The sequence below is a fragment of the Corynebacterium sp. MSK012 genome (assembly GCF_030232435.1).
In the GTDB taxonomy this organism is placed as follows: Bacteria; Actinomycetota; Actinomycetes; order Mycobacteriales; family Mycobacteriaceae; genus Corynebacterium; species Corynebacterium jeikeium_D.
The window spans coordinates 1-230,686 of the sequence record NZ_JASPJU010000001.1 but is presented as its reverse complement, the minus strand read 5'-3'; the positions used below and the strand labels follow the sequence as shown (position 1 = coordinate 230,686).

Here is a 230,686-nt window from a genome sequence, read left to right as displayed (position 1 = left end):
TCGTCGTAACGCACGCCAACGCACCGCGCAGTGGCGGGCAAATTACCTCGCCCATCTGCGGCGAAAATGGACACAGTCCGTGGAGATGACGGTGCGCGAAGCCCTTGGTGCGCGGGGTCCGGGATGGCGGATAGAGCAGCTGGCGGAGTACACCGGAACGCCTGCACGATAGCTGTGACAGCGAAGAGAAATAGGGGGATATCACGATGGATGAGTTTTCATTACTGCAGTACTTTTCCGACCAACCCGCGTCCGAGGGCGGGGTGGAGGTGCGTTCGCCCGCTACGCCGTGTGGTTTGGAGGCGGCGACGCCGATTGATGGGCAGTCTGCGGACGTTGGTGGCGCCGGGTTGGTCGTGGAGGTCGATGGGCAGCTCTACGACCTCGGCGACGACGAGGGGTCAATTACGCTTGCCGACGACTCCGGGTTGTCGATCTATTCGGATTTAGACGGTGACGGCACGGTGGATCACGTTACGACGGTCCGTTTTGACGGCACTTGGGAGTCTTGGAGCAGCGATGATGTGAGGGCTGCTGACGCGATAGGCGGAGCGGCAGCGGAAACGGTATCAGCAGCGGGGAAGTGGGATGCGTACTCATGGGAGCAGTCTGCGCGGGGCAGCTGGGGCTAATGACTTTGGAACCGCTGCGCGCGGGGGTACCCGTGTCTCGGTTGCTTACAAATGGGGGTAACTGCAGCCAAAGGGTTAATGGTTGTAATTTTATGTGGTGAGGCTGGCCTTATTCGCTGGTTATAGCCATAAATGAACAGGTCGCAAGAATGGGGCGAGGAAAATTATTTGTTGTAAAGCCGTGATGTAACGGCTTGCAAATGAGGGAACGAGCCGATTGTCGATGTGGGGCCCGGCAACTTTCGGTATCCCCCGGTAGCCTTAAATTAAGACGCGAATCAATGAGTCAGGAGAACTGATGTCCGCACCTTCTATTCCTGGTCTCGAGGGCCAGGCCCCGACCGAGAACGCCGAACTGCTGCGCTGGATTGCTGAGGTCGTAGAACTGACCCAGCCAGACAAGGTTGTCTTTGCTGATGGCTCGGAAGAAGAGTGGAACCGCCTTACCCAGGACCTGGTTGATAAGGGAACTCTTATCAAGCTGAATGAGGAAAAGCGCCCGAACTCTTTCCTTGCCCGCTCTAACCCGAAGGACGTTGCTCGTGTGGAGTCCCGCACGTTCATCGCTTCTGAAAAGGAAGAGGACGCTGGCCCGACCAACAACTGGGCGGATCCGGTCGAGCTGAAGAAGGAAATGACCGAGCACTACCGCGGTTCCATGAAGGGTCGCACCATGTTCGTCGTTCCGTTCTGCATGGGTCCGATTACCGACCCGGAGCCGAAGCTGGGTGTTCAGCTGACCGACTCGGAGTACGTGGTTCTCTCCATGCGAATCATGACCCGCATGGGTCAGGATTCCCTGGACAAGATTGGTCCGGACGGAGACTTCGTCCACGCTCTGCACTCCGTTGGCGCTCCGCTGGAGGAGGGCCAGGAGGACGTTGCATGGCCGTGCAACGATGAGAAGTACATCACCCAGTTCCCGGAGACCAAGGAGATTTGGTCCTACGGTTCCGGCTACGGCGGAAACGCCATCCTGGCCAAGAAGTGCTACGCACTGCGTATCGCTTCGGTCATGGCTAAGGAAGAGGGCTGGATGGCCGAGCACATGCTCATCCTGAAGCTCACCAACCCAGAGGGCAAGGCCTACCACATCGCCGCTGCATTCCCGTCTGCATGTGGTAAGACCAACCTGGCTATGCTGACTCCGACCATCGAGGGCTGGAAGGCCGAGGTCGTCGGTGACGACATCGCATGGCTGAAGTTCGGTGAGGACGGCCGCCTGTACGCTGTCAACCCGGAGAACGGCTTCTTCGGTGTTGCACCGGGTACCAACTACTCCTCCAACCCGAACGCCATGAAGACCATGGAGGCCGGTAACACCCTGTTCACCAACGTCGCACTGACCGACGATGGCGACGTCTGGTGGGAAGGCATGGAAGGCAAGCCGGAGCACCTCATTGACTGGAAGGGCAATGACTGGACTCCGGATTCCGACGAGCTGTCCTCGCACCCGAACTCCCGTTACTGCACCCCGATTTCGCAGTGCCCGGTCGCTGCACCGGAGTATGACGACCCGCAGGGGGTCCCGATTGACGCCATCCTGTTCGGTGGCCGTCGCCCGGACACTGTGCCGCTGGTGACCCAGGCTCTGTCCTGGAACCACGCAACCTTCATCGGTGCAACCCTGGCTTCCGGTCAGACCGCTGCTTCCGCTGAGGCTAAGGTTGGCTCCCTGCGTCACGACCCGATGGCAATGCTGCCGTTCATTGGCTACAACGTCGGTGACTACCTGCAGCACTGGATTGACATGGGTGTCAAGGGCGGCGACAAGATGCCAGAGGTCTTCCTGGTCAACTGGTTCCGCCGCGGCGAAGACGGTCGCTTCCTGTGGCCGGGCTTCGGCGACAACTCCCGTGTTCTCAAGTGGATCATCGACCGCATTGAGGGCCGTGTTGGCGCCAAGGAGACCGTTGTTGGTCACACCGCTAAGGCAGAGGACCTGGACCTGACTGGCCTGGACATCGACTTCGCCGATGTCAAGGAAGCCCTGAAGGCACCGGCTGCTAAGTGGCAGGGTGACCTCCCGGACAACGAGGAGTGGCTGAAGTTCCTCGGCGACCGCGTTCCGCAGGAGGTCTGGGACGAGTTCGAGGCTCTGAAGGCTCGTATCGAGAAGAGTCTGCAGGACTAAGATCTTGCTAGCTAGCCTTGCTAAAAGCTAGAACCTAGAACCACCCCCTTGTTGCCCGAAGTGGCTGGCAAGGGGGTGGTTTGTGCAGTACAACGATGAAGGATGACACGCAATGCAACTAACGCTTTTCTCTGATTTGAGCCTGCGTGTCATCACTTTGATGGCGATGGGGGAGCTGGGGCGCAAATACACCGCTGCCGAGGTAGCGGAGTCTCTCAATGCGTCTCGCGCGCATGTTTCCAAGGTTGTCTCGCGGCTTGTGGAGCTCGGCTTCTTGGAAGCGGTCAAGGGGCGCAATGGTGGCATCTATCTGCGAGATTCGGCTACGGAAAAATCCGTCGGCAAGCTGCTGCGCACTCTGGAAAACAACGAGGTCGTCGATTGTGTCGGCACTGACTGTCCATTGCTGCCGACGTGCCTGTTGCGTGGCAAGTTAGCGGCTGCACAGGAGGCGTTCTTCGCGGCACTCGATCCGGTGTTGATTGCTGATCTCATTCCCGCCAAGTCGGTTGATGGTGCGGATGGTGATACTTCCGAGGGAGGTAGCTTGTCTGAGGGGTCGAGGCTCAATATTCGTCCGGTTTAGGTGGTTTAGGCGTAGAACTGAAGGCCTAATCTCGATTTGAAAAGAGCTGAGAGTGGTGCTGTCGAAGCTTGTCTGTCAAGACTTTTGGCGGCGCCGTTTCTGCAGCTAAAAGCGGTTGATTCGCAACTGCAAAGACTAGTTTTGGCGCCAACAAACAATATTGCGCAAACAAAATGCGCAATATGGTGATAGTGTGAAGTCATGCCAAACCTGAATGTCAACAAGAACGGCCTGACTCCAGAGCAGGCCGAAGTCGTCACCCAAACCCTGCCCGTCGTCGGTGCCAACATCGAGAAAATCACGCCGAACTTCTACAACCGGATGTTCGCTGCTCACCCCGAACTCATTGCCGATACCTTCAACCGCGGCAACCAGAAGCAGGGGGCTCAGCAGAAGGCGCTGGCGGCATCCGTCGCTACCTTCGCAGCTACGCTGGTCGACCCAGACGCTCCTGCCCCGGAAGAACTGCTTTCCCGCATCGGCCACAAGCACATTTCCGTTGGCATCAAGCCGGAGCAGTACCCAATCGTGCACAAGCACCTCTTCGATGCCATCGAGGAAATCCTCACCCCAGAGGTCTTTCAGGGGGCTGTCCGCGACGCATGGGATGCCGTCTACCTGGAGATGCAGCGTGTTCTCATCGACTTCGAGAAGGGGCTCTATGACGACCTCGGCGTCGAAGCAGGTGATGTTTTCCGCGCCGCTCACGTCGTCTCTCGTGAAGAGCGCGGTGATGATGTCGCAGTATTCTCCGTCAAGCTTGACGACGAAACCCCCGTTTCCTACCTCCCGGGACAGTACATTTCCGTGCGTCAGACCATGCCGGACGGCGCCGGCCAGCTACGTCAATACTCTCTGGTCGGCGGCAAGGAAGGTGTTCTGACCTTCGCGGTTCGTCGTGTCGATGCCTCTGAGGACCTGCCGGCTGGCGAAGTTTCCACACAGCTGTGGGAAAAGGTGCAGCCGGGCGATGCCATCGAGATCTCTCTGCCGGCAGGTGACCTGGTGTTGGACACCAAATCAAACGACCCGGTGGTGCTTATTTCCGCAGGTATTGGTGCCACTCCCATGATCGGCATGTTGGATGCCCTGGTGGCTGGCGACTCTAAGCGAGATGTTGTCGTCCTCCACGCGGACCGTGCAGAAACCGCAGATGCCCTGCGCGCAGAGCGTGACAATGCTGTCGCCGCTCTGACCAATGCTCGCCAGCAGGTGTGGTACGAGCCGGATTTGATGAATCTGGCGGATGCGGAGCTGCCGGAGGGCGCTCAGTTCTACCTCTGTGGTGGCAACGGCTTCCTGCAGGCCATTCGCCAGCAGCTCGCCGATCGCGGTGTTGCTCGCGATAACGTTCACTTCGAGCTGTTCAGCCCGAACGATTGGCTGCTAGACGCTTAACGCCACAACCGCGCCGTCGCCATAAAAGTCGTCGTCACAAATAAAGCCAAATGACCAGCCGCGATATATGTCCGGGGCTGGTCATTTTGCAGTTTGTAGCATCGGCGGCTTCGTATTACTCGGCCAAGCCGGAAAGCTCCGCAACAACATCCGCCGCATATTGATTCGTGCACTGCGCAAACGCAATACCTGCCCACAAATTGAGATACTCGGGATCGACGGCCTTATTCGCCGCGCCGCGAAGCGGTGTGGTCAAGTAGTGCAGTTGCGGGTAAAGCTCCGGCGCGACCCTAGAAAACTCCCGGGTAAACGTGTTCTCGATGGCACGCGCTGGCTTGCCGGAAAAAGCATGAGTCAAAACGGTGTCACGCCCCACCAAATCACGCAGTGCCCGTCGGTGCGTCTCCTTCGTACCCGCCTCCGCGGTGGTGAGGAACCGTGTGCCAGCTTGCACAGCCACCGCGCCGGCTTCCACAAGCTTGACGACGTCCTCTCGGTTACCCACCCCACCAGCGGCGATGATGGGAACATTGGTAACTGCACATGCTTCGGTGACTGCTTGGGCGAGCTCTTCCACAGAGGCCCCAATGCTGTCGGACGAATCCTTCCCCTTCACAAATGCGCGGTGCCCACCCGCAGCTAGTCCCTGCAGGACAATGCGATCAGCGCCAGCCTTCGCCGCCGCCTGTACACCCTCAATTGAGGTCGCATTCAAAATCACTTTGCGGCCTGATTCCTTTACCCGAGCAATGACCTCGTTATCTGGGTAGCCAAAGGTAAAGGAGACGAACTTCAGGGCATCGGGATTGGGCAGAAAGTCATCAGCGAGAATTGCCTCGACTTTCGCCGAGAAGTAGTCATCTGACCAGGTCGGAGTGTCAGGCAAGTCGATGTCGAAGTGGGCAGCGGCCGGCGCCAGACGATTACGAAAAGCGGTCCACTGAGCAAGTTCCTCCTCTGAGGTTCCGATACCGGCGTCAGCAGTGTTGGGGCAGAAGAGGTTGATGCCGAAACCTTTGCCGTCGTCAAGCAGTGCGCACGTCTTCCGTGCTTGTTCAGTGAGCTTTTCGACAGTGAGATATCCGGCGGCAAGGGTGCCAACCCCGCCAGCATTGGAAACGGCAGCGACGAGTTCGGGCGTGGATGGGCCACCGGCCATCGGCGCCAAAATGATTGATGAGCGTCGGAGGTTTTCGAGTGTCTGCGAGGTTGTACTGCTCATAGGGGCGAGAGTAACACTAAGGCCGGATTCCCCCGCGTGGGAGAACCCGGCCAATGCCGACGAACGACGTTGCGCAATAGACGCCGCGCTACCGCCTCAAGAACTCAAGAACTACTTGGTGCTCTCCGGCGGATCCAGCGGCATACCCTGGCCAGCGCGGTAGAACGGAATGTCCTGCGGTGCCAGCGGGGTCTTGCCGGCGATGAGGTCAGCGGCCTTTTCGGCAATCATCATAGTCGGTGCGTAGATATTGCCGTTGGTGATGCCCGGCATGACCGAAGCGTCAACCACGTAGAGGCCCTCGGTGCCGTGGACCTGCATGGTCTCCGGATCGACCACGGCCATCTCGTCGGAGGCCGGGCCCATCTTGCAGGTGCAGGATGGGTGCAGTGCGGTCTCGGCATCCTTGCGGACCCACTCGAGGATTTCCTCGTCGGTCTGCACATCTGCACCCGGGGAAATCTCGCCGTCGGTGTACTCCTTCATTGCCGGAGTGTCCAGCAGCTTACGGGAGACCTTCACAGCCTCGACCCATTCACGGCGGTCCTGATCAGTGGACAGGTAGTTGAACAGGATCGACGGCTTGACCTTGATGTCCGAGGAGGTGATGTGGACATGGCCACGGGCATCCGAGTACATCGGACCAACGTGGAACTGGAAACCGTGCGGGCTATCGATCTTCGTGCCGTCGTAACGCATGGCCAGCGGCAGGAAGTGGAACATCAGGTTCGGGTAGGGCTCGTTGTCGTTGGAGCGCGCGAAACCGCCACCCTCGAAGTGCGACGTTGCCACCGGGCCCTTGTGGGTGAGCATCCACCACAGACCGATGAACGGCCAACGCCACTTCTCCAGGTACGGCTGTGAAGACACCGGCTGGGTGGCGTTGTACTGAATGTAGACCTCCAGGTGGTCCTGCAGGTTTTCGCCGACACCAGGCAGGTGCTTGACGACGTTCACTCCGGCGGCATTCAGAATCTTCTCATCGCCAACGCCGGAGACCTCGAGCAGCTGCGGAGAGTTGAAAGCGCCACCGCAGAGGATGACCTTGTCTGCTCGCACCTGGTGTGTACGACCCTTCCAGGTGTACTCGATGCCGACGGCCTTGGTTCCCTCGAAGAGGATGCGGGTGGCTTCTGCGCGGGTGCGAAGCTCCAGGTTTGGACGCTGCAGGGCTGGGTGCAGGTATGCGCGGGCAGCGGAGAGGCGACGGCCCTTGTCGATGTTCGCGTCGAAGGGACCGAAGCCCTCCTGGCGGTAGCCGTTGACGTCCGGCGTGTAGTTGTAGCCGGCCTGCTGAACAGACCTGAAGAAGGCCTTGAACAGCGGAGAATCGGCCGGACCGCGCTTCATGCGCAGCGGCCCGTCGTGGCCACGGCGCGGGTCGTCCTTGTCGGAGCCGAGCGCATTTTCCATGCGCTTGAAGTAAGGCAGAACGTGGTTCCAGCCCCAGTTCTCCAGCCCCTTGGTGTCGCCCCACTTGTCGTAGTCCATGGGGTTACCGCGCTGGTAGATCTGGCCGTTGATGGAGGAGGAACCGCCGACGACCTTGCCGCGGGCGTGGTAGATACGGCGACCGTTCATCTCCGGTTCCGGCTCGGATTCGTACTTCCAGTCGTAGTACTTGTTACCGATTGGGAAGGAGAACGCCGAAGGCATGTGAATGTAGAGGTCCCAGAGGGAGTCCATGCGGCCGGCCTCGAGTACGAGCACCTGCTGAGTGTGGTCTGCGGACAGCCGGTTAGCCAGCACAGAGCCGGCAGAGCCCGCGCCAACGATGACGACGTCGCGGTGTTCGACTGTGGTGTTGCCATTCTTTTTACCGAAGTTGAAGACAGCCGGGAAAGCTCCCATGTTCTGGTGTACCTCCGTAGGTTGTTTGCCGATGTATATCGGACTGGTTTTCAAGGACTGCGATAAGCCCCGATAAGCCCCAAGTAATATTTAAAGGCAGGCCCTATATATTGATATTGGAATAAGTGGCCGGAGGCGTATCTCAAATCCCCTTCACCTATATAGAATGCCACACAATTGGTATTCAATTCCAGTTGGAATGATTTTAAACGCCTTGAAAACTGGATAAATATGCAGGTGAAGATGTTGATGTTGGGGTGGAGAATTCTTCTGAATCGATTCTTAAACTTGAGGGATTATTCAAACTAGGTATGCTGGGTTAGTTCCCGAATCTGAAGGATTTTCCTATGTCTGATACTCCGCCAACTGAGAAGGTAACGGAGGAAAAATCTGGATCGTCGCAAGGAATGCAGCGATCGCAGTCGGCCCCTCCACAACAAGCGCAAGCGAGTGTGACCTCCGAGCCTGAGGTCAACTGGCCTGTATTTATTATTTCAGGTGTTGGCATTCTTGCCATTGCCCTGTGGGCTATTTTTGCCCCGGACAATGCAGCGGACACCCTAGCTGGCATTGTCGCCTGGGTATCGAAGAACTTCGGCTGGTTCTATATTGTGACCGCGACGGTGGCAGTGCTCTTCATGCTCTACGTCGCTATCTCGCGAACGGGACAGATTAAGCTCGGCCCCGATCACGCCAAGCCTCAGTTTGGTCTGTTCTCCTGGGCCTCTATGCTCTTTGCGGCGGGTATCGGCATTGACCTGCTCTTCTTCTCGGTAGCGGAGCCGGTGGCACAGTTTTATGGCCCGCCGACCGGAGACGCGGAGACCATCGAAGCTGCACGTCAGGCAGTGGTGTTCACGCTCTTCCACTATGGCGTGACCGGTTGGGCACTCTACGCCCTGATGGGTATGGCATTCGGCTACTTCGCGTATCGCCTGAACATGCCGCTGACCATTCGTTCGGCGCTCTATCCGATTATCGGCAAGCGCATCCACGGCCCCGCTGGTGAAGCGGTCGAAATCGCGGCGATGCTGGGTACCGTTTTCGGTGTCGCAACCTCGCTGGGTATCGGCGTCGTCCAGCTGAATTACGGCCTGCGTGTGCTGTTCGGGGTGGATGAGAGTACGTCCTGGCAGATCGCTCTAATCGTCGTGGCCGTATCGGTGGCTATCGCCTCCGCAGTTTCCGGTGTCGACAAGGGAATTCGTCGTCTCTCGGAGCTCAACGTTGGCCTGGCCATCTGCTTGATGCTCTACATCCTGGTTACCGGCCGCACCGCGTTCCTGTTTGACGCACTGGTGATGAACGTCGGTGAGTACGTCTCGAAGTTCCCGTCCATGACTATGGATACCTACGCGTTCTCCGGAGCGCAGGAATGGTTGAACTCCTGGACCCTGTTCTTCTGGGCTTGGTGGGTGGCCTGGGCACCGTTCGTCGGTTTGTTCCTGGCTCGCATTTCCCGTGGCCGTAGTCTGCGTCAGTTTGTCGTCGGCACGCTGACCATTCCATTCCTCTTCGTTCTGATGTGGGTATCGGTGTTCGGTAACTCGGCTCTGGACCTGGTTATCGGTGGCGATTCGGAGTTTGGGCAGACTGCATTGGATTACCCGGAGCGCGCCTTCTACCTTCTGCTAGAGCAGTACCCGGCACCGATGTTGGTGGCGGCAGTCGCCTCCCTAATCGGTCTGCTGCTCTACATCACCTCGGCTGACTCGGCAGCACTGGTGATGAGTAACTTCACTTCGAAGATCACCGACACGCAGCAGGACGGTAAGAAGTGGACCCGTATTTTCTGGGCTGTCGTGGTCGGTGTGCTGACCATCGCGATGCTCTACGTCGGCGGTATTCCGACACTGCAGTCCGCGACGATTGTGATGGGCCTGCCGTTCGCCTTTGTCATCTATCTGGTGATGTATGGCCTGTTTAAGTCGCTGCGACTGGAGCTGTTGCAACAGGATTCGACACGTCGGGCCCTCCATGGTGCGATGTCGGGCCGCGCCGTAGATGGCGAACAGGGCGACTGGCGTAAGCGACTTGCCCGCTCCATGTCCTTCCCGGGCAAGAAGCCAGTCATGCGCTACCTCGACCGAGTGGTACAGCCCGCGCTTGAACAGGTGGCAGAAGCTATCAGGGACCGTGGCGGCGAAGTGACGCTGCACCGTGAACCAGCAGAAGAAGTTGGCATCGACCAGATTGACCTGCAGGTCGGTTTCGGCGAGGAGATGAGCTTCCGCTACCAGGTCTATCCGGTTGAACACTTGACGCCGTCTTTCGCTGGCCTGGTACACCTGGACAGTGATGCTGATATTTACTACTACCGCCTCGAGGTCTTCACGCTTACCGGCTCGCTCGGCTACGACGTCTATGGCTACACCCAAGAGCAGCTGATTTCCGACGTCCTCGACCTCTACGAACGGCACTTGGAGTTCCTGCATATGCAGTCTGATCTCCCGGGCACCTCAGATTTGTCCGATAATGCCGAACCTGTCCGCGAATGGTCTGATGACTATGCCAAGGAGGATTCCTAAATGACCTTTAAGCCTTCCACTACTGATAAGGCTCTCGCACCCGAGACCGCCAAATCTCACGAAGGGGCCGCCACGCTGTTTATCAACGGCACCTGGTCCGCTGCAGCCGCTGGCAACACTCGCACCATCGAGTGCCCGGCCGACGGCTCTTTCATCGCCGAGGTCGCGGAAGCAGACGCCACCGACACCGAGCGCGCCATCGCCGCCGCCGACGCTGCTTTCCGACGTACCGGAGAAGGTTCCTGGGCATCCTGGAGCACAGCTGAGCGCAGCAAGTTGGTACTCGATATCGGTGCTGCCATCAGGCAGCGCAAGGACGAATTTGCCTGGGCAGAGGCTATGGATACCGGTAAGCGCCTGCCAGAGGCGGCAGCCGATATGGATGACATCATCGCCTGCTTTGAGTACTTCGGGAAGCTTGCAGGCAATGATGCCGGTCGTCTCGTGGATGCGGATGACCCGTCCGTCGTCGCGCGTCTTGTGCGTGAGCCCGTCGGTGTCTGTGGTCTGATTACGCCGTGGAACTACCCACTGCTGCAGACGGCCTGGAAGGTCGCACCGGCGCTGGCCACGGGCAATACCTTTGTGCTCAAGCCGGCGGAGCTGACTCCGCACACAGCAATTCTGCTCATGCATGTCATCGATGATCTGGGTGTTCCGGCAGGCGTTGCCAACCTCATTACCGGAGCCGGTGCCGAAGCGGGCGCACCGCTGTCCTCGCATCCGAAGGTGGACATGGTCTCCTTCACTGGCGGTCTTGTCACTGGCAAGATTATTGCTGGTGAAGCGGCTAAGTCTGTGAAGAAGGTCGCGCTTGAGCTCGGCGGCAAGAACCCGAACATTATCTTCGCCGACGCCGATTACGAAGCCGCTTTGGACAATGCCCTCAATGCTGCCTTCCTGCACTCCGGTCAGGTGTGCTCGGCGGGCGCTCGCTTGATTGTGGAGGAGTCCATCGCCGAGAAGTTTGTCGACGATCTGGTCGAGCGCGCCGGACACATCCAGCTCGGCGGTCCGCTCGACGAGAAGGCCGAGACCGGTGCGCTGATTTCGAAGCAGCACTTGGATAAGGTCGCGGCATACGTCGATCGGGCTCGTGAGCAGGGCGCTCGTGTGCGCGTAGGCGGTGAGATCGCCACGGGCACCACCGCCGATGGTTCCGCCTCGCTTGCCGACGGCTACTTCTACCTCCCAACCGTGATTGACCAGGTCACCCGCGATATGGACTGCGTTCACGACGAGGCCTTTGGCCCGGTAGTGACGGTGGAGACCTTCACCACGGTTGACGAGGCCATCGAGATCGGCAACGACACCGAATACGGCCTGGCCGGTGCGGTGTGGTCATCCAACCGCGAGGTGTCTGAGCGTGTTTCCCGCGAGCTGCGTCACGGTACCGTTTGGATCAACGACTTTGGGCCCTACCTGCCACAGGCCGAGTGGGGTGGCTTTGGTCAGTCCGGTATTGGTCGTGAGCTGGGCCCGACCGGCCTGGAGGAGTACACCGAAGCCAAGCTGGTCTACGAGAACACAGCACCGGCTGTTACCGGTTGGTTCGAGGATCGTCGTTAAATAACTCGGAACAAGCCCGAGTAAAAATACGGGAAAACGACCCATCGGCCGTTATACTCACCGATTGAAAAAAATCGACTCTGCGCACAACTGCGATAAAGGTTTGCAGTTGTGCGCATTTTGTTCTCTAAAGGACATCTGCCGTGAACGCTACTACTCGCTCCGACAATGCCAGTTCTAGTACCGCCAGTGGGCCAGATACTGCCTGCGCCGATACTGCCAGCACCGCCGCGACCTTCACCCGCTTCACCCGGCGCCAGCATGTCATCGCCTGGGCTGTGCATGCCTTCACGCTGACCGGTTTGGTGTGGGCAACGCTGGCTGCGGTCGCACTGCTGGAGGGCCGCCCACATTGGATGTGGTTTTGGTTGGGAATTGCCCTCGTCGTCGATGGTGTCGACGGCAATATGGCGCGTAAGCATCACATCAAGGAAGTCGTCCCGTGGTTTAACGGCGCAGTGGTGGACAACATCGTCGACTATCTCACCTGGACCGCCATACCCGCGGCTTTCATGGTTATGTATCTGCCGCTGGGGCCACGGCCGTTGGCGATTGCCCTGATTATTTTGGTCCTGGTGTCGTCGATGTTCTGCTATGCCAACGAAGCCGCCAAGTCCGGCGACTACTACTTCGTTGGTTTCCCCGCCGCGTGGAATATCGTGGCGGTCTTGCTGTGGGTATGGAACGCGCCCATGGCGGTGTGTATCTCTGCCATTTTTATCTTCAGCGCAATGACGTTGGTGCCGCTGCACTACACGCATCCATTCCGCGTGGAACGCGGCCGGATTGCCAACATTGCCGCAACGTTCATCTGGATTGTCTCGACCGGCATGCTTATCGCAAGTGAGACGATGGCAGCGTCGTTAAGCAAGACGTCTATCCACGGGCTTGTGGCTGTCAACGTTGCCGCCGGTGCCTGGCTGATTATTGGCGGCGTGCGGCGCTCGCTTAGCGGTCGCTAGCGGCAGTTGGTGGGTGGTTGGCGCAGGATTGCGGAGATGGCGCGGTCGCGCAGCCAGCGGACGTATTCGACGGCGCAGGCTGCGACAATTAACGCGATGACAAAGATGGTGACCCACATCGGATAATCGCGCCCATTGGCCCAGAAGTAGACGTAAGGCGAGACGAAAGTCACTAGGGTGATCAGGAGCCCCAGCATTCTTCGGCCGAATGAGCGGCCGGTGATCATCTCGACAATTCCCCAGGTGTAGGGGATAGCGGTAATGATGTCGATGCTCCACAGCACCCAGACATTGCCGTGGAATCCGGGGACGAAAACCACAGGTAGCGCGCGGAGCGAAGAGTAGACCATCACCACCAGGTAGGCCAACACTTTCGGGTTGTAGAGCAGGCGCCACACGGGGTTGCGCTCGATGAGTTTGGTCCCGACTTTGCGTAGTGCATGCAGATCCTTTTGCTGCATGACCAGCGTATTTGTTCCCTCCAGCAGGTAAGCGAGCAGTTTTTGCTGCTCGAGACTGCCGTGTGCCCAGGCCTGCACCAGCTCGCTTGGCGAGATAGCGATGGGCACCAGTGGTTCTCCGCGCTGTTTCAGCGCAGTGGGAAGCTCGAGGGTACTGCCATCGAGCTTATCGACGGCCAGTTCCGGGCCCACCACATGAACGATGTCGCCGCCGAGGATGTTTTGTACCTTCTTCACATCACTTTCGGGCAGCGAGCTGAACCAGAGTAGCTGCCGGGAGGAAATCGCCATTCGCAAGGCGGTGCCCAGAGCTTCTGCCGCGTCATCGATGGCGTAAAAGTCCTGCGTGTTGGTGTGGGCGAGTGAACGCAAGCTGTCGATTGTCACGACATTTTTGGCATTGAGCTCGTTGAGGCGGGCCACGCCGGAAATATCGATGACCGCCTGAGGGTCAAGGGCGAAAGCATGGGTAAAAGGAAGGTCGAGTATCGAGCGCATCGCAAGGAGCCGCTGGTGTCGCTGGTGTCCAACCAGGGCTGAATTCTGTGCGCTCATAGTGTTTTAGCTTGCCACAACTTGCGCTTCTCACCAGCAACTATACGGTTCGGTCTGTCTATTGGCAGGTGTTCTACCCTGTGAAAACTTCATTAAGTTGGACTTTTTTCGCTGTGTAGAGTAGCTTCTAATCCACTAATAGACAGGTCTGTTCATTATGGCTTTGATGGCGGACTGGCTCATAAATTTAGGAGAAACACTCTCATGCTCATTTCAGGACTAGCGCTGGGTGCCGTGCTCGGCTTTGTTATGCAGCGAGGACGCTTCTGCGTCACCGGCTTCTTGCGCGACATCTTCACTCAGCGCAGCTGGCGCGGCTTTGTCGCCCTGCTGATTGTTATTTCCGTCCACGCCATCGGCCTGGCCGCACTGACCAGCGCCGGCGTGATTACTCCCGAATACAACGAGCTGGCACCGCTGGCCGTTATTGTCGGTGGCGTTATCTTCGGACTGGGTATCGTCCTGGCCGGTGGCTGCGCCTCGGGTACCTGGTACCGCTCCGGTGAGGGCCTGATCGGCTCCTGGATCGCACTGGTCTTTTACGCCCTATCCGCTGCTGCCATGAAGACTGGCTTCCTCAACGGCCTGCAGGATTCCCTGAAGGACCGCACCGTCGGCCTGACCAGCATCCACGCCTCTCTGGGCATTAGCATCTGGCCACTGGTCATCGCGCTGAGCGCCGTCACGGCATACTTCGCTGTCCGCTTCCTGCGCGAAGAATTCTCCGGCCCGCGCCCGGCCACTCTGGCGCCGCGCAAGACCGGCCTGGCACACATCCTGGCCGAAAAGCCCTGGCATGTTTACGCCACCGCTGTTGCCGTTGGTGTGCTCGGCGTTATCGCATGGCCGCTGTCCGCTGCCACCGGCCGCAACGACGGCCTCGGCATCACGACTCCGTCCTCCAACCTTGCCAACTACGTTGTCACTGGTGACACTGAGCGTTTCGACTGGGGCGTCCTCCTCGTCCTCGGCATCCTCGTTGGCTCCTTCATCGCGGCTAAGGCCTCCGGTGAATTCCGCCTCCGCGTCCCGGACGCAACCCAGGGCGCACGCTCGGTCGTCGGCGGCATCTGCATGGGCGTCGGCGCTGCGTGGGCCGGCGGCTGCACCGTCGGTAACGGCATGGTCCAGACCTCGCTGTTCAGCTACCAGGGTTGGCTCGCACTGGCGTCCATCGCCGCAGGTGTCGCTATCGCCGCAAAGCTCTGGCTGAAGCCGTCCGCACCTTCGCTTAACGACGTCCCGAGCACCCCTTCCACCACCAACGACACAGCGGTATCGGCAACTGCTCCGGTCACTTCGACTGCTACTTCGCCTGTGTCCCTGCCGGGTAGCGAAGGTGCCGGTGCCGCTGGCACCGAGGCCTCCCCGCTGGCGGGTGCCTTTACTGTCGCGCCGGTAGCGTTGCTCGACCGGAGCGTCGTCAAGCAGGAAGACGGCAAGCTCACGCCACTGGGCGATGGGCGTTACGAGCTCGACACCGTCGGCGCGGTGTGCCCATTCCCGCTGATCGAGGCCAAGGACGCGATCAACAAGATTGAGGTCGGCGAGGAGCTGGTGATCCCATTCGACTGCACCCAGGCCACGGATGCGATTCCGCGCTGGGCTGCGAAGGATGGCCACGAGGTCACCAACTTTGAGCAGACCGGTGAAGCTGGCTGGACGATTTCCGTCCGCCGCGGGAAGTAAGGCATGGTGACGGCGGGGGAGCGTTGTTAGGGTGAGGGCATAGATTGATTGACATCAACAACAAAGGAGCTCAACCATGGCAAAGAATATTCGACCACTAGATGCTCTCGTAGCCGCGGGTGCCGCCAGCGTCCTTGTGCTGGCCGGTTGCTCCTCCGATGATTCGGCTAGTACTGAGGCAAGCAGCACTGTTAGCGAAACCAGCTCTTCCGTGTCGGCCACCAGCTCTGAGGGGCATGACGACATGGATGATATGGACGATGCCGATGAGCATGGCGGTCATGGTGACCAGGGTGATGACGCGATGGCCGGCCATGACCATCCGGCCGATGGTGGTCCGGCTCCAGAGGGAATGATTGCGGCGGACAACGCGAAGTTCCCGGTCAGCAGTGAAGTGCAGGTTCTCGCCGATCACATGCCGGGCATGAAGGGTGCAGAAGGCAAGGTTGTTGGTGTTTTCACCACCACAACCTACTCCGTTTCCTACACCCCGACCGATGGCAGTGAGCCGGTGAAGGACCACCGCTGGGTCGTTCATGAGGAGCTGGAGAACCCAGGCGAAGCACCGCTTGCCGACGGCTCCGAGATCACCATCAACGCCGAGCATATGGCGGGCATGAAGGGGGCCAAGGGCACTGTTGACTACTCCACCCAGGAGCCGGTGTACATGGTCGATATTGACGATGATGGCATGACCATGAAGAACCACAAGTGGGTTACTGAAAGCGAGCTTGCTCCGGAGGACTAGCAGGCTGTCTGGACGGTCTTTCCGGATAGCTTTCTCTCTTCTCTCGCTCAATCCGCTCCGACTCAAAATCGCCCAGCCACTTCACGACACCTATGTCACCTCATGCCGCCTCCACAGCTGGTACGAGGTGACGCCTGTGTCGTGAAGTGGCCCAGAAGGGGGGCGGAGCGAAGTGCCCTGGGGAAACAGGCCACCGCCCAGCTACAGATCCAAATCCAACGACGCACCAGGGATGGCGTCCAGCAGCCGCTGGGTGTATTCCTTCTCCGGGTGATCGAAGAGATCGTCGGTCGGACGGTGTTCAACCATCTTGCCGTGCTCCATCACGATGACCTCATCAGCCACCTGCCGCACCACAGCGAGGTCGTGCGTAATAAACAGGTAGGCCAAATCCATCTCTTCCTGCAGCTCGGCGAGTAGTTCGAGCACCTGAGCCTGCACCACCACGTCGAGTGCTGACACCGCCTCGTCACAGACCACAACCTCAGGGTTCAGGGCCAGTGCACGCGCAATCGCCACACGCTGACGCTGACCACCCGACAGCTCACCGGGGAAGCGGCGCCCCATTTCCGCGGGAAGAGCGACGCGGTCGAGAAGCTCGAATACGCGCTGCTCACGCTCCTTCTTGGTGCCAATCTTGTGAATCCGCAGCGGCTCCTCGATGGAGGAATGCACCGTGCGCATCGGGTCCAGCGTCGCATACGGGTTCTGGAAAATCGGCTGAATGCGACGCCGCAGCTCCAGCTCCTCTTTACGATTCCGGCCCTGGACGCGTTTGCCGTCGAAAAGCACTTCGCCTTCGGTCGGATCGAGCAGCCCCAGCGCCATGTTGGCGACAGTGGACTTGCCCGAACCGGATTCGCCCACGATTCCGATGGTGCGACCGCGACGCAGCGTAAAGCTGATGTCATCGACGGCGCGGAAGGAATCCTTGCGCCACGGACGGTCGCCGCGGATGGCGAAGTCGCGCACCAAGTTCTTCGCGACCAGAATCTCCTTCTGGTCCGCATCCGATGTCGTCGGCGCCGCCACCACGCGATCACCGCGCCGGGCAGCCAGCGATGGAGCCGCCGCGATTAGCTGCTTGGTGTATGGATGCTGCGGGCGGGTGAGAACTTGCAGGGCAGGGCCGGTCTCCACGACACGTCCTGCTTGCATAACGACGAGTCGGTCAGCGCGCTCGGCAGCCAAACCGAGGTCATGGGTAATAAGCACCACGGACGTGCCGAGTTCGCTAGTGAGCTTGTCGAGGTGGTCGAGGATCTTCTTCGCCACGGTCACGTCGAGAGCGGAAGTGGGCTCATCGGCAATCAGCAGCTTTGGGTGCGCGGCCAAGCCCATCGCGATAAGCGCGCGCTGGCGCATACCACCGGAGAACTCGTGCGGGTACTGGTCGATACGCTTTTTAGCGTTCGGCAGGCCAGCCTGTTCCAGCAGCTCAATCGCCTTTTTGTGGGCCTCGGAGCCAGTGGCGATGTTGTTGGCGCGCAGCGCCTCCTTAATCTGGGAACCGACGGTCCACACTGGATTGAGATTGGTCATCGGATCCTGGGGGACCAGGCCGATGCCGTTGCCGCGGATGCTAACAAACTCGCGGTCGGTCAGGTGTGTGATGTCACGGCCATCGAAGGTGATGGTGCCACCGGTGACTTCACCATCACCGGGCAGCAGCCCCAGCGCGGCGTGGACAGTGGTGGACTTACCCGAGCCGGACTCGCCGACAATGGCGACCGTCTCACCGGGGAAAACCTCAAGGTCGACGTCATGCACGACATCGGTCAACGATTTACTGCGGCGGCCGGACGCTGTGGTCGTCGGAAAGCCAATGCAGACATCCTTCAAGGTGAGAATGGGCGCTGCGGAAGTATTGGTGTCGGTGCTCATCGACGACGCTCCTTCGGGTCGAGAGAATCCTTCAAAGCGTCACCCATGAGGATGAAGCCGAGAACGGTAATCGCCAGGGCGAGTGCTGGCCAGAACAGGTTGGACGGGGCCTGGCGGAGCACCTGCTGTGCGACAGAGATGTCGTTGCCCCAGGAAACGGTGGTCGTCGGCAGGCCAATGCCCAGGTAGGACAGCGTGGCCTCGGCGACGATGTAAATACCCAGCGAGGTCGTGGCCATGACGATGACAGGGGCGAGGCAGTTCGGCAGCACATGGCGGAAGAGAATGCCAGTGCTGGACAGACCGAGCGCCTTGGAGGCGGTGACGTATTCCTCGTTCTTCACCGAGATCACCGAGGAACGCACCACGCGCGCCATCTGCGGCCAGCCGAAAGCAGCGAGCACGAAGACCACGGACCAGATGGTGCGTTCGGTAAACAGCTGCATCAGCACGATGCCGGCGAGAATCAGGGGGATGGCAAAGAACATGTCCGTGATGCGGGAGAGCACCGCGTCGACCCAACCGCCGAGATAGCCAGCGATGGCACCGAGGATGATGCCCACCACGGTCACGGCCAGGGTGACGCCGATGCCGACGATGACCGAGGCGCGGGCACCGTAGATGACACGGGCGTAGACGTCGTAGCCCTGCTGAGTGAAGCCCATCGGGTGGCCGTCGCGGGCCGGGGCCAGCGAGTCACGCAGGTTTGCCGCCGTCGGATCCACAGAGGTGAACAGTGACGGGAACGCGGCCACTGCGATGGAGAGCAAAATAATGAATGCGGAAACCCAGAACAGTGGGCGGTAACGCAGGTTCTGCCAGGCCGAACCCCAGAGCCCCAGTGGTGGGGTATCCGGCAACTGCTTGTGGTCGGGGTTCGTCGCCTGTGCGGCGGGGGCCTGCGCGGTGTTGGCCTGCGCGGTGCCGGTATGCACGGCGTTGGCCTGCTTTTCTGGCTGAGTCGAATCTAACTGCGTCGAATCTGGCTTAGGCATAACGAATCCTCGGATCCAGGACTGCGTAGAGCAAGTCGATGAGCAAGTTGGCGAACATGTAAATAACCACCAGGATGGTCACGATGCTGACCACGGTGGGAGCTTCACCAATCTGGACGGCGTGGAAGATCAGGCCACCGATACCTGGCACGTTGAAGATGCCCTCGGTGACAATTGCGCCGCCCATCAGAGCCGCGAGATCAGCGCCGATGAAGGTCACAACGGGAATTAGCGAGTTGCGCAAGATGTGGCGACGGGTGACTTCAGAGGTTGGCAAGCCCTTGGCGCGGGCAGTGCGTACGAAGTCAGCATGGCGTGCCGACGAGACCTCGGAGCGCGTCAGTCGCAGAACATAAGCAACCGAGACGAGACCCAGCACGAATGCCGGAAGTAGTAGGGAGGTAAAGGAGGCATCGCTACCAACGGTGGGGGAGACGATCTCCCAGCGCACACCGAAGAGGTAGCGGGCCACGAAGCCGAGCACGAAGGTCGGAGTTGCGATAACCAGCAGGGACATCACCAGAACGGTGGAGTCGAAGAAGCCGCCCTTGCGCATACCGGCAATAACGCCGAGGCCAATACCGAAAATGGCCTCAATGGCAACGGCCATCAGCGCCAGGCGAATCGTAATAGGGAAAGCCAGCGCGATTTCCTCGCCGACCGAGCGGCCGGAGAAGGTCTCGCCCATATCCAGGGTGAACAGGCCCTTGAGGTACTCCCAGTACTGGACGAGGAAAGGCTCATCCAGGTGGTAGTGGGCGCGTAGCGCTGCAACCTGCTCCGGTGGCAGCTGCTTATCGCCAGCCAGTGCGGCAATGGGGTCGCCTGGCATGGCGAAGACCATTGCATAAATCAGCAGTGTGGCACCGAAGAATACCGGCACCATCTGCAGGAGTCTCTTTCCGATATACCAACCCATGGTGCTAGTCCTTCTCAATCATTGGGTAGTCCAAGATGCCGTCCCACATCACTACGGCATTGCGCAGCTTCGGGTTCCACGCCACCGAAGCATTGGGGTACCACAGCGGAATCGCTGGCAGGTCCTCCATCAGCACAGACTGAGCCTTGACATAAATCGGCTTGGCATCTTCTGCGCTCTTTGCCGAGGCAGCCTCCTGAATCAGCTTGTCGAACTCCGGATTGGAGTAGTGGTAGTCATTCGAGGAGCCACCAGTGACGAACTGCGGAAGCATGTAGTTGGCCACAGATGGGTAGTCAGCTGCCCAACCAGTGCGGTAGCCGCTGGTGATGGTCTCGTTGGAGATTTCATCGCGCAGCTGCTTGAACGTCGGGTAGGCCTTGCCGTGGGAATCGATGCCGAGGGTCTCGCCAATCATGTTGGTCACCGCTTCGACCCACTGCTGGTGTCCGCCGTCGGCGTTGTAGGCAATGTCGAACGAGCCGGTAAACGGCGCAATTTTGTTGGCTTCGGCCCACAGTTGACGGGCCTTCTTCGGGTTGTATTCCAGGACCTCTTGGCCAGGTACGTTCGGATCAAGGTCGCCGAGCGTCAACGAGCTGAACTCGCGCGCCGGGGTGCGGGTGTCGAAGAAAATCTTCTCAGTGATTAGTTTCCGGTCAATCGCCATAGAAATCGCTTGACGACGAAGCTTGCCCTCTTCACCCGAAAAACCTGGCAGATTTCGCGGAATTGCGAAGTACTGCGAAGACGAGGTCGGGACATTTGCGCTGGAGTCGGGGAAGTCGGTTTGGAAGCTGGCGAGAGCCGTTGGTGGAATTGTGCGTGGCAGCGTGTCCAGGCGGCCGGCCTGGAGGTCTGCATATGCGGTGTCCACGTCCGAGTAGAAGCGGTATACCAGGCCGTTGTTACGGGCCTTGTGCTCACCGGCGAAGTCATCATTGCGAACCACAGTTAGCTGGTTGTTGTGCAGCCAAGCGCGGCCTTCGGCCATCTTGTACGGTCCATTGCCGATTGGGTGTTCACCGAAAGCCTTCTTGTCTTCGAACGCGGCCTTCGGCAGCGGCATAAACGCGACATAGCCGAGGCTGAGCGGGAAGGAAGAATCTGGGTTGGTCAGATCCACGGTGAACCTCAGGTCATCGACCTTTTTCAGGCCGGAGAGTGTTTTCTCCGTGGCCTTTTCTCCCGAAACAGCATCAAAACCCTGCACGTTGGCGAAGAAGGACTGCTGCTTCTGCAGGTTCGGGCCGTAGGCAGCGTAATTCCAGGCATCGATGTAGCTCTGCGCGGTGACTGGTTCGCCGTTGTGGAAGGTCCAGCCCGGTTTTAGCGTGATGTCGAAATGGGTCGAGTCCTCGTTGGGCTTAATTTCTGCCGCATGGTCCAGGATCATCGAGCCGTCGGTGTCGTAGCGCACCAGACCTGAGTAGAGCATGCGGAGGATATCGCCACCACCGGTTTCATTGGTGTCAGTGGTGTACAGCGGCGACTGTGGTTCGGAGTTCTGGACCACAATGAACCCCGCGCCGACCTGTTGCTGGTCAGTGCTGCAGGCAGCGAGCGCGCTTCCTGGCAAGGCGATTACCAGCAAAGCCGCCAGGATCTGGCGGACATGCAGCGTGAACTTTCCTTTTCCGCTGAGCGTTGTTGCGTGCAGTTTTGTGGCACGGGACTTCTCTCGCTGTCGGAGCTTCCGCCGGAGTTTCTGCCGGGTGTGGAAGGGGCCGGAGGCAACGGGTCTATGCATCGCGAGCCTTTCTAGATTCTGCCAGATAGGCGATATGAATTTGGTGATCGGCTCACTCCAAATGACTTAGATACCCACCTCCCACCTGCATAGGCAATGGTGGTGGTGACAACTTGGGTGTGGTGGGCTCTAAGGTTTGGATACGACCGTTCAATACAGTCTCTAACCATACAAGTCCAAAAAACATATGAGTATTAATCAGGCGAACCATCCCTTATTTGACGGTGTCTTTTACCCTCGATTGGGGAGTTAATCCTGTGCAGTGGTGCAACGTTGTAACATCCTGGCACCCCCGCAGGGGTTGGGGCTGCTGAATTTCTGGCTGTCCCACCGCCGGGCTCCTGTCCGGCCCCATCCGCGACTTCACGACACAGGTGTCACCTCGTGCCACCTCCACAGCTGGCACGAGGTGACACCTGTGTCGTGAAGTGGGCTTTGGAAGAGGAAGTGGACTTTGGAGGAGGCGGAGAGGCAGCGCATTAAGTCCCACAGTACGAGTGGAAAGCACCCAACTCCCGCGGTGCCGGCTCCGTGAACCCCGCAGGGACGTCTTGCGACTCAAAGGGGTTGGTTACCGCCTCCAGCAGGTGCCGGTAGTCGGTCAGATCCCCCGCCCCTGCCGCCGCTAACGCTTCCGTGACCAGGTAGTTTCGCGGAATATACAGCGGATTCGTTTCCTCCATAAGTGCCAGGGCCGTCGTCTGGTCGATTCCCAGCTCCTCCCGCGTCCGCTGCCACAACTGCCTCCACTCAGTCGCGGCAGCGGGGAACGCAGGATCATCAGACAGTCTGGTCAGCGCGGTCAGCGCAGTGAAATCCTGCCCATCATCGCTGGCAAGAACCTCAATCAGCGCCCGATGAGCATTCGTGTGGTCGAGCCCAAACTTCGCCAGCAACGCCTGCCACTGCTGTACCAAGGGGGTGGCCAGCGGGTCGTCGTAAAGCGAGGGGAGAATCCCCAACTTGGGCAGCCACCTGCGGCTGAGCGCATCGGTGAACTCGTCGGCGAATTCTCCCAGGATGTCGCGGGCGCGTGTGAGGGCATCCTCCGGGGTGCCTGCGAAATGCGGTAGCAAAGTCTCCGCGAGCTTCGACATGTTCCACCCCGCGATTGTTGGCTGCGCGCCGAACGCGTATCGACCGCCGCGATCAATGCTGCTAAACACCGCCCGCGGATCGTGCGCATCCAGAAACGCACACGGCCCAAAGTCGATGGTCTCGCCCGCGATGCTGGCATTGTCGGTGTTCATCACGCCGTGGACAAATCCACAGGCCAGCCACGCCGCAACGAGATTAGCTTGCCGCTTGACGACGTCCCGGAGAACCGACTCCGCCGAACCCTCGTAGCCATGCCGCTGCGCGGCGAACTCGATGAGCCGATCCATGATTCCGGTGTCCGTTCCGGAGCGAGCGACCAGCTCGAACGTGCCAACTCGCAGGTGGCTGGATGCTACGCGCACGACGATGCCACCCGGTTGAAGTTCGGTGGTGGGGTCGGTGTTGTCGAATGGGGTTTGCGAGCCGCGGTAAATCTCTTCGCCGGTTTTGATGACCGCCAGCGCGCGGGTGGTGGGGATGCCGAGCGCATACATGGCTTCGCTGATGAGGTACTCCCGCAGCGCGGAGGTCAGCGTGGCTTTGCCGTCACCGCCACGGGAAAAGGGCGTGGGGCCGGTGCCTTTCGCCTGAATCTCGTAGGACTGGGTGTTGTCGCTGTGGGTTGTCTCTTTGGGGCAGTCGGGCTGGTTAGGCGGACAGTGCAGCCCAGTCAGCCCCGGTTCAGCCTCAACTGTGGCAAGCAAGAGCGCGCGACCATCACCGAGTAGGCCTGCGAAGTTGCCGAACTGGTGGCCGGCATAGGCCGTGGCCATCGGGGTTGTGTATGCGCCGAGTGGGGTATCGGTTTCCTGGCCGACTCCGTGATCGGCGCCGCGGCCAGTGAGGAACTTCAGGCCAGCGTCTGACCGGAGCCACTGTGGGGAGAGACCGAGTTGGGTCGCGAGCTCGTCGTTAAGCATGACCAGCTGCGGTGATGGGGCGGCGAATCCCTCCTGGGAGATAGCGAGTTCAGGCAGTGCGGTGGGAAGATCAGCGACATTTCGAGCCATGTGCGCAGTTTAACGGGTAGGCCGAATTGGGGTTGGCGCGCTGGTGCGTTCAGCGGTGCTACGCGCGTAGAGGTGATCTCGAAGGCGAAAAACCCCGGTTACTGGAACAATTCCAGCAACCGGGGTGCGCTCGGGGTAGCCCTACTTCTTCAGGGATTCCGGAGCGTTGAAGCGCTCGCCGTGCTTATCGGCCAGCTCTTCGGCGCGCTCGACGAAGCCTGCGACACCGCGGCGCTCTGGGTGAGCTGCAGCCGGGTCGACGACAGTGGCGCCGTCGTAGTTCTTGATGAACTGGCGAGTACCACCGGTCCAGGCCGGGTAGCCGATACCGAAGATGGAGCCGATGTTGCCGTCGGCGTCGTGAAGCAGAACGCCCTCGTCGACGCACTTCTGAGTCTCGATGGCCTCGATGAAGAGCATGCGGTCGACCAGCTCCTGCAGGTCGGTGTCTTCCGGAGCGATCGGGGTGATGTTCAGCTCCTCGCGCAGCTCGTTGAACAGGCCCGGCCAGAGACCGGAGCGCTTGCCGTCGACGTACTCGTAGAAGCCCTTGCCCTCGAGCTTGCCCGGGCGTTCGAACTTGTGCAGCATGGCCTCGACCAGAGCCGGCACGCCGCCCTCGTCCAGGGACTGACCTGCAGCCTCGGCGGCAGCGCGGGTCTCGCCAGCGATCTTCTCCATGAGCTTGAGATTCAGCTCGTCGGCAAGCTGGAGCTGCGGTGCCGGGTAACCAGCCTGGCGGCCAGCGGCCTCGATGATGGCCGGGTCATAGCCCTCGGCAACCATGCGCAGAGCCTCGTTGATGACGGTGCCGATGACGCGGGAGGTGTAGAAACCGCGGGAGTCGGTAACGACAATCGGAATCTTGCGAATTGCAACAGCGAAGTCCAGCGAAGCGGCGAGGATTGCCGGGTCGGTGTTGTCGCCGGAGATGATCTCAATCAGCTGCATCTTGTCCACCGGGGAGAAGAAGTGCAGACCGATGAAGTCCTTCTCACGCTTGACGTGGGAAGCCAGCTCGGTGATTGGCAGGGTGGAGGTGTTGGAGCCCAGGATGCAGGTCTCCGGAACCGCGGCCTCGATTTCGGCGTGAACCTTGTGCTTGAGGTCGGTGTTCTCGAAGACGGCCTCGATGACCAGATCGACGTCGGACAGGTCGTCGTAGGACTCGGTCGGCTTGATGCGGTTCAGCAGTGCTGCGGACTTCTCCTCAGTGGTGCGACCGCGCTTGAGAGCCTTCGCCTCCAGCCCCTCGGAGTAGGCCTTGCCGCGCTCGGCGTTCTCCAGGGAAATGTCCTTCAGGACAACTTCCATGCCAGCCTTTGCACACACGTATGCAATACCTGCGCCCATCATGCCGGCACCAACGACGGCAACCTTCTTGAACTCGCGCTTCGGGTACGGGGTGCCGTCAGCCTGCAGCGGACGGGAGCCGCCGCCCTGAGCGTGATTGAGGTCGAAGAAGAACGCCTGCATCATGTTCTTCGACTGAGTGCCGGTGACCAGCTCGGTGAAGTAGCGGGACTCGACACGCAGTGCGGTGTCGATGTCGACCTGAGAGCCCTCGATGGCAGCCTGCATCGCAAGGCGCGGAGCCTTCATCGGGGAGCCCTTGAGCTGCTTGGTCAGGTTTGCCGGGAAGGACGGCAGGTTCATTGCGAACTTAGGAGTCTTCGGGTCACCGCCTGGGATCTTGAAGCCCTTCTCATCCCACGGCTGTGCGGCCTTGGCGTCTTCGCTGGTCAGCCATGCGCGGGCGGTGTCGATGAGCTGCTCCGGAGCAACAACCTCGTCAACGAGGCCAGCTGCGAGGGCCTTGCCCGGGTTCATCTGAGCGCCGGTCAGAATGACCTTCATCAGCGCGTCCTGAATGCCCAGCATGCGCACGACGCGGGAAACGCCGCCGCCACCCGGCAGCAGGCCGAGGGTGACCTCTGGCAGGCCAATCTTGGAACCGCGGACATCGGCAGCAACGCGGTGGTTAGCAGCCAGCGCGACCTCGAGGCCGCCGCCCAGTGCTGCGCCATTGATGGCAGCAACAATCGGCACCGGGAGCTTCTCCAGGCGACGCAGGGAGGCCTTCATGTCCTCGACCATGCCGAACATGTCAGCTGCATCGTCTTCAGTGGCCTTGGACATCTGCTTGATGTCGCCGCCTGCGAAGAAGGTCTTCTTCGCAGAGGTGATGATGATGCCCTTGATGGAGGTCTCAGAGCCGTCGCCAATTTCGTTTTCCAGGCGCTCCACGGTGGCGCAGATGTCGTCCTGGAAGGTCTTGTTCATGGTGTTGACCGGCGCATTCGGGTCATCCATGGTGAGGGTGACGATTCCGGCGTCGTCCTGATCCCACCGGAACATGTTATCTGTGCTCATAAATCAGTCAGTCCTTTGTGGTTATCGCGGTGTGACCGCGGTAATTGTCGCTGTGAGTTTCGTTCCGGTTTGCTTTAGACGCGCTCGATGATGGTTGCAACACCCATGCCGCCAGCCACGCAGAGCGAGATGAGGGCGTAACGGCCACCGGTGCGGTGCAGCTCGTCGATTGCGGCGCCGGTGATCATGGCACCGGTTGCACCCAGCGGGTGACCCATGGCCATTGCGCCACCGTTGATGTTGAGCTTGTCGTAGTCGATGCCCAGGTTCTGCTGAGCATGCTTGACGACGGCGGCAAACGCCTCGTTGATTTCCCACACGTCGATATCGTCGACCGTCAGGTTGGCCTTGGCCAGAGCCTCGCGAACAGCCGGCTCGATACCGGTGAGCATGATGGTCGGCTCGACACCATTAACGGCGGTGGCGACAACGCGTGCGCGTGGCGTCAGACCCATGTCTGCGCCGGCCTTCTCAGAACCAACCAGAGTCAGTGCAGCGCCGTCGACGATGCCGGAGGAGTTACCTGCGTGGTGGACATGGTTGATGCGCTCAAGCTGCGGGTACTTCTTCAGTGCAACTGCGTCGAAGCCACCCTGCTCGCCCATCATGGTGAAGGCTGCGCGCAGGCCGGCCAGGGACTCTGCGGAGACACCTTCGCGGATGGTCTCATCGCGGTCGAGGATGGTCAGGCCGTTAGCGTCCTTGACTGGGACGACGGAGCGGTCGAAGCGGCCCTCAGACCAAGCCTTTGCGGCACGGGCGTGGGAGAGTGCTGCCATTTCGTCGAGGGACTCGCGGTCAAAGCCGTCGAGCGATGCAATCAGGTCAGCGGAGATACCCTGCGGGACGAAGTCAGTTGCGAACGAGACCTGTGCATCCATTGCCATTGCGCCACCGTCGGACATCATTGGCACGCGGGACATGGACTCCACGCCACCGGCGAGAACGAGCTCGTCCATGCCGGAGCGGACCTTCTGAGCAGCCAAGTTGATGGCGGAGAGGCCGGAAGCGCAGAAGCGGTTGATCTGGACACCGCCGGTGCGGTACGGCAGGCCTGCGGTGAGTGCTGCGGTGCGGGCAATGTCCGCACCCTGGTCGCCGACCGGGCTGACGCAGCCAACGATGAGGTCGCTGATGCGTTCTTCATCCAGCTCCGGGAAGCGGTTGCGAATTTCGTCGATGAGGCCGACGAGAAGTGATACCGGGCGTACCTCGTGGAGGGAGCCGTCCTTCTTGCCCTTGCCGCGCGGGGTGCGAATTGCCTCGTAGATGAAGGCTTCGCCGCCCGGCTGAATGGTGGCGGAAGTCATGTGTTTTTACCTCACAGATTCGTCGTAAAGTGTCGTGCGTCACTCTATAACGAATGGCGGATTGCCGGGGGTGATTTGAGGGGTGCTGGGGAGAAAGTTGACTCGCCGTAGTCTCTCACCTGGGGGTATGGGAGAAACCGGGGGTAATTACATAAGTAGTTTTAAACACAGCTTCGCGGAAGCGAGGCGGTAACGGTCTGCCATGTGAAGGCCCAATCGTTACGCCCGCCCGCAACCATCAAGCCGCCTCTCCATCATCCTCCGCGAACCCCAAGTTCCGATAGCGCTCGACAAAGGCCTGAATGCGCTGAAGCACCCGCGTCTTGACCTTTTCACGCTCATTACCTGGAGTAAACCGCGACATTGGCGGAAGAACTCGAACAATTCCGGTGCCAAGCGTGCTGACAATGCCGGTGGTCAGCGCCTCTTCAATGAAAGATTGCGCAGTGGGCATCCGCAGCTTTTCTTCAGCGATGATCGCATTGAGTTCTTCCGTGCGTTTGGTCCTGATGAATTCTTCCCACTGCTCATCAACGGGCTGGGTCAGGCTCACGGTGTTGACGAACTCTTCAATCAGGTCGCGCTTGTTCCGCAGCGATGGGCTGGAGTTTGCAGCACGAGAAATCTGGGCACGAATTTCTTCTCTCTCGTTACTGCCGTGGGTTTCGCGGTATTGCTCGACGAGCATGAGAATGTAGTCGACATTGATCTCTACCTGCTTAATCAGCTCCATCTCGAAGACCACATCTTCGTTGATGGACTCCCGTTCCCCGTCGCTTTCAGTACGGAATTCCGCGAACAGGTCGAGGTAGATACTGCGGTAGTCCTGCTCCTGGCGAGGCGTCAACAGCGCGTCATCAGCGAATTGGTCGAAGGAAGTCAGGATGTTTTGGACACACAGTATCGCTCCGAAAAGCTTGATGAACTCCTTTTTCGCCTTCTCGCCAACAATTGCCTTATCCAGCGGGTATTCCTGGAGCAGCTGATTCACCAGCTCGGCGTATTCGGCAAAGTACTCAGCGTAGGGCTTGAGCAGCACTACGCTTTGCGCATCGGTGTCGCCGAAGAGCCGCAGCGCCTCATTTGTGGCATCTTCGAGGTCTCGGAAGCAGACAATGTTGCCGTACGTCTTGACTGAGTTGAGGATTCGGTTGGTACGCGAGAATGCCTGAATCAATCCGTGGTACTTCAGGTTCTTGTCCACGAACAGGGTGTTCAAGGTGGTGGCATCGAATCCGGTGAGGAACATGTTGACCACGATGGTCATATCGACTTCCCTGTTTTTCATTCGCAGGGAGAGGTCTTTGTAGTAGTTCTGGAATTTCTCGGCAGTGGTGTCGTAGTTGGTCTTGAAATACCCGTTGTAGTCGGCAATCGCCGCTTCCAGGTAATCGCGCGCAACCTTGGGTAGCTGCTCGGGCTCCATGTCTTCTTCAAGGAGCAAGCCTGTCTCGTCGGCCACGGCAGTAGCTGCCGCAGCGTTTTTCTTTTCGCTTGACGACGGAATCGTCGGTGACTCATCCTTTTCGGCCTCATTTGGCGCGAATGAGTAAATCATGGCGATCTTCAGCCGCTCTGCTTCCGGCAGTGACGCTTGCGCTTCTTTGAAGAGGTTGTAATAGGTGTAGGCAGCCTCAACAGAAGCGGTGGCGAAGATAGCATTGAAGCCACGAACTCGTTGATTTTTCTTTATTTCCTTAATGCGACCGCGGTGTCGGGCCTTTGCTGAGGCGGATACGTTCTCGACAACGCGGTGTTGGTAGAAGGTTTCCCGCTTCGTTTTCTGCGCGAAGTGTTCGAGCGTGTAGTCGACGACGTTTTTTAGGCGTGGCTCGGCCAGGAGTGCGCCTTCAGTATCGATGCCTGTGACTTCCTTGTCCTTAACGTTTCCAACCGAGATGGTGTTGACGTAGTCGATCCGGAAGGGCAGGACATTTTTATCGGTGATGGCGTCAACGATGGTGTAGGCGTGGAGTCGTTTGCCGAAAGCCTGCTCGGTGGTTTTGAGGTTGGCCTTGGTGCCGCTGGTGGAGTTGTCAGCGAAGATGGGTGTCCCGGTGAATCCGAAGAGGTTGTACTTCTTGAATGCCTTAGTAATGGCAGTGTGCATGTCGCCAAATTGGGAGCGGTGGCATTCGTCGAAGATGATGACCACGTGCTTGCCGTAGACATCGTGGTGTTTGTTGCCTGCGATGAAGTTCGACAGCTTCTGAATTGTGGTGATGATGATGGCCGCATCGTCGTCTTCCAGCTGCTTCTTCAGCACGGCGGTCGAGGTGTTGGAGTTGGCAGCACCCTTTTGGAAGCGGTCGTACTCACGCATGGTTTGGTAGTCGAGGTCCTTGCGGTCGACGACAAAGAGGACCTTATCTACATGCGAGAGTTTGCTAGCCAGCTGTGCTGCCTTGAATGAGGTGAGGGTTTTCCCCGAACCGGTCGTGTGCCAGATGTAGCCGCCGGCCTCCGTCGTGCCAAGGCGTTCACGATAGTTATTGGAAATCTCAATTCGTTGCAGAATTTTCTCAGCAGCGACGATTTGGTATGGGCGCATCACCAGTAGTTCTTCCGCAGCGGTGAAGACGCAGTACTTGGTCAGAATATTGAGAAGCGAGTGCTTGGACAGGAATGTCTTAGTGAAGCCAACAAGATCCCGGATGGGTTGGTTGTTTGCGTCAGCCCACCACGATGTGAATTCAAAGCTCTTAGCACCGCGCGCCGCGCGGCCTTTTCCTCCCGTTTCCTTGATGTGCAGTTCACGGGTGGTGTTGGAGTAGTACTTGGTCAGCGTGCCGTTACTGATGACAAACAGCTGCACATAATCGAACAAACCGTCGCCAGACCAGAAAGAGTCGCGCTGGTAGCGCCTGATCTGGTTAAAGGCTTCACGCAGCTCTACGCCACGGCGCTTGAGTTCGATATGCACCATGGGAAGGCCATTGACCAGGATGGTGACGTCGTAACGATTGGAGTGTTTCGCACCACCTTCGTCCTTTTCCACCTCGTACTGGTTAATGACCTGCAGCCGGTTGTTATGGACATTTGCTTTATCCAGCAGTCGGATGTTTTTGCTCGTGCCGTCGTCACGCGTAAGAACCTGAATGTGGTCTTCGTGGATACGACGGGTCTTTTCCTTGATTCCGTCGTTGGCGCTGGTGATGCAGGTGCGATAGAACCGTTCCCATTCCGCGTCGCTGAAGGTGACGTGGTTGAGGGTTTCTAGTTGGCGGCGAAGGTTGGCAACGAGATCTGCTTCGCTGTGGATAGGCAGGTAGTCGTAGGCCTGCGACTGGAGGATGTCGATGAGTTCTTGCTCCAGTTGCGCCTCAGTTTGGTAGTCCTCTGAGGTGCGCTCCTCGGCCTGGTACTCCGCGACGACGGTGCTCTGCTCACCGACAGCGATCGGGTCGTACTTGGTTACTCGTCGCTTGCCGACGCCGTCCTGGTTCATGCTGCCAGCACCTTTTCCATAGTGTTAATTTGAAGCGTTACTTTTATGAGTCTCTATCTTAGAGAGTCCGGGGTAGCACGGGGTCGTGCAGCTAATCCACCAAGGTTCCCACAAAAACCACAACCGCTGTTAGAATAAGGGGGCTCTAATCTAACAATCCCCAGGTGGTGGTTCGCTGTGGCTCCGACTTTGCCGGGAATGGAAGTTCGCCGGGAGCAGCTGATAGCTCAAGTTGACGCTATTTTGGAGTCGGCAATCGACGATTGTGTGCGTAAAACCAAAGAGACCCAGTCGATTGATTTCAAAGAGGAAGCTGGCCGACGTAGAGGTTCCCAGATTGAACCTGGTAAGTCGGAGAATTCGACAGCTGCCGACAAACTTGCCGACGAAGTGGCCTGCATGGCCAATACTCCTGGTGGCGGTGCCTTGATTGTTGGAATCGAGGATAAAACAGGGCGGATTATCGGTACCGAACTGGACATAGATTGGTTGCGGCAGGCTATCTATAGCCGGATTGATATTGCGCCTGATGTTGTCGAAAAGCGTGTGCAGGGCCAGCGAGTGCTTGTCATTTATGTTGCGGCAGCCTCTGAACCCGTTGAAGATACTGGGAACAGGCTGCGTTGGCGTGTTGGTGATTCGTGCAAGCCGGTGGACCGGTCGGAATGGTGGGAGTATCGGCGTGCGCAGGACGGCTTTGATTCAATGGCGCAGGTTAGTGCCGCAACACTTTCCGATGTCCGTCCCGGTGCCCTGGCGTTGGCCAGGAAATGGGACCCAGTGTTTGCCGAGCTTACCGACCAAGAAGTGCTGCACGGCATTGGTGCTCTTGATGCCAATGGATTCCTATCAATGGCAGGAAAGCAGCTATTTACTTCGGCAGGGCGTACGGTTATTGAGCTCAGCATTTTTGATGTTCACGGTGGTCAGGTGCTTAACAGAGTGGTGCCGGAACCTGAGAAGTCGTGTCTTGAGCAGCTTGCGTACATAGAGCAGGCTCTGAATGTGGTGAATAAAAACAACACTGTGGTGGAGGGGTTCGTACATAAGCCAGTGCCAGAGATTCCACGCGGTGCAGTGCGTGAGGCGATGCTAAATGCCATGATTCACCGCGATTGGAATCGAAGCGAAGCCATTGATGTGCGATGGATTGAGCTCGACAGCACCTTGATTGTGCGAAGCCCCGGTGGTTTTCCAGGAGCAATCACCGAAAACAATGTGTTAAGTAACCGTTCTGCTCGTTACCCCGCTCTGGCTGATGTGTATCGCGCAATTGGGCTCGTAGACAAGCAGGGTGTTGGGGTGGATCGCATGTACCAATCGATGATTGCCCTGGGGCATCGGCCGCCCACCATTGAAGAAGTAGCGGGCCCGTTTGTGGAAACGACTTTGGTGGGTGGCAGTCCCGTGCTGCCCGTTCTTGAGCTGATGTCAAGGATAATCCCGCAAGCACGGCAGGAAGATTACCGCATTGCAATCGTGTTGTATCTACTTTTTCAGCGCCCATTTGTCACGGTTGCGGAAGTAGCGCGTGGGCTGCAAGCCGGGCCTGAATCGGCTCACAATGCCCTGGATGCAGCCCGACAAACGACGGTACTGGGTGAACCGCTGATTGTCCCCCATGCTGGAGTGTGGGTGCTTTGCGAAACATGCCGAGCAATCTTGCGCAAAGCTGAACCGACGCCATTCTTGCCTGCGCGGTACCTCACCACCGATCAGGATGAACTCCAGAAAGCAGCGATGTTGTGGCTGTGTGAGGTTGGGGATATCGCTACAAGTGACCTCATGGTTCTGTCTGGAAGCTCCCGCGGCACAGTGAAGGCCTGTATCGACGTCATGGTAGAAGCCGGCATTGTCACTGCCATTGGCAACGGCCGATCGCGCAGGTATCGGCTCACTAATCCGTCAAGGTCCCTGTAGAAACCGAAATCATTGTCAGATTAGACACTGCCTAATCTGACAATCCGGAGGTGGGCGATGAATGCGGAAGTATCGCTGACCTGATGGAGCGAGGGAAGTCCGGCGTCCCGCTGGGACTCGCCGACGTCTCCCCGGTTTATGCCGAAAGCTCCTTAAACGTGAGTAGTTGATCCCGGTAGTACTCGTACTGCTGCCGGCGAGCTTCAATCTCGGCAGGCAGACCGGAAGTGAGGTCGTTCACGAGTGCATCAAACTTGTCGAGAATATTTACGATGCGCTGCTGTTCTTCGAGGGGAGGGATGGGGATTGGGAAGTTCTTAATCTTTCTCGCGTTGAGATTATTTTGAGAACCTTCACCTAGGTTTTTCAAAATAAAGTATTGTTTAGCAATCCAGTGATAGACGTATCGATAGTGTGCGATATTACTATCCACAGTTATGTTGCAGCATGCTTGATTGGTGGTCAGTGGAATCTTGTTAACTGCGACTTTCGCTGCTGTAGCACCGTACATCGCCACAATTACGGAGTTTTCTGGGACCCATTTCGCAGAAGATGAATTGAGGCCTGCCTCAGTAATTGATACTGAGGTTTTATAGACGTCCCTGTAGTCGATGTCTTGGGTACGTAACCACGGGATTGAGCCGTTGTAAAACTCTTTTGTCCCGGACCGAGGTGTACCACCAGAGGAAACACGTTGGGCTACTTCGTTCAAGGTCACCCACCGGACTCTCTCGCTCTCGGTAAATGTCAGCAGTTGGTCACGATAAAATTCATACTGCTTTTTCCTAGCTTCCAGCTCCGCTTCCAGCTCCGCTTCCAGCTCCGCTTCCAGCTTTTCAAATAGCTCAAGGGTCTCGGAGATTTCCTCCTGTATATGGATTGGAAGAATTGGGAAAAGCGTCTTCGCGACATTTTTGGTTGAAATAGAGGAAATCTTCGATGATGAAATCTTATTGCGGATCTGATCTTTGAATGCTCGGCTATTGAAGTAGTAGGCAGCAAATTTGGGATCGAATTTTCCTGATATCACGTAGCATGCATCATGAATGACTATTGGTTCGTTGCCGAGCCACGCTACAGATTTTCCAATATCTTCGATTGTTTCACCCGCTGTCGCCATTACGACATCATTGGGCTGTGCGAATCTCAATGATTTTGCGCGTACTTTAGATAAGTAGGAGATAGATTCAGTCGCGGAAGTTCCATATTTCGTATAGATTTCTCCATAGTGCATGCAGGGTACTCCGCTTTCCTGCATATCTGCTTTGACAAAGCGCTTTCCGCGGTAAATTTGAGTCACCTCGCCCAGCGGTTTGTACTCCACACCATTCGGGCAGAGTTCCTCGATGAGTTTTTCAATCTGGTTCACTTCTGCTCCTTCGGTGGTTGCTGGATCTGCTTCTGAACTGCAGTGATTTCCTTGAGATAGTCCCGTTCCACACCACTCGGTTGGGTATCAATCACTGATTTGTACTTCTCGTATTCCGCATGGGCCTTCTGTATCGCTTGGCGGTGGGAAACCGTTCCTGCTCCCTCCAAGGACTTGCCACCCATGGCCGCAATCATTGTGGTGAGGTGATCCATCCAGTCCGCCATATACGTCGGCTGGTGCATCTGGGCACGGAACTCTGCCGCATCGAAGTAGGCAGAAACTAAGGTATTTAGGCGTTTTAGCTCGTCCTCGGCAAGGTAATTCTTGGCGATCTCCACCTCGGCCTTGGTGATGCGCTCGCCCTTCCAATTCGTCAACCCCATGTTTGGCTTTGTGGCATTCGAACGCTCGTAAACCACCTCGGCTGCCGTGTGGCCGTGAGCACCAAAATGAAGTTTATTCTGGACCGTCGCAAAGAACTGCTTACTCACAGCGGCCCGCGGATCGTAATCCACGCTGGTGGCGTACAAATCTAGAATCTGGCGATGAATGACCTTCTCACTAGAGCGAATATCGCGGATGCGCTCCAGCAATTCACGCCAGTATGTTCCGCCACCGACCTCTTTCAGGCGCTCATCGTCCATGGCGAAGCCCTTAATCAGGTATTCGCGCAAAACGCCTAGTGCCCACTGTCGGAACTGAGTACCCCGCAAGGACCTCACTCGGTAACCTACGGAGATAATCACGTCGAGGTTGTAGTGTTCCCGTTCGCGCGAAACTTCCCTTGAGCCTTCGAGTTGAACTGTTCGGAATTTCCGAACAGTTGCCTCTGACCTGGGAAGCTCGCCTTCCGCAAACACATTCCTAATATGTTCGGAGACGTTCGCCTTCGACGACTGAAACAGCTCCACCATCTGGGCCTGAGTGAGCCAGACGGTTTCGTCGACAAGCCGTACCTCAATGCGAGTAGCACCGTCGTCCGTGCGGAACATCACCAGCTCGCCCGCGAACGCCATGCTCATGTCGCCGTTCGTGTCAGACATCGGTGCGGGTTCCCTCAAGATCTGCCACAATTTCATCGATTGCCTCGCGCAGCTGGCGCTGGCGCTCCACGATGCCAACGATCTGCTTATTCAGCTCCACGATGTCAATGACCTCGCGGGTGTCTTCGGGTTCGACGTAGGAGGAAACTGCGATGTTGTAGTCGTTATCCGCAATCTCCTCAGCGGGCACCAGCTTGGTGAAATACTCCACATCCTCTCGGGCAGTGAAGGCATCCAGAATCTTCTTCTGGTTCTTGTCATTCAGTCGGTTCTTGTTGCCACTGCGCTCGAACTCTGCGGAGGCGTCAATGAAGAGAACCGAATTGTCCTTCTTCGACTTCTTCAACACGATGATGCAGGTCGCGATGGTGGTGCCGAAGAAAAGATCCGGCGGCAGCTGAATAACCGTATCGACATAGTTGTTATCCACCAGGTACTTGCGAATCTTCTTCTCCGCGCCGCCGCGGTAAAGCACACCGGGGAACTCAACAATTGCGGCTGTGCCATTCGTCGCAAGCCACGAGAGAATATGCATCGTGAAAGCCAAGTCAGCCTTTGACTTCGGCGCAAGGACGCCTGCCGGTGCGTAGCGCGGATCGTTAATCAGCAGAGGATTGTTATCGCCCTCCCACTTGATGGAGTAGGGCGGGTTGGACACGATTGCCTCAAACGGCTGGTTATCCCAGTGCGCAGGTTCAGTGAGTGTATTGCCCAGCGCAATGTCGAAATTGTCGAAGTTCACATCGTGCAAAAACATGTTGATGCGCGCAAGGTTATACGTGGTCAGGTTGATTTCCTGGCCGTAGTAGCCCTCGCGGACGCCGCCTTCGCCAAGCACTTTCTTGAACTTCAACAGCAGCGAACCGGAGCCAACAGCCGGGTCGTACACCCTGTTCACGCTATCCTTGCCCACCACAGTGATCCGGGTCAGCAGCTCAGAGACCTCCTGCGGCGTGTAGTACTCGCCACCGGACTTGCCTGCCTGAGAGGCATACATGCCCATCAAGTACTCGTAGGCATCGCCGAATAGGTCGATGGAGTTGTCATCGGCTTTAACGGTGAGAGGCATATTGCCGATATGCCTCATCAGCTCGTAAATCTTGTTATTGCGTTCGATGACCGAGTTGCCAAGCTTGTTGCTGTCCAGGTTGATGTCGTCGAAAAGCCCTTGAAGATCGCTTTCGCTAGCGGTGCCTTTTGCAGATGCTTCGATATTTTTGAATATCTGCTGCAGTCGCTCATTGAGGTTCTCGCGGTAATGTTCGTCAGCCGCCTGCTTGCAGACATTCGTAAACAACTCAGAGGGCAAAATGAAGTAGCCCTTTTCCTCGACGATACTGGTGCGTCCCCACTCAGCATCCTTGTCAGAAAGGGAAGCGTAATCCGCGTCCTCATTTCCGGCGTCACGTTCGCCGTCATCGATGTACTCGGAGAGCTTCTCCGAGATAAAGCGGTAGAACATCATGCCGAGCACATAAGACTTAAAATCCCAACCATCCACGCTGCCACGCAAGTCGTTGGCGATGTTCCAAATAGTCCTGTGCAGCTGTGCCCGGTCTGCGTCACTCATAGTGAAAATCCCCGCTCAATCAGTAAAAATGCTTGAGCTCCCAGTCTAGTGGCAGACGATACGAAGTCAGGGTAGCACGCTCCGAGAGAAACTGACCCCCTACCGCTTCCGCAGCACCAGCACCAGGTTCGACACCGCGAACTCGCGCAGCCCCGGTACGTGCACCATCCACCAGGCCCACCACGGGTGGTAACGCGGAAACGCGGCTAGCAGTTCACAGTCGCCAGCCTCCGCCGCAGCGCGCGCCCACTTCAACCCTTCACCGCAACCGACCTTGAACAGGGACTCGCCAAAGTAGTTCTTCGGTCGCTTGCCGTGCTTCTTCTCATACATGCGCCGCGCGCGGTCGCCGCCCAGGTAATGTGTCATCCCCATCTCGTGACCACCGAATGGGCCGTACCAAATGGTGTAGGAGTAGACGACCAGCCCGCCCGGCTTGGTCACACGCAGCATTTCCTCGCCCATCGTCCATGGCTCGGGCACATGCTCGGCAACGTTCGATGAGTATGTCAGGTCAAAAGCATCATCGCGAAACGGCAGTTCCAGCCCCGATCCGCGTACCGACGACTCCAGCTTGATACCCGCCGCCGCCATCTCGCCCACATCTGGTTCACAGGTGTAATATTCCACGCCACGCTGGGCAAATGCTCGGCCAAAGTACCCGGGTCCGCCGCCGACATCAAGGATGCGCTTGCCACGCAGTGCGGTATTCGTCGTAACGCTTGACGACGTGCCCCCTGCGCCCGGCGACTCCGCCGTACCAGCGGTGCCCCTCGCATCCACCGCGCCCACTGAACCATCCGCGCCAGCCGCGATGCCTTCTAGGAGGCCGATGGTGTCTTCGGCAAGGTGCCCGTAGAAGATATCGGGATCGGTTTGCTCGTATTTGAAGTCGTTGAGCAGCCCAAATGAGCGCGACAGCGTAGCAAAGCTGCGCAGCTCTTTCAGAGCGGGCGGGACGATAAAAGCGGGAAAGCGAAAGCTGGTCACGTCAAACAATCTAATGGACTGGTTGGGTTTGGGAGTATGGATTTGAGCTAAAGCGGCAACGAAAGCCGCGCCGAGCGTTAGGCTCATATTGTTATGAAAATCTTACTGTTGTGTTGGCGCGACACTGGTCACCCCGAAGGTGGAGGTAGTGAGCGCTATTTGGAGCGCGTCGCAGGTTACCTTGCCGACCAAGGTCACACCGTGGTGTTCCGCACGGCCAGTTACCCAGACGCACCAGCCCTTTCGCGTCGTGATGGCGTGACGTTCTCCCGCGCTGGTGGAAACTTCTCCGTCTATGTGCGCTCCTGGACCGCGATGCTGGGTGCGCGATTTGGCGTGGGCCCAATTGCCAAGGTGCTCGGCGGCAAGCCGGATGTCGTGGTCGACACCCAAAACGGTGTCCCCTTTTTCGCGCGGATTTTCTCCGGCGCACCGACGGTGCTGCTAACACATCACTGCCACCGCGAACAGTGGCCAGTGGCAGGGCCGATTATTAGCAAGCTTGGGTGGTTCATCGAGTCGCGTCTGTCGCCGATGATTCACCGCCGCTGCCGCTACATCACAGTTTCCGAGCCAAGTGCCGCTGAACTGGTAGAACTTGGAGTGTCGCCGGGGCGCATCGCGGTAATCCGCAATGGTGTGGACCCGATTCCGGAGGAGTTGCAGTCGACCGAAATCATGGCGGACCTATCCGAGTGCGACGGTCCAGCACCGCATTTGGTGACGCTGTCGCGATTGGTTCCGCATAAGCAGATTGAGCACGCCATCGATGTGCTTGCAGATCTTGTACAAGATCGTCCAGGTGCGATTCTCGATGTTATTGGCTCGGGGTGGTGGCACGACAACCTCGTGGAATATGCCCGTGACAAGGGCGTTTCGGACCACGTCGTCTTCCACGGGCAGGTCACCGAGGCGGACAAACACCGCATCCTCTCCAAGGCGTGTCTGCACCTGATGCCTTCTCGCAAGGAGGGTTGGGGGCTCGCCGTCATCGAATCAGCGCAGCACGGCGTGCCGACGGTCGGTTATCGCTCCTCGGCGGGCTTGCGCGATTCGGTCAACGACGGCGAAACTGGCCTGCTGGCCAGCGATGAAGCTGACCTGATTGCCAAGACACGACAGATTCTCGATAACGGCGAACTGCATCGCGCAATGTCCAAGGCCTGCGTCGCCCGTGCCGCGGAATTTGGCTGGGACAAGACCGGTGAGGCAGTTCTGAATGTCTTGGAAAACCCAACACTGGATAAGTTGCTACCTGCGGCGGGGCAGTAGCGCTTCCATTACTCCAGTCAGTAGCCCCGCCAGCAGCCCAGCGAGTAGGCAAAGAGTCCAGATTCCAAAGGCTGTCCACGCAGCTGCATAGGCCCCCTGGCTTGGTTGTGTGGCCGGCTCGATAACGCCGGGGACATGGTATAGCTGCAGGTCAGGTGTTTCATAGACGGGGTCTAACGCTGCCACAATGTCAGCGGAGTCGCCGAAGTTGCCGGGCGAATTCTCCACTAGGACCCAGCCAACGCCTTGGTCTCGAAGACTCTGGAGCGCAGACTCAAGCTCCTCGTGTCTCTTCGCACCACCGAGCAGCGTGCGCTCAACGGTTGTGGCTCCCTCGCCAGACACCGACTGCCCAGAGACAATCAGTTCGCCAGAGCTCACCACCGGAGCGGGCAAAATCTTCGTAGCCGGGTCGAGGACAGGACGCCCATTAATAATGCGGTAAGAACCGGCAGGTAGAACCGCAACGCGATCGTCGTCAAGCGCGACCACACCGGAAACCGCCGACCAGCCTTCCCATGACGGAATGGGGCGGAGTGGAGCGACATCGGCGGGCAGCGTGGGGACAGCGGCGATGATGATGAGCGCGCTGACGCCAGTAGCCAACCACTGGCCGATGTTGGCGGTGGTCCCGCGAGCGCGGCGTGCCAGGTATTCCGCACCGCTTGCGGCGAGGATGACATAGGCGGGGACGGCGAGCGCGATCCACTTTTGCGTATCACGAAGCAGGCCCGCGCCCGGGATGTGCTCCAGCGCCCAACCCATCATCAAAATGCCCGGCGTTGTTGCGGCGAGAGCGACGAGCATGATGGCCGTGGCGCCAGTGATAATCAGCCCCCGCCAGCGCTCTTGCGAATGCCAGGCACGACGGAATCCCAGGCCCATAAGCACCAGGAGTGCCAGCACCATAATCGCCGAAAAACCAACCTCGCGCGTCAGTGGCACAGCCTGCTTATTCCAGATGCCACCCAATCCCAACAGGCTGCCGAGCGTGCCGACGTGTGCCTCTGCTCTGGCCGCAAATGCGGCAGCGCCAGCCGCATCGGAGGACCCAGCTGCACTCGGGTTCAGCAAAGATGCCACTAGCCACGGTGAACTGACCGCTACTGTTGTGGCCACAATCCAAGCGCGGTCGCGGTTATTGCGAGCGGTAACAATGCCGGTGATACCAGCCAAAAGGGCACCGGTCGGCGTGAGACCCGCAGCGGCAATTGCGCTGGTGCGCCACAAGGCACTACCCATCTGCGTTGCCAGAACAACTGCCGGAAGCAGCAATACGGCGATGACCAGTGACCACTGTCCCTGGAGCAAACGCTCGACCACAAACGGGTTCCAGAGCAGCATCGTCGGTGCAATCAGCTGGCTGGCCAAGCTCGGAGTCATGGGTACAAGGCCCGCACCGGATGCGCTACTGGTGCCCGAGCCGTGGCGAGTGAACCTGCGGGCGAGCTCAGCAGCTGCAAGACCACCAATCAAACAGGCGCCCACCATGCCGAAGCGCACCCAATGGCTGGCATCCACAAAGTAGCCCAGTGCCCACAGTGCGGTGTCCTGCGGAACAGCTCGTGCCGCAGCGGGGCCGAGTCCCAGGGCCGCGTCGGTAAGCGGTGGGTGATTGGGGATGACCATGTCGCGCAGCAGAAACATCGGTGCCCCAAAGCGACCATCGGCCGGGGCCTTGTGGGGCACAAAGAGCGGCCAGCACACGGCAGCGGTCAGCAGGAGAATCCACGACAACACAAAAACCCAGGCGACTCGCTCCGAATGAGAGCGAGCCGACTGGGTCAGAGTAGTGCGGAAACGTTGTGTCACGTGCCCTATATTAAATTATTTTTCGCTTTCCTCAGTGAAACTTAGGGTAAGCGAGAGCCTGTGGCACCGTAGTTTGGCGTCTTAGGCGGACTTGCTGCGAACACGGAAGCCAATCACGATGAGAACCAGGCCGAGGATACCGAGGATCCACGGTGCGACAGTGCCGCCGATAGTCAGCGACTTACGTGCTTCCTTAGCGCGGTCCATCTGGCGGCCCTTGGAGCCTTCGTCCCACTGAGCGGTGTACTTCATCGCGGTACGGTTCTGCTCCTTGGCTTCCTTTTCACGGCCAGCCTTGGAAGCAATTTCTTCAGCTTCCTTGTCGTCCTTGGCGTAGAACATGAACATCTCTTCAGTACCGTTGACGATCACGCCAGAAGTCGGCTCGACGCGGACAGTACGGACGTTGGTGTAGTAACGATCCAGCTCGACGTCGTCGTCACCCTCCAGGCCCCACTTGTGAGCCGGGAAGCTCAGGCGCATGGAAGCCAGCGAGGACTTGTCAGCCTCGGTGAGCTTGCGGCCGTCGCGAGTGAAGTGCTCGGTCAGGGACTCGTAGAGGTTCTGCGGCGGAATGGTCATGGAGTACTTGTAGACCTTGACGCCATCCTGAGTTTCCTCACCGACAAAGTCAATCTCGAAGTTACGCATCGCCTGGACGTCGTAGTACGGGTAGGACTTCTTCTCAGCACCAAACGGGAACTGGTACTGGATGCCCGGACGGGTGAACGTCGGCGGCTTGGTGTCCGAACCACCCTGCGGTGCGTTAATAGCAACGCTGGAGATCGGGTCATCTACCGGGTACGCAGTGCTGCGGTCAACAGTGATGCGGTCGAGGGTCGCATTGATGAGGTTCTTCGGCTCTTCGCGGTCATCGCGCAGCAGAGTGGTACCGACCTGGAGAGTTGCAATCTTGTCGTCAGCCGGCTCCTCAATCTCAACGTGGCGCTTCGACTGCATCGGAGTCTTGTCGTTGATGAAGCAGTGGACCGGGAGATCGCGCTTCTCTTCGTCCGTCTCTGCCTTGCAGCGCGGGTCATTCTTGCGGTTTGGCGTTGGCTCATTCTTGCCCAGCTGGCTGGAGTCCAACAGAGTGCCGTCGCGCACCTCCGTGATGGTATCGCTCACAGTGTCAAGTGGGATGACCCGGAGGCGAGGCACCAGGAAGGTTGGCAGAAGGACGGCAATGACAATCAATGCAGCACCGATAATAATCAGTGCATGTCCGAGAGTTCTCTTCATCAGCGGATAGTCCTTTAACTGTACGTAACTTTCTGCTGCAAAACCTAGCAGGAAGTTAGGAGTTATGTGGTGTGTTTTTTAAAAATAACTTGTCGGGAAAACAAAAGAGTTTTGGAAAAACCGGCCTGAACAGGACTTATTTCATAATAAAATACAAGTGATTTTACTCATTCCGGTATCCGTGTAAGAAAGTACTATGACGTCCAAGGCATATGCGGCAGCGCCAAACGCTGGGCAAGACACAGTGTCGAGCTCTGTGCCGAACTCTACGCCGAACACTGTATCCAGCTCGGGATCCAGCACTGCATCGAGCTCTGCCACCACATTCCGCCCAGGCTTCCTGCCTTCGCTGGAGGGCCTGCGAGCTGTGGCTTCGATGGGCATCATCGGCACGCACGTCGCATTCCAGACCGGGCATGATGTGGGAGCCCTGTGGGAGCGCATCCTCGGCCGCTTCGACTTCTTCGTGGCCGTTTTCTTCGTGCTGTCCGGATTCCTGTTGTGGCGTTCTCACCGCTCGGGTTACGGCGGAATTCCCCGTCGTAAAGCATTGTCCGATGCCGACGGCGGACGGAAGAAGAGCTGGGCGAAGTACTACAAGAAGCGCGTCGCGCGCATTATGCCCGCGTACTGGGTGCTAGTGCTTATTGTGCTCATCGCACTGCCGGTGGGGCGCGGCGCGGATCTCAAGATTTGGCTAACAAATCTGACGCTGACACAGGTGTATTTCTCCGGCTCGCTGCACGGTGGGTTGACGCACCTGTGGTCGTTGTCGGTGGAGGTCGCGTTCTACATCTCGCTGCCGCTGTTTGCCATTGGGCTTAGCCGGTTGGACCCGCATCGCCAGCAGGGGCGCCGCATAGTGGCAATTTCCCTGCTTGCGATCTTGAGCTTCGGCTGGCCCTACCTGCCACTGCCGTACCCAGAAGGCGTTAACCCGCATATTCAGCCGATTGCCTACTTTTCCTGGTTCGCAGCTGGCATGATTCTCGCCGAGCTGGAATCGCTCCAGGGCGTCGATACCGATGCCGCCCGCGCGAAGGTGGAGACCATGCAGCGCTGGGCACGCCGCCGTTCGCTGTGGCTGGCGATCGCCGTTGGTGCGCTGGTTCTGGCTTCCTACCTGGGTCCCGAAGGGCTAGTCGAGCTCACCAACTGGGAATTCACCCGCCGCCTGCTGTGCGGTCTGGTCTTCGGTGCCGCCATCATCGGCCCCTGGACGATAGCGCCGGAGTCTCGCTTCCTTGAACACCCCATCATGCAGGCGCTAGGGCGCTGGTCGTACGGTATCTTCCTCTGGCACGTGGCGATGCTCTCCATTGCATTCCCGCTGCTTGGCGTGAAGCTGTTCACCGGACATCTGCTCAGTGTCACCATTGTCACGGTCGCACTGTCGATTCCGGTGGCCGCCGCCTCCTACGCGCTCGTCGAGGAACCTGCCCGCCGCTTCTTCGCACGCGTCTGGGTCAACCGCTAACGGCTTTTAATCAGCGGTGTTGTCGGTGTCGTCATCAGCACCGCCACCGGAAAGCATCGAGCAGCACGCCACGATCGTCAGCGCCGCCGTCAGCAGTAACTGAAGCGGCCAGCCGGCACCGGCGTAGTCATCCTTTGGCCATGGGTTCGCCGCCAGCACCAAGCCCGCAATCGACATCATCGCAGCAAGCGCCACAATTAGTGCATTTCGCACGTTCAGCCATGGTTTGACGACGTCCCCACGCTTCCGTGCCCAGAAAACCGCACCAAGGGTAGCGGCAACCACCACGAGGGCAACGACCACGCCAGGCCAGCTGGATACCAGGGTCACTGTCGCGGCAGCCGCAATGCCAATAGCCGCCCGCGGCAAGTCATTGCCCAGCGAAGATGCGGGAATCGGGGTGGTGAGAGCGAATCGTCGCCAAGCGAAAGCCAGCCCCACAGCGACCAGTGCGTACACAGCTGCGAGTGCGCCGCCTGCGAGGATTCCAGTACGCCAGGTCTGCTGCGGTGGATAGGTCAGCTCGACTGCACCACCAATTCCAGCCGGAATCGTCCAACCCTGCTGCCAACCAGAGACCGTTACCGGCTTCATGGGGGCACCTCCGACACGAAGCTCGTGGCCAGCATTGACAGAGATTGGCAACCACACGATGCGATCGTGGTCGGCAGCGTCAATAGGATTGTTCAGGTCGATTGGCGTGGCTTTCTGCTGCTCAGCTGACGGTGCGAAGTAGTCAGTCGAGGTGAGCGATACCCAATCGGACTTGGCATCGATGCGCCATGGCCCCGGCGAGAGCTCAATCTCTTCACCACAGGTCAGCCCGCGGTGATCAGAACCGTCACCGCGCTGGAGGCTGGCCCACGGGTCTCCGATGCTGCTGCGGCAGGTATCAGCATCGACCTTCACCTTTACCGGCTTCGGAACGGTGAACAGGCGCACCAGCGTGCCCTCGTGAATCTCCTGGCCAAAGACCCAACGCTGAGCCAGCGACGAGGAATTCGGTACCACCGGGACACGAACCGGCGTGAGGTCCTCCGCTATATCCTCGGCGGAAAGTTCCGCTTCTTCATCGGAATCGGGGTTGCTGGATTCGAATGCGTCGAAGCCAGTGTCCCGCTTTGGAATCACCAGTCCTAGCTCGGAGATAGCAAACCCCACAGGAGCAATCTTTGCTGTGATGAGCACAGATGTGGTCTTGCCGCCGGGCAGCGGAATGCGGGTCGTCTCACCCGGGACCAACTGTACAGAGCTGGAGGCTGTATCCGTCTGGATGCGCAGTTGCACTGGAACGCGAGCACCGGTCAGGCTGAGCACTGCGTTATCGGTCGGTTCCTTCCAGGAAAGCTTGACCCACTCAGCCTGGCTCTTGCCCGCCAAGGGTTCCCACCAGGTGGAAGTGTCGCCGTCGAGCATTGCGTTGACGGAGTGGTCGGCGGATGCACCACCGACGTTGTATGGCTCCGAGGCCGACGACGAAACCTCAATTGTGGCCCGGCCCGTTGCCGTCTGCGTCAGCGGAAGCCCAGCGACGGGGTAGTCCGGAACGAGGTTGCGGACATATGAATCCTCGTCTTCGGCCAGGATTGCCGACTCCGCGCCAACGACTTCACCGTAGTTACGGCCGCGGCGTGCAGGAGTGTCGGTGACCGTTCCGGCATCCTTGCCAGACAGAATGCGCACTGGGGCATCGGAATCGACCTCATCAAGCCGCGGGAGCACCTCGGGACCACCGGCGACCAGCGGCACCTGCGCGGTGTCCACCAAGCGCGGTGACAGAGCGTGATTGCGCAGTTCCTTCGGTCCTGCACCCCAGATCTGGATAGCAGTATGGCCGTCCTCGTCCGCAAACTCTGCCACCTTTTCCATGGTCGGGGAGTCCTGCAGCGTGGAGGTAATGGCGCGCAGTGAATCGCCTCTTGATGCCACTCGCAGGTCGTGGCGGACCAGTACATAGCCGATGCCATTGTTGCGCAGTGTGGCGTCCAGCGCCGGTACTTCACGCCCACGAGTCAGCGAATTGCGCAGACCATCGAGGCCGCGAATCGCCTCTGGAGGCGCCAATGGCACGGTATCGCGGACGGCCCAGGGGACGTCGGCAAGCGGCTGGAGTGGTTCGTCACGAGTATTGCCCCACGTCTGATCGGCAAACGGTGATGACGGTACGACCAGCGTGCGGGTGTCCTCGCCCTGCTTGTTCAGCCAATCGGCGGCCTCGTGCCAGTAGCCCGGAACCTCGGAAAAACCTCCTGCCGGAGCTAAGCGAGCACTCCACGCAGGTGCGGTGGCGCTAGCGAGAACCACCAGAACCAGCATCGATGCGATAGCGCGCGGGTGCTTCTCCGGGTGCAGCCACTGCTGCCAGCCGGTGGTCGCTTGAGCTACGGCTGGAACCTTGGCATCGGTGTTTTCGGCGTCAGCATCAGCACTCGCCTTCTCCGCACGGTCAATCGCAGGTTCCCGCCACGGCCATGGCAGCTGCGCTGTCGCATGAGCGAAACCGATAACGAGCGGCAGGCGCACAATAGTGTCGAATTTGTGCAGGTTGCGTACCGCTGCGAGCGTGGAATCGAGCATCTCTCGAGCCGATTCCCACACCAGTCCGAATGGCTCCGTCCAGGCCGCCATGATGACAAGCCCGATGAGCATCATCAGCAGCCACATCCGGCGCAGCGGCAGTGAACGCATGACCAGGCCAAGCAGTCCGATTGCTGCGACAGCCATCGTGGCGTAGATCAGAATTGGCTCCGCGACCAGCGCATTTCCGCCCACGCGCTCAAAAGAGACAAACGGCGTCCACGAGGTAGCGCCGCGCAGCGTCTCGCCGAGGCTCAGCCAGCGAGTGGTCACACCGGAGGACTCAATGTAGTCCGTAAACGGTGGTGAGTACTTGCCCAGCAGTAGCAGCGGCACGATCCACCACATGCTGACCGCCGCGCACGCAGCCAGCCAACCGCCGAGCATCGCCCATGCGCGCCCACGGCGGGGTCCCGTAAAAGCGAAGAAGAGCAGCATCAGTCCGGCAGGGATGCAGGCCGCAGCCGTACTGACGGCGTTGACTGCGCCAGTGCACAGTACAGCTAGACCGGAAAGCAACACAGCGCGGGTGGTCGCACGCCAGGGCAGCTCTTCGCGCCGGACGGCAACCCGCAGTAATGGAAGGAGGATCCATGGCGCTAGCGCCACAGGCCAGGTCTCGGACGAAATCGCGCCCAACGTCGTAATTACGCGCGGCGACAATGCGTACAACAATGCCGCCAGCACGCGCGAGGTATGCGTGCCGACGCCGATAGCTTCGGCCACACGATATGCGCCGGTAAAAGCTAAGCAGAGAGTGAGACTCCACCACAGCGCCTGGATAATCCAACTGGGCGCTAATACGTCGGGCAGCAAACTGAACAGGGCGAAGAATGCGCCCTGCGGAAAGAGGTAACCATAGGCCTGGTTCTGGAGCTGTCCCAGCGGCATGGTGTCTGACCACATGTTAAGCGATGCGGACAAAAACCCGATGGGGTTTTCCGTCAGGTCGTGCTTGGTGTCAGCGACAGTTTTGCCGGGGGACTGAATGAATGCCAGCAGGCACAGCAAAGCCCACCAGGGTACAAGCACGCGCTTACGCGCTCGAACAAAGGTGGGCATAGCTTTAAAGGAGGGCTAGCGTTAAAGGGTTAACGCTGACCGTATTCGACACCGCCAAGCAGAGCGTCATCGGTGGAAACAGCCTGTGCTTCCGGAATTCGGTCTTCGGTCAGAGCCTGGCCGATGCCGAAAATTGCGGCACCACCGAGAAGGGCACCAATAAGCGCCGAGGCCAGGGCGGGGCCAACGCTACGACGCTGCTCGGAATCAGTTTCGTATGCCATGTTGAGGACTCCTCGTGTGCATTAAGTCAATACTGTTTATAAAACTACACTCTGTGACTTCTGTAAACCAGTGGAACAGCTGGGAATCTTTCCCTGCCTTGAATTTTGAGTGGCTTCAGTGGTCATTGAGTTTTCTTAGTTGAGAGGTTATACCATTTTCTATCAGCTAAGTAAGTTTTTGAAAATTTTCTAGAAATTTATTCCTTTTCCCCTGGAACTACGAGGACTGGGCGACCAGCATTCTTGAGCAATGCGTCGGAGGTGGAGGCAGTAAATAGTCCGCGCAGACCAGTGACGCCACGAGTACCGGAGATAATCACACCCGCATTGAGGTCGTGAGCTGCGTCGACGATAGCCGACCAGATAGTAGTTTCGGTCTCTACCAGGTATGGCTCCGCGACGAAGCCGGCCTCAGCGGCAATTTGCACGCCCTCACGGCAAATGCGTACAGCCTCGTCGTGAGCCGGATCGCCGTCTTCAGTAGTGGCATCCCAATCAGGTTGCATCATGCCTGAGGCGCCAGCGGTACGAGCTGCAGCGCGCTGCAGGGGCTCCCAAGCAGTCAGAATGTAGGCAGTTTTGACGCGCAGCAACTTTCCGGCGTAGGCCAGTGCCCGCTTGGCTTCGTCGGAGCCGTCGTAGGCAATGAGCATGGAATCAGAAATCGGTTCAACCATTTTCAGTTCGATCCTTACGTCAGAGATAGCTGGAAGACTGTCAATAGATACAGAAAAAGAGATGTCGCTGTAGTCCAGGATAGGGCAACAGCGACATCGAGTACGTCAATTTTTCAGGCTACTCCCGGCCATTGGTGGCAGAAGCACTGAACTAGCCGAACAGGCGTCCGAGGAAACCGCGGTTTGCACCAGCCGCCTTAATTTCTTCATCGGTGTGCTTTCCGCCGCACCACTGATCTGCCGGAACAGTTGCCTTTACCTGGTCGATGTGCTGCCCGCAGCCAGCCCAGGTCGTCTTGTGGCAAACATTGCATTCAACGGGTCGACACATACTTCATCAATCTCCTTGAGGGGCGGCCAACCTGCCTGCTGGCCAGGGGTAGGGGCGTGAGGGCAATGCCGTTTCACTACCTAAAATTATCCCCTATTCAAGTGGAAACGATAAATCGACCGGGGGAGTCGTAGCCGGCTAGAGAGGCATTAACAGGAAGCGGTAACGTCCACTGTTATGGCAATAGAAGAAAAACCGGGGCAACCACAACCAAAAGCTACTGGTACCTCGAAGAATGCCATTACACTCGGCGTTCCCATCCTCGTCATAGCAGTAATCGTTGCGGCGCTGAACTTGCGCCCGAGTATCGCGTCGATCGGCCCGGTGCTCGATCAGCTCCTTTCCACCCTCGGTGCATCCTCCGCCTTTGGTGGTCTGATTACGGCCATTCCGGGGCTCGCGTTTTTCGCGATTGGGTTGTCTGCGGTGTCCGTCGGCAAGCGCATGGGGCTAAGCGGCGCGCTCACACTGTCAGCGGCGTTGCTATTCGTCGGCCTTGCGGTGCGACCGTGGGTGAGCAGTATCTGGCTATTCCTACTGTTCACTGCGCTGTCAGTTGCTGGTATTGCGCTGGGAAATGTGCTGCTACCTGCGTGGATTAAGGTGCACGGCGGCCGTCATACGGTCGTGCTGATGATGCTGTATTCCAGCATGCTCGCCCTCGGTGGCGGCCTGGGGCCGGCGACGGCGTTTTTGATTAGCGATTCACCCGAAGCGTCCGCAGGCAGTATCGACATGTGGCGCTGGGCGATTGCCGCATGGGCGATTACCGCCCTGGTGCAGCTCGTCGTGTGGGTGCCGCTGCGTGCGCGCATCGGATTCGATTACCCGAAGGCGCCGGTCAGCACCTCGGCAAGCACGCCAATCTGGAAGTCGCCGACAGCCATTGCGCTGGCGGTTTTCTTCGGCGTGCAGTCGATGAACGCCTACGTGCTCATGGGGTGGATGCCGAAAATGCTTATCGACGCTGGCATCAGCGTCAGCGTAGCCACCGCAGCATCCATGCTCGTCCAGGGGCTGGGCATCATTGGTGGTCTGCTGATGCCGCCGCTGATTGCACGGCTTCGTACCATGTCCTACGTCGCCTTTGGTCTCGGCTGCCTTTTCTTCCTCGGCTATGTGTTGATGATTCTGATTGACCAGCGGGGAGCAGCAGCAACTGGGGCGGGATACGCAATCGGTGCTGCGTTCCTGCTGGGAGTCGGTGGTTTTTGTTTTCCCATGGCCATCGCGCTGATTCCAGCTCGCACTCGAAGCCATGAGCTGACCGCGCGGTTGTCCGGCTTCGTGCAGCCAATCGGCTACATTTTCTCCGCAGTCGGGCCATTCCTGGTGGGCGTGGCCGCCGGAACCGCGGAAACATGGACCCCCATTCTGATTGTGCTGCTTGGCACCACCGTCGTGCTTGCAGTGCTTGGACTGATTATCGGTCGGCCAACGTTCATCGATGACGAATTGGCCGACCGTGGTATCGGAGAAAAGAAGTCGGGGCGCATTCAGCTCGACTGAATATAGGGGAGTTAGCTCCACTGTTTTTAGGCGCGAGCCAATTTAGCTTTGAAACTATGACAAAGAAAAAGAATTTAATCGCGCTGGCCTGGAGTTTTATCCTCGGCCTGCTGTTCATTCCGGGATTGATCGTCTCCGTCGTTCTTCTGCCGTGGATTCCGCTCACCAGCCGCGGTGCCGACTGGCTTTCCCGCTGGGCAGCATCGTGGTCGGGCACCCCAATCCCCAAGCGCGTGACCAATCGCTGGTTCGACATCCGCAACTTCGTCAACCTGCTCGTCCAGTTGGTCATTGGGTTCGTCACCTTCACAGCCTGGGTCGGCGGTGGTTTTACTGTCGGAGTGCTCTTCGCTGCACCTTTCCTGGTTGACGAACTGGAGTTTTTCAGCTGGACTCTGACGGATCCCGCGCAGAAGATCACTGTTGGCTGGGTTTTCGCAATCCTCTTTTTGGTGCTGACCATTGCCATCAACCTCGGTGCCGGCTTACTGTCCATCTGGCTCTCCCACGCCATCCTCGCACCCTCCAGTGAGGAAGTCACTCAGTCTCGTGATGTGCTCATTGACTCCTTCTCCGGTGAGCGCCGCCGCATCGAACGCGAGCTTCACGACGGCCCTCAGCAACACCTGACCGCCTTGAAACTCAACATTGCCGCTGCTCGCATGGGTAAGACTGAAGAAGAGGTAGCCGAGGCGCTCACCGCCGCCGATAACAATGCAACGCAGGCGCTTGCACAGCTGCGCTCCGTGGTGCTTGGCATTGCCCCGCCGGTACTGTTTGAAAATGGACTGGTCGCTGCCGTGAGGGAGCTGGCAGCGCACTCTGGCATGGAGGTTTCTGTCCGTGAGGACGGTGTCTCAGACTTCGGTCCGCTCGATGAGACCACAGCGTTGCTCGCGTACCACTGTGTAGCGGAAGGACTGACCAATGCCACTAAACATGGCCATGCCCATCGGGCTGACATCACTCTCGCGGTTCAGACTCCGAAGAAGGCGCTCGTGTCGCATCTCGGTACGCTTATGGTCACTGTGCGCGACGATGGCGTAGGGCTCGAAGAACCAACGAGTGCGGGCGCTGTAGACGTCGTAAAGCATGGTCGGGGCACCGGCATTGCGGGCCTGCGCGAACGGGCGGCAGCGCTTGGCGGAACCGTGTCGCTCGCCAACGCCGACGGCGGTGCTGAATTGCGGTTGGAACTGCCCGTTCGTCAAGGAAGGACACGATGAAAGTACTGCTGGCCGAGGATTCCGTGCTCCTGCGCGAGGGGCTGACCGGCCTGCTGCGGGCGTTGGGGCACGAGGTCGTCGCCGTCGGCGATGCAGATCAGCTGCTCGCCGCTGCTGAAGGGCAGGTGTTCGATGTCATCGTTACTGACGTTCGGATGCCGCCGAGCATGCGTGACGACGGCCTGGTCGCGGTATCCACATTGCGTCAGAGCAACCCCAACCAGCCAGTTGTCGTGCTCAGCCAATACGTGGCGGCCAGTTACCTGGATCGCCTGCTGCAGCATGGTGGCTTTGGGTACTTGCTGAAAGAACGTGTCTCGGATGTCGAGCACTTTGTCTCAGCACTGGAAGAGGTACGAAGTGGCGGTACCGTGGTTGATCCTGAAGTGGTCGCGACGCTGCTTACTGCAAAGCAGTACGGTATCGCCACGCTGACTCCGCGTGAGCGCGAAGTGCTCAATCTGATGGCGCAGGGGCTCAGTAATAAGGAAATAGAAAAACGCCTGGTACTAACCGCAGGCGCTGTGAGTAAACATGTGGCAAATGTGTTCTTGAAGCTGGGTTTCCAACCGGAAGATACAAACCGTCGTGTCAAAGCCGTGTTGCGGTGGCTGAGGTACACCGCGCCGTCGCCATCCTCGTAAACCGCGACCACGTAAAAGCCCCACGCCAACTCCTCCGAAACGGGAGTCGGCGTGGGGATTATGGGTAATTGGTGCTACTCGGATATAAGAAAGGCGAGGGTGGAAGCCTCGTCATCGACGAGACGCAGGCTCCGACCGTGCGGTTGATCTACCAGCTGTTCCTTGATGGGATAGCGATCAGTGAGATTAAAACCGAGCTCGCTGCCCGCAAGATTCTCACCCCGCGCGGGAAAGAAGTGTGGTCAACCTCGACAGTGTGCTCCATCCTGTCCAACGAAAAATACAAGGACGACGCCCTGCTGCAAAAGACGTTCACCACCGATTTCCTTACTAAGAAGATGAAGGTCAACGAAGGCGAAGTACCCCAATACTATGTATCAGGTAATCATGAGCCGATTACCGAACCGCGTATCTGGGATCAGATGCAATACGAACTCGCCACCAGGCATGGCAACATATAGTCAGCGAAAGTCGGGTTGTTCTCCACCCGGCTGGAATGTGCTCGGTGTGGGGCGTGGTATGGGCGTAAAACGTGGGCGTCGAACACGAAATGCAAAGACGCAGTTTGGCAATGCAACCATAAATACACAGACGAACATCCCTGCAGCAGCGCGACGGTGAAAGACGAGCAGATCGAAGCGCTGATTGCGGAAAACCAGCGGTGTGCGCTCGACCAGGACGCCTGCCAATCCGCGTACGCCGAACTCGATACTACCTACCGTAAGACGCTCGCACGTAGAACAAGCCTGGAAAAAGATATCGCAGCGAACACCGCCAAGCACGCCGCCATCACCACAACCCTGAATGATCTGACAGGGGAACCTGTGAGCGAGTTTCACCCCGCACAATGGACCGCACTTATCGACCACGCCATTGTCACCGAGGACGCGATCCGGTTCGTGTTCCGCACCGGTGAACAGGTGAGGATTGCCCTGAAAGGGTGATGTTCGTATCAGTTGACGTGCACAGTAGACACACCTCCCAGAAATATAGTAAGGTTAGGCATGCCTAAGAAGGATGGTGCTTACGTGAACGAAAGTGCAACGGATCAGGTTGTTGAAGGCGAGTATGGGTCGGCGAAGGAAAAATCAGTCGCTGGCCAGAACGCGATCCGTCAGCTATCGCAGCCGGTGAAAGGCAAACTGTTTATCGCGCAGGCCTTAACGTTCGCCTCTGGGGTGTTGGCTATCGCACCCTATGTGGCTTTGGTGGAGCTGGGAGCTGCGCTGATGCAAGACCGGGTGGACCCGGCGCGGGTGAACTGGATCGTGATGCTCCTTGTTTCTGCTTACATGGCGCGGTTGACTTTGTATTTTGTTGCGTTGGGCGTGACGCATTTTATTGACCTGTCGTTGCGTAATCAGATGCGTCGGCAAATTGCCGCCCGAATGTCGACTGCTCCGCTGTCGTGGTTTACCCGCGAGGGCGAAGGGAAGATCCGCAAGACCATTCAGGATGATACGGCCACGGTGCACACAGTGATCGCACACGGGCCGATCGAGAAACTGAACGCAATCGTCTCCCCGCTCGCCTTGTTGGCCTATGCGTTCGTGGTGGATTGGCGGCTCGCTCTGCTGTCGATTGCAACGATTCCGGTTTATGTGGGCATGTATGGCATGTCGATGCGAGGGATGAATGAGAAGACCGCGGAAATGGACACCAAGCTCGCTCAGGTTTCGGCAACGATGGCCGAGTTCGTTGCCGGTATCTCAGTGGTGAAAGCGTTCGGCAAGGTCGGCCAAGCACATAAAGCCTATTTAGATGCAGCTAACGAGTTTTCTAAGTTCTACCGGGCGTGGTGTATGCCGCTGGTGTCGATGTCGGTCGCCTCATTTTCGTGGGTGTCGATCCCGGTGCTGTTGATCGTGAACCTTGGCGGTGGCGCGTTGATGATGAACGCCGGTTGGGTGAGCATCTACGAGGTGATAACGACGACGTTGATCGCCTTGGTGCTGCCGGGAGCGTTGATGGCAGTCGCAACCATCGCCTGGTCTTATCAGCTCGCAGGTTCAGCGGCAGTACGGCTGGTGAATGTCATGGAGCTACCGGCGTTGAGTCAGCCCGATGCGCCACAGACACCACACGGTCATGATATCGAGATTCGGGGTGTGTCGTATGCCTATGACGACACCCAGGCATTAGACGAGGTGAGCCTGAGCATTCCGGCAGGCACGGTGACCGCGCTGGTTGGCCCGTCGGGTGCGGGGAAGTCGACGTTGGCGAGTTTAATTGCCCGCTTCGATGACCCGGACGCTGGCACGATCACCATCGGCGGGGTTGATCTAAAGAGCATTTCCCAGGATGTGTTGTATTCGACGGTCGCATTCGTCCTGCAAGATGCACAGCTTATTCGCGACACCATCCACAACAACATTGCCCTGGGCGCGCGAGACGCAACCTTGGAGCAGGTGCGGCAGGCAGCGAGAGCAGCGCAGATCGACGAGTTCATCATGAGCCTGCCCGATGGTTACGACACTGTGTTGGGGGAGGACACCCACGTTTCGGGCGGGCAGGCAGCCCGTATCGCGATCGCCCGGGCGCTCATGGTTGATGCCCCAGTGTTGGTGCTGGACGAGGCGACGGCGATGGCGGACCCGGAATCGGAATCGAAAATCCAACAAGCTCTCTCGACTCTTGCCAAAGGCAGAACCGTGATTGTGATCGCCCACCGACTGGCCTCGATCAGAGGGGCAGACCAAATTGTCGTCATGGAACGCGGGGGCATTGCTGTGGTCGGTAAACACGACGAGCTGTTGGGTAATGCGCACTATCAGGCACTTCTTGCCCAAGGTGCATGCGAGGAGATGAAACGATGAATCAACTATTGCTGCCACGCTTTAAGCGTTTGATGGAACCCACCTCGTGGCGAGACCTCTCGGTCGGTCAAGCGTGGGGTGCGGTCTCAGGACTGTGTCACGGCTTTGCCCTGCTCGCGCTACTCCCTGCAGCAAGCGCCTTGGCGACCGGAATGCCGGTGTGGGGGCTGTCGTTTTGGGGCTGGCTCATCGCCTTGGCGGTGTTCGCGGTGCTGGGCGTGGGCACGGAGTTTTATGGCATGCGCACCGGCTATATCGGCGCGCTTGGATTCATTCACGACGTCCACCAGGCAGTAGGTAACAAAGTAGCCCGCCTACCACTGGGAGTGTTCGATTCGGGTAGCTCTGGCCGACTGTCGCGCATGGTCACCAAGGAAATGATGGACTTGGGCGAGTCGGCGGCACATTTCATTTTCTCCCTCGTCCAAAAACTCTCAGCCGTGCTCGTAGTCACTGTGGGAACCTGGTTCTGGGATTGGCGGCTGGGACTGACCTTGACGATCGCGTTCCCGATCATGCTTGCCTTCCTCCATATCTCCCGTGTGCTTCTCGATAAGGGCAAGAAGGTTTCCGAACCAGCCGAGTCAGAGTTGGCGGCTCGCATGGTCGAATTCGCCACCTGCCAAGGTGCATTGCGTTCCTGTCACGTCGCCGACGACTACCCGGCCCTTGATCAGGCTTTCGACCAGGCTGACCGCAAGGGCCGCAAAGCATTGTGGTTCGAAACACTAGCGAACCTGATTAATGGGATGTTCGTCCAAGCGCTCATTGTGGTGATGATCTGGCTCACCGCCCAACTCACCCTCGGCGGGCAGATGAATGCGCTGAACGCCTTGGTGACAATCGGCATGTGCCTGCGGTTCACCACCATGCTCCAAGACATTGGCGGAAATATATCTGGGCTGGAAGAACGCCGCCAGCAGATGAACCACGTCGACAAGGTCATGGACGCTCCCGAACTGTCCGAACCTGTCACCTCCACACCGGTGAGCGCTCCTGGTGATGTTCGCTTCGATGATGTGACCTTCGGCTACGATCCGGACACCCCGGTTCTCCGTGATTTTTCCTTCCATGTCCCGCAAGGCGGCATGTGTGCCCTGGTTGGTCCATCTGGGTGCGGGAAGACGACGATCGCCCGGTTGGTTGCACGTTTCTGGGATGTGCAGTCCGGCAGCGTGCGCGTTGGCGGGGTTGATGTGCGTGAGCAGACCACCGAAGATTTGATGCGCCAGATATCCCTGGTCTTCCAAGACGTCTACTTATTCAATGACACGCTTGAGGCCAACATTCGCCTTGGCAACCCAGAAGCTACCGATGAAGAAATCAGGTGGGCCGCTGACCTGTCGGGCGTGACGGAAATCGTCAACCGCCTCCCAGATGGCTGGAATTCATTGGCGGGCGCTGGCGGGCGTGCACTGTCAGGTGGGGAACGCCAACGAGTGTCCATCGCTCGCGCCTTGGTGAAGAAGGCCCCGATCGTGCTGTTCGATGAGGCCACCAGCGCATTGGACGCGGAAAATGAAGCCAACATTGTTGCGGCGATGAACGAGCTACGCAAGCACTCCACGCTGATCGTGATCGCCCACAAACTGGAAACCATTCGCCAAGCTGACCAAATTATTGTGCTCTCCCACGGTGGGCGTATCGCCCAGCGCGGGCCTCACGACGAGCTGGTCAACCAGCCGGGTCAATACCGCGATTTCTGGCAAGAGCGCATCAACGCAGGCGGATGGCAACTCGTCTAAACACAGCGCATATCAGCACATAAAAGGAAAAACTATGTCCACACGCACATCCTCGCGCCTCAACACGCGCGACTTCATCAACATCGGCGTCTTCACTGCCTTGATGTTCGTCATCGTGTTTGCATTCGGAATGCTCGGGTTCATCCCCGTCGCCATGTATGCCGGCTTCTTGCTTTCTATCCTCGTTAACGGCATCGTCTTTGCGCTGTTCACAGCACGCACTCCGAAGATGGGGGCATTGACCATCATGCTGATCCTCATCGAAATCCTCTTCTTCGTGACCGGCCACTGGGTGGGCGGCATCGCGATCGCCGCTGTATTCGGCCTGCTCGCCGACCTAGTCATCACCAAGGGGCCGAAGAGCGTGAAGGTTCGCGTTCCGCTGGCATACGCACTGTTTATTCTGCCGATCTACGTGTCACCGTGGATGCCGCTATTTATGAACCAAGAGGCATATATGTCGCAGATCGCCGAACAAATGGGCGCCGAGTATGCCGCGAAGATGGCCCAGGTTGTCACTATCCCGATTCTGTTGGGCTTCTTCGTCGTGATGCTCATCGTTGGCTGGCTTGCTGGTCTGTTGGGAACCAGGGTCGCGCGCAAACACTTTGAACGGGCCGGTCTTGTCTAAACTTCCCGACCCGCGCACGATTATCGTAGCGCTCGTCATCGTCTCCACCACGATCTACAGTTCCTACTCGCCGTGGTTCGTGTGTGCTCTGGGCGGATTCGCTGCCGTGATGCTGGCGAGCGCCTCGATCAACCCCAACACGCTCGTGCGCCCGAGCTGGGTGGCCGTCTACCTGGCCACGTTTGCGGTCCTCGGTGGGCTCGTTTATGTGATACCCCTGGTCTGGAAATCAACAGCCAGCGCATTCCTCGTGCTGTTTCTGCAGTGGATGTGGCGATTCAGCGTCAGCGCAGGCATGGGCGCATACGCGATCGGTGTAATCCGACCTGCCACCTTGCAAAAAGCACTAGCCAGCTCACGAATCCCGACTTGTTTGACGATCCCTATCTCAGTCGCGTTACGGGTGCTGCCCGTGATCGGCCACGAGGTTAAAGCGATCTCAGATGCGATGAAGCTTCGCGGGATGTCCGCGCTTTCCCTGCGCGCGGCCCAGTACTTCACGATCCCGCTGCTATCGACCGTGGTGCGAAGCGGGGACGAACTGGCATCTGCTGCCCTTGTACGCGGACTGGGCGGAACCGCAAAGCCTACCTCAGTCACGGTCGTGAAATTCCGGGTGGTCGACGCGGTCATTCTGCTCATCGTTATCGGCTTCGCGATATGGAGAATCACCCTATGACAACAGCCCAAGCCACCGGCGTCACCTTCACCTATCGGGGAGCAGACCACCCCTCAATCACAGACGCAACCATCACCATCACACCTGGAACCGTCACCTTGCTGTGCGGCGCGTCTGGGTCAGGGAAAACTACCGCGCTACGGCTGTTTAACGGGCTGATCCCGCACTTCCACGACGGCGACCTTACCGGAAGCGTCACAGTCGACGACATTGACGTGGCACGAGTAGATCTATCAGAGCTTGCCCACCACTGTTCGACAGTGTTTCAAAACCCGCGCACCCAGTTCTACACCACTCACGTGCGCCAAGAACTCGCCTTCGGCCCAGAAAATCTCGGCCGCGACCCGCAGGAGATTAGTGCCCGCATTGACGAGGTTGCCGCCGAGTTAGGTATCGCCGACCAGTTGGAATCCCGCGTCACACAACTGTCGGGTGGGCAGATGCAACGCGTGGCCTGCGCCGTCGCCATGTGCAACAACACGTCGCTGATCGTCTTTGACGAGCCGACCGCGAACTTGTCCGCTGACGTTATCGACCAACTCGCCACGCTCATCGCCCGGCTCAAAAAAGACGGGCACACCATCATCATCGCTGAACACCGGCTGAGTTTCCTCGCCGGGATTGTCGACCGCGTCTACTGCTTCGACAAAGGCAATATCGCCCTCACCGCAACCGGCGAAGAGTTCTACGCTACCTCGGATGAGGAGCGCAAACAGCTTGGACTGCGATCCCTTGTGCCCGTGCCCATGCCGCAGCTACCGCAACCGGCAGGAGATGGGCTCACGATCGACAACCTCACCTTCGCCTACCGCCACGGAAACACAGTCCTCAACATCGACCATGTGCTCTTCCCGGAAGGGAAAATCACTGCACTGTTGGGCCCGTGCGGGTCGGGCAAATCAACACTGGCACGGATCGTCTGCGGACTTGAAAAGGCCAAGCATACATCCATCACACTCAATGGACAGAAATTCACCAGCCGTGACTCCTACCTTGTGATGCAAGACCCTACCCGACAGTTGTTCTCGGACACAGTCATTGACGAAGTCACGCTCGGCACGACCAAAGCCGAAAAGCAACGCATCGATGCCCACGCGATCCTTGAAGAACTCGACCTTGCCGACCACGAGGCTGATCATCCCCAAGCACTCTCTGGCGGGCAACGCCAACGCCTGGTTATTGCTACAGCGCTTGCTGCGAACAAGAAAGTTTACATCTTCGACGAGCCCACGTCCGGTGTTGGCTACAAGCACCTTGTCGCGATTTCCCGGGTAATGCGTAAACTCGCTGACACTGGTGCCGTCGTCATTGTCATCACCCACGACGCTGAACTCGTTACCGAGGTCGCCGACCATAGCGTCCGCCTCGACCAAATCAACGCCTGCTAACGCAAACGCCTACTTATCATTTTCGACGTCATAGTGGAGCCGATGACGGGAATCGAACCCGCGCCGCCTGCTTGGGAAGCAGGAGTTCTACCATTGAACTACATCGGCACACAGTAGGCGGAATGATTAAAAGCACGCCACGAGATTGGCACAGTAGATGTGACATGCAGGCAATCAGTCGCCCTCTGTAACTTCAATGTAGCACTCTCGATTCGCGTCGAAAAAATTGGTTGGCAGCCGTTCCACTGAATTTAGTGGGGTTTATCCTGCAACCGACACACGCTGTGCATTACAGAGCGGTTAAGCTGGTCTATGTGTTGCTCTCAGATCGTGATATTCGTGCCGCTATCGATGCCGAAGGCTCCGACCATCTCGGCATTGATCCTTTCGACCCGAAGATGATTCAGCCTTCGTCTATCGACGTGCGCCTGGATAAGTTCTTCCGAGTCTTCAACAACTCCCAATACACGCACATCGATCCGAAGCTGCCACAGGAAGAGCTGACATCCCCACACGAGGTTCCCGAAGGGCAGCCCTTCATTCTTCACCCGGGCGAGTTCGTCCTGGCATCGACCTTGGAGTACTTCACCATTCCGCCGAATTTGGCAGGCCGTCTGGAGGGTAAGTCCTCGCTGGGGCGTCTGGGCTTGGCAACGCACTCGACAGCCGGCTTTATTGACCCAGGATTTTCTGGCCACATCACGCTGGAGCTGTCCAACGTCGCAAACTTGCCCATTGCACTGTGGCCGAACATGAAGGTCGGCCAGCTGGCGTTGTTCAAGATGTCCTCGCCGGCGGAGGTGCCTTACGGTTCCGGCAAGCTCGGTTCGAAGTACCAGGGGCAGCGCGGTCCGACGCCGTCGCGTGCGTACCTCAACTTCCGTGATGAGGAATAAGACTTCGGGACCTCGGGACATAAATGAATTGCGAATAGCCCCGAGTGAATTCTCGGTGAAGAAACGGAAACAATTGTTCGATAAAGAGTTTTCGCAGGTGGAAAGCCTAAAGATGAGCCTTTAGTTCACACCATTTAAGGGTTAAATCGGCTTGAAGGCCTTTTATCTTTCGATAAATAATAGCCCTCATGCGTATTACGGTTATTGGTACGGGTTACCTTGGTGCCACTCACGCCGCAGCAATGGCGGAGTTGGGGCACGAGGTTCTCGGCGTAGATGTTGATCCCGCCAAGATTGAGGCATTGTCCGCAGGTCAAGTTCCTTTCTTCGAGCCTGGTTTGCCCGAACTGCTGAAGAAGCACGTTGAGTCGGGGCGTCTACGTTTCACCACTGACTACGACGAGGCCGTTGAATTCGCGAACGTCCACTTTGTAGGCGTGGGAACTCCGCAGATTAAGGGCTCTTACGCTGCTGACGTTCGCTATGTGGACGCCGCTGTAACCGAATTGGCTAAGCGCGTCGTCGGCAAGCACTTGGTGTTTGGTAAGTCCACCGTGCCCGTCGGTACCGCGCCGCGCCTGCAGGAACTGGCTGCGGAGATAATCAGCGAGCGCGCCGCATCTGGTGATGAGCAGTTGAAGAACACCAGCCTCGAGATCGCCTGGAACCCGGAGTTCCTGCGTGAGGGCTTCGCGGTAAAGGACACCCTGGAGCCGGACCGTGTGGTACTGGGTGTGCAGAAGCCGGGCATGATCCTCAATGGTGCAGGTCAGGAAGTTGAATCCATCGGAGAGGACGGCCTGCGCGAGTGCTTCGGCCCCATCATCGAGCGCGAGACACCGTTCATCGTCGCGGACACGGCCACCGCAGAGCTGGTGAAGGTGTCGGCGAACGCATTCCTCGCCACCAAGATTTCCTTCATCAACGCGGTCTCCGAAATCTGTGAGGTCACAGGTGCGGATATCACTACGCTTGCCGACGCCATCGGTATGGACGCCCGAATTGGCCGGCGCTTCCTCAATGCGGGACTGGGCTTCGGTGGTGGTTGCCTGCCGAAGGATATCCGCGCATTCATGGCCCGCGCCGGTGAGCTGGGCGTTGACCAGGCGTTGACCTTCCTGCGCGAGGTCGATGCAATTAACATGCGTCGCCGTGAAAAGACCGTTGACCTGGTGCGTGGCAGCTTCGGCGGCTCGCTGCTCGGTCACACTGTGACTGTGTTGGGTGCGGCCTTTAAGCCAAACTCCGACGATGTGCGTGACTCTCCGGCGCTGTCGATTGCCGGTTCGCTGTCTCTGGCGGGCGCTTCGGTGAGTGTTTATGACCCGCAGGCCATGGAGAATGCCAAGAAGAATTTCCCAACCTTGGAGTACGCGCCGAGCATCGAAGCGGCCCTGGAAGGCTCGGAGATGGTCGTCGTCGCCACCGAGTGGCAGCAGTTCCGCGAGATCGACCCGGTAGCTGCGAAGAAGCTGGTCAAGCGCGCAGCGGTTCTCGATGGCCGCAACTGCCTGCCAGCCGACAAGTGGCGTGCCGCAGGCTGGGATGTCACCTGCCTCGGTCGCGGCTAAATGCTTGCCTCTCTTGAGCGCTTCGGGAACTTCATGCCCTCCGGCGCCACGGTATAGGCGGCGATGAGGGTGGTAATCGGCACCGCGAGTACCAAGGCCACCGCACCGATGATGGAACGCAGCAGCTCAGTGGCCACCACGTCGGAGGTCAACGACTGCATTAGCGGCCGGTCGGAGACGCTTAACAAAATCGACAGCGGCAGTGCGGTGCCGAGGTACGCCAGTACCAGCGTGTAGACCATCGACGCGATGTGGTCGCGGCCGACGCGCATTGCCGAGCGGAAGACCTCCATAGGCCGCGACCGCGGAGCTGCTTCGTAGAGCTCCTGGACGGTCGAGGCCTGGGCGATGGTGACGTCGTTAAGCACACCCAACGCGCCAATGATGAAGCCCGCCAGAAGCAAGCCCGTGACGGAGACGTCAGGCAGGTAGAGCTGAATGAGCAGGTTGTCCTCATTGCCGAGACCACGCAGCTGCGACGTCGAGATCGCGAGGTTGGCCAAGCCCGCCGCCAGCACCATCGTGGTGAGCGTCCCCGCCAGCGCGGAAGCTGACTTCCAATTGATGCCATGCACGAGGAAGAGCACCGGGAAGAGAATCGCCGCGCCCGTCGTGATAGCCAAGGCCACCGGGTCGCCGCCGCGTAGCAATGCCGGAACGAGGAATCCCATCACTGCGGCCAGTGTGATGCCGAGACCGAGGAGGCTCAAGACACCGCGGGTCATGCCGACTAGGACGATGAGCAGCACCGCCGCGCCGAGCCACAACCAGATCGTCGTGGTGCGGTCCATGTCTAGGAAAGTGTAAGTGTTGCCGATGTCAGCGGTGTCGGCAACCTGATGAGGTGCGAGGTCGACGATGTTGGTGTCGGCAACGGGAGCAGCAGGGGCAGCGGGGGTGTCTGCACCGGGCTCAGGCGCTGGTTCCTGCTCGGGTGCTGGAGCCGGTGGTGCTTCGGGAGCATGTTCCGGAGCCGGTGCGGGAGTCTCTGGGGCTGGTGCAGGCGCATCCTCTGCGCCCTCAGGGGCAGGCGCGGGAACAATGCCGGGAGGTGGCGCCATCAACCCAGGATCCGGCACAACACCATTGTCAAAAGCTCCGGTACCAGCCGCGTTCGGACGGTGAATTGCCAGGACGACCTTGTCGCCCTCCTTCAGCTCAATCTCGCCGGGCAAGCCGGATGCCTCCAGCAGCGTCTTCTTGCCCTCGTCCGGGCCCGAGGTCAGTTCAATGACCGAGAGCTGGCACTTCGGCGCAGCTGAGTCGTTGAGGGAAGCCGTCAGCCCTGGTCGCGGCTGGTCGTCGAAGACACGACCGTTGTCAGGCGAATTGCACGCACCGACGCTGTGCTTTACGACGGATCCTTTGACCGTCTCTGCAGCTGACGTCTGTGACTGTAGGAATCCCGGCCCCGGACTCGGAGCCTCGCCCGATGGCCAGAGCCCAATCACTGCGAGGAAAGTCGCAATGCCAGCAACTGTAAGAACTGTGGCCAGCAAGCGACGTGCTCTTGTGGGGTTGTGTCGTGGTTTCGTCAGTTTTGATTCGGCTTGTGCAGGTGCGGTTTGCGGTGCCGGTGCTGGTTTTGAATGTGCGGCAGGTTCCGCATGTCGTGCTGGGGCAGCCGAGGTTTCAGAGTTGGGTTGATTCGCGGCATTGACAGCCCGGAACCGGCCGGTAGGGGAGCCGCTGTTCGAGTTCTTCAGTACGTCGAGATGCGCACCTATGTCGGAACCCGCCGAAACGCGAAAAGGTTGCTGGTTACCAGAGTTCATTGAATCTTTTGAATGCCTGCCCACTCTTAATAACCTAATCGCTGTGCCAGCACCGGAAGGCGTACCGCCATTCCGGCGCGCCGAGCCGGGGCTATCAGCGCTATGGCCCACCTATCGATGCAATACTCACTCATCGATGCGCTCCAGTGTGGCCATAAGTGAATAGCGCATCGATATGTGAGAAGGGCAGAACCAGCAGCGTGCGCAACCTTAAGTCCTGCTACTGCTTGTAGCTGGCCAGGAAGTTACCCAGGCGCTCGATGGCTTCCTTCAGGTCGCGTGCCCAGGGCAGCGTAACAATGCGGAAGTGATCCGGGGTCGGGTAGTTGAAGCCAGAGCCGCCGACCATCAGAATCTTCTCTTCACGCAGGATGTCGAGCATCAGCTTTTCGTCGTCGTGGATTTCGTAGACGTTTGGATCCAGCTTCGGGAATGCGTACATCGCGCCCATCGGCTTCACGCAGCTCACACCCGGAATTGAGGTCAGCCCCTCGTAGGCGACATTGCGCTGCTCCAGTAGGCGACCGCCCGGCAGGACGAGGTCGTTGATGGACTGGTAGCCGCCAAGCGCGACCTGAATGCCGTGCTGAGCAGGAACATTCGGGCACAGACGAGTACTGGCCAGCAGGTTGATGCCCTCGATGAAACCCTCTGCGTGGCGCTTCGGGCCAGTCAGCACCATCCAGCCCGCGCGGTAACCGGCCACGCGGTAGGTCTTGGACAGACCGTTGAAGGTGATGCAGAGCAGATCCGGAGCCAGCGAAGCAGTGGAAATATGCTGTGCATCATCGTAGAGGATACGGTCGTAGATTTCGTCGGAAAGCAGCAGCAACGAGTGCTCGCGAGCGATTTCGACGATGGCCTCGAGTGTCTGACGCGAGTAGACGGCGCCAGTCGGGTTATTTGGGTTGATGATGACAATCGCCTTCGTGCGATCGGTCACCTTCGAACGAATGTCTTCGACGTCCGGCGCCCAGTTATTCTCCTCATCGCACGTGTAGTGGACGGCCTTGCCGCCGGCGAGGGTGGTGGCCGCAGTCCACAACGGGTAATCCGGAGCGGGAATGAGGACTTCGTCACCTTCGTTGAGCAGCGCCTGCGTAGTGATGGAAATCAGCTCGGAGACGCCGTTGCCCAGCCAGACGTCGTCGACGTCGAAACGTGGGAACTCAGGATCCATTTCATAGCGCGTGACGACGGCACGGCGTGCGGAGTAAATGCCCTTGGACTCGGAGTAGCCCTGTGCATGAGGAAGGGCGCGGACCATGTCCTGCACGATGGTGTCGGGTGCATCAAAACCGAACTTTGCCGGGTTTCCGGTGTTGAGCATCATAATGCGGTGGCCGTCGGCCTCCATCTGCTCTGCGAGAGTAGTCACCGGACCGCGGATGTCGTAGAGGACATTCTGCAGCTTGGAGGATTGGTCCAGTGTCTTCAGCGGAGTGCGGCGAGGCGCCCTGATGTTTCCACGACGGGCGGCAACGCGGGCGGCACGGGACTGCTCGGCCTGAGCGGCCTGCGCAGCCTGTGCGTCCTGTGTTGGCTCGTTGGTGGTTTCGGTGCCCTGGGAAGTATCTTTACTGGAACTCACCTGTCTAAGCATGCCACCTTTTTGCGCTCACACCATGCTTTTTCTTTCATTGGGGGCAGATTAACTGCCCATTTAGTGCGAAAAAGCGCCCTGCATGTCCATGCAAGGCGCTTAGTATCAGGTTTTCTTAACCGTTAGCTGCGCTAGTTACTGCTTAACTGCGGAGCCGTCGATCTGCAGGGAAATCTCATTGCCAAGGAGCAGGCCGCCAGTCTTAATAGGAGCGTTGTAGTCGATACCGAAATCGGTGCGGTCAATCTTGGTAGCTGCCTCGAAACCAACGCGAGTCTGACCCCATGGGTCTTCAGCGGAGCCGAAAATGTCGACATCCAGGGTGACCGGCTTGGTAATGCCGTTAATGGTCAGGTCGCCGGTAACGGTGGCCTTTTCTTCGCTCTGGAGCTCGATAGCGGTGGAGGCAAACTCGAAGGTCGGGTTTTCGTCGGTGCCGAAGAAGTCCTTCGAGCGTAGGTGGTTGTCGCGCTCTTCATTGTTGGTGTTGATGGAGTCTGCCTGAATGGTTGCCTTGGCCGTGGAATTCTCCGGCTTGTCGGCATCAAAATTAATAACGGACTCAAACTCAGTGAACTGACCGTGGACCTTAGTAATCATTGCGTGGCGAACGGTAAATCCAACAGTGGAGTGCTGTGCATCAAGAACGTAGTTACCAGACTGAAGAGTCATAGCGAATCTCCTAAAAGTTAAAAGTATCTCGAATGTTTCGAAGTATTTTTGTCCGCCGGAACCAACTTCCGGTGGTGACGTGTCAACTATAAGCCCGAGGGAGATGACGTGTCAACAAAAAGGTCTTAACATGGAGCCATGCAATTCGGAATTTTTACAATTGGCGACGTCACAAAAGACCCCACGACCGGACAAATCCCTACTGAACATGAGCGAATTAAGGCAACTGTCGCACTAGCGAAGAAGGCCGAAGAGGTTGGCCTCGATGTCTTTGCGACCGGCCAGCACCACAATCCACCGTTTGTGGCGCCGGCGAACCCGCCGATTCTGTTAGCGAACCTTGCAGCACAGACCGAAAATCTGATTCTGTCGACCTCGACAACGCTGATTACCACCACCGACCCCGTGCGCATCGCCGAGGATTACGCCTACCTCCAGCACCTTTCCGAAGGACGCATGGATCTTATGATGGGCCGTGGCAACACTGGGCCGGTTTATCCGTGGTTTGGCAAGGATATCCGTAAAGGGATTCCGCTGGCTATTGAGAATTACCACCTGCTGCGCACCCTCTGGCGTGAAGAGAATGTGGATTGGCAAGGTCAATTCCGCACTCCGCTGCAGTCCTTTACGTCCACCCCGCGTCCGCTCGACGGTGTAGCGCCTTTCGTGTGGCACGGCTCCATTCGGTCCACCGAGATTGCCGAGCAGGCCGCCTTCTATGGTGACGGCTTCTTCCACAATCACATTTTCTGGAATATCGAGCACACCACAGCCATGGTCAATCTCTACCGCCAGCGCTTTGAGCACTACGGCCACGGCGCTGCTGACCAGGCGATCGTCGGGCTTGGCGGGCAGGTCTTCGCCGCTGAGACGGAGAAGAAGGCCAAGGAAGTTTTCCGCCCGTACTTCGACAATGCGCCGGTCTATGGACATGGGCCATCATTGGAAGAATTCGAGCACATTACACCGCTGACCGTCGGCACGCCTGAGCAAATCATCGAACGTTACCTGGGCTATGCAGATGCCGTTGGTGACTACCAGCGCCAGCTATTCCTCATCGATCACGCCGGCCTGCCGCTGGAGATGGCGTTGGAGCAGGTTGAAATCCTGGGAACCGAAATCGTTCCGGTCTTGCGTGAAGAGTTCGAGCGCCGCCGTCCGGCGCACGTGCCTTCCGACCCGCCGACGCATGCCTCGCTGGCTGCCGAGGGTGCAGATTCCCCGCACCTTCTCGTCCGCCCGGCTGAAAGGAATCAGCGGTGAAAAACCTCGTCGTTGTAAGTGCCGGCGTTTCTGCCCCATCAACCACGCGCATTCTCGCTGATCGCATCGCGGAAGCCGTCGACGTGCAGGTTTCCAAGCGTGGCGAAGGTCTCGAAATCGAGTACGTTGAGCTGCGCGAACTCGCTGTCAGCCTTGGCGCTGGGATGTCCACAGGGCTTTACGACGAAAAATTGCGCACTGCCCTCGATACTGTCAGCGGTGCTGATGGATTGATTGCCGCGACTCCAGTGTTCGCAGCGTCCTACTCGGGACTGTTCAAGATGTTCTTCGATGCCCTGGATAAGGATGCGTTGACCTCCATGCCGGTCATCATTGCTGCGACTGCTGGCACGGCGCGTCATTCTTTGGTGCTGGAGTATGCGATGCGTCCGCTGTTTAGCTACTTTCGTGCGACCGTTATGCCGACTGCTGTATTTGCAGCGACCGAGGACTTTGGCGCTGGCGATGGTGCCGGCGATGGCACCGGCGGAGTATCCGGCGCGGAGATGAGTAATCGCGTCGTGCGTGCAGCTCGTGAGCTTGCCGAGTACCTTGTCGGTGTTCGCTCGGCCGTAGTCGGTTTTGGTCCAGATTTTGGGAACGAAGCTGAAGAAAAGGGTGCAGCACATTCAGCAGACGGGGCCAGCGAGGGCAATCAAGGTGTTGGTGCGCCGAACCATCGACGCAGTACGAACACGCAGGTGGATGCTAACGTCACGGATTTTGCCACACTGCTAGAGGGGCTCGACGGCACCTCGAAGTAGCCGCGCTCTCACGTGAAGGGGAGGGCAGGGGGAGAGGCCGGCGCTCTATTAGCGGCACCACGGAAGGTTGTAGTAGTCGCAAGAGAAGGTATCGGAAAGAGCGTATTCCTTGACCTGTAGGTCGTCGCTGCCGGTTGTAGCTGTCGGTGCTGCGGCAGCGGCCGGGGTGCCGGTCAGCGCGCCTAGGGAAAGTGCTGCGGATGCAATGGTGGTAGCAAGAACAGAAGAGCGTCGAAACATTAGGTAGTACTCCGAAAGATATCTGCCTCGGCAAAGTGTCAGGGCTTTGTGGACTGCCGGACTTCGCCAGTGATTAATAAAGAAATCATAACTATTTAATCAAGAGTGTGAAGCGTGAAGGTCCCTTCGCTTGCCCGCGACTGGGGGTGGCCACTCGGCTACTCTCTGGTGTCTTTATGTAGGTAGGGTAGTGGCCGAAATGTTGATTGCCCAATACCAAGTGGCTGACAGAGAAATTTTTGAATTGGTTCAAAAGGCGTAGTTCTAATGCGATTAAATTAATCGCTGAAATCTTATTGTGGTGCTCATAATCACTGGTCACACGCTGTTATATATCGTATTTTCGCAAGGTAGAAATCGGTGGGATTCCATTTTTACTATGTGGATAATCGCTGTGGCCGTCGTAAAGCGAGTCGAAAATTTTCCATTACAAAATGCTGAATTTCGACTTACCTTAGCAGGTGTTAGTTCAAGTATTTCCTTACGAGTTGCTCGACACACCCTGAAAGGATTTCGCCGTGAAGAAGACCCTGCTCTCCGGCTCCATTGCAGCCCTGGTTACCATGTCCTCGCTGGCTGTCGCCCCGATGGCCGAAGCTGCCCCAGCCCCCACCCCGGGCACCGTCGGTGGCACCTGCTCCGTTGAAGGCCAGTCTGGTCAGTCGCTGAAGATTACTGGTTCCAAGTTCGAGGTCGAAGGTACCGCGACTGTCGCTAACTACGGCGACACCGACCTGCCGCTGACCCAGACCCTCAAGGAAGGCAAGACCAAGTCCTGGAACGTCGGCGGTTCGGTCGACTTCGACCTGCTCAAGCTCTTCCACGTCACGTTCAGCGCCGGCTATCAGTCCACTCAGACCTGGGAAGTTGGCCAGACCCTCGGCCCGTACCCGGTCAAGCCTGGCTACACCGGTGTGCTGGAGTATGGCTTCCTGAACCAGTCCTTCGAGGGCACCCACCTGACCTGTAAGGGTGGCAAGTGGATCGACGCAGGTCGCCCGTACTGGGGCACCATCCCGAAGGAGCGTCACATCCGCGTCTCCATGCGTGCCAATGAGGCTGACCGCTCCGTGGACGGGGCTGCTCCGCAGGTCAAGGAGTACGCCGTCTAAGACGGGCCGAGTCCCTAAGACCTCGAAGCAGAAAGAAGTTTCTCCATGTTGAGCCTGAAAAAGAAGGCCCTGGCCTGCGCGGTGATGGGTGCAAGTCTTCTTGCGCCAGGCATCGTTGGACAGGTCGCGGCGACCCCGCTGACCCAGACCCCTGACCAGGATGAGCACCACACCGGTTTCATCAACACCGATAAGTGTGACCCGGTCAACGATGCCAAGCGTCACCCTTGGGAGCAGTGGATTACCGACGAATGGGACCGCTACAACGGCACTAACTCATTCACCAACCGCACCGACCGTCCGATCCAGTACACCCTCGAGGTGACTGAGGGAGTCAACGAGTCCGTGAAGGCAATGAGCTCCGGAAATATGTGGGACGTGTTCCTCCACGGGGTGAAGAACAAGTACGGCATCGTCGAGGTCAGTCAGTGGTCTGTTGGCGACAAGCTGGGCCCGGTGACCGTCAACCCCGGTGAGACCGTTCGCGCAGATTACGGCGTGCATATGAAGTCCTTCATCGGCCGCGTCCGCACCTGCGATCAGAAGACCGGCCTGTGGCGCGGCGAGCCCTACTTCGGTGAGTACAACGGCAAGGGTCCGTCGACTCGCTTCGTGGTCTGGCACAAGACCACCAAGGAGGGCGAGCACCGTCAGCAGTGGGCGCCTGTCAGCGGTAACTCAGGTGACGGCGGCCCGGCATCCGCCACGATCAACGACTAGGAGCAGTTATGAAAAAGAGTGTTGTCGCCATGTGCTTGACGACGGTCTTTGCGCTCGGACTTGGCGCTCCGACAGCAGTGGCCGCCCCGAATCCAGGAGCTGGCGAGCCGTTTGCTCCGGAGGAGTGGGTGCCTGTGCCCAAGCCAGCGGCAGTTGACCGCGGTCCGGCGCCGGGAACCACTTGTGAAGCGCCGGGTTCGGTGGCCGAGTTCGTGGAAATCACCGGCTCACGCTACGACGTTGAGGGCGTTGTTTCTACGAAAAATGACATCGGCGATGAGCCGATTCCGCTGACTCAGACCATCAAGGAGTCTAAGACCAAGAAGTGGTGGACCAACATCTCCGTCAGTGTGAAGGTCAGCAAGGAGCTTAACCGCAAATACTCCTGGGAATACTCCCGAGAGATGGTTTGGAGCCTCGGGCAGAAGATCGGACCATACGAAGTACGCAAGGGTGAAACTGGTCGTCTGAGCTGGGGATTCCTGGTTGACGAGTTCGCCGGACAGACAGTCCGCTGCAACGCCAACTCGAAGACGTGGCAGCCCACTGGTCGCAGCTACTTCGGCGTGGCTCCCCGTGAGCGACATGTCGAGGTGACCATTCAGTAGTTACACAGTTCTCTCTCCACACACAGCACGGGTGAAAGGGGCCTATTCACGAAAGTGAATAGGCCCCTTTTTGCTACCCGCTGTTTTGCTACCCGCTGTTTTGCTACCCGCTGTTTTGCTACTGCGCGGCGGCGGATGCCGGCGGCTGGAAGCCTGCGTCTATTGCTTTCAGGGCCAAGTCCAGCCGCGAGGTAGCCCCAAACTTATTGAACATGCTGGAGAGATGCTTCTTGATGGTGCCCGGCGACTTGCCCAGTTCCTTGGCGATGTCGTGGTTCGACTTTCCGCGACAGATCAGGCCGAGAACCTCTCTTTCGGCGTGAGTGATCTTGTACGAGGAGATATTGCGGGACGGCAGGGTTTTAATCAGTCGAGTCGCAGAAATTGGCGAGATGACGGTACCGCCCTGGAAGACATCTTCGACGGTGCCGATGACTGACTCCGGGCGGGCGGTCTTGAGGATGTAGCCATTTCCGCCGAGGCTCAAGATTTTCAGCATTGTTTCATCGGTATCAAATGAGGTGATAGCGATGAATTTTGGCGGATTCTCCACCTTCTTAATGCGCTCAAGCAGCTCAACGCCGTCCATGTTGGGCATATGAATATCGGTCAAAACTACGTCAATGCCACCGCGGGCAATGATGTTGAGGGCCTCGTGTCCATCGCAGGCTTCATCGACCACGGTAATGTGCGGTGCCTTCTTGAAGTAGGTTCGCAGCGTCGAGAGTACGAGTGGGTCGTCATCGACAATGAGAACCTTAATGTCAGACATCCGCGAACCTTTCAGTGATTTCATAAAAACCGAACAATATCTGTCTTCGTGCGATAGTACTACGCTAACCAGGACTTTTCGAGAGTCATATTCGCCACAATGAGCTACAGTATCAATCCTACGCTAGCGTAACCTACTGGTTGGTAAGTGGCATGTGGAGTTTGGTATTCCACACATTTCCTTCTCGTTCTGTCGTGATTGAACCGTCCCACGGCCGCACTCGATGATGCAGTGAGGAAAGCCCCAAGCCACTCGAGAGCATCGCCCGTGGTAGAAAATGCGGTAGCGCTTTAGATATCTGATTGCTGATGTCGAGCGTGAAGCCATCCTCCACATTGCCCAGCGCCAGAATGTGTACGTTCGTTTGTGGTTCGCCGTACTTTTGAATGTTTGTGCAGAACTCTGAAAGCGCCGGTGAGATAACTTCTGAAATCTGCGCCAACGAGGGTTCGGTTTCAATCCTCGTGGCCAGCGAAACGTTAAACCCAGCCTCCTGCAGTTCATCCTTGGCCTGTTGGAGCACCCTGTTCATGCTGGGAACTCGCTCATCCTGGCCGATCGCAGATGTCAAAGAACTCTCTTCGTCGGCGGACTTTAACAGTGAAAGCAGCTGACGCAGCTGCAGTAGCCCTTCACGGGAGGTCGCTGCAATGTCCTCCAGGGATTCTTCAAGTTTTTCATCTGTTCCTTCCCGCTCGATGGCGAGCGCCTGCGCGAGCATGGTTACGCGAGTAAAAGACTTGGCGGTGGAGTCGTGCAGTACGGTCGCCAACTCGAGGCGTTGCTCTTCCAGAGCGCGGTTAGATTCAATCCTTGCCTGCTGGCGTTGCTCTTTGTAGCGACTGCGCATCATGCCGATGGCGTAGGCAATTACAAAAAGCAGCGTTGTTACGAAGGTCGCGACATGATCGCGTGCGAAAGTATTTGTGTTTACGTCGTAATTTGAAATCACCAACAGCAGTAGCACAGTAATTTTCGCCGGCGTCTTGTTGTTGTTAGCACGCAATACTTCCACGATGAGAAGCGCACAGAAAATCTGCATTGGCGCTTGCTCCGTAGGAAGGAAAGCCAGTGCCAAGAAATTCGCTGGGACGACCACCATGGCAAAGAGAGGCAAATACGTCGCTACTGCAACGAGAATGACCTGCAGGCCGCCGATAATGGACGACAACAATAGGTCAGAGTTGCTCTCGCGGAAAACCAGTGCATCGAGCGCGGTGAGGACCAGCGCAATGACCATCTCCAATGACCCCGGAGTCCTCAGAAAGTCTCTTATCTGTGACAGCGATTTTTTAATCACGACGCCAAGACCCCTTTCCACACCACAACGCGGTCACCTCTGTCGAGAATCAGTAACCAATATATTGTCAGCACGATTGAGAGTGCCATTTGCATGATTAATGCCGCGGCGCAGGGGTCGTCGTAAAGCACAAAAAATCCGCCCGAAGAGAATAATCTCTCGGGCGGATCCTTGCTTACTTAGCGAGTGTTACTTACGTCGCGCCGATCCTGGCAGCGGAACTCCGTGCTGGTTGCGCGGAAGGTTCTTTGCGCTTGCCGACGGTGCCTGCGTCTCCTCGGTAGGAGCATCAGCAGCCTGCTCGGTGGAGGTGGCTTCTTCCGTCGCCTGCTCTTCGGTAACCTTTGGCTGTTCCGGAGCCTGCTCCGCCTCTGGCTGGGCAGATGCTTCCTGAGCCTCGGTTTCCTTGACTGCCGGGGCAGGGGCGCTAGCGACTGGCTTGGCCTTGCGTGCGCCACCCGGAATCGGAGCACCCTTACGTGCGCCACCCGGAACCGGAGCACCGGATGCGGTCTTCGGCTGCTCAGCTGCTGGCTGCTTGGACTCGGTGGCCGCTACCTCGGCAGCGGTGTCCTCGGCAGGAGTAGCTTCCTCGGCCTTCGGCTTGGCGGCTGGAGCTGCCTTCTTAGCGCCACCTGGGACAGGGGCGCCCTTGCGTGCGCCACCCGGAATCGGTGCGCCCTTGGTTGCCTTCGGAGCCTCAGCCGGAGCTTCGGTTTCTGCAGCTGCTGGCTCTGCCTGCGCGGCCGGCTTAGCGGCCTTGGCGCCGCCCGGAACTGGAGCGCCCTTCTTAGCGCCACCTGGAACCGGTGCGCCGGCCTTTGCTCCGCCTGGCTTCGGAGCGCCGCCCGGAGCTGGAGCACCCTTCTTGGCACCGCCTGGGGTCGGGGCGCCGCCCTTTGCACCACCTGGAACCGGGGCGCCGGCCTTGGCGCCGCCTGGCTTCGGAGCGCCACCCGGAGCAGGAGCACCCTTCTTGGCGCCACCCGGAGTTGGTGCGCCGGCCTTGGCACCGCCTGGCTTTGGAGCACCGCCTGGAGCTGGAGCGCCCTTCTTGGCACCACCTGGGGTCGGTGCGCCGCCCTTGGCGCCACCCGGCTTCGGAGCACCACCCGGCTTCGGAGCACCACCCGGAGTCGGAGCGCCACCCTTGGCAGCAGCGCCTGCAGCAGCACCAGCAGCTGCGGCACCAGCGCCGGCAGCGGATGCCTTCTCTGCCTTCTTCTTCTCGGCAGCCTCAGCCTTCTTGCGCTTAGCTTCCTCTTCCTCGAGGCGCTGACGCTCTTCCTCTTCAGCCTTCTTTGGATCGACCCAGCCACGCTCCGGCTGCTCAATCCACTCCGGTTCGCGTGCCTGCGGCAGCTCGCCGTCGACCTTCACGGAGTCGCGGAGCATCTGGGCGATGTCCAGGACCTCCGGCTTCTTCTCGTCGTCCTCGATGACGTTGTTGACGCCATCGTTCATCATCGTCTTACAGAACGGGCAGCCGATGGCAATTGCCTCAGCGCCGGTTCCGACAGCCTCTTCGGTGCGGTTTACGTTGATGCGCTGACCGATGGTCTCTTCCATCCACATGCGAGCGCCACCAGCACCACAGCAGAAGCCGGTGTTCTTATTACGCGGCATTTCGACGAGGTTGGCGCCGGACGCGCCAATCAGTTCACGCGGAGCCTCGAATACCTTGTTGTGGCGGCCCAGGAAGCATGGGTCGTGGTAGGTGACCTGGCGGCCCTGACCCGAAGCAACCGGCTGCAGGCGGTTAGCACGAACCAGCTTGTTCAGCAGCTGGGTGTGGTGGACAACTTCGTACTGTCCGCCCAGCTCCGGGTACTCGTTCTTGAAGGTGTTGAAGCAGTGCGCACAGGTGACGACAATCTTGCGCTGCTTCGGCGGCACACCGTCGAAGACCTCGTCGAGCTGCTCGATGTTCTGCTCAGCCAACATCTGGAAGAGGAACTCGTTACCAGCACGGCGAGCGGAGTCACCAGTACAACCCTCAGCCTGGGAGAGCACAGCGTACTTCACACCGGCGGTGTAAAGCATCTCTGCAACAGCCTTGGTGGTCTTCTTCGCATTGTCGTCGTAGGCACCGGCACAACCGACCCAGAACAGGTACTCGGTGTCGTCGAAGCTCTCGACATCCTCGCCCCAAATCGGGACAACGACGCCTTCCTTGCGGACCTCATTGATCCAGTCGGCGCGAGTGGAAGCGTTCTGGCCCCACGGGTTGCCCTTGGTTTCAAGGTTCTTGAACAGGCCAGCCAATTCGGTCGGGAAGTCCGACTCGACCAGAACCTGGTAACGACGCATATCGACGATGTGGTCGATGTGCTCAATGTCAACCGGACACTGCTCGACACAGGCGCCACAGTTGGTGCAGGACCACAGGACGTCCTGGTCGATGATGCCCTCGTCGCCGTCGCCAACCAGCGGCTTGGTCAGGAGTGCTGCGCCAGCACCTTCGCCCTCGCGAGCGGTTTCGATGGTCTCGCCAGCCAACAGGTACGGGGCAGAAGCGTAAGCGTGGTCACGCAGCTGGTTAACCAGCAGCTTCGGGGACAGCGGCTTGGAAGTGTTCCATGCCGGGCACTGCTCCTGGCAGCGACCACACTCGGTGCAGGAGGTGAAGTCCAGCAGAGCCTTCCAGGAGTGGTCGGTGACTACGCCGGTGCCCATGGAGTCAACCTCCGGGTCAGCCTCTTCCAGGTTCAGGATTTCGCCGTTAGAGGTCATCGGCTTAGCCCCAGCGAGGGCGTTGTAGCCGTCAGCGTTGCGCTTGAGCAGGATGTTGGCGAACGCCAGGAAGCGGTGCCATGCGACACCCCAAGTTAGGTTGCGGCCAACAACGAAGAGCCAGACCATACCGGACAGCAGCTTAATCAGCGCGAAGATGGACACCATGACTTCGGAGGCCGGCAGAATCTGTGCGATACCACCGGTGACGAAGTTCGCCCAGGTCCAGACCTCGGCGCCAGTGTGACCGTGGTCGCCGTAGGTAGCCAGCTTGGCAGCCTTGACGAACATCATGCCCAGGCCCTCGATGAGGACGACGGCCTCAACGAAGTAGGCAGCCTTGGCGTTGGATCCGTAGAAGCGGCTCAGACGCTCCTTGCCCAGGTTGGTCTGGCGGACGAGAATCAGTGCCAGGATGCCCAGGGTGGTGCCCAGGCCGAGCAGTTCGTCGATGAAGTGCCAGGCGGTCAGATTCCTGAGGATTGGCCAACCACCGGCTGGCCAGAAGGTCTGAATGTACGCCTCGAACCACACTAGGGAACCGAGGAGGAAGCCCACCATGACGAACCAGTGAGCCACAGCAACGCCGGGCTTCTTGGCCATCTTGGTGTGACCGACGATCTCTCGGATCATGGTCCAAATACGGGTTCCCCATTCACCGGTGTGACCGTACGTCTTTTGGCCCACCATGATGGTCTTCACCATATGGGTGAATCCCTTAATAAAGATGAACCAGCAGGGCAGGGACAACAGGACGCCAATAACGCCGACTGCGACGGTGAATCCGGTAGATTCCGGAATCGCCGTGTCAGCCGTCGCCGCGGCGAGGTTGAGCACGCTCATAATGCTCCTTCTAGGCTGGCTCAGCCAGGGTGATGGCTGAGTGAAAATAGTTCTCTTGTGAGTTCTATCACGAGCCGCGGACGCGTACATAACTAACGCCGTAATTAGTGCTGAAATCATGGCTATGTGGTGTAACCTGCGCATTTTCGGCGATTTTCGCAACGAATGGGTTTCTTAATTCCGCCCGCTGATCATGCTCTAAATATATTCCATTAGAAAAATAAGGGTGTACAGGGTGGCGTGCGTCACTTTATGCTGACTTTTGCGCTCCACAGTTTTACAAACGAAACGAAATACGCTAATGCAAACTGTTTTCAAAAAGTGTGGGGTTGTACGTCAGTTGTTTTCCGACTAATCAAGGAGTTGATTGATCATGACCTCCGTGCAGTCAGACCGTGTCCGTTCCGGGCAATCCTCCCAGTTCACCGCCGCAGTTGTTGATGAATTTGGGCCAAACCTCAATGTTCGCGATGTCGATCTGCCAAAGCCGGGGCCGAATCAGGCGCTCGTGAAGTTGATTGCCTCCGGCGTCTGTCACACTGACTTGCATGCGACAGAGGGGGACTGGCCGGTCAAGCCGGAGCCGCCTTTCATTCCGGGGCATGAGGGAATCGGCGAGGTGGTCGAGCTTGGCCCTGGAAAGCATTCGGTCAGCGTGGGTGACATTGTCGGCAATGCATGGCTGTGGTCCGCGTGTGGTGACTGTGAGTACTGCCGGACCGGCCGCGAGACTCAGTGCAACGACGCCGAGTATGGCGGCTATACCCAGGACGGTTCCTTTGGCGAGTACATGCTGGTCGACACGCGGTATGCTGCTCGCATACCGGAGGGCGTGGACTACCTGGAGGCCGCGCCGATTCTCTGCGCCGGCGTGACTGTATATAAGGGCCTCAAGGTTTCCGAGACGAAGCCGGGGCAGTTTATGGTGGTTTCTGGCGTCGGTGGATTGGGGCATTTGGCGGTCCAATACGCCAAGGCGATGGGTATGCGCGTAATTGCCGTGGATATCGCGGAAGACAAACTCGACCACGCAAAGGAGTGGGGTGCCGAGTTCGTTGTGAACGCTAAGGATGAGGATCCGGTCCAGGCGGTTCAGGCCTATACCGATGGTGGGGCTCACGGCATTCTGGTCACTGCTGTCCATAGGGGTGCGTTCGGCCAGGCGCTTGGCATGGCGCGCCGCGATGGAACCATTGTTTTCAATGGCCTTCCGCCGGGGGAGTTCCCAGCGAGCGTGTTCGACATTGTCTTCCGCAATCTCACTATTCGTGGTTCGCTCGTCGGCACGCGTCAGGATATGGCCGAGGCTCTCGACTTCTACGCCCGCGGGCTGGTCAAGCCGACAGTTAAGGAGTGCTCGCTGCACGAAATTAACGATGTCTTCGAGCTGATGCGGCAGGGCAAGATTGATGGTCGCATGGCCATTCGCTACTAGTCCTAGGCTCTAGTCGGCGCCTCTATTTCTCGACCGCCCGTCTCATCTGGTCCGCAGATAGCCATACTCCGAAAAGGTCGCCGTCGGGTCTGAATCGCTTGCCGACGCTCACGTCAACGGGCACCGGTTCAAATCCGAAGGCTTCGACTGTTGCTCGTGCGGCCTCGAGGGCCGCAGGGTCTGTCGACATGACTGCAATCGCTCGGCGCGGTGCGCCCTCGGCGATCTCTTCCGGGGTTCGGTAATCGCTAATCAGTTCCTCGTAAGAGACGTGGTTTAGTGTCTTGGCGATGTGGGCCCCTGGGAATCGCTTGGCGAGGTCCGCCGTTGTTACGGACTCTGGGGAGTCGGTTCCGGTGGCCTCCCAGGGGGTGGTGGCGCTCTTGGCCCCGGGGTGGCCTCGCCTGCCCCCCCAGAAACATTTTTGCCAGCTTTTTGTAGGAAGTAGCGCCGAATTCGCGGTTACTTCCTACAAAAAGCTGGCAAAAAGTACTTGGGTCGCGCCGCCGCGCCTCGCACCCAACGCCGCCGCGCGCTCTTACGAGTTGGTGAAGTTTGCCTCGCGCTTTTCAGTGAAAGCGGCCATGCCTTCCTTCTGGTCATTGGAGGAGAACAGGGAGTGGAAGGTGCGACGCTCAAAGAGCAGTCCCTGCGACAGCGTCATTTCGTAGGCCTGGTTGATCTGTTCCTTAATCTGGGTAGTGGCAACCAGCGACTTCGACGCAATGGTGTCGGCGACCTTCAGGGCCTCGTCGAGAAGCGCTTCCGGCTCGACGACGCGGGCGACCAGACCCGCGCATTCAGCTTCTTCGGCGCCCATCATGCGGCCGGTGAGGCACATCTCCATTGCCTTAGCCTTGCCGATTGCGCGGGTGAGACGCTGCGAGCCGCCCATGCCCGGAGAGATGCCGAGGTTAACCTCAGGCTGACCGAACTTGGCCTTAGCGCCAGCGATGATGAAGTCCGCCATCATAGCGACCTCGCAGCCACCGCCCAGGGCGTAGCCGTTGACGGCGGCGATAACTGGAGTTCGGACGGAAGTCAGAACATCCCAACGTGCGAACCAGTCAGAGACATACATCTCGGTGCCGGACTTGTCCGCCATCTCCTTAATGTCCGCACCTGCGGCAAACGCCTTCTCGGAGCCGGTGATGATAATCGCGCCGATTCCCGAGTCGTTGTCGAAAGCGGTGGCTGCTGCGCCGATCTCTTCCATGGTCTTGTGGTTCAGGGCGTTCAGTGCCTTCGGGCGGTTCAGGGTGATAATGCCGACGCGACCTCGGGTTTCGGTAAGGATGTTTTCGTAGGTGGTCATTAGATACTCCTTTGGGATGGCTTGAGTTTGGTGAAAGTTGTGTATGTAGCCCGCAATTCCAAAATCTGAAGAACGTGGCTGCGGCTTGAAAAGTCTTTCCTGTATGCGAGGGTACCTGCGGTAGCGGGTGTCGTCAGGCTGTTTGAGCTGATAGGTGCAGGGTGGGGCGAGTTGGTGTCTTTTAGTGCTCGATGTGCCGGTGGCCATATTGGCTAACTAGACAGCTTTGTCTATATACTTCGCTTTATGTCGAACAAGAACACCGCAAACACGCACGAACTATGGGACATTGCTCGCAAGCTTCGGGAAAACCACACCTATGTTGACTTGACTCACGCGTTTCACGCCGGTCAGCCGAAATTCCCTGCGCTTCCCGACGAACAGCGAACACGGCTTTTCACCGTTGCTGAGCATGGATTTGAAATCGACCAGTATCAGTTTGTTGGCCAGTGGGGTACGCATGTGGATCCGCCTGTGCATTTCGTCCAAGAGACGAGAACTCTTGACAATATTGGCGTCGAGCAGATGATCCTGCCTTTGGTCGTCCTAGATTTCACTGCTGAAGTCGCTCGGGATAATGATTTCTCCCCTTCGATTGCTGATGTCGAGGCGTGGGAGGAACGCAATGGTTTGATTCCGGGCGGTGCATTTGTCGCATTTCGCAGTGACTGGTCAAAGCGGTGGCCTGACGCTGAGGCAATGGCCAATGCGGATGAAGAGGGCGTGACTCACTACCCAGGATGGAACGTTGAGGTTGTCGAATGGTTGATAGACAACCGTGGCGTTGTGGCGATTGGGCACGAGACCACTGATACGGACCCCGGCATCGTGGCTCATGGTGGCAGCTTGCCGACGGAACTCTATCTATTAGGGCGTGACCGATGGCAGATTGAACTTCTGGCTGGGCTCGACCAGGTGCCGGAAACGGGGGCTCTCGTGGTTGCCTCCTGGCCGAAGCCAAAGGATGGGACGGGGTTCCCAGCTCGAGTTTTTGCTGTTTTGCCAGTGTAATCCTCCCACTGCCTTCGAACGGTTTTCGAATACGCCATAAAGCTTCGCCTAACTCAATCCGAGCCTAGATGCGTGATTCAGCCGTCATTGTTTGAGAGCTTTGCATTGTCCGTTCACTGCGTCGACCGAAACGACGAGCCGACAGCACGGATTATCCTCCGGCGTGCATTGTCAAGATCGGCCGGCTCTATGTGCTCGCATGGGGTGAGCTCTGTGAAGGCATGGGCGGCAGTGCCGCGGTGAAGGCGGATTCCCGAGTGGCAATCCGCCTGTGGTCTTAACCTCGCTTACGCAGTGAAACTACCAATGCGGCAATACCGGTCAGCGCGCCCACGAGGCCGAGCCCCAGGCCCCAGCCGCCAAGCGTGCTGCTCGAATCCTCGCTGGTAGCAGCTGCGGAATGCTCCACGTCGTCTGAGCGGCTATCGCCGTGGTTTGTCTCGCTGGTGCCATGGTTGTGGCTGTGGTCGTGACCGTGGCTATGTTCATTGTCTTCCGACTTCTCAATCAGCTCCACAGTTGGAACCGGGTAGTCACTATCGTGGTCCTTTTCAGCCCAGTTCATCGAACCCTTTTCACAGGTTTGCAGCGTCGGCACCTCAACTGTCGACGGCTTTGCGTCATCAGCCACCTTCACGCTGAGCGTCAGAGAATCCTTCAGGTCCGACGGCAGTGGAGTCTTTGCGGTGTAGATGACCTTCTGCACCTTTTCATTCTTGCCAGAGCCGGTCGACTCCTTGGTGACATCCCAGTTCGCGTTCACGTTCGGCGTAACCTTTTCGAACTCCTCCGGGATGGTGAACTCGACCTTCGTCGTCGGCGAACCGTCGCAGCCATGGCCGACCCCGAAAGCCAGATCCGCGTAGCCGCCAATCGGGGCAGACGACGGGGTTGCATGCACATGTGCGGATGCAATGGCAGGGAAGGCGAGGGTTAGTGCGGCGCTTGCCGACGCTACTGCGAGCCCACGGAAAAAGGGGAAATGGTGTCGCTGTGCATTCTGAGGCACGAAAAACTCCTAAATAAGTGGGATGAATTCTTGGCTCAATCGCCCCGTAAATGGGGAGAATTTAGACATGTATTAGTGGAGCCGCCAGAGCTGATTCGGTGTCAGGCCATGGGGTAACAAGGGCATGGCCTGTTGATGAGCCGGTGGCTGCAAAACACGTCAGGGGATTAGTCGGTTCGCTGTGCAGGAAAGTTCCCAGGGCTAGTGCTAGGAAATTCTTTGTCCCCCCTGGAGTCCAGAGGCAGGATTCTGTATAGAAAATTGCGCTGTCGGCTACCGTGAGTGGCTTTAGAGCATAGTCTTGTAAAAATCTTTTATCGCGGTGACCTGCGGTGATGACGGTTTTTTTAGAAAAGTTGAGTCGGGTTGGAATAACTTTGTCCCATAGTCCGTTGCATAGCATGACAAACATTGAGTCGGACACACTCAAGTTTGCTTGACAGATTTTCTACGGCAATGCAGACTTGAGCGCGTAAGACTTAAGGGCAATTCTTTTACTCTTCTAGAAAGGTGTTCATCATGGGACGCGCTGTTGGTATTGACTTGGGTACGACGAACTCCTGTGTCTCCGTCCTCGAGGGCGGCGAGGCTCAGGTGATTGCGAACGCTGAGGGTTCGCGCACCACTCCGTCGGTGGTTGCATTTGCAAAGAATGGTGAGGTCCTGGTTGGCCAGTCCGCTAAGAACCAGGCTGTCACTAACGTTGATCGCACTATTCGTTCGGTCAAGCGCCACATGGGTACTGACTGGAGCATCGAGATTGATGACAAGAAGTACACTCCGCAGGAGATTTCCGCTCGTACGCTGATGAAGCTGAAGCGCGACGCTGAGTCTTACCTGGGTGACGACGTCACTGATGCGGTTATTACCGTTCCGGCTTACTTCAACGACGCTGAGCGTCAGGCAACCAAGGAAGCGGGTCAGATTGCTGGCCTGAACGTCCTGCGCATTGTCAATGAGCCGACTGCTGCTGCACTTGCTTACGGTCTGGAGAAGTCCGACAAGGAGCAGACCATTCTGGTCTTCGACCTCGGTGGCGGTACCTTCGACGTCTCCCTGCTGGAGATCGGCGACGGTGTTGTTGAGGTTCGCGCAACTGCTGGTGACAACAAGCTCGGTGGCGATGACTGGGATCAGCGCATCGTTGACTGGTTGGTTGAGAAGTTCCAGTCCAGCAACGGCATTGACCTGACCAAGGACAAGATGGCTCTGCAGCGTCTGCGTGAGGCTGCTGAGAAGGCCAAGATTGAGCTGTCCTCCTCGCAGCAGGCATCTATCAACCTGCCGTACATCACCGTTGATGCTGACAAGAACCCGCTGTTCCTGGACGAGACCCTGTCCCGTACTGAGTTCCAGCGCATCACCTCTGATTTGCTTGACCGCACTCGTAAGCCGTTCCAGCAGGTCATTGCTGACGCTGATGTTTCGGTTTCCGACATTGACCACGTCGTGCTGGTCGGTGGTTCCACCCGTATGCCGGCAGTCTCCGAGCTGGTCAAGGAACTGACCGGTGGTCGTGAGCCGAACAAGGGCGTTAACCCGGACGAGGTTGTCGCAGTTGGTGCTGCTCTGCAGGCCGGCGTTCTGCGCGGTGAGGTCAAGGACGTGCTGCTGCTCGACGTCACCCCGCTGTCGCTGGGTATTGAGACCAAGGGCGGTGTCATGACCAAGCTGATCGAGCGCAACACCACTATCCCGACCAAGCGTTCGGAGACCTTCACCACCGCTGAAGATAACCAGCCGAGCGTTCAGATTCAGGTCTTCCAGGGCGAGCGTGAGATGGCTGCAGCTAACAAGCTGCTGGGCTCTTTCGAGCTGGGCGGTATCGCTCCGGCACCGCGTGGTGTTCCTCAGATTGAGGTCACCTTCGACATCGACGCCAACGGCATTGTCCACGTCACCGCTAAGGACAAGGGCACTGGTAAGGAAAACACGATCACCATCCAGGACGGCTCCGGCCTCTCCAAGGAGGAGATCGACCAGATGATCAAGGACGCTGAGAAGCACGCTGACGAGGACAAGAAGCGCCGCGAGGAGCAGGAAGTCCGCAACTCGGCTGAGTCCATGGCTTACCAGACCCGCAAGTTCGCATCGGAGAACGAGGACAAGGTTTCCCAGGACATCCGCGACCGCGTTGAAGAGGCCGCCAAGGAAGTCGACGAGGCTCTGAAGGGCTCCGACATCGAGGCCATCAAGTCCGCCGTCGAGAAGCTGTCCACCGAGAGCCAGGAGATGGGTAAGGCTATCTACGAGGCTCAGGCAGCTGAGGGTGCAACCGCAGCCGAGGGTGCTGAGGCCGCTGACGCTGACGACAACGTCGTTGACGCTGAGGTCGTCGACGAGGACGAGAAGGACAAGTAAGAATGACTGACCAGGATCAGGGAAACCAGCCCACCCCGGAGGAGCCGGCCAACCTGGCCGATCAGGTCAATGAGGTCTTCGAGCAGGCCAAGCTTGACGACGACGTGGAGCCGGCGACCGAAGGTGCCGCCGGCGACACCGCCGCGGAGGAAGCTGCAGACCCAGTTGCAGCCATCCAGCGTGAGTTGGATGAGCGCACGGAGGACCTGCAGCGCCTGTCGGCGGAGTTCGCAAACTACCGTCGTCGAGTTGACCGAGACCGTGAAGCCGAGCGCGTACAGGCGAAGGCAAAGCTGGCTGGAGAACTGCTGGTTTTGGCTGATGACCTCGACCGGGCTGAAGAGCACGGCGACTTGGCAGACGGCACCCCGCTGAAGGCTTTCGCGGATAAATTCCGTGGCGTGCTGACCGCACAGGGTGTTGAGGAATTTGGTGCCGCAGGAGAGGAGTTCAACCCGGACATCCACGAGGCTGTCCAGGATCTCTCTGAAGGGGATGACAAGGTTCTAGCCAATGTGCTGCGCAAGGGCTACCGAATTAATGACCGTGTCATTCGTACGGCGATGGTAATCATCGGCGATCCGCAGTAGCGGAGACACAAGTGACGCAGATTTCTTTGAATTAGTTTTTCTGAAAGGAGGAGATGCACCATGACTCAACGGGAATGGGCAGATAAGGACTATTACGCTGACTTGGGCGTCTCTAAGTCTGCGTCACTCGACGAGATTAAAAAGGCCTACCGCAAGTTAGCCCGGGAGAACCACCCGGATAAGAACCCGGGTAACAAGGCCGCTGAAGATAAGTTCAAGCGAATCTCCGAGGCATACTCGGTGGTCGGTGACGAGGACAAGCGCCGCGAATACGATGAGCTGCGTGCAGCTCTCGCAGGTGGTTTCCGATTCCCCGGTGCCGCAGGTGCCGGCGGAGCCGGTGCTGCCGGTGCACGTGGATTCGACTTCGACGTGTCGGATCTCTTCGGCGGAGGTGCCGGATTCGGTGGCAATGCTGGTGGTGCAGGTGGCCTAGGTGATTTCCTGGGCGGCTTCGTAAACCGCAATGGTGGCGCTGGTGCTGCCGGGCGGCAGAAGGCCCGCCGTGGTGCGGATGTGGAGACAGAGATTACGCTCGATTTCCGCGAGGCCGCCCAAGGTGTCACCATCCCGCTGCAGCTCACCAACCCGTCGCCATGCACGAACTGCAATGGTTCGGGTGCAGCGCCGGGAACCTCACCGGTGACGTGTACCACCTGTCATGGTTCGGGATATGTCAAGGAGCAAAAGGGGGCCTTCGGCTTCTCCAGTCCGTGTGTGGACTGTGGTGGTCAGGGCACTCGCATCGAGAACCCCTGCTCGCAGTGTAACGGCACCGGTGTGACCACCCGCCGTCGTACCATCACCGTTCGCGTCCCCGCAGGTGTGGTGGACGGCCAGAAGGTCCGTCTTGCTGGCCAAGGTGAAGCGGGACTGCGGGGACGTCCGGCCGGTGACCTCTTTGTCACCGTTCATGTTCGCCCGGATGAAGTCTTCACCCGCAGCGGCAACGACCTTGAGGTCACGGTGCCCGTGAGCTTCGGCGAGCTCGCGCTCGGCGGCACTATTACTGTGCCGACGTTGGGTGACAAGATTCGCGTGCGTGTCCCGGCTGGCACAGCCGATGGCCGAACACTGCGTGTGCGCGGTCGAGGAATCCCGAAGCGCAATGGCACTCCGGGTGACCTGTTGGTAACCGTGCGTGTGAAGGTGCCGACCAATTTGGACGACAATGCCACTTCGGCATTGCGTTCCTACGTCGAAGCGGAACGTGCCAGTGGGTTCAATCCTCGTGAGGGTTGGGCAGGTGCGAAATAATGTCCGACAACACTGAGGTCTATGTCATATCCGTAGCCGCGAATCTCGCGGGCATGCATGCGCAGACGCTGCGTAATTATGACCGACTCGGGTTGGTAACTCCGCAGCGAACCTCCGGCGGAGGTCGGCGCTACACCAAACGCGATGTGGCGCTGCTGCGTGAGATTCAGCGTCTGAGTCAGGAAGACGGCGTCAACCTGGCCGGTATTAAGGCCATCATCGACCTGACTGAGCGGGTGGATTCGCTTGAGCAGGAAAATGCAGAACTGCGAGAGCAGCTCTATCAAGCAAAGGCACAGGCTCGTCGTTCGCGAGGCGAACTGGTTCACGTCCCACGCTCTACGGCAGTGGTGATGTGGGAGCCGCGCACACGACGCCGGCACAAAGACAACCGCGGTGGGGAAAGGTAATCCCACACGGCTGAGTGAACGGACTAACCAGCGTCGCCTGGTTAGTCCGTTTTCTTTTGGCTTGTTAATTTGGGCCGTGGATTCGCAACCGCCGATCTGAGACGCCGGTCAGCTGTCAGTTAGCCACCGGTTGGTCTCGCGGGTGAAAACTTCGTCGTCAAAGTAGTGTTCGATGTGCGGGTTGCCCTGAACGTGCCGATACTTTTGAGGAATATCCTGCACGGGAGTGACCATGAAATCGGTCAAATCTCGCATGGACAGGCCATGCTCACTCAGGTTGAGTGTGTACGCGCCGAAATCCTTATCCGCTGGGTTTTTCCCATGAATCCCCAGTTCGGCAGGAATACGAATGGGGTCCATCGGGGACGTCGCCACTGCCACACGGTGGCTATTCTCATTTTCGGGTCGGACTGTGCCGTCCGGCTTGAGTAGTTTCATGTCGTTTGCGCGCTCCAGTCCGGGGCCAACGCCTGGCGGAGCTATGAGCAGCACCCTATCCGCGTAGAGGCCACTACCAAGGGAAGCCTGCGAGACCACCGTCGCCCCATAGCTATAGCCGGCGACAACGTGCCGCTGAGTAGAAGACGTGCCGTGGCTAGTAAGGCCACCGGCGATCGCAGTGTCACCACTATCGACGCCACCGGAACGCTCAATCAAACCAGCTTGCAAGTGCTGCAGGCGCTCAGCGGCAAAATTGTGATACTCGGTGCGTATGGCCTCACGGAGGTCGGGCGGCGCGTCATAGGAAAACAACACCACCGCCACATCCTCCGGATCTTCACCGGCGGCGTGGAAGGTCGCGGCTACGCGCTCGAACTGCCTGCTAGCGTCCTCCGCGCTAGAGCTGGTGCCGGGGACGAGAGTAATCACAGTCGATGCTCGCTCAACGTCACCGAACGCAATCGCAGAATGTCCAGGCGAGGACTCCAATAGTTGTCCAGGAGGCAGCCCCAAAGCCCGGGCGCGAGCGGACATGGCAGCGTCTATCTCCGATAGCGGTCTACTCGAATACGCCCCAGTCAATCCGCTCCCAACTTCCAAGTCCCAACCACCGTCAAGCCCTCTGTCAGCAGGGTTGCCAGTACCACTGCCAGCCTGTGATGGCTGCAATCTACCCGAGCCGCTAACTTCGCTTGCCACCAGTGGTGAAAGAGCTGAGATTGCGCCCGCCGCCTTCTCATCGAGTCGGTTGAGTTCAGCCAAAGCCGACTGAATCCGAAGCTGCGAGGTTGCACGCCATTCGGCCATGGTGAAAGGCCCGGAAGGAATTTTGGGATGAACGAGGCTGCGCGCAATCGCAGACAGCATGCCCTCCGGCGGAGTCACCGCACCAGAAACCAGGTTCACCTGAAACCCCAGGTTGGTTGCCTGGTTTACCGCGGCGGTAAGTTCGCGGATGACGTCGTTAAGCATGGCGGCGGTGTCGCTGCAGCAGGCGGCGAGACGTTCGAGCGCGACGCTGCTCCGGCGCAGACGCGTGGAGCTGTGAGTGACAGAAACCTCGGCGGCGCTGCGATTGTCGCCGGCGAAGTCATCCTCTGAAAGCGCGTTGAGTGCGGCCTGGGAACTGTCGGCGGAATCGGTGAGGGCGCGCGCCCCGGAACGCAGTGCCCGGGCAAGCGTCTCCAGCGAATCCACACGCCACAGCAGCGCTTCGCCTACCGTGACCATGACAGCTTTTCCAAGGCGGCGGACTGGTCATGCTCGTGCGCGAGAGCGCTGACAGCGAGGGCATCGGCAGCCTGCGCAATAACGTCGATGTTTGTGCACGCAGCAAGCAATGATTCCGACCACTTCCCACAAGTAGTGGAGGCAGCGGGGACGATCCGTGAGCCGGGCAGGGCAGAGGTGAGCTCGGCGCTTCCCGGGGCAGCTGCGACGATGGTGGAAAGACCATCAATACGAGTGGAAATCTGCTGGTAGGAACGGCTTAAGGCGGATAGTTGAGCTGGATTGACTGTGATGTGTTCGGCCATGTTTTTGATTCTGCTGGGTGGCGAAAGGCAGCGGAAGAGCATCTTCAGCGAACTGTGGATAACTCTGAGCGATAGCAACGCACGGCGACGTCCTGTGGATAACTTCAGGACAGTCAATCCGGGGTAGTCGGTAGCATTTAGGCATGCGTATTGCACTGGCTCAGTTAGAATTGTCAGCATCGGTTGAAGAAAATCTAGACGCAGTGAAGGAGACCATCGCGCGGGCGGTACAGGAAAATGCCGATTTGGTAGTCTTCCCCGAGGCCACGATGAAGGCGTTCAATTCCGGTCGTCTTGACGTGGTGGCGGAGTCCAGCAGCGATAAGTTTGTAGCAGAGGTCTCGCAGGCCGCTCACGATGCCGGAATCAGCGTGGTAGTCGGCATGTTCCGCCCGGCAGATGAAGTGGAGCGCGACGGTAAGACGATGCACCGCGTCTTCAATTCGCTGCTCCTGGCTTGGCGTGATGAGGACGGCCCCGGTGTCGAGTTCTACGACAAGCTCCACCTCTTCGACGCTTTCGGGTTTCGCGAATCCGATACCGTCGCGCCGGGCAACGCGCACGTGGTGTGTGATGTCCCGCTTGCCGACGGATCGTCGGTCGCCCTCGGCCTTGCGACATGCTTTGACATCAGGTTTCCGGAGCAATTCATTCAACTGGCCATCCTGGGCGCGGAGGTCATCGCGCTGCCTGCATCGTGGAATGATGGTCCGGGCAAGGTGACGCAGTGGCAGACTCTGGTCTCGGCACGTGCCTTGGACAGCACTTGCGTGATCGCGGCCGTTGATGCGGCGCGGCCTGGTGGGGCTAAGGCCGCGGGTAAGGATGAGGGGCCTACCGGTGCGGGGCACTCCATGCTGGTCAATGCGGACGGCGGGGTTATTGCATCGGCGGGCTACGGTCCGCAGCTACTCGTGGCTGATGCGGATGTGGCGGAGGTGGAGCGGATTCGCCGCTCGATTCCGGTGCTGGAGATTCGCGATCAGGGCTAGCTGGGAAGCAATGAAGAGGGCCGAGCCGAGCTGAAAGCAGGAGTGGGGGAGCGAAGACAGCGGGTATTTAGCCGACAGTTCTACCGATTCGGGCGAAGTCCTTTATATTTCTTATCATGCTGCTCCACATCCTCTGGGTCATTGGAATTACGGCCGAAGGCGTCACCGGCGCACTAGCGGCCGGTCGAATGCGCATGGATCTCTTTGGGGTTTCAACAATTGCGTGCATGACTGCCATCGGCGGTGGCACCCTGCGAGATGTCATTCTCGGCCACTATCCGTTGGTGTGGGTTGCAAGCCCACAATATTTGCTGGTTATCGTCGGTGCCGCACTGATCACGGTGCTGTTGGCCGACTTCCTGATGAAGCACTTCCGAGTCGTGTTCTTGGTCGCTGACGCGATCGGTTTGTCGGCGTTTTCCATCATCGGTGCCCGCGTGGCCATGGAGATGGGGCACGGTGTCATCATCGCTATTGTCGGCGCCGTTCTTACCGGTGCGTTTGGAGGTGTGCTCCGCGACCTGATGTGTGACCGCGTCCCACTGGTGTTCCAAAAGGAGCTCTATGCCTCCATCGCAGTCGTCGCGGCGACGCTTTACTACGTGCTCGACATGGTTGGCCTGCACGAGAGCATCAACATTATCTGCGCTGTACTGTCGGCGCTGTTCATTCGACTAGCGGCGCTGTGGCGTGGCTGGTCGCTGCCGGTATTTGACTACCAGGGGCGCGATTAAAAAAAACTCCCGCACCAAGAAAACCTGGTGCGGGAGTTTTTAGTTGCGCTAGCGGCTACCTAGAGGCGCCCACAAGCGCAGATGCACAGCGAAGCGCAAATGCACAGCGGACGATTAGGAAATCGAAGCCTCGTAGATGCCCTTGACGGACTCAGCCATGGTTGCGTTGAAGTCTTCGTCGGACTGCTGAGCAGACAGGCCCTCAGACAGTGCACGGGAGAAGGAAGCAATCATGCCGTGGTTGCGGGACAGGCGCTCGTTGGCGTCCTCGCGCTCGTAGCCACCGGACAGGGCAACGACGCGCATGACCTTCGGGTGCTCAATCAGTGGCTTGTACAGGTCATCCTTGGTGGGGATGGAAACCTTGATCATGACCTTCTGGTCATCAGCCAGGTCATCCAGGCCGGCGAGCAGCTCGCGCAGGACAATGTCCTCAGCCTCTGCCTTGTCAGCAGCGTTGATGTCGACCTCCGGCTCCAGAATCGGAACCAGACCGTGGGACAGAACCTGCTTGCCGAACTCGAACTGCTGAGCAATGTTGGCCTTGATGCCCTCTTCGTTTGCCTCAGCAATGAAGGAACGCATCTTGGTGCCGAAGATGCCCTTAGCGACACCGCGCTCCAGCAGCTCATCCAGACCCGGGCACGGCTTCATAAGCTGAACGCCGTTCTCCTTGTCGGCGAGACCCTTGTCAGTCTTCAGGAACGGGACAATGCCCTTCTTTTCCCACAGGTACTGAGCGGTCGGGATTCCCTCAATGTCGCGATCCATGGTCTGCTCGAAGAGAATCGCGCCAATAATCTGCTCAGAGTTGAAGGACGGGGAAGTGATGATGCGGGTACGCATCTCGTGAACCAGGTCGAACATTTCATCTTCGTTCGAGTACTGATCCTCGTTGATGCCGTACAGGCGCAGAGCCTTCGGGGTGGATCCACCGGACTGGTCGAGAGCGGCGATGAAGCCCTTGCCCTCAGTCATCTGACGTGCCTGCTCGATGTTCATTCGAGTCCTTTCGTGAGAATGAAGGAATGTCATCTACCAGGGTAACCAAAACAGTATGAGTGCGCTGCCCGCCCATCACTCACATGGGGGAAGTCGAAGCAGGCGGGAGTGCGCTGGTGAGGGCGTCGGACGGTGTATTGGAGTGCGTCCGCGCGTGGTTTCTGGAGCTCTCCAATGTTTTCTAGTGCTTTCCGGTGCGCTACTGCGCTTAACGACGCTGCCGAGCGCAATCCTTTTCGCTGTGGATGTGGCGTGAATCACAGTATGAAATTGTAAAATTTGAAGTTGAGTGGAACAGACTCAAGGCTAAATACGTTATGGGTAGTGAATGACAAAGTTGAGTCAAAGGGGCGCAAGTTATGAGTTTTACACCAACAACTAAGACTGGAGAAGTTCTCCAGGAAGCTATGAAGGCCGCGACCAGTGCGGGTAACCCGGATATTCGGCCTGGGCACATTCTGGTAGCGCTGCTGGAGCAAAAGGAGGGTATTGCGGCTCCGCTGCTTGAGGCAGCGGGTGTTAATCCTTCCGGGGTTTTGACCCGCGCTAAGGAGCTGGTCGCGGGGTACCCGTCGGCAAGCGGGGCGAATATGGCGAACCCGCAGTTTAATAGGGATGCCGTTAATGCACTGAACGCTGCCGAGGAGCTGGCGGGCGAGCTTGGAGACGAGTATGTCTCCACGGAAATTCTGCTTATCGGTGTAGCAACTGGCCAGTCGGAGGCGGCAACTGTGCTGCAGTCGGCGGGCGCTACTGCCGAGGCATTAAAGGGCGCGCTGACTAGCGTGCGTGGATCGAGGAAGGTTACAACGGAAAATCCAGAAGAGCAGTACCAGGCTCTGGAAAAGTATGCGACGGACTTAACCGCGCGGGCACGTGAGGGCAAGATTGACCCAGTTATTGGCCGCGATGCGGAGATTCGTCGCGTGGTTCAGGTCCTAAGTCGTCGCACCAAGAACAACCCTGTGCTCATTGGTGAGCCGGGCGTTGGTAAGACGGCCATTGTAGAAGGGCTCGCACGCCGCATTGTTGCAGGTGACGTGCCGGAATCCCTGAAGGGCAAGACGCTGATGAGCCTGGATCTAGGTTCCATGGTCGCCGGTGCGAAGTACCGCGGTGAGTTCGAGGAGCGCCTGAAGGCGGTTCTGGACGAGATTAAGGAATCCGACGGTCAGATTATTACCTTCATTGACGAGATTCACACCATCGTTGGCGCTGGTGCCACAGGTGATGGCTCGATGGATGCGGGCAATATGATTAAGCCGATGCTGGCTCGTGGTGAGTTGCGCCTGGTCGGTGCGACGACTCTGGATGAGTACCGCAAGTACATCGAGAAGGATGCTGCGCTGGAGCGTCGTTTCCAGCAGGTCTTTGTCGGTGAGCCGAGCGTTGAGGACGCCATTGGCATTCTGCGTGGCCTGAAGGAACGCTACGAGGTCCACCACGGTGTTCGTATCCAGGACTCCGCGCTAGTCGCGGCAGCAACGCTGTCGGATCGCTACATCACATCCCGCTTCCTGCCGGATAAGGCTATCGACCTGGTGGATGAGGCCGCATCGCGTTTGCGTATGGAGATTGACTCCTCGCCGGAGGAAATCGACTCCGCGGAACGTATTGTGCGCCGCCTCGAAATCGAGGAAATGGCCCTGGAGAAGGAAACTGACATCGCGTCGAAGGAGCGTCTGGACAAGCTCCGTGAGGAACTTGCAGATGAGCGTGAGAAGCTCAACGCTCTGAAGACTCGCTGGCAGAACGAGAAGTCCTCGATTGATGATGTTCGCTCCGTTCGCGAAGAGCTCGATGCCCTGCGCACTGAGTCCGAAAAGGCTGAGCGCGAAGGTGACTACGGGCGCGTCGCAGAGCTGCGTTACGGGCGCATTCCTGAGTTGGAGAAGAAGCTGGAGACCGCCGAGGAATCGGTCGCTGACGCAGAGGAAAACTCCATGCTCAAGGAGGAGGTCACGCCTCAGGAAGTCGCTGAGGTTGTCTCCGCCTGGACGGGTATCCCGGCTGGCAAGATGATGCAGGGCGAAACCGAGAAGCTACTGGAAATGGAGCGCAACCTCGGCCGTCGCGTCGTTGGTCAGAATGCCGCTGTGGAGGCTGTCTCCGATGCTGTCCGCCGTTCGCGTGCGGGTGTTGCCGATCCGAACCGTCCGACTGGTTCCTTCCTGTTCCTCGGTCCAACTGGCGTTGGTAAGACGGAGCTGGCCAAGGCGCTGGCGGAGTTCCTCTTCGACGATGAGCGTGCGATGGTTCGCATCGATATGTCCGAGTACGGCGAGAAGCACTCTGTCGCTCGTCTGATTGGTGCCCCTCCCGGATACGTCGGCTACGACGCTGGCGGTCAGCTCACCGAGGCTGTTCGTCGCCGTCCGTACACCGTCGTGCTTTTCGACGAGGTTGAGAAGGCTCACCCGGACGTGTTCGATGTGCTCCTGCAGGTGCTCGATGAGGGGCGCCTGACTGATGGTCAGGGTCGAACCGTGGACTTCCGAAACACGATTCTGATTCTCACCTCCAACCTCGGTGCTGGTGGTACGCATGAACAGATCATGGATGCGGTCAAGATGGCCTTCAAGCCGGAGTTCATCAACCGTCTCGACGATGTAGTGATCTTCGATCCGCTGACCTCCGAGCAGCTGCGCGGCATTGTGGACATTCAGGTTCGCAACCTGGCGGAGCGTCTGGCTGCACGTCGTCTGGTGCTGGATGTCTCCGATGGGGCACTGGATTGGCTGTCGGAGCGCGGCTACGACCCGGCCTATGGTGCCCGTCCGCTGCGTCGCCTGGTGCAGAAGGCAATCGGCGATGAGCTGGCACGTCGACTGCTCGCGGGCGATGTTCGCGATGGTGACCGAGTAGAGGTTACGGTTGCTGACGATGGGGAGTCGCTGAAGGTTGTCGGCTATGGCGAGGACGGCGTAGCCCGGGTCTAGGGCGCCCAATCCTCAGGGCGATACCTGTTCAGCAGGCTGTCCGTTTGTTGGGGCGGTTTGGGAGATTTTTCTCCTGAACTGCCCCTTTTTTTGTGCTTTTGTTGTCCGGGCTTATGTCCCTTGCGGCCGATCGCGTGGGCTTGTTGCATTCCGGTCAGTCTGGAGTGCGCCGGTATAGTGCGCAAATATGACTAACTTTCAGTGGCGACCAGCGACAGACTCCGACCTCCCCTTCATTGCCTGGATGGACGAACTAACGGAAACGTTCGGAGATGAAAGTCAGCCACTGCCGGAAGATTATGTAGTCACGAGGCGTCAATACGTCGACCAGTGGGACGCGAGTCAGGGCGGGGTTATCCTTTTCGCCACTTCGCTTGACGACGCTGACCTCGAGTCGCTCAGTAGCGACATGACCCGCACTGATCCATTTGAACCGAGGGTTTCTCGCGAGGCTACTTACAGTGCGGCCGCCATTAAGGCGGAATGGTTGGAGCGCGGGGATTCGTCGTCAAGTGAAGAGCACGAGAGCTACGAAGTGCCGGTGGGGGCGGCCTGGCTGCGTACGTTTACGCAGGACGGACCGGGGTACGGTTTCGTGGAAAATGGGATTCCTGAGGTAGCGATTGCGCTGCGTCCAGGTGTTGTTGGGCGCAGGCTGTCGCAGCCGATGATTGCGGGGCTCCTTGAGTATGCGCGTGAGCTGGGGTACCCGGGGGTTAGTCTGGCTGTCCATGATGCCAATCCGCGGGCGGCGAAAGCTTATGTGAAGGCGGGGTTTGAGCTAGTGGGACGCTCGAGCTTCCCGGACCATGACGTGATGGTGGTGCGGTTTTAGGCTTTCGGCGTGCAGTTTTTTTTGGGGGGGGGCTGCGCGGGTTGGTCGGGTGTTCAGGGCGGATGGTGGGGTATTCGAGCTCTGGAAGCACGGCAGTATTTCGGAAAAAAGTTCGAAAAAGTTGACTGAGGGGGTTGTGGGGCGTCGAATGGGTGTGCGATAATGTGGGGGAGGGAAATTAGTTAGTCCATTTGGGGATTCGGATTGCTAGCGTTTTAAAAGGGGGTGGGAGAAATGTCTACACCATCGGCGCCAAACGGCAGTGGACCGCTTTCGACATCTCAGGTTTTAGATGTGGTTGCGCAGTTTGAAGCTCTGTCGACAGTCATCGTGGAGAACTTCGAAGTACTTTCGCCGGATCATGCGCACGATGCATATAAGTCGATTGAGAAAGCGCGAAAACGACTCGCAGTAATTGATGCGACTTATGTGGAGACTATGAAGGGGCGGATGCCCAGCGCGGAGCATCGAAAGATTGCGTGGCTAGCGCAGGAGATGCGAATCTCGCGAGTAGAAGCGAGGCAGCGTATCAATGTCGTCGGGCGCCTGAGTAGGAATGTTGATCCGTTTGCTCCGGCGAATGAGGATGTGCGAATGCCGAACCTTCGTCAGAAAGTTGAGGAAGGTGTTGTCGGTGCGGATGCTGTTTCGAAGATTGACAAAGCCGTTCGTGAGCTGCCGGCAACGGAGCATGCACAGCTGTCTAGGCTGCTGGACAAGCACATTGCAGATTTAGTGGACAAGATCCGTGTTGATGATCTCAATAAATTGCCGAACCGCCTGCGGGCGATGTTGGGGGTTGATGACCCGTATACGGATGAGGACCGCGCTCGGAAACGAAGCCTAAAAATCGGTGCTCAGGGGCCGGACGGCATGAGCCGGTTGAGCGGTGTGGTTACGCCTTCGTTTGCAGCGGTGCTCAAAAGGCTGCAGGCGGATCATGCGCGCCCTGGCGGGTTACTCGAAGAAGGTGCCGATGACCAGCGGAATCCGGAGCAGCGTTTTCATGATGCCGTGGAAGCGGCGGTGAATGGGGGCTTTCAGCCAGGCGGTGACCTTCAGCCGGCGCGGGGGACGACATCGGTGGTCACCGTCGCGCATATCGCAGATGTGGCAGCGCTAGCTGGAGTCTCCTTGCCTGATGGGAAAGATTTTGTACTTCCTGGATCGGGCAAAGCGGTCTCTGATGCGGGAGTGCGATTTTCCATTAGTCAGGCCGTGCAACAGATGGTTGATAGAAATTCGTTCCTCCAAGTCTTGGGGAATGAGGGGCAGACCTTGTACTTTGGTCGGTCCCGCAGGCTGGGGACTTTGCCACAGTATCTGGCCCTTCTTGGAGAGGAAGGAGGTTCCTCCGCGCCGGGCATGGGCACTCCGGGAGCTATGTGTGATGTTCACCATGTGCAGTCGTGGTCTTCCGGTGGTGGCACTGATCTGGATAATCTCACGTTGGTTGATCCGGGTACGCATCGAAAGATCGATGATGCTCGATGTGATGAAAATGCTTGGTGGACGCTTCGGCCGGATGAGGTGCCGGGGATTCTAGGAACTGACGAAGGGGACGGGGTTAGTGGGGAGTGCGAGCCGGTCTCTACTGATCGTGTGGTCTGGGTGGCCCCGAAAGGCAAGGAAGGAAACCGAAAAGCGGAATCCAATGAGGACCCCGATACGTTCGATAGCCCGGGGCGCTGGTTGCGTCGTAAAGCGCGAGAGACACGGGCGGGGGACACAGCGGATGGCAATGGTGAGACGGGACAGGATCCCGGTGGGTAGTCGGGTAGGGAGCGGGGTCCTGGCTTAGAGGCTGATCTTCCGTTTCGTAGTCAGCTTTGCGTTAATGAAGCGGTTGAGGAAAGGGGCACCGACGCTGGCGGCATAGTGCAGCAATTTTGTCGGCAGGCTGACAGGGAAGTCAGCCTTAGTAATCGTGTCCTGTTTCTGGTCGATGCAGTCGACGATTGCGTTGGCGACATCAGCTGGTGTGATGCGAATACCCATGCGCTTGGTGCCGTCAGTGCTGACATTTTCGAGCAGAGACGTCAACAACTCCGACGGTTTAGCCGCGGGAAAGCAGTTTTTCTGCGGTGGCACGGCCGATTCCATGGCCTGCGTTTGAGATGAAAACGGCCAGGTGGGCAGCATCTTCAGACATCTTCCCGAGCTCCTAGTTTTAATAACGTACATATCGCGCTACCAAGTCAATCGATTTAGAATCCGGGATTATGACAACATCCATCTCGGTACAAGAGCTTCGTGACAAGATTGCCGGCGGCGGTCGCATCGTCGTCGTTGACGCACGCTGGTCGCGCGCTAAAAAACCATATGACTCCTACGCTACGGCTCACATCCCTCTGGCCGTGTTTTGTGATCCCGAGTTGGATCTAGCGGGTGTTCCCAGCCGAGAAGCTGGTCGCAACCCGCTGCCGGATATCGAGCGTGTGCGCGATGCCGTCCGTCGTTGGGGAGTCCGCTCGGAGCATCTGGTGATCGTCTACGACGCGGGCGATGGGCTGTTCGCGTCACGTGCTTGGTGGATTCTGCGCTGGGCGGGTCTGGAGAATGTGCGTGTCCTCACCGGCGGGTTAGCTGCTTGGGAAGCAGATGGAAACGAGACTGCCTTCGGTCCCGGCAATCTGCCGCAGCCTGGAACGATTGCGGTGAGCGAGGGCAATATGCCTGTTGCCAGCCTCGACGACGTACGCACCTGGTCTGAACGTGGAATTTTGGTGGATGCGCGTGAGTCCAGCCGCTTTGAAGGCCGCAGTGAGCGCGTCGATCTGCAGGCAGGTCACATCCCGGGTGCCGTGAACCTGGCGGCTCGCAGTCTGCAAAATGCCGACGGTTCCTTCCTGCCTGTTGAGAAGCTCCGTGAGCGCTTTGCCTCCGTCGGTATCGAAGCCGGTCGTAACGTAGCGGTCTACTCCGGTTCCGGTCTTCATTCCTCACTGTTCATTCAGGCCATGGAAGAAGCGGGCATTACTGACGCCTCGCTGTATGTCGGAGGCTGGTCCCAGTGGGCTGGCAATCCGAGCCTGCCTATCGTCCGTTTCTAAGCGGCGCCGGACTCGCATGTGTCCCGGGGCAGGGCGACCGCCCCCAGGGAACCCCTGATGTGTCGTCCATGTGGATATTTCCCCTCGCCCTTACGGTTCTAGAGAGTCCTGTACGCTCTCGCCTCGGGCATTGGCATTGCGCCAGACGGGGGACGGCATATTGTCGCTGACCAAATAGAACGGCTTCTGGCTTAAGCTAGGAGATTAATGATTCCCCTAGTATTCACCCTCGCAGCGATCCTCATCATCGCCGCAGTCGCGCTGTTCGTTGTCGACCGCCGCCGTCGCAGCACAAGTGAGACTGCTGTGGCGTCTCCTTCGTCGCCATCGCTTTACGACGAGCCTTCGGACTCCACCGGCGAAGTAACCGGTGTGGCGGCAGAAGATGTTGTGCCCGAACTGCCGGATTCTTCAGAGCAAGGAAGCTCCGAGACAGCTTCTGTGGTGAGACCGAATATCGCAGCTGATGCTGACTCTCACTCTGAGGTTGCCGCTGAGACTGATGGTGCCGCTGAAGTTGACCCTGAAACTGAGTTTTCGACGATAGAACTGGGTACTTCAGCTGGGCAAATGATGCCGGCGGAGCCTGAATCTGTCGCGGGAATCGAACCGGCGGCCCCTGCTGAAATGTCCGAAGCAACAGAAAACACGGGAGCTTCCGAAACATCGGGACCAGCAGCTGACCTGAATGCGGGAACGGACGGGACTCTCCGAAGTAACGCGGAGTCTGGCGCGGAGTTTGGCACAGGGGCTGGCGCGGAGCCAGCCGAGTCAGTGACTGCTGAAGATACCGATACCGCGGATGAGCCCGAGACAGGTTTAGTGGGCGACACCAGTGCCACAGAGGCCAACAGCACCACCGCTGCTGACGCTCGCACTGGAACTGTTGACGGTACAGAATTCCAGGCTGCGTCGGTCGAAAATACCGAGACCGGCGAAGTGCCGCAATCATCCGATTTTGCGGCGCACACCCAGGCCACCCAGGCCACCCCGCACACTGAGCCCACCCAGCCCGCGCAACCGCAGCGCGCCCAGCAGAAGTCAGTGGCTCCTGTCCGTCGACGTATCAGTGGTCGCCGGGTGCGTCACTTGCGGAAGGCCTGGGCGCAGGAACGTAATTCTGTCTACAACCGTGTGGACCATGAGCTGCCGTCGTACTGGCAGCGCACGCCGGACGGCGATGCCAAGGCCGTGGTCTCCGGTTTCGCCTTTGGCCGGGAAATGCACCTCGCCGATGTCGGTGGCATCACCACCATCGCTATCCGCCGCTCTGTATCCAGCGATGAGGTTTTCGAGCTGCGCCGCAGCGGCGGCACGACGCTGCCTCACGTAGCCACCGAAGCCGGCCTGGTAGTCGCAGCTACCGACCCAGAGCTCATTCATCGCATCTTCGACGACCGTGCAACCCGCATGCTTGCCGACGTGCACCCGGCCATTACCCGCATGTGGTCCGAAAACTCCTGGTCCTTGGCTCAGTTGATTGATAATTCAGTGCCAGAGGACTGGGACGGTGCACTGGCATCGCTGTCGGACTTCTCCGACATTGCGCGCAGGTTGCCACCGGCGGAAGGTGAAACCGTCGCTCCGGACGCTAATCAGTGGGATCCCACTCGTTTGCAGCTCACCGAGCAGTCCGTTGACTCTGGTTCCTTGATCTCGGATGGAACCGGGCGTGGGCACTTGCACGCGGTACCAGACCAGCGTCGCAACGGTTCTGCTAACCATGAATCGCAGAATCACAGCTCACAGAACGGGCATGCCCAGAGTCACAGCGCGCAGAATAGCAAGGGCGAAGAGCCGCTGGACGTTGAGGAAATTGTTTACGCAGATTCTCCTTCGTCCTCGTCCGCTGCCACCGTGGATGCAACCACGGATGATTCGCAGTGGTCGTCGCAAAGCAATGCACAACCCACGGTGGTGCAGGCGATTGACGGCTCGTCGTGGCGCCCTACGCGGGATATACCGCTTGATCCGACGGCGCTGCCTTCGCGGTCAACGGCACGAAAGATGGGTGCAAATGTTGGTGAGTCGGAGGACATTGGGGATTCTGGCCAGCAGATTCCTGCGCTTGGCGAGGATCCCGAACATAGCCGGATGCGCTCGAGTCGGGGACGTGTAGTGCGATCAAATGTGAAGCCCGCCAGTATTTTTACCGACGCCGCCCCAGACCTCGACAGCAGCGACGACCCCACCGAATCTGTATCCGAGGACAAAGGCGCAACCCCTGATTCCGCGGACGAGTAGAACCAGACATATCCTTGAGCACACAGTCGTTTATTTAGGAGACAACCTCAGATGAGCACCCACACGAGCAATGTCAATCAGGAGAAGCTGCAGCGTTTGGCCGAGCTGGTCAAGGAGCTGGCGGTTGTCCATGGCAAGGTCACGCTGTCGTCTGGACGTGAGGCTGACTACTACGTTGACCTGCGCCGCGCCACCCTACATCATGAGGCCTCGCGCCTGATTGGTTCCCTGCTACGAGAGCTCACTTCCGACTGGGACTACGCGCACGTCGGTGGTCTGACGCTTGGCGCGGACCCGGTGGCCACCTCTGTCATGCACGCCGAAGGACGTCCGATTGATGCCTTCGTAGTACGCAAGGAAGCCAAGAAGCACGGCATGCAGCGCCGCATTGAAGGGCCGGACATTGTGGGCAAGAAGGTCCTGGTTGTTGAGGACACCACCACGACGGGCAACTCACCGCTGACCGCCGTAGCTGCCCTACGCGAGGCCGGTGCCGAGGTTGTCGGTGTAGCCACTGTGGTTGACCGCGCGACGGGCGCCGACGAGGTCATCAAGGGTGAAGGCCTGGAGTACCGTTACCTGCTCGGTTTGGATGACTTGGGCCTGGCCTAAGAATCTGAGCGCTAGAGCTTTTACCGAGCCTCACTCAACTCACTGAGCCTCGCCGAGCCTCACCCAGCTCACCCGCCCCAACGCAGTCCCACGAAAGAGGAACATCCCCATGACTACCAAGCGTGCAGGACTCTTGTCCAAGCTCACTACGACCAAACTTCCCGGCACCAAGGAAACCGTCGCTGACATGTTTGTGCGTCGCACGGGCGAGGGCCTCGGCGCACTCGTCGGTATCGCCAGCGCGAGCTCCGACACCCGCCGTGCCCCGGAACGCGCCGGCTACATTGCCGCCAGTGCGGTCAACGTTGTCTCCAGCGCCTTCGGCTGGGAGACTCCACGTCGAGTTTCCAAGACTGTCCTCATGCCACTGTTGGCGGCCAATGTTTGGCGCCGTCGCCACGAGACGTCTCGCTTTACGACGACCACCCTGCTCATCGGCCTCGCCGGCGGTTGGTTGGGCGACTTGATTCTCATGCCGAACAAGCCGAACCTGAACCGCGGTTCTGTGCCGTTCGCAGTTAACCAGGTTGCCTACCACGTGCTGCTGTGGCGTGCCGGAGCTCGCATTAGCGCGCTGCGTGCTGCCATTCGCTTCCCACTGTGGGCTGGTTCGGTACCGCTGGTCGGTGCTGTAAAGCCAGAGGCGCTGCCCGCTGCAGTTGGCTACGGTCCGCTGCTGGCCGTGACTTCTGCACTGGCCGATGACCCGGTACTGCTGGAGGGGGCCGGTGCTGTCGGAACTGATGAGCAGACCGGCCTGCCGATTGCCGATGCCACCTACGGCCTAGGTCACGGTGGCAACCTGTTCCTTATCTCCGACACGCTACTGATGGCTCGAAAGATGTTTGCGGAGGAGGGCGTCGTCGGCAAGCTTCTGAATGCTGCAGTGATGGACACCTACACCGTGGCGCAGTTGTTCCTGGTCGAGGGGCTGTTGGCTCTTGATCGCGCCTGAGCCCGGGAAGGGGCCGACGGAGTGGTTTGAGGCTCGTGTCGGGGTGGGGCCGTGGGAGCAGGAGCACCCGAACGAACCTCGGCGGACCGGCCCAGAATACGATGAGCAGCTTTTGGATGAGGGCGACCGACGCAACGTCGTCGATGCTTACCGCTACTGGACGATGGAGGCTATCGTCGCGGAGCTGGATAAGCGTCGTCATCCGTTGCACATCGCCATCGAGAATTTTGAGAATGACTCCAACATCGGCACCGTGGTACGCACCGCAAATGCCTTCCTGGTAGAGGCCGTGCACATCGTGGGGCGCAAGCGTTGGAATCGTCGCGGCGCAATGGTGACTGACCGCTACCAGCACTTGCTGCACCACGAGACGGTGTCGGAGGTCATTAGCTGGGCGCGCGAGCATGACCTGGCTGTGGTGGCCGTGGACAACGTGCCGGGCTCCGTACCCATCGAAACCGTTGAGTTGCCCGAGCGTTGTCTTTTGCTCTTCGGCCAGGAGGGGCCGGGAGTGACTGAAGAAGCACAGCAGGCGGCGGACCTGACGGTGTCGATTGCCCAATTTGGATCGACGCGTTCGATAAATGCGGGGGTAGCGGCGGGTATTGCCATGCACTCTTGGATTCGTACTCATGCAGACATCACCGCGGCCTGGTAATTGTCTGCTTAGGTGTTTTATTTTCGAAAGGCTGTTTTAGAGCTGTTTCACAGCCGTTTTAAGGAGAGCCAGTGGTTCTAAAAATGTCGCGTCCGGAGGCCGAAACGTGGGCCTATCGCGCGGACGTGGCTGAGCAGGCGATTCGCAACCGTCATGCGGCGAAGCTGTGGGGTCTTCCGGGCACGAATCTGGCAATGGCTTCCTGGCCCGCGCCGCTGCGACACAAGGTCTTCATCAACTGGCATTACTGGTGGCAGGCGCAGTATCTCGACTGTCTGGTAGACGCAGCCAAGCGCGTGCCCTCTAAGGAGAAGTACCGCGCTATCCGCCAGACCACTCGGGGTATCCGCATTCGCAACCTCACGCTGCTGACCAAGAACAAGTACTACGACGATCGCGCGTGGATGGCACTGGCGCTCGGGCGTGCCGACGCTGTCCTCGGCGCATCGGTGCCCAAGAAGACGACAGCGCGGCTGATTTCATGCTTGGGCGATGGTCGGCAGGAGTCCACGGGTGTGCTGCCGTGGCGTGAGCAGGACCTCTTTTTCAACGTCCCCTCGAACGGTCCTGCAGCCATCGCTCTGGCCCGGGCTGGTCGTATCAAGGAGGCAGAGGAACTTATCGACTGGGTTTACGCCAACCTTTTGGCGGACTCAGGTCTGCTCTACGACGGCATTCGCTTGTCCATGGCAGGTGCCGTGGTGCAGAAGGGCATGTTTACGTACAACCAGGGTGTCATGATTGGCGCTTGCCTTGAAGTGGGACTTGCGCTTCGGGCGCACGGCCAGCGGGAACAGGCGACGAAGTATTTCACGCGCGTGCAAAACCTCATCCACGCGGTGGCAAAGGATTTGGCGACCACCGACAATGTCATCGCCGGTGCCGGTGGCGGCGATGGTGGTCTGTTCAACGGCATCCTCGTGCGATACCTCGCCGATGCGGCGGTGCGTTTGCCTGGAGACAATCGCATGAATCGCGCGGCAGCCCGCATTGCTCGCCGACTGGTTCTGGCGTCGGGGGAAAAGTGCTGGTACCACCGCCTCGAGGTCGATGGCCTGCCGCTTTTCCCCGCAGATTGGAACGACAATGCTCAGTTCCCACAGGGCGGTTCGGTTGCGCAATCAGTCGGTGGCGCGGTTCGCGGTTCGGCGATTAAGGAGCGTGACCTCTCTGTCCAGCTGTCGGGTTGGATGCTGATGGAAGCATGTGCCCGAGTGGCCGATTTTGTTGCGACCAAGCTGGAAAATGGTGAGTCGTTGGATTCGACGAAGCCGAGCTGCCCGGAGTAGTCGGGGAACGCTAGTTCGTCGTCATCTGGCGCTTGCCGACTTTGTACCACCACGCTGTGCCCGCCCCTTACCAACAGAGAGTCGCATGCCTAGATCCTGCCATCGGCACGTCATGCCTGGCACAATAGGACGCATGAAACTCAATGACATGATGGCTCCTGCTCCCGTGAAGCTCCCCGTTCTTGACGAGGCCGTTGCTGCCCGCAACGGTGGCGCAAGCCCGGAGGCCGTGGTTCGCGCATGCCCGCGCGATTCCCAGGCGTGGGCAGACTTGGCTGAAAGTGCCTTGTCCGAAGGTCAGGAGATTCAGGCCTATGCCTTCGCCCGCACTGGTTACCACCGCGGTCTGGACCTGCTGCGCGGAAACGGCTGGAAGGGGTTCGGAGCGATTCCATGGGAGCACGAGCCCAATCGTGGTGTGCTCCGCGCCTTCGCGGCGTTGGCTAAGGCTGCTAAGGCTATCGGCGAGGATGATGAATTCGGTCGCATGATGGCGTTGCTGCGTGACAGTGATGAATCCGCGCTGCCAGAGTTGGGTCTTTAATCGTGCACAGAGATTCAGCGAGCGCATAAAAGTGCACAACAGCACATCGGGTACATAAAAAGTGCACAGTTTTTCATATGAGGATGGTGACTTCGGCATGGCTGGCATCGCTGGTGGGGAAGATAAGGATGCCGCAGCTGCCAGGGATCTTGAGGACATTGCTCCCGCGCATGTCGGCGATCTCGTCGAAGCTAAGGAAACGCAATTCGTCGAGGATAATCCGCGCCCGGATTTCCAAGATTTTCGCAATACGTACCTACATCCGGCCTCCCGCGCAGCAAACAAGCTGCGTCAGAAAGTGAGGCCCCGCACGCGTTTCCTCCATGCCGTTGCCCGTGTGCGCTCCCGCTGGATGCTTATTGTCCAGGCCACGCTAGCCGCCGGGTTGGCCTACTGGTTCGCGCTTGAGGTACTGGGGCACCCCAACCCGTTCTTCGCGCCGATGGCCGCTTTCATCAGCCTCAATGTGATGACCGCAGGTCCTCGCCTGAAGCACTCTGTTGAGTTGGTGCTCGGTGCCTCGCTGGGAGTCGGCATTGGTGATGTGATTATCTCCATCCTCGGCTCGGGTATTTGGCAGCTGACCGTCGGTGTGTTTGTCGCCATGATCATCGGCGTGTTTGTCGGTCGAGGCCCGCTTGTGGTGAACCAAGCGGCATCTTCAGCCGTGCTCATCGCCACCATTATTCCGCCGGGCACCGCTGGTTCTTATTACCGAATGATTGATGCTCTCGTCGGTGGTGTGGTGGGCATTATTGTGCTCATGGTATTGCCGCGAAGCCCGCTGGCGGGTGCTCGCCGCAAGGTGGCCAAGGTCCTCGACATGGGTGCAGACGTACTTTATGACATCGGCATCGGCATGAAAGAGGGCGACACCGATCGCATCCGCACCGCACTGAGCGTCGTGCGCTCCATGCAGGCGCAGGTCTCGCTGATGGACCGCACCGTTGCCGACGCGGGCGAGCAGGTCCGCATCTCCCCGTTGCTCTGGCGCTCCCGGGATCGAATCCACTCGCTGTCACGCATGGTTCATCCTGTCGACAACGCCATGCGCAACATCCGTGTGCTCGCGCGTCGCGCTATCACAGCCCGCGAGGACCACATCGACTTTTCGCCCGAACTGTGTGGGCTTGTTCTCGGCGTATCTGAAGGCACGCGCCTGGTCAGTCATGTGCTTGACGACGAAGCCGCCGTGCGCCGAATCCCAGAGTGGGGCGAGTTGCCTTTCGAATCCGGCGACATCGCTATCGCCCAGCTTTCCGAGGGATCCGGAGAGGTCAAGCTTGAAGACGTGGTTCGGTACTTGCGTCGTCTAGCAGCGAAAATGCACCCGCGCGTCATCGAGGACGCAACGCTATCGGAGCAGGTCGTGTTTGCGCAGTCCCGCTCATTGGTGGTGGACCTGTTGCAGGTGTGTGGCCTGTCCAGACGTTCAGCTGTGGCAACGCTGCCGCCGACGACGCCGTTCCCAGCAATGCCGCCGGAGGTATGGGACGAGTAGCCGGTGAGGAGTGGGCGAGTAGCGGCTCGCTAGGCGTCAGTCGGTTACTGCGGTACGCTCTACTGCCTGTGCTACTGCAACCTGCTCTACTGCGGTACGCGCTTGACCTCGACGCCACCGAAAGCGACAAAGCCGCGCACAATAATCTTCGGAGCCTGTCCGGCGCCAGGAGCGGGTAGGTTGCGTCCCGGTTTTCCAGTAACATCCGTGCCGCCAAAGATGGGAAGCACGTCGACATCAACCTGGTAGTGGTCGGGGACAATGACGTCGACTCCACCGAAGGCGCAGCCAATGTTGACGACAGTGGTTTCCGCGGTCAGGATGGCCTCGCGGAAATCCAAGCCAGTCCCGCCGAAGGCCGCCACCGTGGTGTGCGTGGGAGCGCACGTCCAAGGGCCTCTCTTGTCGGTGCCGCCAAAGATGCCGATGGAGAGCTTCGAACCGGTTGCCGTGGCGGAGCTATCAATCCGAGCTGGCTGATGATCGTTGGCTGCATTCGGTGCCACTGAATGGTGCTCGTCCGGGACGCTGTGCAGGTTCGGGCGCAGGTTAGGGTTTGGGCGCGTATGTGGAGTCGGCTCGGCCAGGTTCGCGGGCAGCGACAAGTCCTGTGTCAATGCGGGCAACTCATCAATGTACGTTGCCTTTTGGGCTTTCTCGGTGCGCTCCTGCAGCTCCGCAAAGTCAATCTGGCCATCGCGGAATGCCCATTCCAAGCGTTCCAGCGCAGTGTGGCGGGCTTGGTCGCCAGCGCGTAACCGTGGGGTGTTGTCAGTCATGATGCTGTCCTATCGAGGAAGTGGCTTTAACATTCAAATGTTATCTGTACTCGAACTATCGCGCAGGCCACTTTCATGCAGGCCACTTTCTCGCAGACAGACCGTGGCTATTGCCCCCCCCCGACGCAGTTAGTGCACAATCTGCAAGTCGCGGAGGTGTCGGTACAGAGTTGTTTTCTCGCGCGGCTTTCGCGACTCTACGCCATCGCGTACGTAACGGAAGCTCAGGCCACCAACTTGAACTGCCCGACCCGTCATCGGGCGGTGCAGCTCGCGGGACGGGGCTTCTTTCGCTTTACGACGGCCACCGCGACCCAATCCGAGTCGGCTCAGCAGGCCTTTGTTGCCTCCATCCTCGTTACCGACTTCCGCGTCCGGCGCCGGAACTTCGGCCGCAACGATGCCCGGGGCGTCGGGGGTAGGGCGAATCTGCAGGCCGGTGGATGTGCCGGAGAACATCTGATGCTCGTCGACATAGACCTCGCCAGTAAACCCGTTTTCCGAGGACACTCCGGTAATTCCTGGCTCTGTCAGTAGGGCGTAACCAACAATTGCGTGCCCGGTGTCATCGCGGATCAGTGGCACTGGCATCGTCGGGCGTGTGAGCGCGGCCGTCGCATCGAGTCCTTCTCCTCCTTCGATGCCCCAGTTTTTGGCCGCGGTCGAGGGGGCGGTGGGGACATGTGCCAGTTCAATCCACAGGAGGTTCTTGCGCATCAGGTAGGTTGCCACGGCAGCCAGTGCCGCGTCGGTGCCAACGACCACAATTCGCAACGGCTCGCTCGGCTTTTGCGGAGCGGGTTGCGGAACGCCTAAGTGGTCGACCTTTTTCTGCTTGGAGATTTCCTCCGGCGTCGGTGCTGTATCGATAGGCAGTACGTCCTTGGCCAGGTCGTCGATGAAAGCCAGCTCCTTGCGGGCGGGGATCATCGCGACGTCGTGAAGCGCATAGGCGGGTAGTGCCGGAGTAGCTGGTGCTGATGGTGCGGACGGTGCTGATATAGACCATGATTGGCGGAGCAATTGGGAAAACGCGGGTACATCGGGGCCACACTGCAGCACAACAATACGCATAGGACTACACTCTAATGCGTCGTCTGCAATCCCAGGAGTTGAAGTAGGACTATGGCCGCAATCATTATCGTCGGTGCCCAGTGGGGCGACGAGGGCAAGGGCAAGGCAACCGATATTCTCGGTGGCCGCGTTGACTACGTCGTCAAGCCCAACGGTGGCAATAACGCCGGCCACACCGTTGTCGTCGGCGGTGAGAAGTACGAGCTGAAGCTGCTTCCGGCGGGTGTGCTGTCGGAAAACGCTGTGCCGATTATCGGTAATGGCTGTGTGGTCAACCTCGAGGCGCTTTTCGACGAGATTGATGGCCTTGAAGCTCGCGGTGCAAAGGCCTCCCGCCTGCGCGTTTCCGGCAATGCCCACATGGTTGCTCCGTACCACCAGACGCTGGACCGGGTGACCGAGCGCTTCCTGGGTAAGCGCGCTATCGGCACCACTGGCCGCGGTATTGGCCCGACGTACGCCGACAAGGTCGGCCGTACGGGCTTGCGTGTCCAGGACATTCTGGATGAGTCGATTCTGCGCCAGAAGATTGAGTCTTCGCTGGCTCAGAAGAACCAGATTCTGGTCAAGCTGTACAACCGTCGCGCCATCGATCCGGATGAGGTCTTTGATTACTTCATGGGCTTCGCCGACCGCCTGCGTCCGATGATTATCGACTCGGAGTTTGAGCTCAATCAGGCTTTGGATGCCGGCAAGCACGTCCTCATGGAGGGCGGCCAGGCCACCATGCTCGACGTCGACCACGGCACCTACCCGTTCGTGACCTCCTCGAACCCAACCGCTGGTGGTGCTTGCGTGGGCACCGGTATCGGCCCGACGAAGATCACTTCGGTGCTGGGCATCATGAAGGCCTACACCACCCGCGTCGGTGCTGGCCCGTTCCCGACGGAGCTGTTCGACAAGTGGGGTGAGTACCTGCAGACCACCGGCGGTGAGGTCGGGGTCAACACCGGCCGTAAGCGCCGCTGTGGTTGGTACGACTCGGTGCTGGCTCGCTACGCCGCGCGCGTCAACGGTTTCACGGATCTGTTCATCACCAAGCTGGACGTCCTGACCGGTATCGGCGAGATTCCGATTTGTGTCGCTTACGACGTTGATGGCGTGCGCCACGACGAAATGCCACTCACCCAGTCGGAGTTCCACCACGCTGTCCCGATTTACGAGACCATGCCTGCGTGGGACGAAGACATCACTGGCTGCCGCACCTTCGATGAGCTGCCGGACAAGGCCAAGGATTACCTGAACCGCCTGGAGGAGCTCTCCGGCGCTCGCATTTCTTACATCGGTGTTGGCCCGGGTCGTGACCAGACCATCGTTGTTCACGACGTGCTGGACAACTAGCGCTGGACACTTAATCTGGAGGCAGTGGCGAACTAACCGGAAAATAGTCCCGCTTTCGACCCGGCTTTATCGAACTGTTAGATAAAAAATCTTCGGTGCCGAAACTGCTGGCTGCTGTAAAAAAGAACATTTGCTAACCACGAGAAGGCTCTGGGAATTGTCAGTTGACCCTGGCATCTCAGAGTCATTTTTGTATCGTAGGCCTCACCGCGTGGTCCAACGACAGAAGTCCAAACGACAGAAGGCGTGTGGTTTTCATGCAAAACACAGGACACCGAGTACAACGACTGGCAAGTTCCGCCGTGCTTTCCGGCGCGATGGTTTTCTCCGCAGTAGGTGGAGCAGTTGCAGCTCCTGCGGCTCAGGCGAAACCGGCTCCAGCACCGGCTCCAGCTCCGGCGCAGGTGGATAGCTGTACCCCGAACCCGGCTGCACCTGAAATCCAGGCGGCCCTGGATAAGGTCAACAGGGAGCGTCCGAACAACCATGATGGGTGGAAGTACACTGGCACCTCCAACTTCAGCCCGTGTAGCGATTTGAGCTTTGCTCTCGCAGATCAGGCCAAGCAGGGCAACGCTCAGTCCTCCACTGTGTTGTTGATGTTCCACAAGGGTGAGTTCATTGGTACGGACTCTGACCGGCCTCAGCACATCAACAAGGTGACGCCGACCCCTGATGGTAAGAACATTTCAGTCATCTACCACGACTGGGAGGCCCAGGAGGCCGCAGGTGCGCCGAACGCTGATGCGGTGGAGTTCACCTCTAATGTTCACTTCTTCTGGAACGGCGATCACGTCGTCCACGAGGGGAAGATTCCCGGCGGCGCGAAGCCCGCTTCCTAACGGCTCCCGAGAACTCTCGAGAGCTTTCGAGAATTCTTGGGCACTCTCGGGGACTCTTGAATTTTTCCAAGTAAACTCAATTCAGAGTCGGACATGAGAAAAGTAATGCTCCGCCGTAGCTAGGTGCTTGAGAAAACTTGAGAGAACAGAAGAGGTTCCAGCCATGAGTGGTCGTTCAGTTCGTCGCGGGTCGATGCTGGTTAGCGCGGCGGTCGCAGGTGTAGTGGCTTTGTCCGGTTGCTCCACTGATGAGACTGCAGCACCGACCTCTGCTCCTCAGGTAGATGAAGAAACGACCACCATCACTACGACCACCACTGTCGAGGATGACAGTGAAAGTGCAGATACCCCCAATCCGGATGTCGATGATAACGACACCGATGGGGGTTCTTCTGCGCCAATCCAGGAAGAGTCTTTCGAAGAAGCGGTTGCCGACCTGAACTCAATGGAAGGTGGCAATGGCAGCGGTTGGACAGTCACGGACAATACGAACTGGGATACCACCAGCGAGTTGACCTTTGCCTCAGCAGTACAGAATGAAATTACCCACTCAACTACCTCTGGTGCAGTGCTGCTGTTTCATAAGGGCGAGTACGTGGGTACCGCCGGTGGTCCGCAGACAATCAACTCGGTCGAAGGCGATGGCAAAACTGTGACCGTCAATTTCTTCGATGTCAATAAAATGATTGAAGACGGCGGTGCCTTCGCCTTTAAAGACCAGTACAACGCTCCCGTTACGTACTCCTGGGATGGGGTAGAAGTTGCTCAAGAAGGTGAGATTCCAAAGGCAGAGGGAAATTAATCTCTAACCCGTGCTCTCTCCAGATGCGAGTGCTGGCAAGCCGTTTTAAAGTAGTGGCGCAACACACAGATTTCACGTAGATTTCTGTGTTCCGTAAAATCTCCGACGGTAGTTTGTCGACACTGTGTTGTCGGTACTATGCCGTCGCTATGAAGTCGCTAACATAAGTCGCTAATACTAAGCCCAAAGAGGAAAATCACCGGCCATGTCTTCTCACAACTCATCTGACTCCATCCTTGACGAACGGACCGAGCAGAGAGAGCAGCCACAGAACTCACGTGCTCACGGCACACGCCGCGCAATTGCGGCCATTGCTATGGGTGCGTTTGCTATTTCTCCTATTGCAGCCTGCAGCAATGATGCGGACAACGACGCGGTGTCGTCGTCAAGCAGTACAAGCGCGGTTAGCACTACGGCGAGCGAAGAGAAGACCTTTGAAAAGCAGCAGGTCGCTGAGCTGAATGCGTCCGCGAATGTGCGGCCGGCTGCGATGGCTAAGTTGCCGGAGGGTTTTGATCTGCAGTCGCACCGTGGTGGTCGCGGTGAGTGGACGGAGGAGTCCAAGCAGGCGATGGCCAACTCGCTGGAGCTGGGCGTTACGACGTTGGAGCTGGACATCGTTCTGACGAAGGATGGCGTGCCTATGGTCTGGCACGATCCGGAGATCCAAGACGATAAGTGCTCGGACACCGAGCCAGTGACGGAGGGGGATCCGCAGTACCCGTACGTCGGCAAGCTCGTGCATGACCTCACCTATGAGCAGGTACAAACCCTGGTCTGCGACAAGAAGCTCGAGGACTTCCCGGATGCGGAGCCAATCAAGGGCAACAGGATGATGACCCTGCCGGAGCTGTTCGAGCTAACTAAGGACAACCAGGACATCCACTTCAACATTGAGACCAAGATTGAGGGCGAAAAGCGCGCTGACTCGGCAGAACCACAGGAGTTCGTCGATGTGATTCTCGACGAGATTGACCGCGCGGGTGTGGCTGATCGAGTGATGATTCAGTCCTTCGATTGGCGCTCGCTGCCGCTGGTCGCGGAACGGAACCCGGAGATTCCACTGGTCATGCTGTGGGACGAGACCACCTGGAAGAAGGATTCTCCTTGGATCGGCGATGTCAATTACGACGAGGTCGATGGCGACATTATCGAGGCCGCCAAGCAGCTCGGCGTGCAGGTGCTCTCACCGACGCACAGCATTCCTTACGGCAAGACACCGTCGGATTCTGACTACCACCCGGTCGCCACGCCGGAGCTGATTTCCCGCGCACACGAGGCTGGCATGAAGGTGGTGCCGTGGACGGTGAATGAAAAGGAGACCATGCGCGAGCAGATTGCCGCTGGTGTCGATGGCATCATTACCGACTACCCGACGCGTCTGCGCGAGGTCTTGACCGAGCTGGCTATGCCGCTGCCGGAGTCCGCTCCGGTGGGTGATGCAGGGATGGCGACGAACTAGTAAATCCGGCTAGCACCCGCGAAAACTTGTCTGTATTCCTGTTTTGCCCGGGTTTAGCTCTGCGAGCCGAGCGTGTTTCGTGTCACACTTGACCTTATGACGCGTTTGAAAGTGCTTGCCGACGTTGACACGGGTATCGATGACAGTCTTGCTCTCGTCTACCTCGCGGGGTTGCATACCGCAGGCGAGATTGAGCTGGTGGGTGTGACCTGCGCAGGTGGTAACACCACTGCGGCATGGTCCGCTCGCAACACAAAATACATGTTGAATCTCTGCGGTTGTCCGGAGGTCCCGGTTGTCAGCGGTTTCGAGGGGCCCGCTGACCGTGAGCTGACTACCACGCCTGAGACTCATGGCCCGTACGGGCTGGGCTACAACCTGGCGCCACCGGCCGTCATCTACGAGCCGGGGCGCGGAGGAGCGACGGATCCGCTGGCGCTGTGGCGCCAGGTCATCGAGCAGGCGCGGTCGACGGGGGAGAAGGTGCACCTGCTGGTCACTGGCCCTATGACTACCTACGTGGCCGCTTTGAAGAAGTACCCAGAACTCATGCGGGAGCTCGACGGCGTAACCATTATGGGCGGTGCTGTGGAGTACCACGGTAACGTTACCGAGTTTGCGGAATGGAACTTCTGGGTCGACCCCACCGCGGTCACCGAGGTCTTCGGCACCGCGGGCGCTGTGGCAGTCGAGCGCCCGGAGGATGCCGTGCGCAGTATCGCCACCGCCGCAGGTGCGCCGGTGCCGACGTTGGTTCCACTCAATGTCACCGAGACCATCACTATCAGCGATGTTGAAATTGAGTCCTGGCGCGATGCCGGTATGAACCCGGAGCTGCTGCGTGTTCTGCGCCGTTCGCTGAAGTTCTACTTTGAGTTCCACCAGGGTGTGGGGGTCGGTTACAAGGCGCAGGTCCATGACCTCTTTGCTGCGATGGTGGCCGTCGGTGCGGTGACAGGGGAAGTGGAGAAGATGCGTCTCGTGGGCGTCGATAAGCGAACCTTTGCAGATGAGCCAGGACGCCGCGGTCAAGTGGTGGCAGACTCTGCCGGTGCTGAGGCGAACGTTGTCTTGGCTGCTGACCGGAGTGCGGCGCTGGTCGAGTTTGAGCGGGTGTTCCCGCGCTAGGTTCCCGCCCGTGCCCGCCGCGGTGAATCCGCTCGCTGTCGTATGCTGGAGACAATCAATTTCACAGCTGCTGGTTGTGCAGCGTACGTGCCGTAGACGAAAGCGAGTTTATCTCGATGTTCACCCCTGAAGTCACCGGAACCCCGTACCAGCCGGGAGCGACGCGAGTTCTGCTGCTCGGCTCTGGCGAGCTCGGCAAGGAGGTGACCATTGCTTTCCAACGTCTTGGCGTTGAGGTGCACGCTGCCGATCGCTACGAGCATGCACCGGCACACCAGGTAGCTCACCACGCCTACGTCTTGAATATGTCGGACCCCAGTGCACTGCGGGACCTGATTCTCGAGGTCAAGCCCCACTTCATCGTCCCCGAGATCGAGGCCCTGGCAACCGAGGTGCTGGAAGAGGTTGAGGAAGACGAGACGCTGGACGTCACCGTTATTCCAACCGCACGGGCGACTCAGCTGACCATGAACCGAGAGGGTATTCGCCGTCTGGCTGCGGAAGAGGTTGGGCTGCCGACTTCCCGCTATCACTTCGCCTCCAGCTTTGATGAGTTCACCGCAGCTGTTGATGAGATTGGCTTCCCGTGTGTGGTCAAGCCGGTCATGAGTTCCTCGGGCAAGGGGCAGTCCACGCTGCGTTCGCCGGAGGATGTCCAGGCCGCGTGGGATTACGCCATGAGTGGCGGCCGCGTCGAGTCCGGCCGCGTCATCGTGGAGGGCTTCGTCGATTTCGACTACGAGATCACGCTGCTGACCGTGCGCTCCGTTGATCCGGAGACCGGCGAGGGGGCAACGTGGTTCTGTGAGCCCATTGGGCACCGTCAGCAGGACGGCGACTACGTTGAGTCATGGCAGCCGGCTGCCATGAGTGAAAACGCCCTGGACAATGCGCGCTCTGTCGCCGCGCGCATCACCAACGCGCTGGGCGGTCGCGGTATCTTCGGCGTCGAGCTGTTTGTTCGCGGCGATGAGGTGTGGTTCTCCGAGGTCAGCCCGCGTCCGCACGACACCGGCATGGTCACCATGGGCACCCAGCGTTTCTCTGAGTTCGAGCTGCACGCGCGTGCAGTGTTGGGTCTGCCTATCGACGTCACGCTGGTGTCCCCGGGAGCCTCCGCTGTGGTCTACGGCGGTGCTGACATCGAGCAGCCGGGCTACACCGGGCTGACGGAGGCCATGGCTATTCCGGAGACTGATATTCGTATCTTTGGTAAGCCGGTCGCTGGCCCGCGTCGCCGCATGGGCGTTGCTGTTTCAACCGCGGATTCTGTCGATGCTGCCCGTGAGCGTGCATCGGAGGCGGCATCAAAGATTAAGGTCGTCGAACTGGGCTAGTTCGACGACGTAGTGTGCGCTGCGGTACGGCCGTAACCGGCCCCGCAGCGCACTTTTTGTTTGCCCGCTATGGTGCGTAAGCTACTTGATCTACTTGGACTTCTGTACCGGTGGCTCGGCCGACCAGGGGAAGACGATCCAGTCATCGGTGTGCTTCCAGACATAGTCCGGTGCAATCTCCGAGCGGGACTTGCCGTAGAGCACAGCGGAGCGTACTTCCGCACCGTGGGTCTTAAGCAAATCGAGCACCAGGTGCAGCGTGCGACCGGAGTCTGCGACATCGTCAACGACCAGCAGACGGCGCTCAGAAATCGATTCGATGTCCAGCAGCGGCTCCAGCAGAACCGGATCCGGCAGGGTCTCCGCCACGTCGGTGTAGAACTCGACGTTAATGGCGTCAGAGAGCTTGACGCCCATGGTGTAGCTGAGTGCACCTGCAGGTAGAAGACCACCGCGGGCCACGGCGATAATGATCTCCGGCTCGTAGCCCGAATCGACAATCTGCTGTGCCAGTTCACGGGAGGCGACGCCGAAGCCTTCCCAGGTCAGAACTTCCTTGACGTCCAGGTTGGATGAGTCTGCATGATAAGCCATGTATTAACTCTAATCCGAAGACCGACTGACGTGCACAATCAACTGCCCGGTTAGACCCGACACGCTAGCTGGCGACAGTCTCCACAACCGCTTCGTGTACAGCTTCGGCCACGTCATCGGCATCTGGCTGCTTTGCGACGACCGTGGAGGCCGCAACCATATCGGCCCACTCGACCAGCTTCTTGCGCTCGCGGCCTTCGGCTTCGCCCGCTGCACGTTCGGCGGCGTCGAGTGCGTGCCAGCCCTCCCAGGTGGTGACCTGGAGGCCCTTGTTGGCCAGGAACTCGTCGACGTCGTTATACGTGGGTTTTGCAGGTGCGACCAGGCGGCCTGCCTCCCAGTCGGCGATGAGGTTGCCGACGGTTTCGTTGGCGTCGCCCTTGGTGTTACCGATTAGGCCGACCGGGCCACGGCGAATCCAGCCGGTGGTGTACAGACCCTGGATGTGGTTGCCGTCGACGTCGTCAAGCACGCGTCCGCCGGCATCTGGGATGGTGTGGGTGCCGGTGTCGAACGGTACGCCGGTGACTGCGTCGGAGCGGTAGCCGACTGCACGGTAGACCGCACCGACCGGCCATTCGGTGAACGTGCCGGTGCCACGGACGCCACCCTCGCCGTCGAGTTCAGTGCGTTCGGTGCGGATAGCGCTGACGTGCTGTACTCCATCCTCGCCGGTCTCGCCGATGATTTCGACCGGGGACTCGAAGAAGTGGATGAAGAGCTTGTGCGGGGCGCCCTTTGGCTCGCGGATGGCGTAGTTTTCCAGAATCGTACAGACCTGATCGGTGATCTTGGACTCACGACGGGACGTTTCGGAGGCGGCATCGTACTGGATGTCCTCCGGATTCACGACAACCTCAATGGTGTCGGAGTGGTCCAATTCCTTCAGCTCCAGTGGAGTGAACTTTGCCTGGGCCGGGCCGCGGCGGCCGAAGACGTGAATTTCGCGGGCGGCATTCTTTGCCAGGCCAGCGTAGACGTTGTCGGCGATTTCGGTGACGTGCAGCTCATCGGCAGTCTTGGCGAGAATGCGGGCGACGTCGAGGCCCACGTTGCCGACACCGACCACGGCCACGGACTCAGCGGAGAGCTCCCAATCGCGGGCGAACTCCGGGTGGGAGTCGTAGAAACCTACGAACTCACCCGCGCCGTAGTGCTCCGGCAGGTCGGCGCCCGGGATATTCAGATCGCGGTCGCCGGTCGCGCCAGTGGCGAAGATGATGGCGTCGTAGAACTGGCGCAGTTCATCGACGCTGACCTGCTTACCGACGTCCACGTTGCCCAGAAGTCGGACCTGCGGCTTGTCCAGCACTCGGTGGAGGGACTTAATGATGCCCTTGATTCGCGGGTGGTCTGGCGCAACGCCGTAGCGGATGAGACCGAACGGCACTGGAAGGCGCTCGTAGAGGTCGATGGCGACGTCGCGGCCGGACTTCATCAGTGCGTCGGAGGCGTAGATACCGGCCGGGCCCGAGCCGACCACGGCTACACGCAGTGGCGTGGTGGAGTTGGCGAGATTGGGCAGTGAGGAAGCGGCCGCGTTCTGGGCTGCAGTCTGGTCGTTGGTCATTGAGTGGAATCCTTTTTCTACGTTTTCTTTGTCGCGATTGCTTATCGTAGACCAATCGGTCTATGCTTGCTGAAACAGAATATAGACAAACTGGTCTACAAAAAGCAAACACAAAACACCGCAAGAATCACTGCTTTGGCTTGAGAGGGTTTTGCTGCGTATTGCTTCTGCTGAACGAGGTCTAAAAGAGCTTGTCGTGCGGACGTCGTGGCAACGGCAGGCTCTGGTTGGGTAAGCGGGGAAGGGCTTGTCATGGAAAAACTCATAGTCTTCGTGCTAATCGGCCTTGGCGCGCAATTAGTCGATGGCACTCTGGGGATGGCATTCGGTGTCACTGCCACTTCACTTTTTATTGTTGCTGGTAGTAGTGCTGCCACTGCGTCGGCGGTAGTTCACGTAGCGGAGGTGGGCACGACGCTGGCCTCTGGTATTTCGCACTGGCGATTCGGCAATGTCGACTGGCGGCGCGCACTGAGCCTTGGTGTGCCGGGCGCTATCGGTGCCTTTGTTGGTGCGACCTTTTTGTCCAATCTGGATAGTGATGCCGCGACGCCTGTGACCTCGACAATCTTGCTTTTTCTCGGCCTGTGGGTGATTATCCGCTTCGCCTTCCTGGCTAATGTTAAGCGCAAGAAAAAGACCTGGGGAGCGAAGAAGCACGCTCCGCTGGGGCTCTTTGGTGGTCTGCTCGATTCCACTGGTGGCGGCGGTTGGGGGCCTGTTACCACCTCTACTTTGTTGGGTGCTGAGGCTGATCAGCCGCGCAAGATTATCGGTACTGTCTCGGCGGCGGAATTTCTTGTCGCTCTAGCTTCTGTGCTGGGCTTTTTGCCAAAGCTGCGGGAGGAGTTTACTCAGCATGCCGCGCCGGTAATTGGTTTGCTGTGCGGTGGTGTGATTGCTGCACCTTTGGCTGCATACCTGGTGGGGCGTATTAATCCGCGCCTGCTTGGAATTGTGATCGGCGGCGTGTTGGTCGGGCTGAATATTCGAACACTGTTTTCGCCGCTGGTTTCTGGCGGCGTGTTGGCAACGGTGCTGCTTGTCTGGGCTTTTGGCGTTGTCGCACTGGTGCTGTGGGCGCGGTCGCATGACACTCTTCCGCGTCTGCGTCAGCGGGTCCAACTTGAGTCGACTTCTCAGTCTTCCTCGGCTGATGTGTCTAGTTCTGGATCTCCATCACCGGCTTCGGTTGATGGCGGGGCTGGGGATGCTTCTGGAGGTGTCAAAGTGGGCGCAGAAAACGGTGTCCACGTGGGCGAAGCGGGGGTTCGCTAGGTATCCGAGCATACCCCGGCTTGCACTAGCCAGACTGGTCGGTCTAATGTTGCCTGCAATACTGCATAGACCGTCCGGTCTATAAAAATTAGCAACTAATTCGTTCAGGGCTGATTCAAGCAACTCTGATTCGGTCAACGAGAACAAAAACGAAAGTGATTCGGTAGATTCCCATGAGCTCTCCTACGAAAACCGCCGAGCGTCCGGCTTCCGCAGCGGCTACCCGACGTAAGAAGCGTGCACCGAAGCCGCAGGGACAGTGGCTTATCGACGGCCGCGAGCCACTTAACGACGACGAACGCATCAAGAAAGAAGATGCTGGCTTTGCCGTTAAGCAGCGTGTTATCGACATCTACTCCAAGCAGGGGTTTGACTCTATCCCTGCGGAAGACCTAGCTCCGCGCTTTAAGTGGATTGGCCTCTACACCCAGCGCAAGCAGGGGCTTAGCGGTGAGCACACCGGTGTGAAGACTAACGCCGAGTTGCAGGACAAGTACTTTATGCTCCGCGTTCGTCTCGATGGTGGCCAGACCACCACCGAGGGTATTCGCACCATCGGGGAGATTTCCCGCGACTTCGCTCGTGACACCGCGGACTTCTCCGACCGTCAGAACGTCCAGCTGCACTGGATCCGCGTCGAGGACATGCCGGAGATTTGGGACCGCCTTGAGCGGGTTGGTCTCGACACCAACTTTGGCTGCGGCGACGTTCCCCGCGTTATCCTAGGTAGCCCGGTTGCCGGCGTTGCTGCCGATGAAATCGTCGACGGCACCAATGCTATTCGCCGCATCAAGGACGAGTACCTCTCCGGCGACGAGTTCTCCAACCTACCGCGCAAGTTTAAGTCCGCAGTTTCCGGTTCCCCGCGTCTCGATGTCACCCACGAGGTCCAGGACGTCGCCTTTGTCGGTGTCAATCACCCAGAGCACGGCCCCGGTTTCGACGTTTGGGTCGGCGGCGGTCTCTCCACCAACCCAATGCTCGCGCAGCGTCTCGGCGCCTGGATCCCAGAGGACGAGGTTCCCGAGGTATGGGCGGGCGTGTGCCGCATCTTCCGTGACTACGGCTACCGTCGCCTGCGCAATCGCGCGCGTCTGAAGTTCCTCGTTGCCGAGTGGGGTGCGGAGAAGTTCCGCCAGGTACTCGAAGACGACTACCTCAACCGCAAGCTTATCGACGGCCCCGCGCCCGAGCCTTTCGAGGGCGACCGTGACCACATCGGCGTGCACAAGCAGGCCGACGGTCTCAACTACGTCGGTGTGAAGCCCGCTGTTGGCCGTGTTCCGGGCTCTGACCTGGTCAAGCTCGCCGACATCGCCGAGCGCCACGGTGTTTCCCGCGTCCGTACCACTGTCATGAAGGAGCTCATTCTCCTCGACGTCGCCGACGACCAGGTCGACTCCCTGCTCGCTGAGCTCGACGAAATTGGCCTGTCTGCCAAGCCTTCCGCATTCCGGCGGGGCATCCTGGCCTGCACTGGCCTGGAGTTCTGCAAACTCGCACTTGTCACCACGCGCCAGCGCGCAATCGATCTGGTGGACGACTTGGAGGAACGTCTCGGCGACCTCGATGTCCCAATCACCATTGCGCTCAACGGCTGCCCGAATGCCTGTGCCCGCACACAGATTGCCGATATTGGACTCAAGGGTCAGATTGTCACCGACGATGAGGGCAACCGTGTCGAGGGTTTCCAGGTTCACCTCGGTGGTTCGCTGGGGCTCGATGCCAACTTCGGCCGCAAGGTTCGCGGACACAAGGTCACCTCGGCAGAACTGGGTGACTACATCGAGCGCGTCGTCAATCATTTCAAGGAGCAGCGCCACGAGGGTGAACAGTTCCGCGAGTGGATTGTCCGCGCTGATGAGGAGTATCTGAAGTGAGTGAATCTTCCAACGAGGTTCGGTCGCAGGGGCCGTCGGCAAGCGAAAAAGACGAGACGCCAGCGCGACTGGGGATCGGTGGCCGAAGCGCACACCCCAATCCGAACCGGGGTGCGGTGATGCATTGCCCTTACTGCGGCGGTGATGATCTGTGGCCCGACCTGGAAACCGATTACGCCTGGCAATGCCGCGAATGTTGCCGGGTATTCACAGTGAAACTGCATGGTCATATTGATAGGAAGGTGGCGTCATGAGCACGGGACTGAAAACCGCTGAAGTCATTAAGACTCAGGAGGTGCTCGCGCGTGAGGATGTGCTGGACAATCCGGAAACTGCTCGCCGTCTGATAGAGCTTGCACTGGAGTGGGGCTCCAAGCTGGAGACTGCCACTGCCGGGGAAGTACTGGAATGGGGTGCGGAGCACCTGCACACGCCACTGGCTGTGACCCTGTCGATGCAGGACACGGTATTGGCGGAGCTGGCTGCTCGGCACGCGCCGGAAGCCGACCTGGTTTTCCTGGATACGGGTTACCACTTCCCGGAGACCCTCGACGTGGCAGAACAGGTCGCACAGCGCTACGACAACCGACTGCTGTCGATTGAGCCGAAGCGCACCCGCGCCGAGCAGGATGCTGAAGAGGGCGTAGATCTGTACAAGACCGACCCGACGCGATGCTGCGCACTGCGGAAGGTCGAGCCGCTGTCTGCCGTGAAGCGCCCCTACGAGGGTTGGGTCACAGGTCTGAAGCGCGTCGACGCGCCGACCCGCGCACACACGCCGGTACTGGAAATCGATAAGACCGGTCGCATCAAGCTCAACCCGCTGGCCACCTGGACGGATGAGGACATTGCCCAGTACATCGAGGACAACGACCTCATTGTGCATCCGCTGACACAACAGGGGTTCCCGTCGATTGGCTGCGCGACATGCACCGCGCGAGTGGCAGAGGGCGCGGATCCGCGCTCGGGCCGCTGGGCGGGCAGCGAGAAGACAGAGTGCGGATTGCACCTCTAGTTCGAGCGGCTAGCAGACAGCTACTTGCCGCCAGCCACTAGCCGCCCGCCGATAACCGATATCAGCTAAAACAGCGCAGTTACAACAGCCAACACAGCCCCAACAGAAAGAACCCCCATGACTAGCTCAACCACCGTTTCCGTACAAAACCGCCTCGACCCGCGGCTTGCCGAGCTGGAAGCCGAGGCCATCGACATTATTCGCCAGACCGCCGGTCAGTTCGAGCGTCCGGCACTACTTTTCTCCGGCGGAAAGGATTCCGTCGTCGTGCTCGAGCTGGCCAAGCGCGCCTTCGCACCGGCGGGTATCCCGCTGGAGCTGCTCCACGTCGACACCGGCCACAACTTCCCCGAAGTTATTGAATTCCGCGACAAGATTGCCGCTCAGCCGGGCATCAAGCTGCACGTAGCCAAGGTCCAAGACTGGATCGACAGCGGCGTGCTCACCGAGCGTGCCGACGGCACCCGCAACCCCTTGCAGACCGTGCCGCTGGTGGAGACCATTGCCAACCGCGGTTACGATGCCGTTCTCGGTGGCGCCCGCCGCGATGAGGAGAAGGCCCGCGCAAAGGAGCGCGTGTTCTCCGTCCGCGACTCCTTCGGCGGTTGGGATCCACGCCGTCAGCGCCCTGAGCTGTGGGGCCTCTACAACGGTCGCCACGCCGCCGGAGAGAACGTTCGCGTTTTCCCGATCTCGAACTGGACCGAGGCCGACGTCTGGGCCTATATCGAAGCCCGTGACATCGAACTGCCTCCCATCTACTTCGCCCACGAGCGTGAGGTGTTCAACCGCGGCGGCATGTGGTTGGCACCGGGCGAGTGGGGTGGCCCCCGCGACGGCGAGACCCTCGAGGTTCGCACTGTCCGCTACCGCACTGTCGGTGACATGAGCTGCACCGGCGCTGTCGAATCGACTGCCACCACTATTGCGGAGGTCATGGAGGAACTTCGCACATCCAAGCTCACCGAGCGCGGCGCTACCCGCGCAGATGACAAGTTGTCCGAATCCTCCATGGAAGACCGTAAGAAGGAAGGTTACTTCTGATGAGCCAGCCAAATTCCCCAGCTACCCTGATTTCCGCTGACCGCGCCACTCGCGCTCGTCGCACTCTTCGCCTGTGCACCGCTGGCTCCGTCGACGACGGTAAGTCCACCTTCGTCGGTCGCCTGCTGCACGACACGAAGAATATCCTCGCTGACCAGTACGAGGCCGTCGTCGCCTCCTCACAGGCGCGCGGTCAGGAAAACCCGGACCTGTCGCTGCTGGTCGACGGTCTGCGGGCCGAGCGTGAGCAGGGCATCACCATCGATGTCGCCTACCGCTACTTCGCCACCGACGTCCGCTCCTTCATCCTCGCCGACTGCCCAGGTCACGAGCAGTACACCCGAAACACCGTCACCGGTATGTCCACCGCCGAGGCCGTCGTTTTGCTTATCGACGCGCGCAACGGCGTCGTGACGCAGACCAAGCGTCACGCAACGGTGGCCGGTCTGCTGGGCGTTCGCCACGTGATTTTCGCAGTCAACAAGATTGACCTACTGGACTACAGCGAAGAGGCCTTCCGCGCCATTGAGTCGGATGTGGCAGCACTAGCAGAGCGCCTGGGTCTGCAGAACACCTTCGTTGTTCCAGTGTCGGCTCTGGTCGGCGACAACATTGTCGATTCTTCTGAGCACACTCCGTGGTACGAGGGGCCGACCGTGCTGGAGCTGCTGGAAAACCTCAACATCGGTGCCGACCTGGAAACCGATGCCGAGGCTGACCTGCGCCTGCCCATCGACTATGTCATTCGCGATCACGCCACTGAATACCGTGGTTACGCCGGCCGTATCGCCGCAGGTAGCGTGCGTGTGGGCGATGTTGTCTCCGTAGACGCCAACCGTCAGGCTACGGTCACGAAGATCACCGTGGCAGCTGAGGATGTCACTGAGGCCGTGGCCGGCCAGTCGGTGGCCATCAGCCTGGATGCCGAGTTCGACCTCGCCCGTGGCGACCTCATCAGTGGCACGCGCCCGGAAGACGTGCGCCGTTTCTCCGCCGTGGCCGTCCACCTTGCAGACAAGCCGTTGGCAGTCGGTCGCGTCGTAGAGGTGCGCTATGGTGCCGCACTGGTGCGTGGTCGTATCGCTTCCGTCGATGCGCTCATCGATATCGAAACCGGTGAGCCCACCGGTGTGGCTGATCAGCTTGCAGTCAACGACGTCGCGGAGATCACCGTCGAGGTCGCACAGCCGCTGCCGGTCGATGCCTACCGCGTCGGTGGCCGTGTCGGTGCATTCCTGCTCATCGAGCCGGGCACCGGTGACACCCTCACCGCAGGCCTCGTGCGTGGCGCTGCCCAGTAGAGCTGCCAGGTAGAGAAACCAGAAAGCACAGCTAGCGAGCCTGAGGAGACCATCGATGACCGCACTGATTCTGCTTGCGCACGGTTCTCGGCACTCAGAGACCAAACCGGTGCTCGAAGACGTGGTCGCGCTCGTGCGCGAGAAGATGCCGCTCACCCGTCTGGATGCGCCCTCTCAGATTCGCCTCGCCTGGCTGGACCTCGACGAGCCCTCACTGGATACCGTCTGTGCCGAGCTCGCCGCTGCCGGCGAGACTCAGGCACTGGCCGTACCGCTGCTGTTCACCGATGCGTTCCACTCGCGAGTCGACGTTCCCGAGCAGGTTCGACTCTGCGATCGGCATGGTGTTGACATCACAGTGGCTGAAGGACTCGGGCTTGGCGACGGCACGAAGCGCGCCGTCGTAAAGCGAATCATCGAAGCGGCGGAGAATGCATCTTTTTCCTGGCCGGTCGATGCGCTGGTGATGGGGGTCGGCTCCTCTGATGAGGATGCCAATGCGGCGGTGCACCAGTTTGCGGCAAACCTTGGCGGGATGCTGCCGGGACATGTGAGCGCGGCATTCGTGGTCGGTCCTGAGAAAATCAAGGGAGCCGATGCTGTGGCCGCGGCGCAGGAGCGCGCGGCCAAGCGCGGACGCGGACTCGTAGTGGTGCCGCTGTTTACCGCGCCGGGCCTATTGTGGGATCGAGTCATCGATGCAGGCGCTGCCGACGGTGCTGGTCAGGTGGCTTTTGGTGAGCCATTGGCCGAGCTGTTGGCGCCGATTGTGTGCTGCCGCTGGGACTCGCGCGCCGCGTACACGGACGTGAAGGTAGTGGCGTAGCCGACGCTTTTTATCCGTCCTAGTTACTCGCCGTTACTCGCCCTTGGAGTGGGTGACCATCTCATCCCACTCGACGTACTTCTTGCGTTCGCGACCCTCGGCCTCGCCGGCGGTGCGTTCGGCAGCATCGAGCTTGTGCCAACCTTCCCAGTCCAGGTAGTCGATACCCTTGGACTCCAGCAGCTCGTTGACAGCGGACAACTCCGGCTTCGACGGGTTGAATTTCTTGCCCTCAGCGGCATCGGCCAGCAGATTGGCTACGGCCTCATTGGCATCGCCCTTGGTATTACCAATCAGGCCGACCGGTCCGCGGCGAACCCAACCGGTGGTGTAGAGGCCAGTGATGGCCTCGGCTGCTTCATCCTCGGTGTTGTCGGATTCGATGACTCGACCACCGACGTTGGAAATGACATTCTTCACGTTGTCGAACGGGATTCCCGGCAGTGCGTCGGAGCGGTAGCCCACGGCGGAGTAGACAGCGCCGACCTTCCAGTCGGTGGTCTCGCCGGTCGGCCGCAGCCCGCCAGCACCGTCGTATTCCATGCGCTGAGTGCGCAAGCCTGTCACATGCTGCTGGCCGTCGGTACCCTCCTCGCTGAGGATTTCCACTGGCGACTCGAAGAAGTGAATGTAGAGCTTGTGCGGTGCGTTCTTTGGCTCACGGATGGCGTAGTTCTCCAGGATGGTGCAGACCTGGTCAGTGATCTTGGAGTTGCGACGCATAATCTCGGATGCGGAGTCGTAATCAATATCGCGCGGATCGACAACGACCTCGACGTTCGGTGAGTAGTCGAGCTCCTTGAGCTCCAGCGGGGTGAACTTGGCCTGTGCCGGGCCGCGGCGGCCGAAGACGTGGACTTCCTTGGCCTTATTTGTCTTCAGAACCTCGTAGACATTGTCCGGAATCTCTGTGACGTGCAGTTCCTCACCGGTCTTCGCCAGGATTCGGGAGACATCCAGCGCGACGTTGCCGACTCCGACGACGGCCACGGACTCCGCCGAGAGATCCCAGGTGCGCTCAAAGAGTGGATTGCCGTCGTAGAAGCCCACGAATTCGCCTGCGCCGAAGTGCTCCGGCAGGTCCGCTCCCGGCGTTGGCAGTGCGCGGTCGCCGACGGCACCGGTGGCGAAGATGACGGCGTCGTAATGCTCCTTTAATTCGTCGAGTGTGATGTCCTTGCCGAACTCAACGTTGGAAAATAGGCGCAGCTCCGGCTTTTCCATCACGCGGTGCAAGGCCATGATGATGCCCTTGATGCGTGGGTGGTCGGGGGCGACGCCGTAGCGGATTAGACCGAATGGAGCCGGCATCTTTTCAAACAGATCGACTTCCACGTCAGTACTGGATTTCATCAGTGCATCGGAAGCATAAACACCGGCCGGGCCAGAGCCAATTACGGCAACGCGGAGCGGGCGATTCATGAAGTGTGTCCTTCTTTCTCTAATGCTTTACGACGGCCACGAGGCCGCGGCGTAAGTAGCTGCCAGCGGTGACCTCGTGGGGGAAAGGAGTTATTGGTGAGCTATCGGTTTATTCGACATTCCCAATGGTAGCGCCCCCAATCGTAGCGATAACTTACGAAAAATCGAGAGGCGAGCATCACATCATCGGTGAGATGCTTTTGAAGGCATACAAAACTAAATGTGACCTTAGTCACGTCTAATGTGGGAATTTGGGCTAGTTCACTAGAAAAACCGCATAAAACCCGCGATTATGCGGGAAAATTGTTGGAATCTGCGGGGAAAAGTGTGGCTACCAGGGGTAACCAAAGAGGTTTGAGTCCGCCGTGAGATGTAAGGTGACTCACAATAAGATGAAAATAATGATTTGGGACTCAGCGGGATTAGATTCAGCAGGATTAGAAGCTCAGCATGATCTTGAGCCTCCGGCAGTCCAACGGCTCGAGCCAAGTCAACGTTTAAATAAGTCAACGATTAAGCGCAGTGCGAGAAAGGAACGTCGGTGAGCGATAAGAACGCCCAAGCGTCCACCAACAACTCCGCAGTCCTGATTACTTCAGTGGACCGCGCAGACAATCTGCAAGATGTCATTACGGCATTGTCTGAGGCACTGGGTGGGGCACGTTGCCTCCACACTGTCGGTGGGGCGCACGGCGCCACCGTGGATCAGGTTGTTGTGGATCCGGAATCCGCGCTTGACACCATCGTCAGTGCTGTTGAGGCTGACCGCGCTGCTAACGAGGGGGCGGCTGTTCTGACCGGCTCCGGCAACCTCGATTTTGACTTCCGCATTGCCACCGTCGCCGGCGCCGGTGTCATCGTTGTCGCTGGCGGCGAGGGCTGCCACACAGAGGCCGCAAAGGCTCGCGTTCGTTTGGCTCTCAGCAGTGCAGCTCAGCGTCACAGCGAGGTACTCGCAGTTGTCCTTACAGGGGAGGAGGCAGCTGAGGCTGCTAAGACTCTCGAGCTCGACGTTCCCGTTGTTGCCGTTGACGATGCTGAGGGGCTGCGCAAGGTCGTAAGCCGCGAGGTCACCGCAGTGATGACTCCACAGCGTTTCCAGTGGTGGCTATTGCAGCGCGCCAAGGCTGATAAACGCCACATTGTGCTGCCAGAGGGGGACGATGACCGCATTCTTGAAGCCGCTGATTACCTCCTGCGCGAGGACATCTGTGAGCTCACTATCCTCGGCGACCCGGATGCGATGAAGGCACGCGCCGCCGAACTGGGTTTTGACATCGACGCCGCCCATCTCTGGAACCCGCAGACCTCCGAATATGTTGAGCAGTTCGCGGAACAGTTCGCAGAGATGCGCAAGGCCAAGGGGGTCACGCTGGAGCAGGCCCGTGAGACGATGCGGGACATCTCCTACTTCGCGACGATGATGATTCACAATGGGCTTGTCGACGGCATGGTGTCCGGTGCAGCCCACACAACTGCGCACACCATTCGTCCGTCCTTGCAAATCATTAAGACCAAGCCGTCGGCTTCCACGGTGTCGTCACTGTTCCTCATGGTTATGGACAACTCGCTGTGGGGTTTTGCGGACTGTGCGGTGCTGCCGAAGCCTGCTCCGGAACAGCTGGGTGAAATCGCGGTAGTATCCGCCGAGACTGCAGCTTCCTTCGGCATCGACGCCCGCGTCGCCATGCTGAGCTACTCCACTGGAGCATCCGGCACAGGTGAGGATGTGGACCGTGTGAAGGCGGGTCTGGCCAAGGCCAAGGAGCTGGCTCCGGAGCTCGCTGTCGATGGTCCGCTGCAGTTCGATGCTGCTATTGACCCGTCTGTGGCTGCGAAGAAGATGCCGGATTCCTCCGTTGCGGGTAAGGCAACTGTTTTCGTGTTCCCGGATCTGGACGCCGGTAACATCGGTTACAAGATTGCCCAGCGCTGTGGTGGTGCATTGGCAATCGGCCCGATTCTGCAGGGCTTGAACAAGCCGGTCAACGACCTTTCCCGTGGCGCCACGGTGCCGGACATCATCAACACGGTTGCAATTACCGCTATTCAGGCTGGAGGAAACTAATTATTATGTCCCGTCACGTACTTGTTTTGAACTCCGGTTCCTCCTCTATCAAGTTTCAGCTGGTAGATCCGGAGAAGGATTCAACGCAGCCGCCGTATGTCTCAGGTCTGGTGGAGCGCATTGGTGAAGAAGACGGCATTATTAATCTGAAGTTCTCCGGACAGAAGATTGAAATCACTGAGCCGATCGCTGACCACGCCAGTGGTCTTGACCGCGCGTTCGAGCTGATGGATGAGCACGGTGTTGGTCCGGAGTCGGTGGATATTGCGGCCGTCGGTCACCGCGTCGTTCACGGTGGTCGCCTGTTCTCTGGACCGGAGCTGATTACCGACGAAATCGTCGGCATGATCCGCGACCTTATTCCGCTGGCGCCGCTGCACAACCCGGCCAATATCGTAGGCATCGAAGAGTCTCGCAAGCTGCTTCCGGACGTGCCTCACGTCGCCGTCTTCGACACTGGTTTCTTCCACACCATGCCGCCAGCTGCTGCTCTGTACCCGCTCAACGCAGAGGTCGCATCGAAGTTTGATATCCGTCGTTACGGCTTCCACGGCACCTCGCATGAGTTTGTTTCCAAGCAGGTGCCGGACCTTCTGAATAAGCCGGCAGAGGAAATCAACCAGATTACGCTGCACCTGGGTAATGGTGCGTCGTGTGCGGCTATCCGAGGTGGCCAGGCGGTGGATACCTCGATGGGGCTGACCCCGCTGGCTGGTCTGATGATGGGTACCCGTACCGGTGACATTGACCCGGGCGTCATCTTCCACCTCTACCGCAACGGCATGAGCATCGACGAGATCGACAATCTGTGTAACCGCCAGTCCGGTCTGAAGGGTGTCTCTGGTGTCAATGACTTCCGAGTCCTGCAGGAGCGCATGGATGACCACGACCCGGATGCTTGGGCTGCGTACCAGATGTATGTCCACCAGCTGCGCCGCTACATTGGCTCTTACATGCTGATTCTCGGCCGCCTCGATGCCATCACCTTCACCGCCGGTGTCGGTGAGAACCATGTCGGTATCCGCCGTGATTCGATGGCTGAGCTTGAGAACTTCGGTATCAAGATTGATGACGAGCTCAACTCCCAGCCGAATGACGGCCCGCGTCTGATTTCGGCGGAGGACTCGAAGGTCAAGGTCTTCGTGGTACCGACCAACGAGGAACTGGCCATTGCTCGCTACGCAATGAGCTTCGTGGAGTAGGTTTTGGGGCAGGGGCCCTGGCGAGTAGGCAGGACCCCCTGTAACCCTCCGTAATCGACGGCTGCTAGATGCCCCATCTGTTGAATCCGCAGCTGTGACCCAACAAAAATGAGCTCGCTCCCACTGTCTTCCAAACTGGAAGAACCTAGTGGGGCGAGCTCATTTTTCACCGCCGGGGCGACTGCGCCTATGCCTCAACAGGCTCAGTCACCCGGTCATCGTTTCAACGCATCAGCGCAGCTAACTACCAGATGTAGACGCCGTCGCCGACCTGCAGGGTATCGAAGTACTTCACAGCATCATCGTGGTTCAGGTGGATGCAGCCGTGGGACATCTGATTAACAGAGCCCTCGTGGAAAGCTTCGCCGTCGTTGGTGAAGTACACCGAGAACGGCATCGGACCGTTGTAAGGACGGGACCACTCATCGCGGACCTTGCGGGTAACGCTCAGGTGGCCACGGGTGGTTTCGTAACCTGGCATACCGGAGGACATTGGCACCGGACCGTAGGTGATGTTGCCATTTTCCTGCAGCCAGGTCTTCTGGTTAGCCAGGTCAACGCATGCGCGGGCGCTCGGCGGGCACGGGTTGTTTGGCTCTGGGCGTGGTTCAGGGCGTGGCTTCTGCTCTGGCTGTGGAGCAGGGGCAGGCGCCGGCTCAGGCTGCGACGGCTCGTCCTGGCCCCCCAGCAAACCGAAAATCTCGTTGACGACGCGGGTGGCTTCGGCCTTCTGTGCAGCTGGCAACGGCAGGCTGTCGATGGCGTTCAGCAGCTGAGTTTTGACCTTGTCCGCCACCTGCTTGTTGTTTTCAGCGAACTTGAAGTTTTCATTAATCAGAGCGACGACCGAATCCGGCAGCTTCACCGAAGAGGAATCCAGTACCTCAGAGAGCTCAGGGGCAAGGTCGCCCGAATTCAGAGTCGAGATCTCCGGCAGCTTGAGGTCCCGAACACTCTGGCTAAGCGACTGCAGGTCTGGAGAAACCGGCAGGGCAACGGCAGTGCCGGCCCCAATACCAAAGGCGGTGGTGAGGGCTGCAGCGCTGATAATTACGCGCTTAGCGCTGCGGAGAGAGGATTTCGAAGAGGCAAACATAGAGGATATCTTAAACCACGAAAGGCAATTCTCTCTTTATTCACCAATTCTGGGGTGGCGCTCAGGCCCACAACAGCATGTTTGACCAGGTTCGGTAAGGAGCTGTTAGAGAGCTAACGCCAAGTCCGTGGCCGAATGAGATTTGCGATATCCACCAAGTTGTAGCGGTGTCGCGGAAACTGCGAAGAGCGTGCCAGCATCCGTAAGTCTTTTTCCAATCCTTCACGCAGGCCGGCCACGGTAAAGGGCGCATCGAAAAGACCATTGGAGCTAGCTGCATGGTCGAGGTTCGAGCTGCGCAACCAGTTCAGCGCGGACGCCATCACGGCGATGCGCAGCTGTGGCATGCGCGGTTCATTCGTCGGCAGCTCCACCAGACGACGCGCAGCACGGCGAATTCTCGATTCAGTTAACTCGGAGGGCATCCCTGAGGTGAGCATCAGAATCGTCGTCAAACGTGCCATGCGATGGTGACGGGAGTTACCGGGTACGCGGTCAAGCTGGGAGATAGCCATTTCGTGTTGGCGCTCAGAGGCCAGCTGACGAGCTAGCCCGAAGGCGGAGGATACCGTCGTCGGGTTGGCCGCCCACACGACGGCGTAGAGACGCAGGGTGTTGAAACGAATCGTCTGAGGCGACAGGGACTCGCTGGCCCAGGCGGGGGAGAAGATCTCGGGCGTATCGGCAGCGACATTATCCAGCGCGCTGCTCAAGTTCGCGGCGGCGCGGGCGACAGCGGGCTCGAGGAGAGATGCGTTGGCGATGCCCAAGCGCTGTTGAATCAACTCGAGAGTCGCTGCCAGCGCCAACTTCGGGGCGGGCTCGCCGGGCAGCATCGTCAGCACGTGGTGGAACGAGGCGAGGGCATCGTTGAATTGGTCGAGAAGCAAATAAGTCACGCCCTCGTACCAGTGGTAACGCCAATCGCGCTGCAAACGTTCAGAGACATCGCGGAGGCTGTCGCGGGCCTCATCAATTAATCCGAGGTCCAGTTTCGCACGCACGATGCCCAGTGGAATTTCCACGGAAGAGCCATACTCGGGTTCGGACAGCGCATTGGTCAGTGTTTCGATAAGTTCGTTGGGCTCTGTAAACGACGAGGCACTCAAGATGCGCGCACCCGGATCTGTCGGGTTAATCAGTGGTACAGGCAGCGCGAAGGTCACTTCTTGCGGAGTGATTTCCACGCCGCGGGTGATGCCGTCGACAAGCTGATCGGTGCGGAACACCAGGTGCTTGGTGCCGTACGTGGAACGCTGCGGCGAGAAATTCGACACCGCCTGCGGGAATTGCACGCCGTCGCGCACCGCCAGAATCTCGCGCAATACGCCGATGAGCTGCACACTCATCTCTTCGGCAGAACCGAAGCGAGCCTCCGGGTTCTCGTGGCAAGCGCGTAGTAGGAAGCGGTAGAGCGAGTAAAAACGGCGGAATAGAGGCTCTTCGACAGGTGAGGGTAGCCCCGGGTCGTAGATGCCGTTGGTCGCCGGCAACTTCAGAATCAGCGAGGCCAGCGTGCGGCCGACTGTGTAGATATCGCTGGCAATCGTTGGTCCCGTCGTGGCAATCTCCGGCGCCTGGAAACCGGGCGTGCCGTAGATATGGCCGTAGGCGCCGATGCCGGTGACCGCGCCAACGTCGATAAGCGTGACGTGGTCTTCGCTGAGCAGCACGTTGTCCGGCTTCAAATCGTTGTAGACAACGCCGCGCGAGTGCAGGTAATCCAGCGCGGGGAGCAGCTCCAGGATGTAGCCAATCGCTAGGTCACAGGGCATGACGCCGTCTGGGTAGCTCCGTCGCTGCTTGCGTAACGACGGGCCGCCGACGTACTCCATCACAATGAAGCCGGTGGCGCTGTTGGCGTCCGTCTCATCGATGAAGTTGATAATCTTCACAATTCCCGGATGCGAGATTTCCGCGAGGAACTCGCGTTCCGCCTGGACTACGGCGAAATCCTTCTCGTTTTTCGCTGCCATCATGCCCTTGAGCACGACCCAACGATCCGAGACATTGTGGTCAATCGCCAGGTAAATCCAGCCGAGCCCGCCGTGGGCAATCGGGCCCACGATCTCGTACTGATCCGCCACGATATCGCCGGCTTTCAGGCTCGGCGCCGGCTTATTCGTCGCTCGAATCTTCTCATCACTCATTACTGCATCGCGCGGATCCTGCGTTGTGATGTACGGCAGGTGCACCATGCCGTCGGCGACAGTGCGTCCGCGGTGTGCATTCGATCGCCTCCGGCGGAAGTCCTCCAACGCTTTCCGGTGCGAGGCCATCGACGGATCTGGCGTCTGGGCGCCGGGTTGGGTCGTCGCGCTTGACGACGAGCCCCCGCGCCCCAACAATTCGGCGATATCGAACTCTTCGTCATCGTCATCATCGTCCGCAAAAGGGTCGAAGGCGACAGCGGCAGTGCCGGGCTCTTGTTCGTCGTCTTCATCGGCGAATGGGTCGAAGGCGACGGCCTGAGTGGCAGCTGCCTCTGCCTCTGCGTGAGCATCCTCCTGGGGCTCCGGCGTGTACTGGGGATGCTGGGCTTGCTGGGCATGCTCGGAGTACTGGTTTTCGTCGCTCATCGGTTATCCACCTCGCCTTCTGGAGCAGCTTCCGGTGTGGGGGAGATTCCAAGTATGTCTTCGTCGTCGCTGTACTGTGGCGATGGCTGTGTACCGCTTGGCAGGAAGGGGCCGAACCAAGTGTCGTAGAGGGACTGCCAGGTGCCGTCGCTCGCCATACGCTCCAGGGTCGCGTTGATTTGGCGAACTAGGCCTGGGTTCCCCTTGGATACACCGGCCGCGTAGCTTTCCTCGTTCAAGCCCCGCTGGACAATGGCGGTAGCCGGATCTTGGTCGTTGATACCAGCGAGGATGGTGTCATCGGCAACGACAATCTCTGCCTGGCTGTTTTGAAGTGAAATGAGGCAATCCGACCAGTTACCGACCAACAGCAGCGTATTGTTCGGCGAGAGCCGTCGAATCAAATCCTCGGTAGTGGATCCCCGGGAGACACAGATGCGACCGTCCTCGACGTCCTCGGGGGAAGCATCGCCACCCGGCGAAGAGACTAGAACTCCAGCTCGTGCTGTCAAATACGGTGTGGAGAACAGCACCCTTTCGCGCCGGGCATCGGTGACCGTCATAGTGCGCAAAACGACATCGACAGTGCCGTCTTCGAGTGCGGCAGTGCGTTCGTTGCTGTCGACGAACCGAAACTCGACAGCATCGGGATTGTCAAAGATGTCCCGGGCAATCTCTTGTGCCAGGGATACTTCAAACCCCGAGAGCTCTCCGCTGCTGAAGTCGCGGAAGCTGAGCAGGTTCAATGATTGGTCAACACCAACGATGATGCGGCCGCGCTGGTAAATCTCCGGGATTCGCTCTTCCGGTGTTTGGTCATCGGGGGCGAGTGTGGACAGATCTGGGGTGTTGGCTTCTGCCGCAGGCTTCCTCGAGGAGGCTTTGTCGTAGAACGCGCCCGGTGGCAGGGGGAAGTCACCGGTGGCCTCCAGGATTGTGCGCGAGTAGGGATCGTCGGCAAGCGAATCGGTCGCGCAGGCACTGACGGTGAGCCCGGCGATGGCGAGTGCACCAAGGACGGCCCTGCGCCGCCAACCGGCGAGACTGTGGAGCGACGGGGAGAACGAAACAATCATAGGTACTCCAGAAGCCGGTGTCGGAAGCCGAAAACAACCAGAACTGCCGCGATGACGGTCAGCGTAACCGTGGCGAGGGACAGTGCCGCGATAGCGCGACGGGATTGGTCGAGGTTCTCACGGGCGGTCAGGCGGGACTCGGCGATGGAATTCTGTAGCGACTCATCGACCTGGTTGAACGCAGTCGCCGACGAGCTGGCATTATCCACATCGGTCGCGATGCGAACCGCACCGGCGTAGTCTCCTGAACTCAAGTGCCCCATCATCAGGTTGTGGCCGGACTCCCAGCTGTAGATACCGTGGATGGCGGCTCTGACATCGTCGTCCGGCGCGTTGGCGTCCACTCTTTCCAGCTCGCCGACCAGGGTGCGCACCGACTGCGAGAAGGACTCCGCATCCGCGGGCTGACGGCGCACTAAGCCGAGGGTTTCGCTGGCGCGTAGCTGCTGGGCATCAATGCGTACTTGGGTTAGGGCATGAACGTCCGGGCGCTGCTCTCCGAAGAGGGAGTTAGACTGCCACGGCTGAGTGGTGGCGATTCCCACACCGACAAGTGCGATGGCCATCAGCATGGTTGCACCAAACAGGCCGACGTTGAATAGTCGACCGGTGCGGCGAGTCAGCCACCACTGTGTGATTAGCAGCATCAAAATTGCCGCTGCCAGGCCTGACATCGGGAAAAGAGGTGGTTTCGATAGTTCGCGCTGCTCCTCATTAGTGGTGGTACTGGTGCGTTCGTAGAGCGATTTTGCAGCTGGCAGAATCTGGACCTGCATCAAGTTTGAGGCAGAGGCGAGGTACGCGACACTGACGGGGTTGCCCTGGCGCGCATTCGCGCGAGCTGTCTCGACCATGCCGGTGTAGACCGGCAACAGTCGCTGTACAGTCGCGACATCCTTCATCTCTGGATCATCGACGTTTTCAATGCCCGTAGCTGCGCGGGTAGCGGACATGGATGCTTGTGCGATGACATCGTCGAAGTTGCTGACCAAGTCCTGGCTGCTGTTGAGCGTGCCGCGGGAAAAAGCGGTGTTGGCCGACGCATCGGCAATCGTCAGCGAGGCATAGAGATTCTGCGAGGCATTGGCCATCGGCTCGCTCAGCTGCGAAATGCGGGTGAGCTGCTGCTGGCGTTGCGAGGTTGTTTGCCACATGGATAGGCCGGCGGCCAGGATTGCGACGATGAGGATGAGGGCGACTATGGTCAATCGGCCCGGCGACGTTATCAAAAATGACGCTGACCGGCGCACATACGTGGCCGACGGGCCGAGCTTGTCGTAGAGGCGCTCACCGAGAAAACGTGTCAATCTCCGGTTGCGCGGGCCAATCTCCAGGGCATCCACGCGCAAGTCTGTATCGCGCGGAGAGTCTGCTAGGGCTGTTGGGGTTGTGGCCGTTGCTGGGGCATTAGCCGAGGACTCTGTAGTTTCCAGAGCAGTTGATGGTGCCGCACTCTCGGTAGCCGGGGTGGTGTCGGGAGTATCTTTCGATTCTTTTGCCGCCTGAGCCGCAGTGTGTATGTCTAAGCTTTCGCCACCGGGAGTGGTGCGACCGCTGAAACGAGTTCGGCGTGGAGCACGATTCTTGCGGTGGAATGGGTTTCGGTTTTTGTCGTGGGCACGGGAATGAGGCGCACTTGAAGTGGTTTCACCCATGTGCACGTGTCCTTCCGACGTGACCGAAGTCGCCTGCGACGATCTCTCCGCTCAGAGCAACGTTAGTTCCTTGCAAATCTTAGTCGCTCGGGCTTGTGACGGAAAACACAAGGGTATCTGGCGTAGGGTGGAGACATGCTTCAGGATGGAAATGGTTGGGCAGCCGGCCCCAACGGTACGCGCTGCTGGGGACGCTTCGGAGCTGCAGGGCTGCTGATTGTGAGCCCTCAGCGCACGGTGCTTATGCAGTATCGAGCTGACTGGACATCGTTCCCCCTAACGTGGGGTGTTCCTGGTGGGGCTTGTGATTCTCATGAGACTCCTGAGGCGACCGCGCTGCGTGAAACGGCTGAGGAAACTGGGCTGCTGGAGCATCAGCTTCGCATCCTCGACACGCAGGTCACCACCGGGCCCTTCCCAGCCGATCCGAATCGCCCCGAGCTCGCCGGCGGCTGGAAATACCACACGGTCTACGCACTAGCTGCCGAAGAGCTGGAGACGAATCCGAACGAGGAGTCCCTAGAGTTGCGCTGGGTTCCGCTTGACGACGTCGACAGCCTCGATCTGCTGCCGCCTTTTGTGGAATCGTGGCCCCGGGTGCGCGCGCACCTCGAGAAACTGCTGGAGGCCCTTGACTAGGTGTCGGCTTCGCACCTACCGGCGCTCTCTGCGTCGACTACTTGGAGTCGGCAACTGCTGCTGCGCCAGCAGCCAGCGCGGTGACGGTCAGGACGGACGGCCATGCGCCAATCTTCTTAGCCAGCGGGTGTGAGAGGCCGAAAGCGCCGAGGTAGGCGGCCACCAGACCAGTGGCTCCCAGGGCGCCGGTCTTTGCGTTCCAGGTGCGTGCTGCATATGCGCCGGCGGCGCCCAAGATGACGCCACCGAGCGGGCGAATGCCTGTTTCGCGAGCGGTGAGCCAGCCGCCGATGAGGCCGGTGGCCACCAATGGAGCGGTCTTTACGTCTTTTGCCTTTTTCAAAGTAATAGCCATGAGCATCATCGTACCTAGTAAGAAGGGTTTAGCGGCGCGCTTTTAGAACGGCTCCTGGCGGCGCTGGTGCTCCTCAACATAGCTTTCCGAGTGCTCCGCCAGCTTCAGCAGCGAAGGCAGTGCCTTAATTAGCGCACGCACGTCCTTTTGCGACATTGTCCGCACAATTTCGTACACCAGCGCACCCCAGTGGTCGATAAGCTGCTCCAGCAGGGTCTCGCCATCGCTGGAGACATAGAGGTTCTGCGCACGGCGATCCTTTGCATTGTTCTCGCGTTCAATCAGCCCGTTGTCGAGTAGGCGGCGGACTGTTGCCGAAACGTTGGACGGGCGCAGGAAACGCAGGCGTGCAATGTCGGATACGCCGCAGCCCGGGTGGGTCGAAATAAAGTGCAGTACTTCCATTTCCGACTGGGAAATGTCCATCCTGGCATTCGGGCGCTCACCGAGGCGGCGAGTCGACGCAAGGAAGTCATACAGGCCGATGGAAATCTTCTGCACGCTTTCGCGCAGGGATTCATCGGACTCAGTTGGGTCATCCGCGGTGGGGAAGCCGCTCGCTGGCTCCGGGGTAGTGGTGCGCTGAGGGGAGCGTGCAGAAGTCATGATCTTCCTTCCCGACGTAATGAATTGATGTTCTGAATAAACACCTTATATCGTCGAAATAACTTTCTGTGGTGAAAATTTGTAGATTGAACAAAAAGTTAGACTCATAAGTGTTGTGCGGGTGCTTTATCGCCCATTTCTGCCCCTGATTTTAGGGGCTGGCAGCAAAGACTCCGCTTTACGACGGCCCCAGCGACACCCCCTAGTAGGAACTAGGCCTACGCGCTTTTCCGCCCGTTTATCTACACTTCGTAATCCACAATCACCGGAGCATGGTCGGATGCGCCTTTGCCCTGACGCTCTTCGATGTCGATGAATCCGGCGGACGCCTTTGCCGCGAGGTCGGGGGAGGCGAGCTGGAAGTCGATGCGCATGCCCTCATCCTTGAAAAAGCGGCCAGCCTTGTAATCCCAGTAGGTCCACTGGTTTGGGGTGAATTGGCGAGTTACTTCCTTCATGCCCGCCTGCTCCAGCGCATAGAAAGCTGCGCGTTCAGGCGGTGTGACGTGTGTTTTCCCTGCGAAGGCTGCCATTGACCAGACATCGCCGTCGGTCGGGGCAATGTTGAAGTCGCCGCCCATCATGAAGGTGGCCTCCGGGTCGTCGTCAAGCGTGGCGATGATGTGCTGACGGAGCCGCTCCAGAAATTCGAGCTTGTACTCGAAGTGCGGGTCGGTGATGTCGCGGCCGTTCGGGATGTAGAGGCTATGGACGCGCACGCCACCGCAGGTAGCGGCGATATGGCGGGCCTCCAATGCGGGAGTTGCGTCGGGGTCCTTGTTGAAACCCGGCTGACCGGGGAACTCTGCCTGGATGTCCTCAAGGCCGACGCGGGAGATGATGGCAACGCCATTCCACTGATTCAGGCCGTGGTGGGCGACTTGGTATCCCAGCTCTTCAAAAGCAGCGGTGGGGAATTGGTCGTCCTTGCACTTGGTTTCCTGGACGGCCAGGACATCAATGTCATTCCGGCGCAGCATTTCCACCATTCGGTCGAGGCGAGTTCGAGCCGAATTGACGTTCCAGACACAGATTCGCATATCAACGATTGTAAAAGGGGAACGAAACGGCGGCCTCATGCGTTGAACAAAGCAGTGACAAAATAGGCGGACAAAAACGGATAAGGTGGGCGGAAGCCCGGTAGGAAAGGGAGTTTCGAGGTTGGCTAACTGGGACGATCGCCGTTACGGCGGCGAGTACAGTCCGACGGATTACCTGGGTAGTAGTGGCAGGAACGCTTATCGGGAACACGACGCATATGCGGCGTACGATGCGGCAATGCCGTATCAGGAAGTGCCATATCCGGTAGCAAACATTCCGGTCGGCTATGAAAGCGGGTACCCCGCTAGCTATGGGGTGTCTTCCTTCGGTGAGCTCAGTGCCAATCCCAAAGTCGCGCCGCTGACCGCTCAAATGGCAGTACACCTGGGCTTTGACCCCAATCTGGCCAATGGCTCAGTGGCACGTCGTGGTGGTGCGCTGTTGGTGGATTCTGTCATCTACACTGCATTGATTGCCTCCATTGCAGTTCTCACTAGCATCGTGGGGACATCGGACAGCGGCGTAATGGTGATGCTGATCAGCCTCTTCCTCGGTCCCGGTGGTTTTTACCTCTACCGCGTGGCGGGGGACTCCATCTTCGACGGGTCGCCGGGTAAACACGCCATGGGCATGAAAATCGAAGGTGCACACGGGATGCCAGTCTCAGCCCGCGATGGTTTTGTGCGCAATGCCTGGATTCTGCCGTCGATGATTCCGGTCGCCGGTTGGTTTGTCTCTGCGGGCCTGGCCGGCTGGATTGCAATGGCTGCCTCACGCGATCCGCTGGGGAGAGGTCGTCATGAACTCTCGGTCCACACCCGTGTGGTGGAAAAGCCGGAGACGCGCGAGCTGCCGCGTGGGCAGCGCCGCATGGGCAATCGCATGGGTAGCAAAGAGCAGCAGGGCAAGCAGCTGAAGCGGATTAAAAGGGTTAAGCGCGGGAAGTAGGGCAATCAGGGCGAGCAGCGCAGGGCCGAAACGTAACCCCCGGCCCCTAAGCCCCTGTCAGCTCCGCGTAGCGGTGCCGGTGGTGCTCGGTAAAACCGAGTGTCCGGTACAGCGCAATGCCAGCCTCATTTGAGCCCAATACCTGCAGATATGCAGAATCTGCCCCGTGTTGTGTGCCCCAGTGCATCATGTGAATTCCCAGTAGGGTGCCAAGTCCTCGGCGGCGCATATCGGCTGCGACTTCCACAGCGGAGAACCCGAGCCACACACGGCCGTCGTCCGATTCGGTCAGCGTGCCGCGCGTAATGGCTACCGTGCGTATGCCTTCAGGCGCATTGTTGTCAGGCACTTGCAGGCGTCCGAAGCACATGCGGCCATCAATTTCATTGCGCAGAAGCTGTAGTGCATGCTCGGGCAGCGTGGTACCGCGGAAATGGTAGAGCCCCAGCCAGTCGTCGTCAGGTTGATCAGCGATATCCACCTGCACGTCTGCAAGCTCGACGCTGTGCTCATCGAGCACCTGTACGGCGCTGTGCTCATCAAGCACCTGTACGGCGCTGTGCGATTCAGCTGCCAATTCAGCAGGCGGCAAATCCCCATCGAGTGAGCGCGTCATAACCACAATGTCCGGCCCGACCGTCCACTCCGGCCCCGCGACCAGCGCCTGTGCAGGTTTGGCGATTCTATCCGGAATCGCAATCCGCACCGGCAAATCGTGGGAATCGTAAAACGACTTAATCTTCTCCAACGGCACCGGCTGAGTGCTGGCTCCGGGTTCGAGCGGCAGCGCGGAGTTGGAACGCTCCGTAATGCCATCGCCGGCTCGCAGCAGCCAGCCCGACTCCACCACATGCGCGATACCCGGGAAGGCCTTCGCTGTCGCAGTTTCCACGGCGCGAATATCCGAATTGCGCACCGGATGATCCGGCAGGGCCTTCACAATCAAAATGTGCTTATCGCTAAAGTCCACCGCTGCCACGGATTCGTCGGCACGCACGCCAGCACGAACCTGCGGACGCACGACGAACGGATCCATGCTGAGCACATGCCCAATGACGTCCGTAGTCTTCTTGCCGCTGGCCAATGCTTCTTCATCGGTCAGCGCGTGCCGCACAATGACACGACGTCCCACCGCCACTTCACCGACGCCCCAGCGGGAAATCGGTAGCTTCTGTGCTGCATTTTCGCTTGCCGACGACTCCAATTGCCTATCCGCCACGATCTAATCCTCGTGGCCGAACGGATCGGGATCCACGCCCGGCATCCAGGTCAGGCCGCCCTCGGTCCAACCGGCACGCTTGATTTCCTTCTTGGCCATGCGCTTCCAGCGGCCCGTGAGACAGTCGGTGTAAAGGAACCCATCCAGATGGCCGACCTCGTGCTGCATGCAGCGAGCGAGGAAACCGGTGGCCTCGATGCGGACCTCGTCGCCGTTTTCATCCAGGCCGGTGACGACAGCCTTCTCCGCGCGGTTGGTGGGGAAGGACAGGCCGGGTACAGAGAGGCAGCCTTCGTCATCGGAACCGTCGTCGTTAGGCATGGTCTTCGGGATTTCACTGGTGGTCAGCACCGGATTGATGACGCAGCCGCGGTGCCAGACGTCGTCATCATCGGGGCAGTTGTAGACGAACAGACGCTTGCCGACGCCCACCTGGTTGGCAGCCAGCCCCACACCGTGGGCGCGGTCCATGGTTTCGTACATGTCCTCGATGAGCTCACGCAGCTCGGAGATGTCCTCGGTCACCGGCTGGGTAGGAGTGTGGAGAACGGGGTCTCCGGCAATCACAATGGGACGGATAGTCATGTCGCTGATTCTACTCGGCGTCCATCTTTTCTAAATCGCCTGGTGATGTCAGGGGTCTTGGAGACGTTGGGCGATGTCGGAAGTGGTATGTAGGGCTGGGTGGCTGAGCCTTACTATGTATCTTCACTAAGTATCTGCATAAGCAGTGTCGTGCAGAATAGAAAATCAGGGCGACTGAGAAGGAAAGCGGGGTGCAGAAAAATGGTGAGCAAGAAGCCCATAGGCGGCAGCCACGAACCTGAGACTGAGTTGCGGCCTGACTCATCCGAGCATCCCGGACTCGCGGGCGATACCGGCGGCATTGAGCCCATTTTGGCGCAGAAAATGCTGGATTTTGAGAAGGAATGGCTGAAAGTTGCCCGCCGTGGGCCGCGTATGGCCGGTGCGCGGCAGGAGGCAATTCGGCGTCGCTTTGCCGAGGACTTCGGCAACAACACAATCCGTTACCACCAGGTACTTTCGCGACTTCTCGATTCTCCGGCAGCCGAAGCGGCCGAACCCGTGTTGGTTCATCGGCTGCGCGCCGTGCGGGACAACCAAGACGCATAAGGTTCAAGTTTCACTTCACGGTTCGGCGGCAGAACATATAGGATGTGGGATGTGTCTGACCAACTAAACCCTCAGAATTCGCCGCGTCCGGGCCGTCATCGACTCGATGACGACTTCGACGACTTCGATGAGTACAGCGATTACGCGGAGGCTCCCGCCGCTGGCGGCGCCCATGCGTACTCCGAGCCGTCGGATGCTCAACACACAGCGCCAAAATCTGCGGCTCCCGCCGCTGGTGCAGCTGCTGCTGGTGCCACCGCCGCCTCGACCGGTGCCAGCGCTGGGGCTGCTAGCAATTCCGCAGCTGCTGATGGTGTTGATGACGGCGACATCGGCGACGGTGCCGGTGATGGCCGCTACATGCGCGTTCTCGCTATCGTGCTGCTCGCTATCGGCGTGTGCCTGGTCGCCTACGGTGCCTATGCACTCAGCACACGTGGCGACGATGCCGAGAACACCGGCCAGAATGACACCTCGGCATCCGCTCCGGTTGACTCTGGTGCGCCTGCTGACTCGGCCAACGGCAGTGATCCGGCAAAGGATGGTGCTGTTGGAGATGGTGACGGCGAGGTTCCGCCGCCGCCACCGGCAAATGAGCCAGGCAAACCGGTTCCTCCCGCTGAGAATCCGCCGGCACAGGATGAGGCCAACGAAGCGCCCCAGATTGACCGCAAGACTGTCAAGGTCAGTGTCCTGAATAACTCTGAGGTCGTGGGCCTCGCCGATGACCTGTCCAAGCAGATGGGCGAGCAGGGCTGGGGCGCCGGCGAGACCGGCAATGCTCCTGAAGAGAAGATGGGTGTGTGGGAGAAGACCACCGTCTACTTCGACCCGAGGAACGAAGAGGAAAAGGCCGCCGCTGAGCAGATCGCGCATGACAACGGTTGGGAAGCCGCACCTCGCGATGACCGCCTCCGGGACGCTCCGGCGGGAATCGTCGTGGTCGCCACTGACCCGGCTCACTAGACTCCCGGCCCACCAGGCTTTGGTCTCTCACTAAGGTTTGCGGCCTAAGTCTCAAAACCTGCCGCCGTGGTGCGAAGCCCCATAGCTTTCCAAGTCCCGCGTAAGCCACACATTTCATGGCCTACGCGGGGCTTTTGCATTTTTTGCAGTCTCAAACAGATCACGGCTGAAAAAGGGGTACTAGTATTCTGCTAGTAGCCAGTGAGGTCTGTGAGGTTTTTATGTTCGCCGTAAAGCGTCGTCGTGTTGCTGTCGCCACCGCGTTGGGTTGTGCTGCAACACTGTTGGTGTCCTGCTCGGGGGTTGAATCCAGCAGCGACAAGGACGGGAACGCAGGCGCGTCGACAAGCACTGCGCCAGTGAGCGTAGATCCGGCTGCACCGAAGCTGACCGAGCGAGTCAGCGCCTATAACTTCATCCGAACAAACGACGACGGATCAATGAAAATGCTGGCAACTGTACAGGTCATGAGCGCCAAGGGATGGATGGGCCTTTCCGACGAAAAAGGTCAGTTCACTACCTTGGATAAGGGCAAGTACACAGTGCAGGCGCGCGGTGCATCTGGCTGCAGTGGCATCGGCAGCCCCGCAACCGAAGGGTTGGGTGTCATCGGCGAAGTGCACGTCGATGACAAACGGAATGCAGATGTCTGGAACGTTCCGTCCAAGGTGGATGAAGACAGTTTCACCACAGTTGCGCTTGTCGATTCCAACGGTGACCTTGCCTCCTGCGCAAAAACCGTCACCTGGACGGAGCCAACTGAGGAAAACGACTCCTAGTGTGAAAAAATAGCGGTATGACTGAGCAATTTTCCGGATCGGCGCAGCCATCACTGGGAGTGGAATGGGAAGTGGCGTTCGTTGACCGACGAACGCGCGACACCGCCCCCGCTGCCGCCGAGGTGCTCGACATCATCGATGCGGAGCATCCCGGACATGGGCTCCAGCGAGAGTTCCTCGCCAACACCGTAGAGCTCGTCACCGGTGTGCACACGAACGTGCCCGGTGCCGTAGCGGAGCTCCAAAGCCAGCTGGACATGGTTCTCGAGGCCGCTGATCGCGTTGGGGTGGATGTGTGGTCATCGGGCTCGCATCCGTTCGCCCGCGGTACTGCTCAGCAGGTCAGCGCTAAGGGGCACTACTCCGAAATCATCAACCGCACTCAGTGGTGGGGTAACCAGATGATCATCTGGGGAGTCCACGTCCATGTTGGCATTAAGGACTCCGAACGCGTTTGGCCGATCATTCAGGCCCTGGCAACGAAGCTGCCGCACATGTTGGCGCTGTCTGCCTCCTCACCGGCCTGGAACGGTGAGGACATGGGTTACGCTTCCAACCGAAGCCTGCTCTACCAGCAGCTTCCCACCGCTGGTCAGCCGCCGGCGATTTACACGTGGCCCGAGTGGGAGTCCTACATGCACGACCAGTCCCGCTCCGGCGTCATCAATCACACCGGCTCGATGCACTTGGACATTCGCCCGGCATCAAAGTACGGCACCATTGAGATTCGTGTCGCTGACGCTACCTCTAACCTGCAGGAACTCGCCGCTATCGTGGCATTGACGCACTGTCTGACGGTTTACTACGACCGCATGTGGGAGGCTGGCGAGGAGCTACCGTCGCTGCAGTCCTGGCACATCGCCGAAAACAAGTGGCGCGCCGCCCGCTACGGCATGGACGCGCTGGTCATCGTTAATCGCGATACCGACGAGCGGTGGGTTCGCGACGAACTCCGTGAACTTGTGGTTCAACTCGCCCCGCTTGCCGACGAACTGGGTTGCCGAGCCGAACTGGAATTCGTCAACAACATCGTGGAAATGGGCGCGGCATACGAGCGGCAGCGCACTGTGGCGGATGCGGCCGGGGCGCTGCCTTCCATGGCTACCGAGGACGACGTACGGGCGAACGAAGAGCGCATTGGCCACACCCCGTGGCGTGCCGCCGTGGATCTTGCGGTGCAGGAACTGCGCGCCGGGCATCCGATAGCGCCTGCAGATTTCCACGAGCAAGTAGACGACTAGCCGTCGTTAAGCGGTGTGTGCCCAGACAAAAATTAGTGACTAGGCCTATAGCACTTTTGGGGTGCATAAACCTAGCCACTAACTGAAGAAAGGCGCCCCCCCCTGGGCGGCCCCGGTCGAACCCGGTTCCGCTCCAGGTCGGGGTCCAATCTTGACGGGGAGTGTCCTCTCGTTATTCCCGGCTGTCATCGCGGGCGAGGCTGTCCTCGTCGACGAGCCTCTCTTTGAACGCCTCGTGGCCAACGCGGTTACTAACAATTGGCGATGTACCCAGAGCAAACAGGATAATCAGGGTCAACAGAGCCAAGTCACTACTAGTAGTTGTGTGAGCTGACGCGTGCGTGGCGACGTGCAAAAGCGAACCCGACAGCGTCAGAATTAGCCCCAGCGTTTGTGGCTTGGAGGATGCGTGCATGCGACTGATGGTGTCGCGGAAGCGTATTAATCCCACGGACGCTGCAACGCACAGTAGCATTCCGGTGATAATGAGTGCGATGGCGATAATGTCTGCCACGAGAATCATTTGGGCTCTCCCTTCACTGTTTTCGGAGCTGCTGTCGGTGTTGCCTTAGGCGCTGCTTTCTGTGCGGTTTTCTTTGTGGCGACCTTTCCGGCTGCTTTCGCCACACCCTTTCGGGAGCCCTTCGCGGGCTGCTTTCCGTCATCCGGAACACGGAACTTGGCGACTGCCAGCGAAGACAGGAAACCGAGCAGCGCAATGATGAGCATTGGGTAGACCACCGAAGTGTCCAAACTCCATGCCATGAACGCAGCGAGCATGCCCTGCAACATTGCAGTCATGGACTCCAGCGCCACCAGGCGGTCCAGCGAGTTTGGTCCTGCGATCATGTGCCCGAGGGTAATCATCACCGCAATGAAATAGCCTGCAGCAGCTACGCCGAGCAGAATGTTAAAAACTTCCGGGTTCATCGGCTGCTCCTTTCTCCCCTTTTTCGCTGCTCGTTTCGCCTTGCTCGCCGCTTTTCGCACTGCTCGGCTGCTCTTCGCCAGAGCCTGGCTTAGTCGGTTGCTCATGTACATCGCGGTTCTCAAACGCGCGAATCACCCGTCGCTCGATTCGGGTCAACTGGTTGATTTGTTCAGCTACCTTGCCTGTCGACGAAGCGTCGAGAAGATGCATGGTCAGCGTCTTTTTTCGCTTATCGATGTCCACGATGATGCCGCCCGGCTGCAGATTAATTAGTGCCATTGCAGTCGTGAGCGAAATATCGTCATTGGTCCGCATGGGGACCTTGATAATGGCAGTCGGTGGCGGATCATCTCGTCGGATGGCCAGCCAGGCGACACTGATAGAGGCCTTCACGAAGTCGATTGTCCAAGAACCGAACAGTCGCACCATGCCACCGAAGTTGATATCCAGCGCGCTGTTTGGCGGGATAGGCATGGCGAGGTTCAGCAACGTGGCTACAAGGATTCCCGAGAGCACATTGGCAAATGTCACCTCGCCCCACAGCATGACCCAAATAATCACTGTGAATAAGAAGAGCAGGATTGAAATACGTGGTGGTCGCTTTGCAGCCACCTTGGCGCGCGCTTTACTCATCAGCTTTCACCTGCTCCTTCCAGCGTGCTGGTGGCACGTTCGGTCGCTGAATCCGACTTCCATGGGCTCTTGGTGCGGCCTGGGTTTTCCAGCTGCTCCAGGCCCTTGTCATCGGCCGAGTCGATACCGAGGACCGCTGCGCGGTACTCATCAACATTCGCGACGTTGCTTGCCGCTTCGGTAGCCACATTGGACAGTGGCCCGGCCAGAACGGTAACCCCCACAGAGGCAATCACCAGCAGGGCCGTCGGCATCACCATGCCGAGTGGCATCTTGCCGACGTCGTCACGCTCTGCGATAGCAACCATCTGAGTCCTTTCCCGGAGCGCGGCTGGCTGCGCAAGCACGGTGTCGCCCTCGGGGGCGTCGGAACGGTCGCGCCAGAAGGCCTTCGACCAGACGAGAATCATGGTGTAGAGGGTCAGCAGGCTGGTGATGATAGATCCCGCAACCAGAATCCATGCGGTGGCGGATCCGTTCTGTGCGCCGGCCTCGATGAGCATGACCTTGCCCAGGAAGCCTGAGAACGGTGGGATACCACCGAGGTTGAGCGCGGGCACGAGGTATAGCAACGCCAGCAGCGGCGACGTCTTGGCCAGGCTACCGAGGCTGCGCAGGGAGGACGAGCCCGCCTGGCGCTCGATAAGCCCGACCACCAGGAACAATGCCGTCTGCACCAGAATGTGGTGGACGATGTAGAAAATCGCGCCGCCGAGTCCCAGCGTATTGCCGACGGCAATACCGAAGATCATGTATCCGATGTGGGATACCAGCGTAAAAGACAAGAGACGTTTAATGTCATTTTGGGCCATGGCACCGAGAATGCCCATGAGCATTGTCGCTAGGCCAGCCCACATCAGGACGTCGTCAAGCCTGCCGTCTGGGAAAACGACACTGCGCGTGCGGATGATCGCGTAGACACCCACCTTCGTCAGCAGCCCCGCGAAGACCGCGGTAACCATCGACGGTGCGGTGGGGTAGGAGTCTGGCAACCACGCCGACAGCGGGAACACCGCCGCCTTCACTGCGAAGGCGACGAGCAGCACTGCGAAGATCGCGGTGCGGGTGCCATCGGGGATGTCCTCCATGCGCAGGGAAATGTGTGCGAAGTTCACCGTGCCGACCGCTTGATAAACCAGGCCAATCGCCAGCAGGAACACCATCGAGGACAACATGTTGACCATCACATACGACACGCCTGCGCGAATGCGTGACGACGATGCCCCCAGCGTGAGCAACACGTAGGAGGCTACGAGCAGAACCTCGAAGCCGACGTACATGTTGAACAGATCGCCGGCCAGGAAGGCCATGGAGACGCCCATGTTGAGCAGCATGTACGTCGGAACGAAGACGGAGATCGGCTCATCTTCGTCACCATCGCTAATACCCTGGCCGATGCCGAACCACATCACGGCAAAGAGGACCAGCTGAGAGACGGTGATCATCAACACTGCGAGGTTGTCGGCTACGAGCGTGATGCCGATTGGTGCGTCCCAGCCGCCCACCTGGACCGTGTGGACGCCGTGCGCGTAGATGAGATACACCAAGGCGCTGGCGACTCCCAGCAGGCTGCCGAGCGAGATTAGCGCGATCGCCTGCTGTGCTTTGGGAAAACGTGCCAGCAGCAGAGCAATTGCGGCGGTGGCGGCGGGGACGATGATAGGCAGCGGAATTAGTGCCAGAATTATTTGCTCAGTCGTCATCGTCGTCACCTCCTGGGGAGTTTGATGGCGGGGTCACGGGCTTTTCGAAACTGGCCGGACCGAAGCTATCGCCGGCCTCTGTGGGACGACCGGTGGTGGGATCGTCGGACTTGTCGTGGTCCGGAGCAGCTGATGGGTCGCTGGCCCGACGCATTGCCAGGCTGCGGTCCTCGTGGTCATCTTGCACGTGATCGCCGATGCGGTAGCGGTGCTGGCGATAGAGCAGAGCCAACAGGAATGCGGTCATGCCCATGGAAATAACAATTGCGGTGAGGATAAAGGCCTGGGGCAGTGAGTCTGCCTGAGCATCGCTGACCAGCGATTCCCTATCCCAAATTGGTGGCCGTCCCGGCGAACCAGAGCCAAGCAGGATGAGCAGGTTGATACCGTTGCCCATCAGCAACAGTCCCATGAGCATCCTGGTCAACGAACGATCGAGGAACAGGTACACCCCTGTAGCAATCAGCGTGCCGACAGTTGCTAGCAGAACAAAATTGAGAATCACGGGTGTGTGTCCTTTCCTTCGGTCCTAGCTGGGGCTGTCGGTTCTGAAGCCTCTGAGGTGGCTGTGTTGGCAGAGTCTGCGGGTTTAGTGCCGGCAGGTTTAACGCTTGCGGGATTAGCGCCTGCGGACTTAACACCTGCGGGCTTAGCCGCCGCCAACTTGCTGCGCAGCTGGCGGGACTGGCCGAGTGCGGCTCGATTCACACGACGTGAACGATCACGCTCAGCGCGAAGGTTTATCTGAGCGTCGATGCCACCGCCCAAACTGCGGAGGATGTAGACAATCGTGCTAACCACGATCATGTATACGCCCAGGTCAAAGAGCATCGGGGAGACAACAGTGACATCTCCGAGCAGCGGAATTTCCCGCGAGCCATACGTAGAAGTTAGCGGTGCCCACCCCACAAACAGTGGCCACAACGCGCTGAGTGCCGACACCAGCAAACCGCCGCCGAGAAGCATCTCGTTAGGAATCGGCAGAGTTGCCGCCAACTCACGACGACCACCGATGAGATAACGCATGGTCAGTGCCAGCGCAGCCACGAGACCACCGGCGAAGCCACCGCCGACATCGTTATGGCCGGCAAAAAAGAGATAGAAGGAAACCACCATCATGGCGGGGAAGAGCACGCGCGATGCCACCAGCACCATGATCGGGTAGCGCAACCGCTCGGCTTCACCGGACTCATCGAGAGTGTTCAACCAACGGTTGGTGCGGCGAGCTCGATTCCGCTGCGGCTTAATCTTTGAACGCATATGCATGGTATGCGTGCGGAAGACCAGTGAGGTAATCCCCAGAGCCACCATCACCAGCACGGTGATTTCACCGAAGGTGTCCCAGGCGCGGATGTCGACAAGCAGTACGTTGACTGCATTCTGGCCGTGTCCAATATCGTGCGCCAGCGGCGGAATGTCGCCCGAGATTGGCTCAGTACGACGGGAGCCCATGGCGTAGGCGGCCAACACGGGAACCGTGACACCGACTGCAATGGCCAACCAAGCACGGTGTCGTGTCCACCTCGGGTTCGATGCCGGTGCCCGCGGGGAGAGCGTACGCAACACCAACACGAAAATAATCATTGAGACCGTCTCGACCAGCAGCTGCGTCAGGGCCAAGTCAGGAGCGCCGTACATGGCGAAAATAATGGCCAAGCCGTAGCCTGTCACGCCTACCAGGATGACCCCGGAAAGCCTGTTCTTCTGCCGGGTAGCGGCCAGCGCCGCGATAATCATGATGAGCGCAACTGCACCCTGCGGAGCAGAGTCCCACAGTTCCATTCGCAGCTCATCGCGCTCGCCGAGCAACAACGCACCGATGGACAGCACGATGAGGGTCAGCAAAATGACCGCTTCATTCAACGGGAGGGAACCACGCTGGGTCGCAGCAGTGACACGGAGAGAAAGACGGCGGGCCAAGTCCAGGATTCCGTCGTAAAGCGCATCGGCACTACCGAGAGCCGGCTGATCAAACTGCAGCTGACGCACCAGATTACGCTGCCAATGCATGATGGCACCCACGAGTAGAATTGTGGCCGTCAGTGCCAGCGGAAGGGTGAATCCGTGCCAGAGCGCCAGGTGCGTTTCTGCTTCCGTATTCGGGAATGCGCTGGTGAGGTAGGGCGAGATAATCGAGTCGAGGACGCGGGGAACCAGGCCGAAAACCAAACCTGCCAGCGCCAACAGCCAAGCCGGGCCAATCTGATCCCACGTCGGGGAATCCATCTCTGCCACGGCAGGGGAAGTGCCACCGCCGCTGGCGTGGGTGCTGGACTTGGTCGCAAACGCGGCGCGCAGCAGGTACAGCGAGTACGCTACGGTCAGAATCGAACCCACGACGAGGCCAATGGTGGTAAACACCGACGGCATCCCATGCAGCGGATCAGCATTGAGCGTGGCCTCCAGCGCAGCTTCCTTGGCGACGAAGCCGAAGAACGGCGGCACACCCATCATCGATGCAGCGGCGAGAATCGAAATCACCAGCAACTGCGGCGACTTTCTACCGAGCCCAGAGAGCTCACGGATATCGCGCGTACCAGTCAGCCTGTCAATTGTGCCCGCGACCATAAACAGCGCGGCCTTGAACATGGCATGGCCGAGCGTCAGTGCCAGGGCTGCCAGCATCGTCGCACGCGTGCCTATCGACGCGACTGTGATGATGAATCCCAACTGGCTGACAGTGCCATACGCCATAATCAGCTTGAGATCCTTCTGGCGCAGGGCCATCCAGCCGGCCATGATCATGGTCAAGAGGCCGAGCGGGATGATGATTGGCTGCCACGCGTTGGTGTCATTGAAGGTCGGCGCGAGCCGGGCAACCAGGAACACACCGGCTTTGACCATCGCTGCCGAATGCAGGAAGGAAGAAACCGGGGTAGGGGCGGCCATTGCACCGGGTAGCCAGAAGTGGAAGGGCGCGATAGCGGACTTCGACAGCGCACCAACGACCAGCAGGATTGCGGCCGTGGATACTGCCGTGGAGTCCAGCTGTGCCGCTGTCAGAGCGCCAGGCGCGGTGAGTTCGGAGAAGTTCCAGAAACCGGTGGTCACTCCCATCAGAACGATACCGACCAGCATGATGAGGCCACCCAGCGTCGTGACCAGGAGCGCCTGGCCTGCTGCGCGACGGGAGGAGGCGCGCTCGGCGTAGTAGCCCACCAGGAGGAAGGACAGAACCGAGGTAATTTCCCAGAAGACGAACATCAGCATGATGCTGTCGCTGATGACCAGGCCGTACATCGCCGCAGCGAAGGCGATCATTTGGGCTGCGAAGGAACCTACGCGGCGACGTTTGCCGAGTGGCGGGTTGATGAAGTAACCGGAGCAGTACACCAGTACGAGAAAGCCGATGGTCAAAACCAGCGTGCCGAAGAGCGATTCAATAGGACCTAATCGCAGGTTTACATCCAAGTGGATAATGGGCATCCACGAAAAATGCGTGACGGCGGGTTGCGTGAGTGCGGAAGTTTCCCCGTTGCCATTGTCTAGAGCTAAGCGAACGAGATGGGTGCCGGTGTAGATGGCACCGCCTGCCAGCGGGAGGCTGAGTACGAGGAACCCGCGGGTTCCGAGCCACTTAATCGTCCATGGTGCAAGCGCTGCCGTAACGAACAGGATGCACAGGAGAGAAGTCACTATTCCATAATGATTGGAACACGCCAGTTCATGCAACCCCGTTTTAGGGACTTAAGCATTTGAAGCGGTGTTAACCGAGTGTGTGAAAACGGTCAATTGTTTCTGGGAAAGTGAAAATTTGGGGGTGAGTTGTGGGGGGGGGCGGAAGTTGGGCATTTTTTGGGGCTTGAGCGGCTGACTGCTCAAGCCCCAAATCAGTGCCATTACTGCCCCCAACACCACCCCACCCCAAAGGTCAATACATTGAACTTGGTGATTCATTGAACTGACCACTATTCTTGGCTGCCATGAGTATTAGCGTCCAGAACTTGAGCGTGAGCTACGGCGCGAACACCGCGATTCGGAACATCAGCTTCACCCTCGACTCCCCCGGCATGCACGGCATCATCGGCCCCAACGGCTCAGGCAAATCCACCCTCATGAAGGCGATGCTCCAGATCCTGGACAAACACAACGTCCACGGCACAGGCCCCACCGGCGCCCCCGCCGGCTACCCCGTCACCCTCGACGGCAAGGCCCCCGCCGAGCAGCGCCGCGCAATCGCTTATATCGAGCAGCGCTCTGACCTCGACCGCAACTTCCCCACCAGCGTCTTCGACACCGTCCTGATGGGCACTTACCCGCGCCTGGGTCTTTTCCACCGCCCCGGCAAGGCCGAACGCGAAGCAGCCACCCAGGCTCTCAAGGACGTCGACATGTGGGACTTTCGCCACCGCCACATCAGCGAACTCTCGGGCGGACAGTTCCAGCGCGTCCTCTTTGCCCGCGCCATCGTCCAGGACGCGGAGTACATCTTCCTGGACGAGCCCTTCGTCGGCATCGACGTCCCCAGCGAGAAGACGATCGTGACCCTGCTGCGGCAGATGGCGGACGCGGGCAAGCACGTCGTCGTCGTGCACCACGACATGAACACGGTGCGCGGCTACTACAACGACCTCATCGTCCTCAACGGCGAGCTCGTCGCGGCGGGTCCCACCGAGGAGGTCTTCGTCCCCGACGTGCTGCAGAAGGCCTTCGGCGCGCTCGTCATCCGCGAGCCGTCAGCACCAGCCCACCCCACGCCACGGCAGGCAGCCCTCCAGGAGGAGACAGCATGATCGCGGAGTTCCTCGACTCACTACTCAGCCACGGCTACCTGCAAAAAGCGCTGATCACCTCGGTGATCGTGGGCGTGGCCTGCGGCATCGTCGGCAGCTTCATCGTGCTGCGCGGCATGGCCCTGATCGGCGACGCCATCTCGCACGCCGTACTACCGGGGGTCGCGGCCTCCTACCTGCTCGGCACGAACCTCTTCCTCGGGGCGGTGGTCGCGGGTCTACTCGCCACACTGGCGATCGGGCTGATCAGCGAACGCTCCACTGTGAAGAACGATTCGGCGATCGGCATCGTCTTTTCCACCTTCTTCGCGATCGGCGTGCTGCTCATGGCGAAAGCGCAGACGGCGACGGATCTGACGGAGATCCTCTTCGGCAACGTCCTGACCGTTCAGGACGCCGACCGCAACCTCTCGATCGGTATTGCCGCTGCCGTGCTGATTCTCACGCTGGTCTTTTACAAGGAGCTCAAGCTCAGCACCTTCGACCCCGTCATGGCGCAGTCGGCTGGCGTGCCCGTGCGGGCAATCCACTACGGGCTGATGGTGGTGCTCACGCTGGTGACGGTCATTTCCCTGCAGACGGTGGGCGTGATCCTGGTGGTCTCCCTGCTGATCACTCCGGCGTCGGCGGCGTACCTGCTGACGAACCGGCTGGGAGTGATGATCGGGCTTTCAGTGGCGATCTCGGCGCTCAGCTCCGTAGTGGGGCTGTTCCTGAGCTATAGCTACAACGTGTCCTCCGGCGTGACGATCGTGCTGACCGCCAGCGCGCTGTTCCTGCTGGCTTTCCTCTTCGCGCCAGGCAAGGGACTGATTGCTCGCTCGCTGGGCAATAAGCCACTGGCCGCGCTGTTGGCCCTCCTGGTGGGCGGTGCCCTCGTGTTCGGGGCCGTGACCTTCTCGACGGAGGAGAAGGCAGACGGTGAGCAGCTGAACGTCGTCACCACCTTCACGCTGCTGGCGGACCTGGTGGAGGAGATCGGCGGCGAGGCGGTGGACGTCCATAACCTCGTGCCGACCGGCACGGACCCGCACGACTACGACCCCCTGCCCGCGGACCTGGATGCGACGAGCGACGCCGACCTGCTGTTCTACAACGGGCTGAACCTCGAGGGCGGTGAGCACGGCTGGCTCGCGAAACTGAAAAACACCGCGGGCCTGGACGATTCCCAGATGGTCGAGGCCACCAAGGGCGTGGAACCGAAGTACCTCAAGGACGAAAAGGGCAATCAGGAGATCAACCCGCACGCCTTCCTGGACCCGACCGTCGGCATCGCGATGGCCGAGAACGTGACCGCGGCGCTGGCCGAGGCCCTGCCCGAGCGTGCCGAGCACATCGAGGAGAAGGGGGCGGAGTACAAGGCCATGCTGGAGAGCATCGACGCCGACTACCGCGAGCAGATCGGTGCGCTGCCGAAGGAGGATCGTGTGCTCGTGGCCAGTGAACATGCCTTCCAATACATGGTCGACACCTACGGCATGGAGCAGCTGTATATCTGGCAGATCGACACGGATGAAAACGGCTCCCCCGCGCAGATCGGACACCTCGTGCGCCAGCTGAAGGACAAGCGCCCGAAGCACCTGTTCGTGGAGTCGAACGTGGATACGCGCCCCATGAAGACCGTCTCGAAGGAGGCCGGGATTCCGATCTTCGACGAGCCACTGCACTCCGATGAGCTCGGCAAGCCGGGCACGGTCGCGGGAACCTACGAGGATTTCCTGCGCAGCAACTTGAAGACCATGATCGCGGGGCTGAAGCGCTAAAACGCGAATGCTCGAGGCCCACATGCGTTGGGCTTCCCCGGTCGCATTCCCGTTACCTTGTGAGTGTCCCCGATAATGGGGATAGTCGCTGGTCCCGGTATGGCTTACCTGCCCTGTAGTTTCCATAATCCGGGGGGGTGTTGCCGCCGGGTGCCAGGACTTTCGATGACAGCTGATAGGGACACGGCCAGTTTTAAACTAGGTCTCTTTGTAACGTGGGTGCTTGCAACGAAGGTCATGACACCAGCGACTGGAACAACGCCATACCCATCTCGTTTTCTAGGAGCTCATCATGTCTCCGGAGCATTCCATCGACATATTCCTTGGGTTAGACGTCGGCAAATCTGAACACCACGCCTGCGCCTTAGACCGTGATGGCAACAAGGTCTTCGACAAACCGTTGCCTCAACTCGAATCCGAACTAGCAGGCGTTTTTCACCAGCTTCAGAAGCTTGGCACCGTGCTCGTGATCGTCGACCAACCCAACACCATCGGCGCACTACCGATTGCTGTAGCCCGGGACTGCGGTTGCGAAGTCGGATACCTGCCAGGTCTTGCGATGCGCAAAGCTGCAGATCTCTATCCGGGACGTGCAAAAACAGACAAACGCGACGCATTCATCATCGCCGACACCGCCCGCACAATGCCCCACACGCTACGTGCCGTCGACCGCAATGATGAGGTACTCTCCGCCCTAAAGATGCTGTCCGGCTTCGATGATGACATCGCCCGCGATTGCACTCGCACTGTCAATCGGCTTCGCAGTGTCCTCACCCAGATCTACCCCAGCCTGGAACGAGTTTTTGCTGGTAGCACCCTGACTCGCACGCCGATCCTGGAATTATTGATCCATTACAAGGGACCGCAGGGGCTAAAAAGAGCCGGATACCAACGAGTGTTGAACTGGATGATCAAGCGCACACGTAAAGACCCCACCCCGCTGGTAGACGACATTTTTACAGCGCTGAAAGCTCAAACAGTCACCGTGCCTGGAAGCGATGCCGCCGAGTTAGTAATTCCTCAACTGGCTGCAAACATCCAGGCCCTCAAAGAGCAACGAAACACCATTGCTGAGCAGGTTGAAGAGATGCTCGCTGATTTCCCTCTTTGTGAGGTCTTGATGAGTATGCCCGGAGTCGGCATCAAGACCGCAGCGCAGATCCTTCTTGCGATCGGTGATGGCTCCGACTTCGCTAGTGCTGGCCACTTAGCTGCTTATGCTGGAATAGCACCCGTGACTAGACGATCCGGTTCGTCGATCAGAGGTGAATTCCCGGCACGGTCAGGCAATAAACGACTGAAAAACGCCTTGTTCTACTCCGCATTCGCAGTTATCCGCAGCCACGAACCGTCACGGCGGTATTACGAACGCAAACGCGCTGAAGGAAAACGCCACAACGCAGCAGTCATCTGCCTGGCACGACGCCGATGCAATGTCATCTACGCGATGCTGAAAAACAAGGAGTTCTTCCGCGAAATCCCGCCACGCCCCGTCGCCGCATAAAGCCCCAAAGACGAAGCCGACCAGCACACGCTGGCCGGCTCCTAGGCACGCCTAAGAAACTACTCCCAAGACTGTGCTCGTCAACATCGGTCTGGCACTTGACAAAAACATAGGGACACCCCCCGTTTACTAAACGAGCAGCATCCGCGTCCTACCCATGCAGGCGGTTAGCAGCGCAGACCAAAGCGGAGAGCACGGAAGCCTCCGGAGTCTGGCCGAAGCCCATGGTCCACACATGGTCATTGTTGTGACCTGCATAGACAAAGGTAGCGGTAGCTTCGAAGATTTCGAACTGGTGGAATTCCACGATTTCCACGCGGTAACCTGCATCAGCCAGCAGATTAGTGCAAGCCGACACCGGCCCCATAGCGGTAATCTCCTGGGTGAAGGTGTGGGTGTGGTCGTCCTTGTCGGTCAGTGTTAAGTCAGCGTTGAAATTCCAGCGCCCCAGGGTGCCGCGGGTTGCCTCGAAATTCTTGATCTGAACCGGGCCGCTCGTGGGGGAGTAGGTGTCCTTGAACTTCTGCCAGTTCATGCCACGAGCTTCTTGCCTTAAGCCTCGAGGCAGGCGATGTCCGAATCGAGCCCTAAATGGATCGTCGGAATAAGTTCGCACATTGCCGTCGTCCTGGTGCTCCAACGAAGGGCGCTTGCCCGTGAACGTCGTCGAAGTGGACATGTTCTTCTGGGTGCGAGTGGGAAACATTCTTTTCTGGTCCTTTGCTTAGTTGCTTTTGCTGTGAGTGGCGGACCAACCAAGTGCTTTGAGAAGTTGCGGCCAGAGACCCCGTGTGGAGGGGTCAGTCCTGTCGGCCTCCACCGGGGTTCGTAGCCTTCGCTACTCGAATAAGAATGTTCTGCTGCATGGGTGGAACCTTACTACAGGTAAAAGATGTGACACAAGTCATTCAATCAATATCTTTGGTGGATTCTTTGCTGTCCCCGTTAAATTCCGTTGACAGAGGCCAGGAAAACCGCCTCGCCAATAGCGATGTCGCGAATCTCGTTCGGGTCGACCGATTCATCAGCCGAGTGAATGCGGGCCTGTGGCTCTTCCACACCGTAGAGTGCGATGTCAGCACCTGGTACGGCCTCCAGCAAAGTGGCGCACAGCGGAATCGAGGCTCCCTCGCCCATGCTTGCCGTCTCCTTGCCGTAGGCGGCCGACAGGCTGTCGGCAACCAGCTGCACAACCTTGCCCTCAACATTGGCCCGGAATGGGTTCGCTAGCTCGTCGCGCTCGACCGTCACCTTCACGCCCCACGGAGCATGCGCGCGCAGGTGATTCTCCAGTGCCTCCTGTGCTTCGGCCGGGTCGACGCCGCTTGGGATGCGGAAGTTGATGTGCGCCATAGCAGTCGATGAAATTGCGTTGACAGCATTGGTCGCTGGTGGGCAGTCGATTCCGGTCACAATCACAGACGGGCGAGCCCAGGTCAGGTCAGAGACGGAAGCGTCCTCGTTGCTAATTAGGTCCACGCCGTCGAGTACACCTGCGTCGGCGCGGAAAGTCTCTGGCGCGTAGTCCAGCCCCTCCCAGCGCTGCGAGCAGTCCAGGCCGTCAATAGAGGTAAAGCCATTTTCATCGCGCAGGCTGTCGAGCATACGAATCAACGCCGCCAGTGCATCCGGAGCTGCGCCGCCGAACATGCCCGAGTGCACCGGCTGCTCCAGCGCATCGACGCGAACTTCCACATCGGCGGTGCCGCGCAGAGTGGTTACGAGTGTCGGTTGGCCAACCTCGGCATTGCCGACATCCGCAATGAGGATAACGTCGGCGTCGAAAAGCTCCGGCTGCGTGGCGATGAGGTTGTTCAGGCCCGCCGATCCGCGCTCCTCGGAGCCTTCCACGATGAGCTTGATGTTTGGCATATCGACGCGGCCTGCAAGCGCGTCGTCGCGCAGCGCGCGCAGCGCAGCTAGGTGCATGACCACGTTGCCCTTGCAGTCGGCGGTGCCACGGCCGTACCAGCGACCGTCGCGCTCGTCGAGTGTCCACGGATCTGCGGTCCAGGCGGACTCGTCGCCCGCCGGCTGGACGTCGTAATGGGAGTAGAGCAGTACGGTCTTCGCGCTTTCCGACGACGCGGGGACGAAACCCGACAGTGCAATCGAGCCGTCGACGGTGTGGTGCGCCTTCAGTTCGATGCCCAGCTCTGCGTACATCTTGGTAACCGCCTGAGCTGCGTCAATGCAGGCCTGCTTGGTTTCTTCGGTGCCGTGTACGGAGGGGAAGGCCACCAGCTCGGTCAGCTGGGTGCGGATGGTCTCGCGTTGGCTGGAGATGTGGTCTCGCAGGGTCTCCGTGAGTTCCTTATTAATAATGCTCATGTGCGACAGTGTAGGCGCACAACCATGATGGCGTTGGAAGTGGCATAAGGAGTGACGCCAGGAGTGACAATGCTTAACCTTGCACTCGATGGGGTTGAGTGCTAGAAAAGTGAATTAGCACTTGCTCTAATTGAGTGCTAATAAAAACAACTTCACACCTTGTGTATGCGTGTGCTGAAACAAGTGTTGAAAAGTCGTTAAAAAGTACAGTGTTGACTCCGGTGATGGAGAGGGCGGCGCTTCCCTCGAATCACATGCCGTCGCGGGCGCCTGGGTCAACTTCCAATGTAAGTGCCACATAAATAGACGGAGGATTCTTCAAACCTCATGGCTAAGATGATTGCATTTGACGAGGAGGCCCGCCGCGGTCTCGAAACGGGTCTGAATACCCTGGCAGACGCTGTCAAGGTTACGCTGGGCCCGAAGGGTCGCAACGTAGTCCTCGAGCGCAAGTGGGGCGCACCGCTAATCACCAATGACGGTGTCTCCATTGCACGTGAAATCGAACTTGAGGATCCTTACGAGAAGATCGGCGCTGAGCTGGTCAAGGAAGTTGCCAAGAAGACCGACGACGTCGCTGGTGACGGTACTACTACCGCTACCGTTCTGGCTCAGGCTCTGGTTTCCGAGGGTCTGCGCAACGTTGCTGCTGGCTCCAACCCGATGGGCATCAAGCGCGGCATCGAGAAGGCTGTCGCGGCTGTTACCGAGAAGCTGCTGGAGTCCGCTAAGGACATCGAGACCAAGGAGCAGATTGCTGCTACCGCTGGTATCTCCGCTGCTGACCCGGCTATCGGTGAGCTGATTGCCACCGCTATGGACAAGGTCGGCAAGGAAGGCGTCATTACCGTGGAAGAGGCCAACACCTTTGGTCTCGACCTGGAGCTGACCGAGGGTATGCGCTTCGACAAGGGCTACATCTCCGGTTACTTCGCCACCGACATGGAGCGCCAGGAGGCCGTTCTGGAGGATCCGTACATCCTCCTGGTTTCCGGCAAGATCTCCAACATCAAGGACCTGCTGCCGCTGCTGGAGAAGGTCATGCAGTCCGGCAAGCCGCTGCTGATTATTGCTGAGGACGTCGAGGGTGAGGCTCTGTCCACCCTGGTCGTCAACAAGATCCGCGGCACCTTCAAGTCTGTCGCTGTGAAGGCTCCGGGCTTCGGCGACCGCCGTAAGGCAATGCTGCAGGACATGGCTATCCTGACCGATGGCCAGGTCATCTCTGAGGAGGTCGGACTGTCGCTCGAGACCGCTGACCTGCCGCTGCTGGGTCGCGCTCGCAAGGTCGTCGTCACCAAGGACGAGACCACCATCGTCGAGGGCGCTGGCGAGCAGTCCGCTATCGAGGGCCGTGTCAACCAGATCCGCGCTGAGATCGAGAACTCCGACTCCGACTACGACAAGGAGAAGCTGCAGGAGCGTCTGGCTAAGCTCGCCGGCGGTGTTGCAGTTATCAAGGCTGGCGCCGCAACTGAGGTCGAGCTCAAGGAGCGCAAGCACCGCATCGAGGATGCCGTCCGCAACGCAAAGGCTGCTGTGGAGGAGGGCATCGTCGCTGGTGGCGGTTCCGCACTGCTGCAGGTTTCGCACGTGCTTGACGACGAGCTGGGTCTGACCGGCGACGAGGCAACCGGTGTCCGCATCGTGCGTGCGGCTCTCGCAGCTCCGCTGCGCCAGATTGCTCTGAACGCTGGCCTTGAGGCCGGCGTCGTCACCGAGAAGGTTGCTTCCCTGCCGCAGGGCGAGGGTCTGAACGCTGCTACCGGCGAGTACATCGACCTGATGGAAGCTGGCATCAACGATCCGGTGAAGGTTACCCGCTCCGCACTGCAGAACGCTGCTTCCATTGCGGCTCTGTTCCTGACCACCGAGGCTGTTGTCGCTGACAAGCCGGAACCGGCTATGCCGGCAATGCCGGGTGGCGACGAGATGGGCGGCATGGGCTTCTAAAAGAGGTCCCAACTGCTTGAGTTAGCCTTAAAAATCGCCGCTGAGGGGTGTCCCTCAGCGGCGATTTTGCTCTGTAACTTGAGAAAGTTTAAGTCCCCGAACCCACCCTCGTCGCATCAGATGCCTCAGCGCTTGGTAGTGAAAAATAACCGATGATCTGTACCCATGTACGCAATGCCGAGGACTGTCTGTTATTAATCCTGCTGCCTCAGTACAGAGGTGAGATCCTTGGAGTCCCTTTAAGGCCAGGGACAGGCCGTCGCGCTCGCCGACAATCTGGATGCAACTACCGACTTATCAAAGTGTGAAATTCTTCTGGTCTCGCTACCGAACCCTGCCACTTTGCTATTCGGCCGGCTTATTCGCGGCCTCGATAAGCTCGGTTGACCAGTTCGCCTGCTGAATACGGGTATCCAAGTCCCGGTATTCCTTCGCCGCCTTGTCGGCTTTCTGGCGCAGCGACCGGATATCCACAGTGGCGACATAGCGAATCTCCGAAGCTGAGTATCGATCCCGCCGACCCGAGCCCTGATCGGCTGCGGAGGTGTAGAACCGCCGCCGTGTTAGCAGGTGGTCGCGCTTCGCAAGTGCGTCGCTAAGCGTTCCGTCCTCGAAGGCAGTAGCGGAATTCGTTGCGTTAATCGAGCGCACCAGCCATTCGAAGCGCGCCATCAGACGCTCGGCTTCGGCAATAAGCGCTTGCGGATCTTCATCAGGCGTATCGCCTTCCTGCACCTGCGCCACCAGCGCGAGACGGCGATTAATCTCAGCCAGCCGGTCGGAAACTTCGGATCGTGCGGCAAGAGCCTCGGATAACAACATGGCATTTATTGTACGCGCAGTGCTTATCGACGGTCGCTGCGTGCAGTCCCACCCCCTCAATTTCGGTAAGACGGAACGTTAACTGCTGGGAAATTGCAGGTAAGGGCACCCGCATGGGGGACGTGTGGTAGAGAAATTCAGTAGGATAAGGGGTATGGCTGACAAGAATGAAGAGGAATTCCACATCGTCGATTTGGCGAAGACCGAAGGTTACGTCGTCGATGATTCTGATGAGGACGATCCGGTACTGGTCACTCCAGACGGTGAGCGGGTTGATACCTGGCGCGATGGCTACCCGTACGAGGAGCGCATGACGCGCAAGGAATACGAGTCTATTAAGAGGAAGCTGCAGATTGAGCTTCTGAAGTGGCAGAACTGGACCAAGGAAACTGGTCAGAAGCACATCATCCTCTTCGAAGGCCGTGACGCCGCTGGTAAGGGCGGTACCATTAAGCGCTTTAACGAGCACCTGAATCCGCGTGGTGCTCGAACTGTGGCTCTGGAAAAGCCGTCGCCGCGTGAGTCCACCTCGTGGTACTTCCAGCGCTATATTGAGCATTTTCCGTGCGCTGGCGAAATCGTCTTCTTCGACCGTTCTTGGTACAACCGTTCGGGCGTTGAGCGCGTGATGGGTTTCTGTACTGAGTCTCAGCATGCAGAGTTCCTGCGTGAGGTTCCGATGCTGGAGAACATGATTCTGGGCTCCGGTATTTCGCTGACCAAGCTGTGGTTCTCGGTGACCCAGAAGGAGCAGCGCACTCGCTTCGCTATTCGCCAGGTCGACCCGGTACGTCAGTGGAAGCTCTCTCCGATGGACCTCGCATCGCTGGACCGTTGGGGTGACTACACCCGCGCGAAGGAAGAGCAGTTCCGTTACACGGATACCGATGAGTCCCCGTGGATTACCATTAAGTCCAACGACAAGAAGCGTGCCCGCATCAACGCGATGCGTTATGTGCTGAGCAAGTTTGAGTACACGGAGAAGGACCACGAGCTGGTCGGTACTCCGGATCCGAAGATTGTTAAGCGTGGCCGTGACCAGATTGGTGACTAGCTCGGTGGTCCGTGACTGACAAAGTTCTTGTCTAGAAGAAACGCCCGTAGGAGTGCTCAGGCACTCGGCGGGCGTTTTCTTATGGCTGGCGGCGGCGGGGCGATGCCCTTACGGCTGACGACGGCGGGCCAGTGCAAGTTAGTGACTGAGTTTATGTCAAAAACGGCCAGAAAATTGGCCCGAAAGTGTCATAAACTAGGTCAGTTTCACATTTGCAGCCCGTCAGCTTTTAGTCCGTCAGGCCTTAGCCCGCCAAGTCAGTTTTTCGCCGCCAGCTTGCAGCCGCTACCCCTCAATCAACTCCTGTCCCCAGTAAGAATCAGGGGTAGTGCCAGGGGCGATCCAATACACAGCGGAGCCGATGTGACGGTTCCACTCATTGAGCAAATCGCCGCGATCCAAACGGGCCTGGATTGCGCTGAACTGGTTGTCCGGGTTCTTCTGGAATGCAACCCAGACCAGGCCAACGTTCGGTCCTTCGAACGGGAAGGCCGGCTCACCGGGCTGGTCTTCGTAGGCATAGGCGCGGCGACGCAGGGCGTCGTCAGGCTGACCATCCTGCTCACGGGAAAGCGCCAAGTGAGACTGGCGGTGGATGAGATACTCGCCCTGGTCATCGACGGCATCCATGTCCTCTTCATCGAACTCGTCATTGCCGCCGGAAAGAGGAGCGCCGGTGTGGAAGTCACGACCGATAACGATGGAACGTTCGTCGGTGCTGAGCTCATCCCAACTGTTCAAGTCGAGCGCAATACGGCGAACAACCATCACGCAGGAGTTGTTAATCGCCTTGTCCTTGGAGTCAATCCACACCTGTTCGGACCATTCCTCCGGAGTGGACGGGTTGACGGTGCCGTCGAGCTGGCCCAGCGGGTTGCGTGGGGTAGCGCCGTGAGGCTGCGAACCCCAGGCGTAGGAAAAGCCCTTCTGGAACCACTTCACGCGAGCCCACGGAGCCGCCTTCTTTTCCAGTAGACGGGACGCGGCCGAAACGGTGACGAGGTCATCACCACACAACTGCAGAGCGAAGTCAGACTGGCCCCACTCAGGGCGGAGCATGTCATGCTGGAATGACGGGATATCGTGCAGACCAGCCGGCTTGCGCTCTGGCTTGCCGAGCACATCGAAGATGCGCTCACCGAAACCTGCGGTAATGGTCAGGTTTGCAGTGGCTGCAACCATTTCCGGTTCCAGATACCCCTCGATGTCCTGGCCTTGGGTGAGGCGGCGGGCAACGTCGGTAAGCGAGGAGAACAGTGCCTTCAGATCTGCTGCGTCGACGCCGTCCTTCAAATCGAATGCGACGAGGCGGAGATGTGCTTGGCCGGGCTGTTCAACGCCTGACTGGACCGGGCCATCGAACGGAATCTTGGCGCCCCTCAGGGAAGGTCCGGAAGCCTGTGTCACTCGAGGTCACTCCTTGAAAAGAGGTAGAATAAATAGCTTTTATGACTACGAGCTTAATCACTTTGGTCCCAGCAGGAGAGCATCAAAGCAAAGGCTCGGGGAGGGGGCTAAGTGAATGAGATATTTGTATATTGCGATATACTTCACATCCACAGCCGCCTCGAAGGTGTTCATTAAGGAAAGTGCTGCATATCGCACGTTTTCCGCGCAAGGTGTGTTTTGAGCCTAGCGCGCATAAGGCCTTCGAGTTATGCAGGGGAATCCCGGTGCAAGTCCGGAACTGTCCCGCAACGGTAAGCATCACTGCCAGAGCTTTGGTTTATCCGACGCGTTGATAACCAATCTTTTCAGTGATGACAAGTCCGAATGCCTGCCGGTTGTGCAATTTCATACCCGATGCTGATCACGACTGACGAGGAAATCACGAGATCATGGCAATTCACGCAACCCTCGCGGGCATTCCGCGGATAGGGCGTAATCGTGAGCTCAAAAGAGCTCTGGAAAACTACTGGCGCGACCCGGCGACCGGCGGCCTGTTGGCCGCGACGGCGCGCAACACTGTCAATAGCTACATTGGCGCAGCGTTGAAGGTAGGAATCGACTCGGTTCCGACAATTGGGCGCTCGTTCTACGACTCCATGCTGGATACATCGGCGCTGCTCGGAGTGCTTCCAGCTCGCTTTCAGGATGTCCCGAAAACGGACGGTTCCAACCTGCCGGAATGGATCAACCACTACTTCGCCACCGCTCGCGGTACGAAGACGCAACCGGCATCCGCAATGACCAAGTGGTTCGACACTAATTACCACTACATCGTTCCGGAGCTGTCAGCCGATACTGAATTTACCTCTGACCTCACTGACTGGTTGGATGATTCCTGCAGCTTGAACAATGGCGCCACAACGATGCTGCGCCCTCATTTGATTGGTCCTGTGACCTACTTGAGCCTGTCGCGTACCGACGATGGTTCGAACCCACTCGGCCTGCTGGAAAAGTTGACCGATGCGTACGCGGAAATCATCGCTCAACTGGGGGATAAGGGCTTTGAGTGGATTCAGCTCGATGAGCCAGTATTGGTCACTGACCTCGATGAAGTGACTCTTGCTAGGACTCGCCAGGCCTACGAGAAGTTGGCCGGCGTGGCGGAGTCTGCGAATACCAAGTTGTGGGTGCAGACCTACTTTGGTGATGGTGATCAGGCGCTGGAAACCCTTTCTGGCACAGGCGTGCAGGCCATTGGTTGCGACCTGGTAGCAGGTAGCTTTGAGTTGCCGCATTGGACCGGCAAGGAACTGCTGGTTGCGGGCATTGTTGATGGGCGTAATGTGTGGCGCACCGACTTGGATGCAGCCCTGGCGACGCTGGAGAAGCTGGCAGTCCGAGGCCCCATCGCGGTGTCGACTAGCTGTTCGCTGCTACACGTCCCGTACTCCCTGGCCTCGGAAAACCCGAGCGAAGAAGATGCCGAGGTGCTGCAGTGGCTGGCCTTCGGGGATGAGAAAATCGGCGAGGTGACCCTCTTGGCGAGGGCGCTTGATGCCAGGTTGAATGACCGCCAACTCGATGCCGCGGATTTGAAGGCGTTGAGGGAGTCCCGGGCAGCACTGGCATCAAGGGCAGAATCGAAGCGGATTGTTAAGCCTGAAGTTCGTGAAGCTTTGGCAGCAATCGAGGAGAGCGACCGGACTCGTTCCTCGTTTGCAGCTCGCCAGGCGGCTCAGGCTGAGGCCCTTAACCTGCCTCCGCTGCCGACCACCACAATCGGTTCCTTCCCGCAGACCAATAGCATTCGTCGTGCACGTGCGCAGTTGCGCGCGGGAGAGCTCACCCCAGTCGACTACGAATCAGCAATGCTCGCTGAAATTCGATGCTCCATTGAGCAGCAGGAAGAATTGGGACTCGATGTGCTCGTTCACGGCGAACCTGAGCGCAATGACATGGTGCAGTACTTCTCGGAGCAGCTGGACGGCTACCTCGCGACCGCCAATGGCTGGGTCCAAAGCTATGGTTCCCGCTGCGTGCGGCCGCCGATTCTCTACGGTGATATCACCAGGCCAGAGCCAATGACGGTGCAGTGGTACAAGGCAGCGGCAAACATGACTGACCTTCCCGTCAAGGGAATGCTCACCGGGCCGGTGACCATGTTGGCATGGTCGTTTGTCCGTGATGACCAGCCCATCGGTGACACTGCGGATAACGTTGCGCTGGTTTTGCGCGATGAGATTGCAGATCTCGTGGCCGCTGGAGCGCAAATCGTGCAGGTCGATGAGCCAGCCATTCGCGAGTTGCTGCCCCTGAATGAAGCGGACCAGCCCGCCTACCTGAAGTGGGCCGTAGGTTCCTTCCGTCTGGCTACCTCTGGTGTGGCTGACGACATTCAGATTCACACGCATATGTGCTACTCGGACTTCAATGAGCTTATCGACACCGTCGATGATCTCAACGCCGATGTCACGTCCATCGAAGCAGCTCGCAACGGTATGCAGGTGCTCGCAGCGCTGAAAGATGAGGGATACGTTCGCGGGATTGGTCCAGGTGTCTGGGACATCCACTCGCCTCGCGTGCCGACGGACGGAGAAGTCAACCAGCTCGTGGAAGATGCGCTTGAAAGCGTTGACCCCAACCTGCTGTGGATTAATCCGGACTGTGGTCTAAAGACCCGAGGTTGGGAAGAGGTTACGGCTTCACTGAAAGTATTGGTAGCCGCAGCTCAGCAGGCTCGGTTGCAGCTAGCAGAGTAAGTCGCGAACTGCATAGCCGCAAAATAAATAGTGGGTTAAGTAGCAAAAAGTGTGTCCGCTCGGCGTGTCGCCGGGTGGGCACCTTTTGCTACTTAGCCCTACTTAGCCCCAATGCGAGTTAGTGACCTCGGTTATGGCTGGCAGCGGGCCAATGTGAGTTACTGACTGCGTTTATAGCAAAAACTGCCCGAAAAATGGCTTGAAAGTGTCATAAACTCTCACAGTTTCACATTTGCAGCCCGTTGTGCCTACCAGGCTCCTACCTAAGCCCCCCACTCAATCCGGGCTACTTCTTGGCCACTACTGGCTCAATTGGGTTACCTCGCCAGGAGGTGTGCGCAGGAACGTGGTCACCGCGCATGACGAGAGAACCGGGTTCGACGCGGCAGCCGTCGTCAAGCACAGATGCCGGCAGTGCGACTGAGTGCGGTCCTAGGACGGAGCCGTGTCCGATGTGGACGGTGTCGAGCGTCATCACGCGGTCGGTGAATAGGTGCGTCTGGACGACACAGCCGCGGCCGACAGAGGCGCCCCGCGCGATGGTGACCAGGTCGGTCTCGGGCAGCCAGTACGTCTCCAGCCACACCCCGTGGCCAACGTTCGCGCCGAGCAGTCGCATTGCGCGTGCGATGCCGCCGGTGGCCATCGCCGGGTTCAGGTACCACGGCGCGGCGACCATTTCGACGAACGTATCCTGCAGCTCATTGAGCCAGACGAACTTGCTCCACAGCGGGTGATCACCCGGCTTGTGCTTGCCGACGCACACCCACTTGGCCACGACCGTGATGAGCAGCCCCAGCACACCAACAATCAGTAGCACGGCAGGGGAGAGCAGCCACGCAACCACCAGGCCGAGCAGGGCAGCGCCAACGCCACCTGCAGTGACCAGCTCCGCGGTGAACATAACAATTCCCTGCAGGCTAAACAGCGTGATCGTCGCCAGCATGAGAGAGACCATCGGTGCCAGGACGCGCAGTGTCTCGACGATGCCGCGGGCGACCTTCAATCCCGTAGTCGGACGGTAGGTCTGCGCCGACTCATCGCTGGAGACGGTGCCCACGCGGCGCATGCGCTCTGGCGGCGAACCCCACCAGTTGGAGCCGGACTTGGTCTTCTTCGGGGTAGAGGACAGCACGGCCACCAGCGAGTTCTTCGCCAGCTTGCGTTCCGGAAGCGTGATGCCGGAGTTGCCCAGGAAGGCGCGCTTGCCGATGCGGGAGTCGCCCACCAGCAGCCAACCACCGCCGAGCTCGTAGCTGCCGACCATGGTGTCGTCAGCCAAGAAGGACTCGTCCTTGACGTGCAAGAACTTCGGAATACCGATCGCGGTGGAGACTTCGCTGTCGTGACCAATTTGGGCGCCCAGTGCACGCAGCCACAGCGGCGTCAGCATGGAGGCGTAGATGAAAAATAGGTCGTGACGGGCAGCGTCCATCAGGCGAATTGTCGCCCAGGACTGCCAACCCACGCGCGAACGCACCGGGAACACTCCCGGCTTCAGACCGATGCTGAACAGGCGCACGAGAATCAGCGTCAGCAGGGCATACACCGCAACACCGACGAAGGTGGCGGGAATAGTCCACAGCACGGCACTGCCCAGCGTTGACCAGAGATTCGAGGTGGCTAGCTCGGTGGTGCCGTCGATAAGCCCCGTGCCCCAACCGATGACAGCAGCCATCGCGACCGCAGCGGACAGCGGCACCAATGTCAGCAAGACAGCGGTGAGACCGTAGATAGCCACCCAGTGGCGGCGAGCCGGCGGAACTTCCTCCGGGAAGCGGTGCTTGGACCGACCGACCTTGCGAGCCGGGGAACCCGACCAGCGCGCGCCAGCCTTGACCTTCTTCTCGCCGGTGACGGTGGAACCCGCCTCGATGTGAGCGTCATTGCCAATACGCGCGCCGGGCAGCAGCGTTGAACGGGCACCGATGCGGGCGTGCTTGCCAATAGTGACCTCGCCGACGTGGACGACATCGCCATCGACCCAGTATCCGGACAGGTCTACCTCCGGCTCGATCGAGCAGTAATCATCCAGTTTGACCAGACCCGTCACCGGCGGCAGCGCGTGCAGATTCACACCCTTACCAATGCGGGCACCCAGCATGCGGGCGTACCACAGCACGAACGGAGCGCCCGCCACAGAGTGGGCGCCAGAGCTCTCCGCCAGGCGTTCGGCCGCCCATAGCCGCAGGTGTACCGAACCGCCACGCGGGTAATCACCCGCGGTGATGTTGCGCGTGAGCAGGCGTGTCGTCGCCGCGTTGATGGGCATGACCCCCAGCGGGGTCAGGAACAGCACGGCCAGTACGGCCACCAACCAGCCTGGTAGCGCCAGCGGTCCGCCGATAACCCAGTTGATAATCGCAAGCCACGTTACCCAGCGCATGCCACGTGCCCACTGCAGAGGCACCATGAGGCCGACCTGCGCCCAACGGGTCTTGCGGGAGACAGGCGTCGGCTCGGGCACCTTTTCCAGGTGAGCGGTGGGGTCGCTGGTGTCGTCGGCAAGCATGTCGTCGCTGATGAAACCGCGCGCGACCAGCTCTTCAGCGAGATTTCCCAGGCGCGGGTGGTCGTAGAGATCGCGCACGGCGACCTGTGGGGCGCGCTGGCGAATGCGCGCAATGACGCTCGCCGCCGCCAAGGACGTGCCGCCCAGGGCGAAGAAGTCCGAGGCCGCGCCGGGCGCAGGTACGGACAGCACGTCCGCCCAGATGTCGGACAGCCACTTCTCCACAGGGCTCAGCTTGTCGACGTCGCCCTCACCCGCACGCGCAGGCAGGGGCCACGGCAACGCCGCCTTGTCGACCTTGCCGGAGGTACGAACCGGCAGCTCATCCATGATGTGCAGGCGTGGCACCATCGCGGCTGGCATGGCATCGCGGAGAGTGTCCATGCACTTGTCATAGTCCATGGCTGCGGCGTCGCCACCGGCGCCGACGTAGCCGACCAGGATGGAATCGCCAGCACCGGTCTTCTGCACCACGACAGTCGCCTGAGTAGCGCCGGGGAGGGCAGCCAGGTGCGCCTCGACCTCGCCGAGCTCAATTCGCCGACCGCCGATTTTCACCTGATCGTCGACGCGGCCGGTGAAGTACAGTCCGGCCTCGTCCATGATGACGTGGTCGCCGGTGCGATACGCACGCTCCCAGCCGAGGGCTGGCAGCGGTGCGTACTTCTCGGCGTCCTTCTCCGGATCCAGATAGCGTGCGAGTCCCACGCCGCCGATGACCAGCTCGCCCTTGGTGCCCGGTGGGACGGGGTTGCCCTCTTCGTCGATGACGGTGAGGTCCCAGCCGTCCAGAGGAAAACCGATGGTTACGGGCTTGCCGGGCTTCAGCTCGATGCCGGAGGCCACGACGGTGGCCTCGGTGGGGCCGTAGGTGTTCCACATTTCGCGCTCTGGGGTGGACAGACGCTCGACCAGCTCTTGCGGGCAGGCCTCGCCGCCAACGATGAGCAGGCGCACGCTGTCGAGCGCCTCGGCAGGCCACAGGCCGGCCAGTGTCGGCACCGTGGAAACAGCGGTGATGTGGCGGGAAATCAACCATGGCCCCAGGTCCACGCCGGAGCGCACCAGTGAACGCGGGGCTGGCACCAGGCAAGCTCCATTTCGCCAGGCCAGCCACATTTCCTCACAGGAGGCGTCGAAGGCGACGGACAAGCCGGCGAGAACGCGGTCATCCGGGCCGAGCGGTCCTTCCGGGTGGTTCGCCAAGAACCAGCGGGCCTCCGCATCGACAAAAGCGGCGGCGCTGCGGTGGGTGACCGCCACGCCCTTGGGCTTGCCGGTGGAGCCAGAGGTGAAAATAATCCAGCAGTCGTCGTCCGGAGTGGGCTCCTGCGAGATGATCTCGCGTGCGCTCGGCGGTGTCGGTTCCGTCTCTTCCTCGTCGGAGTCGGCATCGGAGTCCAGCGGGCGGGGGCGATTACGTGCCGTGGAGCCAGCCAAATGCAGGCCTTCAGCATCGAAGTAACCGGCGATACCGGCCTCGCCGAAGACCATTTCTGCACGCTCGTCGGGGTCATCCGCATCCACCGGAACGTAGGCGGCTCCGGCGGCCATGATGGACAAGATTGCCAGGTAGAGCTCGCGGCTTCCCGACGGCATCCGCACACCAATGCGGTCGCCGCGACGGATGCCCTGTTCGTAGAGCCACGTAGCTGTGGAATCAATCTCGTTGATCAACTCCGCATACGTGACGACAACCTCGCCGTCATCGATGGCCTCAGCCTCGGGGAACCTTCGCGCGGTCGCCCGGACAATGTCAATGAGTGTGCGCTCAAGCGGCTGTTCCGTAGCGCGTAGGAACTTCGCTTCAGTGGTTGTCACTTAGAAGACCCCTTCTTATTCTTCTTCTTGCGCTTTTTCTTCTTCGACTTCTTACGTTTAGGACGCGGGGCATCGCTTGACGACGTCGCCTGCGTCTTATTCTCCGCCATGTCCTTGGTGTCTGTCTCAGTGGCCGTGACCTCTGGGGTAGTGGTCTCGGGGTTCTTCGCGCCGGCATCGGTTTCGGGGCTTGCAGCGGAGTCGTCGGCAAGCGATGCAAGCAGCGCGCGTACCTCGGGTGCGCATTCGGCGACGGCGGCGCGTTCGGCTCTGCGGAGTGAGCGTCGCAGAGATGCGCGGGTGGTGTTGCCCGTTTCTGTCAGCGCGATGAGCTGGCGGCGTCGATCCTTGGAGTCTCGGGTGCGTTCGACTAGATTTGCCGACTCCAGAGAGTCAATCAGGCGAACCATGTCAGAGCGGTCCATGCCGAGCAGCGCGCTCAGCTCGGTTTGAGCCATGTCGCCGCCATCGGCGATGGCCTCCAGAACCCAATAACCGCGGATGGAAATCGACTCAATCTGAGTGCGGCCAAGAGCCGCGTTGACACTGGCGCGGACAGCCGCATCGAGCTGCGCCAGGCACCAGGACGCGGATTTGCGCAGGGCGGCCGGTGCGACGGCGAGTTCGCTTGCGGAGCCGGGCTTGCACTTGGACTTAGCGCTGGCCTTGTTTTTGGCTTTCGCTCCCTTGCGAGCCTTCTTCGCCTTGGTGCCGCTCTGTGCGTCGACAGCAGGCACCTTCGCGTCTACGTCGGCTGCCACACCACCGCTGGTGTCGGCTGAGTCCGCCGAGGAAAGTACGGATGAATCAGACATACTTCCCATACTAGACAATCTGGGGAACCATCAATAATGGGACATGGCCAACTAATAATGCCCATGTTTGCCTGCGGATTGTTAGAAGGTCGGTGCTTTGGGGTGGGTAAATAAATGAAAAACTGCCCTGCAGGTAGGCAGGGCAGTTGTAGTTGATTTAGTTGGCTTTCTCCATTGGGCGGCCGAAGTGCTCCCAGTCGATCATGCCGCCGGTGATGACGATGGTGTCGATACCGTTCTTCTCCAACCAGGAAGAAACCTGAGCGGCGCGTCCACCGGAGCGGCACATCAGGTAAATGTCGGAATCCAAATCTAGCTCGCCGTAGCGGGACGGAATCTCTTCCATGGGGATGTGAACGGCGCCGGTGGCGTGGCCGTCATCCCACTCCATCTGTGAGCGGACATCAATGATCTGTGCGTCTTCGGGTACTTCAGATACGTTTACGGTTTCCATAGTGCGCACTATACGCAATCTGACCTTATCGCCGGAAGCACAAAGGCCGCCGGAGGAAAACTCCGACGGCCGTAGCGCTGAATCACAGGAACTGCGTCAAAGGTGCGAGCCCCAGGAAGGGAGATTGGCTAGCGCAATTCTTACTTGTGGCTCTTACTTGTGGCGCTCGATAGCCTCAGCCAGGATGCGCTCAGCCTCAGCCTTGTTGCCCCAGCCCGAACCGGAAACTTCCTTGCCCGGCTCCAGGTCCTTGTAGTGGACGAAGAAGTGCTCAATCTCGTCCTTGGTGAACTGGGAAACATCGTCGATGTCCTGGTAGTGGTCGAAGCGGACATCATCCAGGACGCACAGCAGCTTGTCATCGCCGCCGGCCTCGTCGGTCATCTTGAAAACGCCGAGCGGACGAGCCTTGACAATAACGCCCGGGAAAACCGGCTCCGGCAGGATCACGAGAGCGTCCAACGGGTCGCCATCCTCGCCGAGGGTTTCATCGATGAAGCCGTAGTCGGCCGGGTAGGCCATTGGGGTGAACAGGTAGCGGTCGAGGTAGACCTTGCCGGTCTCGTGGTCGACTTCGTACTTGTTGCGCTGACCCTTCGGGATCTCAATAGTGACCTCAACGCTCACGGCGATGACTCCTTATAATCGGTGTACACTTCTCTGACGGCTATCTTATGCGAAACCCGCTCAAAACCGTTTATTTGTGCACCTTAAGTGAGGTTTTGTTTTCAGGAAGAAGGTGTTTGTGACCGTGGGTAGTACCGACTCTGACAGCTCCAAAACCGCCGCTAAGGGCACGCAAAAATCGCCCAGTTCCGTAAAATCCGGCAAATCCAAGAAGTCGCGCGGACTGAAAATCGGCGGTGCCATCGCCGGTGTTCTCGTTATCGCAGCGGGCAGCGGCGTAGCGGTTGTCGTCAATAACAATCGTCAGATTGTTGTCGATGCACCGCCCGCGGTCAGTCATGTCTCTGCTCCTGTGACGGCGGCGCAGTCTTCGCTTGACGACGGCGCTCTGGCCCAAAAAGTCAGCGCCATCATGGACGCTGCTGCGGCCGATCCAGCCTTCGGTGAGCTGCATGGAATTGTTAGCGATGCTACTACCGGCCAGAAACTGTGGGGGATCAATGACACCGCGGTGGCCTTGCCGGCGTCCAGCATGAAGATTCTCACCGCGTCTGCCGCACTGTTGGACTTAGGTGAAGATCATCGGGTTTCCACCCGCGTCTCCCGGGTTACGGGGACTAATGACATCGTTTTGCACGGCGGGGGCGACCCTACCTTAAGCAAGGACGGGGAAGGGTTCTTCCAGGACTCGGCTTCAATCGCTGAGTTGGCGAAAAAGATTTCCGTGGTCATTCCGGAGGGGGTCGGCAAGGTTTATCTCGACAACTCTCTATTCACCGAGAGTTTCCACGAGACCTGGGAGCGCGAGGGGTTGGAGGACGGCTACATCGCACCGGTGGAGTCGGTGATGATGGATGCCGGTCGTATCGATCCGACGAATGAAGAATCGCAGCGCAGCGCCACGCCCGCTGCGGATGCAGCTGATGCGCTGGCCAAGGCGCTTGGTGCGGAAAACGGAGGCAGCCTGAGGGATGCAGCCAAGGATGGTCAGTCACTACCTCTGGACCCAGACATTGTTGCGCTCGTGCAGTCGGCTCCGCTAGTTACCCGTGTGCACGAGATGATGATTTACAGCGACAACGTGCTCGCAGAGTCCATTGCCCGTGAGGTGGCTATCTCTCGCGGTCTGCCGCCGACCTTTGAGGGGGCCGCACGTGCCGTGCGTGACACTCTCGCGGAGCACGGTTTTCCTCTCGATGGTGCGGTGCTGTCGGACTCCGGCGGCCTGAGCACGGATAACCGTATTTCTCCGCAGCATCTCTCCGAGGTGCTCAATTCCGCCGCGGGGCCGGTGGAATCGGCTGAGCAGGGAGGACTGGCGGAGTCGCAGGAGTCGTCGGAAAGCACTGCGTTGCGGTTGCGCCCACTGTTGGACAGCCTGCCGGTGGCGGCAGTGTCCGGCACTCTGGCGACGCGCTTTGCTGGTCAGTCCGGGGCGGGCATCGTCCGTGCGAAGACAGGCACGCTGAATAAAGCCTCGGCGTTGGCGGGATATGTGGTGACGAAGTCGGGGCAGGTGCTGACGTTCGCACTGATTTCCAACGAGGCGAGCCTGTTGCCGGCAAGAGCTGCGTCCGATAAGGCAGCGAGCGCCCTTGCGGATATCTAAACTGAGATTCATTTGCCACTGAAAATAATTTGAGGAGATGAATCCGCAATGGCCTCTCACACTTCCGCGATTAGGAATTTGCCAACCGTTCGCGAGATTGCCGCACAGGTCCGCGAGGGAAAGCTAAGCCCCGTGGACAGCGTGCAGCGCAGTCTCGACGCTATCGCCAGACTGGATGGAGGGATTCATGCCTTCCGCGAAGTGTGGGCGGATAGGGCTCTGCAGGCTGCGCGGGAACTCGAGCAAAGCGAGAAACTCTCGGAGTTGCCGCTTGCAGGTGTGCCATTTGCGCTGAAGGAAAACACCGCTCTAGAGAACCCGTTTGTCCAGCAGTTGACTAGCGCCGGTGCAATCGCGGTGGGAACTACGGTGAATCCGCAGTTCTGTACGTGGGGGACGACGACGCTGCCGGGGCTGGCAGTCGATAATCCGATTCTGCCGGGGCACACTCCGGGTGGGTCCTCCGGTGGATCCGCAGCGGCTGTCGCCGCTGGGATGGTTCCGTTTGCGCAGGGCAACGACGGCATGGGGTCACTTCGTATCCCTGCAGCGTGCTGCGGGCTTTCGACTCTGAAGGCGACCCCGGGAACAATGCCGGGGCGCGTGGGCGGCAATGACTGGTACGGAATGTCTGTCCAAGGGGTGCTCACAGTCGACAACGATGACTTGCGCCTGATCACCAAGATCCTCACAAATGGCATGGTGGATGCGGAGGATCCGGCGAAGACCCTGCCTGAAAACTTCGCCGTCAGCGTGGACACCACTGCGCCCGTATTCGGTTTGAAGGCTGCACCGGAGTACGTCGATGCGGCACAACAGGCGGCGAGAGTATTCGCGGACAAGGGATTTGCCGTCACGGAAAAGAACATGCCGTACCCGCTGAACCCACTGCCGATGCTCGCGCGCTGGACTGCGGGGGTGGCGGATCAGCTTCGCGACGAGCCGCGCCCTGATCACCTGGAGTGGCGCAATCGAGTCCACGCCGGCATTGGACGCTTGCTGCGTTTCACAATCAATGGCCGCCAAGTGGCACGCGATGGCGCCCGCATCGAGCGTGAGCTACCGGGTGACACCATCTTGATTACCCCGGCTCTGGCCAAGAACCCACCGCGAATCCGCGCGTGGCATCGCATGCCCTGGATTGTGAACCTGCTGTCCAATCTGCGCTTCACTCCCTACGTCTCGACGTGGAATTACCTGGGATTCCCGGCTGGCATCGTTGTGGAACCGACCTCTGGGGTGCCGGTGCAACTGATTGCGCGCCCGACCCAGGAGCGAATTCTGCTTACCGCGATGGAAACCATCGCAAGTGGTGGGCGCGTTGGCTAGACCTTTTTGGCCGGACCGCAGCCCTCATTTCCTCATCATTCGGCAAGCTGTCCGCGCGATAGTGCAGCAGGTGGGGCAGGAATTGGGCAGCGGTGTCGTCATTGGGCTTTCCGGTGGTGCGGATTCGCTGGCCCTGACCGCCGGGGCCTGTGCGGAAGCTCTCGGGCCCAAGGGTGCGCTGGCCGGCCGCAAAGTCCACGCCGTCGTCGTGGATCATCAGCTTCAGCAGGGCTCTGCAGAAGTCGCCGAGCGCGCCGCCCACATAGCTCGGGGGATGGGGGCTACGGCCGAGGTTATCGCGGTCGATATCAACAACAATTCCGACCGTGGTCCCGAATACGAGGCGCGTTTGGCACGACACAGAGTCCTACGGGAGGTCGCCCAATCTCGAGGTGCGGCGCTGATGCTTGCCCACACCTTGGACGACCAGGCGGAAACAGTTTTGCTGCGGCTGGCCAGGGGAGGTGGTCCGCAGGCGCTGTCCGCCATCCGCGACAACCTCACGTGGTCTGACGGGACTCGGATTCTGCGCCCGCTGCTCGGTGTACGACGCTCAGATACTCAGCTCTGCTGCGAAGAGCTGGGCTTGAAGGTGTGGCATGACCCGCACAACCATGACGACCATTACGCCCGCGTCCGGGTTCGAAAGACGATTTTGCCGCTGCTGGAGCAGGAGCTGGGTCCGGGGGTGGCGGAAAATCTCGCTAAGACTGCGGCGATTGCCGCAGTCGACAATGACTTTTTGGACGCTCACGCCGAGTCAGCTCTGCATGCGCTGCTGGGGGAGGAAGAGGCGTTGGCAAGCGGGAGTCTGTCTGTGCGAGGGGTGGCTGAGCTCGACGACGCCATCGCGGTGCGCGTCCTCGCACGTTGGTTGAGGCAGGCGGGTGCGGAGCCCAGCAGTAAACAGATCGGCATGGTGTTGGCGCTCGTGCACCGCTATCACGGCCAGGGCGAAGTGCCGGTGACCCGTGGTCGCGATGGTGCTGACAGAAATGCCAGGTTGGTCGTTGAGCGAAAAGATGGCACTCTACAATTGGTAATGAATCGTCCCGCGGTGCCTTAAGAAGGGTGCCGCAATCCAACTTCCGGCGGCTGAGAACAATCGGTTGCCATAGCTCTGAACTTGCACTGGGGCAGTTACGCTCCATCGACACGCCGCCATAGAAGTGCGGAAAGGAAATGCGATGCATGATGTGAAGGATTTCAACGTCCCCGCAAACCCCTACGGCGATGAGGTAGAGGCAGTTCTCATTGGCGAAGAGGAGCTGCATGCTCGCATTGACGAGATGGCGCATCGTGTGAATGAGAAGTACAAGGATGCCGACAGCGATCTGATTCTGGTCGCAGTGCTCAAGGGTGCGGTGTTCTTCCTGACTGACTTTGCTCGTCAGCTCAGCATTCCCAGCCAGATGGAGTTCATGGCGGTTTCCAGTTACGGAAACTCCACCTCGTCGTCAGGCGTGGTGCGTATTTTGAAGGACCTGGATCGAGATATTGAGGGACGCGATGTTGTGATCGTCGAGGACATCATTGACTCCGGCCTGACCCTGTCCTGGTTGATGAAGAACCTGCGCAACCGTAATCCGCGCTCCCTGGAGGTCATTACGCTGCTGCGTAAGCCGGAGGCTGTGCGCACCAGCCTGGATGTTGCGGATGTTGGCTTCGACATTCCGAACGAGTTCGTCATCGGTTACGGCCTGGATTACGCCGAACGTTACCGCGATTTGCCGTACGTCGGCACGCTTCACCCGCGCGTTTACCAGGGCTAGGTCTGTCTTCGGCGCTATTGCACAGTGCCGATGCTTGACGACGGGCATTGCGCGCGTACCTCCGGCAGTTCTAGCTGTCTTCTAGCGATGAAAAGTAGGAGTTGGAAACTTTTTTCGGTTGCGATGCGTTATGCCTACTGTGGGGTCAGGTGCCATGAGCCCTGGCCCCACGTTGTGTCATTGATGTGTCTTCGAGAAGAACTCGTTGATGCGTACAATTAATAAAAGCAACTAATAGATGTAGAGAGCGAAAAGCGAACCCACTGTATGGACAAGAAAAAGGTGTTCCGGTTTGCCACCGTTGCCGGCATCATCCTGATTATCCTCTTTGCTATTACTCAGCTGGCGGATGATTCCCGGGAATACCGCGAGGTGGATACGTCCGTTGCCCTGACCCAGTTGGATAAGGGCAATGTCACGGAAGCTCAGATCGACGATCGCGAACAGCGAATTCGCCTCACCCTGAAGAAGGGCGTGGAGGTCGAGGGCACTGAGGACGTCACGAAGGTGATGACCAAGTACCCAGCGCGTGCGACCGACCAAGTCTTTGACAAGGTCACCGCCGCCGAGGGCATGGAGAAGTTCGATACCAAGGTCACGCAGGATTCCTTCCTGATGTCCACCTTGGGCTTCCTGCTGCCGATGGTGATCTTCTTCTTCGTCATCATGTACTTCTTCAGCCGCATGCAAGGCGGCAAGAACGGCATGTTCGGCTTTGGTGGCAACCGCGCCAAGCTGCTGAACAAGGAGACCCCGACCAATACGTTCGAGGATGTTGCTGGTGCCGATGAGGCCGTCCAGGAGCTCGACGAGATTAGGGATTTCCTGCAGCACCCAGCTCGCTACGAGGAGCTCGGCGCGAAGATTCCGCGTGGTGTTCTGCTCTACGGTCCTCCCGGTACCGGTAAGACCTTGCTGGCCCGCGCCGTCGCCGGTGAGGCAGGAGTGCCTTTCTACACCATCTCGGGTTCGGACTTCGTTGAAATGTTCGTCGGTGTCGGTGCCTCTCGTGTCCGTGACCTGTTTAATCAGGCCAAGGAAAACAGCCCGTGCATTATCTTCATCGACGAGATTGACGCCGTCGGTCGCCAGCGTGGTGCCGGTATGGGCGGCGGCCATGATGAGCGTGAGCAAACCCTGAACCAGCTGCTGGTGGAGATGGATGGTTTTGGTGATCGTCAGGGCGTAATCATCATGGCTGCGACCAACCGTCCGGATATTCTCGACCCGGCGCTGCTGCGTCCGGGCCGTTTTGACCGACAGATTCCGGTGGGTGCGCCAGACCTGAAGGGCCGTGAGGCAATTCTGAAGGTCCACGCCCGGAACAAGCCGCTGGGTCCGGATGCGGATCTGACGTCGCTGGCGAAGCGCACCGCCGGTATGAGCGGTGCTGATCTGCAGAACGTGCTGAATGAAGCGGCGTTGCTGACCGCTCGCGTCAACGGCAACATCATTACTGCGGATGCGTTGGAAGAGGCAGTCGACCGAGTTATCGGTGGTCCGCGTCGTACCTCCAAGGTGATTTCCGAGCAGGAGAAGAAGGTCACCGCCTACCACGAGGGTGGTCACACCTTGGCCGCATGGGCGCTGAAGGACATCGAGCGTGTTTACAAGGTCACCATCTTGGCTCGCGGTCGCACTGGTGGACATGCGCTGACCGTCCCCGAGGACGACAAGGGCATGTATAACCTGCCAGAGCTCTTTGCCCGTCTGGTCTTCGCCATGGGTGGTCGCGCTGCCGAGGAGCTGGTTTTCGGACTGCCGACTACCGGTGCTTCTGCCGATATTGAGCAGGCCACCAAGATTGCTCGCGCCATGGTGACCGAGTACGGCATGTCGCCGGAGCTCGGCCCGGTGAAGTACGGGGAGGAGCAGGGCGACCCGTTCGTCGGCCGCGGTGGCAGCGGCTCTTTGGACTACTCTCCGGAGGTGGCAGCAACCATTGATCAGCAGGTTCGTTTGCTGATCAATAAGGCTCATGACGAGGCCTACGCCATCTTGAAGGAAAACCGCGACACTCTCGATGTTCTGGCTGAGAAACTGCTGGAGAAGGAGACTCTGCGTCGTCCGGATCTGGAAGTTATCTTCACCGATGTCGTTCCCCGTGAGCGCCTGAACTTCTTCGATAGCGACACTAAGCACCCGGCCGATGGCCGCGAGCCGGTGAAGACACCGGTGGAGTTGGCAATCGAGCGCGGCGAGGAACCGCCGAAGCGTGTCAACATCTTCGCGCCGGTGCGTCGCCGCGAACCGGAGAACCAGGACGCGGGCAACAACGGCAATGGTCAGGGGCCGGCAGGCTCCGCTGGTGCCGGTAATGCTAGTGTCCCGGGTTTGCCGGGCGCCCAGCAGGACCGACCGAATGTTCCGGTTTACGGTGGCACCCCACCGCCGGCTGGTTGGACCGCTCCAGGTTGGCCGCCGAAGGATACCGGCAGCACGCACAGTTCGGCTCCCGCACCGGCACCGGCGCCTGCGCCGACTCCTCGCCCTGATGGGCAGAACCAGCCGGGTTCGCAGGAAGGCCAGGGCAACGCGCGTGGCCAGCACCCGGGCACTGCTAACTACCCGGCAGGTGCGCCGGACTTCGGCTCGAAGGCAACCGGTACTGGTAGCAGCGGTGGCAACGGCTCCGCGAATATCCCTGCCCCTCCGAAGATGCCGTGGGACAGGCAGGGCGGACGTCACCGCCAGGACAACTCTGGCAGCGATGCCACCCCGACTACGGTGATGCCGTCGGCAGGAGAACAGCAGGAGCTGCGCGGATTCCGCCTGCCGGATAACGAGCAGCCGGAACACACAGAACGTCCGGAAAACCCGAAGAACGCCGACAACTCCGATGACAAGGGGGCACAGATGCACGATTCGGATAAGGACGGCGTCGTCAAGCGAAACGAAGACAACAGCGCCTGGCAGGACAAGCCGGACACCAACGAGGAGCGATAAGTACACATCATGGAGCGCGAATTCGATCAGGGGCGGGCCGAGGCTGCGGTTCGTGAACTGTTGATTGCCGTCGGTGAGGATCCCGACAGGGAAGGCCTGAAGGAGACACCGGCGCGAGTGGCGCGAGCCTACCGTGAGGTTTTCGCGGGCCTGTTTGAAGATCCGTCTGAGGTGCTGGCAAAGACCTTCAACGAGGATCATCAAGAACTCGTTTTGGTGAAGGACATCCCGATTTACTCCACCTGTGAGCACCATTTGGTGCCGTTCTTCGGCGTTGCCCACATTGGTTACATCCCGGGCAAGGACGGTCGTGTGACGGGCCTGTCCAAGCTCGCTCGTCTGGTCGATGGCTATGCGAAGCGCCCGCAGGTGCAGGAGCGTCTGACCAGTCAGGTTGCGGATGCCTTGGTGGAGCGGCTGGATCCGGCCTCGGCGATCGTCGTCATTGAAGCGGAGCATCTCTGCATGGCCATGCGCGGTATCCGCAAACCGGGTGCGCGCACGGTGACCTCAGCCGTCCGCGGTGGCTTCAAGACGGATGCCCGTTCGCGCGCAGAGGCAATGGCGCTCATCCGCAAGAGCTAACGCAACAGTTAAATGGTCGATTGGAAAGGCTGGACAACAAGGTGACTGAATCCCCCTTGCAAGCGCAGGCAGGACAGCCGGCGGAGATGGGTATCGAGAATCAGCTCTGCAAAGTGATGGGCATTGTCAACGTCACCGAGGACAGCTTTTCCGATGGCGGCCTGTACAAGACCTTCGACGCGGCGATTGCCCATGCGCACGAGCTGCTCGCTGAAGGCGCACATATTCTCGACATCGGTGGCGAGTCCACTCGTCCCGGCGCACACCGCGTTTCCGAGGATGAGGAAATTGCCCGGGTCGTGCCGGTGGTCCGTGAGCTCGCGGCAGACGGGCACCTGATCAGCGTCGATACTATGCGCGCAAGTGTCGCAGAGGCAGCAATCGCCAGGGGCGCGGTGTTCATCAACGATGTCTCCGGCGGTCTCGCAGACCCCAACATGTACGCAGTCTGCGCCGATGCCGATGTGCCCATCTGCCTGATGCACTGGAAGACCGATCGCTTCGGCTCCGCTTCTGGACGCGCCGAAACTCACCCGGACGGCATTGTCGCCGATGTCCGTGAGCACCTGCTTCAGCTTGTCGACGGTGCCATGGGCGCCGGCATCGCCGAGGAAAATATTGTCCTCGACCCAGGCCTGGGCTTTGCCAAGAACGCCGATGACAATTGGGCGCTCCTCCACGGCCTGCCGGAGCTTATTGACCTCGGTTTCCCCGTGTTGGTCGGTGCTTCCCGCAAGCGTTTCGCCGCCGCCGTCGGCAGTGAGGCACGCGCACCAAAGCAGGCTGATGCTGCGACTACGGCAATTTCCGCGCTGTCCGCAGCGGCGGGCGCATGGGCGGTTCGAGTTCACAATGTGGCCGACAACCTCGACGCAGTGCGGGTGGCGCAGGCATGGAACCTTGGCCGCTCACTGACCGGTTACACCGCGGCCGGCGACTATCCGGAAGGTGGCTCTAACCGCGCTGCACAGCACGATGAGTCTCCTGCTGAATCGCCAGCCGAGGCGGCTCTGGAAGGAGACGAGTAGAAACAGTGGCTGATCGCATTGAACTCAAAGGTCTGAAAGCCCGCGGCTACCACGGCTGTCTCGACTTCGAGCGCCGCGATGGCCAGGACTTCATCTGTGATGTCACCCTGTGGTTGGATTTCTCCGGTGCCGCTGCCAGCGACGAGCTGGACGACACCGTCAACTACGCCGACATCGCAGCCACAGCGCACGGAATTTTGACCGGCACTCCGCGCAACCTCATCGAAACCGTCGCGACCGAGATTGCCGAAGCAGTGCTTGCCGACGACGATGGCCGCGCCGAACGCGGATTGTCCCCACTGTTACATGCGGTGGAAGTAACCATTCACAAACCGCATGCGCCCATTCCGCTCGACTTTGATGACGCTGCGGTAACAGCCCGCCGTTCGCGGAAGAAGCGGTTGGCATGATTCGCGCCGTTCTTTCTATCGGCGCGAACATGGACCGCGCGCGAGAAAACCTAACTGGTGTGCAGGCCTTCTTCGCCGATGAATTGGTCGCAGCCTCAAAAATTTATGCCACCCCACCTTGGGGTGGGGTAGAGCAGGGTGACTTCCTCAATGCCGTGCTCATTGTCGATACGTCCCGGACACCAATGGAGCTGCTGGAAGCTGGTTGGAAACTGGAAAATGACGCTGGTCGAGTGCGCGAAATTCACTGGGGACCACGGGCGCTCGACGTGGACATTGTGCAGGTCATCGACAAGGACACCGGCGAGGAGATCATCTCTGACGATTCGACTCTGACCCTGCCGCATCCGTGGGCAACCGAGCGTGCCTTTGTACTGGTGCCGTGGCTCGATGCCGACCCGGATGCCGAATTGGGGGGAGTTCGGGTCGCGGCACTCGTCGATAAGCTGGCACCTGAAGACGTAAACGCAGTGCGTCTAGCAGACAGCGCGGATGGAGAAGAGGCCTAGAGATGAAACCGACCTCACCGATTACGTTGGCTGCATCTGCGCTGGTTCTCGCACTGGCGTCATGGATGATCGTGGCACAGTTTTTCGGTGCGCTCGGGCCACGAAGTTGGTGGGACCTGGGGTTTCCCTGGTTGCTCACAGCTGTCTGTGTGGCGGCAGCGCGGTGGATTAAGTCGGTGCTGAAAGAGGGGAAGGTCGGGCAGGATCGCAGCCAGGTGCAGCCGTTAACGTTGTCGCGATGGCTGGTGGTCGGTACGGCATCCGCATGGTTGGGGGCGATTCTCGGAGGTTTGTACGCCGGTGGCGTGCTGTGGGCTTTGCCGAAGTGGACGGAGCTTGCGGCTGCACAGGCCGACGGGCCGATCATGATTGTCGGCACAGTATCCGGCATTTTGCTCGCTGCGGCGGGGCTGTGGCTGGAAAAAGTTTGCCAATTGCCAACTGATGGCGAAAATTCTTCGCCTCCTAGCGGGGAAATGGGAACTAACTCGGTAGGGTGGGAGTTATGACTGACCTCTCCAACGCCGGTAATGACCCGAAGCGCTCGGGTGATGCCGCATATTTTCAGGGCGACGCGGCAGCTACTTCGTCGGATATGGCCGAGTCTCCGTCTCCGTCGCCTTCTTCGGCTTTCGAAAGCTACTCCGCTGGGGCTAACTCCGGGGCTGATGCGGCATATGCAGATGAGCAGAGCAATGATGTGACGAAATTCAGTTCTACCGATGGTATGACGGAGAAAACCGCCGTCATTCTCATGGTTGTGCTGCTGATGCTCGCGGTGATTGCCAGTATCGTCATGCTCTTTGCCTCCTCTGCCGGGTGGATGAAGGTTGCCGTGCTGCTGGCGTTGTGGTCGGCAGTTATCGGGGCTGTGCTGGTGACTCGATACCGCAAGACCATTGCGCTGGAGCGCAAGCGGTTGGAGACAATCGAGGAGCTGCACAAGGTGGAGCTTGACCGCGAGCTGGCTACTCACCGTGAGCAGGAACTGATTCTCGAGCAGAACTACCTGGACTCGCTTGAGGGCAACAACGATGACAACATTGCGGCGCTGCGCGCTGAGGTCTTTGCACTGCGCGCCCAGCTTGCTGAGTTCATGGGGGAGGATTTCGACGACGAGCAGGTTGCTCTTCGCGCCCAGGCCGAGCGTCTGCGTGAGCTCGACTCGCCACAGCAAGCCTCGCCGATGAAGGATCCGACCGGTCACGACCGGCCGACACCACGCGCGACTTCCCACCGTGCTGAGATGACCGCTAACGGCACTGTCGGCGCTCATACCCAGCACGGCGGCACGGGCTCCGCATCCTCCGCTTCGCCGGTTGAAGATGCCGAGGCCACCGACATGCGCCGTACATTCTCGCCGTCTGGTCAGCCGGTTGACGTCCACGAAGTCGCCGATTCCAAGGATGACGAAACCGTTTCCAAGGAGAAGTTCTCCACTAACTCTTTCCGCGCCATCAACTGGCAGGAAACCCCGGCCGAGGACGCTGCAGAGGATGATTCTCAGGGCGGTGCTCACGAGGCACACGGTGCACGGCACCCATTCGCTGCGCCGGAATCGGACGATGCCTCGGACTCTCCGACTCGCCAGCTGCAGGCCATTCGCGATGAGGACCTTGCAGAAGAGTCAGCTCAAAAAACGGCGCAAGAGCCTGCAAGCCACGGTCGGCGCCGTGCTGAGGACAACAAGGGCAGCCTCACTGTCGCCGAGCTGATGGCGCAGATGCGCAAGAAGAGGGAGCAGCGCGAGGACGAAGAAGCCTAGCCGCCAGCTGCGTATGCGCGGCCTACTCACCGCACATAGCTGGTTTGGTCTAACCTAGTCAGTCATGACGCAAAGCCAGCATGATTCCCATCCCCATCGGACAACCGCTCCGCGGTTGACGGTGGGGATTATTTCTGCCGGAAAAGTCGGGGTTGCGCTCGGCCAAGCGCTAGAGCGCTGTGGGCATCGTGTCACCCATGTGGTCGCGCGCTCACCAGAATCGGTCACACGAGCACATCTACGCCTCCCGAACGCCCAGGTCAGTAGCATTGCCGACACAGCTTCCACCTGCGAGCTCATCGTCATCGCCGTGCCGGATCGCGCCATCGCCGAGGTTGCCGAGGAAGTTGCCCGCCACGTCGGCCCCGGACGCATCGTCATGCATACTTCTGGATCCCTCGGGCGTGCCGTGCTCGATCCGGTCGCGCTCACCGGCGCGCTGACCATCGCAGCCCATCCCGCAATGACGTTCGCAGGGCTTGACGACGACTCCGAGCTTCTGACCGGTTGCCCATGGGGCATCACGGTTGGGGATGAGCTCGCGAAAACAGTCAGTGAACTGCTCATTGGTGAACTCGGTGGTCGTCCGGTGTTCATCAACGAACGGCACCGCGGCCTCTATCACGCGGCTATGGCCCACGGCTCAAACGGTCTCGGCGCAGTTGTGGTCGATGCAGTAGAAATGCTGGCAACCACTATCGGCGGAGATGCGGCAGCCGAAGACACCGACCTAGCTGAACTGCGTCGAGGCCAGGCCGCCGAACTGCTCCGACCACTGCTTGAAGCTTCATTGGACAATGCCTTGAGGTGGGGTTCCCGGGGGCTGACCGGCCCGGTGACGCGGGACGACCTTGGAACCGTCGTCAAGCATGAACGCGAAATTGAAGCGGTGGCGCCGGAAATGGGAACCGCCTACCTGGCTCTTGCCGAGCGCATCGCCGAGCTGCGCGGCGCCAACGAAGTTTTGCGGTACCTGCGCCGATGAGCTGAGCGGGCTGGTTGTTCTGGTCATCCGGGATGTGGCGTAAGGTATTGCCGTCGGACGAAAAGTTTGGTCCGGTAGATCTGAACGCGGAGGAAACATGACGGGGTATACCGCCGGAGAGACAACTGTTCACAGGACTATTGCGGGAATCGCGCAGGTCACCCGTGCGTTGCGGAAGACCGGGCGGCCGGTGGTGCTCGTACCTACGATGGGTGCGCTACACCAGGGGCACCTTGAACTAGTACAGGCCGCGAAGACACTGCCGCGCGCTGTTGTGGTGGTGTCGATTTTCGTCAATCCGCTGCAGTTCGGTGAGGGGGAGGACTTTGATGCCTACCCGCGGACTCTGGATGAAGACGTGGAGAAGCTCCGCGCTGTCGGTGCTGAGCTGGTCTTTGCGCCGAACGCGAAGGAGATGTACCCCAACGGTTTCCGCACGACCGTGCAGCCGGGGCCGCTGGCTACTGAGCTCGAAGGTGCTACTCGCCCGGGGCACTTCGCCGGTGCGTTGACAGTGGTTAACAAGCTTTTCAACATCACCAACTGCACTGATGCCGTTTTTGGTGAGAAGGACTACCAGCAGCTGTGCCTGATGCAGCAGATGGTCACTGACCTGAATATGCCGGTGCAGCTGCACGGTGTGCCAGTGATTCGCGAGGCCGATGGGCTGGCTATGAGCTCCCGCAACCGCTATCTTTCCGAGGAGCAGCGCAATCTCGCAGTAACCCTGTCCGCTGCGCTGACTGCCGGCGCTTTTGTCGCGGACCGTGGTGCGGATGCTGTGCTGGAAACCGCGCGTGGCGTGCTCGCCAGCCAGCCTGAGGTCGAGTTGGATTATTTGGAGCTGCGTGACGCTGCGCTCGCCCCGCTTTCCGACGAGGTGTTGCGCGGCGACGGCCAGGAGACTGAAGCTCGCCTACTGGTTGCTGCGAAGGTCGGCACTACTCGTCTCATTGATAATGTTGGCTTGATTCTGGGTGCGCCGCGCCCGGATTCGGCAAACGGTTTCGGTCAGCTCGGGCAGAAGGACGCCGAAATTGCGTCAGCGGCCCTGTCGGCTGCGGGGCTGGACGGCGAGCTGACTGAGCAAGAGGCTGCTGAGTTGGCTGAGCTGCAGGAAAAGGTCCGCGCTGCTCGGGATGCCCGCCTGAAAGATGAGTCCAGCAAAGAAAACCTGAAGAACGCCGGCTTTGGCGTTGAGCAGGACAGCGAGTAGGACGGCTTTTCGAAGTAGTTTTTCGTGGCTGGGAAGTTGTCGTATTATAGTGTGCCGACTAACAACCTGCCACGCTAAGGGGTGCCGCGGTAGGCAAGCATCCAGGGGACGAATCCAGGAAGGGACCTACCTTTTTCATGTTTCGCACTATGTTGAAGTCCAAGATTCACCGTGCCACGGTGACTCAGGCTGATCTTCACTACGTTGGATCGTGCACGATTGACGCTGATTTGATGGAAGCGGCCGACCTGCTTGAAGGTGAAGCCGTCGACATCGTCGATATCAATAATGGCAACCGGCTTACTACTTACTGCATTACCGGAGAGCGCGGCTCGGGCATCATTTCTATCAATGGTGCCGCCGCTCGTCTGATATCGCCGGGTGATCTGGTTATTATCATCGGCTACGGAATGATGGATGACGCTGAGGCGCGTACGTACAAGCCGAATGTCATCTTCGTCGATGAGGACAACAAGATTCTGGAAAGTGGCAATGACCCGGCGGATGTGCCGGAGGGTTCTGATTTGAAGAATCCGCGTAGCCCGGAGAACCAGGGCTAGTCCACGTAGCCCGCAGAGCTGGGGCTCGACTGCGTAGTTGGAGAGAAGAGTCGAGCCGGAGAACCGCAACACCAGGGTGTTCACTTTGCGTTAAAGCGCAAGTCATTAGACCGTCAGCTAAAGCTCATTGGCGAGTTGATTTTTAGAAACCGAAAGGTAACGCAACGTCCTTAGCTTCTTAGAGGATCTAAAAGTTTTAGTTTTCCATTTCCTCACCTAGTCGAAGCTATACAAAGGCGGTCTCCCCGTGGTTCGTATTGGCAAGAATCTGCTGACAAATCCTTTTGCTACCTCTCGCAGCTCTCTGACCTGCACTTACAAGTGTGGTAATGCCTGTGCTGACGATGCTCCGAACGAGTTCTCGGACAACCAGTACTTCGGTGATGTTGCGAAGGAGGCGTTCTCCCAGCGCGCATTCTCCCGTCGCGCGGCACTGAAGGTCACTGGTGCTAGTGCTCTTGCGGTCGGCGGTGGCGCCGTGCTGGCCGCTTGCTCCTCTGATGATTCGGGCAGCGCCGCAGGTGGCTCCGACGCCTCCGGTACCGCTGCTGCCGGTGACGGTAGCAAGGACGAATCGCCGGAGGGTATGCGTTTCGAAGCCGTCAAGCCGAACACGGAAGACGCAGTCGTTATCCCGGACGGCTACGAGCAGAATGTTCTGATTCGCTGGGGCGACCCAATCCACGAGGGTGGCCCGGAGTTCGACTTTGACAAGCAGACTCCGGAAAACCAGCTGAAGCAGTTCGGCTTCAACAATGACTTCGCTGGCCTGATTAAGGCTGAAGACGGCACACTGCTGTACGTTTGCTCGCACGAGTACACCACCGAGCCGATGATGTTCCGTGCCTACAAGAAAGAAGATGCCACTAAGGAGCAGGTCGACATCGGACTGGCTGCCCACGGCCAGACCATCCTTGCTGTGGAAGAGGATGACAAGGGATTCCTGAAGCCAATTCTCAGCGACAAGCGTAACCGTCGCATCACTGGCTTCACCGAATTCACAGTTGACGGCCCGGCTGCTGGTCACGATCTGCTGAAGACCAAGGCTGACCCGACCGGTATGAAGGTCGAGGGAACTTTGAACAACTGCTCCGGTGGTGTTACTCCGTGGGGTACCTACCTGTCCGGTGAGGAGAACGTTGACCAGTACTTCGGCAACGTTGGCAAGCTCAAGGACGAGGACGCAGTTAAGAAGCTCAAGCGCTACTCGGTCAAGAATGAAGAGCTGTCCGACCGCGCGTGGGAGAAGTACTACGACCGCTTCGATGTCTCCAAGGAGCCGAACGAGCCGAACCGCTTCTTCTGGCTGGTAGAGATTGACCCATCTGACCCGAACTCCACCCCGGTCAAGCACACCGCAGTGGGCCGTTTCAAGCATGAAGCCGGTCAGATTTACGTCACCGACGACGGCACGGTCGTGTGCTACTCCGGCGACGACGAGCGTTTCGAATACATCTACAAGTTCGTCTCCTCCCGCAAGATTAAGGAGGGGGACCTCAAGCACAACATGGGCATTCTGTCCGAGGGCACTCTCTACGTCGGTAAGTTCAACGGTAATTCCGAGTCCGAGATTGACGGCTCCGGTGAGCTGCCGAAGGACGGCCGTTTCGACGGTGACATTGAGTGGCTTCCGCTGATGACCGCCAAGGCAGACGGCAAGCACGAGTCCCACGTTGATGGCATGACCGCCGAAGAGGTCTGCATCTACACCCGCATCGCCGGTGACAAGGTCGGTGCGACCCGTATGGACCGCCCGGAGGATATCGAGCCGTCTCCGAAGACCGGTAAGGTCTACGCGGCGCTGACCAACAACAAGTACCGCGGTAAGGCGGGCGCGAAGGACGACAAGGGCAAGGAACGCAAGGATGGTGCAGGGCGCCCGCTTGCCGACGCCGTCGAGGTCGCACCAATCACCGAGAACAAGAATGGCCTTGTTCTGGAGATGGAAGATGACCACGCCGGTACCAAGGGCAAGTGGAACCTCCTGCTGGTCTGTGGTGACCCGAACGAGGCTTACACCTACTTCGGTGGCTTCGACAAGGAATCGGTCTCGCCAATTTCCTGCCCGGACAACGTCGCCTTTGACGAGTACGGCAACCTGTGGGTTTCCACCGACGGCAACGCGCTGGACTCCAACGACGGCCTTTTCGCCGTTGCCGTCGAAGGCGAGCGTCGTGGTGAGACCAAGTGCTTCCTGACTGTTCCGGTTGCTGCAGAGACCTGTGGTCCGCAGATCTTCTCCAACCGCGTGATGGTCAACGTCCAGCACCCGGGCGAAATCGAGACGGATCAGGGTCATCCAGTCGGCGACAACCCGGACCCGACCACCAACCCGACCTCGCACTGGCCGGACGGCGGCAAGGAGCAGCCACGCCCGGCCGTCGTTCAGGTTGTACGCACTGATGGCAAGAAGATTGGCGTCTAAAGGGCACTCAACTAGCAGGTCGGCGGTGTAGTCGGCTAACCTTTATAGCCGTGACTGACGCGAAGAAGACCCCTGAAAACACCGCCACCGTTCCTGAGCAGCTGCGCATTCGCCGCGAGAAGCGTGACCGCCTGCTCGAGGCTGGAATTCAGCCGTACCCGGTTGAGGTTCCCCGTACTCACTCTCTCAAGGATGTCCGTGAAGAGTGGGGCCACCTCGAGGCTGGCGAGGAGACTCAGGATGTCGTGACCGTCATTGGTCGTGTCATGTTTATTCGTAACACCGGCAAGCTCTGCTTTGCCGCTCTGCAGGAGGGTGACGGCACGACCCTGCAGGCCATGCTTTCCAAGGCTGAGGTCGGCGAGGACGCCCTGGCTGCTTGGAAGTCGGACGTAGATATGGGCGACTTCGTCCTCATTACTGGCCGCGTAATTTCTTCGCGCCGCGGCGAGTTGTCTGTGATGGCTACCGAGTGGCAGATGGCCTCGAAGGCTCTGCGTCCGCTGCCGGTGTCGTTCGCTGATCTGTCCGAGGACAGCCGCGTGCGTCACCGCTACACGGACCTGATTATGCGTGAGCAGGCTCGTACTAACGCACTGACTCGCATCAAGGTCATCCGCGAGCTGCGCCACGCACTTGAGCGTCGCGGTTTCCTCGAGGTCGAAACCCCGATGCTGCAGACTCTGCACGGCGGTGCAGCTGCACGTCCGTTCGTGACTCATTCCAACGCTTTGGACATCGATCTCTACCTGCGTATCGCGCCGGAGCTTTTCCTCAAGCGCTGCGTCGTCGGCGGTATGGAGCGAGTCTTTGAGATCAACCGTAACTTCCGCAACGAGGGTATCGACTCCTCGCACAGCCCGGAGTTCGCGATGCTGGAGTACTACGAGGCATTCGGCACCTACGATGACTCCGCCCGCACCGTCCGCGAGGTCATTCAGGAAATCTGCGTCGCGGTCTTCGGTTCGACGACTGTTACGCTTGCCGACGGTACGGAGTTCGACTTTGGCGGCGAGTGGAAGCAGATTGAGATGTACCCGTCGCTGAACGAGGCACTTGCTCGCAAGTTCCCTGGTCAGCCGGAAGTCACTATTGACTCGACCGTCGAGGAGCTCAAGGCAATCGCCGATGTGATTGGCCTTGAGGTTCCGGAGAAGGGCGGCTGGGGCCACGGCAAGCTGGTTGAGGAAATCTGGGAGCTGCTCTGTGAAGACCAGCTCGACGGTCCTATCTTTGTCCGCGACTTCCCGGTCGAGACCTCTCCGCTGACTCGTCAGCACCGCTCCAAGCCTGGCGTGACCGAGAAGTGGGATCTTTACGTCCGTGGCTTCGAGCTGGCTACCGGCTACTCCGAGCTGGTTGACCCGGTTGTCCAGCGTGAGCGCTTTGAGGATCAGGCGCGACTGGCCGCTGGCGGCGACGACGAGGCCATGGTTCTGGATGAGGACTTCCTGCACGCAATGGAGCAGGGCATGCCGCCGACGACCGGTGTGGGCATGGGCATTGACCGCCTGCTGATGGCCCTGACCGGCCTTGGCATTCGCGAAACCGTGCTGTTCCCGATCGTGAAGCCGGAAGCGTAAGCGACTGAATTCATGTGTAGTTATCCCGGTGTTATCACCGGGATTATTTTTATCCCGTAATTTCTTCACCCGTGAATTCGGTAAATGGGAATAAGAAAATTGATCGGCGATCCGTATTGCGCTTGGGAGCAGTAGCGGGTGCGGGGGCTGTAGCGGTTGCCGTCAATAGCGTCGGGACGCGAGCAGTTGCATCGGCGGCCCCGAACCAGTCGCCGTTTCCATTCACCGGGTTGACCAGCGGCCTTGTTGTGACGGACCTGGAAGTCGTGACCGTGACCGATACGTCGGTGACATTTTCGTGGGCGACGTATGCAGGCCCACATCCAGCGTGGGGGAAGCTGGCTCCACTGGCGCCGGCCGACACTGAAGTTGCGCTAGTGCCAGTCGATGCCGATGAGGGCGGCGAGCTACCCGTGGTACATAAGGACGAGACGCAGGTTGGCTACCACTTTGTGACCGTCGATAAGCTGCGCCCTGGAACCACGTACCGTTTCGAATGTCGATCGAATGGACTGGTCGCCGAGCCGGGATTAATTACCCGAAACCTCCCCAATGCACCCGAGCAAACTGGACAGTTCACGACGTTGGTCGCTCCGGAAGGGGAGTACCTGACCACGATTGCCATCCTTAATGACGCGCATATTGGCGAAAATGGGCACGGTATTATCACCGGCGATTTCCCCGCTCCTATCTTTTCTGAACCGGGTGCCGCGCCGTATCCCGAGGTCATGCTGACGGCTGCGCTCGCCGAGCTGCGGGGGATGGGGATTGAAAAGGTTTTCGTCAACGGTGATGCCACGTCGGAAGCACGTCCGGCGGAGGTGCGTCGATTTGCCGAGATTATGAATACTTTTGGTGCTCAGGAGCGGCAGTGGTTTGTCACCCGCGGCAATCATGATCGTCCGCATAAGCCGGATGCCGATCCATCTGCTGGCTACGACGAATTCCCGGTTTTGGAGGGTACCGAGAATCATCGCGATCCCTTCGGTGTTCTCCTGGGGCGTCCGCGGCAGGAACTGTGGGTCACTCAGCAGGGGCCGGTCCGTGTCATAGGGCTGGATTCATCGAAGTTGGATGAGTCCGGCGGCGAAATTAGCCCGGAACAGTTCGATGCACTGGAGCGGGAATTGCAGCGTGACCCCAGTAAGCCGACAGTTGTGCTGGCTCATCACCCAATTACCTCCGAGGCTGGTTGGACACATGCTGCCGGGCCCACCTTCATTCTCAACAGCGCTGATGCACGACGCTTGCAGCAGATGCTTAACGACGCTCCGGGTGTATTCTTTGCGGGGGCAGGTCACACCCACCGTGCAAAGCGTACTCGCGGTGATGTTGGGGCCGGCGTTGATTATTTGGAGACCGGCGCGTGCAAAGCATACCCCGGTGGCTACACACTGCTGCATGTCTACTCCGGTGGCTACCAGGTTAACTTTCACCGTTTGAGCAGCGAAGATGCGCTTGCGTGGACTGCGCGTGCCCGTTGGGCGATGTACGGTTTCGAGCCCGAGGCTCTGCTTGGTGAGCTCTCTGATCGCAACTACGTTGTTAACCGCGTTATCGCCTGACAAGTTAGAAGCCTGAAAGTTTTCTGTTACTTGGCAATGTTTTTTCAATTCTTGTGACAACGGTCACGTGATTGTTTTATTGTTATGCCAGTAATAGTTCTGACTCGAAAGGCCATGATCACATGAGCGAGAAGAAGAACCGCGAAGATTCGACTGTCGGCCGCAATAACCCTGGTCGCGACGCTATCGGAGCGGCAATGCGGTTCATCACGTCGATTACTGGTTCGGACTTCGCCCAGAAGTACGACCTTCAGCCAAAGATCGACCGCGTGGTGTACCAGTCCACCAAGTCCGGTTTTAAGACCCTTGGTGCCGCGAACCGTCAGTTTAAGAAGATTTCCGGTTCCGGTAAGCCGGAGCGTCCGGCTGAGGAAGCCCAGGCTGCACAGGAGGCCGCAGCCGAGGAGAAGGCAAAGAAGCTCTTCGACCTCACCCCGACCGAGGATCAGCAGATGATCGTCGAGACGGTTAAGGAGTTTGCTGAGTCGCGCTTGCGCGAGGCTGCTTACAAGTCCGACCACGAGGCAACTCCCCCGGAGAATCTCGTCTCTGAGGCTTCTGAGCTGGGCGTCACTATGATCAACGTCCCGGAGGCTTTCGAGGGCATCGCTACCGGCGAGGACGTCACCACCAACGCGCTGGTCGCGGAGGCTCTGTCCTACGGTGACATGGGTCTGGCTCTGGCAGTGCTGGCTCCGGCCGGTGTCGCTGCCACCCTGACCGCTCACGGCTCCGACTCGCAGCAGAAGACCTACCTGCCGGCATTCGCTGGCGAGAACGTCCCGGCCGCCGCTGTTGTTCTCGCAGAGCCGCGCCCGCTTTTCGACGCACGCAAGCCTGAAACCACCGCAAAGCGCGAGGGCGATTCGCTGGTCCTCAACGGTGTTAAGTCCTTCGTTCCGAACGCCGGCGCAGCTGAGCTGTTCATCATCGGTGTTGAGCTCGAGGGTAAGCCGGCTCTGGTTATCGTTGAGTCCGACACTGAAGGTCTCCACGTTGAGGCTGACCCGTCCATGGGTCTGCGCGGTGCCGCAATGGGTCGCGTCATCCTGAAGGATGTCAAGGTTCCGGCCGAGAACATTCTCGGCGGCGCTAGCACCTCGGCTGCAGACCGTGAAGAGGCATACCTCGACATTCTGCGTCGTTCCCGCCTCGGCTGGGCAGCTCTTGCAATGGGTACTTCTCAGGCAGTTCTCGACTACGTCATTCCTTACGTCAATGAGCGTCAGGCATTCGGCGAGCCGATTTCCCACCGCCAGGCAGTGGCCTTCATGGTCGCCGACATCAAGATTGAGCTCGATGGTCTCCGCATGATTACTCTCCGCGGTGCTTCCCGCGCTGACCAGGGTCGCGGCTTCGCTCGCGAGGCAGCTCTGGCTAAGACCTTCGCCACTGAAAAGGGTATGAAGATTGGTTCCGACGGTGTGCAGCTGCTCGGTGGCCACGGCTTCACCAAGGAGCACCCGGTTGAGCGTTGGTACCGTGACCTCCGCGCAATTGGTGTCGCCGAAGGCATCGTCGTTCTGTAAACCGCTAGATACTTCAGCCGAAAAGAATTAAGAGGAAAGAAAATGATTAACCTCGAACTGCCGAAGTTCCTCAAGGCGGGCGCGTCCCAGTCGCATCAGGCCGCCGCTGAGATCTTCCGACCGATTTCCCGTAAGTACGATCTCGCTGAGCACGAGTACCCGAAGGAACTCGACACCCTTGCCTCCATGATGGACGGCATGGCAGATGGTGGCCGTGGCTTCTCCGGTGCTTCCGGTGGACGTGGTGACGATAAGAAGCCGAAGCGCACCGGTGTAAAAAACGGTGGCAACATGGCTTCGCTGCTCAACGTTATTGAGACCTGCTGGGGTGACGTGGGTCTGACCCTGTCCCTGCCGTACCAGGGTCTAGGTAACGCAGCTATCGCAGCTGTTGCTACCGATGAGCAGCTGGAGGCTTTCGGTAAGACCTGGGCTTCCATGGCAATTACCGAGCCGTCCTTCGGTTCTGACTCCTCCGCAGTTTCCACCACCGCCAAGCTCGATGGTGATGAGTACGTCATCAACGGTGAGAAGATCTTCGTCACTGCTGGTGAGCGTTCCGACTCCGTCGTTGTGTGGGCGACCCTGGACAAGTCCAAGGGCCGTGCTGCCATCAAGTCCTTCCTGGTGAAGAAGGGCACTCCGGGCTTCACCGTTGAGCGCCTGGAGGAGAAGCTGGGTATTCGTTCCTCGGATACCGCAGTGCTCCGCCTGGACAATGTCCGCGTTCCGAAGGAGAACCTGCTGGGTTCCCCGGACATTGATGTTAAGAAGTCCTTCGCCGGCGCAATGGCGACCTTCGACAACACTCGTCCGCTGGTTGCGGGTATGGCCATCGGCGTCTCCCGTGCTTCGCTGGAAGAGCTGCGTCGCATCCTGGAAGAGGCTGGCATCGAGATTGACTACGATGCACCGGCACACACCCAGAGCGCTGCTGCAGCTGAGTACCTGAAGCTGGAGTCCGATTGGGAGGCTGCATACCTCCTGGCTCTGCGCGCTGCGTGGATGGCTGACAACAAGCAGCCGAACACTCTGGAAGCTTCCGAGTGTAAGGCCAAGGCCGGCCGTGCAGGCACCGAGATTTGCCTCCGTGCCGTTCAGCTGGCAGGTACCTTCGGTTACTCTGAGCGTAACCTGCTGGAGAAGTGGTCCCGCGACGTCAAGATCCTGGACATCTTCGAAGGTACCCAGCAGATTCAGCAGCTGGTCGTTGCTCGCCGCACCCTGGGCCTGTCCTCCAAGGAACTGAAGTAGTTACAGTTTCAGAGCAATCTACATACTGGTGAGCCGGTAAAAGCTCACAAAGATGCTCAAGCCACATTTTCCTAAAACACCGTCCTGCCATGACTTGGTAGGCGGTGTTTTATTTTGCGCTGTTTTGGCCGTGTGTCTCTTGTCGTTGCGTTCCTATTTTTCTGAGATTAGAGGGAGAGTTCATCTAATTTTCATCTTTAGGTTCTAGGCTTATTTGCCATGAGCATTTCCCGCCGGGCCTACCTCTCTGTTGCAACTCTTGCTGCAAGTTCAATGGCCGTCGCGAAAACCTCGGGAGCGTACGGCCTTGAGTACGTCACGTCGGGTCTGGGGCTTACCCAGTCGGATTCCAAGTCGTGGCAGGTACTGGCTAGCGACTTGGAGGTCATCACTGTCACAGACACGTCAGTGGCATTTACATGGGCAACATATGCTCCGGGAGTGCAGACAGCGTATGGCTTCATTAAGCCGACCGTTCCTTCGGATGAGCGGGTGCTGCTTGGTCCTGCGGATTCAACGCAGTTAGAGCTCGTGCACGAGGGGTACTCAGAGTCGGGCTACCACCATGTGGTCATTGACGGGTTGGAGCCGGGACGGGAGTACCGCTTTGAGTGCTGGTCACACAACTGTCGCGCGGTTCCGTCGCTGAATATCACCATGAGCAAAACGGCACCGGAGAAGACAGGCGTCGTAAGCACTCTGCCAGCGCTGGAGGGTGCACATTTGGCGACGTTCGCGCTGACGAATGACACACACATTGGTAAGCCCAATCATGACGGCATTCGCATTGGCAACCTCGGTCTTTCCTCCGGTCCGGGAGAGCAGCCTTTTGCCTCTATGCAATTGCAGGGTCTGGTGGACACGGTAAAGGCTGCCGGGTTAGACACTCTCGTCATCAATGGCGATTGCACGGATAGCAACCGCCCTGAGGAGTATGACGAACTCATCAGGGTTTTGGATACTTTCGGTGAGTTTGGGAAAAACTGGTTTGTCACCCGTGGTAATCACGATGTGCACCCGCCCGGGCTACCCAATATCAATGGTTTCCGGGGACGCGGAATCCGCAAAGGCAAGACCGCGGTTCCGGATTACTTCAGCCAGCGTCTTGTGCCGACGCAGCAGCACTGGTCGACTCGCGTCGGCGAAGTGCGCCTCATCGGTGTTGATACCGCCGAGTTTGGTTATGCAGGTGGACGTATTAATGAGCGGCAGATGCGTGCATTGCGTGCCGAACTCGCAGACGATCCAGAGCGTCCGACAATTTTGTTTGCGCATCACCCGTTTACTCAGGATGCGGTGCGTTCGCATTTCGGTGGTGAGGCATTCATGGTCGAGGCGCAGCAGGCCAAGGTTTTTCAGGAGATTCTGGCCGCCACGCCGGGTGCCAAAGGCGTGTTCGCTGGTCATACGCACCGCAGCCGCCGTGGTATCGCTGACTACGGGGATACGGACTTCTGTGAGCGGGGTGCGGCACTCGGCTATCCGGGTGGATACACACAGATTCGAGTTCACACTGACGGTTACCAAATTAGCTACCACCGCACTACGACACCTCAGTCTCTGTCCTGGTCAACGAAGACTCGTTGGTCGATGTTCGGGTTGGAGCCAGAGTTTATGCTGGGAAAGATCTCCGATCGGAACTACGTCAATTTCTTCAAGAACAAAGTGCCACTCTGAGCTAGTGCTAGCTTCTAGCAGGGTACGCTGGGCAACGCATAGTGTTAATGGAAAATACGTAGTGGCAAGTTCCGCTGTGGGCGAAGTCGCAAGCCACCACGTTATTGGCCGAGCACAAGTGTGGCTCTGAAGTAATAAGGAATTTAGCGATGACCGACCAGTACAACCCGCGTTCGTCCTCCCCGCAGGATTGGGAGCAGGACGGTTATGCAACATCTGCCTGGGAGCAGCCGCAGGGTGGGGCTCAAGACGAGTACCAGCCTCAGTACCAGTACCAGTCGCAGGGGCCGAACCAGGGAGGTTCACCCCAGCAGTATCCGGCTTATCAGCAGGCTCCGGTACCTGAGCAGAAGAGCAACAACGGTCTGTACGTGGTTTTGGGCATCGTCGGTGTCGCACTTGCAGCGGTCGCCGGTATCGGTGGCGCGTACTACCTGAATAATTCCTCCGATAATTCCCCGCAGTCTCCCGATACGGTTGCGGCAGGGGACTCGTCGTCAAGCACTGCGTCCCCGGCGCCGGTGGAGACGTACACGGAAACCTATACCCAGACCGTCGAGCCGGAAACGACGAAGCAGCCGGAGAGCAGCGCTCCTACCACTACGCAGCGGGGAAATTTTGGTCTTCGCGCGTTCGGTATGAATCGCGATGATATCGATGCCAAAGGTTGGGTTGGCAGTACCGCTCGCTGCTCGGGTGGGTATTACGCGCGTGTGTTGGCGGAGACTTCTTCGGGTAAGGCCGTGATTTGTGAGAACTCCAATAACCGCCAGCAGCGCCATTACATTGGTGACTTCGGTGAGATTTCGGATACCCCGGATGCGTACACAGTAGATAGTTTCTCCGGGAACCGTGCTGTCGCGAAAAATGGTGGCTACACGTATACCGTCACTCCGAATGCGGTAACCGTGACCCAGGACGGCGAAGAGATTTTCCGTGAGCCCGTCACGGACTACGGTGTTTTGAACGCTGGCTAATCAGCTCTAGTTCTTCCTAGGACACGCAAAAAGGACGCGGTAACTTCCATAACGGAAGTTTTTACCGCGTCCTTTTCGTGTCTGCCGTTCGCTTTACGACGGTCCCTGCGCCCTAAGCCACCTTCTCCTCGGTGACATTCTCCCACGGCTTCGGCAGGTGGCGAGGAACCACCTTGCCGACTGCGTTGCGTGGCAGTTCATCGAGGAACACGGTCTCGCGCGGAACGGCGAATCGGCTGAGGCGCTGCTTGACGTATGTGCGAATCTGCTCATTGGTCAGGGCGCGGCCCTCAGGGGAGTCGTCGCGGACAACCCAGGCGACCAGGGCCTGACCGAAGCGCTCATCCGGGACACCTGCGACTGCGCACTCGCGGATACCCTCGAGCTGGCTGAGTGCATCTTCGGTCTGGCGTGGGAAGACGTTCTCGCCACCGGAGACAATCATGTCGTCCTCGCGACCGGAGATGTAGAGCAAGCCGTTTTCCATGCGACCCAGGTCACCGGTACAGACCATGCCGTCAATGACCTGCTTGTCCGCGCCCGGGCGGGTGTAGCCCTCGTACAACATGTTGTTGCCGACGAAGATTCGACCGGTCTCGCCGTCGGCGACGCGGTTGCCGTCTTCGTCGAGAATCTGGACACGAGTGCCCAGCGGTGCGCGACCAGCTGTGGTTGGGTTTGCCTTGAGCTCATCCGGGTTAGCAATGGTTGCCCAGCTGACCTCCGTGGAACCGTACTGGTTGTAGAGAACCGGCCCGAAGCGCTCGAGGGTCTTGGTGACAATTCCCTCTGGAATAGCCGAACCGCAGGATGCGATGACCTTTAGCGATGTCGCGCCGATGTCGTAGTTGTCCGGGAGAATCTCAATCATGCGCTGCAGCATGGTCGGCACCAGGAAGATGGTGTGCGGAGAGTGCTGCTCGATAATGCGCAGGCTGTCGGCTGGATCGAACTTGCGGCGCATAATCATGGTGGAACGCAGTGCGATGCACAGCTGCGCAGTCGCGAATCCCCAGGTGTGGAACAGCGGAGCCGCAAGGTAAGCCGGGCGACGCTGACGCAGAGGAATTCGGCTCATGATGGAAGATGCCGGCATCCAGCTGCGCGGCTCCGGACGCTTGGCACCCTTTGGAGTGCCGGTGGTTCCGGAAGTCAGAATAATAACGCGGCCACGGCGCGGGCGGGTTGGCAGCTCGGCGGTCGGCCACTTTGCCGGCGGTGCTGTCTTCAGCATCTCCTGCATGGAGGTCCAGCCCTCGCGAACGCAGGAGGTGTCACCGTAGTTTTCAAACCACGACACGGCGACCGGGCACTCATCGAAGTCCTCCGGCAGCATGTGAGTGAATTCCTCATCAATGAACAGGAAGTCAATCTTCTGTTCACGAATTACGGCCAGAGTCTGCTCGGCGGAGGCGCCGGTATTGAGCAGCACCAGGTCGGTGCCGAGACGACCGTGGGCACACAGAGCCATAATGAAACCGCGGTGGTTGCGAGCCAGCACACCGATGCGGTCGCGCTGCTGAATATCGCCGTGACGGAGTGCTCGCGCCAGGGCAGTGGAGCGCTCGTGCAGCTCCTCGTAGGTCAGCGAGCCGCCATCATCAATAATCGCAGTGTGGTGCGGATCGCGGCCGGCTGCAATGCCGAGGAGACCAGCTGGCAGGAAGTCCCAGCGGTAGATGGAACTTAATGCCTTACCAGCCGCGCCGGGCCCCATCGAGCCGAGGACGCCAGCCTGAGTCACCGGTGCGAGTCCGAGAACGAGGTCCGAGGTAGCTCGCGAAGCTTTGCGCACCTTATTGAGAATCGAGGTCTGTGGATTAGATGTCATAGTCACTCATCTTCCGTGGTTCATGTCCTGTGGTCTTCGGAGAGGCCTAATCAGGCGAAACCTCATCGGTAGGACTGCCGATTTAGTTTCTTTTACAGTAAGAATAAGTGTCCTAGGTCACTTTTGCGTAGCTTTTTGCAAAATTTTTTTATCAGAAACGAATAGTTGTGAAGATATGTGGCGTGACCAGTGAAGATAGTCAAGTATCAGTTCTCTTTCGCAGCTCAATGGGTGCTGACCTTAGCCGGGGAGGGGTTCTGGTTTGGATCTGATTCTTTTGGGGAAAGCTCCTGAAACCTGTTCTTATCCAGTTGCGCTCTCGACTCGGTGGCGAAGGGCGAACCTATCCGATACGACTCCAGTCCAGACCACTATGGTGACGTCGACTGAGGAGCTGGACGATGATCGCGATGACATTGATGACACGGATGATGACCGTGACGATGGCATGGACGACGATGATCACGATGACTTTGATGACGACGATGACGATGACCGCGTGAACAATTAGTTTTCTAATCGGCACCGTAGATTTTGTGAATCATCGGCCCCCCACGTAACCCATGAACCCCCGCTCACTAGTGAGCGGGGGTTCATGGGCGTTTATGGCAGGGACGCTATTTATTGTCCTGCGGTGTCCTGTGCCATATTCTGCTTAGCGGCATGGCTGACATTGTCGGCGATATCTGTTGACAGTTGTTCGGCATCATCCCACGGGCCAGAATTGGATACCCACACATTGAGCTGTATATGCCCGGTTCGGATGGTTTCTAGGTATCCGTCCTGGTCGTTAATGGTAGATGCACGAGACTGGGCGTCTTCGTCTGCTCCACCAACAAGAATGAGAATTGTTCCATTGGAATCTTCAAAGTTGTAGCCACAGCCAATACCTAAGTCCTTCACGCTAGTCGGCACAGCGTGAGTCTCTTCCGGCATGTAGTCGCCAGCATCACAGACGTTAAGCCAGCTGAGCGCCATTTTGTAGTAATAGGAGGCTATGGAGGCCTGGTCGGAATTGGTGTTCTTGTCTTCCAATTCCGAGTTTGCTTCTTCCAGCTCATCAATCTTTGCTTGCAGCTCGCTTTCCCGCTCCTCTGCCTGCTGTTGAAACGAGTAAATCTCTTCACTCGCGCTTGCAAGTTCGGACTCAGCATTCTTACCGCCCATGGCAAACCCCGCCGCGCCGGCAACAATCACTCCGACTGCGCCGAGGATGAGCGGCAGCGTCAAAGGTTTACTCTTTCCGGACTTAGTGCCGGAAGCTCTCTCCGACACTTTCTCGGAAGTGCCCGACTGGTTGCTATTCCACGGATCGATGGGTTCGTGAGCGTTCATTTTTAACCGACTACCTTCACCTTCTGTGCGATTGTGATTGGTTCGAATCCTGGCTGCTGAGCTGTCACAGCAACGATGTATTCACCGGGTTCTGTAAATGTTGCGTAGGCCTTCTCCCCAAACCGGCGAACGATCTGGCAAGGAGTATGTTGTCCAGTCACACCTGCGCTGGCACTTGCAGTCGGTTTGCCCTCAGAATCGTAGACATCCACCTTGTTTTCACAGGTTTCCGTACCACCAGACTGGCTGAAATTCCACAGCAACCTCGCGTTTGCTTCGCCATCAACCAGGGGATAGGTCAACAGGCTATTGGCCCCCTCGAAGGGAAGCGTGATCCGAGCAGTGTCGAAGCCGCCCAATTCTTTCTGGTGAGCAGTTGCGTCAATCTTGACGTTTTGGCGCTTGGCACTGCCGGGCTCCATGCCGCCAATTTTGGTCAGCTCCATCGAGCTATTCAGCGTTACTGCACCGGAGTCGGCATCCGAGTCTGAAAGTTCGCTGTTGGGAGAATTCTTATCCTGCGAACTGTTGGCATATTCCTGCTCTGGCTCTTCCGACCCGGTCGAGCTCTCAATCGAGCTAGGAGTTTCGGATTGTGCATCAGAAGCAGGGGACGTTTCTGTAACTGTCACCACCGCGGGGGACTCCGGGACAGCGTTGTTAGTGGGCATACCTGAGCAGCCAACCAGAGTCAGGGTAGCAGCGGCGGCTGCCACAGCTAAAACGTGCTTTGAATGAAACTGGGATGTCATGGGCGTTAAAAACCTCCGAGTTAAGCGCCGAATAAGCGTTTTCTTCATCTGCTTGACGACGCTATAGCGGAGGCCTCAGAAGCGGTACGGGAGTTCTCCCGGTGACTTTCACTACCCGTGCAGGTTTAACTAAATCCTGTCGGGTTCAGCGAATTAATCGTTGGACAAAAGATTGAGGGAAAGAACCGTTTAATGAACCTCCAACAGCTGAAAGATGTGGCCAAAAGCTACTTCTCAAAAACCACAGATATTGTGAAGGGTGTTCCAGATCGTACTAAAGGTTGGCGCGGTGATTTGGAGGATCAAGGAATTATTCCAAACCGTGTTGGTGTAGATCAAGAAGGTCGTATCATTCCGCCATTTTTTGTTTGGTGGGCACCCTGGATGTTTCGAGTCGTACTCATTATCGCCGGATTCATAATTGGCGGAATTTTGGAATCCATCAATAGTGGGCCATATCCAGATACGGCGATGTTGATTCCATTCGCCATGGGGTTTGCGATGTGGTTCTTGCGAAATCAGACTAGTTGGATTCCCGGCCTCATTATCACGGTGCTGGCAGTCACCGCAGCATCGCTTATGTCTAAAAGCGTCCTTATTTCGCTCGAAGCATTAATCCTTTTCGCTCTCGTAGTCCTAGTGGAATACATCTACGCTCGCGCCGCATTCGACTACAACACTGCCGCGGCGTTTGAAGAGATGAAGCAGGCGCTTTCCACCTACGGCACTGCCTATGAGCTTGAAGAACGAGAGGACACCAACGTCAACGGAGAGACTCTGACAACTGTCTCCGCGCTTGATTCGGGACGCCCTGCTAGGGCAATGATTCGACTGTTGCCGGAGCATGTAGACCCCGGATGGCTTATCGCAGTAGATCCCGCCAGGCGGTTTATGACAGGCCTATCTCCAGAACAGCGTGTTCGCATCAGTGAGATTCAGGAGCAGATGTGAGTCTGAATCCCGCAGTTCGAGACAACCTAGCTGGAAATCTATTTTCACCAGGCGCAGTGCCAACGGGCGCCAAGTTAGCTCAGCTGATTGCTGACATTCCCATGGGCGGAGATGCCTCTTCCTCGGATTTTTGGGAAGCGCGTGTCCGTTTAATTCGAGACCTGTTGTTCTTCGGTAAGCAGTCCCAGCGCGCACTGGACATTATCGATGAGCTGCACACCGAAGATTTTGTCGACGCAGTGCGAAAGAAGTTCGGTGTTTCTTTTCGACTTGTTCTCAAACGAGTACAGCGTCCTCAGTACTTCTTCACTGATGTGCAGATGAAGGCAGTTAAAGAGGGGTTCTTGAAGCCGTATGCAAAGGGCAGCGGAAAAGCGATTACCGAGCACGGGCTTGAAGAGTTCTTTGATCGGATATTGGTTCCAACGTCTAACCGCATGGAGCTCCGTGAATACGTCGACGTTGAAGATAGCCAGGAAATTGAGACTGGTCCGACGAACAACGCGGAGAAACGAGTCTGGGCGGCCTTTGATGAGGCCAGTAGTGCAAATACCGACATTCGGTCGATTGCAGATGTCATTGCGAACGGTTTTCGTGAACAGTCCGAAGGCTTTATTGACGGCAAACCGATCGATAGCGACATGCTGAAGAGTGCAACTAAATCCATCGGTGCGAGTTTTCGTACCGGCTCGCCAGAGGCTGAAACCCGCACCGGTCTTATTCGAAGGTTGCAAGCAGTCGATGATCCAGCGGATTTAGTGACTCGACATACTTTCGGTCTGCTTAACGACGAATCGTCGCTGGACCCAACGAGACTTCGTAAAGAATTGCAAATTGCTGAGGGAGCCTACTGTTCTAGTTCCGATTCGACAATTGAGAATCGCGTCCTTCAAAACGTCAATCGAGACGATGTCTTGAAGGCTGATACCGGAAGGGGAAAATCGGATTTTAAGACGCCCCATGCCGGTGAAGGGGATGCGATTGCCAAGGAGTTATTACGATTTCTTTCTCCATTTGTTGTGCTCGGTTTAATAGTGCAGTTCATGCAGGAGGGTAATGGATTTATTGCTGTACCGGTTCTGGCTATTTTTGTCGGTATCTTGTGGGCGTTGGTAAAGAAGCGAGTGGCAAAACGATGGATTGCTGTTTTTGGAATCGTATATTTCATTGCCATGGGGGTTATAAATGATAATTTCTATGAATTAGGATGGGTTCTATTTTCTATATTTATCATTACATTTGTGTCGATTGCCTATCTATTCGCTAAGGGGAAGGAATATAAAAATGGGGTTCTTTAATAACAAAAAGGATGAAAATAAAAGGTCGGTTAAACATTCAGACGGTCGTGCTGATGAGTATCAGGAACGAGATCCTAAGTATCCGGAGGTTGACTTCGGTGGAGCGCATAATTTCGCCCCGCTGCCGAATTTTGATGAGTCCTTCGGCCCCCGGGGCACGGTCGACAATGGTGATACCACAGGTCAGGAGCCGGTCGAGTATTCCGGAGATCCAAAACTAGACACCGACGAAGCTGCATGGTCCAAGGTTGAGAACGTCGAATTTGACGGTGTTGAATTTGGTGGTGCCGAGTTTGGCCATGATGAAGACACCGCGGAAGGAGTTCCAGCCCAGCAGGATTTTCCTCCCGCGACAGTGGAAGAGCTCCCAGAAACGGATGCTGAAAGTACCGCAGGTGTTGCGGCCGGGAACGTCGTAAAGCAGTTGGATTTGATTCAAACACGGCTGGACACAATGAACGCAGTATTGCGCTCTCAAAGTGAAGAGTTGGAAGCGCTGACTGATCGTCGTTGGTACGCCCAGTTGATGCCGCTGGCGGAAAAGTTGGCGGCCATCCATGACGGGATTTGCGCTGACCTTTCGCGGCTCGAAGAAACTACCGAAACTGATGGCAGTGACCTGTATTCGACCCTGGATTTCCTGCAGGACTCGATCGCAGATGCGCTTCAGTCCATGGGAGTGGCAATTACAGAGGCGAAGGTGGGCGATGCCTTTGATTCTTCAATTCACCGTCGTACCAAATTCGCGGATTCGGATAACCCCGCGCTGCACCGCACGCTGGCGCCATCACGACGAATCTCGCACTACTACACCTTCACCAGTTCTACCAGTCCAATTGTGGTGGCCAAGGCGCCGGTCACGGTGTACCGGCACAGCGGCAACTAGGCCAAAACTCGAGTCTGAACAGAGCACAGCTCGAGTCCGGCCAGCACACAACTAGAGCGCTGACACGGCAAAAGAAGTCAAGAATCCAACAGATTTCAGAATAAGGAGAAAAATCATGGCTGAACGTATTTACGGCATCGATCTGGGCACATCCAATAGCGCAATTTCCTACGTGGACTCACTGGGTGTTCCTGTCATTCAAGAAAACCTCGACGGAGATCTGTCGACACCAAGTGTGGTGTGGTTTGAATCGAAGGCCAATACCGTTGTCGGAAAGCTGGCACGTGAAGAGAAGCTCTTCAGCCCCAATGACGTCATCGAGCTGGTGAAGCGGAGCATCGGCACCGATAAGAAATGGAATTTCAGCGGGAAGGCGTATACCCCGGAGGAGATTTCTTCATTGATTTTGCGCTCGTTGGTTCCAGACGAAGCAGCTGACGACGAGATTTCGGCAGTTATTACTGTGCCGGCATATTTTGGTGCGAAGGAGCGCGAGGCAACTCGCAACGCAGGGCAGATTGCTAATTTCAATGTGTTGGAGCTGGTAGCAGAACCGGTTGCTGCGGCCCTCTACTACGACTCCAAGCAGCCTCTAAAGGACAAGACCTTGCTGGTGTATGACCTCGGAGGCGGTACATTCGATGCCACGATTGTGCAGGGGATTGACAACACCTTCCGGGTTATTGCCACCGACGGTGATGCTCGACTGGGCGGTGCTGACTGGGATAAGGCGCTTGGTGAATTTATCCTGGATAAATTCATTGAGCAGACTGGTGACGAGGAGGCGGAAAACGATGAGACCTTCGTCGCTAAGTTGCATGAGCAGACGGTGAACTGTAAAGAGGCGCTGAGTAATGCGGAAAGCGCCACTGTGCGACTTGCCAGTGACTCTGGTTCCCGCGCCAAGATTGCCGTTACCCGCGAAGACTTGGAGCGTGTCACGGCGCCATTGCTCGAGCAGACGGAGATTCCTTTGACCCGTGTATTGGAGACGGCAAAGGAAAAGGAGCCGGGACTGACAATTGATGAGGTCATCCTGGTGGGTGGATCTTCGCGAATGACCGCCGTAACCAAACTGGTGGAGCGTCTGACGGGTAAGAAGCCACTGTTGGTTGAGCCTGATCTAGCCGTTGCTAAGGGTGCTGCCCTTGCTGCGATGATCAGCAAGCTCGGGGGAGTGGTTAATGCTGAGTCCAGCCCTGCTGTCCAACAGCAGTCAATTGCGCAGATCGCGGCTGAGACAGGGATTGACGCCGGGCAGCTAGCCGCGCTGTCGGAGAAGAAGGTGGCAAATGTATTGCCAAAGTCGATTGGCATTCGAGTTGTCGATCATCTGAACAACCCGTACATCGACTATCTGGTCAACCAGAATGACATGATTCCCCTGTCTGAGCCGGTGGTCCGGGAGTATTCGACCGTAGCTGATGGCCAAGAGGAAGTAGATTTGACGCTGTATCAGCAGGCCAGTGACGTTCCATCCGAAGATGTCGCTCTCAATGACATCATTAGTGGATCGGAATCTATGCTGACAGGTATCCCGCCGTTGCCCAAGGGTCAGCCAATTCAGGTTAAGTTCTTTGTAGCAGCAGACGGCATGATTACCGTGGAAGGCACTCACGTTCCATCGGGTCGCTCAATCGAATCCCACGTGCGCATTGGTGTGATGAATGAGGAAGAGATTTCGGCTGCTCGCACGACGATGATGAAGGTTTCTGTCAGCCAAGGAGATAACTGATGACCGACGATCGCACTCTAATCCCGGGCGTCGATGACATTGACAGCGGTGCAAATTCCGATACTGATGGTCGAAATCGGAAGATTCTGCTGTTCGTGCTCGCCATTCTGGTTGTCGTCATCCTGGCAATGGTGGTCTGGATCCTAAATTTCCGCTCTAACCAGCAGGATAACGCCGACGGGTTGTTTGAAACCACTGAAAGCACCGAAGTGGAAGTCTCGCCGTCCTACTATGTGGGCGATGATCAGGAACCAACCTCGACTACAATCGCACCGCCTGCCGACGATCGGTTCGTAGACCCAGAGGTCTTAGCGTCGACCGTTGATCCGACGTGCCCGATGCTGCAGAGTGCCTGGTCAAACCAGGGCTCCGATATGGACTGTGAAGCATATTACGAGGTAGTGCGGGCGCTCAGTAAACAGCGGCAAGAGCAAGGAACACTGCCAAAGCAGACGACAATCGAGATTGAGTATGACGGTCAGCCACTGACGATGGAATGCCAAGAAGTTTCGCCTAATTATGATTGCCGCTCTGAGTCTGGGATTCAGATTATGGTGGGTAATCTCGATGGGTCTGGGCAACGGAACCGATGACTAATCTTCCCCAGGTAGGCGATATTTTTGAGGGCTACGAGGTTGAAGCTCTCATCGGTGCCGGCAATATGGGGACTGTTTTTCGAGTACGAAATCCCAAGCTGGGCCGAAACGAAGCACTGAAAATCGTCCCACTGCCGGAAGAGGCCAGTGCTTCTAAGCGAATGGAGGCACTGTTCCAGAACGAGGTTTCTATCGCAGCCACTGTTCACGTTCCCAACGTTGTGACCGTGTTCGATGGCGGGCGAGCCGGGAACCTGCTTTGGTTCACCATGACTCTTATTAGCGGTAATTCGTTGGGCGCTGAACTGGCCGAATATCCGCCGCGCACTTTCGATAAGAGCGAGGTCATGTCGATTGGTGTGGAGATTGCTACCGCGCTAGATCGGCTAGCAAAGCACGAACCAGCGGTGATTCATGGTGATGTAAAACCATCAAATATCGTCGTAGAGCGAGATTCGTCGGGGCTTGTGTTAAGCGCGACGCTTGTGGATTTCGGTGTATCAACCGCCACTGAAATCGACAGTGTTGGCGTGACCAATCGTGTTGCCGGCTCATTGCCCTACATGGCGCCAGAGATCTTCACTAAGGGTTGCATTAGTGCAGCTAGTGACGAGTATGCGTTTGCGTGCACGATATTCGAGCTGTTGCAGGGATATAAGGCATTTCCAGCTACTGACGCGGCCAGTGCGCGGCAATTGCACTGCGGTAAGCGACCGGTTACCAACCTCGGTGCGGTAGTTGATTCGGTCTTCGCCAAGGCGTTGGCGGTTGACGCCGATGAACGCTACGAATCCTGCAATGCGTTTATTAGCGATCTCATTGCTGCGCTAAATGGTGGTGCCGTCGAGGTTCGCAATCCGAAGAACCGGAAGAAAGCCCTTGCAGCGTTCTCCGTAGTGGCATGTCTAGGCCTTATTGGTGGTGGCATTGTTGTTGCCGAACGTAGCGGCATTGGAGATGGCGGTCTCTTTAGTGCCAAGCACTTGGCACAGCCAGTAGCTATCGGAGGTTCTGCGGAACCGATGCGACTTCGCGCTCCCGATTTGGCGAAGGGGCCTCGGATTCCGGTGGGTGACCGATGGACCCTTACGTCGTTAAGCGACGTCCCCATCGGTGAGAAGAGCTGGCAGGGGATTCAGCGGATGGGAACATTCAACGGTGCTGCATATCACGCGACGCAGTTTGCTTCGGCAGATGAATTCTTGCTGCCATTTCGCCACGGTATTGATGAGAAGAAGCCGATTGCAGAGGCTGAAAATGACAAATGGCGGGGTGAAATTCTGGATGCCGTGAGCAAGAACCGGTCAGTGGCTGAACCAGCTGGCTCTGAAGTGGTGAAACTGCGAATGGAGCCCGATGGTCGCCGGCTGGATGTCCTACAAACGTCAGGCTCATTTCAAGCTGTGAACAGCGAAGGTTCCGAGGCAACACGGCCGATTAATTACTGCTTGGTTCAGCCGGCGGAAAGTTCTGCGCCATCCAGTCCCGAAGTGCTTCGTCCGGTATTTGTCGTTTTGAGTGAAGGCGATCCTTGTCCTGCTGCCTATGACACGGTGGCGGCGTGGGCAATGCAAACCACGACGAATTAAGCGATAACGCCGAGAATATTTGTTATATTTCGGATAACTATCATGAATGCCAGTCACTTCAGCCGTCGTTGGGCGATTCCCCCAGGAGCGTTGGGTAGGGTTCCTGATTCGCGGTTGGTGGCTGGTGGTGCGAGAGAAAGGCCTGGTCAACGTGACATCGCTCCCAACACTTGTGGTTGATAATTTGTGTGGGGATGCGATTGTTGCCAATCCGAGTGAGGGATTGACCATCGGGCGTGACGCCGACCTCAAAGTGGGCGAAGATAACCGCTACATGCACCGCATAGCAATGTATGTGTATGCGGAATCCGGAATGTGGTTTCTGCTCAATAACTGCGAGCACGTGACTGCAATGGTGCACATTCCGGAGGTGTCGCGGTCATTCCGGCTGGCTCCGCAACAGCGTTTTGATTTGAGCTACCCGGAGTATTTCATCCGCTTTTCCGTCAAGGATGACCAGTACGAAATTCAGATTAAACAGGATATTGAGCACGCCGATGCGAAGGTCGTGCTGCCAACTGACGGGACTGAAACCATCTCGGTTGGGGAGCTGCCGGAGCGCCAGCGTGCTCTGATCGCTGCATATGCGGAGGATTATCTGCGCGGCCGAATCGACACCATTATGGTTTCATGCACCGATGCCGAGGCCGGCCGAAAGCTGGGAGGCAAGACCGCAAAGGCAGTCGAGCATTACCGCACCGCACTTTTTGAATCCGCTTTGAGCAAGGGGCTGGTCTCAAGCAAGGAGTGGCAACGGGTTAATCAAAAGAGCCGTCTGCAGCTGGTAGTTGTCGCTGCAATCGAAGCACGATTGGTCACTGCAGACGACTTGAAACTGCTCGCTTAACGACGGTACTTGCGATAAGTCAATCCTTTAATTGGCGTGTTCACAGTAGTGGTTCGGCCGCCACGGGCATTCTTCGTCCACCGAACGGGCCCCATGCGATAGGAATATCCGAGGCCAGAACGCGATAGCGTAACCCGGGAGTTGCGGGTGGGGCGGAAGGTCTTTCGGAAGCTGAATAGTTTGAAAGCCATTGATATAAATCCATTCTCGGTGCGTCACAGACTGCCATGCGCTCTGACCGTGCTGCTTTGGACAGCATCGCTCTCTGACTGCATTGTGCCGGTGACATAAGCGGATAAATCGTGGTGCGTTTGATGGCACCACTGTCCAGATTTGGGCAGTCCAGCATGGTTTAGCTAGGGGAGAACTCCCCGGGGAGAACTCCCGTTTCTTTTGTGTCCGAGAGTTTTTAATCTGAGATCATGTTCACCAAGAAGATTTCCGCTGTAGCCGCCGCAATCACTGCCGCCACTGCGCTTGCTGTTGTCAATCCGTCCGTCGCCGATGCAGCTACGAACTACCCCAAGATCAACCGTGACTATGTCAGCTATTCCACAGACGGAGAAACCGTAGTCTGTGGTGGGTCGGTAAATCAGGACATGTTCCGCTGCCAGACCACAGCTAAGTGGGGTAACAAGAAGAACGCCCACAATCTGGTCACCTTTGATCTCGAGGATGCATCTGGAAGTTGGGAAGCCGGAATGAGCGGTGGAAATTGGGATGCCTCGCGCCCGCCATTCCGACTGAAGGAAGGGAAGAAGTACAGCTTCCACGGGATCGTGGTCCTGAATAAGAATGGCACCCTGTACTTCAGTTCTCCGTACCACGAGGTGCGCGGTGAAGTGACTCCGTATGAGTGGGAGATTATGGAGACTGACTGATATCCCGTGCAAATACTCCTTCTTGTCTGGCGTTTGGCTTAACGCGCAGGAGTAATTCATTCCAACATTCGTTTCCTCCCGGTGGCATTGCCGCCGGGAGCTTTTGCTGCCGTACGAGCAGTGATACCTCTCTCGACCAGGCTGTTCGCTACTGGCGTACGGCTATAGGGATTAATCTGTGTCGCGTCGCGTTTAAGCTAGGTGAAACAACCTTTATTGAATTACGGCAAAAATAGACACTTGAAAGGGCAGTGATGTTCGAGAGGTTTACGGACCGAGCACGTCGCGTTGTCGTCCTGGCACAGGATGAGGCACGCGAGCTCAATCACAATTACATCGGCACGGAGCACATCCTGCTCGGCCTGATTAGTGAAGGCGACGGTGTAGCTGCCAAGGCGCTGGAGTCCATGGGTATTTCCCTGGATGCTGTGCGCTCTGAGGTAGTCGACATTATTGGTCGTGGCTCCCAGCCGCCGAGCGGTCACGTGCCGTTTACCCCGCGTGCAAAGAAGGTGCTGGAGTACTCTCTGCGCGAGGCTCTGCAGCTGGGTCACAAGTACATCGGTACTGAGCACCTGCTGCTCGGCCTGATTCGTGAGGGCGAAGGTGTTGCTGCTCAGGTCCTGGTTAAGCTCGGCGCTGACCTGCCGCGCGTACGTCAGCAGGTTATTCAGCTGCTCAGCGGTTTCCAGGGCGATGAGTCCGATGGTTCTCCGGAGCAGCGTCCGGTCGGTGCTACTTCCGGCGCTCGTGTGCAGGAGGGTAACCACCAGTCGGGTTCGCTGGTGCTTGATCAGTTCGGTCGTAACCTGACCGTTGCTGCACGTGAGGGCAAGCTGGATCCGGTTATTGGCCGCGAGAAAGAAATCGAGCGCATTATGCAGGTTCTTTCTCGTCGCACCAAGAACAACCCTGTGCTGATTGGTGAGCCTGGTGTTGGTAAGACCGCCGTCGTGGAGGGGCTTGCACTGGACATTGTCAACGGTCGTGTGCCGGAGACGCTGAAGGATAAGCAGCTTTACTCTCTCGACCTGGGCTCGCTGGTTGCGGGTTCCCGTTACCGCGGTGACTTCGAGGAGCGTCTGAAGAAGGTGCTCAAGGAGATTAACCAGCGCGGTGACATCATCCTGTTTATTGACGAGATTCACACGCTGGTTGGTGCCGGTGCCGCCGAGGGCGCAATTGATGCAGCCTCGATTCTGAAGCCGAAGCTGGCTCGCGGTGAGCTGCAGACCATCGGTGCTACCACTTTGGATGAGTACCGTAAGCACATTGAGAAGGACGCCGCTCTTGAGCGTCGTTTCCAGCCGGTGAACGTGCCGGAGCCGAGTGTGGATCTCACTATCGAGATTCTGCGCGGTGTCCGCGATAAGTACGAGGCTCACCACCGCGTATCCATCTCGGACAAGGCTCTGGTTGCCGCAGCTACGCTCTCCGACCGCTACATCAACGACCGCTTCCTGCCGGATAAGGCCGTTGACCTGATCGATGAGGCCGGTGCTCGCATGCGCATCAAGCGCATGACTGCCCCGGCTGACCTGCAGGAGATTGACTCCAAGATCGCCGATGTGCGCCGCCAGAAGGAAGCCGCCATCGACGAGCAGGACTTTGAGAAGGCAGCTGGTCTGCGCGACAAGGAGCGCAAGCTGGGCGAAGAGCGCCGCGAGCGCGAGAAGAAGTGGCGTGCGGGCGAGTCCGACACCATCGCTGAGATTGGTGAGGAGCAGATTGCGGAGGTCCTGGCTTCCTGGACTGGCATTCCGGTGTTCAAGCTCACCGAGGAAGAGTCCTCGCGTCTGCTGCGCATGGAGGATGAGCTGCACAAGCGCATTATCGGTCAGGAAGAGGCCGTCAGTGCTGTCTCCCGCGCTATTCGTCGTACCCGCGCTGGTCTGAAGGACCCGAAGCGTCCGTCCGGTTCGTTTATCTTCGCCGGCCCGTCTGGTGTTGGTAAGACCGAGCTGTCGAAGGCCCTGGCCGAGTTCCTCTTTGGTGAGGAAGACGCACTCATTCAGATTGATATGGGTGAGTTCCACGACCGCTTCACCGCTTCGCGCCTCTTCGGTGCTCCTCCCGGATATGTCGGCTACGAAGAGGGCGGCCAGCTCACCGAGAAGGTGCGCCGCAAGCCGTTCTCCGTCGTGCTTTTCGACGAGATTGAGAAGGCCCACAAGGAGATTTACAACACCTTGCTGCAGGTCCTGGAAGACGGTCGTCTGACTGACTCGCAGGGTCGAGTGGTGGACTTCAAGAACACGGTTCTGATCTTCACCTCGAACCTGGGTACCAGCGACATTTCCAAGGCTGTTGGTATGGGCTTCTCGGGGGTCGGCGAGGCCGATGAAGATGGCAAGTACGAGCGGATGAAGGACAAGGTCCACGACGAGCTGAAGAAGCACTTCCGTCCGGAGTTCCTGAACCGTATCGACGAGATTGTGGTCTTCAAGCAGCTGAGCCAGGCTGAGATTGTCCAGATGGTCGACCTTATGCTGGCCCGCGTCAGCGACCAGCTCGACGAGAAGCGCATCACCATGGAGATTTCCGACCGCGCCAAGAACCTGCTGGCCAAGCGTGGCTTTGATCCAGTGCTCGGTGCCCGTCCGCTGCGTCGCACGATCCAGCGCGAGATTGAGGATCAGCTCTCCGAGAAGATTCTCTACGGTGAGGTCGGTCTCGGCGAGACCGTCTTCATCGATGTCGAAGGCTGGGATGGCGAGTCCAAGGACGTCGACAAGGCGAAGTTCACCTTCACCAACAAGGGCAAGGCCGGGAACGTTGATGCCGACGGCGGTGCTCTGGGGGAGTCTGAGGAAGACAAGGACGTTCTCGGCAGCGCTGATGGCACCCTGAGTGTTGAAGCCGACGACATCGAAGGTGCTGCCGACCAGGCCGCTGCCGAGGTCGAATCCGATAACTCCGAGGGAGAGAACTAAATGGGGCTCCAATTTCGCAAGAAGCAGAACCTGGACAAGGACACGTGGCTGAACTACTCGGGTTCGGGAGTCTCTGGTTCTAAGCGTATCGGTCCGGTGACCATTAACAGCCGCGGCGGTTACACCGTCCGACTGGGCAAGGGCCTGACCTTCCGCGGTCGTTGGAAGAAGAAGTAGTTAGTGGCTGATGGCTGTCGGTGAGCATTTCACCGTCAGTACAGCTAGTGCGCTAGCACACTAGTACCCCATTTTCTGATTCACCCACGCAAGCATCTCGTCGTGGGTGAGCACGTAGGCAAGGCCGTGCGTCCCATCACCGAGGTCAGTGTCGACCTCCACGTAGGTGATGTCGGCGCCGGCCTTTTGCCATTTCTGCACAAGTTTGCGTGCCGACGTCACGGGTAACACATCATCCAACGCGTTATGGGTAACGAATACGGGCATACTGGGAGTCTTTGTCCCCAGAGCTTGTTCTTCCACGTGGCGCCGAACGACGGGGGAGAGCTCCGGCGAGCGCAGATTCTCCGCTATCCCCAAGTCGTTGGCCGTAAATGCCTTGGTGTCATTGCGAGGCCAACGTTCGACAGTGGCGCCAATGCATTCATCGGCCGTGAGCTTCAGGAAATCCTGCCCCAGCGGGCTCAGCATGCGCTCGATTGGTTCTTTTGCCTCTGGGTACTCTGCAATCAAGCCGTTCATGAAGTAACCGACGAGCCCCGCCAGCGCCGAGCCGCGAATATGCAGTGCAGTGTCGGTGAGATCGGCCGGAATAGCCCCGGCGTAAACAGCGCGGATGTTCAGCTCCGAGGCATACTCATCGGCGAGCTCGGCCGCTGCAGCGGTGGCGCCTCCGCCCTGTGAGTAGCCGAACAGCGCAATGGGAGTGTCTGTAGGCAGTTGTAAAGTTTCAATAGCCGCTCGCGCCATATCGAGCGTGTTATTCCCGGCAACCTCACGGTTGAGATACGGATGTACCCCAGGCGTGCCGAGCCCCTGGTAATCCACGATGGCAACATTCCATCCCTGTGCCAGCAACTGAGGTGCCGGAGGCGTCGGAGGCGCTTCGTAGCGCAGGGCAACCGAACTGGCACAGTTATCAGCCATACCGAGAGTTCCAGGTGCAATTACTGCCAGTGGCGCGGGGATTTCTCCGACCAGCGGGTATAGGGCTGCAAAATCGTGCCGGACACGGCTGTCTGGCGGTGGTCGCGTGCGCCTGTGGAGGAAAACACGACCCGCTGTGCGCGTGCGGGCGCATTGACCGGAAATGGCGTCTTCGTAATTACCTGACCTGGAGGCAATCGCTTCACCGTAGAAGAGTCAGAATCCGAGGAACCGAAGCCAGTTGCTCCTAGACCATCCACCGCCGAGCAACCACCGAGCGTTCCCACGCTAGAGCTCAGAAGAGCAACTCCAAGTACCATGCTCAGCGCGATTCTGCGTTTACTAGCCCCAAAGAGACAGCGCTGGCGCTGAGGTCGATGGGGCGTGGCATTCATGTTCCCAATTCTAGGCAACGCACTTGTTCGAATCTGGTCTTTACCGGAGCATTGTCTGGGTTCTAACGGGGCAACTGGAAGCGGCCATCGGAGGTTTGCTCCGCAAGTCCGTCGTCAAGCAGGGAAAACAATGCGCGGGAACGCTGATGCGTATCATCCCAGACCGCATCCAGAGCGGTCTGTTCGACGGGGGAGTCGGCGGCGCGGAGCACGTCGAGAAGCAAGCCCCGGACTTGGCGGTCGGTGCCTTCGAACTTCTGCACACGCCGTTTAGCAGCGGCGATTTCGTGGTCTTCGGGTTCGGGGCGACCGGCGGCGATCCAGGCGCAACTGGTGGCGATGGGGCAGGCCTCGCACTCGGGTGTCGTTCGGCAGACGGTAGCGCCGAGTTCCATGAGCGCGACGGAAGTCTCGGCTGCAGTCGTGGGGTCGAGCGGTAGCAACTCTTCGACGAGCGCCATGTCGGCGCGTTTGGCGATGCCGGGAAGGTACGTGCCCTGGCGGTGTCGCCGGAGTACGCGGCGCACGTTGATGTCCACCACCGGCGTGCGCGCGCCAAAAGCAAACGCCGCTACCGCCCGAGCGGTGTAGTCTCCTACCCCCGGAAGGGCTAACAGCGTGTCCACGTCACTCGGCACTTCGCCGTCGTGCCTTTCGACGATCTTTTCTGCGCATTCACGCAGCCGGAGTGCACGTCGGGGATAGCCGAGTTTTCCCCACATACGCAGGACTTCATCCTTGGGTGCGACTGCCAAATCGGCTGGGGTGGGCCATTTTTCCAGCCAGGCGCGCCACGAGGGGATTACCCGGGCGACGGGAGTCTGTTGACTCATCACTTCGCTGACGAGCACAGCCCATGGTGAAGTGCCTTCTTCACGCCAGGGAAGTGGCCGCATATTGGCGCGATACCAATCACGTAAGGCGGCATCGACGTGTTCGCCGAAGTCGTCGGATTGGTTAATTGCAGAGGTCAATCTACATTCTCGCTTTCCCATAAACAGCGGAGTCGTTGCACAATATAGCTATGAGCAATTCTGAGAGGACTCCTGAAAGTGTATGGCAATCGATGGTGCGCGGAAACCTCCGCTTCTGTGAGAGCAAGACTGCGCATCCTCGACAGGACTTGGTTCGTCGTAAGCAGTTGACTCAGGGGCAGAAGCCCAAAGCCGTTGTGTTGGCTTGCTCGGATTCCCGCGCACCGGTGGAGATCATTTTCGATCAGGGGTTGGGCGATGTATTTGTGATCCGTACCGCCGGTGAGATTACTGACCTGTCGGTGCTGGCTTCGCTGGAGTTCGCAGTTGATGGTCTTGGAGTTTCGCTGGTGATTGTTCTCGGTCACGAGTCCTGCGGCGCTGTGGCTGCGGCGAAGAATGCACTGGACGGTGGCGACCTGCCGGGTGGTTTCCAGCGTGTGCTGATTGAAAAGGTCACCCCGTCGTTGCTTGCGGCTCGCAAGGATGGCGAGACTGAAATCGACGAATTTGAGCGTCGCCACGTGCGCGAGATTGTTAATCACATTATTGATCGCTCCCCGGAGATTTCGTCGCGACTGGAGACCGGCGAGGTAGGCGTTGTCGGTATGCGGTACCGCTTGGAGGACGGACGCGCTGAGACCGTCGTTACCCATGGAGTCAGTGAGAACCCGCTAACCTAAATGTGTGACCAATAAGCTGCCTCCAGAAATCTACCGGCGTCGGCGTATCGCTGCGGCGGTGTTGCTCGTTATCATCCTCGTTCTCCTGGGCTGGGGTATTTCCGCACTGGTAAACCGGGACAGCGAGGATTCTGAACCGGTGAATGTCACCAGGGATGACGGGAAAGAGGTGACCCCTCCGGAACAGCCCAAGGAACCTTACGCGCCTAAGTCTGACAAGGACTCGAAGAACGACAAGGCTGACAAGTCTGACAAGGACACCAAGAAGGGCGACAAGGAAGGCGAAGACTCCGCGAAGGATGACGCTCAGGCGGCGCTTGCGAGCAAAAAGGACTGTACCCTTGCAGATCTGCAGGTGACAGCCACCTCGGATCAGCCGAACTACGGCGATGAGCAGCCGACTCTGGCGATCACCGTCCACAACCCCACCGGCGGTGAATGCCGCGTGAACCTCGATGAGCAGCAGTTGCGCTTCGAGGTGTACGACCTGGCAACGTATGAGCGAGTCTGGTCGGATGTGGACTGTAATGAATCCGAAGGCCACGGTGAACTGGTATTGGCACCGGGCGAGGAAGTCAACTATGCCGCCACCTGGTCGCGTCTGACCTCGGCGCCGAACAAGTGCTCCGAAGAAGACCGGGTCCCAGTTCCCTCCGGGTCGTACATCTTCTACGGCGTGATTGGTGACAACAACTCTGACGCCTACACGTTCAACATGCGCTAGCGCTTAGCTCCTAACCCAAGCTCAATGGCCTCGGCAACGGTGCCTGCTTCCAGCAGCCGCATCCCTGCCGGGCCTTTTGCGCCTCTGGGCACAATTGCCGTGTCGAAGCCCATTCGATGAGCTTCTTTAAGGCGCCACTCCAAATCGGTCACTCGCCGCACTTCGCCGGCCAACCCCAGTTCGCCGAGTGCAATGGTTTTGTCCTGGAAGGTCCGCTTAGTCATGGATGAGGCCAGTGCCAGCGCAATCGCTAGGTCCGCGGCAGGCTCCGACAGCGTCATTCCGCCGACGGTGGACACGTACATCTCCATGCGGGCCAACTGCTTGAAGTTGCCGTGTTCAGTCAGCACGGCCGCGACCATCGGCACGCGCCTCGGGTCGAGACCAGAGACATTGCGTCGTGGATTATGTGCCTCAGTGTTGATTACCAGGCCCTGCACCTCCGCCAGCAGCGGTCTGCGGCCATCCATGGCCACGGTAATTGCAGTTCCCGAGGTCGGCGTTCGGTGATGCAAAAACAGCCCTGAGGGATCCTCGACTTCCGCAATACCGCCCGCGGTCTGCTCGAAGCAGCCCACCTCATCGGTGCTGCCGAAGCGGTTTTTCAGACCCCGCAAGAAGCGTAGCCCCGAGTGTCTATCGCCTTCGAAGTTGAGCACCACATCAACCAGGTGTTCCATCGTGCGCGGGCCGGCCACATTGCCGTCCTTGGTCACGTGCCCTACCAAGAAAATCGCAGTCCCGGTCTCCTTCGCCAACGCCGCCAGGGCGGAGGTTACGGCGCGAGCCTGAGCAACGCCACCGCGAGCACCTTCGACGTCGGCACGCATCGTCTGCACGGAGTCCACAATGAGCAGACCGGGGGAGAGCTCTAGCGTCAGATCGATGACGTCCTCGATATTCGACACCGCCGACAGGTACAGCGAGTCCGACAGCGCGCCAGTGCGCTCGGCACGCAGCCGCACCTGACCGACCGACTCCTCACCTGTGACGTAAAGCGTCGGCCCCAAATCGCCGTCCGCGCAGCGGTAGGCCACTTCCAGCAGCAACGTCGACTTACCAACCCCCGGCTCGCCGGCCAAGAGTACCAACGAACCCGGCACAATACCGGAACCGAGCACTCGATCCAGCTCACCGATGCCCGTGCGCACCGCGTGCGCAGCCTTGGCGGAAATTCCGGTAATGGCTGTCAGCTCAGAAGAAGAAGTGGGGATTCGATCTGTTGCGGATGTCTCGGCGAGGAAACGTTCCTCCGCCTCGTCGTCAAGCGCGCGCTGTGCTAAACGCTGGCTCTCAGCCGCGACGGAAGTGGAAGATGCTTTACGACGGCCACCTCGCGTGCCGGGCTCCGTTGCGGCAGCACTCCGGCGACGTTGCTTGGCTGCCCGGGCGGCGATTTTGTCCTCAAGGGTGGAGCCGGACTTCCCCCTGCTGGAGCGGATAGTGACCTTCTCCAGTGTGCCCCACTCTTTGCAGTTGGGACATTGACCAACCCATTTCGACACCTGCCAACCGCATGCCGAGCATTCGTAGGCTTCGTCTTTGGTCTTGGCCACGGTGCAACCGCCTTTGCTTCAAACGAGGGGGCGACAGACCCGACAACGTGTGTTGTGCGGTCTGCGGTGAATGTCGCGAGAAAATTTACCCCAGATACGCGAGAGCGGGCCAGGGCAGTGTCAATGACTTGTGTCAAGGATGACTGTACTGCCGTGACCCGTATCAAGCGACCAATCGCCCATGCCCGCTCGATGAAGCGCCTCGCGTTGTTTGCGGGACAGGACTGCGCTGTACCAGCGCCTAAAAGTGCGCTGCGCGCGAACAGCGCAGGAACACCACTGTGCTGCGATTACTTGGATTCAATCATGCCGTCAGCACCGCGGTTCGGTGCGCCAGCTTCCAGAATGTCAGCGGAGATGGTGATGTCCAGGTCGTAGGTGTTGGTCTGGCCCTGCGGGTCGGTGAACTCGAAGGTGGCCTCGCGGTTCTGGCCAGCAGCGCTGCTCTTGTCTCCAACCAGGGTGCTCGGGTCCAGCTCGTTGGTGTAGTACGCGATGCAGCCGGTGTTGTCCTTGGCGGTCTTAGCCAGCGGATCGATGACGGACTTCGGGCCGGCAACAATCTGGCACTCACGCGGCAGGGAGTCCTCGCCCTTGGCAGCCTTAGCGAAGGAAGGTGTCTCAGCGACCTTCTTCAGCTCAACCTCGCCGATACCTTCAACGGTGACGGACTTCAGCGTGTAGACCGACTCGGTAGCGCGCTGCTGGTTGCTGGCGGAGAACTTCAGACCAGCGGTACCAGCCTCCGGGTCAACCAGGATGTGAGCGTCGCGGATGTTGACGAAGCCAAGAGCCGAGTTGGTGTTCTCAGCACCCTTGCCGGCAGCATCTTCGCCGCCGTTCATCGCACCGTCTACAGCCGGGTGCTGATTTGCGGTCTGCGAAATCTGACCGGCGCCACAAGCAGCAAGTGCAACTGCGGATGCTGCGGAGACGGTGATGAGGGCGCTGCGGCGAAGTACGGACTTGAAGGCCATGACTAGATTTCCTCCAGTAGCTTGAGGATGGGCGATAGGATTTTCAGTATTTAAAGAACACCTTAGTGTCTTCCTAAGATGTTCTCATACTACCCGTAAAATCATGGGGGGACATGATAGGGTGGAAGGCCGTTGGAAAGGGCGTGTGCATTACATGGAATTCAGCATTGGCGATACCGTAGTTTATCCGCACCACGGAGCTGCGAAAATCGAAAACATCATTGAACGAGAGCTTAACGGTGAGACCGTTCAGTACCTCGTACTGCAGATTCTGCAGAGTGATCTGAATATCCAGGTGCCCGCCAAGAATGCCGAGCTGGTCGGTGTCCGCGACGTTGTCGGTGAAGAGGGGCTGCTGAAGGTCTTCTCCGTTCTGCGTGAGACTGACGTGGAAGAGGCCGGCAACTGGTCCCGTCGCTACAAGGCCAACCAGGAGCGCCTGGGTTCGGGCGACATTAACAAGGTCGCTGAGGTAGTTCGTGACCTGTGGCGCCGTGATCAGGATCGCGGTCTGTCCGCCGGCGAAAAGCGTATGTTGAGCAAGGCTCGCCAGGTTCTCGTCGGTGAGCTCGCGCTTGCCGACGGCGTTGATGAGGCCAAGGTCGAGGAAGTTTTTGCCCGCGTCGATGCCACTATCGAGCGTCACCGCGCGCTGGCGCAGGAAGGTGCCGCCGGTGAGAAGAAGGACGAGGCCGACGATAAGCCGGTGGACCTGGACGCAGACGCATAAGTCGTTTCCCTTCCCCGGTTCCTTCCAGTAGGGATTTTCTGCACTTTTCCGGTTAACGGCTAGCGCACACACATTGCCCGTGTGCGCTAGCCGTTTTCTCTTTTTCACCCGTATCTATTTCCCCGCTATGCTCGGGGCTGTGACTTTTCAAATCTTCGATACCGCAACCCGCCAACTGAAGGATTTTGAGCCTCTCCGCGAGGGGCATGCCTCCATTTACCTGTGCGGTGCGACCCCGCAGGCTCAGCCGCACATTGGCCATGTTCGCTCCGGCGTGGCCTTTGATATCTTGCGCCGTTGGCTGATCGCCAAGGGGTATGACGTCGCCTTTGTGCGCAACGTCACCGATATCGATGACAAGATCTTGAACAAGGCCGCCGAGCACGGCCGCCCTTGGTGGGAATGGGTCTCCCGCTTTGAGCGCGAATTTACCTGGGCTTACAACCAGCTCGGTGTTCTCCCGCCGAGCGTTGAGCCGCGCGCTACCGGACATGTCACTCAGATGGTGGAGTATATGCAGCGTCTGATGGATAACGGCTTCGCCTACGCTGTCGATGGCAGCGTCTATTTCGACGTGGATGCCTGGTCCAAGGCTGAAGGCAGCGACTACGGCAGCCTGTCCGGCAACCGCGTCGACGAGATGGAGCAGGGCGAGACCAACACTCCGGGCAAGCGCGGTGCGCACGATTTCGCGCTGTGGAAGGCTGCCAAGCCTGGCGAGCCCTCGTGGCCGACGCCGTGGGGCAATGGTCGTCCGGGCTGGCACCTGGAGTGCTCCGCCATGGCCACCTACTACTTGGGCTCGGAGTTCGACATCCACTGTGGCGGTCTCGACCTGCAGTTCCCGCATCATGAAAACGAGATTGCGCAGTCGCACGCAGCCGGTGACGGCTTTGCTCGCTACTGGATGCATAACCACTGGGTCACAATGGCCGGCGAAAAGATGTCGAAGTCGCTCGGCAACGTGTTGTCCGTGCCGCATATCCTGACCATGGTTCGTCCGGTTGAGCTGCGTTACTACCTCGGTAGTGCGCACTACCGCTCCGTGCTGGAGTACTCCGAGGAGGCTCTGCAGGAAGCGGCAGCGGGCTACCGTCGTATCGAGGCGTTTATGCACCGTGCCGTCGATAAGCTCGGCGATATCGAAATCGGTGAGTGGACGCCAGCGTTCGAAGCCGCGCTCGACGACGACCTCGCCGTTCCGCGCGCGCTCGCCGAAATCCACAACGCTGTTCGTGGGGGCAATCAGGCGCTTGCCGACGGCGACGAGACCAAGGCCAAGGAGATTGCCGGCGCTGTCCGCGCTATGGCCGCAGTCCTTGGATTCGATCCGCTGAATGAGCAGTGGGCAACCTCCGATTCCGGTTCTGATGCGGCAATGCATGCGCTCGGTGTGCTGGTTGAGCACCAGTTGGAGGAACGCACCCGGGCTCGTGCAGAGAAGGACTGGGCTACGGCTGATGCTGTGCGCGACCGTCTGAAGGAAGCGGGTATCGAGGTAACTGATACCGCTGATGGTCCGGCATGGTCTGTCGCTGACTAAAGCTAAAGAAAACTATTAACAACAGGAAGCAGGTAGCTATGGCAGGCAACGGTCGTCGTGGCGCAGTGCGCAAGGCAAGCAAGAAGAACGTCGGCGGCTCCGGCGGCCAGAAGCGGGGCCTGCGTGGCAAGGGGCCGACCCCGAAGGCAGAGGACCGCGTTTATCACGCAGCTCATAAGCGGGCGAATGAGAAGCGACGCCGTGACTCTGGGCGTCATGAGCGCAAGGGAGATGGCTCCGAGCTGGTAGTTGGCCGTAACCCGGTCGTGGAATGCCTGCATGCGAAGGTGCCAGCGGCAGCGCTGATTGTGGCGTTGGGCACCGACAATGACGAGCGCCTGCAGGAGTCAGTGCGTATTGCTAACTCCCGTGGTATCCCGATTCGCGAGGTGCCCCGCCACGAGCTGGACACCATGACCGGCAACACCATGCACCAGGGCATCGGTCTGCAAATTCCGCCATACAAGTACTCGTCTGTCGAAGATCTGATTGATTCGGTGGCCAAGACCGGGGAGCCGGGTCTTATCGTCTGCCTGGATAACATCACCGACCCTCGTAACCTGGGTGCGGTCATTCGCTCGGTGGCGGCCTTTGGCGGCCACGGTGTGGTGATTCCGGAGCGTCGCTCGGCCGCTATTACGGGCGTGGCCTGGCGTACCTCGGCTGGTACTGCTGCACGTCTGCCAGTTGCACGGGCGACAAACATGGTGCGCTCGCTCAAGCAGTTCCAGAAGGCTGGCTATCAGGTCGTTGGACTGGATGCCGGTGGCGACCACACTCTGGACACTTACGACGGCACCACCCCGGTGGTCGTGGTCGTCGGCTCCGAGGGGAAGGGCCTTTCGCGCCTGGTGCGCGATACCTGTGACACCATCATGTCCATTCCGATGACCGGTTGGGTGGAGTCGCTCAATGCTTCCGTTGCTGCCGGTGTGACTCTGAGTGAGTTTGCCCGCCAGCGCCGGGCAAAGAGTAGTTAGTAGCGCATTTGATACCCCCGGAGGCGCCATTATCAATTCGTTATAGTAGTAGCGTTTACGTGGGGTATTTTGGGTTCTAAATTGCGGCCGGTACTTATGGCTACCCCCAGTAGTTCAGCGCTTTAAAGATAATTCTATTTCCGGCGTGCGCTGCAGAAATAACAGCGTTATTATCACTTCCAACAGAAAATTATCCGTAGTTTCCCGAAGGGGAGGGCGGGCAAATCATGCTCCTAGAAATAGGGGCGTAATTGGCCGTAGTTTAGGGAAGCGCACGGACCTAGCGGTGGCTTGTACAGCTAGCTTTGGGTCACTGAGATGTCAGACCACGACATCCTCAGCGTTAGTTTTTCTGTCTGCCGGGGCAACCCATTTCGGCAGTCTCGCAGTCTTAAAAAGAGCTGGGGGTATTGGAGTCTGCTTTTAGAGAATCCAGCAAAAATACGGGCAGCCCCTCGGTGGCGAGAGGGAAGGTGCGCACCTTCTCCGCAATCGTCACTCGAGGGGCTGCCCGATGTTTTTGTTGTTTTAAAAGCCACTCCGAAAAGCGTATGTGTCTATTTGCTCCATTTGGCAGCCTGGACGTCGTCACGCGTTGCCTTGCGCGATTGCACCGTTCCGATGGCGTAGCAGATCAGGTAGATGACAAACGCGATTGTCGTCACTAGAACGCTGACCGGGATGCCCGGTGCGAGTGAGAGAACAATGCCGCCGACGGCCGCGACCTCGGCGAAGATGGTCGACAGGATGATGGCCTTTACAGGAGAGGCGGTGACGAATGCGGCCGCAGCACCAGGGGTGATGATGAGGGCGATGACGAGCAGAGAGCCGACAATCTGTACGCCCTGGGCGGCGACGAGACCGGTGAGAATCGCGAAGTAAATCGATAGCGCCTTCACGTTGACACCACAGGCGGCGGCCATGATGGGGTCGGCGGAGGCGAATAGAAGCGGCCGCCATTTCCAGGCAACGCCGCCGACGACGATGACCGCGACGATGGCCATCGTCCATAGAGAAGTGTCAGTCAGACCAATGATTTGGCCGGTGAGAAGTGAAAACGCGGTACTTGTCCGGCCGGGGTAGAGGTGGATAAACAGCACCGATAAGCCCATGCCGAAGCTCAAAACCACGCCCACAACCGCATCTTGGCGCCCTCGAAGCGACAGCGCCGCCAGGACTATTGCTATGAGCACCGAGCCGATAATGGCGCCGCTGCTGACACTGACACCCAGTAATAGAGCCGCGGATGCGCCCATGAGTGCCAGCTCACTGGTGCCGTGGACCGTGAAGCTCATCTGCCGCATGACAATCAGGGGCGAGATGATGCCGGAAATCAGCCCAAGCAGTGCTGCTGCAATGAGGGCATTGTGGACGAAGCCGACCTGGAGTAGGGCGGCGGTGTCGGAGAAATACTGAGCCAGTAGGGTCATTAGGCGATAACCAACTTTCCCTCGACACGGGCAACCACAATTTTGGTTTGGTAGAGCTCCGAGAGCGTCTCTGAGGTGATAATTTCCTCGACCGATCCGACCGCATGTCCATGCGGCGTCAGGTAGAGCACCCGGTCACAGACGCCCAGGATGGGGTTGATGTCGTGGGTGACAAAGACGACTGCCGTGTCATTTTCCCGGCGATGCCGGTCCAGGCGCTTGACCGTGGTTCGTTGTGCCGCAGGGTCGAGGGAGAGCAGAGGCTCGTCGCAAAGCAAAAAATCCGGCGCCGAAACGAGCGCCTGCGCCTGACGCACAAGCTGTTGCTGACCGCCAGAGAGCGTGCCGACACGACGGTCCGCAATACCCGTTGCGCCGACAAACTCCAGCATCTCGTCGGTGGCGGAGCGGTTCTTGCCAGCTGCCAGCTCGACGAGGTCGCGAACCCGAATGGGCAGCGAGGGCTCGAACATCCGCTGCTGCGGAATGTATCCCAGATTCCCGTCGACTTTTACTGAACCGTGAGTCAGCCGCCGCATGCCAAGGGCGGTGGTCAGCAGCGTGGATTTGCCGACGCCGTTCGGACCCAGGATGGCCAAGAACTCGCCGGGCTCGATATCCAAATTCAGACCGGACCACAGCGGTTCGACGGCTGCGTCAGTAAAAGTCAGTGAGGGCAAAGTTATGCGGACTCCATATCGGAAAGGGTTTGCTTGTAGAGGTCAAAGAACGACTGGTCAGTGCTCGGCGACTCAAAAACATCGACGATTTTAACGCCCTTTGCCTTGGCTGCCTCGACGAGTCGCTGCGAGACCTGGTCGTGGGTCTGTGGCGAGTCGATGAGGTAGTCCAGCTCGCCGGACTCGATCAGCTTGAGCATTTCATTGACATCGCTTGCCGACGGCTCGGACTCATTCAGCGTGGACTGGCGGTAGCCCTTCGGGGTGATGTCCTTAACCTTCGTGTCCTTCAGGATGTCATCGGCCAGCGGGTGAACCTGAGCAACCTTAGCGGCCTTGAGCTTGCTCTTGGCCTCTTCGATGCCCTTGATTTCCTTATCGACAGCCTTGGTGTCGGCCTTGGCGCCCATCTTGGTCAGAGCTTCGGCGAGCTGCTCTGCAGTTTCTTCAACCGCATCGGTGTTGTACCAGACGTGCTCGTTGGCCTCGCCATCGTGGTGGTGGTGCTCGTGGCCGTCGTGGTCGCCATGGTCGTGGTCATGGCCCTCGTGATCGTGATCGTGGCCCTCGTGATCATGGTTATGGCCTTCGTGATCGAGATCGTGGTTGTGGCCCTCTTCCTGCGGCAGCGCAGAGATGATGACCTTATCCTTTGCGTCACGCAGAGAGGAGGTCAGCCATGCGTCGTAATGCCCGCCACCTGCGACGAGAATATCGGCGTCCTCTACCTTTGCCATGTCGGCTGCGGCCGGTTCGTAGGAGTGAGGATCGATGTCGTTGGACGCGATAATCGGGTCGATGGCGACCTTCTCGTCGTCGGTGACTGCGTCGGCGACGTCCGCCCAGACCTTGGTGGAGGTGACCACCTTGATGGTGTCTTCGGACTTGCCCGCGGACGTGGTGCTGTCATCATTGCTGGAGCATGCGCCGAGACCTGCGACGAGGCCGGCGCTGGCGACTAGCGCCGCGATGCGCGTGGAAAAGCGTGCCTTCATATTTTGTATCCAATCCTGTTGCGAGCTGAATTATTTCCTCTATTCAGCTTCTGAGCATTAACCGCTATTGAAAACAGTTGTCTTTTAGTTCAAAGAATATAGTAGGGGCTGCGGAGACCCAGTCACAAGGCGGATCGCTGCCGGAGTGGCAGAAATGACAGTCGCGCACATTCGTTGGGTAAAGTTGTCCGCGATTAGATGCGTGTGATGCTCGTTGTAGTTCTTTTCCATAAAATCGAGGTTTTCTACCTGAGGTAGCTGGACGAAGATATCTGAGCGGGCAGTCGCTGTTGGTTTTTCAAGAAGGGTCGGTATTCCGTGCAAAGTCGGCGTCGTCGTGGCACCTTGGCTTCCATCGCTGCAGAACTTGGGGTCTCACGCACGACTGTGTCCAACGCGTACAACCGCCCTGACCAGCTCTCGGAGAAGTTGCGGGAGCACATCTTGGAAACTGCGGAGCGGCTTGGCTACCCCGGGCCGGACCCAATGGCTCGCGGTCTGCGCATGCGCCGGGTTGGCGCCATCGGCGTGCTGTTCACCGAGCACCTCCCGTTCGCTTTTGAAGACCCTGCGTCGGTGGATTTTCTCGCCGGCCTCGCAGAGGAGCTCGGCGAAATGGGCGACTCCATGTTGGTCATTCCAGCTTCCTCCGAGGAGGGCGGGGACGTAGATCTCAATCTGATTCGGCAAGCGGTGGTCGACGGTTTCGTGGTCTACTCCGTCGCGGACAACGACCCGTTCCTCGCTGCCGTGCGCGCCCGTGGCTTGCCGACGGTCGTGTGCGACCAGCCTGCAGATGCGGTGGCTCTACCGTTTGTGGGCATCGATGACCGTGAGGCCATCAAGCCCGCGGTGCGACACCTGACTGAACTGGGACATCGCAAGGTGGGAATCTTGTCAGTGCGATTGTCGCGTACCCCGAACTCGGGATATGTCACGGAGAAGCGGCTGGCAGAAGCTCATCACCAGGTGCAGAAGAACCGCGTCGAAGGTGCGCTGGAAGCGCTTGCCGAGGCCGGTATTCAGCAGGCAGATGTGCCTATCATCGAGCGTCACCTCAATGACCGCGAGAATAACCGCGATGCGGCTCGCCAGCTGCTGACCGACAACCCGGATCTCACGGCGGTGGTCTGTACCACGGATACTCAGGCAATTGCGGTCTTGGAATATGCCAAGGAGAACGGAATTCGTGTTCCGGAGGACCTGTCCATCACAGGCTTTGACGGAATCGAGCGCGCCCTCTTCCACAAGCTGACCACTGTAATTCAGCCGAATAGGCAGAAGGGCATTGCCGTCGGCCGCGCGCTGGCCGAGGAGCTTGAGGCCGCACGCGAGGACAGCGGTCGCGCTCCTCGCGTCTTGTTGGAGACTGAGTTTGTCGTTGGATCGACAACCGCAGCGCCGTCGGCACCGTCAGCCGGGTAGCGGGCCGACGAGGGTAACAACATCGTGGCGCTATCGGGGGCTCTTGGGGTGGTAAACCCCACCTCGTCTTTACTGTGTTCGGATTCAGATTAAGGTCTATTACATGACAGATTCAACAAATTCGAGCACCGACCAATCAGCTGCGGCTCTCAATAGTCCGGAAGCTACCCGCGACGACCATGTCGAACTTGGCGGCCCCGTCGAATTGGATGAAATGTCTATCCGTGGCGCGATGAGTGAGTTCACCACAGGCGTGACCATTATCGCCACCGAGGATGAAGGCGAAGCGTACGGTTTCGCCTGCCAGTCTTTTTCCTCGCTGAGTCTCACTCCACCGATGGTTCTGTTTACTGTCATGAAGACCTCGCGGTCTTGGCCGCATATACGGAACGCTGGACGCTTCTCCGTCAATGTGTTGGCCGAGGATCAGGAGGATATCTCGGCAGCCTTCGGCCGCAGTAATGGCGAAAAGTTCAAGACGGGGAAGTGGACCCGCTCTGAGCTGGGCAACCCTTTATTGCACGGCTGCTCCGTGTGGATTGATTGCACCGTCGTCGATGTTTACGAAGGCGGCGATCACTGGATTGTGACGGCGGATATTGTGGCTATCGGCAAGCGTGAAGAAATCAATCCGCTCATTTACCACCGCGGTTCTTACGCACGGGTTTCTCACCCCGGCACCGATGCGCCTGTCGATCAGAAGTGGCGTCAGCGCCCCTCGGTGTAACCCGAGGTTGTCGCAGTCCAGCCACGGCGATCCTCGCCTGGCTTGGGGTCTTTCATCTCTCGCATGCGCAGACCATTGTTGTCCTGCGTGTAGACGAATTCGCCCGCAACAATCTTGTGGAAGCGCTCCGAATAGGTCTGCGCCTGGTCTGAGCAGTCCAAACTGCGAGTCTGCTCCGTGGTACCGAATTCGACCGCCTCGCCCTTCCACTGCAGCGAACCAGAGCCGTTGCCACAGGAATCAGCGAAGGCATATGTTGTCTGCCCCAACGTAATAGTCGGCGCCTGAGTTCCGTCCGGCACACCGTGGGGCAGGTTTGGGTCATCAAAGATCGCGGTTATCTGCCATTGCTTGCCGACGATCTCCGCTGCCGGCTTTGCCTGGCATGCGGTAGCCGTCATGGACACTGCCGCAACGACAGCTACTGCGGCAACCGCTTTTTTCCCGCTCCGACCCATGCTGCGTGACCCCGTTAGTTAGCTGCCTTCTTGGTGGTCTTCTTAGCAGCCTTCTTCGTCGTCTTCTTAGCGGCCTTCTTGGCAGCCTTCTTCGCCGTCTTACGAGTGGTCTTCTTTGCGGCCTTCTTGGTCGACTTCTTCGCAGTCTTCTTAGTGGACTTGCGTGTGCGCTTTGCGGTCTTCGGAGCGTTTTCCTTCTCGTATTCCTCGTGAACCTTCTTGAAGCTCAGGCCTTCCTTCTCCACTCCGAGCATGCACATCAGAGTGACGGCATCGTAGAAATCCTCGGCGAAGGTAGCAACAATTCGCCGTGCGCCAGCAGCGGTCTTTTCTTCGACCTTGTGAAGAGCCTCGTTCTGAGCAGTGCGAGTGTCTGTGACCTTCGGTGGCACGAATCCTCCTGGCAAGCATGGCCTTAATTGCGCCCAATACACCTACTTCTGCCAGCCATCTAGCCATATGCTCCCGTCACTGAGCTCAACCGAGTTCAGCGGAGAAGGAATGGGATTGTGATGACGCAGTTTCGGCTTTAAGCGCTACTTACAATTCAAAAACCTAATTCTACCACGTTGTTGATAGGTCGCGCGGTGTGGATAATGCTCCCATGGATACGGCTAGTCCACGCAGCGGCTGTCCCGCGGATTGAGCAGTGGCTGCCCCGCGGAATGGCTAGTCCACACGCGGGTTCATACCGCCCTTGAAGCGGTAGTTGCGTGGACGGCGAGGCTTGTTCCGCGGATTCACAGGACGGATGCGACGCATACCGGCCCGGATTGGACGGGTCAGGCCACTGTCTTCGCGCAGTGCGCGAGGGCGACGGAGCCTGCGCGCCATCCATTCACCGAGGACAATACCCGCAGCTAGTGCCGTCGCAATGCCTAGCGCTGAGGCTAGCGCCGTAAACCCCTTGGTCGGGTGGTCGTGCAGCAGTGCGTGCATACCGCGGTAGATCGTCATACCCGGAAGCAGCGGGGTTACGCCTGCCACTGCCGTAATCAGCGGCGGGATGGACCAACGTCGTGCCAGCAGGCCACCGATGAGACCAATCAGCGTTGCTGCCGCGCCTGCGCTGGTCACCGGATGAACTCCCAGTGGAGTCAACACGTAGTAGTAGGTCATCGACCCCAGCAGAGCGACCGTTCCGGACACTGACAACGCGGTGAACCCAGCATTCGAGGCCAACGCAAATGCGATTGAGGCGGTAGTTCCCGCTATCACCCTCACTGTCGCCTGTGCCAGGTTGAGGTCAGAACCCGCGATGACGTCGGGAAGCGGAATGCCCAGCATTCCGGAAAACTCGATGCCCATTGCGATGCCAGCGACGATTCCGCCGGTCAACAACATGGTGTCGAAGAAGCGCGCGGAGCCAGTCACAGGTGCGCCGGTGATGCCGTCTTGCAGTGCTTGCACGAGGGTTAGGCCGGCGAGCATCACGATAATTCCCGAGGCGATCAGCCTGGATGGCTGCATCTCAAAGGGGAGATACGCCTGCGCCGCATTGAGCACAGCAGCGGAGAGCGTGGCAATGAGACCGCCGACTGCATTCTGAAAGAATGTGGGCAACTCGCGGGCAGCGAGTTCACCAATCACGATGACGATGGCCAGTGTGACCGCAGCCGCGATAAGGGCGACCTCGAAACTCGAGCCGAGCAGCACTGTCACAGATGAAGCCAGCAATGCCCAGCCAGTGTAGATGACGCGGAGGCGGTATTTTGCGGGCTCACGCTCGACCTTGTCGATAGCCTCAATAGCCTCCTCCAAGCTCAGGTGGCCCGCGCGAATTCGGCGGATGACACGGTCGGTGTGACGCAAGCGCTCGAAGTCGGGCACTGGTGCGGTGACAACGCGCATCGCGGTAATAGGGGTACGGCGCGCGCCGATGAGGTGGTAGACCGTCACGGAGGTCAACGTGATATCGACTTGGATTTGGGTGAGGCCATAGGCTGAGGTCACGGCCTTAATTTGTAGCTCGGTATCGCGGTTGCCCGAGCCACATGCCAGCAATAGCCCGCCGATGCGAGCAGCGAGATCGAGTACGGCCGTGACCTGACTCGGGTCGGAATAATCGATCGGTGCCAGCGGCAGCGGGGTAGTAGTCGAGTGCACTAGGTCGACAGTTGCCGTTGGGCCGGAAACGAAATCAATCACGCGCTGCTTGAAGGTGGACTGACCTTCGATTGCAGGAAACTGGGTCTGCGGAGTGTCGTCGTAAGAGACAGTGGCTTCAGCGTCGTAGAGATCATTCTTCGCAGCGGAGTTTTCTCCGGCGTTGGAATTGCTGTCACCAGCGAATGACATGTCGACACTTCCTTTCCCCGATACTGCCTGGGGTGCATTGCAGTGATGCTGCAAAGACGCGATGCGGAGACGTTGCAGAAACATAGCCCCAGTGATTTAGCGATAGTCACACTACCCCGTCAGTGACCGAGAATCTTAATTCGTTTTTGAGGCGGTGAATTTGCCTATCTGAGCGGGGCTTTTAGCGTGTGGAAAAGTGTTCAAGAAGTGCGGTTGCAGTTTTCCTGTGGTGTCGTTTTTAACTTCTGCTTGCCAACCTGTACAATCGCCTGTCAGCGGCACAGCTGAGTTCGATTCTCAGGTTGACTCTGATTCTTTCGAGCCAGCGACGGCTAACGCCAAAAGGTCGCTTTAAAGTTGCCGGGATGGCGCAATTGGTAGCGCAACTGATTTGTAATCAGTAGGTTACGGGTTCGAGTCCCGTTTCCGGCTCCAAAACCCCAGGTCAGGAAGTTTTCCGGCCTGGGGTTCTTTGGTTTAAAGGGTGCTCGCGTCCTTTTTGGGTCCTTTTTCGTCGCTCCAATGCAAAAACCCCCGCGCCAAGAGGGGTTAAGTAAAGAAAAGTGTGTCTTTTCCGGGCGTGTTGCGGTTATTTGATCCAGCCTTTTTGGATGCCGAGGTTG

Annotated in this window: 190 protein-coding genes, 2 tRNA genes, 1 pseudogene and 1 riboswitch (1 of these 194 cut by a window edge); of the genes and pseudogenes, 115 read left to right on the top strand and 78 right to left on the bottom strand. The window is 58.8% G+C overall.

Annotated elements, in window-relative coordinates; genetic code table 11:
- The 5 genes from QP977_RS00965 to QP977_RS00945 form a co-directional block, all read left to right on the top strand.
- Positions 1 to 172: the 3' portion of a hypothetical protein gene (locus tag QP977_RS00965; protein ID WP_070605249.1), read on the top strand. Its footprint begins 857 nt before the window's first position; only the last 172 of its 1,029 coding nucleotides appear in the window; its start codon lies beyond the left edge, outside the window; the stop codon is at positions 170 to 172.
- Positions 173 to 206: 34 nt separating this feature from the next.
- Positions 207 to 632 (top strand): DUF6802 family protein, encoded by a 426-nt coding sequence (locus QP977_RS00960; RefSeq protein WP_049171803.1) that lies wholly within the window; start codon positions 207 to 209, stop codon positions 630 to 632.
- Between the two features lie 298 nt (positions 633 to 930).
- The gene (locus QP977_RS00955) at positions 931 to 2,766 is read left to right on the top strand and encodes a phosphoenolpyruvate carboxykinase (GTP) (RefSeq protein ID WP_070595679.1); all 1,836 of its coding nucleotides are present in this window, start codon (positions 931 to 933) and stop codon (positions 2,764 to 2,766) included.
- A 112-nt stretch (positions 2,767 to 2,878) separates the two neighbouring features.
- A complete protein-coding gene (locus QP977_RS00950) occupies positions 2,879 to 3,352 on the top strand; it encodes an Rrf2 family transcriptional regulator (RefSeq protein ID WP_070595680.1) in 474 nt (157 codons plus the stop codon).
- A gap of 201 nt (positions 3,353 to 3,553) precedes the next feature.
- Positions 3,554 to 4,750, top strand: a complete 1,197-nt coding sequence (locus QP977_RS00945) for a globin domain-containing protein (RefSeq protein WP_049171798.1) — start codon at positions 3,554 to 3,556, stop codon at positions 4,748 to 4,750.
- A gap of 115 nt (positions 4,751 to 4,865) precedes the next feature.
- On the opposite strand, the gene QP977_RS00940 is transcribed toward QP977_RS00945, so the two are convergent.
- Together QP977_RS00940 and betA are read right to left on the bottom strand one after the other, a co-directional pair.
- Positions 4,866 to 5,972: an NAD(P)H-dependent flavin oxidoreductase gene (locus QP977_RS00940; protein ID WP_065421657.1), complete on the bottom strand. Its 1,107-nt coding sequence runs from the start codon at positions 5,970 to 5,972 to the stop codon at positions 4,866 to 4,868.
- A gap of 111 nt (positions 5,973 to 6,083) precedes the next feature.
- Entirely contained in the window at positions 6,084 to 7,823 is a 1,740-nt protein-coding gene (betA, locus tag QP977_RS00935; protein WP_070767098.1) for a choline dehydrogenase, read from the bottom strand.
- Between the two features lie 347 nt (positions 7,824 to 8,170).
- Between betA and betT the strand changes: the two genes are divergently transcribed.
- The 3 genes from betT to QP977_RS00920 all read left to right on the top strand — a co-directional run bounded on the left by betT (position 8,171) and on the right by QP977_RS00920 (position 12,882).
- Positions 8,171 to 10,351: a choline BCCT transporter BetT gene (gene betT / locus QP977_RS00930; protein WP_049190998.1), complete on the top strand. Its 2,181-nt coding sequence runs from the start codon at positions 8,171 to 8,173 to the stop codon at positions 10,349 to 10,351.
- Positions 10,352 to 11,920: an aldehyde dehydrogenase family protein gene (locus QP977_RS00925; RefSeq protein WP_284847053.1), complete on the top strand. Its 1,569-nt coding sequence runs from the start codon at positions 10,352 to 10,354 to the stop codon at positions 11,918 to 11,920.
- Positions 11,921 to 12,063: 143 nt separating this feature from the next.
- Positions 12,064 to 12,882, top strand: coding sequence for a CDP-alcohol phosphatidyltransferase family protein (locus QP977_RS00920; RefSeq protein WP_284847052.1), 819 nt, complete (start codon positions 12,064 to 12,066; stop codon positions 12,880 to 12,882).
- Here the strand turns inward: QP977_RS00920 and QP977_RS00915 are convergent.
- On the bottom strand, positions 12,879 to 13,898 hold the full coding sequence (locus tag QP977_RS00915; RefSeq protein WP_070652725.1) for a hypothetical protein: 1,020 nt from the start codon (positions 13,896 to 13,898) through the stop codon (positions 12,879 to 12,881). The two genes, QP977_RS00920 and QP977_RS00915, sit on opposite strands and share 4 nt — an antisense overlap.
- A 204-nt stretch (positions 13,899 to 14,102) precedes the next feature.
- Between QP977_RS00915 and QP977_RS00910 the strand changes: the two genes are divergently transcribed.
- Together QP977_RS00910 and QP977_RS00905 are read left to right on the top strand one after the other, a co-directional pair.
- Positions 14,103 to 15,587 (top strand): YeeE/YedE thiosulfate transporter family protein, encoded by a 1,485-nt coding sequence (locus QP977_RS00910; RefSeq protein ID WP_070767100.1) that lies wholly within the window; start codon positions 14,103 to 14,105, stop codon positions 15,585 to 15,587.
- Between the two features lie 76 nt (positions 15,588 to 15,663).
- Positions 15,664 to 16,335: a YdhK family protein gene (locus QP977_RS00905; RefSeq protein WP_284847051.1), complete on the top strand. Its 672-nt coding sequence runs from the start codon at positions 15,664 to 15,666 to the stop codon at positions 16,333 to 16,335.
- 201 nt (positions 16,336 to 16,536) lie between these two features.
- On the opposite strand, the gene QP977_RS00900 is transcribed toward QP977_RS00905, so the two are convergent.
- From QP977_RS00900 to QP977_RS00865, 8 genes are all read right to left on the bottom strand, one after another.
- Positions 16,537 to 18,219, bottom strand: coding sequence for a dipeptide ABC transporter ATP-binding protein (locus QP977_RS00900; RefSeq protein WP_049171783.1), 1,683 nt, complete (start codon positions 18,217 to 18,219; stop codon positions 16,537 to 16,539).
- Positions 18,216 to 19,214 carry an ABC transporter permease gene (locus tag QP977_RS00895; protein WP_049171781.1) on the bottom strand — a complete coding sequence of 333 codons (999 nt, stop codon included), beginning with the start codon at positions 19,212 to 19,214 and terminating at the stop codon, positions 18,216 to 18,218. Before QP977_RS00895 ends, QP977_RS00900 begins: the two co-directional genes overlap by 4 nt.
- Positions 19,207 to 20,133, bottom strand: a complete 927-nt coding sequence (locus QP977_RS00890; protein WP_016421610.1) for an ABC transporter permease — start codon at positions 20,131 to 20,133, stop codon at positions 19,207 to 19,209. The genes QP977_RS00895 and QP977_RS00890 overlap by 8 nt, the downstream gene beginning before the upstream one ends.
- Positions 20,134 to 20,137: 4 nt before the next feature.
- A complete protein-coding gene (locus QP977_RS00885) occupies positions 20,138 to 21,883 on the bottom strand; it encodes a peptide ABC transporter substrate-binding protein (protein WP_070767101.1) in 1,746 nt (581 codons plus the stop codon).
- 479 nt (positions 21,884 to 22,362) lie between these two features.
- Entirely contained in the window at positions 22,363 to 23,991 is a 1,629-nt protein-coding gene (locus QP977_RS00880) for a protein adenylyltransferase SelO family protein (protein WP_070767102.1), read from the bottom strand.
- Between the two features lie 141 nt (positions 23,992 to 24,132).
- Entirely contained in the window at positions 24,133 to 26,364 is a 2,232-nt protein-coding gene (locus QP977_RS00875) for a 3-hydroxyacyl-CoA dehydrogenase NAD-binding domain-containing protein (protein ID WP_284847050.1), read from the bottom strand.
- Between the two features lie 74 nt (positions 26,365 to 26,438).
- Positions 26,439 to 27,674, bottom strand: coding sequence for an acetyl-CoA C-acetyltransferase (locus tag QP977_RS00870; RefSeq protein ID WP_070767103.1), 1,236 nt, complete (start codon positions 27,672 to 27,674; stop codon positions 26,439 to 26,441).
- A gap of 238 nt (positions 27,675 to 27,912) precedes the next feature.
- Positions 27,913 to 31,122 (bottom strand): type I restriction endonuclease subunit R, encoded by a 3,210-nt coding sequence (locus tag QP977_RS00865; protein WP_284847049.1) that lies wholly within the window; start codon positions 31,120 to 31,122, stop codon positions 27,913 to 27,915.
- A 198-nt stretch (positions 31,123 to 31,320) separates the two neighbouring features.
- On the opposite strand from QP977_RS00865, the gene QP977_RS00860 reads away from it, so the two are divergent.
- A complete protein-coding gene (locus tag QP977_RS00860; protein WP_410397506.1) occupies positions 31,321 to 33,042 on the top strand; it encodes a DUF5635 domain-containing protein in 1,722 nt (573 codons plus the stop codon).
- Between the two features lie 136 nt (positions 33,043 to 33,178).
- Here QP977_RS00860 and QP977_RS00855 read toward each other — a convergent pair whose 3' ends face one another.
- The 4 genes from QP977_RS00855 to QP977_RS00840 form a co-directional block, all read right to left on the bottom strand.
- Positions 33,179 to 34,411: a restriction endonuclease subunit S gene (locus QP977_RS00855; RefSeq protein ID WP_284847047.1), complete on the bottom strand. Its 1,233-nt coding sequence runs from the start codon at positions 34,409 to 34,411 to the stop codon at positions 33,179 to 33,181.
- Positions 34,408 to 35,457: a virulence RhuM family protein gene (locus QP977_RS00850; protein ID WP_284847046.1), complete on the bottom strand. Its 1,050-nt coding sequence runs from the start codon at positions 35,455 to 35,457 to the stop codon at positions 34,408 to 34,410. The genes QP977_RS00855 and QP977_RS00850 overlap by 4 nt, the downstream gene beginning before the upstream one ends.
- On the bottom strand, positions 35,450 to 37,027 hold the full coding sequence (locus QP977_RS00845) for a type I restriction-modification system subunit M (protein WP_284847045.1): 1,578 nt from the start codon (positions 37,025 to 37,027) through the stop codon (positions 35,450 to 35,452). Before QP977_RS00845 ends, QP977_RS00850 begins: the two co-directional genes overlap by 8 nt.
- Before the next feature lie 99 nt (positions 37,028 to 37,126).
- Positions 37,127 to 38,017, bottom strand: a complete 891-nt coding sequence (locus QP977_RS00840; RefSeq protein WP_284847044.1) for a class I SAM-dependent methyltransferase — start codon at positions 38,015 to 38,017, stop codon at positions 37,127 to 37,129.
- A 93-nt stretch (positions 38,018 to 38,110) separates the two neighbouring features.
- On the opposite strand from QP977_RS00840, the gene QP977_RS00835 reads away from it, so the two are divergent.
- On the top strand, positions 38,111 to 39,289 hold the full coding sequence (locus QP977_RS00835; RefSeq protein WP_069358925.1) for a glycosyltransferase family 4 protein: 1,179 nt from the start codon (positions 38,111 to 38,113) through the stop codon (positions 39,287 to 39,289).
- On the opposite strand, the gene QP977_RS00830 is transcribed toward QP977_RS00835, so the two are convergent.
- The gene (locus tag QP977_RS00830) at positions 39,269 to 41,101 is read right to left on the bottom strand and encodes an MmpA family trehalose lipid delivery protein (protein ID WP_070549972.1); all 1,833 of its coding nucleotides are present in this window, start codon (positions 41,099 to 41,101) and stop codon (positions 39,269 to 39,271) included. The genes QP977_RS00835 and QP977_RS00830 overlap by 21 nt on opposite strands.
- Positions 41,102 to 41,182: 81 nt before the next feature.
- A complete protein-coding gene (pgfA, locus tag QP977_RS00825) occupies positions 41,183 to 42,343 on the bottom strand; it encodes a cell envelope lipid trafficking protein PgfA (RefSeq protein ID WP_048734381.1) in 1,161 nt (386 codons plus the stop codon).
- 196 nt (positions 42,344 to 42,539) lie between these two features.
- Between pgfA and QP977_RS00820 the strand changes: the two genes are divergently transcribed.
- The gene (locus QP977_RS00820) at positions 42,540 to 43,820 is read left to right on the top strand and encodes an acyltransferase family protein (protein WP_049171762.1); all 1,281 of its coding nucleotides are present in this window, start codon (positions 42,540 to 42,542) and stop codon (positions 43,818 to 43,820) included.
- A gap of 6 nt (positions 43,821 to 43,826) precedes the next feature.
- Here the strand turns inward: QP977_RS00820 and QP977_RS00815 are convergent, their stop codons facing one another.
- The 4 genes from QP977_RS00815 to QP977_RS00800 form a co-directional block, all read right to left on the bottom strand.
- Positions 43,827 to 47,459 carry an alpha-(1->3)-arabinofuranosyltransferase domain-containing protein gene (locus QP977_RS00815; protein ID WP_284847043.1) on the bottom strand — a complete coding sequence of 1,211 codons (3,633 nt, stop codon included), beginning with the start codon at positions 47,457 to 47,459 and terminating at the stop codon, positions 43,827 to 43,829.
- 29 nt (positions 47,460 to 47,488) lie between these two features.
- Positions 47,489 to 47,683 carry a DUF2613 domain-containing protein gene (locus tag QP977_RS00810; RefSeq protein ID WP_005510537.1) on the bottom strand — a complete coding sequence of 65 codons (195 nt, stop codon included), beginning with the start codon at positions 47,681 to 47,683 and terminating at the stop codon, positions 47,489 to 47,491.
- Positions 47,684 to 47,880: 197 nt separating this feature from the next.
- Positions 47,881 to 48,360 (bottom strand): universal stress protein, encoded by a 480-nt coding sequence (locus QP977_RS00805; RefSeq protein WP_239393068.1) that lies wholly within the window; start codon positions 48,358 to 48,360, stop codon positions 47,881 to 47,883.
- A 151-nt stretch (positions 48,361 to 48,511) separates the two neighbouring features.
- The gene (locus QP977_RS00800) at positions 48,512 to 48,691 is read right to left on the bottom strand and encodes a DUF8730 family Cys-rich protein (RefSeq protein ID WP_016421593.1); all 180 of its coding nucleotides are present in this window, start codon (positions 48,689 to 48,691) and stop codon (positions 48,512 to 48,514) included.
- Between the two features lie 177 nt (positions 48,692 to 48,868).
- On the opposite strand from QP977_RS00800, the gene QP977_RS00795 reads away from it, so the two are divergent.
- The 10 genes from QP977_RS00795 (at position 48,869) to QP977_RS00750 (ending at position 59,329) form a co-directional block, all read left to right on the top strand.
- Positions 48,869 to 50,200: an MFS transporter gene (locus tag QP977_RS00795; RefSeq protein WP_259788883.1), complete on the top strand. Its 1,332-nt coding sequence runs from the start codon at positions 48,869 to 48,871 to the stop codon at positions 50,198 to 50,200.
- A gap of 56 nt (positions 50,201 to 50,256) precedes the next feature.
- Positions 50,257 to 51,426: a sensor histidine kinase gene (locus QP977_RS00790; protein WP_070628451.1), complete on the top strand. Its 1,170-nt coding sequence runs from the start codon at positions 50,257 to 50,259 to the stop codon at positions 51,424 to 51,426.
- A complete protein-coding gene (locus QP977_RS00785; protein ID WP_016421590.1) occupies positions 51,423 to 52,070 on the top strand; it encodes a response regulator transcription factor in 648 nt (215 codons plus the stop codon). The genes QP977_RS00790 and QP977_RS00785 overlap by 4 nt, the downstream gene beginning before the upstream one ends.
- Positions 52,071 to 52,141: 71 nt before the next feature.
- Positions 52,142 to 52,531, top strand: coding sequence for a recombinase family protein (locus QP977_RS00780; RefSeq protein ID WP_070429408.1), 390 nt, complete (start codon positions 52,142 to 52,144; stop codon positions 52,529 to 52,531).
- Positions 52,532 to 52,546: 15 nt separating this feature from the next.
- The gene (locus QP977_RS00775) at positions 52,547 to 53,014 is read left to right on the top strand and encodes a recombinase zinc ribbon domain-containing protein (RefSeq protein WP_255712742.1); all 468 of its coding nucleotides are present in this window, start codon (positions 52,547 to 52,549) and stop codon (positions 53,012 to 53,014) included.
- A 60-nt stretch (positions 53,015 to 53,074) separates the two neighbouring features.
- Positions 53,075 to 54,886, top strand: a complete 1,812-nt coding sequence (locus tag QP977_RS00770; RefSeq protein WP_253291933.1) for an ABC transporter ATP-binding protein — start codon at positions 53,075 to 53,077, stop codon at positions 54,884 to 54,886.
- The gene (locus tag QP977_RS00765; protein ID WP_016421586.1) at positions 54,883 to 56,631 is read left to right on the top strand and encodes an ABC transporter ATP-binding protein; all 1,749 of its coding nucleotides are present in this window, start codon (positions 54,883 to 54,885) and stop codon (positions 56,629 to 56,631) included. Before QP977_RS00770 ends, QP977_RS00765 begins: the two co-directional genes overlap by 4 nt.
- Before the next feature lie 34 nt (positions 56,632 to 56,665).
- Positions 56,666 to 57,262: an MptD family putative ECF transporter S component gene (locus tag QP977_RS00760; protein WP_016421585.1), complete on the top strand. Its 597-nt coding sequence runs from the start codon at positions 56,666 to 56,668 to the stop codon at positions 57,260 to 57,262.
- Entirely contained in the window at positions 57,255 to 57,941 is a 687-nt protein-coding gene (locus QP977_RS00755) for an energy-coupling factor transporter transmembrane component T family protein (RefSeq protein ID WP_070429406.1), read from the top strand. Before QP977_RS00760 ends, QP977_RS00755 begins: the two co-directional genes overlap by 8 nt.
- Positions 57,938 to 59,329, top strand: coding sequence for an ABC transporter ATP-binding protein (locus QP977_RS00750; protein ID WP_016421583.1), 1,392 nt, complete (start codon positions 57,938 to 57,940; stop codon positions 59,327 to 59,329). The genes QP977_RS00755 and QP977_RS00750 overlap by 4 nt, the downstream gene beginning before the upstream one ends.
- Positions 59,330 to 59,363: 34 nt before the next feature.
- On the opposite strand, the gene QP977_RS00745 is transcribed toward QP977_RS00750, so the two are convergent.
- Positions 59,364 to 59,437, bottom strand: a tRNA-Gly gene (locus tag QP977_RS00745).
- A 206-nt stretch (positions 59,438 to 59,643) separates the two neighbouring features.
- Between QP977_RS00745 and dcd the strand changes: the two genes are divergently transcribed.
- Both dcd and QP977_RS00735 read left to right on the top strand, forming a co-directional pair.
- Positions 59,644 to 60,225: a dCTP deaminase gene (dcd, locus tag QP977_RS00740; protein WP_042388964.1), complete on the top strand. Its 582-nt coding sequence runs from the start codon at positions 59,644 to 59,646 to the stop codon at positions 60,223 to 60,225.
- Positions 60,226 to 60,413: 188 nt separating this feature from the next.
- Positions 60,414 to 61,796, top strand: coding sequence for a UDP-glucose dehydrogenase family protein (locus tag QP977_RS00735; RefSeq protein ID WP_048760243.1), 1,383 nt, complete (start codon positions 60,414 to 60,416; stop codon positions 61,794 to 61,796).
- Here the strand turns inward: QP977_RS00735 and QP977_RS00730 are convergent.
- The 3 genes from QP977_RS00730 to QP977_RS00720 all read right to left on the bottom strand — a co-directional run bounded on the left by QP977_RS00730 (position 61,793) and on the right by QP977_RS00720 (position 65,846).
- Positions 61,793 to 63,295, bottom strand: a complete 1,503-nt coding sequence (locus tag QP977_RS00730; protein ID WP_048760247.1) for a YibE/F family protein — start codon at positions 63,293 to 63,295, stop codon at positions 61,793 to 61,795. The genes QP977_RS00735 and QP977_RS00730 overlap by 4 nt on opposite strands.
- Positions 63,296 to 63,791: 496 nt before the next feature.
- Positions 63,792 to 65,174 (bottom strand): pyridoxal phosphate-dependent aminotransferase, encoded by a 1,383-nt coding sequence (locus QP977_RS00725; protein WP_395893773.1) that lies wholly within the window; start codon positions 65,172 to 65,174, stop codon positions 63,792 to 63,794.
- Positions 65,175 to 65,309: 135 nt separating this feature from the next.
- Complete coding sequence (locus QP977_RS00720; protein ID WP_048760250.1) at positions 65,310 to 65,846, bottom strand: YceI family protein; 537 nt, start codon at positions 65,844 to 65,846, stop codon at positions 65,310 to 65,312.
- A gap of 138 nt (positions 65,847 to 65,984) precedes the next feature.
- Between QP977_RS00720 and QP977_RS00715 the strand changes: the two genes are divergently transcribed.
- Together QP977_RS00715 and QP977_RS00710 are read left to right on the top strand one after the other, a co-directional pair.
- Positions 65,985 to 67,109 (top strand): CE1758 family FMN-dependent luciferase-like monooxygenase, encoded by a 1,125-nt coding sequence (locus tag QP977_RS00715; protein ID WP_048760253.1) that lies wholly within the window; start codon positions 65,985 to 65,987, stop codon positions 67,107 to 67,109.
- Complete coding sequence (locus QP977_RS00710; RefSeq protein WP_259788898.1) at positions 67,106 to 67,873, top strand: CE1759 family FMN reductase; 768 nt, start codon at positions 67,106 to 67,108, stop codon at positions 67,871 to 67,873. Before QP977_RS00715 ends, QP977_RS00710 begins: the two co-directional genes overlap by 4 nt.
- A 48-nt stretch (positions 67,874 to 67,921) precedes the next feature.
- On the opposite strand, the gene QP977_RS00705 is transcribed toward QP977_RS00710, so the two are convergent.
- On the bottom strand, positions 67,922 to 68,113 hold the full coding sequence (locus QP977_RS00705) for a hypothetical protein (protein ID WP_048760259.1): 192 nt from the start codon (positions 68,111 to 68,113) through the stop codon (positions 67,922 to 67,924).
- A gap of 518 nt (positions 68,114 to 68,631) precedes the next feature.
- On the opposite strand from QP977_RS00705, the gene QP977_RS00700 reads away from it, so the two are divergent.
- Genes QP977_RS00700 through QP977_RS00690 form a run of 3 tightly spaced genes read left to right on the top strand, consistent with a single transcriptional unit; the run spans position 68,632 to position 70,553 of the window.
- Complete coding sequence (locus tag QP977_RS00700; protein ID WP_016421574.1) at positions 68,632 to 69,225, top strand: hypothetical protein; 594 nt, start codon at positions 68,632 to 68,634, stop codon at positions 69,223 to 69,225.
- Between the two features lie 45 nt (positions 69,226 to 69,270).
- Positions 69,271 to 69,945 carry a hypothetical protein gene (locus tag QP977_RS00695; RefSeq protein ID WP_048760262.1) on the top strand — a complete coding sequence of 225 codons (675 nt, stop codon included), beginning with the start codon at positions 69,271 to 69,273 and terminating at the stop codon, positions 69,943 to 69,945.
- 8 nt (positions 69,946 to 69,953) lie between these two features.
- A complete protein-coding gene (locus QP977_RS00690) occupies positions 69,954 to 70,553 on the top strand; it encodes a hypothetical protein (RefSeq protein ID WP_048760263.1) in 600 nt (199 codons plus the stop codon).
- 118 nt (positions 70,554 to 70,671) lie between these two features.
- Here the strand turns inward: QP977_RS00690 and QP977_RS00685 are convergent, their stop codons facing one another.
- The 3 genes from QP977_RS00685 to QP977_RS00675 form a co-directional block, all read right to left on the bottom strand.
- Positions 70,672 to 71,325 (bottom strand): response regulator transcription factor, encoded by a 654-nt coding sequence (locus QP977_RS00685; protein ID WP_048760266.1) that lies wholly within the window; start codon positions 71,323 to 71,325, stop codon positions 70,672 to 70,674.
- 133 nt (positions 71,326 to 71,458) lie between these two features.
- Positions 71,459 to 72,565 carry a histidine kinase gene (locus QP977_RS00680; RefSeq protein ID WP_255712761.1) on the bottom strand — a complete coding sequence of 369 codons (1,107 nt, stop codon included), beginning with the start codon at positions 72,563 to 72,565 and terminating at the stop codon, positions 71,459 to 71,461.
- Between the two features lie 249 nt (positions 72,566 to 72,814).
- Positions 72,815 to 76,201, bottom strand: a complete 3,387-nt coding sequence (locus tag QP977_RS00675; RefSeq protein ID WP_284847040.1) for a (Fe-S)-binding protein — start codon at positions 76,199 to 76,201, stop codon at positions 72,815 to 72,817.
- A gap of 373 nt (positions 76,202 to 76,574) precedes the next feature.
- On the opposite strand from QP977_RS00675, the gene adhP reads away from it, so the two are divergent.
- Positions 76,575 to 77,636 (top strand): alcohol dehydrogenase AdhP, encoded by a 1,062-nt coding sequence (adhP, locus tag QP977_RS00670; protein WP_070767112.1) that lies wholly within the window; start codon positions 76,575 to 76,577, stop codon positions 77,634 to 77,636.
- A 538-nt stretch (positions 77,637 to 78,174) separates the two neighbouring features.
- Here the strand turns inward: adhP and QP977_RS00665 are convergent.
- Positions 78,175 to 78,951: an enoyl-CoA hydratase gene (locus tag QP977_RS00665; protein ID WP_049171737.1), complete on the bottom strand. Its 777-nt coding sequence runs from the start codon at positions 78,949 to 78,951 to the stop codon at positions 78,175 to 78,177.
- Positions 78,952 to 79,197: 246 nt separating this feature from the next.
- On the opposite strand from QP977_RS00665, the gene QP977_RS00660 reads away from it, so the two are divergent.
- The gene (locus QP977_RS00660; protein ID WP_049171735.1) at positions 79,198 to 79,962 is read left to right on the top strand and encodes a cyclase family protein; all 765 of its coding nucleotides are present in this window, start codon (positions 79,198 to 79,200) and stop codon (positions 79,960 to 79,962) included.
- Between the two features lie 277 nt (positions 79,963 to 80,239).
- On the opposite strand, the gene QP977_RS00655 is transcribed toward QP977_RS00660, so the two are convergent.
- The gene (locus QP977_RS00655; RefSeq protein WP_049171733.1) at positions 80,240 to 80,971 is read right to left on the bottom strand and encodes a YcnI family protein; all 732 of its coding nucleotides are present in this window, start codon (positions 80,969 to 80,971) and stop codon (positions 80,240 to 80,242) included.
- A gap of 519 nt (positions 80,972 to 81,490) precedes the next feature.
- Between QP977_RS00655 and dnaK the strand changes: the two genes are divergently transcribed.
- Genes dnaK through QP977_RS00635 form a run of 4 tightly spaced genes read left to right on the top strand, consistent with a single transcriptional unit; the run spans position 81,491 to position 85,589 of the window.
- Entirely contained in the window at positions 81,491 to 83,332 is a 1,842-nt protein-coding gene (dnaK, locus tag QP977_RS00650; RefSeq protein WP_048734453.1) for a molecular chaperone DnaK, read from the top strand.
- 2 nt (positions 83,333 to 83,334) lie between these two features.
- Entirely contained in the window at positions 83,335 to 83,922 is a 588-nt protein-coding gene (gene grpE / locus QP977_RS00645; RefSeq protein WP_016421563.1) for a nucleotide exchange factor GrpE, read from the top strand.
- Positions 83,923 to 83,982: 60 nt separating this feature from the next.
- On the top strand, positions 83,983 to 85,179 hold the full coding sequence (gene dnaJ, locus QP977_RS00640) for a molecular chaperone DnaJ (protein WP_076773284.1): 1,197 nt from the start codon (positions 83,983 to 83,985) through the stop codon (positions 85,177 to 85,179).
- A complete protein-coding gene (locus tag QP977_RS00635) occupies positions 85,179 to 85,589 on the top strand; it encodes a heat shock protein transcriptional repressor HspR (protein ID WP_016421562.1) in 411 nt (136 codons plus the stop codon). Before dnaJ ends, QP977_RS00635 begins: the two co-directional genes overlap by 1 nt.
- Before the next feature lie 108 nt (positions 85,590 to 85,697).
- On the opposite strand, the gene QP977_RS00630 is transcribed toward QP977_RS00635, so the two are convergent.
- Together QP977_RS00630 and QP977_RS00625 are read right to left on the bottom strand one after the other, a co-directional pair.
- Entirely contained in the window at positions 85,698 to 87,260 is a 1,563-nt protein-coding gene (locus QP977_RS00630; RefSeq protein ID WP_070605323.1) for an alpha/beta hydrolase, read from the bottom strand.
- A complete protein-coding gene (locus QP977_RS00625) occupies positions 87,248 to 87,565 on the bottom strand; it encodes a hypothetical protein (RefSeq protein WP_016421560.1) in 318 nt (105 codons plus the stop codon). The genes QP977_RS00630 and QP977_RS00625 overlap by 13 nt, the downstream gene beginning before the upstream one ends.
- 143 nt (positions 87,566 to 87,708) lie before the next feature.
- Here QP977_RS00625 and QP977_RS00620 point away from each other — a divergent pair, with 143 nt between their 5' ends.
- Together QP977_RS00620 and QP977_RS00615 are read left to right on the top strand one after the other, a co-directional pair.
- Positions 87,709 to 88,557 carry a nitrilase-related carbon-nitrogen hydrolase gene (locus tag QP977_RS00620; RefSeq protein ID WP_070560407.1) on the top strand — a complete coding sequence of 283 codons (849 nt, stop codon included), beginning with the start codon at positions 87,709 to 87,711 and terminating at the stop codon, positions 88,555 to 88,557.
- Between the two features lie 116 nt (positions 88,558 to 88,673).
- Positions 88,674 to 89,291 carry a trimeric intracellular cation channel family protein gene (locus tag QP977_RS00615; protein WP_038626783.1) on the top strand — a complete coding sequence of 206 codons (618 nt, stop codon included), beginning with the start codon at positions 88,674 to 88,676 and terminating at the stop codon, positions 89,289 to 89,291.
- Between the two features lie 114 nt (positions 89,292 to 89,405).
- On the opposite strand, the gene QP977_RS00610 is transcribed toward QP977_RS00615, so the two are convergent.
- Positions 89,406 to 90,293 carry a fructose bisphosphate aldolase gene (locus QP977_RS00610; RefSeq protein WP_070560409.1) on the bottom strand — a complete coding sequence of 296 codons (888 nt, stop codon included), beginning with the start codon at positions 90,291 to 90,293 and terminating at the stop codon, positions 89,406 to 89,408.
- Between the two features lie 359 nt (positions 90,294 to 90,652).
- Here QP977_RS00610 and clpB point away from each other — a divergent pair, with 359 nt between their 5' ends.
- The 3 genes from clpB to QP977_RS00595 all read left to right on the top strand — a co-directional run bounded on the left by clpB (position 90,653) and on the right by QP977_RS00595 (position 95,840).
- Positions 90,653 to 93,232 (top strand): ATP-dependent chaperone ClpB, encoded by a 2,580-nt coding sequence (clpB, locus tag QP977_RS00605; protein WP_049181753.1) that lies wholly within the window; start codon positions 90,653 to 90,655, stop codon positions 93,230 to 93,232.
- A gap of 187 nt (positions 93,233 to 93,419) precedes the next feature.
- The gene (locus QP977_RS00600) at positions 93,420 to 94,067 is read left to right on the top strand and encodes a GNAT family N-acetyltransferase (protein ID WP_070605329.1); all 648 of its coding nucleotides are present in this window, start codon (positions 93,420 to 93,422) and stop codon (positions 94,065 to 94,067) included.
- Positions 94,068 to 94,301: 234 nt separating this feature from the next.
- A complete protein-coding gene (locus QP977_RS00595; protein WP_284847039.1) occupies positions 94,302 to 95,840 on the top strand; it encodes an HNH endonuclease signature motif containing protein in 1,539 nt (512 codons plus the stop codon).
- A gap of 24 nt (positions 95,841 to 95,864) precedes the next feature.
- Here the strand turns inward: QP977_RS00595 and QP977_RS00590 are convergent, their stop codons facing one another.
- On the bottom strand, positions 95,865 to 96,110 hold the full coding sequence (locus QP977_RS00590; RefSeq protein ID WP_284847038.1) for an SDR family oxidoreductase: 246 nt from the start codon (positions 96,108 to 96,110) through the stop codon (positions 95,865 to 95,867).
- Positions 96,111 to 96,289: 179 nt separating this feature from the next.
- Here QP977_RS00590 and QP977_RS00585 point away from each other — a divergent pair, with 179 nt between their 5' ends.
- The 8 genes from QP977_RS00585 to QP977_RS00550 all read left to right on the top strand — a co-directional run bounded on the left by QP977_RS00585 (position 96,290) and on the right by QP977_RS00550 (position 104,923).
- Positions 96,290 to 97,120: a sulfurtransferase gene (locus QP977_RS00585; protein ID WP_049193768.1), complete on the top strand. Its 831-nt coding sequence runs from the start codon at positions 96,290 to 96,292 to the stop codon at positions 97,118 to 97,120.
- A 207-nt stretch (positions 97,121 to 97,327) separates the two neighbouring features.
- Positions 97,328 to 99,364, top strand: coding sequence for a TtfA family protein (locus QP977_RS00580; protein ID WP_284847037.1), 2,037 nt, complete (start codon positions 97,328 to 97,330; stop codon positions 99,362 to 99,364).
- Between the two features lie 51 nt (positions 99,365 to 99,415).
- Complete coding sequence (gene pyrE / locus QP977_RS00575) at positions 99,416 to 99,976, top strand: orotate phosphoribosyltransferase (RefSeq protein WP_070628459.1); 561 nt, start codon at positions 99,416 to 99,418, stop codon at positions 99,974 to 99,976.
- Between the two features lie 109 nt (positions 99,977 to 100,085).
- Positions 100,086 to 100,931, top strand: coding sequence for a lysoplasmalogenase family protein (locus tag QP977_RS00570; RefSeq protein ID WP_070628460.1), 846 nt, complete (start codon positions 100,086 to 100,088; stop codon positions 100,929 to 100,931).
- On the top strand, positions 100,918 to 101,589 hold the full coding sequence (locus QP977_RS00565; RefSeq protein ID WP_070628461.1) for a TrmH family RNA methyltransferase: 672 nt from the start codon (positions 100,918 to 100,920) through the stop codon (positions 101,587 to 101,589). The genes QP977_RS00570 and QP977_RS00565 overlap by 14 nt, the downstream gene beginning before the upstream one ends.
- A gap of 71 nt (positions 101,590 to 101,660) precedes the next feature.
- Complete coding sequence (locus tag QP977_RS00560) at positions 101,661 to 102,878, top strand: glycoside hydrolase family 76 protein (protein ID WP_005510131.1); 1,218 nt, start codon at positions 101,661 to 101,663, stop codon at positions 102,876 to 102,878.
- 133 nt (positions 102,879 to 103,011) lie between these two features.
- The gene (locus QP977_RS00555; RefSeq protein ID WP_038626757.1) at positions 103,012 to 103,422 is read left to right on the top strand and encodes a DUF3151 domain-containing protein; all 411 of its coding nucleotides are present in this window, start codon (positions 103,012 to 103,014) and stop codon (positions 103,420 to 103,422) included.
- A gap of 97 nt (positions 103,423 to 103,519) precedes the next feature.
- The gene (locus QP977_RS00550) at positions 103,520 to 104,923 is read left to right on the top strand and encodes an FUSC family protein (RefSeq protein ID WP_070628505.1); all 1,404 of its coding nucleotides are present in this window, start codon (positions 103,520 to 103,522) and stop codon (positions 104,921 to 104,923) included.
- An 86-nt stretch (positions 104,924 to 105,009) separates the two neighbouring features.
- Here QP977_RS00550 and QP977_RS00545 read toward each other — a convergent pair whose 3' ends face one another.
- On the bottom strand, positions 105,010 to 105,702 hold the full coding sequence (locus QP977_RS00545; RefSeq protein ID WP_070560418.1) for a DUF1707 SHOCT-like domain-containing protein: 693 nt from the start codon (positions 105,700 to 105,702) through the stop codon (positions 105,010 to 105,012).
- A gap of 129 nt (positions 105,703 to 105,831) precedes the next feature.
- Positions 105,832 to 106,776 (bottom strand): hypothetical protein, encoded by a 945-nt coding sequence (locus tag QP977_RS00540; RefSeq protein ID WP_224792239.1) that lies wholly within the window; start codon positions 106,774 to 106,776, stop codon positions 105,832 to 105,834.
- A 51-nt stretch (positions 106,777 to 106,827) separates the two neighbouring features.
- Between QP977_RS00540 and QP977_RS00535 the strand changes: the two genes are divergently transcribed.
- The 6 genes from QP977_RS00535 (at position 106,828) to purT (ending at position 113,688) form a co-directional block, all read left to right on the top strand.
- Positions 106,828 to 108,117: an adenylosuccinate synthase gene (locus tag QP977_RS00535; RefSeq protein WP_016421542.1), complete on the top strand. Its 1,290-nt coding sequence runs from the start codon at positions 106,828 to 106,830 to the stop codon at positions 108,115 to 108,117.
- A 257-nt stretch (positions 108,118 to 108,374) separates the two neighbouring features.
- Positions 108,375 to 108,959, top strand: coding sequence for an LppP/LprE family lipoprotein (locus QP977_RS00530; protein WP_070560562.1), 585 nt, complete (start codon positions 108,375 to 108,377; stop codon positions 108,957 to 108,959).
- A gap of 163 nt (positions 108,960 to 109,122) precedes the next feature.
- Positions 109,123 to 109,761 carry an LppP/LprE family lipoprotein gene (locus QP977_RS00525; protein WP_049181104.1) on the top strand — a complete coding sequence of 213 codons (639 nt, stop codon included), beginning with the start codon at positions 109,123 to 109,125 and terminating at the stop codon, positions 109,759 to 109,761.
- Positions 109,762 to 109,966: 205 nt separating this feature from the next.
- A complete protein-coding gene (locus QP977_RS00520; protein ID WP_038626746.1) occupies positions 109,967 to 111,223 on the top strand; it encodes a glycerophosphodiester phosphodiesterase family protein in 1,257 nt (418 codons plus the stop codon).
- Between the two features lie 96 nt (positions 111,224 to 111,319).
- Entirely contained in the window at positions 111,320 to 112,351 is a 1,032-nt protein-coding gene (locus QP977_RS00515; protein WP_070432063.1) for a nucleoside hydrolase, read from the top strand.
- Between the two features lie 116 nt (positions 112,352 to 112,467).
- Positions 112,468 to 113,688, top strand: a complete 1,221-nt coding sequence (gene purT, locus QP977_RS00510) for a formate-dependent phosphoribosylglycinamide formyltransferase (RefSeq protein WP_049181106.1) — start codon at positions 112,468 to 112,470, stop codon at positions 113,686 to 113,688.
- 90 nt (positions 113,689 to 113,778) lie between these two features.
- On the opposite strand, the gene QP977_RS00505 is transcribed toward purT, so the two are convergent.
- Complete coding sequence (locus tag QP977_RS00505; RefSeq protein WP_038626740.1) at positions 113,779 to 114,282, bottom strand: phosphoribosyltransferase; 504 nt, start codon at positions 114,280 to 114,282, stop codon at positions 113,779 to 113,781.
- Positions 114,283 to 114,346: 64 nt separating this feature from the next.
- Positions 114,347 to 115,852: an FAD-dependent oxidoreductase gene (locus QP977_RS00500; RefSeq protein ID WP_049181107.1), complete on the bottom strand. Its 1,506-nt coding sequence runs from the start codon at positions 115,850 to 115,852 to the stop codon at positions 114,347 to 114,349.
- 252 nt (positions 115,853 to 116,104) lie between these two features.
- Here QP977_RS00500 and QP977_RS00495 point away from each other — a divergent pair, with 252 nt between their 5' ends.
- From QP977_RS00495 to QP977_RS00470, 6 genes are all read left to right on the top strand, one after another.
- A complete protein-coding gene (locus QP977_RS00495; protein WP_259788932.1) occupies positions 116,105 to 117,130 on the top strand; it encodes a sulfite exporter TauE/SafE family protein in 1,026 nt (341 codons plus the stop codon).
- 173 nt (positions 117,131 to 117,303) lie between these two features.
- Positions 117,304 to 119,010, top strand: a complete 1,707-nt coding sequence (locus tag QP977_RS00490) for a nitrite/sulfite reductase (protein WP_070628463.1) — start codon at positions 117,304 to 117,306, stop codon at positions 119,008 to 119,010.
- Positions 119,011 to 119,260: 250 nt separating this feature from the next.
- On the top strand, positions 119,261 to 120,025 hold the full coding sequence (locus tag QP977_RS00485) for a phosphoadenylyl-sulfate reductase (RefSeq protein WP_070628464.1): 765 nt from the start codon (positions 119,261 to 119,263) through the stop codon (positions 120,023 to 120,025).
- Between the two features lie 117 nt (positions 120,026 to 120,142).
- Entirely contained in the window at positions 120,143 to 121,069 is a 927-nt protein-coding gene (cysD, locus tag QP977_RS00480; RefSeq protein ID WP_049189477.1) for a sulfate adenylyltransferase subunit CysD, read from the top strand.
- Positions 121,069 to 122,370, top strand: a complete 1,302-nt coding sequence (locus tag QP977_RS00475) for a sulfate adenylyltransferase subunit 1 (protein WP_049189478.1) — start codon at positions 121,069 to 121,071, stop codon at positions 122,368 to 122,370. Before cysD ends, QP977_RS00475 begins: the two co-directional genes overlap by 1 nt.
- A 55-nt stretch (positions 122,371 to 122,425) precedes the next feature.
- Positions 122,426 to 123,196: a sirohydrochlorin chelatase gene (locus tag QP977_RS00470; protein WP_049169883.1), complete on the top strand. Its 771-nt coding sequence runs from the start codon at positions 122,426 to 122,428 to the stop codon at positions 123,194 to 123,196.
- A gap of 33 nt (positions 123,197 to 123,229) precedes the next feature.
- On the opposite strand, the gene QP977_RS00465 is transcribed toward QP977_RS00470, so the two are convergent.
- The gene (locus QP977_RS00465) at positions 123,230 to 124,618 is read right to left on the bottom strand and encodes an FAD-dependent oxidoreductase (RefSeq protein ID WP_049169886.1); all 1,389 of its coding nucleotides are present in this window, start codon (positions 124,616 to 124,618) and stop codon (positions 123,230 to 123,232) included.
- Between the two features lie 742 nt (positions 124,619 to 125,360).
- Here QP977_RS00465 and pta point away from each other — a divergent pair.
- Together pta and QP977_RS00455 are read left to right on the top strand one after the other, a co-directional pair.
- Entirely contained in the window at positions 125,361 to 126,686 is a 1,326-nt protein-coding gene (pta, locus tag QP977_RS00460; RefSeq protein WP_241482374.1) for a phosphate acetyltransferase, read from the top strand.
- A 5-nt stretch (positions 126,687 to 126,691) separates the two neighbouring features.
- Positions 126,692 to 127,888, top strand: coding sequence for an acetate kinase (locus tag QP977_RS00455; protein ID WP_069358955.1), 1,197 nt, complete (start codon positions 126,692 to 126,694; stop codon positions 127,886 to 127,888).
- Between the two features lie 244 nt (positions 127,889 to 128,132).
- On the opposite strand, the gene QP977_RS00450 is transcribed toward QP977_RS00455, so the two are convergent.
- The 4 genes from QP977_RS00450 to QP977_RS00435 form a co-directional block, all read right to left on the bottom strand.
- Entirely contained in the window at positions 128,133 to 128,984 is an 852-nt protein-coding gene (locus QP977_RS00450; protein WP_016421524.1) for a L,D-transpeptidase, read from the bottom strand.
- Positions 128,985 to 129,097: 113 nt separating this feature from the next.
- Positions 129,098 to 131,563 (bottom strand): serine/threonine protein kinase, encoded by a 2,466-nt coding sequence (locus QP977_RS00445; protein WP_070546056.1) that lies wholly within the window; start codon positions 131,561 to 131,563, stop codon positions 129,098 to 129,100.
- Positions 131,560 to 132,639: a glutamate ABC transporter substrate-binding protein gene (locus QP977_RS00440; protein ID WP_049193784.1), complete on the bottom strand. Its 1,080-nt coding sequence runs from the start codon at positions 132,637 to 132,639 to the stop codon at positions 131,560 to 131,562. The genes QP977_RS00445 and QP977_RS00440 overlap by 4 nt, the downstream gene beginning before the upstream one ends.
- On the bottom strand, positions 132,636 to 134,294 hold the full coding sequence (locus QP977_RS00435) for a GlnX family signal transduction membrane protein (protein ID WP_187406436.1): 1,659 nt from the start codon (positions 134,292 to 134,294) through the stop codon (positions 132,636 to 132,638). Before QP977_RS00435 ends, QP977_RS00440 begins: the two co-directional genes overlap by 4 nt.
- Before the next feature lie 135 nt (positions 134,295 to 134,429).
- Here QP977_RS00435 and QP977_RS00430 point away from each other — a divergent pair, with 135 nt between their 5' ends.
- Positions 134,430 to 134,933, top strand: coding sequence for an NUDIX domain-containing protein (locus QP977_RS00430; RefSeq protein WP_049193786.1), 504 nt, complete (start codon positions 134,430 to 134,432; stop codon positions 134,931 to 134,933).
- Positions 134,934 to 134,970: 37 nt separating this feature from the next.
- Here the strand turns inward: QP977_RS00430 and QP977_RS00425 are convergent, their stop codons facing one another.
- The 3 genes from QP977_RS00425 to QP977_RS00415 all read right to left on the bottom strand — a co-directional run bounded on the left by QP977_RS00425 (position 134,971) and on the right by QP977_RS00415 (position 136,934).
- Positions 134,971 to 135,288 carry a hypothetical protein gene (locus QP977_RS00425; protein ID WP_172620224.1) on the bottom strand — a complete coding sequence of 106 codons (318 nt, stop codon included), beginning with the start codon at positions 135,286 to 135,288 and terminating at the stop codon, positions 134,971 to 134,973.
- Positions 135,289 to 135,330: 42 nt separating this feature from the next.
- The gene (locus QP977_RS00420) at positions 135,331 to 135,894 is read right to left on the bottom strand and encodes a MarR family winged helix-turn-helix transcriptional regulator (protein ID WP_049193787.1); all 564 of its coding nucleotides are present in this window, start codon (positions 135,892 to 135,894) and stop codon (positions 135,331 to 135,333) included.
- A gap of 242 nt (positions 135,895 to 136,136) precedes the next feature.
- Positions 136,137 to 136,934 carry an exodeoxyribonuclease III gene (locus QP977_RS00415; protein ID WP_038626705.1) on the bottom strand — a complete coding sequence of 266 codons (798 nt, stop codon included), beginning with the start codon at positions 136,932 to 136,934 and terminating at the stop codon, positions 136,137 to 136,139.
- Positions 136,935 to 137,055: 121 nt separating this feature from the next.
- Here QP977_RS00415 and QP977_RS00410 point away from each other — a divergent pair, with 121 nt between their 5' ends.
- On the top strand, positions 137,056 to 137,883 hold the full coding sequence (locus tag QP977_RS00410; protein ID WP_222865185.1) for an RDD family protein: 828 nt from the start codon (positions 137,056 to 137,058) through the stop codon (positions 137,881 to 137,883).
- 46 nt (positions 137,884 to 137,929) lie between these two features.
- Here the strand turns inward: QP977_RS00410 and QP977_RS00405 are convergent, their stop codons facing one another.
- Positions 137,930 to 139,102: an N-acetylglutamate synthase, CG3035 family gene (locus tag QP977_RS00405; protein ID WP_049193790.1), complete on the bottom strand. Its 1,173-nt coding sequence runs from the start codon at positions 139,100 to 139,102 to the stop codon at positions 137,930 to 137,932.
- Positions 139,103 to 139,105: 3 nt separating this feature from the next.
- Entirely contained in the window at positions 139,106 to 139,687 is a 582-nt protein-coding gene (locus tag QP977_RS00400; RefSeq protein WP_049193793.1) for a peptide deformylase, read from the bottom strand.
- A gap of 201 nt (positions 139,688 to 139,888) precedes the next feature.
- On the opposite strand from QP977_RS00400, the gene QP977_RS00395 reads away from it, so the two are divergent.
- From QP977_RS00395 to QP977_RS00380, 4 genes are all read left to right on the top strand, one after another.
- Positions 139,889 to 140,236, top strand: a complete 348-nt coding sequence (locus QP977_RS00395; RefSeq protein ID WP_016421513.1) for a DUF3263 domain-containing protein — start codon at positions 139,889 to 139,891, stop codon at positions 140,234 to 140,236.
- 51 nt (positions 140,237 to 140,287) lie between these two features.
- Positions 140,288 to 141,202, top strand: coding sequence for a LytR C-terminal domain-containing protein (locus QP977_RS00390; RefSeq protein WP_049169916.1), 915 nt, complete (start codon positions 140,288 to 140,290; stop codon positions 141,200 to 141,202).
- A gap of 221 nt (positions 141,203 to 141,423) precedes the next feature.
- Positions 141,424 to 141,981, top strand: coding sequence for a hypothetical protein (locus QP977_RS00385; RefSeq protein ID WP_049169906.1), 558 nt, complete (start codon positions 141,424 to 141,426; stop codon positions 141,979 to 141,981).
- A gap of 17 nt (positions 141,982 to 141,998) precedes the next feature.
- Positions 141,999 to 143,222 (top strand): glutamate--cysteine ligase, encoded by a 1,224-nt coding sequence (locus tag QP977_RS00380; protein WP_049193794.1) that lies wholly within the window; start codon positions 141,999 to 142,001, stop codon positions 143,220 to 143,222.
- A 172-nt stretch (positions 143,223 to 143,394) separates the two neighbouring features.
- Here QP977_RS00380 and QP977_RS00375 read toward each other — a convergent pair whose 3' ends face one another.
- The 6 genes from QP977_RS00375 to QP977_RS00350 are packed head-to-tail and all read right to left on the bottom strand — an operon-like array spanning position 143,395 to position 150,128.
- Positions 143,395 to 143,745, bottom strand: a complete 351-nt coding sequence (locus QP977_RS00375) for a monovalent cation/H(+) antiporter subunit G (protein ID WP_038626688.1) — start codon at positions 143,743 to 143,745, stop codon at positions 143,395 to 143,397.
- A complete protein-coding gene (locus tag QP977_RS00370) occupies positions 143,742 to 144,152 on the bottom strand; it encodes a monovalent cation/H+ antiporter complex subunit F (RefSeq protein ID WP_049193795.1) in 411 nt (136 codons plus the stop codon). Before QP977_RS00370 ends, QP977_RS00375 begins: the two co-directional genes overlap by 4 nt.
- Positions 144,133 to 144,786: a Na+/H+ antiporter subunit E gene (locus QP977_RS00365; protein ID WP_049193796.1), complete on the bottom strand. Its 654-nt coding sequence runs from the start codon at positions 144,784 to 144,786 to the stop codon at positions 144,133 to 144,135. Before QP977_RS00365 ends, QP977_RS00370 begins: the two co-directional genes overlap by 20 nt.
- On the bottom strand, positions 144,786 to 146,489 hold the full coding sequence (locus QP977_RS00360; protein ID WP_049193797.1) for a Na+/H+ antiporter subunit D: 1,704 nt from the start codon (positions 146,487 to 146,489) through the stop codon (positions 144,786 to 144,788). The genes QP977_RS00365 and QP977_RS00360 overlap by 1 nt, the downstream gene beginning before the upstream one ends.
- On the bottom strand, positions 146,479 to 146,994 hold the full coding sequence (locus QP977_RS00355) for a Na(+)/H(+) antiporter subunit C (protein WP_048760372.1): 516 nt from the start codon (positions 146,992 to 146,994) through the stop codon (positions 146,479 to 146,481). Before QP977_RS00355 ends, QP977_RS00360 begins: the two co-directional genes overlap by 11 nt.
- A complete protein-coding gene (locus QP977_RS00350) occupies positions 146,991 to 150,128 on the bottom strand; it encodes a Na+/H+ antiporter subunit A (RefSeq protein WP_049193803.1) in 3,138 nt (1,045 codons plus the stop codon). Before QP977_RS00350 ends, QP977_RS00355 begins: the two co-directional genes overlap by 4 nt.
- Before the next feature lie 284 nt (positions 150,129 to 150,412).
- Here QP977_RS00350 and QP977_RS00345 point away from each other — a divergent pair, with 284 nt between their 5' ends.
- From QP977_RS00345 to QP977_RS00335, 3 genes are all read left to right on the top strand, one after another.
- Entirely contained in the window at positions 150,413 to 151,222 is an 810-nt protein-coding gene (locus QP977_RS00345) for a metal ABC transporter ATP-binding protein (protein ID WP_035006260.1), read from the top strand.
- On the top strand, positions 151,219 to 152,985 hold the full coding sequence (locus QP977_RS00340; RefSeq protein ID WP_222865187.1) for a metal ABC transporter solute-binding protein, Zn/Mn family: 1,767 nt from the start codon (positions 151,219 to 151,221) through the stop codon (positions 152,983 to 152,985). Before QP977_RS00345 ends, QP977_RS00340 begins: the two co-directional genes overlap by 4 nt.
- Before the next feature lie 292 nt (positions 152,986 to 153,277).
- Entirely contained in the window at positions 153,278 to 154,489 is a 1,212-nt protein-coding gene (locus QP977_RS00335; protein ID WP_011273191.1) for an IS110 family RNA-guided transposase, read from the top strand.
- Positions 154,490 to 154,640: 151 nt separating this feature from the next.
- Here the strand turns inward: QP977_RS00335 and QP977_RS00330 are convergent, their stop codons facing one another.
- Complete coding sequence (locus tag QP977_RS00330) at positions 154,641 to 155,195, bottom strand: 2-isopropylmalate synthase (protein WP_048731724.1); 555 nt, start codon at positions 155,193 to 155,195, stop codon at positions 154,641 to 154,643.
- Positions 155,196 to 155,434: 239 nt separating this feature from the next.
- Complete coding sequence (locus QP977_RS00325; RefSeq protein ID WP_070827488.1) at positions 155,435 to 156,820, bottom strand: dipeptidase; 1,386 nt, start codon at positions 156,818 to 156,820, stop codon at positions 155,435 to 155,437.
- Positions 156,821 to 157,147: 327 nt separating this feature from the next.
- On the opposite strand from QP977_RS00325, the gene groL reads away from it, so the two are divergent.
- Complete coding sequence (gene groL, locus QP977_RS00320; protein WP_016421501.1) at positions 157,148 to 158,773, top strand: chaperonin GroEL; 1,626 nt, start codon at positions 157,148 to 157,150, stop codon at positions 158,771 to 158,773.
- A gap of 345 nt (positions 158,774 to 159,118) precedes the next feature.
- On the opposite strand, the gene QP977_RS00315 is transcribed toward groL, so the two are convergent.
- Positions 159,119 to 159,595: a DIP1984 family protein gene (locus tag QP977_RS00315; protein ID WP_049190643.1), complete on the bottom strand. Its 477-nt coding sequence runs from the start codon at positions 159,593 to 159,595 to the stop codon at positions 159,119 to 159,121.
- Between the two features lie 154 nt (positions 159,596 to 159,749).
- On the opposite strand from QP977_RS00315, the gene ppk2 reads away from it, so the two are divergent.
- Positions 159,750 to 160,649 carry a polyphosphate kinase 2 gene (ppk2, locus tag QP977_RS00310; RefSeq protein WP_005510168.1) on the top strand — a complete coding sequence of 300 codons (900 nt, stop codon included), beginning with the start codon at positions 159,750 to 159,752 and terminating at the stop codon, positions 160,647 to 160,649.
- Positions 160,650 to 160,934: 285 nt separating this feature from the next.
- On the opposite strand, the gene QP977_RS00305 is transcribed toward ppk2, so the two are convergent.
- Positions 160,935 to 162,056 (bottom strand): Dyp-type peroxidase, encoded by a 1,122-nt coding sequence (locus QP977_RS00305; protein WP_070767237.1) that lies wholly within the window; start codon positions 162,054 to 162,056, stop codon positions 160,935 to 160,937.
- A 193-nt stretch (positions 162,057 to 162,249) separates the two neighbouring features.
- A riboswitch (cobalamin riboswitch) is annotated at positions 162,250 to 162,448 on the top strand.
- Positions 162,449 to 162,487: 39 nt separating this feature from the next.
- On the opposite strand from QP977_RS00305, the gene metE reads away from it, so the two are divergent.
- Positions 162,488 to 164,797: a 5-methyltetrahydropteroyltriglutamate--homocysteine S-methyltransferase gene (metE, locus tag QP977_RS00300; protein WP_187406435.1), complete on the top strand. Its 2,310-nt coding sequence runs from the start codon at positions 162,488 to 162,490 to the stop codon at positions 164,795 to 164,797.
- 286 nt (positions 164,798 to 165,083) lie between these two features.
- Here metE and QP977_RS00295 read toward each other — a convergent pair whose 3' ends face one another.
- The 4 genes from QP977_RS00295 to QP977_RS00280 form a co-directional block, all read right to left on the bottom strand.
- The gene (locus tag QP977_RS00295) at positions 165,084 to 169,130 is read right to left on the bottom strand and encodes a Pls/PosA family non-ribosomal peptide synthetase (protein ID WP_187400232.1); all 4,047 of its coding nucleotides are present in this window, start codon (positions 169,128 to 169,130) and stop codon (positions 165,084 to 165,086) included.
- The gene (locus tag QP977_RS00290) at positions 169,127 to 169,945 is read right to left on the bottom strand and encodes a MarR family winged helix-turn-helix transcriptional regulator (protein WP_070653281.1); all 819 of its coding nucleotides are present in this window, start codon (positions 169,943 to 169,945) and stop codon (positions 169,127 to 169,129) included. Before QP977_RS00290 ends, QP977_RS00295 begins: the two co-directional genes overlap by 4 nt.
- A gap of 157 nt (positions 169,946 to 170,102) precedes the next feature.
- Complete coding sequence (locus QP977_RS00285) at positions 170,103 to 170,399, bottom strand: rhodanese-like domain-containing protein (protein ID WP_016421494.1); 297 nt, start codon at positions 170,397 to 170,399, stop codon at positions 170,103 to 170,105.
- Positions 170,400 to 170,552: 153 nt separating this feature from the next.
- Entirely contained in the window at positions 170,553 to 171,026 is a 474-nt protein-coding gene (locus tag QP977_RS00280) for an inorganic diphosphatase (RefSeq protein WP_172954623.1), read from the bottom strand.
- Positions 171,027 to 171,150: 124 nt separating this feature from the next.
- On the opposite strand from QP977_RS00280, the gene dacB reads away from it, so the two are divergent.
- The 21 genes and pseudogenes from dacB to QP977_RS00175 all read left to right on the top strand — a co-directional run bounded on the left by dacB (position 171,151) and on the right by QP977_RS00175 (position 196,750).
- Entirely contained in the window at positions 171,151 to 172,635 is a 1,485-nt protein-coding gene (gene dacB / locus QP977_RS00275; protein ID WP_242458651.1) for a D-alanyl-D-alanine carboxypeptidase/D-alanyl-D-alanine endopeptidase, read from the top strand.
- A gap of 48 nt (positions 172,636 to 172,683) precedes the next feature.
- On the top strand, positions 172,684 to 173,964 hold the full coding sequence (locus QP977_RS00270; protein WP_070653285.1) for an amidase family protein: 1,281 nt from the start codon (positions 172,684 to 172,686) through the stop codon (positions 173,962 to 173,964).
- On the top strand, positions 173,957 to 175,030 hold the full coding sequence (tilS, locus tag QP977_RS00265) for a tRNA lysidine(34) synthetase TilS (protein ID WP_242458650.1): 1,074 nt from the start codon (positions 173,957 to 173,959) through the stop codon (positions 175,028 to 175,030). Before QP977_RS00270 ends, tilS begins: the two co-directional genes overlap by 8 nt.
- Positions 175,031 to 175,151: 121 nt before the next feature.
- Entirely contained in the window at positions 175,152 to 175,736 is a 585-nt protein-coding gene (gene hpt / locus QP977_RS00260) for a hypoxanthine phosphoribosyltransferase (protein ID WP_016421490.1), read from the top strand.
- 267 nt (positions 175,737 to 176,003) lie between these two features.
- Positions 176,004 to 178,682, top strand: coding sequence for an ATP-dependent zinc metalloprotease FtsH (gene ftsH / locus QP977_RS00255; RefSeq protein WP_070653287.1), 2,679 nt, complete (start codon positions 176,004 to 176,006; stop codon positions 178,680 to 178,682).
- A 9-nt stretch (positions 178,683 to 178,691) separates the two neighbouring features.
- Positions 178,692 to 179,267 (top strand): GTP cyclohydrolase I FolE, encoded by a 576-nt coding sequence (gene folE, locus QP977_RS00250; RefSeq protein WP_016421488.1) that lies wholly within the window; start codon positions 178,692 to 178,694, stop codon positions 179,265 to 179,267.
- An 86-nt stretch (positions 179,268 to 179,353) separates the two neighbouring features.
- Complete coding sequence (gene folP / locus QP977_RS00245) at positions 179,354 to 180,295, top strand: dihydropteroate synthase (RefSeq protein ID WP_070653314.1); 942 nt, start codon at positions 179,354 to 179,356, stop codon at positions 180,293 to 180,295.
- Between the two features lie 5 nt (positions 180,296 to 180,300).
- A complete protein-coding gene (gene folB / locus QP977_RS00240; protein WP_016421486.1) occupies positions 180,301 to 180,705 on the top strand; it encodes a dihydroneopterin aldolase in 405 nt (134 codons plus the stop codon).
- Complete coding sequence (gene folK, locus QP977_RS00235) at positions 180,702 to 181,214, top strand: 2-amino-4-hydroxy-6-hydroxymethyldihydropteridine diphosphokinase (RefSeq protein WP_070429765.1); 513 nt, start codon at positions 180,702 to 180,704, stop codon at positions 181,212 to 181,214. The genes folB and folK overlap by 4 nt, the downstream gene beginning before the upstream one ends.
- Before the next feature lie 2 nt (positions 181,215 to 181,216).
- The gene (locus QP977_RS00230) at positions 181,217 to 181,723 is read left to right on the top strand and encodes a DUF3180 domain-containing protein (protein ID WP_049190665.1); all 507 of its coding nucleotides are present in this window, start codon (positions 181,217 to 181,219) and stop codon (positions 181,721 to 181,723) included.
- On the top strand, positions 181,720 to 182,979 hold the full coding sequence (locus QP977_RS00225) for a DUF6779 domain-containing protein (RefSeq protein WP_070653289.1): 1,260 nt from the start codon (positions 181,720 to 181,722) through the stop codon (positions 182,977 to 182,979). Before QP977_RS00230 ends, QP977_RS00225 begins: the two co-directional genes overlap by 4 nt.
- 64 nt (positions 182,980 to 183,043) lie before the next feature.
- A complete protein-coding gene (locus tag QP977_RS00220; protein ID WP_070653291.1) occupies positions 183,044 to 183,964 on the top strand; it encodes a Rossmann-like and DUF2520 domain-containing protein in 921 nt (306 codons plus the stop codon).
- Between the two features lie 97 nt (positions 183,965 to 184,061).
- Positions 184,062 to 185,003 (top strand): annotated as a pseudogene (gene panC, locus QP977_RS00215) (pantoate--beta-alanine ligase); the annotation flags it as partial.
- A gap of 314 nt (positions 185,004 to 185,317) precedes the next feature.
- Entirely contained in the window at positions 185,318 to 185,740 is a 423-nt protein-coding gene (panD, locus tag QP977_RS00210) for an aspartate 1-decarboxylase (RefSeq protein ID WP_016421480.1), read from the top strand.
- A gap of 247 nt (positions 185,741 to 185,987) precedes the next feature.
- Complete coding sequence (locus QP977_RS00205; protein ID WP_049171890.1) at positions 185,988 to 188,165, top strand: PhoX family protein; 2,178 nt, start codon at positions 185,988 to 185,990, stop codon at positions 188,163 to 188,165.
- A gap of 50 nt (positions 188,166 to 188,215) precedes the next feature.
- The gene (gene lysS / locus QP977_RS00200; RefSeq protein ID WP_016421478.1) at positions 188,216 to 189,748 is read left to right on the top strand and encodes a lysine--tRNA ligase; all 1,533 of its coding nucleotides are present in this window, start codon (positions 188,216 to 188,218) and stop codon (positions 189,746 to 189,748) included.
- Between the two features lie 71 nt (positions 189,749 to 189,819).
- A complete protein-coding gene (locus QP977_RS00195) occupies positions 189,820 to 191,313 on the top strand; it encodes a metallophosphoesterase family protein (RefSeq protein WP_016421477.1) in 1,494 nt (497 codons plus the stop codon).
- A 122-nt stretch (positions 191,314 to 191,435) separates the two neighbouring features.
- A complete protein-coding gene (locus QP977_RS00190) occupies positions 191,436 to 192,842 on the top strand; it encodes an acyl-CoA dehydrogenase family protein (protein WP_048731769.1) in 1,407 nt (468 codons plus the stop codon).
- Positions 192,843 to 192,884: 42 nt separating this feature from the next.
- Positions 192,885 to 194,096: an acyl-CoA dehydrogenase family protein gene (locus QP977_RS00185; protein ID WP_016421475.1), complete on the top strand. Its 1,212-nt coding sequence runs from the start codon at positions 192,885 to 192,887 to the stop codon at positions 194,094 to 194,096.
- Positions 194,097 to 194,315: 219 nt separating this feature from the next.
- Positions 194,316 to 195,773: a purple acid phosphatase family protein gene (locus tag QP977_RS00180; RefSeq protein ID WP_284847034.1), complete on the top strand. Its 1,458-nt coding sequence runs from the start codon at positions 194,316 to 194,318 to the stop codon at positions 195,771 to 195,773.
- A gap of 149 nt (positions 195,774 to 195,922) precedes the next feature.
- Positions 195,923 to 196,750 (top strand): hypothetical protein, encoded by an 828-nt coding sequence (locus QP977_RS00175; RefSeq protein WP_038626626.1) that lies wholly within the window; start codon positions 195,923 to 195,925, stop codon positions 196,748 to 196,750.
- 112 nt (positions 196,751 to 196,862) lie between these two features.
- Here the strand turns inward: QP977_RS00175 and QP977_RS00170 are convergent, their stop codons facing one another.
- On the bottom strand, positions 196,863 to 198,581 hold the full coding sequence (locus tag QP977_RS00170; protein WP_038626623.1) for an AMP-binding protein: 1,719 nt from the start codon (positions 198,579 to 198,581) through the stop codon (positions 196,863 to 196,865).
- Between the two features lie 373 nt (positions 198,582 to 198,954).
- Here QP977_RS00170 and QP977_RS00165 point away from each other — a divergent pair, with 373 nt between their 5' ends.
- Positions 198,955 to 199,092, top strand: coding sequence for a hypothetical protein (locus QP977_RS00165; RefSeq protein ID WP_160310025.1), 138 nt, complete (start codon positions 198,955 to 198,957; stop codon positions 199,090 to 199,092).
- A gap of 110 nt (positions 199,093 to 199,202) precedes the next feature.
- Here QP977_RS00165 and QP977_RS00160 read toward each other — a convergent pair whose 3' ends face one another.
- Entirely contained in the window at positions 199,203 to 199,916 is a 714-nt protein-coding gene (locus tag QP977_RS00160; RefSeq protein WP_049171884.1) for a hypothetical protein, read from the bottom strand.
- 2 nt (positions 199,917 to 199,918) lie between these two features.
- Positions 199,919 to 200,668, bottom strand: coding sequence for a hypothetical protein (locus QP977_RS00155; RefSeq protein ID WP_222865188.1), 750 nt, complete (start codon positions 200,666 to 200,668; stop codon positions 199,919 to 199,921).
- A gap of 192 nt (positions 200,669 to 200,860) precedes the next feature.
- Between QP977_RS00155 and QP977_RS00150 the strand changes: the two genes are divergently transcribed.
- The 7 genes from QP977_RS00150 to QP977_RS00120 all read left to right on the top strand — a co-directional run bounded on the left by QP977_RS00150 (position 200,861) and on the right by QP977_RS00120 (position 208,570).
- Positions 200,861 to 201,619: a hypothetical protein gene (locus QP977_RS00150; protein ID WP_016421468.1), complete on the top strand. Its 759-nt coding sequence runs from the start codon at positions 200,861 to 200,863 to the stop codon at positions 201,617 to 201,619.
- Positions 201,616 to 202,917 carry a hypothetical protein gene (locus QP977_RS00145; protein WP_049171882.1) on the top strand — a complete coding sequence of 434 codons (1,302 nt, stop codon included), beginning with the start codon at positions 201,616 to 201,618 and terminating at the stop codon, positions 202,915 to 202,917. The genes QP977_RS00150 and QP977_RS00145 overlap by 4 nt, the downstream gene beginning before the upstream one ends.
- On the top strand, positions 202,904 to 203,803 hold the full coding sequence (locus QP977_RS00140; RefSeq protein WP_016421466.1) for a hypothetical protein: 900 nt from the start codon (positions 202,904 to 202,906) through the stop codon (positions 203,801 to 203,803). Before QP977_RS00145 ends, QP977_RS00140 begins: the two co-directional genes overlap by 14 nt.
- Positions 203,804 to 203,918: 115 nt before the next feature.
- Positions 203,919 to 205,538, top strand: a complete 1,620-nt coding sequence (locus QP977_RS00135; RefSeq protein ID WP_016421465.1) for an Hsp70 family protein — start codon at positions 203,919 to 203,921, stop codon at positions 205,536 to 205,538.
- A complete protein-coding gene (locus tag QP977_RS00130; protein ID WP_016421464.1) occupies positions 205,538 to 206,131 on the top strand; it encodes a hypothetical protein in 594 nt (197 codons plus the stop codon). The genes QP977_RS00135 and QP977_RS00130 overlap by 1 nt, the downstream gene beginning before the upstream one ends.
- Positions 206,128 to 207,723, top strand: a complete 1,596-nt coding sequence (locus QP977_RS00125; protein ID WP_016421463.1) for a serine/threonine-protein kinase — start codon at positions 206,128 to 206,130, stop codon at positions 207,721 to 207,723. Before QP977_RS00130 ends, QP977_RS00125 begins: the two co-directional genes overlap by 4 nt.
- 46 nt (positions 207,724 to 207,769) lie before the next feature.
- A complete protein-coding gene (locus QP977_RS00120) occupies positions 207,770 to 208,570 on the top strand; it encodes a hypothetical protein (RefSeq protein WP_224433510.1) in 801 nt (266 codons plus the stop codon).
- Here QP977_RS00120 and QP977_RS00115 read toward each other — a convergent pair.
- Positions 208,567 to 208,761: a DUF4236 domain-containing protein gene (locus QP977_RS00115; protein WP_016421461.1), complete on the bottom strand. Its 195-nt coding sequence runs from the start codon at positions 208,759 to 208,761 to the stop codon at positions 208,567 to 208,569. The two genes, QP977_RS00120 and QP977_RS00115, sit on opposite strands and share 4 nt — an antisense overlap.
- Before the next feature lie 231 nt (positions 208,762 to 208,992).
- Between QP977_RS00115 and QP977_RS00110 the strand changes: the two genes are divergently transcribed.
- From QP977_RS00110 to QP977_RS00100, 3 genes are all read left to right on the top strand, one after another.
- Positions 208,993 to 209,451: a hypothetical protein gene (locus QP977_RS00110; protein WP_038626607.1), complete on the top strand. Its 459-nt coding sequence runs from the start codon at positions 208,993 to 208,995 to the stop codon at positions 209,449 to 209,451.
- Between the two features lie 254 nt (positions 209,452 to 209,705).
- Complete coding sequence (locus QP977_RS00105; protein ID WP_049194048.1) at positions 209,706 to 212,384, top strand: ATP-dependent Clp protease ATP-binding subunit; 2,679 nt, start codon at positions 209,706 to 209,708, stop codon at positions 212,382 to 212,384.
- Positions 212,385 to 212,561, top strand: coding sequence for a hypothetical protein (locus QP977_RS00100; protein ID WP_162837151.1), 177 nt, complete (start codon positions 212,385 to 212,387; stop codon positions 212,559 to 212,561).
- Positions 212,562 to 212,621: 60 nt separating this feature from the next.
- On the opposite strand, the gene QP977_RS00095 is transcribed toward QP977_RS00100, so the two are convergent.
- From QP977_RS00095 to QP977_RS00085, 3 genes are all read right to left on the bottom strand, one after another.
- Positions 212,622 to 213,488, bottom strand: coding sequence for a lipase family protein (locus QP977_RS00095; RefSeq protein WP_284847033.1), 867 nt, complete (start codon positions 213,486 to 213,488; stop codon positions 212,622 to 212,624).
- A 20-nt stretch (positions 213,489 to 213,508) separates the two neighbouring features.
- On the bottom strand, positions 213,509 to 213,808 hold the full coding sequence (locus tag QP977_RS00090; RefSeq protein WP_284847032.1) for a hypothetical protein: 300 nt from the start codon (positions 213,806 to 213,808) through the stop codon (positions 213,509 to 213,511).
- Positions 213,809 to 213,945: 137 nt separating this feature from the next.
- Positions 213,946 to 214,878: an HhH-GPD family protein gene (locus QP977_RS00085; protein ID WP_147766213.1), complete on the bottom strand. Its 933-nt coding sequence runs from the start codon at positions 214,876 to 214,878 to the stop codon at positions 213,946 to 213,948.
- Positions 214,879 to 214,907: 29 nt separating this feature from the next.
- On the opposite strand from QP977_RS00085, the gene QP977_RS00080 reads away from it, so the two are divergent.
- Together QP977_RS00080 and QP977_RS00075 are read left to right on the top strand one after the other, a co-directional pair.
- Positions 214,908 to 215,540, top strand: coding sequence for a carbonic anhydrase (locus QP977_RS00080; RefSeq protein WP_070653300.1), 633 nt, complete (start codon positions 214,908 to 214,910; stop codon positions 215,538 to 215,540).
- Between the two features lie 4 nt (positions 215,541 to 215,544).
- The gene (locus tag QP977_RS00075) at positions 215,545 to 216,264 is read left to right on the top strand and encodes a hypothetical protein (RefSeq protein WP_070653302.1); all 720 of its coding nucleotides are present in this window, start codon (positions 215,545 to 215,547) and stop codon (positions 216,262 to 216,264) included.
- Here QP977_RS00075 and radA read toward each other — a convergent pair.
- Both radA and QP977_RS00065 read right to left on the bottom strand, forming a co-directional pair.
- Positions 216,261 to 217,820: a DNA repair protein RadA gene (radA, locus tag QP977_RS00070; RefSeq protein ID WP_070653304.1), complete on the bottom strand. Its 1,560-nt coding sequence runs from the start codon at positions 217,818 to 217,820 to the stop codon at positions 216,261 to 216,263. The two genes, QP977_RS00075 and radA, sit on opposite strands and share 4 nt — an antisense overlap.
- 290 nt (positions 217,821 to 218,110) lie before the next feature.
- The gene (locus tag QP977_RS00065) at positions 218,111 to 218,797 is read right to left on the bottom strand and encodes a hypothetical protein (protein ID WP_070603942.1); all 687 of its coding nucleotides are present in this window, start codon (positions 218,795 to 218,797) and stop codon (positions 218,111 to 218,113) included.
- A gap of 154 nt (positions 218,798 to 218,951) precedes the next feature.
- Between QP977_RS00065 and QP977_RS00060 the strand changes: the two genes are divergently transcribed.
- The 3 genes from QP977_RS00060 to rlmB all read left to right on the top strand — a co-directional run bounded on the left by QP977_RS00060 (position 218,952) and on the right by rlmB (position 222,050).
- Entirely contained in the window at positions 218,952 to 219,527 is a 576-nt protein-coding gene (locus tag QP977_RS00060) for a CarD family transcriptional regulator (protein WP_005510159.1), read from the top strand.
- 139 nt (positions 219,528 to 219,666) lie between these two features.
- A complete protein-coding gene (cysS, locus tag QP977_RS00055) occupies positions 219,667 to 221,070 on the top strand; it encodes a cysteine--tRNA ligase (RefSeq protein ID WP_042388940.1) in 1,404 nt (467 codons plus the stop codon).
- 38 nt (positions 221,071 to 221,108) lie between these two features.
- Positions 221,109 to 222,050 carry a 23S rRNA (guanosine(2251)-2'-O)-methyltransferase RlmB gene (gene rlmB / locus QP977_RS00050; protein ID WP_049194043.1) on the top strand — a complete coding sequence of 314 codons (942 nt, stop codon included), beginning with the start codon at positions 221,109 to 221,111 and terminating at the stop codon, positions 222,048 to 222,050.
- 557 nt (positions 222,051 to 222,607) lie between these two features.
- Here the strand turns inward: rlmB and QP977_RS00045 are convergent.
- The 3 genes from QP977_RS00045 to QP977_RS00035 are packed head-to-tail and all read right to left on the bottom strand — an operon-like array spanning position 222,608 to position 225,155.
- The gene (locus QP977_RS00045; RefSeq protein WP_070653306.1) at positions 222,608 to 223,480 is read right to left on the bottom strand and encodes a metal ABC transporter permease; all 873 of its coding nucleotides are present in this window, start codon (positions 223,478 to 223,480) and stop codon (positions 222,608 to 222,610) included.
- Entirely contained in the window at positions 223,480 to 224,160 is a 681-nt protein-coding gene (locus tag QP977_RS00040; RefSeq protein WP_070546656.1) for a metal ABC transporter ATP-binding protein, read from the bottom strand. Before QP977_RS00040 ends, QP977_RS00045 begins: the two co-directional genes overlap by 1 nt.
- A gap of 2 nt (positions 224,161 to 224,162) precedes the next feature.
- Positions 224,163 to 225,155, bottom strand: a complete 993-nt coding sequence (locus QP977_RS00035) for a metal ABC transporter solute-binding protein, Zn/Mn family (RefSeq protein WP_070653308.1) — start codon at positions 225,153 to 225,155, stop codon at positions 224,163 to 224,165.
- Positions 225,156 to 225,473: 318 nt separating this feature from the next.
- On the opposite strand from QP977_RS00035, the gene QP977_RS00030 reads away from it, so the two are divergent.
- Both QP977_RS00030 and QP977_RS00025 read left to right on the top strand, forming a co-directional pair.
- On the top strand, positions 225,474 to 226,580 hold the full coding sequence (locus QP977_RS00030; protein ID WP_070439686.1) for a LacI family DNA-binding transcriptional regulator: 1,107 nt from the start codon (positions 225,474 to 225,476) through the stop codon (positions 226,578 to 226,580).
- 103 nt (positions 226,581 to 226,683) lie between these two features.
- Entirely contained in the window at positions 226,684 to 227,307 is a 624-nt protein-coding gene (locus QP977_RS00025) for a flavin reductase family protein (protein ID WP_049189568.1), read from the top strand.
- Here the strand turns inward: QP977_RS00025 and QP977_RS00020 are convergent.
- From QP977_RS00020 to thrE, 3 genes are all read right to left on the bottom strand, one after another.
- Positions 227,289 to 227,765, bottom strand: coding sequence for an META domain-containing protein (locus tag QP977_RS00020; protein ID WP_070653310.1), 477 nt, complete (start codon positions 227,763 to 227,765; stop codon positions 227,289 to 227,291). The two genes, QP977_RS00025 and QP977_RS00020, sit on opposite strands and share 19 nt — an antisense overlap.
- A gap of 14 nt (positions 227,766 to 227,779) precedes the next feature.
- Complete coding sequence (locus QP977_RS00015) at positions 227,780 to 228,157, bottom strand: hypothetical protein (RefSeq protein ID WP_016421440.1); 378 nt, start codon at positions 228,155 to 228,157, stop codon at positions 227,780 to 227,782.
- Positions 228,158 to 228,434: 277 nt separating this feature from the next.
- Positions 228,435 to 230,063, bottom strand: coding sequence for a threonine/serine exporter ThrE (gene thrE / locus QP977_RS00010; protein ID WP_016421439.1), 1,629 nt, complete (start codon positions 230,061 to 230,063; stop codon positions 228,435 to 228,437).
- Between the two features lie 359 nt (positions 230,064 to 230,422).
- Between thrE and QP977_RS00005 the strand changes: the two genes are divergently transcribed.
- Positions 230,423 to 230,498 (top strand) — tRNA-Thr (locus QP977_RS00005).
- The last annotated feature ends 188 nt before the right edge of the window (positions 230,499 to 230,686 follow it).

Bases quoted from the DNA above. Each gene is read 5' to 3' on its own strand.
- QP977_RS00960 (WP_049171803.1), top strand. From the start codon at position 207: ATGGATGAGTTTTCATTACTGCAGTACTTTTCCGACCAACCCGCGTCC.
- QP977_RS00955 (WP_070595679.1), top strand. From the start codon at position 931: ATGTCCGCACCTTCTATTCCTGGTCTCGAGGGCCAGGCCCCGACCGAG.
- QP977_RS00950 (WP_070595680.1), top strand. From the start codon at position 2,879: ATGCAACTAACGCTTTTCTCTGATTTGAGCCTGCGTGTCATCACTTTG.
- QP977_RS00945 (WP_049171798.1), top strand. From the start codon at position 3,554: ATGCCAAACCTGAATGTCAACAAGAACGGCCTGACTCCAGAGCAGGCC.
- QP977_RS00940 (WP_065421657.1), bottom strand. From the start codon at position 5,972: ATGAGCAGTACAACCTCGCAGACACTCGAAAACCTCCGACGCTCATCA.
- betA (WP_070767098.1), bottom strand. From the start codon at position 7,823: ATGGGAGCTTTCCCGGCTGTCTTCAACTTCGGTAAAAAGAATGGCAAC.
- betT (WP_049190998.1), top strand. From the start codon at position 8,171: ATGTCTGATACTCCGCCAACTGAGAAGGTAACGGAGGAAAAATCTGGA.
- QP977_RS00925 (WP_284847053.1), top strand. From the start codon at position 10,352: ATGACCTTTAAGCCTTCCACTACTGATAAGGCTCTCGCACCCGAGACC.
- QP977_RS00915 (WP_070652725.1), bottom strand. From the start codon at position 13,898: ATGAGCGCACAGAATTCAGCCCTGGTTGGACACCAGCGACACCAGCGG.
- QP977_RS00910 (WP_070767100.1), top strand. From the start codon at position 14,103: ATGCTCATTTCAGGACTAGCGCTGGGTGCCGTGCTCGGCTTTGTTATG.
- QP977_RS00905 (WP_284847051.1), top strand. From the start codon at position 15,664: ATGGCAAAGAATATTCGACCACTAGATGCTCTCGTAGCCGCGGGTGCC.
- QP977_RS00900 (WP_049171783.1), bottom strand. From the start codon at position 18,219: ATGAGCACCGACACCAATACTTCCGCAGCGCCCATTCTCACCTTGAAG.
- QP977_RS00895 (WP_049171781.1), bottom strand. From the start codon at position 19,214: ATGCCTAAGCCAGATTCGACGCAGTTAGATTCGACTCAGCCAGAAAAG.
- QP977_RS00890 (WP_016421610.1), bottom strand. From the start codon at position 20,133: ATGGGTTGGTATATCGGAAAGAGACTCCTGCAGATGGTGCCGGTATTC.
- QP977_RS00885 (WP_070767101.1), bottom strand. From the start codon at position 21,883: ATGCATAGACCCGTTGCCTCCGGCCCCTTCCACACCCGGCAGAAACTC.
- QP977_RS00880 (WP_070767102.1), bottom strand. From the start codon at position 23,991: ATGGCTCGAAATGTCGCTGATCTTCCCACCGCACTGCCTGAACTCGCT.
- QP977_RS00875 (WP_284847050.1), bottom strand. From the start codon at position 26,364: ATGAGCACAGATAACATGTTCCGGTGGGATCAGGACGACGCCGGAATC.
- QP977_RS00870 (WP_070767103.1), bottom strand. From the start codon at position 27,674: ATGACTTCCGCCACCATTCAGCCGGGCGGCGAAGCCTTCATCTACGAG.
- QP977_RS00865 (WP_284847049.1), bottom strand. From the start codon at position 31,122: ATGAACCAGGACGGCGTCGGCAAGCGACGAGTAACCAAGTACGACCCG.
- QP977_RS00860 (WP_410397506.1), top strand. From the start codon at position 31,321: ATGGAAGTTCGCCGGGAGCAGCTGATAGCTCAAGTTGACGCTATTTTG.
- QP977_RS00850 (WP_284847046.1), bottom strand. From the start codon at position 35,457: ATGTCTGACACGAACGGCGACATGAGCATGGCGTTCGCGGGCGAGCTG.
- QP977_RS00845 (WP_284847045.1), bottom strand. From the start codon at position 37,027: ATGAGTGACGCAGACCGGGCACAGCTGCACAGGACTATTTGGAACATC.
- QP977_RS00835 (WP_069358925.1), top strand. From the start codon at position 38,111: ATGAAAATCTTACTGTTGTGTTGGCGCGACACTGGTCACCCCGAAGGT.
- pgfA (WP_048734381.1), bottom strand. From the start codon at position 42,343: ATGAAGAGAACTCTCGGACATGCACTGATTATTATCGGTGCTGCATTG.
- QP977_RS00820 (WP_049171762.1), top strand. From the start codon at position 42,540: ATGACGTCCAAGGCATATGCGGCAGCGCCAAACGCTGGGCAAGACACA.
- QP977_RS00815 (WP_284847043.1), bottom strand. From the start codon at position 47,459: ATGCCCACCTTTGTTCGAGCGCGTAAGCGCGTGCTTGTACCCTGGTGG.
- QP977_RS00810 (WP_005510537.1), bottom strand. From the start codon at position 47,683: ATGGCATACGAAACTGATTCCGAGCAGCGTCGTAGCGTTGGCCCCGCC.
- QP977_RS00805 (WP_239393068.1), bottom strand. From the start codon at position 48,360: ATGGTTGAACCGATTTCTGATTCCATGCTCATTGCCTACGACGGCTCC.
- QP977_RS00800 (WP_016421593.1), bottom strand. From the start codon at position 48,691: ATGTGTCGACCCGTTGAATGCAATGTTTGCCACAAGACGACCTGGGCT.
- QP977_RS00795 (WP_259788883.1), top strand. From the start codon at position 48,869: ATGGCAATAGAAGAAAAACCGGGGCAACCACAACCAAAAGCTACTGGT.
- QP977_RS00790 (WP_070628451.1), top strand. From the start codon at position 50,257: ATGACAAAGAAAAAGAATTTAATCGCGCTGGCCTGGAGTTTTATCCTC.
- QP977_RS00785 (WP_016421590.1), top strand. From the start codon at position 51,423: ATGAAAGTACTGCTGGCCGAGGATTCCGTGCTCCTGCGCGAGGGGCTG.
- QP977_RS00770 (WP_253291933.1), top strand. From the start codon at position 53,075: ATGCCTAAGAAGGATGGTGCTTACGTGAACGAAAGTGCAACGGATCAG.
- QP977_RS00765 (WP_016421586.1), top strand. From the start codon at position 54,883: ATGAATCAACTATTGCTGCCACGCTTTAAGCGTTTGATGGAACCCACC.
- QP977_RS00760 (WP_016421585.1), top strand. From the start codon at position 56,666: ATGTCCACACGCACATCCTCGCGCCTCAACACGCGCGACTTCATCAAC.
- QP977_RS00750 (WP_016421583.1), top strand. From the start codon at position 57,938: ATGACAACAGCCCAAGCCACCGGCGTCACCTTCACCTATCGGGGAGCA.
- QP977_RS00735 (WP_048760243.1), top strand. From the start codon at position 60,414: ATGCGTATTACGGTTATTGGTACGGGTTACCTTGGTGCCACTCACGCC.
- QP977_RS00725 (WP_395893773.1), bottom strand. From the start codon at position 65,174: ATGCTTAGACAGGTGAGTTCCAGTAAAGATACTTCCCAGGGCACCGAA.
- QP977_RS00720 (WP_048760250.1), bottom strand. From the start codon at position 65,846: ATGACTCTTCAGTCTGGTAACTACGTTCTTGATGCACAGCACTCCACT.
- QP977_RS00715 (WP_048760253.1), top strand. From the start codon at position 65,985: ATGCAATTCGGAATTTTTACAATTGGCGACGTCACAAAAGACCCCACG.
- QP977_RS00705 (WP_048760259.1), bottom strand. From the start codon at position 68,113: ATGTTTCGACGCTCTTCTGTTCTTGCTACCACCATTGCATCCGCAGCA.
- QP977_RS00695 (WP_048760262.1), top strand. From the start codon at position 69,271: ATGTTGAGCCTGAAAAAGAAGGCCCTGGCCTGCGCGGTGATGGGTGCA.
- QP977_RS00690 (WP_048760263.1), top strand. From the start codon at position 69,954: ATGAAAAAGAGTGTTGTCGCCATGTGCTTGACGACGGTCTTTGCGCTC.
- QP977_RS00685 (WP_048760266.1), bottom strand. From the start codon at position 71,325: ATGTCTGACATTAAGGTTCTCATTGTCGATGACGACCCACTCGTACTC.
- QP977_RS00680 (WP_255712761.1), bottom strand. From the start codon at position 72,565: ATGGTCATTGCGCTGGTCCTCACCGCGCTCGATGCACTGGTTTTCCGC.
- QP977_RS00675 (WP_284847040.1), bottom strand. From the start codon at position 76,201: ATGAGCGTGCTCAACCTCGCCGCGGCGACGGCTGACACGGCGATTCCG.
- adhP (WP_070767112.1), top strand. From the start codon at position 76,575: ATGACCTCCGTGCAGTCAGACCGTGTCCGTTCCGGGCAATCCTCCCAG.
- QP977_RS00665 (WP_049171737.1), bottom strand. From the start codon at position 78,951: ATGACCACCTACGAAAACATCCTTACCGAAACCCGAGGTCGCGTCGGC.
- QP977_RS00660 (WP_049171735.1), top strand. From the start codon at position 79,198: ATGTCGAACAAGAACACCGCAAACACGCACGAACTATGGGACATTGCT.
- dnaK (WP_048734453.1), top strand. From the start codon at position 81,491: ATGGGACGCGCTGTTGGTATTGACTTGGGTACGACGAACTCCTGTGTC.
- grpE (WP_016421563.1), top strand. From the start codon at position 83,335: ATGACTGACCAGGATCAGGGAAACCAGCCCACCCCGGAGGAGCCGGCC.
- dnaJ (WP_076773284.1), top strand. From the start codon at position 83,983: ATGACTCAACGGGAATGGGCAGATAAGGACTATTACGCTGACTTGGGC.
- QP977_RS00635 (WP_016421562.1), top strand. From the start codon at position 85,179: ATGTCCGACAACACTGAGGTCTATGTCATATCCGTAGCCGCGAATCTC.
- QP977_RS00630 (WP_070605323.1), bottom strand. From the start codon at position 87,260: ATGGTCACGGTAGGCGAAGCGCTGCTGTGGCGTGTGGATTCGCTGGAG.
- QP977_RS00625 (WP_016421560.1), bottom strand. From the start codon at position 87,565: ATGGCCGAACACATCACAGTCAATCCAGCTCAACTATCCGCCTTAAGC.
- QP977_RS00620 (WP_070560407.1), top strand. From the start codon at position 87,709: ATGCGTATTGCACTGGCTCAGTTAGAATTGTCAGCATCGGTTGAAGAA.
- QP977_RS00615 (WP_038626783.1), top strand. From the start codon at position 88,674: ATGCTGCTCCACATCCTCTGGGTCATTGGAATTACGGCCGAAGGCGTC.
- QP977_RS00610 (WP_070560409.1), bottom strand. From the start codon at position 90,293: ATGAACATCGAGCAGGCACGTCAGATGACTGAGGGCAAGGGCTTCATC.
- clpB (WP_049181753.1), top strand. From the start codon at position 90,653: ATGAGTTTTACACCAACAACTAAGACTGGAGAAGTTCTCCAGGAAGCT.
- QP977_RS00600 (WP_070605329.1), top strand. From the start codon at position 93,420: ATGACTAACTTTCAGTGGCGACCAGCGACAGACTCCGACCTCCCCTTC.
- QP977_RS00595 (WP_284847039.1), top strand. From the start codon at position 94,302: ATGTCTACACCATCGGCGCCAAACGGCAGTGGACCGCTTTCGACATCT.
- QP977_RS00585 (WP_049193768.1), top strand. From the start codon at position 96,290: ATGACAACATCCATCTCGGTACAAGAGCTTCGTGACAAGATTGCCGGC.
- QP977_RS00580 (WP_284847037.1), top strand. From the start codon at position 97,328: ATGATTCCCCTAGTATTCACCCTCGCAGCGATCCTCATCATCGCCGCA.
- pyrE (WP_070628459.1), top strand. From the start codon at position 99,416: ATGAGCACCCACACGAGCAATGTCAATCAGGAGAAGCTGCAGCGTTTG.
- QP977_RS00570 (WP_070628460.1), top strand. From the start codon at position 100,086: ATGACTACCAAGCGTGCAGGACTCTTGTCCAAGCTCACTACGACCAAA.
- QP977_RS00555 (WP_038626757.1), top strand. From the start codon at position 103,012: ATGAAACTCAATGACATGATGGCTCCTGCTCCCGTGAAGCTCCCCGTT.
- QP977_RS00550 (WP_070628505.1), top strand. From the start codon at position 103,520: ATGGCTGGCATCGCTGGTGGGGAAGATAAGGATGCCGCAGCTGCCAGG.
- QP977_RS00545 (WP_070560418.1), bottom strand. From the start codon at position 105,702: ATGACTGACAACACCCCACGGTTACGCGCTGGCGACCAAGCCCGCCAC.
- QP977_RS00540 (WP_224792239.1), bottom strand. From the start codon at position 106,776: ATGCGTATTGTTGTGCTGCAGTGTGGCCCCGATGTACCCGCGTTTTCC.
- QP977_RS00535 (WP_016421542.1), top strand. From the start codon at position 106,828: ATGGCCGCAATCATTATCGTCGGTGCCCAGTGGGGCGACGAGGGCAAG.
- QP977_RS00530 (WP_070560562.1), top strand. From the start codon at position 108,375: ATGCAAAACACAGGACACCGAGTACAACGACTGGCAAGTTCCGCCGTG.
- QP977_RS00525 (WP_049181104.1), top strand. From the start codon at position 109,123: ATGAGTGGTCGTTCAGTTCGTCGCGGGTCGATGCTGGTTAGCGCGGCG.
- QP977_RS00520 (WP_038626746.1), top strand. From the start codon at position 109,967: ATGTCTTCTCACAACTCATCTGACTCCATCCTTGACGAACGGACCGAG.
- QP977_RS00515 (WP_070432063.1), top strand. From the start codon at position 111,320: ATGACGCGTTTGAAAGTGCTTGCCGACGTTGACACGGGTATCGATGAC.
- purT (WP_049181106.1), top strand. From the start codon at position 112,468: ATGTTCACCCCTGAAGTCACCGGAACCCCGTACCAGCCGGGAGCGACG.
- QP977_RS00505 (WP_038626740.1), bottom strand. From the start codon at position 114,282: ATGGCTTATCATGCAGACTCATCCAACCTGGACGTCAAGGAAGTTCTG.
- QP977_RS00500 (WP_049181107.1), bottom strand. From the start codon at position 115,852: ATGACCAACGACCAGACTGCAGCCCAGAACGCGGCCGCTTCCTCACTG.
- QP977_RS00495 (WP_259788932.1), top strand. From the start codon at position 116,105: ATGGAAAAACTCATAGTCTTCGTGCTAATCGGCCTTGGCGCGCAATTA.
- QP977_RS00490 (WP_070628463.1), top strand. From the start codon at position 117,304: ATGAGCTCTCCTACGAAAACCGCCGAGCGTCCGGCTTCCGCAGCGGCT.
- QP977_RS00485 (WP_070628464.1), top strand. From the start codon at position 119,261: ATGAGCACGGGACTGAAAACCGCTGAAGTCATTAAGACTCAGGAGGTG.
- cysD (WP_049189477.1), top strand. From the start codon at position 120,143: ATGACTAGCTCAACCACCGTTTCCGTACAAAACCGCCTCGACCCGCGG.
- QP977_RS00475 (WP_049189478.1), top strand. From the start codon at position 121,069: ATGAGCCAGCCAAATTCCCCAGCTACCCTGATTTCCGCTGACCGCGCC.
- QP977_RS00470 (WP_049169883.1), top strand. From the start codon at position 122,426: ATGACCGCACTGATTCTGCTTGCGCACGGTTCTCGGCACTCAGAGACC.
- QP977_RS00465 (WP_049169886.1), bottom strand. From the start codon at position 124,618: ATGAATCGCCCGCTCCGCGTTGCCGTAATTGGCTCTGGCCCGGCCGGT.
- QP977_RS00455 (WP_069358955.1), top strand. From the start codon at position 126,692: ATGTCCCGTCACGTACTTGTTTTGAACTCCGGTTCCTCCTCTATCAAG.
- QP977_RS00450 (WP_016421524.1), bottom strand. From the start codon at position 128,984: ATGTTTGCCTCTTCGAAATCCTCTCTCCGCAGCGCTAAGCGCGTAATT.
- QP977_RS00445 (WP_070546056.1), bottom strand. From the start codon at position 131,563: ATGAGCGACGAAAACCAGTACTCCGAGCATGCCCAGCAAGCCCAGCAT.
- QP977_RS00440 (WP_049193784.1), bottom strand. From the start codon at position 132,639: ATGATTGTTTCGTTCTCCCCGTCGCTCCACAGTCTCGCCGGTTGGCGG.
- QP977_RS00435 (WP_187406436.1), bottom strand. From the start codon at position 134,294: ATGGGTGAAACCACTTCAAGTGCGCCTCATTCCCGTGCCCACGACAAA.
- QP977_RS00430 (WP_049193786.1), top strand. From the start codon at position 134,430: ATGCTTCAGGATGGAAATGGTTGGGCAGCCGGCCCCAACGGTACGCGC.
- QP977_RS00425 (WP_172620224.1), bottom strand. From the start codon at position 135,288: ATGGCTATTACTTTGAAAAAGGCAAAAGACGTAAAGACCGCTCCATTG.
- QP977_RS00420 (WP_049193787.1), bottom strand. From the start codon at position 135,894: ATGACTTCTGCACGCTCCCCTCAGCGCACCACTACCCCGGAGCCAGCG.
- QP977_RS00415 (WP_038626705.1), bottom strand. From the start codon at position 136,934: ATGCGAATCTGTGTCTGGAACGTCAATTCGGCTCGAACTCGCCTCGAC.
- QP977_RS00400 (WP_049193793.1), bottom strand. From the start codon at position 139,687: ATGACTATCCGTCCCATTGTGATTGCCGGAGACCCCGTTCTCCACACT.
- QP977_RS00395 (WP_016421513.1), top strand. From the start codon at position 139,889: ATGGTGAGCAAGAAGCCCATAGGCGGCAGCCACGAACCTGAGACTGAG.
- QP977_RS00385 (WP_049169906.1), top strand. From the start codon at position 141,424: ATGTTCGCCGTAAAGCGTCGTCGTGTTGCTGTCGCCACCGCGTTGGGT.
- QP977_RS00380 (WP_049193794.1), top strand. From the start codon at position 141,999: ATGACTGAGCAATTTTCCGGATCGGCGCAGCCATCACTGGGAGTGGAA.
- QP977_RS00375 (WP_038626688.1), bottom strand. From the start codon at position 143,745: ATGATTCTCGTGGCAGACATTATCGCCATCGCACTCATTATCACCGGA.
- QP977_RS00370 (WP_049193795.1), bottom strand. From the start codon at position 144,152: ATGAACCCGGAAGTTTTTAACATTCTGCTCGGCGTAGCTGCTGCAGGC.
- QP977_RS00365 (WP_049193796.1), bottom strand. From the start codon at position 144,786: ATGAGTAAAGCGCGCGCCAAGGTGGCTGCAAAGCGACCACCACGTATT.
- QP977_RS00360 (WP_049193797.1), bottom strand. From the start codon at position 146,489: ATGACGACTGAGCAAATAATTCTGGCACTAATTCCGCTGCCTATCATC.
- QP977_RS00345 (WP_035006260.1), top strand. From the start codon at position 150,413: ATGAGTATTAGCGTCCAGAACTTGAGCGTGAGCTACGGCGCGAACACC.
- QP977_RS00340 (WP_222865187.1), top strand. From the start codon at position 151,219: ATGATCGCGGAGTTCCTCGACTCACTACTCAGCCACGGCTACCTGCAA.
- QP977_RS00335 (WP_011273191.1), top strand. From the start codon at position 153,278: ATGTCTCCGGAGCATTCCATCGACATATTCCTTGGGTTAGACGTCGGC.
- QP977_RS00330 (WP_048731724.1), bottom strand. From the start codon at position 155,195: ATGTTTCCCACTCGCACCCAGAAGAACATGTCCACTTCGACGACGTTC.
- QP977_RS00325 (WP_070827488.1), bottom strand. From the start codon at position 156,820: ATGAGCATTATTAATAAGGAACTCACGGAGACCCTGCGAGACCACATC.
- groL (WP_016421501.1), top strand. From the start codon at position 157,148: ATGGCTAAGATGATTGCATTTGACGAGGAGGCCCGCCGCGGTCTCGAA.
- QP977_RS00315 (WP_049190643.1), bottom strand. From the start codon at position 159,595: ATGTTGTTATCCGAGGCTCTTGCCGCACGATCCGAAGTTTCCGACCGG.
- ppk2 (WP_005510168.1), top strand. From the start codon at position 159,750: ATGGCTGACAAGAATGAAGAGGAATTCCACATCGTCGATTTGGCGAAG.
- metE (WP_187406435.1), top strand. From the start codon at position 162,488: ATGGCAATTCACGCAACCCTCGCGGGCATTCCGCGGATAGGGCGTAAT.
- QP977_RS00290 (WP_070653281.1), bottom strand. From the start codon at position 169,945: ATGTCTGATTCATCCGTACTTTCCTCGGCGGACTCAGCCGACACCAGC.
- QP977_RS00285 (WP_016421494.1), bottom strand. From the start codon at position 170,399: ATGGAAACCGTAAACGTATCTGAAGTACCCGAAGACGCACAGATCATT.
- QP977_RS00270 (WP_070653285.1), top strand. From the start codon at position 172,684: ATGGCCTCTCACACTTCCGCGATTAGGAATTTGCCAACCGTTCGCGAG.
- hpt (WP_016421490.1), top strand. From the start codon at position 175,152: ATGCATGATGTGAAGGATTTCAACGTCCCCGCAAACCCCTACGGCGAT.
- ftsH (WP_070653287.1), top strand. From the start codon at position 176,004: ATGGACAAGAAAAAGGTGTTCCGGTTTGCCACCGTTGCCGGCATCATC.
- folE (WP_016421488.1), top strand. From the start codon at position 178,692: ATGGAGCGCGAATTCGATCAGGGGCGGGCCGAGGCTGCGGTTCGTGAA.
- folP (WP_070653314.1), top strand. From the start codon at position 179,354: ATGGGTATCGAGAATCAGCTCTGCAAAGTGATGGGCATTGTCAACGTC.
- folK (WP_070429765.1), top strand. From the start codon at position 180,702: ATGATTCGCGCCGTTCTTTCTATCGGCGCGAACATGGACCGCGCGCGA.
- QP977_RS00230 (WP_049190665.1), top strand. From the start codon at position 181,217: ATGAAACCGACCTCACCGATTACGTTGGCTGCATCTGCGCTGGTTCTC.
- QP977_RS00225 (WP_070653289.1), top strand. From the start codon at position 181,720: ATGACTGACCTCTCCAACGCCGGTAATGACCCGAAGCGCTCGGGTGAT.
- QP977_RS00220 (WP_070653291.1), top strand. From the start codon at position 183,044: ATGACGCAAAGCCAGCATGATTCCCATCCCCATCGGACAACCGCTCCG.
- panD (WP_016421480.1), top strand. From the start codon at position 185,318: ATGTTTCGCACTATGTTGAAGTCCAAGATTCACCGTGCCACGGTGACT.
- QP977_RS00190 (WP_048731769.1), top strand. From the start codon at position 191,436: ATGAGCGAGAAGAAGAACCGCGAAGATTCGACTGTCGGCCGCAATAAC.
- QP977_RS00185 (WP_016421475.1), top strand. From the start codon at position 192,885: ATGATTAACCTCGAACTGCCGAAGTTCCTCAAGGCGGGCGCGTCCCAG.
- QP977_RS00180 (WP_284847034.1), top strand. From the start codon at position 194,316: ATGAGCATTTCCCGCCGGGCCTACCTCTCTGTTGCAACTCTTGCTGCA.
- QP977_RS00175 (WP_038626626.1), top strand. From the start codon at position 195,923: ATGACCGACCAGTACAACCCGCGTTCGTCCTCCCCGCAGGATTGGGAG.
- QP977_RS00170 (WP_038626623.1), bottom strand. From the start codon at position 198,581: ATGACATCTAATCCACAGACCTCGATTCTCAATAAGGTGCGCAAAGCT.
- QP977_RS00165 (WP_160310025.1), top strand. From the start codon at position 198,955: ATGGTGACGTCGACTGAGGAGCTGGACGATGATCGCGATGACATTGAT.
- QP977_RS00160 (WP_049171884.1), bottom strand. From the start codon at position 199,916: ATGAACGCTCACGAACCCATCGATCCGTGGAATAGCAACCAGTCGGGC.
- QP977_RS00155 (WP_222865188.1), bottom strand. From the start codon at position 200,668: ATGACATCCCAGTTTCATTCAAAGCACGTTTTAGCTGTGGCAGCCGCC.
- QP977_RS00150 (WP_016421468.1), top strand. From the start codon at position 200,861: ATGAACCTCCAACAGCTGAAAGATGTGGCCAAAAGCTACTTCTCAAAA.
- QP977_RS00140 (WP_016421466.1), top strand. From the start codon at position 202,904: ATGGGGTTCTTTAATAACAAAAAGGATGAAAATAAAAGGTCGGTTAAA.
- QP977_RS00135 (WP_016421465.1), top strand. From the start codon at position 203,919: ATGGCTGAACGTATTTACGGCATCGATCTGGGCACATCCAATAGCGCA.
- QP977_RS00130 (WP_016421464.1), top strand. From the start codon at position 205,538: ATGACCGACGATCGCACTCTAATCCCGGGCGTCGATGACATTGACAGC.
- QP977_RS00125 (WP_016421463.1), top strand. From the start codon at position 206,128: ATGACTAATCTTCCCCAGGTAGGCGATATTTTTGAGGGCTACGAGGTT.
- QP977_RS00120 (WP_224433510.1), top strand. From the start codon at position 207,770: ATGCCAGTCACTTCAGCCGTCGTTGGGCGATTCCCCCAGGAGCGTTGG.
- QP977_RS00115 (WP_016421461.1), bottom strand. From the start codon at position 208,761: ATGGCTTTCAAACTATTCAGCTTCCGAAAGACCTTCCGCCCCACCCGC.
- QP977_RS00110 (WP_038626607.1), top strand. From the start codon at position 208,993: ATGTTCACCAAGAAGATTTCCGCTGTAGCCGCCGCAATCACTGCCGCC.
- QP977_RS00105 (WP_049194048.1), top strand. From the start codon at position 209,706: ATGTTCGAGAGGTTTACGGACCGAGCACGTCGCGTTGTCGTCCTGGCA.
- QP977_RS00100 (WP_162837151.1), top strand. From the start codon at position 212,385: ATGGGGCTCCAATTTCGCAAGAAGCAGAACCTGGACAAGGACACGTGG.
- QP977_RS00095 (WP_284847033.1), bottom strand. From the start codon at position 213,488: ATGGCTGATAACTGTGCCAGTTCGGTTGCCCTGCGCTACGAAGCGCCT.
- QP977_RS00090 (WP_284847032.1), bottom strand. From the start codon at position 213,808: ATGGTACTTGGAGTTGCTCTTCTGAGCTCTAGCGTGGGAACGCTCGGT.
- QP977_RS00085 (WP_147766213.1), bottom strand. From the start codon at position 214,878: ATGGGAAAGCGAGAATGTAGATTGACCTCTGCAATTAACCAATCCGAC.
- QP977_RS00080 (WP_070653300.1), top strand. From the start codon at position 214,908: ATGAGCAATTCTGAGAGGACTCCTGAAAGTGTATGGCAATCGATGGTG.
- QP977_RS00065 (WP_070603942.1), bottom strand. From the start codon at position 218,797: ATGGCCTTCAAGTCCGTACTTCGCCGCAGCGCCCTCATCACCGTCTCC.
- QP977_RS00060 (WP_005510159.1), top strand. From the start codon at position 218,952: ATGGAATTCAGCATTGGCGATACCGTAGTTTATCCGCACCACGGAGCT.
- rlmB (WP_049194043.1), top strand. From the start codon at position 221,109: ATGGCAGGCAACGGTCGTCGTGGCGCAGTGCGCAAGGCAAGCAAGAAG.
- QP977_RS00045 (WP_070653306.1), bottom strand. From the start codon at position 223,480: ATGACCCTACTGGCTCAGTATTTCTCCGACACCGCCGCCCTACTCCAG.
- QP977_RS00035 (WP_070653308.1), bottom strand. From the start codon at position 225,155: ATGAAGGCACGCTTTTCCACGCGCATCGCGGCGCTAGTCGCCAGCGCC.
- QP977_RS00025 (WP_049189568.1), top strand. From the start codon at position 226,684: ATGACAGATTCAACAAATTCGAGCACCGACCAATCAGCTGCGGCTCTC.
- QP977_RS00020 (WP_070653310.1), bottom strand. From the start codon at position 227,765: ATGGGTCGGAGCGGGAAAAAAGCGGTTGCCGCAGTAGCTGTCGTTGCG.
- thrE (WP_016421439.1), bottom strand. From the start codon at position 230,063: ATGTCATTCGCTGGTGACAGCAATTCCAACGCCGGAGAAAACTCCGCT.